Here is a 221269-nt window from a genome sequence, read left to right on the forward strand (position 1 = left end):
AATGCGCCTGAGTTTCTGGCGCTGCCCAATGTGGTGTGTGTAGGCGGGTCCTGGTTGACCCCTGCGGACACGCTGGCTCGCGGCAACTGGTCACACGTCACTGCACTGGCTTTTCAGGCCTGCCAGCTGGCACGCAATGCTGCCCGAGCCTGGCAGCCTGCCCGCTATTTATGAGGAAAATAGCGCTCCCAGCCTTGCTGGATGAGCGCAAGCCGCTATTAAAAGAATAGCAGCGAAGTGCAATGAACTAACGCAGGCCAGCGCCCGAAGCGCTTTCATCGCGCTGGATCAGCTCAATCTTGTAGCCGTCCGGGTCCGTCACAAAGGCAATCACCGTGGTCCCGCCCTTGACCGGGCCGGCCTCACGCGTGACGTTGCCGCCAGCGGCCTTGATCTTGTCGCAAGCTGCATAGGCGTCAGGTACGCCCAGCGCGATGTGGCCAAAAGCCGTGCCCATGTCGTAGCTTTCGGTGCCCCAGTTGTAGGTCAGCTCGATTTCGGCCTGCGCCGGGTTGCCTTCATAGCCCACAAAGGCCAGGCTGTATTTGTACTCGGGATTTTCCGAGGTGCGCAGCAGCTTCATGCCAAGAACCTGCGTGTAGAAGTCGATGGAGCGCTGGAGACTGCCAACGCGCAGCATGGTGTGTAGGAGTCGCATGGTGATGAAGGTGGGGAGTGGCGGACTGCCCATTGTCGCCAATCTTCGCTCCCTGTGCAGGCCGCATGCGTAGGGATGCAAAGCTGATGGCGATGCATGCCGCGCAATGACCGATGAGGGGCTTCGCGCGGTGGGATTTCCCCGGGACTACCTTGTTGCCGCCAAAGCCTCCAGCATTTTTCCTTGCAGCAACTTCATGTCGCCATTTTTCAGGATGTAGCCATTCATGCCGGCGTTCAAGGCTGTCCTGACATCAAGCTCATCGGAGTTCCCGGAAAGTGCGAGGATAAAAATACCCTGATGCTCCCAATCCCGCGAGCGAATCGCCTGGGTCGTTTGCACGCCGTTCAAACCGGGCATGTTCATATCCATCAAGATCAAATCGACGCTTGGTGTGCTGTCCAGGTGGGCCAGAACCTGGCGCCCCCCTTCGGCCTCCAGCACTGTCAAGCCCCAGCTTTTCAAGCGCTCGCCCACCATGATGCGGTTAAGTTCGTCGTCTTCGGCCAATATGACGGTTCTGCCTTCCAGCACATTGCCGGGGATGGCCGGGCTGGCTGCCTGCCGAGGCGCTTCCGGCGCTGCGGCGGCCTTGCCCATCCCGGTTTGCGGTATTGGGGGGAAGGTCAGCGTGAACTGTGTAAATTCACCGACCGCGGAATCGCAATGAATGTCACCACCAAAGCTTTGCATGGTGCGTTTGCAATACGACAGCCCAAGGCCTGTCCCCTCGGCCTTTCCTGAGGTCATGAAGGATTCAAACAGGTGTGCCAGCACCTCCTTGTCGATGCCCGGGCCCGTGTCTCTGACGGTTACCTTGTGATCGTCTATCGTCAGTACGATTGTTGCGCCGGACTTTTGGTCGAGGTAATAGAGCGCGTTCTTGATCAGGTTGAAGAGCACAAAAACATAAGGGGTTTCGTCCCCGTAAAAGGTGAAGTCCTTCACGACACGCACTGTGACACTGTCACGTAAGTTGCCACCATCACTGCGCAGGTGCCGATCGGGAAAACTGTATTCGTCCACCGCCTTCTGAGTTATTTTTGCGGCGGATAAATACTCAAATTTGCTTCGGTCCACCGCGCTGGACTTGAAGGATCCCAGGATCAGGTCAATCACCTGGTTACCCCTGTGTACAGCGATCTCCCCCATGTTGACAAACTGGCGCATGCGGGAAGTGTGTTCGGCGGGGACCGCGATACCGTTCGCGGGCAGCATTTCCCCGATACTCTCCAGGCTCATCTTGGCCTGTGCGAGCGGGTTGCGCATTTCATGGGCGATCGAGCCGGCAAGGGAGTTTGCAATGCGCAATTTCTCGGCATCTATCTGCTTTTCCGAAAGCTTGAATGCGGCGCCGCCGATAAGAATCAGCAGGTAGGCCGGAAGCTGGGCCACCATGTCCATGGGGATTGAGGGGTTGGGCGTGATGGCGACGTACAGCAACGCCGCGCTGCCGCAACCGATTACCAACATGGCAATCGTGTTGCGCCAGTCGGCGATCATGACCAGAAAACTGAGTGCGATAAAACAGTTGGAGATCGCGGGGATACCTCCGTGCCGCTTCAGCGATAGAAATACGTTGAAAAACGGCAGGCAATAAATCAATGCCCAGTAGGAATAGGCGAAGTAGTATTTCTTCAGCTTCTGGGGCCAGCGATTTTTCATCGCCAGCGCGGTAAAGAGAATTACGACCAGCACCCGCATTCCCAGGTCATCGTAGGGACGAGGATTGGGTTTCGTGAACCGTATCAGGTAAAACACCACATAGGTCAGGGCGCCTACGATGCCAATGTATTTGAGCAAGGGCCTGCCATGTGCGTGGTAAGCCTCATAGTGGCCAAAGAGTCTTTTTAACCAGCCCATATATATTTCAATCCTGTTGACGCGGAAAAACCATCAACAGCAGCTTCTTCCGGTCTCTGGTGGAGGATGCGGCTGCAATATGAAATATTCCCGTGCATGACTTACTGACAGTCAGACGATTTGAGAATGTCCGGTACCTGTCCATGTATCAGGGCAAACGATTCGTCCGCCCCATCCACCCGTATATTGTTGGCGATGGTGGAAAACCCGAAACGCCTGTACAAGCGGCTCAGCACCGGCGTGCAGGAGGCAAAGAGGTCTTGCCCATCGGTATGCCGCGCAAGATACGAAACACCCAAAAATATGCATCGCTTCACAAGATCGGGGCCGCTTCTGTAATCAGGATTGAGCACAAGGCGCCCGATTTCCCAGCTGTTTCGGCAGGTCTCTGGCTCAATCAATTGTTTTTCCGCCAACAGCTTTTCAAGTGAGGTCAGCCCCTTGTGCATGGGAACCAGCCTCAAGGTGCCAATCACCACGCGTTGGAACTCAAACGCAAACACAAAGCCCAATTCGTCTCTTTTTTTTCTTGTTCAAAAAACCGCGCGTCACGGCATCCTGACGGCAGGTTGATGTGGCCGCGCAGGCTCTGGACCTTTTCCATCTTTAACGGAGTATCCAGATGGCAGAGCGTGATTTCCTCGGCGAAGTTTCCCCGGGGAGATGCCGAAATGAAGGGTGTTCCGCCGGTGAGGAAAATGGCGCCTGGAGCATCCATCGGCTGGTGCAGAACCTGAAAGGGGGTTGGCGCATGGTCGTTCGGGGAGGTAATCATTGCGTTGCATTTCCAGGTTGAGTGCTTGTCTTGCCAAATGCTCTTATTCTTCTTTTGATGTTCGCGCAGTCTATGCGCCGTGCAAGGCTGAATCAAGCCTTACCCTGTCAGATATAACAGGGGCTTCCCCGCATATTCCGCTTGAATAGCGGGGCGAATCGAAAAAAGAACATAAATTGTCCGCATGCGGACAGTCTGCCGGGATTTTTGGTCCTGGTGTGAGCCCTTCTTCAAGGATCTCTCGGTCAGGTCATCGAACCGGCTTTTTGGGGGGGCATGCCGGCCAAGTGGCGTAACTGGAGAATTTTCCGGTGACCGTGGCGGTGGATGCGTCGGGGATTTCCATTCACCGCCACATTGGCTTGTATCAGGTGCCTTGGTCAGCCTTGGCTCCCCCGACCTCAAACACCAGACAGGTCGTGGTCGCATGCGCATACAGCTTGCCGTCCGGCCCGACGATGCGGCCCTCGGCCGTTGCCAACTGGCGGCCGCAGTGGATCACCGTGCCGATGGCGCGCAGCGGGCCGGTCTTGTGTGAGGCGGCACGCACGATGTTGATGCTGAGTTCGGCGGTGGTGTAGGCCCGGCCGACCGGCATCATGGTGTGCACGGCGCAGCCCACGGCGGAGTCGAGCAGCGTGGCGTACCAGCCGCCGTGCACAGTGCCCAGCGGGTTGTAGTGCTTGAGCTGCGGCGTGCCCTGGAAGGTGGCTTTACCGGGCTCAACCTCAATCAGGGAGAAATCCAGTGTTTCAGCAATGTGGGGGTAGGGCAATTGGCCGGCGAGCATGGCCTGCATCACTTCCATGCCGGTCTTGCCTGTGACGTCTTCCGGTCGGGCCAGACCAGGTTTGCCGCCGCCGTCCATCATGCGGGCGCGCACTGCGGCGCTTTGTTCCATCCACTGAGTCAATGTGTCTTGCAGGGTCATGGCATTTATAAATGTTGCATATACAATGATTGTAGCTACAATCAAATTATGAGCGAGAAAACCCGCCTGTCAACCCAGGCCGAACTCAAAGTGCAGGGCTGCACCAATGTCAAGCTGCGCCAGCTGATGCGCCGCGTCGCGCACCACTACGACCTGGAAATGACCAAGGCCGGACTGAAGACCACGCAGTATTCCCTGCTGACTTATGTGCTGAAGCTGGGCCCCATGCGACCGGGCGAGCTGGCGCGTGGCATGAAGATGAGTGCCTCCACCCTCACGCGCAACCTCAAGCCGCTGATCGACGCCGGCTGGATTGAGCTCGCCGCAGGCACCGATGCGCGCAGCCGTACCGTGGTGCTGACTGACGCGGGCCGTGCCAAGCGTGAGGAGGCCCGATCACGGTGGAGGGCTGCGCAGGAGCAGCTCAACGCACTGTTGGGCGCCGGGCGTGTGCTGGCCCTGCATAACCTGATCAACGAATCTTTAGAGCTTTTGTCCCCCATCGAATCTGGAGCTGATGATGAGTAACCCCGAGCCTTCCCCGTCCAGCGTCACGCCTTCCGCTTCTTCCACTGCACTGCCGGCGCGCCGCATCGCGATGTGGCTGGTCCTACTGGCTGCCGGCGGCACCTTTGCCCTCACCATGGGCGTGCGACAGACCATGGGCCTGTTCCTCTCTGCGCTCAATACTTCGACCGCACTGGGTATCGGCAGCATCAGCCTGGCCTTCGCTTTCGGCCAACTCTGGTGGGGGCTGACGCAGCCCTTCGCCGGCGCGGTGGCTGACCGCATCGGTACTGGCCGTGTGATCTTCATGGGTGTTGTGTTGGTGGCGATTGGCACCATCATCACGCCGCTGATGACCAGCACAGCCGGCCTGATCTTTGCCATCGGCGTGCTTGCGGCGGGCGGTGCCGGGATGGCCGGGCCTTCTGTGCTGATGGCCGCCAGCACACGCCTGGTGCCGCCTGAAAAGCGCGGCCTGGCCACCGGCATCGTCAACGCGGGCGGCTCTTTTGGGCAGTTCGCGATGGCGCCTATCGCCATTGGCCTCACAGCCGCTGTCGGCTGGGCCAGTGCAATGCAGTGGCTGGGCGCGCTGGTGCTGCTGGCGGTGCCTGCGGTGCTGGTGCTGAAAGGCAATTCGAATGCGCTGGCAGCCCAGGCTGCGGCGGCCTCGGGCACGAAAGCGCTGAGCGCACGTCAAGCCATTAGCCAGGCCATCGCAACGCCTAGCTATCGTTACCTCGCGGCGGGTTTTCTGGTGTGCGGTTTTCACGTGGCGTTTCTGGCGACTCACCTCCCCGGCGTGATAGCGGCCTGTGGTTTGCCGCCCGAAATTGGCGGTTGGTCGCTTGCGATGATTGGCCTCTTCAACATCGTCGGCAGTCTGGCCATGGGTTGGGCCGTCGGCCGCTGGCGCATGAAGTCCTTGCTGGCGCTGCTCTATACAACGCGTGGCCTCGCCGTACTCATCTTCCTGCTGGCGCCCAAGACCCCGGCCGTGATGCTGATCTTCGCCGCCGTCATGGGCGTGACCTTCCTTTCGACCGTTCCACCCACGGTGGGCCTGGTCGCCAAGATGTTCGGTACGGCCAACATGGCCATGCTGTTCGGCGTGGTGATGTTGTCGCACCAGGTGGGTGGTTTCCTGGGTGCTTATCTGGGCGGCTATATATTCCAGGCAACCGGCAGCTACGACTGGGTCTGGTACATCGACATCGTGCTGGCCACAGGCGCCGCGTTGGTGAACCTGCCGATCCGCGAAGCGCTGCTGCCGCGGCAAATGGCTGCCAAGGCCGCAGCCTGAAGGTGAAAAAACAAGGCATGAGCAAGGTCCCCAAAACCGCCGCTACCGCATTGCGCTACCTTGAGGACTTGCAGCCCGGCGACCGCTTCGTCAGTGGCGAGCACGCGCTGGATGAGGCGCAGATCACCTCGTTTGCCGCGCAGTTTGATCCGCAGCCATTTCACCTGGACCACGAAGCAGCCAAGGCCACACTCTTTGGCGGCTTGGCCGCGAGCGGCTGGCACACGGCGGCTGTCACGATGCGGCTGCTGGTGGGTGGTGGTTTGCCGCTGGCCGGCGGAATCATAGGCGCAGGGGGCGAGATCAGTTGGCCCAAACCCACGCGCCCCGGCAATGTGCTGCATGTAGAGACAGAAGTGGTGAGCGTGACGCCCTCAGCTTCGCGGCCCGATAGAGGCAGGGTGGTGGTGCGCAGCCAGACGCTCAACCAGCACGGCGAGGTGCTGCAGCAATCCGTCTACAACCTGGTGGTTCCGCGCCGCCCATCCTGATCTCAGCGTGACGGCATATCAGCGCTGTGCCAGAATTCACGCAGGCAGACAACTTGCGGGAAACATCAGATGCTTATCAATTGCGTGGTCTACCAGAACGGCACCAAGCTTGCCGACATCCCGGTCACCGAGATCAGCGACTACATCTGCCGTCCCGATGCTTTCGTCTGGGTGGCGCTGCAGGACGCCACGCCGGAAGAGCTTGAAGAAATGCAGCATGAGTTCGGCCTGCATGAACTGGCGGTCGAAGATGCCCGGCACGGCCACCAACGCCCAAAAATCGAGGAATACGGCGCTTCGCTGTTTTCGGTGCTGCACCTGATTGAGCAGTCCAACGACAAGCCGGGCGAACTCCACGTCGGCGAGGTGGATGTGTTCACCGGGAAGAACTATGTACTCTCGGTGCGCAACCGCAGCCAGAAGGGGTTTCTGGGCGTGCGTGAGCGCTGCGAGCGCGAACCGGAGCTGCTGCGCAACGGTTCGGGTTTTGTGCTGTATGCCCTGATGGACGCGGTGGTTGACCGTTACTTTCCCATCCTCGACGCACTCGAGACCGAGTTGGAGCTGATCGAGAAGGAAATCTTCACGCCCGGTGCTGCGCGAAAGAACATCGAACGGCTCTACGAACTCAAGGGCAGCGTGATGGTGCTCAAGCACGCAGTGGCGCCGCTGCTCGAAGGGGCCAGCAAACTCTATGGCGGCCGGGTTCCTCAGATCTGCAGTGGAGTGCAGGATTATTTTCGCGACGTGGTTGACCATTTGTCGCGCATCAACGCATTGATCGAAAACATGCGTGACACCATAGGCACTGCTATCCAGGTGAACCTGGCGATGGTGACGATTGAAGAGAGCGAAGTGACCAAGAAGCTCGCGGCCTGGGCCAGTATCTTTGCGGTCTGCACGGCGTTTGCCGGCATATGGGGCATGAACTTCGAAGCCATGCCCGAACTCAAATGGCGTTACGGCTACCTCATGGCCATCAGCATGATTGTGGTGGCGTGCTCTTTACTCTATTGGCGTTTCAAGCGCGCACGCTGGCTTTAAGTTACGACACGCGAGGCGGGGTAAACGCCGTGCGCGCTGCCAGCGCGGACTTGCGGCTGGCGCAACCTTCGATATGGTCGTTGACCAGGCCCATGGCCTGCATGAAGGCATACATCGTGGTGGGGCCCACAAAGCTCCAACCGCGTTTCTTCAAATCCTTGGACAGTGCGATGGAGGCCGGAGAAGTCGGCATGGCTTTCACGGCCTCGTGCGTGATGCGTGCGGGCCGGCTCTTGGCTTCGGGCTCCAGCCGCCAGACAAAAGCGCCCAGCGAGCCAAATTCTTTTCGGAGCTCGATGACGCGCTTGGCATTGTTGATGGTCGAAGCAATCTTTCCCGCGTGTCGCACAATGCCGGCGTCATTGACCAGGCGTTTGATGTCACGCTCGCCAAAGCGGGCCACCTGCTCGGCATCGAAGTTGGCGAACGCGCTGCGAAAGGATTCGCGTTTGTTCAGGATGGTCAGCCAGCTGAGGCCGGCCTGAAAACCTTCAAGGCAGATTTTTTCGAAGAGCCGGCGTTCATCGTCCACCGGAAAGCCCCACTCGCTGTCGTGGTAGTTGCGGTAGATGGGCGTCGCCTGGCACCAGGCGCAGCGCGCGGTGTGGGTGTCATCGATAAAAAGGCCGGCAGCCGGGGAGGGTGCAACGTTGGGGCGCTTGGGCGGGATGGCGGAAGGCATGGGCAATTTTAGGCAAATGCGGGCAGGGCCGTGCGGGTGAGGTGATTCATCTTTGGCCGCCCGGCAGTATCATGAAGCACGCTCCCTTTCATCGATCCACAACTTCGGAACAACGCACCATGTCCATCCAGCTTTGGCTCGCTTTCGTCGCCGCAACCGCCGTCCTGCTCATCATCCCGGGCCCGACCATCCTGACGGTCATCAGCTACTCGATGGCGCACGGCAAGCGTGCCAACATCCCGTTGGTGGCCGCCGTGGCGCTGGGTGACTCGACGGCGCTGGTGGTCTCGTTGTTCGGCCTGGGCGCCTTGCTCGCGGCATCGGCCTTCTGGTTCACGCTAGTCAAGTGGGCCGGTGGCCTGTATTTGCTTTACCTGGGCATCAAGCTCCTGCGCGCCGGAATTTCGCCCATGCAGGCGGCAGCGCCCGAGGTGCCTGGCTCCTTGTGGAAGCTGTTCGGCAACACTTACCTGGTCACTGCACTCAACCCCAAGGGCATTGTGTTTTTTGTGGCTTTCCTGCCCCAGTTCGTCAACCCCGGCGCCGACGTGACGCGACAGCTCTGGGTGCTGGCGGTGACCTTTGTGGTGATGGCCAGCCTGAACGCCACGCTGTATGCGGTGTTTGCCGCGTCGGCCCGTACACTGCTGGCCTCACCGCGCGCTCAGCGGCGTTTTAATTTCGCGGGCGGCTCGCTGCTGTCCATGGCCGGTGTCTGGGCCTTGCTGGCCAAGCGGCCGGCCTGAATTCAGGCCGGCCTGCCGAGTGCCTGCTGCATCACCGCCGCGCCCTGGGTCATCATCGTGTCGATGTATTCCCCCAGTGCATCGGGCAGCACGTCGGTGATCCAGACAAAGCGGGTGCGGTTTTCGCCCTCGGAAAACAGCTGCGCCGAAGCCATGTGATGGGTGGCCTTGCCGCCGACCACGGTGTAGCTGAGGCGGTGCATCCCTTCATGGATGCCCACCAGCACTTCGTGCGCGACCATGCCGTTGGCAAAGGTTACGGTGCGGCTGCCTTCGCCAGGTTTGCAATCGACCACGAAGCCCGGCGCAAGGCGCCGGTGCACAGCGTTGAAATCGCGCAGCGCGTCCCAGACGCTGTCTATGCCGGCGTCGACGGTGAATTCCTTGTAGATCGTGGCCATGGCGACCCCAGTCTGGCTGGCGCCGGGGTGGCGCCTTGTCATCGCAGCATAGCAATCAAACCGGGCGAAGTCAGCCCTGTTAAGCACCGGTTACAAACGCTTCCCGCGCAGCCTCAGTGCATTGCTGATCACCGACACCGAACTCAGGCTCATCGCCAGGGCCGCGATCATGGGCGACAGCAGCCAGCCGGTAAAGGGAAAGAGCAGCCCCGCGGCCAGCGGGACACCGAGGGAGTTGTAGACGAAGGCAAAACCGAGGTTCTGCTTCATGTTGGTGATCGTCGCCTCCGAAATTTTCCGGGCTTGCGCGATGCCGCGCAAATCACCTTTCACCAGCGTGATCTGGGCGCTGTTCATGGCCACGTCGGTACCTGTGCCCATGGCAATGCCCACGTTGGCCTGGGCCAGGGCCGGGGCGTCATTGATGCCGTCGCCGGCCATGGCAACGATATGGCCTTCCTCTTGCAGGCGCTTGACCAGTGCCAGCTTGTCTGCCGGCTGCACGCCGCCGTGCACTTCGTCAATGCCCAGGCGCCCGGCGATGGCTTTGGCTGTGGTCAGGCCGTCGCCTGTGGCCATGATCACGCGCAAGCCAGCGGCTTTGAGCGCCGCCAGCGCCTCGGGCGTGCTGGCTTTCACCGGGTCGGCCACGGCGAGCAGGCCCGCAAGCTTGCCGTCGACCGCCAGGTGCATCACGCTGGCGCCTTCGGCCCGCAGGGCCTCCGCCTGGGCCAGCAGCGAATCTACTGACACGCCAGCTTGCGCCATCAACTCCGTATTGCCGAGTGCGAGCAGCCGGCCGGCTACACGCCCGTTGACGCCGATGCCGCTGGCGGACTCGAAGTTCTCTGGCGTGTCCAGCGCCAGGCCGCGCGCGCGTGCTGCGGCCACCATGGCTTCGGCCAATGGGTGTTCGCTGCCCTGGTCCAGGCTGGCGGCCAGCCGCAGCACTTCGTCGGCGCTGAAGCCCACTGCGGGAACTGCGCGGTCGAACGCCGGTTTGCCGGCCGTCAGCGTGCCGGTCTTGTCGACGATCAATACGTCGACGGTGCGCAGGTGTTCAATCGCCGCCGCATCGCGGAAAAGAATGCCCTGGCCAGCCGCCTTGCCCGTGGCGACCATGATGGACATCGGCGTGGCCAGGCCCAGCGCGCAGGGGCAGGCGATGATCAGCACCGCCACCGCGTTGATCAGGCCGTAAACCCAGCTCGGCTGCGGGCCGAAAAATCCCCATCCCAGAAAGGTCAGCACGGCCACGGCCACTACGGCCATCACAAACCAGCCGGCAACCTGGTCGGCCATGCGCTGCAGGGGTGCCTTCGAGCGTTGGGCCAGCGCGACCATCTGCACGATTTGCGACAGCATGGTTTGCGCGCCGACGCGCTCGGAGCGCATCACCAGGGCGCCGCTGGTGTTGAGCGTGGCGCCTATCAGCTTGTCGCCCGGACGCTTGCTCACGGGCAGGGGTTCTCCGGTCAGCATCGATTCATCAACGGCGCTGCCGCCCTCGGTAACGACGCCGTCGACGGGCACTTTTTCGCCGGGGCGCACGCGCAGGCTGTCGCCCACGTGCACGTGGGTTAGCGGCACGTCTTCCTCGGTGCCGTCGGCCTTGATGCGCCGCGCGGTTTTTGGCGCCAGCCCCAGCAATGACTTGATTGCGGCGGAAGTTTGCGAGCGCGCCTTCAGCTCCAGCATCTGGCCGAGCAGCGTCAGTGAAATGATCACGGCCGCCGCCTCAAAGTAAACCGCTACACGGCCCATGGAAATAAACGACTCCGGGAACACACCGGGCGTGAGGGTGGCGACCACGCTGTAGGCAAAGGCCGCGCCTGTTCCCAGGCTGATCAGGGTCCACATGTTCGGGCTGCGGTGGGCGACTGACTGCGCGCCACGCACAAAGAAGGGCCAGCCTGCCCACAATACGACCGGCAGGCTCAGCACCAGTTCTATCCAGCTCTGGACAGTCATGTCGAACCAGCCGAGCTGGTGGCCGAACATGGCCAGGACCGTCACCATCATGCTCAACGGCAGCGTCCACCAGAAGCGGCGCGTGAAAGATAGCAATTCCGGATTCTCATCCTCGTCGAGGCTGGGCATGACAGGCTCCAGCGTCATACCGCAGATCGGGCAATTGCCCGGGTGATCCTGCCGGATTTCCGGATGCATGGGGCAGGTATAGACCGTGCCGCCGGCCACCGTGGTATCGCCATGGACGGTTGGCGTTGCAGCGCCGACGGCCGCCGTGCTGGACCCGTGAGAAGCTTGAGATGAGTGAGATGAGTGAGGAGAGTGGGCGTGGTTCATGAAGGGCATCCTTTCCCGCGTTGCAGGCTTGAAAATCAGGCATCGAGGAAAGATAAACCCTCCCATAGGGGAAAGGTCAAGCCCGCCGTTGGCATCTCCTGGAGTCGCAGCGCTCCGCCCCTGGCGACGCTGTAAAACTCAGGGTTTGGCTGGAACCGGAGGCAGGCGGTCCATCATCATCTGCATCATGGACTGCATCATTTCCATGCGTTTTTCCATCATCTGTTGGCGCGCGGCCGGGTCGTTGCCTGGGCCCTGCATGTTGCCCATCATCCCGCCCATGCCACCCATCATGCTCATGCCTTCCTGCATGAGTTTGTGGTGTTCAGCCATCAGGGCACTACGTTCTTCGGGGGTTTTTGCGCGCGTCATGCGGTCGTGCATGGTGCGCATGGCTTTCATGTGCTCGTCCATACGCACCATCGGCATGGGTTGACCTGGAGCAGCCGCCGACGCGCCAGGGTGGTGCGCTGCATGGTCGGTGGGTGTCTGGGCACAGCCGGCCAGGCCGAGGGTGGCGGCGGTAGCGAGAATGGAAATCAGGCGTATTGACATGGTGGTGAACTCCAGAAGAGGAGCGCCCAGTCTATTGATACGACGGGGTTTGCGGGCCACGTTTTGCGGCCTGCATGATCCATGTCAACTGCGCAGGCAATTTTGGCCCTGCTTACGCGGGATGGCTGACCCTAGACGGGCACGGTGTAGTTCAGCGTCATCCGACCGCCATCCACCACCACGATCTCACCGGTGATGTAGCTCGCGGCGTCGCTGGCCAGGTAGGCCACCGTGTCGGCGATCTCCGAGGGCTCGCCGAGGCGCTTCATGGGCGTGCGGCTCATGATCTTGGCCTTGGCCTCGTCGCTGGTGAGCACAGCCCTGGCGGCCAGTTCGGTGGCGATAGTGCCGGGCGCAACCGCGTTGACGCGCACGCCCTGGCCTGCCAGCGACAGCGCCATCACGCGCGTGAGCTGGTTGATGCCGCCCTTGCTGACGTTGTAGCTGGCAATGGTGGGAATGGCGAGCACGCCGTTGACCGAACTCATGTTGACGATGCTGCCCTTGCCGGCGGCCGCCATCACGCGCGCCACGGCCTGCCCGACCAGGAAGGAGCCCTTGAGGTTGATGCGCAGTACGGCGTCGAAGTCGGCTTCCGTCACGTCCAGAAACTCTGCGGCCTTGAAGATGCCGGCATTGTTGACCAGCACGTCGATGCGGCCGTGCGCGGCCACGGTGCGAGCCACCAGCGCATCGACCTGAGCCTTGTCGCCCACGTCGCAATGAACATACAGGCCGCCGAGTTCTGCGGCCAGCGCTGCGCCGCGCGTGTCGTCTATATCGGCGATGACGACCTGGGCTTGCTCACGCGAAAAACGCCGCGCGCAGGCCTCACCGATGCCTTGGGCACCGCCGGTGACGACGCAGACGCGGCCCGCCAGTCCGAACGATACCTGGGCAGTATCTGTAGATGAAATAATGCTCATGCCCTTATGGTACCAGCGCAAGCAGCTATGAATTCCATAGCAGATTCGGAGACCTGAGTGGCGGAAGAACCTGGTTTGTAGAGTGCCGATCCGATGCCGAAACCGTTCGCGCCCGCGGCAAGGTAGGGCGCCATATTGGCGGGCGTGATGCCGCCGACCGGCAGTACTGCGGCTTGCGCGGGCAGTACCGCGCGAAGGGCTTTCACGACCGCCGGGGTGATCATTTCGGCCGGGAAAATCTTCAGCCCTGTCGCGCCCGCTTCGAGCGCAGCAAATGCCTCGCTGGCAGTCATGATGCCGGGCAGGCACACCAGGCCGAGGCGGACAGCTTCGCGCACCACCGCCGGGTTGAAATTGGGCGAAACGATGAGCTGGCCACCCGCGGCGTGCACGTCACGCACCGCCTCAGGTGTCAGCACCGTGCCGGCACCAACCAGGGCCTGCGGAAAAGCGCTGGCCATGGCGGCAATGCTGTCCAGCGGCTGGGGTGAATTGAGCGGAATTTCGATCAGCGTCCAGCCCGTGGCAACGAGTGCCTGGCCGACAGGCAGGGCCTCTACCGGCGTCAGCCCGCGCAGGATGGCCACCAGGGGGAGGGCGCCGAGGGCCTGGGAGAATTTTTGGTGTGCGTTGTTCATGGTGTTCTGTGGGTTGAGACGCAATACTGCGCCGGTCAGGCCAGGGTATCGGCGATGGCGCGCAGGCCGCGCCAGGTAGCACCCGCACCCACGCGCTTCACGGGCACGCCGAAGTGGACAAGTGCCTGTTCGTAGCGCGCCGTGAGCGCCTCGGCGCCCATCACCACCACGGGCTCGCCGCGCGGCAGTGCCTGGGATTTGAGTTCCTCGCCGATGACCAGGCCCGACAGGTAGCTGGGCATGGCCTCGGTTGTCATTCGCTGGAACAGCGACAGGGTGCGTGTGCTGAAGGCTGTGTTCAGCAGGCCGGGGCCGGCCAGCGCATGGGCCACGCCCTGGTCAAAGGCGGCGGCGTCCAGCGCGGGTTCGTCGTCGGGCAGCATGCGTGCGAGGATGGATTGGCGGCGCAGCAGCGCATAGAACTCGCCGGTCATCCAGGTCGAAAAATCAGTGACTTGCCGGTTTTCGACGGTGACCCATTTGCTGTGCGTGCCGGGTAGCACCAGCCGGGCATGGGTCAGACCCAGCAGCTGCAAGGCGCCAAAGATCTGCGTTTCCTCGCCGCGCATGACGTCGGGCACGCCGCCCTTGTCTATGCTCAGGCCGGGCACGATGGCGATGCGGCCGGGCTCCACCCATTCCAGTGCGGCTGCGATCGCATCAAAACCGGCGGGGCAGGCGCAGTAGGGCGCTTCGCGCCATCCCTGTTTGCTGCCGGCCATGCCGGAGATCAGGCACAGCGTGCCGGACGTCATCCAGTCGGCAAAGCAGCTTGCAAAAACCTCCGGAAAGGTACCGGGAGCGACAGTCAGGATGCCGCGTGCGAAGGAACGCTCGTCCAGGGCTGTGCCGTCGCCGTCGATCAGCGCGCCGCGCAATGAGGAGCTGCCCCAGTCGACTGCCAGAAGGTGGTTCACAGCAGGGCCCTGACCTGTTCGGGGCGCGGCAGCGGAGCGACCGCACCGTAGCCCTGCACCGTGAGGGCGGCCGCTGCATTGGCATAACGGGCCGCATCAAAGACGTTATCGCCCGCCGCAATGCGCGCCAGCAGGTTGCCGCAAAAGCAGTCGCCTGCGCCGGTAGCGTCCACCAGCTTCACGTTGTGCACGGGCACGCGCTCGCGCCGCGTGCCGTCGCTGACCAGCGCGCCGTCGCCGCCGAGCTTGAGCACCACGGTTTTGGCGCCCAGGGCGTGGCCCCAGTCCACTACCGCGTCGGGGTCTGTCATGCCGTTGAGGGTGGTGATGTCTTCCAGGCTCGGCAAGAAAATGTCGCACAGTGAAACGGCATGGCGGGTGCAGGCAAGGGCCCGGTCCAGCGGCCAGAGCTTGAGCCGCAGGTTGGAGTCAAACGACACGAGGGTACCGGCCTCTTTGGCCAGTTTCATCGCGGCAAAGGCTGTGTCGCAGGCGCTGGCGGAAATCGCCAGCGAGATGCCCGATACATGCAGAACCTTGGCTTGGCGCACGGCATCGGCTGCGCCGGCTTGCTGCAGCCAGCCCGGCGTCATGCGGCTGGCGGCAGAGCCTGCGCGCAAGTAGCTGAATTCATGCCCGTTTTTGCCGTGCGTGACAAAGTAAAGGCCCGTGCTGGCTTCCGGGTCTTGCTGCACCGCCGCGGTGGAGACGTTTTCAGTGGCCCACAACGCCATCAGTGATTGGCCGAAAGTGTCGCCGCCCAGGCGTGTGAGGTAAGCGGTGCAGGCTCCTGCGCGTGCGGCGGCAATCACGGCATTGCTGGTGTCTCCGCCGAAGCCCTGCAGGTAGTTAGGCTGGCCGGCCTGGGTCTGGTTGAACTCCACCATGGCCTCGCCGAGTGCGACGACATCGAATTTTCTGGCTTGCATAGAACTTTCTGGCATCCTTTGCTGTCCCGAAAAGGTAGCAGCATGCGCGCTTCGAGACCTTGATCAGCGCGGGAGCATGGCGGGTCGTAACGCGGAAATTTCCAGAGGGAAATACCCGCGTTTGAAGCCTCCATGTTACCCGCGGCCGATCGCGGCGCCGTACCCGCGCTGTACCCCGAGAAAGGGAGGGCCGTGTAAGCAGCGCCTGCTGGTTCTCAGTGATTGTCGCGCGGCACGAAAGAGCCGCGCTTGCCGACCAGGAAATCCAGGTCAACGCCTTCGTCGGCCTGCAGCACGTGGTCGATGTAAAGCTTCCAGTAGCCTGAAGACAGCGGCGGCTCGGGTGCTTTCCAGCTGGTCATGCGCCTGGCGAGCTCTTCGTCACTGACATGCAGGTGTAGCCGGCGGTTGGGCACATCCAGTTCGATGATGTCACCGTTTTGCACCAGGGCCAGTGGCCCGCCTGCTGCGGCTTCAGGGGCTGTGTGCAGTATCACGGTGCCATACGCTGTACCGCTCATGCGGGCGTCGCTGATGCGGACCATGTCGGTGATGCCTTTGCGCAGCACCTTGGGCGGCAGTGGCATGTTGCCGACTTCGGCCATGCCGGGGTAGCCCTTGGGCCCGCAGTTCTTCAGCACCATCACGCAGTTCTCGTCGATGTCCAGGTTTTCATCGTCGATGCGTGCATGGAAATCTTCAATGGTTTCAAAGACTACGGCACGGCCTTTGTGCACCATGAGCGCGGGCGTGGCTGCGCTGGGCTTGATGACCGCGCCGCGCGGCGACAGGTTGCCCCGCAGCACGGCGATGCCGGCCTTGTCCTTGAAGGGAGTGGAGAGCGGCATGATGACATCAGTGTTGTAGTTTTCCGCATCAGCAATGTTCTCGCCGATGGTTTTGCCGTTGGCTGTAATGGCGCTGGTGTGCAGGTGCTGCGCGATTTCCTTCATCACGACAGGCAGGCCGCCGGCGTAGCAGAAATCTTCCATCAGGTATTTACCGGAAGGCTGCAGGTTAACGAGGCAGGGCAGCTCGCTGGCCAGGCGGTCAAAGTCATCCACCGTGAGCTTCACGCCGATACGTCCGGCGATGGCGATCAGGTGAATGACTGCGTTGGTGGAGCCGCCAATGGCGGCCAGGGTCTTGATGGCATTTTCGAATGCCTCACGCGTGAGAATCTTCGAGAGTGTGAGGTCTTCGTGCACCATCTCGACGGCACGTCGACCGGCCATGCGGGCCAGTACATTGCGCCGGCCGTCCACTGCCGGATACGCGGCGTTGCCGGGCAGGCCTATGCCCAGCGCCTCGACCATGCTGGCCATCGTTGATGCCGTGCCCATGGTCATGCAGTGGCCGTGGCTGCGGTGCATGCAGCTTTCGGCCTCAAAAAACTCGGCAAGTTTGAGTGTGCCGGCACGCACCTGCTCGCTCATGCTCCAGACGCCGGTGCCCGAGCCCAGCTCCTGGCCGCGCCATTTACCGCTGAGCATAGGCCCGCCGCTGACACCCACTGTAGGCAGATCGACGCTGGAGGCGCCCATCACCAAGGAGGGCGTGGTTTTGTCGCAGCCCATCAGCAGCACCACGCCGTCGATCGGATTGCCGCGAATGCTTTCTTCCACGTCCATGCTGGCCAGGTTGCGGTACAGCATGGCGGTGGGGCGCAGCAGCGTCTCGCCCAGCGACATCACCGGAAACTCCAGTGGAAAGCCGCCTGCCTCATAGACACCGATCTTGACCTGCTCGGCGATGGTGCGGAAGTGCGAGTTGCAGGGAGTCAGTTCGCTGAAGGTGTTGCAGATGCCGATGACCGGCCTGCCGTCAAACTGGTCGTGCGGGACGCCCTTGCCCTTGACCCAGCTGCGGTAGGCAAAGCCGTCGCGGTCCTGGCGGCCGAACCATTGCTGGCTGCGCAGTTCTTCGGGTTTCTTTTTGGGTTTGCTGCTGTCGGTCATGTGCTGTCGGCCTAAATAGTAGGGTTAATCCTGAAAGTGTAAAGGTATTATCGTCATACCATTGCGGCCGCTGTCTTAGTGAAAACCATGATCGGAGTAGTTCCCTTGTCCCGCCCGCACATCCTTGCCGTCTCCAAGCTCCCGCCTTTCCTGATGGAGCCGCTCGCTGCGGCCTTCGTAGTGCACGACCGCCTGCACGAGACGGACCCCGAGGCGTTTGCAATGGTCGCGCCGCAGATTCGCGGCATCTCGGGCGGCGGCGAGTCCAAGGTCACGGCCGCGCTGATAGAGAAACTGCCTGCACTCGAAGTGGTGTCGATCTTCGGCGTGGGCTACGACGGCGTCGATGTACCCGCCGCATTGAACCGCCGCATCCCCGTGACGCACACCCCCGGGGTGCTCAACGACGAAGTCGCCGACCTCGCGCTGGGCCTCATGCTGTCGGTGGCGCGGCGCATCCCCCTGGCAGACCGCTATGTGCGTGCCGGCCGATGGGCCGCCGAGGGTCCGATGCCGCTGGCCCGCAAGGTTTCAGGTGCCCGGCTGGGCATCGTTGGGCTGGGCCGCATCGGGCAGGCCATTGCCAGCCGCGCAGAAGCTTTCGGCATGTCCATCGCCTATACGGCGCGCACCGCCAAGGCGGAGCTGCCGTACGCCTATCATCCCACCGCAGCAGCGCTTGCCGCTGCGGTGGATTTCCTGGTGGTGATCACTCCGGGCGGCGCCGGAACGAAACACCTGATCAATGCTGAAGTGCTCAAGGCCTTGGGTCCCGATGGTTACCTGATCAATGTTGCGCGCGGCTCGGTCGTGGATGAGGCGGCGCTGGTCGATGCCCTGCAACGCGGCGTGATCGCGGGCGCGGGTCTCGATGTCTTCGAGAAAGAACCGCAGGTGCCGGATGCGCTGAAGGCGCTGGACAACGTCGTGCTGACTCCGCACATGGCCAGCGGAACCTGGCAGACGCGCAAGGCCATGGCGGATCTGGCGGTGGCCAATCTGAGTGCTCACTTCGCAGGCCAGCCACTGCTCAGTCCGGTCCCTGAATGCCAGTAAGAGACTCCTTCGAAAGAGTTCCAGAAGATGAGCCCGGGACCGGGTGCTGTACCGCGGGTTTTCCATAGAAAACCGGCGTTTCAATCATCATATGATAGCAAGCGCTAAGAGCTGAGCGACCCGGTTAGACAGTTCAACAACCACAGGAGACAAAGCAATGAAGATCAGGACAATTCTTGCCAGCGCGATGATCGCGGGGGGCCTGCTCGCAGGCGGCCACGCTGTCGCGCAAGACAAGCTCACCGTCTGGTGGGTCAAGGGCTTCTACCAGGCGGAGGACCAGGCACTCTTCGACGCCATCAAGAAGTACGAAGCCAAGCACAAGGGTGTGAAAATCGAGCTGTCGCAGTACCCGATCCAGGACATGATCCCCAAGACCGTGGCTGCGCTGGACTCTGGTAACCCGCCTGACGTCGCCTATGCCGACGTGTATGACTTCCAGGTCACGAGCAAGTGGGCCTATGACGGCAAGCTGGAAGACATCTCCAGCGTGATCAACCCGATCCGCGCGCGTTTCGCCCCCAACACGGTGGAGACGACGTTCCTGTGGAACGACGCAGCCAAGACCCGCGCCTACTACGCCTTTCCGATCAAGCAGCAGACCATGCACATCGAGTACTGGATCGACATGCTCAACGATGCGGGCTTCAAGGAGTCCGACATCCCGACCGATTGGAAGGGCTACTGGTCTTTCTGGTGCGACAAAGTGCAACCGGCTTATCGCCAGAAGAGCGGCAACCGCACCTTCGGCATCGGCCAGCCCCTGGGCGTGGACTCGAGCGACTCGTTCTTCTCCTTCCTGACCTTCATGGATGCGTACAACGTGAAGCTGGTGAGCGACAGCGGCAAGCTGCTGGTCGATGACCCTAACGTTCGTGCCGGCCTGATTGGCGCGTTGACCGACTACACCGCGCCGTACACCAAGGGCTGCTCGCCACCGTCGTCCACCAGCTGGAAAGACCCGGACAACAACGTCGCCTTCCACAACAAGACCACGGTCATGACACACAACGCGACGATCTCAATCGCGGCCAAGTGGCTTGACGACGCCAACAACGACAAGCTCAAACCCGAAGAGCGTGAACTGGCGAAGAAGAACTACAACGAGCGCATCCGCACGGCAGGCTTTCCAAACAAACCGGACGGCAGCAAGATGGTCTACCGCACGGCGGTGAAGACTGGCGTTGTCTTTAGCCAGGCCAAGAACAAGGCCCGCGCCAAGGAGTTCGTCAAGTTCCTGATGGAGGAAGAGAACCTGACGCCGTACGTCGAAGGCTCGCTCGGCCGTTGGTTCCCGGTGACCAAGGCCGGTCAGGCACGCCCGTTCTGGCAGGCTGATGCGCATCGCAAGTCGGTGTTCAACCAGTACGCCAACGGAACGGTGGGCTTCGAGTTCGTCAAGAACTACAAGTTCACCGTGCTGAACAACGAGAACGTCTGGGCCAAGGCGGCCAACCGAGTGCTCAATGAGAAGGTGCCGGTTGACAAGGCGGTGGACGAGATGATTGCCCGCATCAAGACGGTCGCATCCAACTAAAAACGAAAGTCCCTCCCCCCGCTGGGGGAGGGTACAAGCCATGAGCACCATCACCCTCGACACACCGGCCACCGCATCGGCCGTCAGAAAAAATGCCATGACTTCGTGGGAGAAGTGGGGAGCGATTCTTGTCATTCCCTACCTTCTCATCTTCCTGATTTTCGTGATCTACCCGGTGGGCTACGGCCTGTGGCTCGCGCGCCATCCGGAGAGTTACGAGCGGCTGTTTGCCGACCCCATTTTCTTCCGCACGGTGATCAACACCGTGATCTTTGTCGTGGTCTCCGTCAACATCAAGATGATGCTGGCACTCGGCCTGTCGGGCTTCTTCCTGAACACGCGCTGGTGGGTCAAGATCCTGTCGATGATCTTCATCCTGCCTTGGGCCGTGCCGTCGATCCCGACCATCCTGTCCATGCGCTTCATGCTCAACCCGGAGTGGGGCGTGGTGAACGCCGCCATCTACCGCTTTACCGGCATGGACGGCCCGAACTGGCTGAACGACCCGACGCTGGCGTTGGGCTTTTCGATGCTGGCGCACATCTGGAAATCGCTGCCGTTCTGGACGCTGATCCTGCTGGCCGGCCGTATGGCGATTCCGGGCGAGCAGTACGAAGCCGCGTCGGTGGACGGCGCTTCAGTGTGGCAGAAGTTCCGCTTCATTACTTGGCCGTCAATGCGCTCGCTGTACCTCACGTCCACCATCCTCTCGATGATCTGGACGCTGGGGGATTTCAACAGCGTCTACCTGCTCACGGGTGGCGGGCCGGCAGACCTGACGCACGTGCTGGCAACGCTGGGCATCCGCTACCTGCGTCTGGACCAGGTTGACCTGTCCCTTGCGTCCATCGTCGTCGCATTGCCGCTGGTCTTGCCTCTGGTGTATTTCATGATGAAGAGATTGTCCAAATGATGTGCCTCCACGCTCCCTATCGCTCCCTGACCCCCGGGGGGGCGCCCGGCCGCCTAGAGATGGCTCGTCGGAGGCCGGTATGACCCGCTCCGCATTGAAGGTCATCTCGACCGAAGCCAAGCTACTGCTCATCGGCATCCCCGTGTTGATCTGGACGCTGCTGCCGATCTACCACATGGTGCTGTTCGCGCTGTCGCCCAAGGACCAGGCGACGACGGGCCAGCTCTGGCCGAAAGCACCCACACTGCGAAACTTCGAGTTCGTGTTCATGCAGAAGCATTTCTACCTGGACCATTTCTGGATCCAGCTGTGGAATTCCTTGCTGATCGCCGTGTCGGTCGGCGTGCTCACGCTGTTCGTGTCGACCTGCGCGGCCTTTGCCATCAGCCGTTTGCGGGTTCCCGGCGGCCGTACGGTGATGAACATGGCACTGTTCACCTACTTCATCCCCGCGGCCTTCTTGGCCGTGCCCATGTACAAGACCATGGGCAACTATGGCCTGCTCAACAACCAGTGGGCGCTCATCCTGGCGATGGTGACGATCGCCTCGCCGTACTGCATCTGGGTGCTCAAGCAGGCGTCGGACAAGCTGCCTTGGGAACTGGATGAAGCCGCGAGGATGGACGGGGCCACGGCCATGCAACTCTTTCGCCTCGTTTACCTGCCATTGATGGTGCCTTCGCTGGTGGCGGTCGGGACGTACGCGTTGCTGCTTGCCTGGAACGAATACCTCTACGCCTTTTTGCTGCTGTCCAAGGACGACAGCGTGACGCTGGCGGTGGCGCTGGGCAATTTCCTCTCGGCCGACGACTCGCCATGGGAACTGCTCATGACCACGGGCCTTATCTACGCGATGCCGCCTGCGGCAATTTATTACGCATTCAAGCGCTATATGGTCGCAGGCCTCACGGCCGGCGCCGTTAAAAGCTGATTCACAGGAAAAATAAACAAAATGGCATCCGTCGCATTCAACAAAATCGAGAAGTCCTTCGGCAAGGTCAAGATCATTCACGGCATCAGTTTCGACATCAGCGATGGCGAATTCGTTGTGCTCGTCGGCCCCTCGGGCTGTGGCAAGTCCACGCTTTTGCGCATGCTGGCCGGGCTCGAAGAGATAACCGGTGGCGAGATCTCCATCGACGGCAAGGTCATCAACGACCTCGACTCCAAGGATCGCGACATCGCGATGGTGTTCCAGAGCTATGCGCTCTACCCGCACATGACCGTGCGCGACAACATGGCCTTCAGCCTGAAACTGCGCAAGGCCGACCAGGCGATCACCGACAAACGCGTGGGTGACGCGGCGCGCATCCTGAACCTCGACCCGTTGCTCGACCGCTTCCCGCGCGAGCTGTCAGGCGGCCAGCGCCAGCGCGTGGCCATGGGCCGAGCCATCGTGCGCGACCCCAAGGTATTTCTCTTTGACGAACCGCTGTCCAACCTGGATGCCAAGCTGCGTGTTGCCATGCGGGCCGAGATCAAGGCGCTGCACCAGCGCCTGAAGACCACGACCGTCTACGTGACGCACGACCAGATCGAGGCCATGACCATGGCCGACCGCATCGTCGTCATGCACGACGGCATCATCGAGCAGATCGGCACGCCGCTGGAGCTGTTCGACCGGCCGGGCAACCTTTTCGTCGCGCAATTTATCGGCTCGCCGTCGATGAACGTGATGAAGGGCACGCTTCGCGTCGCGGATGGCCGCACCTGGGTGGAAGCAGAGGGGCATTCCTGGCCGGCGCAGGCGCTGGCCAATGCGGTGGACGGGCAAGCGGTGAACTATGGCGTAAGGCCCACCGACCTGAAGGTCTCCACGACCGGCACAGGCATCCCTGCCAAGGTGATCGTGATCGAGCCGACGGGCGCGGAAACCGAGCTGCTGCTGGAAGTGGGCAATAGCAAGATCATTGTCGTCATGCATGGCCGCACCGATGCGCAGCCTGACGACATCATTCATCTGGACGTGGCGCCGGGCAAGGCCCACGTCTTCAACGGCGACAGCGGTCAGCGCCTGTCGTGAGCGCGGCCATGGTCGCCGACTCATTCAAGCTGAACGGCAGGCTGGCGCTCGTCACGGGGTCATCAGCCGGCATTGGCCTGGCGCTTGCGCGCGGGCTCGGCCAAGCTGGCGCGGTCGTGGTGGTCAACGGGCGCAATGCCGCCAAGGTGCAGGAGGCAGCGGCCCTGCTGCGCAGCGAAGGCATCACCGCACATGTGAGCGCGTTTGACGTGACGGATTCCGGGGAGGTGAAGGCGGCGGTGGAGACCATCGAGTCAACCATCGGTCCGATCGACATCCTGTTCAACAACGCGGGCATGCAGATCCGCAATTCGCTGGAAGAGTTTGCCGAAGAGGACTGGCGCAAGCTCATGCGCACCAACCTGGACAGCGTCTTCATGGTGGGCCAGGCCGTGGCACGCAAGATGATCCCGCGCAAGCGCGGCAAGATCATCAACATCTGCTCGGTGCAAAGCGAGATCGGCCGGCCGGGAATCTCGCCCTATATGGCGACCAAAGGTGCGGTGAAGATGCTGACCAAGGGCATGGCGATCGACTGGGGTCCGCATGGCCTTCAGTGCAATGCAATCGGGCCGGGGTACTTCAAGACCGAGCTGAACGAGAAGCTATCGTCGGATGAGAAATTCAATTCCTGGCTGATCGGCCGCACGCCGAGCCGGCGTTGGGGCGAAGTGCATGAACTGGCGGGGGCGGCGGTTTTTCTGGCCAGCGATGCGTCCAGCTTCATGAACGGGCATGTGCTGTATGTCGATGGCGGGGTCACCGCCCAACTTTGATTTTTTGTGAGCTGAACTTCAATGAATATGCGCGCCATCGTCTGCCACGCCCCGCTGGATCTGCGCTTTGACTCGCAGGCAGTCGAGCCCGTCGGCCCGAAGCAGATGCGCGTGCGTGTTGCCTTCGGCGGCATCTGCGGCTCGGACCTACACTACTTCCAGCACGGCGGCTTCGGCACGGTGCGCATCAAGGAGCCGATGGTGCTGGGGCATGAAGTTTCGGGCATCGTGAGCGAAGTGGGCAACCAAGTCGCGGGTTTCGCACCCGGGCAACGCGTGGCTGTGTCCCCATCGCGTCCTTGCGGCGTCTGCAAATACTGCCAGCTCGGCCAGCACAACCATTGCCTGGACATGCGTTTCTACGGCAGCGCGATGCGTTTTCCCCACGTGCAGGGCGCATTCCGCGAAACGCTGGTGATCGATCAAACGCAGGCCTACGCCGTGTCCGAAGATATTTCTTTGTCGGAGGCTGCGCTGGCTGAGCCGCTGTCGGTCGGCCTGCATGCCATCAATCGCGCGGGCGTCGTGTTCGGCAAGAAAGTGCTGGTCACCGGTTGTGGGCCCATCGGCGCCTTGCTGATCGCGGGCCTGCGGCGCGCCGGGGCGGCCGAGATTGTGGCGGTGGATATTGCGGAGTTGCCGCTGGCTTGCGCTCTCAAGATGGGTGCGGACAAGGCGATCAACCTTTCGGCGCAGCCCGATGCGCTGGCGCCGTATGCGTTGGAGAAGGGCTACTTCGACGTCATGTTCGAGGCCTCAGGCAATGAACGCGCGCTGCTGTCCGGGCTCCAGGTCGTCGCCCCGCGCGGTGTGATTGTGGCCGTGGGGCTGGGCGGCGACATCAAGATCCCGATGAACGCGCTGGTGGCGCGTGAGATCGATCTGCGCGGCACCTTCCGCTTCCACCCCGAGTTCGCGGTGGCGGTGGAGTTTTTGAACAAGCGCCTGATCGATGGCCGGCCGGTCATCACCGATATCATGAACTTCGACCAGGCGACGGACGCCTTCAAGCTGGCTGGCGACAAGGGTAGGGCCATGAAGGTGCTGCTGCAGTTTGCGCCTGATGCTGCGGCCAGGGCCGGGCTTGCGCAGGCTGGGGCCTGAGACGCGGGAAATTGCACGCCGGATTTATCCAGAACGAACACATGAACACGAACACGGAGCTTTTTTGACCACCTTCACCAAAGTTATTCTCTACACAGACGACGCCGACGGCCTCGCAAAGTTCCGCGAAGAGCAGGTTCCGCTGCCGGAGGGCAATCCGCAATCCATGCTGTCCACGCTGATGCCTTCAGGCGGCTACCAGTTGCGCCACAGCCCGGTAGGTTTTCGCAGCCAGTTTCATTGCTCGCCGCACGGCCAGTGGGTATTCATTCTGGGCGGCGAGATGGAGATCGGCTTGCAGGGTGGAATTTCCCGCATCTTCAAGCCCGGACAGCATTTCTACTCCGCGGACCTGCTGCCGGCCGGCGCCACCTTCGATCCGGCCGTGCATGGCCATTGGAGCCGCCAGGTAGGTTCGGACCCGTTGGTCACCTTGTTTGTGCGAGGCTAAAGGAACCCCATGGCCACCATGAAAAACGTCCACGGCAACACGGTTGACCACATCGGGGAAGCCATCGTCGCGGGCCGTTATACCGCCGGCATGTCCATGCCGCCGGAGCCGGTGCTTTGCGAGGAACTGGGCGTGAGCCGCACGGTGGTGCGCGAAGCGGTCAAGTCACTGATCGCCAAGGGGCTGGTTACCACCGGGCCCAAAGTGGGCACCCGCGTGCTGACCGAGGAGCACTGGAACTGGTTCGATCCCGACGTCATCGCCTGGAAGGCCAAGGCCGGCATCACGCCCGAATTTTTACGTGACCTGCTGGAACTGCGGCGCCTGGTGGAACCAGCCGCCGTGCGCATGGCCGCCGAGCGGGCCACCGCGGAAGAGATCGCCGGGATCGAGGATGCCTATGCCGGTATGAAGCGCGCCGTGGAAGGCGGCGGCGACTACGTCACCTACGACCTGCGTTTTCACCAGGGCCTGCTGCGTGCCGCGCACAACCGCATGCTGGTCCAGATGAGCAAGGCGCTCAGTGCCTTGCTGCGCACCAGCTTTGAAATTTCGACCATCCGCAAGGACGGGCCCAAGCGCTCCCTGCCGCTGCACCGGGCGGTGCTGGATGCGGTGATCGCGCGCAACCCGGCCAAGGCCGAAAAAGCCATTCTGGTGCTGATTGACGGCGCGCACGAGGATATCGAGCTGGTGCTCGGTTCGCGGCGCCGTTTGCCCAAACTGAGCAATCCGGCCAAGCAGCTGAAAGCAGCTTGAGCCTGAGGTGCGGAATTGGCCTTTTGCAGCCTTATGCCGCGCCGGACAGTTGCATGGCGGCACCCACGCAGTGGGATCGCCGCCGTTAGCGCTTAGCGGCCGGTAAACGAGCCGGGACCGCCAGGCCGGCGGGGCCCGTTGCCCCGGCCGCCGCCGCCACCACCGCCGCCATTACCACCACCAGAGCGGTTGCCGCCCCGGTAGTTGCCGCGGTTGCCGCCCGTGGGCTGGCCGGAGGACGGGAAACCCGAGGAGGCGTGGCTGGCGGGTTGCTGGTTGTCAAAGTCGTTGCGCGGCTCCCTCGGCTCGCTGCGGGGTGCGCGTGGCTGCTGGTCGTCGCGCGGCGGGCGCTGCGCCTGCTGGCGTGGCGGCTGGCCGTTCTGTGAGTAGCCCGAAGCCTGTCGTGGCTGGCCGGGGTTGGGTGTGCGGGGACCGCGGCCGCTGCCGCCGCCGTTACCGCCACCACCGTTGCCGCCGCCTGCGGGACCGCGTCCGCGCGCGCCGCCATTGCCGCCGCCGTTACCGCCACCTGCACCCCGCGCGGGCTGTGCGCCCTTGGTGTCGCGAATGCGCTGCATCATTTCAGTACGGGCTGCTTTGGCGGCAGCCTGCATCACGTCGCGGCTTGGCGGCTTGCCCAGGCCACCCCAGATGGTCTGGCGACCCATGGCCAGCGGCTCGGCGCGCTCGCCGGCTTCGGCTTCAAAGCCGGGGACCACGATTTTTTCGATGTTCTGCTTGGTGAAGCGCTCGATGTCCTGCATGAAGCCTTCTTCATCGAGGCAGACCAGGCTGACGGCTTCGCCGCTGTTCCCGGCGCGGCCGGTGCGGCCGATGCGGTGCACGTAGTCTTCGCTCACGTTCGGGATTTCGTAGTTCACCACGTGCGGCAACTCGTCGATGTCGATGCCGCGGGCGGCGATGTCAGTGGCCACCAGGGCGCGAATCGTTCCGCTCTTGAAATCGGCCAGGGCCTGGGTGCGGGCGGTCTGGCTCTTGTTGCCGTGCAGCGCCATCGCGGGGATGCCGTTTTTGGTCAGGTGTTCGGCCACGTTGTTGGCGCCGAACTTGGTGCGGGTGAACACCAGCACCTGGCTCCAGTTGTGCTCGTTGATGATGTGGGTCAGCAGCGCTTTTTTCTTGGCTCGCCCGACGGGATGGATGGTCTGCGTGATGCGCTGCACCGTGGTGTTGCGCGGCGTGACCTGGATGGATTCGGGGTTCTTCAGCAGGCCGTTGGCGAGCTCGCGGATTTCATCGCTGAAGGTCGCGCTGAACAGCAGCGATTGTTTTTGCTTGGGCACCAGGGCCAACACTTTTTTGATGTCGTGGATAAAGCCCATGTCCAGCATGCGGTCGGCTTCGTCGAGCACCAGGATCTGTACCTGGCTCAGGTCCAGCGTGCCCTGGCTCGCGTGGTCCAGCAGGCGGCCGGGAGTGGCGACCAGGATATCGACGCCGCGGCGCAGTTTTTCAATCTGGGCGCCCATACCGACGCCGCCGAACATCACCATGGAGGTGAGGTCGGTGTATTTGCCGTAGGTGCGGACGCTTTCTTCGACCTGGGCCGCGAGCTCGCGGGTGGGGGTCATGATCAGGGCGCGTACGGCGTTGACGCCGCGGCGGTTGGTCAGGCGCGCTTCGGTGGAAAGGCGCTGCAGCAGGGGCAGCGTGAAAGCTGCGGTCTTGCCGGTGCCGGTCTGGGCGCCGCCCAGCAGGTCCACGCCTTTGAGCACGGCGGGGATCGCCTGGGTCTGGATGGGGGTGGGGGTGTCGTAGCCCTGCTCGAGCACGGCCTTCAGAATGGCCGGAGCCAGATTCAATTCTTCAAATGTCATGATGTTGCGCCTGTGTGGCGCTTTAGATCGGCCTGTTGGGTGCCTTGTTGAAAGGCAAACCCGCCAGTCAAAGGCAGATGGGGTCAGAAAGTGGGCCCTAAACATTACGTTTTACATCGTAAGCAGCCACTTGAAGCGGTACCCGGATGTGCCCAAATGTTGAAGGCAACTGGAGCCAGCAACGCCTGTATTGTCGCACAGCAACGATAATGGAGGCATTCACGCATAAAACACGCTTTGCCAAAAGGCGTTTGCGCCCAGGCGCGGCGTGTCGTTCCAGCCCGCAAGAAAGCCTGCTGACAGCCTGTAGAAATAGCATGTACAGGCGGCAAGCAGCCCGTTTTCCTGCATTGTTTTCATTTTTACCAAAGTTAATCCTGATGGCTCAGTACGTATTTACTATGAACAAGGTCGGCAAAATCGTGCCGCCCAAGCGCCATATCCTTAAAGAGGTGTCGCTCAGCTTCTTCCCGGGCGCCAAGATCGGCGTGCTGGGCACCAACGGTTCCGGCAAGTCCACGCTGCTCAAGATCATGGCCGGCCTGGACACGGAAATCGAGGGCGAAGCCACTCCCATGCCGGGCCTGAACATCGGCTACCTGCCGCAGGAACCCAAGCTGGACCCCGAGCACACGGTACGCGAAAGCGTGGAAGCCGGCATGGGCGCGGTATTCGCCGCCAAGGCCCAGCTCGAAGCTGTGTACACGGCTTACGGGGAGCCCGATGCCGACTTCGATGCGCTGGCCGCCGAGCAGGCCCGCCTGGAAGCCATCATCGCCACCGCCGGCACCGATTCCGAGCACCAGCTTGAAATCGCCGCCGACGCGCTGCGCCTGCCGCCCTGGGACGCCAAGATCGGTGTGCTCTCGGGCGGCGAAAAACGCCGCGTGGCCTTGTGCAGCTTACTGCTGTCCCGGCCCGACATGCTGCTGCTTGACGAACCCACCAATCACCTGGATGCCGAATCGGTGGACTGGCTGGAGCAGTTCCTGCAGCGCTTTTCGGGCACCGTGGTGGCCATCACCCACGATCGCTACTTCCTGGACAACGCCGCCGAGTGGATCCTGGAGCTGGACCGCGGCCACGGTATCCCCTGGAAGGGCAACTACAGCAGCTGGCTGGACCAGAAGGGCGAGCGCCTGGCACAGGAGCAAAAGGGTGAGGAAGCCCGCGCCAAGGCCCTGAAGAAGGAACTCGAATGGTCACGCCAGAACCCCAAGGCGCGCCAGGCCAAGAGCAAGTCGCGCCTGGCCCGTTTTGAGGAACTCTCCGACTTCGAATACCAGCAACGCAACGAAACCCAGGAAATCTTCATCCCTGTGGCCGAGCGCCTGGGCAATGAAGTCATCGAATTCAAGAATGTCAGTAAATCCTTCGGTGACCGCCTGCTGATCGACAACCTCAGCTTCCAGGTGCCCGCAGGCGCCATCGTCGGCATCATCGGCCCGAACGGCGCAGGCAAGTCCACGTTGTTCAAGCTGATCGCCGGCAAGGAAACGCCCGACAGCGGCGAAGTCGCCATCGGCAAGACCGCGCGCATGGCTTTCGTCGACCAGCACCGCGATGATCTGGCCAATGAAAAAACCGTCTGGGAAGACATCTCGGGCGGACTGGACATGCTGACCGTCGGCAAGTTCACCATGCCCAGCCGGGCCTACGCTGGCCGTTTCAACTTCAACGGTGCAGACCAGCAAAAACGCGTCGGCATGCTGTCGGGCGGAGAGCGCGGGCGCCTGCACCTGGCCAAGACCCTGATCGCGGGCGGCAACGTGCTGATGCTTGACGAACCCTCAAACGATTTGGATGTGGAAACCCTGCGCGCGCTGGAAGACGCGCTGCTGGAATTCGCCGGCTCCGTGCTGGTGATCAGCCATGACCGCTGGTTTCTGGACCGTATCGCCACCCACATCCTGGCCGCCGAAGGCGACAGCCAGTGGACTTTCTTCAACGGCAATTACCAGGAGTACGAAGCCGACAAGAAGAAACGCTTGGGTGAAGAGGGCGCCAAACCGAAGCGTGTGCGCTTTAAGGCCCTGCACTAAGCCTGGACGCAGTCATGACAGACCAGGAGGTTCTGGACAAAACCCGCTTGTGGCTCGAAAAAGCCGTGATCGGGCTCAACCTGTGCCCGTTCGCCAAGGCGGTCTATGTCAAGAACCAGGTGCGCCTGGTGGTGAGCCGGGCCCGCCATGCGGACGGCCTGCTCGAAGAACTGGACCGCGAACTGGATCTGCTGGCGGCGACGCCGGCCGAAGAGGTCGACACCACGCTGCTGATTCACCCCACGCTGTTTGACGACTTCCTGGACTTCAACGATTTCCTGGAAATCGCCGAAGGCGTGGTGGATGAGCATGGCCTCGAAGGTGTGATCCAGCTGGCCAGCTTTCACCCGCAGTTCCAGTTCGATGGCACCGAGCCCGGCGACATTGGCAACTACACGAACCGCGCACCCTTTGCCATCCTGCATTTGCTGCGCGAGGAAAGCGTGGAACGGGCCGTGGAGGCGTTTCCCGAGGCTGAGGCTATCTTTGAGCAGAACATCCAGACGCTCGAAAAGCTGGGCCACACGGGCTGGAAGGCGCTGGGCCTATAACGCTGAGGCCTTATTTGGGCAAGTGCTGCTTGAGCACCGCGTGCAGCTGCGCGAAATTAAAGGGCTTGGTCACGTAGCCGCTGGCACCCAGGCGCAAGGCTTCCTCCAGCCGCTCTGACTCCGCGCTGGCCGACAGGAACACAAAGGGCACCTGCTTGAGGGCAGGTTCCGATTGCAGCGCGGCCAGAACCTCCATGCCGTTCATCAGCGGCATCATCACATCGCAAAAAATCAGGTCCGGCTGCTGCTCTCTGGCCACTTGCAGGCCGGCATGGCCGTCTGCCGCTGCCAGGCCTTCGTGGCCCTCCAGCCGGACAAAGCGCAGCAGGTTGTCCCGGATATGGGATTCATCTTCAATCACCAGAATGCGCGCCATTTTTCTTTCGCATTGAAGTCCCCGCATTTCATCGTGGGCGGGGCTGATTTCCCTGAGCTACCCGGCAGGCTCTGTCGCAGTGCCGGGCTGGTATCCATCTTATAGCCTTACCCCGGTTTCCCCAATCTGCCCGATGCGCTGGCTGGTTTGGCCAGGTTCCGCGACTCAAATCGTGACGGTAAAGCGCGTGCCCTGGCCCACGACGCTGGTTACGTTGATGTGGCCGCCGTGCAGGTCGACCGAATTTTTGACGATGGCCAGCCCCAGGCCCGTGCCCTGGATTTCGCCGACATTGCTGGCCCGGTGGAACCATTCGAAAAGGTGGGGAAGCTCTTCGGCCGGAATGCCTATGCCCTGGTCCGCCACCTCAAAGGCCACACGTCCCTCCAACGAAAACACGCGAAAAGAGACTTTTCCGCCTTGCGGCGAATACTTGATGGCGTTGGACAGCAGGTTGCCGAAGATATGGCGCAGCAGCTTTTCATCAAAAATCCCGATCTCCGGCCGGGCCCCGAATTCCAGGATCAGCTCGCAGCCCGCCTCTGAATACTGGATGCGCGCATCTTCCACCAGGTTCTGGCAAAGCAGTTGCAGATTGATCTCTGCCGGCTGGAACGCCAGCATTTGGGCCTCCACCTTGCCCAGCAGCAGCACGCGGTCCAGCATCTGGGTCATGCGTTGTACGCCGGTTTCTATGGTGGCGATGACGTCGGCTTTTTCGGGCTCGGGCAGGCGGTCGCCGTAGTGCTTGAGGAGTTCGGCGGACGACAGGATAAAGGCCAGCGGCGTGCGGAATTCATGCGACGCCACCGAGATGAAGCGCGACTTCATGTCATTGAGCTCGGTTTGCCGCTGCAGGGTCTGGCGCTGCGTCAGTTCGGCCTGCAAGCGGGCCGTCGCATCTACCACGAAGATCAGGGTCGCCTCGCGCTTGCCCCATTCGATCTGCACGGCGGAGAGCTCCAGCGAACGAACTTCGCCAGCCTGGGTGATCACGCGAAAACCGTACATCGAGTCGACCTCGTCGCCCCGCAGGCGACGCTCGTGGCGCTCGCGCATCACCGGCAGGTCGTCGGGGTGGACGGTCGCGGTGTAGGGCTGGGACAGCAGGTACTCCCGCGGATGGCCCACGATGCGCTCCAGGCTGGGGTTGGCAAATACCATGCGGCCGTCCTGCACAACCACCACGCCGACACCGACGTTTTCAATCACCGTGCGGTAGCGCTCTTCCGATTTACGCAATTCATCCAGCGCCTGATAGCGTTCAATCGCACTGCTGACGTGGTTGGCGACAAAGGACAGGATGTCGGCATCGGTGTCGCTGTAGGCCACGCCCGGTTCATAGCCCTGCACTGCGAGTACGCCGCCTATGGTGCCGCGTATGTGCATGGGCACGCCCAGCCAGGAACTGAAAGTCATGTCGCCACTGCCTTCCGTCACATCACCGGCGGCTTCCAGTACCTTCAGGCGCATGGCGTCAATAATTTGCGGCTTACCGGTACTCAGGACGAATTCGGTCAGACCCCTGCGGTACGGCACATTGCTCAGTTGCAGCGCATCGCCATCGCGCTCGTCCACGTAATAGGGGAAATCCTTTCGGTGTTTCTGCGCGTCGTACAGACACACATAGCAATTTTTGGCATACAGCAGCTCTCCCAGCAAGCCGTGAACCGACTGCAGGAAATCGTAGAAAGAGAGATCTGCTGCTGCACGCTCGGCAATGCGGTAAAAAACCCGTTGCAGGGTTTCGGCTTTTTTTTGCTCCAGCGCTTCGACCTGAAGTTCGCGGGTTCGCTGTTCCAGCCACAGGTTGGCGGATGTCTCCTGCTTTTGCTTTTCAAGCTGCAAATTCCGGTAGTCGGCCTCTAACCCCTGATATTGCTGTTGCAGCTGCTTGAGCTGGAGTTGCAGATCGGCGTCGGACGGCATGGCGCGGCTTTCGTGCTCGGGTTGAAAAGAGGGCTGCTGCAATGGCTGCACCCGAGTCATTATGCGGCCCTGGTTCAGGGGGTGTTCAGTCCGCTCACGGTCTGGAACATGGCCTGGCGCGCCTGAGCCAAGATTTGCGAGCGCCATTCGTCCGTGTCGACATAAAACGCGTTCATCATCTGCCGCTTGATCGTCGCCTGTTGCTCCGCGGGCATCTCAGGATGCTTGTGCAGCCAGTGATCGGCACGCAGGGCGGCAATGACGTCCAGAATGGGCACCGTACCGTATTCCATGGCCATGCCGGTGTATTCGGCCTGTGGGCATTCGTCGGGAACCGACGCCCACATCAAACCCGTCAGGTGCGCCGAGCTGGAGGAGCCGTCGTAGAACGAGGTGACGGGGGTGGCGCCGCCGCCGTCCCACCAGGCGCGCGCGCGTGCCAGGGCTATGGGATCGTTGTCGCAGGCAAAAATGCGCTCACCAATCCCGCTGGGGCCCAGTCCTGTGTGCAGGTCCATCCAGGCGATGCGTTTAGCCCGTTGCCCGAATGTTTGCAGCACTTCGCGCAAGGTGCGATTGCTCCACGTTGGCTCCGTCCCGCCGAAAAACATGCCATCGGCGTATTCGTGCTGGCCTTGCGACACGGCCGCCTGGTAACGTGCCACACCACGGGTGTCAATGTAGGCCGCAATGGCGGCCTGGTTTTCGCTTGTAGGGGGCCACCGCGCGGGTAGCAGCAAATCGTGGAGCTCGCGGTAAGCCTCATTGACAGGCAAGGGCTGGCCGAAGTCATGGAAGTTGCGGTTCAAGTCCACGTTTTCGTGCGTGGTGCGCCGTGCATGGGAAAAGCCGTGGGGATTGATCGCGTGAATGTAGAGCACTGCCACACCGCCCGCGCGGGCCTTGGCGCGCCATTCGGCGTCCTGTGCGGCATACACCTGCACACCCGAGCCACAGTAGCCTTCCACGCCGTGGCAAGCGCTGCTGACGATAAAGAGCTTGTTTGCGTCAGGTGAGCCGTCCAGGGCCACATCCATCGCGAGGGTTTCGCCGTCGCGGCCCTTCAGCGGGTGTTCATAGGCGCGAAGCGCCATGCCGGCGGCGCGAGCCGCCTCGAGGAATTTGGCGCGCGCAGCCGCATAACTGGCTGAAAAAGCCGCGTGTGTGTTCATGGTGTTGTTGGCGTTGTCAGGGGCGCACCTCAGGAACCGTGCCCAGCCAGCGCGTAGCCAGCTGGACCCAGTAGGTGCCACCCAGGGGGATCAGGTCGTCGTTGAAGTCGTAGCTCGGGTTGTGCAGCGTGCAGGGCCCTTCGCCGTGGCCCATGTCGCGGTGCGCGCCGTCTCCGTTGGAAATGAAACAGTAGGCGCCGGGTTTGGCTTGCAGCATGTAGGCGAAGTCTTCGGCGCCCATGGTGGGCTCCTGCGGCAGCACGTTGGCCGGCCCCACGATGTCGCTCATCACCCGGCGTGCGAAGTCGGCCTCGGCGGCGCTGTTGACCGTGGGCGGGTAGTTGCGCGTGAACTCGAATTCGCAGCGTGCTTCAAACGCGGCACAGGTGTGTTCGGCCACTTCCTTCATGCGCTTTTCAATCATGTCCAGCACTTCAATGCTGAACGTGCGCACTGTGCCCTGCAACTCGCAGAAGTCTGGCACCACGTTGGTCGCTTCTCCGGCGTGAATCATGGTCACCGAGATGACGCCCGCATCAACCGGTTTTTTGTTGCGGCTGATGATGGTCTGGAAGCCCTGCACCATCTGGCAGGCGATAGGCACAGGGTCGATGCCGAAGTGCGGCATCGCGGCGTGGCTGCCCTTGCCGCGTATGGTGATCTTGAACTCGTTGCTTGATGCCATCACTGGCCCCGCGCTGACCGCGAAAGTGCCGACAGGCGCGCCCGGCCAGTTGTGCATGCCAAAGACCGCTTCGACGGGGAATTTTTCAAAGAGGCCGTCCTTGATCATCTCGCGCGCGCCGCCGCCGCCTTCCTCGGCCGGCTGGAAGATCAGGTAGACCGTGCCGTCAAAGTCTCGGTTCTGCGAGAGGTGGCGTGCCGCGGCCAGCAGCATCGCGGTGTGGCCATCATGGCCGCAGGCGTGCATCTTGCCCTGCCGCGTGCTGGCATGGGGGAATTTGTTGAACTCCTGCATGGGCAGCGCGTCCGTGTCGGCGCGCAGCCCCACGGCCCGGCCACAAGCGCCGCCGTCGCGGCCGTGCACGATACCCACCACGCCGGTGGTGCCCATGCCGCGGTGAATCGGGATGCCCCAGGATTCGAGCTTTTGCGCGACCACGTCGGCAGTGCGTACTTCCTGGAAGCACAGTTCGGGATGGGCGTGGATGTCGCGGCGCACGGCAGCGATGTCGGCCGCCCCGGCCAGGATGGATTCAATGATTTTCATGGCGGTGTCCCCTGAGAGTACATATTAACCAAGCCGGTTCCGCTTTGCATGGCCGTGCCTGGGTTCCTGGTATTTGTTCCCTAAATTCGGCCCTCTTCAACCGCATGGCAGGCCACACGAACGCCTTCGAGCTGCAGAAACTCCGGCCGTTCGCTGCGGCAACGCTCGTTGGCATGCGGGCAACGTGGGTGGAAGGTGCAGCCGGTGGGCGGGTTCAGCGGATTGGGCACTTCGCCCGACACAGGGGTGCGGGCGCGGCCGGTGTCGTGCATCTTGGGGATGGCATCCAGCAGCATGCGTGTGTAGGGATGGCGCGGTGTGCCGAACAGGCTGTGCTTGTCGGCCAGTTCCACGACGCGGCCCAGGTACATCACGCCGACGTGGTCGCTGACGTGGCGCACCACTGCGAGGTTGTGCGAGATGAAGAGGTAAGTCAGGCCGCGCTTTCGTTGCAGGTCCTTCATGATGTTGAGCACCTGCGCCTGCACGCTCACGTCCAGCGCCGAGGTCGGTTCGTCGCAGACCAGGAACTCGGGCTCCGTGGCCAGTGCGCGCGCGATCGATATGCGCTGGCGCTGCCCACCCGAGAATTGATGTGGATACTTGGGCTTGTCCAGCGCAGACAGGCCCACCGACCTCAGCAGTTCGTCCACGCGTTCCTTGAGTGCTGCGCTGTCACTCAGGATGCCGTGCTCGTGCAACGGTTCTGCGATGATGTCCTCCACCGTCCAGCGCGGGTTCAGGCTGGCATAGGGGTCCTGAAAAATCATCTGGATGCGCCTGCGCAATTGCCGGCCCTGGGGTGTCTTGAAAGCGGAATGCGCATCCTGGCCGTCAAAGGTCAATCCACCGCGCGTCGGCTCATAGAGACCCACTAGCAGGCGGGCGACGGTGCTTTTGCCGCAGCCCGATTCGCCGACCAGTGCCAGCGTCTTGCCTCTCTCGATGTCGAAGCTTACGCCGTCGACGGCCTTGAGCAGCAGGCGGGGCTTGCGCTCCAGCACGCGGTTGAGCCAGGGCGGCGACACATCGAAAGTCTTGGCCAGGTCGTGCGCCTGGACCAGCGGTTCCCCAACCTTTGCTGCGTTTTGCAATACTTCGGCATTCAGGATGTCGCTCATGCGGCCACCCCCGCATGCGCGTCATGCAACCAGCACGCCGCCCGCGTGGCGCCGGCCGGCATCAGGTCCGGCCTGTCCTGGCGGCAGCGTTCAAAGGCCTTGGGGCAGCGCGGATTGAAGGCGCATCCCTGTGGGATGGCGTTCAGGCGCGGCATGGCGCCGTCGATCTGATACAGGCGCTCACGCTCCACGGTAATGTCGGGAATCGCGGCCATCAGGCCCGCCGTGTAGGGATGCGAGGGGTGGTTGATCACCTGGTGCACTGGGCCTATCTCGGCGATCCGCCCGGCATACATCACGGCCACACGGTCACAGGTTTCGGCGATCACGCCCATGTCGTGGGTGATCAGCATGACGGCGGCGCCGCGCTGCCGGCAGATATTTTTGAGCAGGGTGATGATTTGTGCCTGGATCGATACGTCAAGCGCGGTGGTCGGTTCGTCGGCCACGATGAGCTTGGGCTCGGCCGCCAGCGCCAGGGCGATTACCACGCGCTGGCGCATACCGCCCGAGAACTGATGCGGGTAGTGGTCTATGCGCTGGGCGGCTGCGGGAATGCCGGTGTCATCCAGCAGTTCGATGGCGCGCGCCCGGGCTTCCTGCGTGCTGACGGGCAAATGAGCCTGGATGGTTTCCACCAATTGCCGGCCTATGGTGTAGAGCGGATTCAGCGAGGTCAGCGGATCCTGGAAGATCGCGCCTATCTTGCGCCCCCGGATGTGACGCATGCGTTCGTGGGGCAGGTTGTCGATGCGCTCGCCCTCGAGCAGGATCTGGCCGCCCGCCACGCGCCCGGGCGGCTCCAGCAGGCCGATGATGGCCGCCCCGGTCAGCGACTTGCCCGCGCCCGATTCACCGACCACGCCAAGGATTTCGCCAGGGGCGATGTCAAACGAGATGTCGTCCAGCGCACGCAGCGTGCCACGCCGGCCGGGAAACTCGACCACCAGGTTCTTGATTTGTAAAAGACTCATTGACGGTTCAGCTCACGAAGTGAGCGATGAGTAAGGTTTTTCCGCCGGGCCGCCCCAAGGAAAAATGCGCTCCCTCGGGGGGCAGCTTAGTACACGTAATGACAAGCGTGGGGGCATTCATTTTTCGGCCTACCTTAGACGGGGATTGAGGGCATCACGCAACCAGTCACCGAGCAGATTCACGCTCAGCGCAATCAACACCAGCATCAGGCCCGGGAACACGGTGATCCACCACTCGCCCGAGAACAGGTAGTCGTTGCCGACACGGATCAACGTACCCAGCGAGGGTGAGGTGGGCGGCGCGCCCACGCCCAGGAAGGACAGCGTGGCTTCGGTGATGATGGCGGTCGCCACCTGGATGGTGGCAAGCACCAGTACAGGCCCCATCACATTGGGCAGCACATGGCGCCGCATGATGCGCAACGGCGAGACACCGGTGACGCGTGCGGCCTGTACATATTCCTTGCTGCGTTCCACCATGGTTGATCCGCGTACCGTGCGCGCGTATTGCACCCAGCCCGCCTGCCCCATCGAGATCGACAGAATCAGCACGCCCATGGCGAGGAGCTGACTCGCGTCAGGAAACACCGCGCGGCCCACACCGGCGATCAGCAGCGCGACCAGGATTGGCGGAAAAGATGACATCACATCGCATACGCGCATCAGGGCCGCGTCGATCCAGCCGCCGCGAAAGCCCGCGAGCAAGCCCAGCGACACGCCAGCCAGCATGGAGAGGATGACAGAGGCCACGCCCACTATCAGTGAAATGCGCGCGCCATACATCAGCGCCGATAAAATGTCCCGCCCCTGGTCATCGGTGCCCAGCAGGTATTTCGAACTGCCCTGCGCGCTCCAGGCCGGGGGCAGGCGCGCATCGCTGAGCTCCAGTGTGCTGAGGTTGAACGGGTCATGCGGGGCCACCCAGCCGGCAAACACCGAACAGAAAACGCAGACCAGCGCAATGGCCGCCGCAAGCATCGCAACCGGCGAGGTGCGAAAACTGTGGACCACATCGCTGTCAAACCAGCGCGCAAGAGTTTTTGTCATCAAAAGAATGCGTAGTCCGTATTAACTAGGGTCGAGTAAAGCGAGTCCTGTGCCAGCAACAGCGCGGAGCCGGCTTTGCCGGGCCGCCGCTGTTGTCCCCTGCAGGGGAGAGGCCGTTACGCGAAGCGAAAAGGCAACAGGGGGGAGGTTACCTTCAGCGCGGAACCGGCTTGCCATGCCGCTGCTGTTGTCCCCTGCAGGGGAGAGGCCGCTACGCGCAGCGAAAAGGCAACAGGGGGGTGTTTACTTCTTCACAGTTATCCACTTGAAGAACATGAAGTTGTCGGCCATCTGGACCAGTTCCACCTTCTTGTTCATGCCCCAGGCCAGCGACTGCTGGTGCAGCGGTATGTGGCCGATGTCGGCCCCGTGGATGTCGAACGCTTCCTTGATCATCGCATTGCGCTTGGTCTTGTCGGTTTCGGATTGGACCTTCCTGGTCAGTTCGTCAAACTTCGGATTGCAATATGCGCCCAGATTGAACTGGCCAGCGCCCTTGTCGTCGACACAGGCGACCAGGGCATTCATGGCGTTGTGGGCGTCATAAGTGCCGGGTGTCCAGCCCAGCATGTAAAAGCTGGTGTCGCGACGCAAAATCTTGGGGAAATAGGTGCCTTTGGTTTCAGCCTGGAGGTTGATCTTGACGTTGATGCGTGAAAGATTGGCTGCCACAGCCTGGCAAATCCGGCTGTCGTTCACATAACGGTCATTCGGACAGTTCATGGACACTTCAAAACCACTCGCATAGCCGGCATCTGCCATCAGTTTTTTGGCGGCTTCAGGGTCGTAGGGCAAGCGCTTGTTCTGGTCGGCCTGGAAGCCGTTGATACCGGGGCCAATCAGCAGCGCTGTCGGGTTGGAGCCGCCGCGCATCACGGTTTTCTTGATGCTTTCGATGTCGATGGCCTGATAGAAGGCCTGGCGCACGCGCTTGTCCTTGAACGGGTTTTTGCCCTTCACGCTGGAATACAGGAGTTCGTCGCGCTTTTGGTCCATGCCCAGGAAAATGGTGCGCAGCTCTGGTCCGGCCAGAACACGGGTTGCGGCGTTGCTGTTGACACGGTCAATATCCTGCACCGGCACGGGCTCCATCACGTCGACTTCACCGGACAGCAAGGCTGCCACGCGCGTGGCGTCGTTGCCGATGGGGGTGAAGACCACCTCCTGAACGTTGCCTTCAATCTTGCCCCAGTAGGTGCCGTTGCGGACAAAGGTGGTGCGCACATTGGGTTGACGCTCCCGTACCCGGTAAGGGCCGGTGCCGTTGGCACGGAAGGACGCGGCGTTTTCAATGCCTTTACGGCGGTCCACCGGTTTGGTCGCCTGGTTGGTTTCGCACCATTTCTTGCTCATGATGTAAACCAGCGTGATCACGTCGGGCAAGATGGGAAAGGGTGTTTTGGTTTCGATCTCAACCACATGGTCGTTGATCTTGCGCACTTCCTTGAAGTCGTTGGTGTAGCTCTTCATGTCCGAGCCGTCGGCCTGGGTGCGGTTAAAGCTGAACACCACGTCATCGGCGGTGAACGGCGTGCCGTCGTGAAACTGCACGCCCTTGCGCAGTTCGAAGCGCCATACGGAAGGTGATGTCTGTTTCCACGAGGTCGCCAGGCCAGGCGCCAGGCTCAGGTCCTTGTTGCGGATGACCAGGCCTTCATAGGCATTGCCCGTCACGCTGAGCTGAAGCGATTCGTTCAGCGAGTGCGGATCCATCGACAAAGAATCGCCCTGGTTGGCGACTCGCAGGGTTTGCGCCGAAGCGATAAAACTTGTGGCCGTGAGGCCGCACAGCACAGCGGCTGAAAGCAGATTGGACTTGAATTTCATCAGGAACTCCTTGTGAAAGGGATGGGGACTTGCGGGTGTAAAAAATGAAATAAAGGGGTGCGGCCTGCGCCATCAGTGGCCCGCGGCATTGCCGACGCGAAGCCGGGGGTCCACTGCGAAATACAGCAGGTCGACGACCAGGTTGATGGCCACAAAAATCAGCGCAATCAGGCACAGGTAAGCGGCCATGACGGGGATGTCGGCAAAGGTCACCGCCTGGATGAACAGCAGGCCCATGCCGGGCCATTGAAAGACGGTTTCGGTGATGATGGCAAAGGCGATCAACCCGCCCAGTTGCAGACCGGTAATGGTCATTACCGGCACCAGCGTGTTGCGCAAGGCATGGCCGAAATGGATGGCCCGGTCGGGCAGGCCGCGCGCCCGTGCGAACTTGATGTAGTCGGTGCGCAATACCTCCAGCATTTCGGCGCGCACCAGCCGCATGATCAACGTGAGCTGAAAGACCGCCAGCGTCACGGCCGGCAGGACGATGTGGTGCCAGCCGTCGGCCTTGAAGAGGCCTGTGCTCCACCAGCCGATCTGCACTGTCTCGCCACGGCCAAAGCTCGGGAACCAGCCCAGGCCCACGGCGAACACCAGGATCAGCAGGATACCGATCAGGAAAGTGGGCAATGAAACACCCAGCAGTGACACCGTCATGAACACCTGGCTCAGGAACGAGCCGCGGCGCAGCGCCGAATAGACGCCCATCGGGATACCGATGAGCAAGGCCAAAACGGCCGCCACCAGCGCAAGCTCCAGCGTCGCGGGAAAACGTTCGGAAATCAGGCGCGATACCTTGGCGCCCTGTCGCAGGCTCAAGCCGAATTCGCCCTGCGCGGCGTTGACCAGGAAATGCCAGAACTGGACGATAAAAGGCCGGTCCAGCCCGAGGTCGGTGCGCAGTTGCCGGATCTGCGCCGGTGTGGCGTCCTGCCCCAGAAGGAACACCACCGGGTCACCGACATACTGAAAGAGCATGAAGGCAATCAAGGCGACCACGACCATCACGATCACGGCCTGGATCAGGCGGCGCAGAATAAAAGCAAGCATTGGCCAAAGAAAAGTGTCGGACGATACTAGCAGAGCAATTGCTATGCCGACACAGGGGTTTACTTTAGGGTTAAAGAACCGCGTGGCCCCGGCAATTGCCCTGAATCGGGCTTTTCATTGCCCTTTTAAGGTGCCGCGCGCCTCTTTGCGGCGCGACCGGCTCTAAAGCCGTTGCAGTTTTTTGCGGACCAGGTGGATGTTGCTGCGCAGCGCATACAACTCGTCGGTATAGGACAGCGGCACCGTGATTTTTTCGGCGCGGCTTTCCAGGTTGTTGAGTTCTTCCAGCAAGGCCGCGTTGCCACTGTTTTCCCCGGAGATTTCCACGCGGTTTTCGATGTCGCGCAGTTGGCCGTACCAGCGGAAGATGCGTGAACGCACACGAAAGGCATACAGCGGCGGGATGATGCGCGACAGCGGCAGCATGATGGCGATGATGATGCCCATCGCCAGCCACATCCGCTCGACCAGGTTGGCCACCCAGAAGGGCAGGTAGCGCTGCAGTACGGGGGTGCCGTTCTTGATGGCGCGCTCGGCCTCCTTGGCAATGGGCAATTCGCTGTTGTCGCGGTTCGGGTATTCGCGGGCGCTTTTGAACCAGCCGGCCCCGCCATGGATGTCGTTGCCGGCCTGGGCCAGCAGCTGCTGCAGCGCGGGATGAATACCGGAGCGCGTGATAAGTGAGGTGGTCGATGCGACCAGCCGTACGTCATCGGGCGGAATATTGCTCGCCAGATCCACCACGCCGCGTGGCAGGCGGGTCGGCGTCAAAAATGCAAAGCGCCGCGAATAGGCTTCGCTCTGGGCAAAATTCATGAGCTTGACGCCGGGGGTTTGCAGCAGCATCTGCACCATCAGCGACTCCGGGGCGGACGCGAACACAATCGCGTCCAGTTCCCCGCCCAGAAAGGCCACGGTCGCGGGCGTCTGCTCCAGTCTCGACACTTTCATCGTAGCGGGATCGATGCGGTTGCTGTCGAACAGTTTCGCCATCAGGCTTGGGACGCCGCTGCCTGGCGTTCCCAGGTTGACGCGCAGGCCCTGCAATTGCGTGAGCGATGTGAGGCTGGCGTCTTCGCCCGTATCCGCGGAGTCTGCCTTTGGGGCGAGTCGGCTGCCTGGCGCCTTCGCGGCCCGTGCCGCGGCAGCTACTTTGCGCGCCGCATCTTCCCGGTAGAACAGCCAGAGCGGTTCCACAAACAGGCTGCCCAGCGACGACAGGTCTTCTTCATCCTGGGCGGTGTAGTCGCTGGTGCCGCCCTGGACAAAACCGACGTCCACCTTGCCTTCGCGCAGCAACTGCAGGTTGGCGGCTGAGCCTTCCGAGGGCACAAGGACCACCTGGATGCCCTCCTGAGCCAGCGCCTTGGCGTAGCGTTTGCCGAATTCTTCATAGGCGCTTTGCGCCGGGCCGGTCGCCAGGCTTACCCGCTTGGGCGGGTTCGGGTCCAGCCACCAATAGGCCAATACCAGCAGCGCCGCCGCCAGCAGGATGAACGGGCCGGCGGAGACCCACAGATCGCGCAGGGACAACAGGGTGTAGCGAATGGTTTTAGGCATGCGCCGAACCATAGCATGGGGCCGCTGCCGGCCTGCAGGCAAAGTTTGTCTATTGGTAAAAATGGCCTGCAGGCCAATCAGGACAAGCGCAAGAAGCTATCAAAATGAGAGCGGATTGGCGATCGTGCCGGTGGGCGCTTACTTGCGGGGTTCGATGGAAAGCACGGTATAGGTCCCGTTGATCCTGTCCACAGTGAAACTGACCTTGTCCCCGGCTTTCACGGTTTCCAGCATCGCGGGGTCCTTGACCTGGAACACCATGGTCATGCCGGGCATGTCCAGGTTCTTGATCTCACCGTGCTTGAGGGTGATCTTGCCGGCCTCCTTGTCGACTTTGCGGACTTCGCCTTCGGTCGGCGGCAAGGCCGCCTGCGCCAGGGCAAGCGACGTGGCCAGTACGGCAAAGAGGGCAGCCCCTATGCGGTTAAAACGTTTCATGGGGAATCCTTTCAGGTGCGGTGATAGCTTTGGTAAATGCGGGTACTGCCATCGCGGTGAACCAGCAGCACGTCATACGGGTCTTTGCGTCCGCCATAAAGCGGCGCATCCATGCCGGGCGAGCCCACCGGCATGCCGGGAACGGCCAGGCCTACGGCCTGCGGGCTCTCTTTGAGCAGGCGGTAGATCTCACGGGCCGGCACATGGCCTTCCAGTGCGTAGCGCTTGCCGGCCAGGCTGACTTCCGCCGTGTGGCAGGAGCCGAGCTTTTCCGGGATGCCGAGCCGGGTCCGCGCCGCCGTGTTGCCGCTGTCGTGAATGCGAACCTGGAACCCGTTGGCCTGCAGGTGCGCCACCCAGTCCTTGCAGCAACCGCAGTCAGGGTCTTTCCAGACTTCGACGGGTACTTGGGTCTGGGCCCACAGTGCCGGGGTGAGGGCTGAGGCGCTTGCAATCGCGGCCGTCACCTGGATGAGTTGTCGTCTTTGCATCATGTGTGCTCCTTGTGTGAACGGATCAGCGGGCCGCAACAGTGATCTTGCCCACCATGCCTGCCTGGTAGTGGCCGGCGATCAGGCAGGCGAAGTCGAATTCGCCGGCGCGGTTGAAGGTCCAGACCAACCCGCCCGACTTGCCCGCCGGCACGTGCGCCATGTAGGGCTCGTCGTGCTCCATGCCCGGAAACTTCACCATCATCGCCGCGTGTTCGTCGAGATTCTTTTGGGTCCCGATCACCAGTTCATGCAAAAGTTTGCCGCGATTGCGGATTTCAAAACGCACGGTTTCGCCTTGCTTGAACGAGAGCTTGTCGGGTGTGAACCGCATGTTGTCGTCCATGGATAGCGTGACGGTTCGTGTGGCTGCGCTGGCATCGCCCGCAATGCCCCAGGGCTTTTGCTCTTTCGGGGCCGGGGCAGCACTGGGGCTGTGGACAGCATCGCCGTGGGCGAAAGCCGGCGCGGCCGAAGCTGCAACAACGGCGGCGGCAAGAATGGCGGTAAGTGGGTTCATGGTGTGGTCCTTGTGGATGAAGTTAAAGAGTCAAAAGTTCAAAGTCAAATCAATGTTGGTGCCCGGGATGCCCGGCCGCTGTGCCCGGCGCATCGCTGTAGCCGCGCAAATCCGCGTAAAGGTTTATCTGCTGCGGTGTCAATAAACCTGCCTGTTGCAAGTGCGTATGCAAGTGCGAGGCACGCAACTGGGCTTGAAGCAGGCCAATCTGCCGGGTCAGGGCATCAACCTGTGCCGCGTTCACCTGCCTGCCGGCAAAGGCGCTGTCCAGGTCACGCTCGGCCTCCACCAGCCTGGCGCCCAGCGCGCGGGCCTCGGCCTTGTGCTGGTTCATCAGTGCTTCGCTGGCCTGCTTTTGCGCGGCGCTCAGCGCCAGCGGGCCGGCCAGTTCCAGCACGTGCATGGGCCCCGGGTAACCGTTCAATTCGGCCGCTTTGGCTTGTTCCATGCCTTTGCCGGCCAGAAGGTCAGCGGTTTGTGCCGCCGACAGGGCTTTGATGCCGCGCGCTTGCTGGCCCGCGTAGGGACTTGCTGCGGGGTTTTCACCCCTCGTCTGGCCATGTTGGGCAAACAGGGCTGTAGCGCCCGACAGTAAAGCGCAAGCAGCTATCAATTTAAGAGCGTTTTGGGTTTTCATGGTGTTCCTCAAGGTTCTGGGTCAGTGGCCGGTATGGCCCTGGGGTTTGCGGATATTGATTTCAGTGCCGCCCGCAGGTGCGGCCGGATTGCCAGGCTGGGGGCGGGCCGGGTCGGGCAGGGCGCCCTTCCACTCATAAGCCTGCGTGCCGGCCGGCTGCCGGTACCAGCCCGGGTCCTTGTATTCGCCGGGCTTCTGGTCCCCGCGCACCTTGAGCACGCTGAACATGCCGCCCATTTCCACGCCGCCGTAGGGGCCCTTGCCCGTCATCATGGGCGCGGTGTTGTCGGGGATCGGCATCTCCATCTCCCCCATATCGGCCATGCCGCGTTCGCCCATCACCATGTAGTCGGGCACAGCCTTCTGGATTTTCCTGACGAGACCGCGGTGGTCCACGCCAATCATGGTGGGCACGTCGTGACCCATGGCGTTCATGGTGTGGTGGCTTTTGTGGCAATGAAAAGCCCAGTCGCCTTCCTCGTCCGCCAGAAATTCAAACTGGCGCATCTGGCCCACGGCAACATCCGTCGTCACTTCCGGCCAGCGGGCCGGCCGCGGCGTGGGGCCGCCGTCGGTGCCGGTCACCGTGAACTCGTGCCCGTGCAGGTGCATCGGGTGGTTGGTCATGGTGAGGTTGCCCACACGTATGCGCACCCTGTCGTTCCTGCGCACCACCAGCGGGTCAATGCCGGGGAAGATGCGGCTGTTCCAGCTCCACAGGTTGAAGTCCAGCATGGTCATGATCTTCGGCGTCATGCTGCCGGGTTCGATGTCGTAGGCGTTGAGCAGGAACACGAAGTCGCGGTCGACGACGTCGATGAGCGGATGTTTTTCCCTGGGGTGTGTGACCCAGAAACCCATCATGCCCATGGCCATCTGCGTCATTTCGTCGGCATGCGGGTGGTACATGAATGTGCCGGGGCGCCGCGCCGCGAACTCATACACAAACGTCTTGCCCACCGGGATCGCCGGCTGGTTCAGCCCGGCCACGCCGTCCATGCCATTGGGCAGGCGCTGGCCATGCCAGTGGACGCTGGTGTGCTCGGGCAGTTTGTTGGTGACGAATATACGAACGCGGTCGCCCTCGACGACCTCAATCGTGGGGCCCGGGCTCTGGCCGTTGTAGCCCCACATGTGGGCCTTGAAGCCCGGTGCCATTTCGCGCACCACCGGCTCCGCCACCAGGTGGAATTCTTTCACGCCGTTGTTCATGCGCCAGGGCAGCGTCCATCCATTCAGGGTGACGACCGGGTTGTAGGGCCGGCCGTTCGGCGGCGCCAGCGGCGGCGCGGTATCGGGCTTGTTCATCGTCACGGGTTCCGGCAGCGCGGCCATCGCCACCTTGCTGACGGACGCGGCAGCTGCCGCTGTCAGCGCCGCGCGGTTAAAGAAATTTCGTCGATTCATGGGATTCCTTGTGTTGGGGGGCGCTCAGTGCGCTGCGGCTGTGGCGGCGCCGGTTTTGCCGGAAGGCCTGGACGAGGCCGTGCCGGGCGATGCGCCGGCAAGCACCGTCTGAAGGTCGGCTTCGGCAAGCCAGAAGTCGCGTTGCGCCTCGATGGTGCCGGCAGCGGCCAGGGTCTGCGCGCGGGCGCCGGCCAGCAGGTCAAAGACGCTGGTGAGCATACCGTTGTAGCGCAGTACCGTTTCATCCTGGATGAAGCGGTAAAGCGGCATCACCTCCGTCTGGTAGTGGCGTGCCAGGTCGTAGGCCGTGCGGTAGCTGTGGTAAGCCTCGCGTGCTTCGCTGCGCGCCCTGACCGCCAGTTCGCGCACACGTGCCGAATCACCCAGGGTGTCCCACAGGCCGTCGGCACCGGGTTGGGGCCGGATGGCGCGTTGCCCTGCCCATTGCGCCGTCGCCAGGCGCAGGTCCAGCCGCTGCTGCAGCACGCGGCTTTCGATGTCCGGCATGTCTTCCGCTTTCGGGGGCAGGTCGGGCAGCCGCTCGGGCAATGTGAAGCCGGCTTGCGTGCCCCACAGGCCCATCACCACCACGAGTTTTTCGCGCTCGCTGAAAGCGGCCTGCCGGGCGCGCGCCAATTGCGCCGTGGCCTCGGCCAGCAGCAGTTGTTCGCGGGCCTGCTGCAGCTTGCTCCAGTTGCCTGCGCGTGCCATGCGGCGCGCCAGCTCGCCGCCGGTCTCCGCGTTCTCCCTGGCCTCGTCCATAAAGCGCGCTGTCTGCGCGGCAGCCACCGCGTTGATCCAGGCTTTGCGGGTATCGCTTGACAGCAGGGTGATGTCTTGCGCGGCCTTGAGTTTGGCCGGGCTGGCAGACACGGCATCCGTGATGTTGACGCCTTCGCCGGCCAGGGACAGTTGCAGGCCGGGGTTATTGAGCAGTGCAATGCGCACCGCGCTTTCTGCGCTGAGCGGGCCTTTCAGCAGGTCGGCAACGGCGGCGCTGTTGTCTTTGCCCGGCCGCGCAATGAGCACGGGGGGCGAAGTGCCCGAGCCGCCCGGTTGCGGGGCGGCCAGCGCCTGCAGGCCACTCACGCCGCCGTCGGGCACTGCCGTTGTGCAGCCCGCGAGGGCCAGCATGAGCAGCGCCAATGAACCCAGACGTGGAGCGGTGTGGCGGTGGCCGGCAGCGGAGGTCATGCCGGGCTTCATGGTTTCGAGGCGGCGGGCGCCGCAGGTTCGGTTCGTGGTGCCTGGGCCTCTTCCCATTTCAGCAGGTCGGCATGCCCCTTTTTGAATTGGCCCGCAGTGGTGTTGGATTTTTTCCAGTCATCGCTGGCCGGCTCCACGCCTTGCGGACGGTTCACAAATACGGACTGGTACGGGGTGGATGGCACCAGCGTGCCCGGGCTGGCAGCTTGTTCGGTGGGTCGGGGGTTCACCCGGGGGTAGGGATCTGTCTGTGCATGGGCCCCGGCATAACCGATGAAAAACAGCGCGAGGGCCAGCGCTGTGCGCGGGCGGGAAATGAAACGAATGGTCACAAGAATCTCCTGGATACAAGCGGGGCGATTTGCGGAAAATCGCGGGTATCCGGCGTCAAGAGCCTGAAAGGCCCTGCCGGACGGCAAGTACAGGCCCAGTACGGGCCTGGAGATCAGGAAATGGGTGGTTTTTGGCCCAGCGCGGCGTCGGCGCTGGCGAACTGGTCTGACGCTGGACGCAGCAGGCTGCGCCCTTGGAAAACGGGGCTGTGGTCCGGCACCGCCAGCGACAGCGCGACCGTATGGCAGGCCTGGCATGCCGCGCAGGATTCACAGCCGGTATCGCTCGACTGGGGGGTGTTCCCCGAGGTTTGCCCGGCGCAGTCGTGCATGGCCATGGTTGCTTCGGGCGACGTCTCTTCGTGGCCTGAATGGCCCTCAACCCCCATGTGGTGAGCGGAAGCAGCTATCGTTTTGGTAGCGGACTGTTCCTGTTCCACGGAAGCAAGCCGCCCGTGTTGCACATGGGCTGCGGCCATTTGCGTCGCCATCGCATCGCCCACCCAGCCGCGCAAGGGCAGCAGGGCGATCATCAGGGCGAAGAGCAGGTGGCGCATGGGTGAATGATAGGCGATGCGTTTAAAAAGTTCCCGCGGCAAGCCGTTAAGCTTGCCATCGCAAGGCCGGCAGTGGAAACTGTTGTGATCACTCATGACAAGCAGGTTCGTCCTTTGAAACTTCATTCCATGCTTTTGAAGCCTGGCGTTGCAGCCGCCCTGGCCTCGGCTTTCCTGTTCGGCGCGGGCACGCCGCTGGCCAAGTCGCTGCTCGGCCAGGTCAATCCCTGGATACTCGCCGGGCTTTTGTACCTGGGCTCAGGTCTGGGGCTGGCGATTTATCGGCGCCTGCGCGGCGCTGCCCGGCCACGCCTGAACCGCGGCGAGGGTCGCTGGCTGGCCGCGGCCGTGCTGTGTGGCGGCGGGCTGGCGCCGGTGCTGCTGATGTACGGCCTGTCGGCGATGCCTTCCAGCCATGCGGCCCTGCTGCTCAATGCCGAGGCGGTATTGACCGCCGTGCTTGCCTGGATGGTGTTCAAGGAAAATTTTGACCGCCGTATTGCGGCGGGCATGGCCGCTATCGTGGCGGGTGCCGTGCTGCTGAGCTGGCCGCAGCAGGCAGCGGCCACGGCGGGGTCAACATTCAGCGCGCTGTGGCCCGCGCTGGCCGTGACTTTGGCGTGTTTTTTTTGGGCGCTGGACAACAACTTCACGCGCAAGGTGTCGCTGGTGGATGCGTCATGGATTGCCTGCGTGAAAGGGCTGGTGGCCGGTGTCACCAATCTGCTGCTGGCCTTTTTGGCAGGCGCGGCGTTGCCGGGTGCGGTACAAATCTCCGCCGCGATGGCGGTCGGCCTGCTGGCCTACGGCGTGAGCCTGGCGCTTTTTGTGGTGGCCTTGCGGCACCTTGGGGCATCAAGGGCCGGTGCCTACTTTTCGACGGCGCCTTTTGTGGGCGCATTGTTTTCCGTGGTGTTTCTTGCCGAGCCCGTCACCTGGCAACTGGTGGGTGCCGCCTTGCTGATGGCCATCGGCATCTGGCTGCACCTGACCGAGCATCATGCGCACATGCATCGGCACGAAGCGCTGGAACATGAACACCTGCATGCGCATGACGCGCATCACCCGCATGAGCATGCGCAGGCGGTTCCAGGAATGCATTCACATCGCCACCGCCATGAGCCCCTGGCCCACAGCCATGCGCACTACCCTGACGCCCATCACCGCCACGGGCATTCCGGTGGCTGAAGAAGACGGCCTCGTTTAGACCGCAAACAGGTCTCAGGATTTCTGAAGTTGCAGCTGCGCCTTGTCGATCCAGAGCTGCAGGCTGTCCAGCAATTCCTTCTGGCTGAATGAACAGCTTTCCTCGGTGAACAGTGCGGCGGACTCCAGCCGGTTGAGCAGTTGCGACAGCACATCACTGAAGCGGGCCGGCAAGGCAGCTGCAAGGCTTTGCTGCTGCGCAGCCATTTGTGCAAAGGTGCCCGCGCGAATGCCGTCACTGCGCAGTTGCTGCAGTGCGTCCTGCAATGCTTCGAGTTGCTGTTGGGGTGTCATGTTCTGGTTGTGGAGCTTGAAGGGACGTTCAGGCGGCGGCGGACACCTGCACCCGGGCCGGCATGCGGTCGAACACCAGCGTCAGCATGGCCAGCAAACCAAAAGGCACGCCGACCCAGCCCAGCTGCGCAAAACCCACCTGATCGAGCACCGCACCGCTGACCACAGCGCCCAGCGCCGTGCCCACGTACAGCATGGAGCCATTGAGGCTGAGCAGCAGCGGTGCCTGTGCGGGCGACAAGGTGGCCAGCCGGCTTTGCTGCGGTGCCATCAGCCCGAAACCTGCAATGCCCCACAGAACCAGCACGGCCATGGTGGCCGGCACATGGCCGCGCGTCAGCGGCAGCAGGCACATCATCGCCACCAGCACAGCCAGCTGCACGCGCATGCTGCGCAGTGCGCCAAAGCGGTCGGTGGCCCAGCCGCCCATCAACGTACCGGCCACGCCCGCCAGGCCGAAGACGGCCAGCGTGGCGGAAAGCTGCGCTGAACTCATGGGGTTGAGCGCCTGCAGTACCGGACCGACATAGGCAAAAACACTGAAGATGGCAATGAAATACAGCAGCGTTCGGCCCCATACGCGCAGCACCGCGGGCTGGCGCGCTGCGGCGCGGAAACCCGCAAAGCTGGTGCCTGCGCTGGCCATGTCGGCCGGGATCAGCCAGCTCGCCGCGATCAGCGCCGCCAGGCTGGCCCCGGCCGACAGCCAGACCGGCACGCGCCAGCCAAACTCAAAGCCCAGCCAGGCGCCGATCGGCAAGCCCACGGCGTAGCTGATGCTCATGCCCAGGAAGGTGATGGACAGCGCCCTGCCGCGCAGCGATGGCACCACCATGCTGACCGCCAGCGCCGATGCTGCGGCGGTGAACATGGCACCTGCTCCCATCAGTACGCGGCCCAGCAGCAGCAGGGGAAAGTTGGGCGCGACGGCGCAAACCAGGCAACCGGCGGTAAACAGGCTGAGTGCCAGCTGGACGGCGCGCTTGCGTGGCCACCTGGCGGTAAGGATGATGAGCAGGGGCGCCAGCACCGCGGTGGCAATGGCGTATGCCGTCATGGCCTGGCCGGCGGCCGCCACACTGATGCCCAGCGAGGCACTCATGGGCTGCAGGATGCCGCCGAGCACAAAAGCCCCGCTGCCGATCACGAGGTTGCACAGGGCGAAGAAATAGAGAATGGGCGGCATGGCAGTCATGGGCAGCAGGAATCCGGTGGGCAGATCAGGGTGAAGGCATGGTTGCGGGCGGGCGAGCGGTTAGGCAACAAATCGGCCTTCGGCCCAACCGGAATCAGCGCAAGCAGCTATCAAATTGAGAGCAACAAAAAGACGTCACCGCTATTGTGCGGGAACTCACCCAATCCTGCAGGAGCGGGTGAAAGGCGGTCTTGCGCGGCCCCGTCAGGTTTGCGGGATCCAGGGCCCGCTGGCGGGCAGGGTTGATGTGCTTTGCAGCACTTCCAGGTCTACCGGCTGCGGCGTGTTGTCGCCCGCACCCTGGATTTTCACGATGTCCTGCGGGCAGGCGGAAAACGCGACAAAGCAGTCCATCTCGGCGCGCAGCGTGATCGAGTCACCGGCCTTCGTCACGGTGGGCAGGGTTTTGAGTGTGATGCCGTCGGGCTGCACCCGGATGTTCATGAAGATGTTGAACGAAGCGAGGATGGCGCGTGGCGGCGTCAGGCCCAGCTCGAACATGCCTTCAAACATGTTGTCGCAGCAGTTGCGGTGGTAGCCCTTGACACCCAACAGTTCATAGCGGCGGCGGTCGCAGGCGGCCATGAAGGTGTCGTGTACGCCGGGCGTGCTGTCTTCCACCACGGTGAGGATGGGGTGGCGCTGGTTAGTGACGAAAGAGTCGCCGACGACAGGATTCAGGTGCTGGTTCCACACGCGGGTGGTTTCCATGCACATGAATTCGTTCAGGTCGTAGGCATTGAACGCCCAGCAATCGACCACCTGCGTGCCGTGGGTGTTGATGACCTTCACGGCTTGCCCGGCCTGCAGGCGCAGCGCCTTGCCGTGGCCGGCAGGGATGTGCAGGGCGCCGGGCGTCATGGATTCCCCAGGTTACTGGATCATCCCGAGGAACTGCTTCAGCTCGGCGGTTTGCGGATTCGAAAACACTTCGTCGGGCGGCCCGATCTCGTGCACGCGGCCCTGGTGCATGAAGACCACTCGGTCGCAGACCTTGCGGGCGAAGTTCATCTCGTGCGTCACCATCAGCAGCGTCATGCCTTCGGCGGCGAGGCTTTCCACGACCTGCAGCACTTCACCGACGAGTTCAGGGTCCAGCGCCGAGGTGATCTCGTCGCACAACAGCACCGAAGGCTGCATGGCCAGTGCGCGCGCGATCGCCACGCGCTGTTGCTGCCCGCCCGAAAGCTGGTCGGGCCAGGACTCGAATTTTTCGGCCAGGCCCACGCGTTGCAGCAGCGCACGCGCGTGTTCTTCTGCGGGGGCACCGGCCGTCTTCTTGACCAGCGTCGGTGCCAGCATGATGTTTTTGCCAACGGTCAGGTGCGGGAAGAGGTTAAAGCTCTGGAAGATCATGCCGACATGCTGGCGCAGCTCGCGCATGACCTGCGGGCTGTCGTGCAAAAGGTGCTTGCCGTCCACACGCAGCGTGCCGCTCTGAAAGACTTCCAACCCGTTGATGCAGCGCAGCAGCGTGCTTTTTCCCGAGCCGCTTTTGCCGATGATGGCGATCACTTCGCCGGCCTTGACTTCCAGATCAATGCCCTTCAAAACCTCGTTGGCTCCGAAGCTTTTGCGAAGTTGATTGATCTCGACAAGAGTCCTGTCGGACGAAGTTGTTGCGGGGGATGATGCGACGTTAGCGTCCATTTCTGGCTTTCCTCTCAAGCTTGCGGGCATACAGGGACACGGGGAAACACAGCGCGAAGTACATCAGCGCGACGCAGCTGTACACCACAAAGGGTTTGAAGGTGGCGTTGGTGATCATGGTGCCGGCCTTGGTCAGTTCGATAAAACCAATCACCGAGGCCAGCGCCGTGCCCTTGATGACCTGCACCAGAAAGCCCACGGTGGGCGGCACGGCAATGCGCACAGCTTGCGGCAACACGATGTACTTGAGCTGCTCTCCAAAGTTGAGCGCCAGGCTTTGCGCGGCTTCCCATTGGCCTTTGGGGATGGCGTCAACGCAGCCGCGCCAGATTTCGGCGAGGTAGGCGCTGGTGTAAAGCGTCAGCGCCACCGCGGCGGCCACCCAGGCCGGCACATTGATGCCGAAAAGCGCCAGGCCGAAATAGGCCAGGAAGAGCTGCATCAGCAAGGGCGTTCCCTGGAACAGCAGCACGTAGCCGTCCAGCGCGCGGCGCGTGATGAGGGCCGCCTTCTGCGCGCCCGGCACCGCGCGGGTGGCGGACAGCCGGCCCACCAATAGCAGCATGCCGACGATGCCGCCGCCTATGAAGGCGACGAGCGACAGCACAACGGTCCAGCGCGCCGCAAGGAGCAGGTTCCTGAAAATATCCCAGACAGAAAATTCAATCATGGTATTGCCCGGCCTTTCCAGTTAGCGACCAAAAAGGAACTTCGGACCCATCCAGTTGAGGAGCTTGCGCACCGCAACGGAGAGCACCAAATAGATCAGCGTGGCGATGATGAAGGCCTCAAACGCCCGGAAGTTGCGGCCCTGGATCAGGTTGGCGGCGTAAGACAGCTCCTGCGTCGAAATTTGCCCGCACACCGCGGAGCCCAGCATCACGATGATGATCTGGCTCACCATGGCGGGCCAGACTTTCTTGAGTGCCGGCGGCAGCACCACACGGGTATAAATCTGCACCCGGTTGAGTGCCAGGCTTTCGGCGGCTTCAATTTGTCCGCGTGGCGTGGCTTCAACGCCCGCGCGAATGATCTCGGTGGCGTAGGCAGACAGGTTGATGACCATCGCCAGCACCGAGGCCGTCTCAGGCGAAAGCCTGAAGCCCGCAGCCGGCAGGCCGAAGAAGATAAAGAACAGCTGCACGATAAAAGGCGTGTTGCGGATCAGCTCCACATACGTGCCGACAACCCAGCGCAGCCACGTGGGCCCGCTGGCGCGCGCCCAGGCAAACGCCATGCCCATGAACATGCCGAGTACCGACGAGATCGCCGTCAGGCCCAGCGTCCAGGCAACCCCAATGGCCAGCAGCGGCCATTGCGACAACACGGCCATGAAATCCAACTCAACGCGCATCTGGTGCTCTCCTGTTGAACGACGATTGCCTTCCCTACCAGTAGCCGCAGTGGAACCGGCTTAGCCGGGCCACAAGCGGCGCCCCCTGCAAGGGGGAGGCGGTTACGCGCAGCGAACCGCAACGGGGGTCAGGGAAGATTGCCGGCAGGGCGGCCCAGCCATTTCATCGCGATCTTGTCCAGGTCGCCATTTTTCTTGGCTTCGGCAATGACTTCATTGACCTTCAGGCGCAGCTTGTCTTCACCTTTGGCCACGCCGATGAAGTTGGGGCTGTCGGCGAGCAGCAGTTTGTACTCGGTGTTCAGTTGCGGGTTCTTGGCCATCATGTTGCCGGCCACGGAGGCGCCGGTGGCGATCAGCTGCACCTGGCCTGCGGTGTAGGCCGACACGGTGGTGTTGTTGTCTTCAAAGCGCTTGATGTCGGCGCCGGCAGGTGCAACCTTGCTCAGTTCCTGGTCTTCCAGGGCGGCGCGCGTGACGCTGATGCTCTTGCCGGAAAGATCGGCAAACGACTTGACGCTGACGCTCTTGGGACCGAACACGGCCTGGAAGAAGGGCGAGTAGGCCACCGTGAAGTCGATGACTTTCTCCCGGTCGGGGTTTTTGCCCAGCGTGGAGATCACCAGGTCGGCTTTTTTGGTTTGCAGATAAGCGATGCGATTGGCGCTGGTGACAGGCACGAGCTCGATTTTTACGCCGAGTTTTTGCGCGATGTAGCCGGCCATTTCCACGTCCAGGCCCTGGGGTTTCAGGTCAGTGCCGACCATGCCGTAGGGCGGGAAGTCGGTCGGGATCGCGATCTTGATCTCTTTGGCTTTCATGATGTCGTCCAGCGCAGTCTGTGCATGGACGCCGGTGGCGCCCAGCACGGCGGCTGCGGCAAGAGCAAGAGAAAAAACGCGTTTTCTGGAATTCATAGCAGGGCTCCAAGGTAGGTTGAGGAATCGTCAGTGGGTTTGGCCGAAGCACGGCCGGCTTTGCGAACACGGGTGGACAAATCTTTGGACGGCGCGTTGTCAAGCACTTGCGCGGCGAGCGGACTCAACGCGCTGCGCAGATGCGACAGCGGGTCGCCGGCGCCGACCTGCAGCTTGAGCGCGGCCTGCACGCTGCCGATATGGGCCTGCATGAGTTTTTCGGCCTTGGCCAGGTCGCCCTTTTCAAGCGCCTGCACGATCTGCACATGCTCTTCGCAGGATTGCGCCGCATCGTGCGACGACTGGTAGAGCATGGCAATGAGTGTGGTGCGCGCGGTGAAATCGCGCAGGGTATCGGCCAACAGGCTGTTGCCCAGGCATTCGGCCAGGCACACATGAAAGTCACCCAGCAAAAAGCTGCGCAGACCCACGTCGTCGCCTTTGACGGCGGCTTTCTCGCGGGTGAGGTGGCTTTTGAGCTGCTTGATGGCAGCCTTGCTGACGTCACCGGTACAGCGGATCAGGCCCATCTCGATCACGCGGCGCGCCTCGAAGGCTTCGCGCGCCTCTTCCTGCGAAGGCTCGATGACGTACCAGCCACGCCGGCTGCTGACGGTAACGATGCCGCGCACCGCCAGCCGGGTCAGGGCCTCACGCACGATGGTGCGGCTGCAGTCAAACAACATGGCCAGCTGCTGCTCGCCCAGGCGCGCGCCGGGCGCAAGCTTTTGCGCCATCACGGCTTCAATGATGCGGTTGGAGATGTCGGAGGCTGTGGCCATGCACCCTGTAGTGCATATCCCGTGCCAGCTGCCAAACTGGTTCAATTAACTGGTATACAAGTTATGTGCACCTGTCTGGCGTGCCTGGGAGCCAAAATTGCGGGGTTTTGGGGCCGTCTGCACCAGAAAGGGGAATGGCGTAGGCGCGTGGCTCTGGCTGCTGGCGCCTCTACCGCGCCGGATCCTGTCAGTCCAGCCTGGCACCGGAAGCCTTGACCGCCTGGGCCCAGCGCGGCATTTCAGCGGCCAGGAACTGGGCGAACTCATCACTGCCCATGAAGGCAGGGTCGGCCCCTTGCGTGACCATGCGGTTGCGGATGTCCGGGCTGGTCATGACCTGCTTGAAGGCATCGCTGAGTTTGGCCGTCACGTCCCTGGGCAGGCCTGCGGGTGCGAGGAAGCCGTAAAAGCCCACCACCTCGAAACCCTTGATGCCCGATTCAATCACCGTCGGGATGTCAGGCAGGGCGGGGTTGCGCTCCTTGCTGGTCACGGCCAGCGCACGGACCTTGCCCTGCTTGTGATAGTTGGCGGCCTGCGGAATCGATTCGCCCATGAACTGCACCTGGCCTGCCATCAGGTCGGTAAAAGCGGGGGCGCTGCCGCGGTAGGGGATGTGCACCATGAAGAGCCCGGTGGCATTCTTGAACATCTCGGGCACCAGATGGCTGATGCCGCCGTTGCCGGCCGATCCGTAGTTGACCTGGCCGGGCCTCGCCTTGGTGTAGGCGATGAATTCCTTGAGGTTGTTGACCGGTAGCTTGGGGTTGACCAGCAGGGCCAGCGGTTGCATGGCGGTGCGCGCAATCGGGGTGAAGTCTTTCAGCGTGTTGTAGGGCAGCTTGCTGTAGAGCGCGGGGTTGATCACCATCACGCCGGTGTTGGCCAGCATCAGGGTGTAGCCGTCGGGCGCGGCCTTCATGACGTCTTGTGCGCCCACGGTGCCGCCGGCGCCGGATTTGTAGTCGATCACGATGGGCTGACCCAGCACGGCCTGCAGGCGCTCGGTCAAGAGGCGTGCATGCTGGTCCAGCGGCCCGCCGGCCGGGAAGCCGATCACCACGCGTATGGGCTTTTCGGGAAAAGCCGCGAACGCTGCGCCAGACGCCAGCGCTGTGAAGGCCAGCGCGCAAGCTGACATCAGGGTTTTGCGTCGAAGGGCGAGAAATCGGGTCATGGTGTCTCCTGGATGTTTCTGCTTTTATTTCCGCGTGTAAGTGGTGAGGCCGGAAGGACTTCCGCCGTGAAAGGGGAATGCATGTGCTCTCGCACGGGCTGCCGTGCGGGTGCAATCCATCATAGTGAGCGCGGGTCGCTCAAGTGACAGTGTTTTATCAGGAGCTTCCCGGATGTGGGCAGTGTGGACTCGGGGTAGGCTTGGGTCCCAAGTCAGTACTTGTCTGGAGCCTTTTTCTTGACCCTTGATTCCAATACCGGCCAGGCCGTCCCCGCAGCAACTCCGCACAACCTGCACCACCAGGTCTGGCCCAAGCGCCTGCCGCACAGCATCACGCCGCCGGCGACTTCGCTCTGGCACAACCTGGCGGTCAGCGCGTTGCGCTTTCCGGACAAGCCCGCGCTGGTTTTCTTCAACCGCGCGCTCAGCTATGCCGAAGTGATGCGGCAAGCCGAGCGCCTGGCAGCCACGCTTTACCGCATGGGCGTGCGCAAGGGCGACCGCGTGGTGCTCAACATGCAGAACTGCCCGCAGTGGGTGATCGCGCACTTTGCGATCCTGCGGGCCAATGCCGTGGTCGTGCCGGTCAACCCGATGAACCGGGCCGAAGAACTCAAGCACTACATCACCGATCCCGACGCCAGGGTTGCCATCACCACGGCCGACCTGGCGCCCGAGCTGGCCAGGGCGAATGCACAGCTGGCACCCACCGACCGGCTCACGCACCTGGTGGTCACGCATTACAGCGATGCTTTTGACATGGAGCAATCCGGCGGCGACGATGCAGCGATGCCCGACGCCTGGCGCGAATGGCTGGGCACGCGCCACTCACTGCCCGCACTGGACGGCGGCACAGTGATGAGCTGGGCTGATGCGATGACGGCCGGAGAAACCACCGAGCTGCCCCCACACACCGCCACGCCGCAAGACCTGGCTGTGCTGCCCTATACCAGCGGCACCACCGGGCTGCCCAAAGGTTGCATGCACACGCATGCCAGCATCATGCACAACGCTGTGGCCAGTTGCCTGTGGGGCGGCAGCACGTTTGAAAACGTCACGCTGTCTGTGGTGCCGATGTTTCACATCACAGGCATGGTGTCGGTCATGCACGCTTCCATTTACGGCAGTGCGACGCTGGTCATCATGCCGCGTTGGGACCGCGAGCTGGCCGGGCGCCTGATCTCGCGATGGGGGGTGACACACTGGACGAATATCCCCACCATGGTGATCGACCTGCTGGGTAGTCCCAACTTCGCCAGCTTCGACCTTCGCAGTTTGGTCTACATCGGCGGCGGCGGGGCGGCCATGCCGCAGGCTGTGGCCCAGCGCCTGTGGGAACAATACGGCCTGCGCTTTGCCGAAGGCTACGGCCTGACGGAAACCGCGGCGCCCTCGCACAGCAACCCCTATGACGCCACCAAACAGCAATGCCTGGGCGTTCCCTTCATGAGCTGCGACTCGCGCATCATTGATCCGGTCACGCTCAAGGAAGTGCCACAGGGCGAGCAGGGCGAAATCATCATGAGCGGGCCGCAGATATTCCAGGGCTACTGGAAGCGCCCGGACGCGACGGCCGAAGCTTTTATCGAGCTCGACGGCAAGCGTTTCTTTCGCTCGGGCGATCTGGGGCGCATGGACGAGCAAGGCTATTTCTTCATTACCGACCGGCTCAAGCGCATGATCAATGCGTCAGGCTTCAAGGTGTGGCCGGCCGAAGTGGAGGCGCTGATGTTCAAGCACCCGGCCATCCAGGAGGCCTGCATCATCAGTACCAAAGACGCCTACCGCGGCGAAACCGTCAAGGCGGTGGTGGTGCTGCGCGCCGCGGCCAAAGGCCAGACGACGGAAGACGACATCATCAACTGGTGCAAGGAGAACATGGCGGCGTACAAATATCCGCGTGTGGTGCAGTTTGTCGATGCGCTGCCCAAGAGCGGCTCGGGCAAGGTCATGTGGCGAGCCTTGCAGGAAGCGGAGCAGGGCGCAAAGTGACTGACTCTGGCACGATGCGGGTTCTGAGCCTTCTGAGTGCCACCCGGAGACAAAATTGAAAATCACATCGGTCAAGCCGTTCATCCTGCATGTGCCCGTCACGGGCTCGCAGATTGCCGACAGCACCCACACCATTTCGCATTGGGGCGTGGTCGGGGCGCAGATAGACACAGACAACGGGCTCACCGGGTACGGCTTCACCGGCACCCATGCCCATTTGCCGAGCGACCAACTGATTACACGCTGCATCGAGACCTGCCATGCGCCGCTTCTGATCGGTGAAGACGCGGCAGACATCCAGCGTTTATGGCTCAAGCTGGCGCGCAACCCGGCCCTGCAGTGGGTGGGGCGCGCCGGCATCATCACGCTGTCTCAGGCCGCCATCGACATCGCGCTGTGGGACTTGAAGGCCAAGGCTGCGGGCGTGCCGCTGTGGAAGCTGCTGGGCGGCCAGGTGCGCGAGAAAGTACGCGCTTACAACACCGACATCGGCTGGCTGAGCATTCCCGACGACCAGCTGGTGACTGGGGCGAAGCGCGCAGTCGACGAAGGCTTCACCGGTATCAAGGTCAAGATTGGCTCCAGCGTCGACCGTGACCTGAAACGGCTGGAGGCCGTGCGCCGCGCCATCGGCCCCGCCATCACCATGGCAACCGACGGCAACGGCAAATGGGACTTGCCCACCTGCCAGCGCTTTTGCCGCGCGGCAGAGGCATTTGATTTGTACTGGATTGAAGAGCCGCTCTGGTACGACGACGTGAAAGGCCATGCGCAACTGGCGCGCAGCACCAGCATCCCCGTCGCGCTGGGCGAGCAGCTCTACACGCACGATGCGTTTGCGGAATTCTTCCACCAGGAAGCGATTCATTGGGTGCAGCCCGATGTGACGCGCATGGGCGGCATCACCGAAGTGCTGCGCGTCTGCGACACGGCGCATTCCTTCCGGTTGCCGGTGGCGCCGCACGCGGGCGACATGAGTCAGGTGCATGTGCACCTCAATCATGCCCACCCGGCCTGCACGGTGCTTGAATACATCCCCTGGATCAAGGACTGCTTCCTGGAGCCGGCCCAGGTGGTGGACGGCCACTTCAGCCTGCCGCAGCAGCCGGGCGCCAGCACCACGCCCACGGAAGCAGCCTGGGCCAGATACCACCAGCCGGCATCCTGATGTCGTTCGGATGATTTTTAGTAAAAAGTGGCTGAAAGCCATAATGGACGAGCGCAAGCAGCTATAAAAATAGTAGCAAAATCCTGCACGGCTGTGCCGGCTTTCCAGGTCAGGTATCGTGCTGCTCTGTCAAACCAACGAACACGCGGCGCTTGCTGCGCTTTTCCTGCATGGCCAAACCCGCTCCGTCTCTTCCTCCTTCGCCTGACCTGGATGACAAGCCGCTCGACGGCTGGCGGCTGCGCCTGTACACCATCATCTTTGAGGCCGACACCCGTGCCGGACGGCTTTTTGACAAGACACTGATCGCCCTTATCCTGGTCAGTATCGCCGTGGTGATGGCCGACAGCGTGCAGTCGATCCATGCTTCGCACGGCCGGGCGTTCGCGGTGGTCGAATGGATCTTCACGCTACTCTTCACCGCCGAATACATCGCGCGCCTGGTGTGTGTGCGCAAGCCGCTGCAGTACGCGACAAGTTTTTTCGGCATCATCGATCTGGTCGCCGTGTTGCCAACTTACCTGGCGCTGTTCTTTCCGGAACTCCATGCGCTCATCGATGTGCGCGTGCTGCGGCTGCTGCGTGTGTTCCGTATCTTCAAGCTGGCTGCCTACGTGGCTGAATACCAGTCGCTGGGCCGGGCGCTGGCAGCGAGCGGCCGCAAGATTCTGGTGTTCCTGTCAGCCGTGGTCATGATGGTGCTGGTGATGGGTACCGTGATGTACGTGGTCGAAGGGCCGTCCAACGGCTTTACCAGCATCCCGACCTCGGTCTACTGGGCCATCAGCACGGTCACCACGGTAGGCTTTGGCGACATCACGCCCAAGACAGACCTGGGCCGGCTGATCTCGTCATTCATGATGTTGCTGGGCTGGGGCATTCTTGCGGTGCCCACCGGCATCGTCACGGCCGAAATGGCGGCGGAGCGGCGGCTGCAGCATCTGGCCTTGCCGACCACGCGCACCTGCCATGAATGCCTGACCGAAGGCCACCTGCCCGAGGCAGACTTCTGCTTTCATTGCGGGGCAGCGCTGCCGCTTTATCAGCATCAAGACCAGCACAAGGATTCCGGGGACGCGAAGGATGCATCCTCTCGGCGTCCTGGTGTTTAAGACGCGCCGGCCGTCAACCGGCGCGGCGTGATCTCTATCGACCCGAGCGCTGTACTCATCCACACCGTGCCGTCCTGCACCGTCACCTGCAGCTGCATGCTGCGCTCAGCCAATTTGGCCAAGGCCTGGCTTTCTGCCGCATCGATCTGCCAGACCACCAGGTTGGCGGCGCGGGTGAGCTTGGTTTCAATGTTCTTCCACCAGACCGGTGTACTGCTGGCAAAGCTGTAGACGCTGACCTTTTCGGCCCGCCCGGCGGCCTTCATCAGGCGCTTGTCGTCGGGCTGGCCGACGTCAATCCAGTGCAGGATCTGCTCGGTGTAGTCCTTGTGCCAGAGCGCGGCTTCATCCACGTCCCACAAGTCCTTGGCAAATTCAAGGTTGCCCTTTTTGTCGTCGGCCGGCACGTTGAGCGCGAAGGCCAGCAGGCGGATCATCATGCGTTCGTCGGCCTCCGACGGGTGGCGCGCAATGGTCACGCTGTGGTCGGCGTAGATGCTGCGGTCCATGTCGGACAGGGCTAGCTGGGCTTTGTAGATAGTGGCTTTGAGTGCCATAGGATTTACTTCTTTATCTCTGGTCTGGACGGGAACGAACCCTCTATTGGAACAGAGCGCAGAAGGGTAACCCCGCCCGAGCGGGATTTAACGGGTCTGGCTATAGTTTCCCGATGATCAGTCTTTCAGTCCTAGACCAGTCCGTCGCCGTCACCGGCCGCACGGAAGACGCCTCCATCCGCGAAACCCTGCAACTGGCCCGCCACTGCGAAGCGCTGGGCTACAAACGCTTTTGGGTCAGCGAGCATCACAGCCACCCCAGCATCGTCGGCTCGGCCCCCGAAGTCTTGATGGCAGCCATCGCGGCCACCACCAGCCGCATCCGCGTGGGCAGCGCCGGTGTCATGCTGCCGCACTATGCGGCGCTCAAGGTGGCAGAGCAGTTTCGGGTACTCGAAGCCATCGCGCCGGGCCGCATCGACCTGGGCGTGGGCCGCGCGCCGGGCTCGGACATGCGTACGGCGCGTTTGCTGAGCAGCGACCCGCGTCAGTCGGCCGAGAACTTTCCCATCCAGGTGCGTGAGCTGCAGGCCTGGCTGGCTGGCGTTGACCTGCCCGAAGGCCATCCGGGCCGCGGCGTGACGGCCAACCCCATGGGGCCGACCACGCCGGAGATGTGGATGCTGGGCAGTTCTGACTACGGCGCGCAGCTGGCCGCGCACTATGGACTACCGTATGCGTTTGCTTACTTCATCACCGACGGGCAGGGCGCGGAGCAGGCATTGGACCTGTATCGGTCCACCTACCGGCCCAGCCCGCGCCACCCGACGCCGCAGGCGGTGCTCTGCGTCTGGGCGCTGGCGGCCGACACGGAGGCCGAGGCCTGGCATCACTTCTCGGGTCGCGAGCGCTGGAAGATAGACCGCAACCGCGGCGCGCTGGCGGCCCTGCCTTCGCCCGAAGAAGTGGCGCTGCGGCCGTATACGCCGGTCGAGCAGGCCGAGGCCGACAGGCTCAGGGCCAATGCGTTGGTCGGCAGCGGCCCGCAAGTTGCTGCCAAATTAAGGGCGTTGGCTCATACACTGGGGGTTGACGAGCTGGTCGTGATCACCTGGACACACGACCCCGTTGCCCGCAGGCGCTCCTATGAACTGCTGGCGCGGGAGTTTTTCTGAGTTTGAAACCGGCTACCCACAAAAAACACTGAACAAATATCGAGACAAGGACCACCCCATGCAAACGCCTCCTGCCACTCCGCTCTTTAGCGCCGCCATCGCCGGCAGCCTGCCCAAACCTGGCTGGCTGTCGGAAACCCAAAAACTCTGGCCTCAGTGGAAAAGTGAAGGCGAAGAACTCAGGCAGGCCAAGGCCGACGCCACGCTGCTGTGGATCAAGGTGCAGGAAGACGCGGGCCTGGACGTGATTGGTGACGGCGAGCAGTCGCGCCAGCACTTTGTGCACGGTTTTCTGGAGCAGGTTGACGGCATCGACTTCGAGCACAAGGTCAAGATGGGCATACGCGACAACCGCTACGACGCGATGGTGCCGCAGGTGGTGTCGCAGCTCAAGCTCAAGGGCCGGGTGCATGCTGCTGAAGCACGGCTGTTGCGCGCGCACACCACCAAAAAAATAAAATTCACCTTGCCGGGCCCGATGACGATTGTCGACACCGTGGCCGACCAGTTCTACGGCGACAAGGTCAAGATGGCGATGGCGTTTGCTGAGCTGCTGAACCAGGAAGCGCTGGCGCTGCAGGCCGACGGCGTCGACATCATCCAGTTCGACGAACCCGCGTTCAATGTCTACATGAAGGAAGCCGCCGACTGGGGCGTGAGGGCGCTTGAGCGCGCGGCGCAGGACCTGACCTGCACGACCGCCGTGCACATTTGCTACGGCTACGGCATCAAGGCCAACACCGACTGGAAGGAAACCCTGGGCGAGGAATGGCGGCAGTACGAAACCGTGTTTCCGGCGCTGGCCAAAAGCACCATCCGCCAGGTCAGCCTGGAGTGCTACCACTCCCACGTGCCGCCGCACCTGATGGCGCTGCTTGAGGGCAAGGACGTGATGGTCGGCGTGATCGACGTCGCCAGCGAGGAGATTGAAACGCCCGAGCAGGTGGCCGACACCATCGGCAAGGCGCTCAAATATGTGCCCAGAAACCGATTGATTCCCTGCACCAATTGCGGCCTGGCGCCCATGGACCGCGAAGTGGCCCTGAAGAAGTTGCAGGCGCTGGGTGCAGGTGCGGCGCTGGCGCGGGAACGCTACAAGTAAGGTTGCTCAGCGCGCGCGGCATTGCTGCGCAGTGCGGGAGGCCGTTGTGCTGGACTGAATGCACGGCGCTGGTGTACGCTGGCAGCATGAGCAATGACCCCACGCTTCCGCATCATCCTCACGACCACGATCATTCCCACGGTCCTGGACACGCGCATCCTCACGCGCAGGGAGAAGCCGACCCGCCATGGAAGCACGACGGCGTGCGCGTGATCGCCGGCAATCAGCTTGATGGCAATACCGCACAAACACCCGGCATGGACAGGCGCGCCGCCATCAACTTCGCCCGCGTCGGTGCCCAAAAGCTCTGGGCCGGCACGGTGACCATCCACGCCGACGCCAAGACCGGCGCCCATCATCATGGTCATCTGGAAAGTGTGATCTATGTCATCCGGGGCAAGGCTCGCATGCGTTGGGGCGAGCGTCTTGAATTCACCGCCGAGGCGGGTCCGGGCGACTTCATCTATGTGCCGCCTTATGTGCCGCACCAGGAAATCAACGCCAGCCCGACCGAGGTGCTGGAGTGCGTGCTGTGCCGCAGTGATGGCGAAGCGGTTGCCATCAACCTCGATATCGATCCTGTGGAGAAGCCAGACACGGTGCTGTGGGTGGACCCGACCCATCCCCATGGGGGCGTCTAAAAATACGTGTAAAGCCTGGGTGAAGGCTGTATGAGGGCGGTGTGAACACGTGCTGAAGTGCGCAAAAGCGCACACTTTCACCTGAACGCGGAAAGCTTTCCTTACGAATGTCACTTCGTCCTACAGGATGTATCCGTCAGTGTTGTTACAACCGGGGCTCACACACAGGAGTTCCATCATGGACACCAACAACCAAGTTAATCAACCCGCCGTTCAACCCCAGCCTGCCTCGCAGCCGGGCTTCTCGCAACGCCTGCAGCACAGCAAGGCGCTTGTCGCCATCGTTGCCGTGCTCGGCGTGACCGTCATGGCGCTGGCCGCCGCGCTGGTCGTCAACCGGTCCGACGCGCAGCCGGGTGGATCGGCTGCCGCCAATGAACCTGCGCAAACTTCCAAGCTGGCGGCGGACACGTCCAAACACACGCAGCCCGCCAAGCCGCACACCAGCCCGGTCGTGGTCGCGCAAGCCTCGCCGCGCGCCAATGTCTGCGCAAGCTGCGGCACCGTCGAAGCTGTGACCCCTGTTCAACGCCAGGGCAAAGTGAATGGTGTGGATGTGGGTAACACCACCATCGGACTTGGCACAGTGGCCGGCGGCGTTGTCGGCGGCCTTGTCGGTAACCAGATGGGCGGCGGCAATGGCAAAACCGCCATGACCGTGCTGGGTGTTGCCGGCGGTGCATTTGCCGGCAACCAGATCGAGAAAAACATGAAGAAGGTCACCGTGTACGAAGTGCGCGTTCGCATGGACGATGGCACCGTGCGCAACATGGAGCTTTCCAGCGCCGTGGCAGTGGGCTCGAAGGTGATTGTTGAAGGCAAGAATCTCCGTTTGGCCTAAAACATGACCCCCACGGTCGCTCACTTCGTGTAGCTTCCTGCCCCCCGAGGGGGCCGCCCGCCTGTGGCCCGGCAAAGCCGGTTCCACGGCTCATGCTGGCATGAAGAGGGTGGTTCAACAAAAGCGCTGGTGTCCGTCATCGGCGCTTTTTTTTGGCCCTCATCGTGTCCGCTACGGTTCATAAACCCCCGGGCCGGCCCAAGCCTGCGCTGAGGGGTAGCATGGAGCCCTGTTTCTTCCAATTTCCGATCAACTGATCAATATCTCATCGCAGCCTCAACATCAGCTTGAGCAGAAAGACATTCCCATGAAAGCCATCTGGAACGGCGCAGTGATTGCGCAAAGCGACGACACCGTGGTGGTGGAAGGCAACCACTATTTCCCTGAAAGCTCGCTCAACCGCGACTACGTGACCTTCAGCAACCACCACACCATGTGTTCTTGGAAAGGCCAGGCCAGCTATTACTCGTTGCTGGTCAACGGGGAAATGAACACCGATGCCGCCTGGTATTACCCCGATCCCAAACCCGAAGCCGACAACATCAAGGGTCACATTGCCTTCTGGAAGGGCGTGAAGATCGAGCCCTGACGCGCCAGCCTGGGGCGGCGGAAGACGGAAAACCGGATGAACGCCCGAAGAGAGCGGGTTTACCCTGAATCTTCAGCGTTTGCCTGGAAAATTCGCCATGTAATATGTGTGCTTATTAAAAACGACCGTAGGGCCGTTGCCAATAAGGAGACTCCATGACGCCTTCCGCGCCCGATCCAGCGCTGGTCGAAAAACTCGTGATGGCCAACCGCATCCTGTACGACCAGGGGGTGGTAGATGGCTTTGGCCATGTGAGCGTGCGCCACGACAAGTCGTCCGGGCATTTCCTGCTGTCCTGCAACCGTGCGCCCGGGCTGGTCAAAAAAGCCGACATCCTGACCTACGACCTCAATGGCGACCTGGTGGGTGAGTCCACGCTGCGTTCTTACCTGGAGCGCTTTATCCACGGCGAAATCTATCGCGCGCGGCCCGACGTGATGGCGGTGGTGCACAGCCATTCCCCTAGCGTGATTCCTTTCGGCGTGACCGGCCAGCGCCTGCGCCCCATCTTCCACATGAGCGGTTTTTTGGGCAGCGGCTCGACGCTGTATGAAATTCGCGAGTCCAACGGCAACACCGACCTGCTGATCCGCGACATGGGCCTGGGCAAAGACCTCGCCAGGGCACTGGGCCAGCACACCTGCGTGCTGATGCGCGGCCACGGTTCGACCGTAGTGGCGCCTTCGCTGGAGCGCGCGGTTTACCGGGCGGTCTATGCCGAAGAAAATGCCAGACTGCAGCTCACGGCATCGGCCCTGGGCCCCATCGAATTCCTGACGCCCGAAGAAGCGGACCTGGCCATGGCGACGAATGAGGGCCAGGTCATGCGGCCGTGGGAATTGTGGAGCCGCAGTATCGGCGCTATTGAATAAACAGCCCGTACAAACGAAAGAGGAAAGAGGCGAATCATGAAATTTCCAAAGCTCCTGGCCCTGGTCACCTTGATGTCACTGACCTGCATGACAGCAACGCAGGCGCTGGCGCAAGCCTATCCATCACGCCCCGTGCGCATCATTGTTCCTTATGGCACCGGCGGCGGCTCCGACATCCTGGCGCGCCAGATCGGCGCACGCCTGCAGACCCTGTGGGGGCAGGGCATAGCGGTCGACAACCGTGCGGGTGCCTCCGGCAATATCGGCACGGAAGCCGTGGTCAAGGCGCCGGCAGACGGCTACACGCTGCTGCTGCAAAACAGCACCATGGTGGTCAACCCGGCCGTGAACGGCAAGCTCAACTACGACCCCGAAAAAGACCTGACACCCATCATGCTGCTGGGCCTCACGCCGATCGCGCTGGTGTCTCATCAAAGCACCAACATCAAGACGATTCAGGAACTGGTCACCTATTCCAAAGCCAACCCGGCAGCGCTGAGCTACGGCTCCTGTGGCGTCGGCACACCGCAGCATTTCGTGATGGAACTGGTCAAGCAAAAGTCTGGTGTCAGTGCTACCAATGTCGGCTACAAGGGCTGTGCCCCTGCGCTGACCGACGTGGTGGGCGGCCAGGTGCAATTGGCCATCCTCAGCGCCAACCTTGCTGCGCCGCACATCAAGACCGGCAAGCTCAACGGCATTGGCGTGTCGACCGCTACGCGCTATGACCTGATGCCCCAGGTGCCGACCTTTGAAGAGCAGGGCCTGAAGCCGCTGGACTTTTCCATCTGGTATGCGCTGATGGGCCCGGCCAAAATGCCGCCCGAGGTGGTTGCCAAAATTTATGCGGACGTTCAAAAAGTATTGGCCGAAGCCGCCGTGAGGGAAAACCTTTCAGGAGCAGGCGTGGAGCCCCTGAGCGGCGACGGTGCCGCGCTTGCCAGGCTGATCAAGGTGGACCTGGCGCGTTATGCGCAACTGGCCAAATCGGCCAATATCAAACCTGAATGAATGCTGGGGGGTAGTGACGCCCGCGCAGCGCAGGCGCTGCGGTTTCGGCGCCTTGTCTGACGGCGGCCTGTCACCCAATACCCTATAACTGATGCATGGCGGGCCCGTAGCGGCCCTGCTCTGGCCGGCATTGACCCGCGAAGGGCGCCGGCCGCAGAATCCATTCCTGGCTCAAGGAGATTCCATCATGTACAAGCACATTCTGGTTCCTGTAGACGGCTCTTCCACCTCGCGCAAGGCGATCGGCAATGCACTGGCAGTGGCCCAGGCGTTCAAGAGCGAGGTGACCGTCGTTTACGTCATAGACCCCTATGCTTTTACCGGGGTGGGCGCCGACTTTGCCTATGGGCAGGCCGAATACCTGAGCGCTGCCACGGCCGAAGCCAATGAGGCCATCACCGCAGCCGAGCAAGCTTTCAAGGAGGCGGGTATCACCGCCACCGGATCGGTGGTGGAAGGCCATGCCATCTATCGCGGCATTCTGGACACCGCCGAGGCGATCAATGCCGACCTGATCGTGATGGGCTCGCATGGCCGCCGCGGGCTTGAAAAACTGGTACTGGGTAGCGTCACCGCCCAGGTGCTTTCCCATGCACACCTGCCTGTGCTGGTGGTGCGCGACTGAGCCGCCGTTTCCTGATGACGTGACACCAACAAAGGAGCTTTTATGGACCTTCTGAACCACGACATTGCACATGAATTTCCGGAATACCTGCAGAAGATGCGCAGCCTCAAGGTGTCTGACCCACACTTTGCCGAGCTCTTTGCGCGCTACGACGAGGATAACCACGCGATTGCAAAGTATGAGCAGGGCGTGGGTGTCATCACGGACGAGGCGCTGGAAGACCTGAAAAAGCGGCGGCTCAAGGTCAAGGACGAGATTTACCAGATTCTCAAGAAAAGCTGACCACGTCATGGGAATTCCTGATTTTTAAGGAAAACTGCCTTGAAACCCAATAGGAACTTGCGCAAGCAGCTATCAAAATGGAAGCAAAAAACGGGGTTTATATCGTTCCTGCCCTGCAGGGCGGCTTGAAAGTCCGGTGATATGGACAACGGTTTTCGGCCGTTTCATCAAACTGCCATGTGCCGTGGGTACGCTGGGGTGTTTGACCGATTTCCGGTTGTGCAGGAGAGAGCCTTGAGTTCAAGCGAAGAAGAATTGATGCGGCGGATCCGCAACGACCTGATCGACAGCTACGACGAAGAGCTGGAGATGGAGATTGAAGACCGCACCGTGGCCGAGCTTGTCGGGGAAGAGCAGCCTGCCCGCAGCCCCAGGGACGCGGCACAGGAAAAAGAAGACCGCCGCCAGTACTTCCGTGAGCTGTTCCGCCTGCAGGCCGAACTCGTGAAGCTGCAGGACTGGGTGGTCAGCACCGGCCACAAGGTGGTGATTTTGTTTGAAGGGCGCGACGCCGCCGGCAAGGGAGGCGTGATCAAACGCATCACCCAGCGGCTCAATCCGCGCGTCTGCCGTGTGGCGGCATTGCCGGCCCCGAACGACCGCGAGCGCACGCAGTGGTACTTCCAGCGTTATGTGTCCCATTTGCCGGCAGCCGGCGAGATCGTGCTGTTTGACCGCAGCTGGTACAACCGCGCCGGCGTGGAACGCGTCATGGGCTTTTGCACCGACGACCAGTACGAAGAATTTTTCCGTACCGTGCCGGAGTTTGAAAAGATGCTGGTGCGTTCGGGCATACAGCTCATCAAGTACTGGTTTTCCATTTCCGATGAAGAGCAGCACCTGCGCTTTCTCGGGCGCATCCACGACCCGCTCAAGCAATGGAAGCTCAGCCCCATGGATCTGGAGTCACGCCGCCGCTGGGAGGAGTACACCAAGGCCAAGGAGATCATGCTGGACCGCACCCACATCCCCGAGGCCCCATGGTGGGTGGTGCAGGCGGACGACAAGAAAAAAGCCCGCCTGAACTGCATCCACCACCTGCTGCAGCAGATGCCCTACCAGGAAACCCCGCACCCGCCCATCGTGCTGCCCGAACGGGTGCGCCATGAGGACTATGTGCGCGTTCCGGTCCCACAAAACATTGTGGTACCGGAAATCTACTAACACCCCCGTTCAGGCTCACTTCAGAAATAGACCCACCCCTGTCCAGGCTCACTGCGTGTAGCCTGTTCCCCCCTCGAGGGGGCGGCGCCTGCGGCCCGGCAAAGCCGGTTCCGCGGCACCTGCTGGGTTTAAGAGTTCTTTGGTAACCAGTGGGAGCGGTCAGTCCCTCACGTCAGCTACTGGATTGGCGCCGAAATCTGGCCGTGCCAGGAAAGCGAGGATTCGCGCAGCGGCATCTTCGGGCGATGTCAGTACGCCGCCCGTTTTCAAACCTACAAACGACTCACGATCCGGAAAGGCCTTGGGGTCGGCTGCGCGCAGCTGCTCCTGCATGCCTGTGTCGATCACGCCGGGTGCGAGTGAGCAGACTTTGGCGCCATGGGGCTTCAGGGCTTCTTCCAGTGCCAGGCAGCGGGTGAAATGGTCCATGCCGGCTTTGGCGGCGCAGTAAGCCGCTTGCGAAGCCATGGCGCGGCGCCCCAGGCCCGACGAAATATTGAGCACCTTGCGCGGCGCCTGCCAGCCGCCGGTGGCGCGCAGGAAGGCGGCGGTGATTTGCATGGGCGCTTCCAGTCCCACACGCAGCGCCCTTGCCAGGTCTGCTTCGCCAATCTGGTCCAGCGAGCCGATCTGCGGGATCACGCCTGCGTTGTTGATCAGCGTGACGCTGGTCCAGGGTGCCCTGGCATGTGAATCCTTGAGCCAGCTTTCCAGCTTCTCATTCAGTGAGCCGCTGTCCGCCAGGTCATGCGCCCATTGCAGCACCGTAGCGCCGACATGCTGCGCATGTTCTTCCAGCTCGGGCACGGCAGTGCGCGAAATGCCAAGCACCGTGTGGCCGGCGGTGAGCAGCTGGCGTGCCATGGAAAAGCCCATGCCGCGCGAGGCGCCTGTGATCAGGGTGAGGTGGGTGTTTTGTGTCATGGTTGCATGGTAGCGCCGGTACCATGGAACTGCTCGCGGTCTAAAAGTCGGGCTTGCTTTCAAATGCCATCGCCTGCCCGCTGGCCGGATGCGTGAGCTGCAGCGCTGCGGCGTGCAGCAACAGCCGGGGCGCGGCCGCCTGTACCGTTTCAGAGGCGTACAGCGCGTCGCCTAAAATCGGATGGCCCAGCGCTTTTAGATGCACGCGCAATTGATGCGACCGGCCGGTGACAGGTTCGAGTTCTACGCGCGTGGTGTTAGCCGCCGTATCATGCGCCAGCACGCGCCAGCGGGTCTGGCTGGGTTTGCCGCGTTCGGCATCGATGATGCGCAGCGGCCGGCGTGGCCAGTCCACGATGATGGGCAGGTCGATCAGGCCCCAGCCGTCCGGGGCATTCGGATCACTCGATGCGGGCAAGTGGCCGCTTACCACCGCCACGTAGCGCTTGCCAACCTCACGCGTTTCAAACGATCGGCTCAGCGCCCGCTGCATGGCCGCGCCGCGCGCCATCAGCATCAGGCCCGAGGTGGCCTGGTCCAGCCGGTGCACGATCAGGGCGTCTGGAAAGGCGGCCTGCACGCGGGCACTCAGGCAGTCCTGCTTGTCTTCGCCGCGTCCCGGCACTGAGAGCAGTCCTGAAGGCTTGTCCAGCACCAGCAGGAACTCATCGGCGTGTAGCAGCCTCACACCTGGAATGTCGATGACATTACCTGCGGGGTAATTGTTCTGCGGCGGCTCGGCCTTCATGATTCAGTCAACGAAAAGTTTTTAACCAAGGAGAAGACATCATGACTGACGCAGGTGCCATTGCCATTGCATGTGGATTGATCATCGGCCTGGGCGCCATTGGCGCCTGCCTGGGCATAGGGACGATGGGCGGGCGATTTCTGGAAGGTGCCGTGCGCCAGCCCGAATTGATGGAGCCGCTGCAGGTCAAGATGTTCCTGCTGGCCGGCCTGATCGATGCCAACTTCCTGATCGGTGTGGGCATCGCCATGATGCTCTTGTTCGCCAATCCCCTCTAGGGCTGGGGCTTGGCTTTAGGCGGCGGGAAGTTGTGAACCGGCGGGCTGCTGCGTTTGACTTCCCGCAGCATGAAGAGGTAAAGGCTTTCGACTTTCTCGCGCGCCCAGGGCGTCTTGCGCAAAAATTTCAGGCTGGACGCCACGCTGGGGTCGCTGGTAAAACAGCGGATGTTGATGCGCTGGCCCAGCTCTTCCCAGCCGTAGTGGTCAGACAGCGCAGTGACGATCGTTTCCAGCTTGACGCCATGCAGTGGATTGCCCGGCTGTGCTGGAGCGACAGCCAGGACATCTCCGGGCGGGTTTGCAGGCAAGTCGCCAGTGCCGACCATCAAAACCTTATTTGTTCTTCAGTTTGCCGCGCAGCGGAACCTGCGTCACGATGGTCGGGCGCACCGCGTCGGGAGACACCGTCTTGGGTGGCGAGGTGTCCTTCTTCGGCTTCTTGACCATCTTGTTGTTGTTTTGCTGTCCTTTTGCCATGGTTTTCTCCGTTGGGTTGAGTGAGGTTGATAAAAGAATCGCGAGAGGGATGCCGTGATTATCAATGCAACTTGATGCGGGGGCGATAGGTGCGGTCCAGCATTTCCGACAGCGTGATCAGTGCGGTTTTCTTGAAGCCGCCCAGCGCCAGCTGGTGCTGCTTGTGCAGGCCCCAGTACATGAACTTGGCCAGCTGGCCTTCAATGAAGAAGCTGCCCTTGGTGAGACTGCCCATCAGGCTGCCGACGGAAGAGTATTCCGACAGCGACACCAGCGAACCCTGGTCCTTGAAGACGAAGGGCGCTACCGGCTTGCCGGCGATCAGGTCGGAGAGTGAGCGTGTCAGGTACATGGCCTGCTGGTAGGCGGCCTGGGCTCGCGGTGGTACCCAGGTGCCGTCGGGTTGCTGGCATGCCGCACAGTCGCCAAAGGCATAGATGTTTGCGTCGCCCGTGCTTTGCAGGTTTCCGTTCACCACCAGCTGGTTGAGCCTGTTGGTTTCCAGCGGGTTGCCATCGCCCAGGGTCCGCAGAAAGTCGGAGGCTTTTACGCCGGCGGCCCACACCGTGATGCTCGATGAAATGACCTTGCCGCTGGCCATCTTCAGGCTGTCGGCCGTGACTTCCACCACTTTTTCATTGGTGTGCACTTCGATGGCCAGCTTGCGCAGCTCGCGCATGGCCGATTCGCTCAGTCGCTCGGGCAACTGGGCCAGCAGGCGCGGCGCGGCTTCGACGAGAATGATCTGCAGGTCTTTTTCGGGGTGGATGTGGTCAAAGCCGTAGTTGGCCAGCACCCGCGCTGCGGCGTGCAGCTCGGCGGCCAGCTCCACCCCGGTGGCGCCGCCGCCCACGATCGCCACCGTCAGACGACCGCTGCCGGCCACGCGCGGCACGGTTTGCGCGCGAATGCAGGCGTTGATGAGGCGGTCGTTAAAGCGCTTGGCGGCCTGCGGGCTGTCGAGCTTGATGGTGTGTTCGGCCGCACCGGGCGTGCCGAAGTCGTTGGTCTGGCTGCCCACGGCAATCACCAGCGTGTCGTAGGCCAGTTGCTGGGCCGGTGTGATCTCGCGGCCGGCTTCGTCATGGCTGGCGGCCAGCTGCAGGGTTTTGTTCTGGCGGTCCACGCCGGTCAGGCTGCCCAGACGGAACTTGAAGTGGTTCCAGCGGGCCTGCGCGAGGTATTCAATTTCTTCGGCGTGGGTGTCAAAACTGCCGGCGGCCAGCTGGTGCAGCAGCGGTTTCCAGACGTGGGTGCGGGCGGCGTCGACCAGGGTGACCTCGGCCAGGCCCTTTTTGCCCAGGCGTTTGCCCAGTTGCGTGGCCAGCGCCAGCCCTCCGGCGCCTCCGCCCACTATGACGATGCGGTGCATAACTTCTTCCTCCTGGTGCCAGGGTGGCCCTGTTATGTCGCCATGTTAACTGCCTGTTTCGCCTAAAACGGTCTCCCACTTAAAGCCAATGGCCTAATTTTCAGGCCAGCAGGCGGGCTTATCGGGCTTGTTTTCCGGTTTGGGTAAAAATGGTCCCGCTCCGGGGAGAGCCCTCATGCCTGTGGATGAGTCAATGCACTAATTCTGGATTTAGCTATACAGGACGTGCGCAAGCAGCTATTAAATCAATAGCATTGCAACCGCCGAAGCGTCCCCTCAAGAGTAGCCCCGTGCCACACCTGGCGGGTACGGCGCTGTTAAGCTTCGGGCCGCATGCCGACACACTCATTCAAGGAACTCACCCGCCAGCGCGCCTACATGCGCATGTGGTTCGCCCGGATTTTTGCCACCACAGGCAACCAGATGCTGATGGTCGCCGTGGGCTGGCAGATGTACGAACTGACCGGTAACGCCTGGGACCTCGGGCTGGTGGGGCTGTACCAGTTTGTTCCGGCCTTGCTGCTGACGCTGGTGGCCGGACACGTCGCCGACCGATTTCACCGTGGGCGCATCATCGCGGCCTGCCTGGTCACGCAGGCCACGGTGGCGATGATCCTGGTGGCGGCCACACAGGGCTGGCAAATTGGGGGAATGCACCACAGCTGGGCTTCGCGCGAGTTGTTGCTGGCAGTGTCGGTCATGCTGGGCGTGGCCCGCGCCTTCCAGATGCCCGCGCAGCAATCGCTTACCCCGGTGCTGGTGCCGCCCGCCATGCTGCCGCGCGCCATGGCTTTCAGCTCGGCCGGCATGCAGGCAGCAGTCATAGGCGGGCCAGCGCTGGGTGGCGTGATTTTTGTGGCCGGCGCCACGGCGGTGTATGCCACCTGCGCCTTCCTCTTTGCCACCGGCTGCGTGCTGATCGCGGTGCTGCGCTATGACCACGCGCCGCCGCCGCGCGAGCCGGTGACGCTGCGCACGCTGCTGGCCGGCGTGGAGTTTGTATGGCAGCGCAAGGCCCTGCTGGGCGCCGCGTCGCTGGATCTTTTTGCCGTGCTGCTGGGCGGCGCCACGGCCTTGCTGCCCATGTTCGCCAAAGACATCCTGCACGTCGGGCCCTGGGGCCTGGGCCTGCTGCGCGGTGCCCCTGCGGTCGGCGCTTTGCTGACGTCCGCGGTGCTGACCCGCTGGCCGCTGGAGCGACGCGTCGGGCCGACCATGCTGTCGGCCGTAGCCCTTTATGGCGTGTGCATGGTGGTGTTTGGCCTGTCGACCAGCTTTGTGCTGTCACTGCTGGTGCTGGCCGTCTCGGGCGGCGCCGATATGGTCAGCGTGGTGGTGCGCCAGACACTGGTGCAGATCGAAACGCCGAATGAAATGCGCGGCCGCGTCAGCGCGGTCAACTCCGTGTTCATCGGCGCGTCCAACCAGCTTGGAGAGTTTGAATCAGGCGCCACTGCAGCGCTGCTGGGGCCGGTCGGGTCGGTTGTGGCGGGTGGGGTGGGGACGCTGCTGGTGGCTGCGGCGTGGTTCAGGCTCTTCCCGTCGTTGTCGCGGCGGGACAAGATGGTTAACCGTTAGCGTCCGCGCTTTCAAAACCGGGATCGTGAGATTTCGATGAATGAGTCAACGCATCACTTGAGTGAAGCCTCCACCAGCGCTGCCCATGATTCAAAAGAATCGGCTGGCCAGTTGTTGTCGACCTTGAGCCTTTCGACTAAGAAGGGCCGCGGCCTGCCACCGTACCAGTTCACCCAGACGCAAGTGCCATTGCCTGGAATTTGTGCAAGTGGAACGTCGAATTCTTTCACGAAGAATTCCGTGCCGGCCGGAAATTCGGACAGCTTGGGAATGCGCGGTTTCGGGGTGCGCTTTGGGATGTAGACGCAGGCGAATGCAACAAGTGACAGTGCAATCACGATCAACATTTCGAGTGGCATATATGGGGCCTAAGGATTGAGATGAACTCGACCTGACTTGTCGAGGTGAACTCTTGATGGAAGCTTAGCCGCCACGCATTTCACGCAGCACCTGGCGGGCAAGATACCCGAAGGAGGCACCGGTCCCAGGCACGCCGACTGTTGGCGGAAACGACGGAGTAGCGTTCCTGAACTCTTCGACACCGAGTAACGCTCCATTGGCGCGCGAGAGCATGGCTTCGAATTCCCAGAACTCCGACGTATCGGTCAGCCAGACGCCTGCCATCAGGTTCCCTTCCTGTTCGGGGATTTCATGGAGCTGTACCAATAGGCCGGACGCAGGCTTAAGCCCGTGCGAAAGAAGAACCGTATGAAGCCAAGCCTGCAATGAGGATTGGAGTGCAGCCGCGTGCTCGATCTGAGCCTTGACGGCGGCATTCTGCTGTTGAACATTGCGTTGGAGTGCCATGGTGCCTGATGGTTGCTGCTGATGGACGTGTTATCCATGCCTGGCTTTTGTCGGGTCACGGGGAAATTCAGGCGCCAGGTACCCGCTATAGGAGAGCACTGTACCGAGCAATGGGAGGCCGACTTCTACTTTGAACTGATACTGACCGTTGTCGATGCACTTCGATGCGGCCGTGCGAGGCAGGAGCCAAAGAGGGAAGGGAACGCCCGCTAGCCGGCCCCCGATGGGCCGCCAGACCCAGCCGCCATTGACAATGGAAACACCCAGCTTGAGGCGAAGCAGGCCCGATGACTCGACCCAGTAACCCGATGGATAACGACCTGTCGGCGTGAAGGTTGAGGCAAACGTGGAGGTTTTATTGAAGGTACGGTTCCAGTGAAGCTCGGTGTCAGTGCTGAAAATGGAAACGCTCATCGATGCAGTCCCGTCGCAAGGCGGGACACCAAGTTTTTGCGCAAGCCGCCGGCCTGCCCAACCTGCAAGGCCGGTGCCCAGGCGAACCTCGACTGTGCCAGAGAGCATGCCTCCAGACCGATGAAGTTCCTGGAGCAACGGGTGCAGTTGTGCGAAGGCCTCACCAAACCAGGTTTCAACGACTGCTGACATGCGCTCTTTCGGTTGCGGTGCAGTTCCGCCATGAACCGGATCAACAGAAGGGGGGGGCTGCACACTGCAGGTGATTTTAGGTGTGTAGCTGGCAGGCCGCTGTCCTCCAGATGAAGGGCGCTGGCGGCTCGGGTCCTGTTGTCTTCAAAGGACGACCATTGCGCCCCGCTTCGCAACGAAGCGCAGTGATCCGTCTACCGCCCCGTATTCGCCCGTATCCGGTTCACTTCCACCGGCGTGATTTCACTCGCCCTATTGCCCCATGACTGTCGGACATGCGTCAGCACCAGCGCCATGTCGGCGTCGTTCAGCACCAGCACGAAGGGCGGCATGCCAAAGGGGCGAGGGTTGCCGGCGGTGGCCGGGGCGTAGCCGCCATTCAGCACGATCTGCACCAGGTTCACGGCCTGGCTCATGGTCACGGCGCGGTTGCCTGCCAGCGCCGGGTAGGCATTGGCGATGCCTTCGCCCTTGGCACCGTGGCACTGGGCGCAGTGCTGTTCATAGAGTTTGGCGGCGCGTTCCACCGACTCGCCCTGCGTCTTGATGGTGGCCGGCTCGGGGGGCGTGGTGTGCGAGGGCGGCAGCTCTTTGAGGAACTGCGCCATCGCGCCGAGGTCGGCATCGCTCAAATACTGCGTGCTGCGCTGGACGACTTCAGCCATGGGGCCGGTGACCGAGGCGCGTGGTGAAACGCCGTTTTTCAGAAGGCTCACGATGTGTTGCCTGTCCCAGTCGCTCACGCCCGCTTCATACGGCGAGGTCAATGAGGGCGCATACCAGTTCTGCATGGGGATCAGCCCGCCGGCCAGGTCCAGCCCCGCGTCGCTGGCGCCCAGCGCATTGCGTGCGGTGTGGCAGGCCGCACAATGACCCAGGCCCTTGACCAGGTAGGCGCCGCGATTCCAGTCGGCGCTGCGTGCGGTGTCCGGTTGGTACACACCGGGGCTGAAGTACAGGGCGCGCCACACCGCAAGCGCTGCCTGCGACTGGTAAGGAAAGCGCAGCGCATGGGATTGGTTGGGCTGCACCGCAGCGGGCATGCTACGCAGGTAGGCAAACAGCGCATCCGAGTCTTCGCGCGTGACCTGCGTGTAGCTGGTGTAGGGGAAGGCCGGGTAGAGCAGGCGGCCGTTTTTGGAGCGGCCGTTGTGCATGGCGCGCCAGAAATGGGCGGATGACCAGCTGCCGATGCCGGTTTTGTCGTCGGGCGTGAGGTTGGACGTGAACACTGTGCCAAACGGCGTAGCAATGCCGCGCCCGCCCGCATAGGCCTGGCCGCCTTGCACGGTGTGGCAGGTCTGGCAATTGCCGGCGCGCGCCAGGTAGGCGCCCCGGGCAATCAGGCTGTCGCTGGGGGCCGCGTTAGCCACAGGCGCCTTCACGTCGACTTCGTCGCGCACATTCAGGGCCCATACCAGCAAAACCGCGGCGGCTGCCAGGGTGGAAAGGCCCACCGCCCATTTGAGGAGGGTCTTCATTTTTGCGGTTTCCTGGTGGGCAAAGTCGGTACAGCGGGCATGTCTGCTGCGCTCCCGCAGGTGATGGCCACAGCGCCGGGTGCGAGCGCGGGCAGCGTGGTGGCTGGTTTGGTGCTTGCCGGCAGGGGCTGCGCCGCCACCCAGCTGGCGACGGCATTGATGTCTTCCAGGGTGAGTTTTTCCACTACATTTTTCATGCAGTCCGGCGCGTGCGCGCGGCGCTGGCCGGCCTTCCAGGCGCCCAGCTGTGCATTGAGGTAGTCACGCGGCAGCCCCAGCAGGCCTGGAATGGCAGGCGCCACGCCGGTCATGGCCTGGCCGTGGCACTGCACGCAGGCCGGCAGCCGGCGCGCGGCGTCGCCCTGCATGGCCAACTGCTGTCCATGGCGCATGGCCTCGGGTGATGCGGCAGCGGGCAGGGGTGCGGGATAGGGGACTTCGAGCTGGGAGAAGTATTGCGCGATCTCCATCAGGTAGGTGTCGCTGAGCGGTTCGATCAGCTGCGTCATGAGGCCGTAGTGGCGGCGCCCGTCGCGAAAGTTCAGCAGCTGGTTGTACAGGTAGCCCGCCGGTTTTCCCGCCAGGCGCGGGTAGTAGCCGTCGGGTGCAGCCCGGCCCTGCGGCCCGTGGCAGGCCGTGCAGGCCATGGTGCGCTGCGCGATGGTGTCTTCAAACGGCGGCGGGGCTGCCTGGGCGGCACCCGCCATGGCAAATGCAAGGCCGGCCCACAACAGCCGCGTGGCCAGCACACGCTTGCAAAAGCGTAGGAAAAATCTAGGGTTCATGGGGCCATCATGCCGCACATGGGCGGCCGGTGTCAGCATCAGTTGCGCTCCCAAAAAACATATCAGATGAAAAACGGTGAAATTGACGGGACGCTGGGCGCGGTGGACCCGTTGCAAAAGTCCCTGGCGGGGGCCGCACGGCTGACGGCAGCCGGGCTTGCCGCCCTACCTGCGGGGGTCTTGCAGCGCGCGGACACAGGCCAGAAAATGGTCCCAGCTGGTCTGCACTTCCTTCACACGCACGCCTTTGTCCAGCACTGCACCGCAGGCTGCTTCAGCGCGCCGCACCACCTTGGTCAATGCGCTGCCCGGCAAGGGGGGAATCTGCGCGCGCAGCGCGTCGGCTTTCGCCCGCATCTGCATGATGGCGTCCCTGGCCAGCGTCTTGTTGCCGGCGCAGGCAATCATGCCGATCATTTCCGCCATTTCACCAAACGCCGGATCCAGGTGCCAGGCCGCGGCCGTGCCGAGCGCCAGTACCCACAGGCGCTTGTTGCGTACAGAAGGTGCGTCTGCCGGCGCGCCCTGCAAGCTGGCGCCGGTAGCCTCCACGGCATCCTGGGCCGTCGGGCCGGGTGGCGTGGTGCCGGTCGCTGGGTGGGTGGGCTTGTTCATGGCGCTTTGTCTTGTATAGACAAGGCTGGATTTTGCCTGAGTGCTCCAGGACCCGGCAGCTGCCTGCGGCCAAGACCCGCTTTTCTTAGGGGAAAAGTGCCTGAAGCCGTTTATGGACGGGCGAAAGCAGCTATCAAAAATATAGCAAATTAACTGTTTAGCCAGTCTGCGATGTGCCGGCACACCCAGCCGGGATCGTCGTGCGGCAGGTCATGCCCGGCCCAAGGGTGTTCGTGGTGCGCGGCCTGCCAGGCTTTCGCCAGGCGAGAGGTGCAGCGCGGGTTCACCAGGTGGTCGGCCGCCGAAGACAGCAGCAGGGTGGGGCAGGTCGGCGGCGCGGTAATGCTGAAAGCCGCTGCGGCCCCCAGCTGGCGCCAGGCATTGGCGGCGCTGACGGGCGCATCCCGGCGGATACGGGTCCACGTGGCCAGGTCTTCATCGCGCGACGCGGTGTTGTTGCAGGTCAGCCGGTGGATGATGCGTTCGGCGCTGTCTGTATCGCCCCAGCGCAAAGCCAGCAAGGCCAGCGGCAGCCAGTTGGCCGGGCGCAGGCGTTCGGTCACCCGGCCGTGGGGACGCATGCTGGTGTTGACCAGCACCAGCCGCGAGACTTCGCCCGGGTACTGCAGCGCCCAGTCGGCCGCCACCATCGCGCCCAGTGACATCGCCACCAGCCGATAGGGAGGCTGCAGGCCGCTGGCCAATAGCTGTGCCCGTGCAAAGTCTGTCATGCCGCGCACCGAGCGCGGTGAGGTGCCGCGGTGAAAGACGCCGTTGCCCGGAAGGTCAAGCGCCACAGTCTGGCTTGCTTCGGCGGCAGGCAATGTTGCGGCAAGCTGCGGTGCAAAGCCGCCCCAGTGCCGCGCTTCGCGGGTCAGGCCCCTGAGCAACACCCAGGTCATGTCACAACACCCTGCGCGGGCGCCAGTGCGCTGCGGCAAGCCGTGCGAGCTGCACGCGCTGGTCGCCCGAAGGCAGCCAGCGCGGTGCGGAGAATGCGGCGCGTGTCAGGAAATCCAGCAGGTCTGCATGGCGGCGCAGTACACGCCGTGTGCGGTGGGCCTTGATGGGGTTGAAAATTCCATGGCGCGAAAACAGCTGGCGCGGGTTCTTGCGTATCCATAACCACGAGCCCAGCTCCAGCGTCATCGGCAAAAAGATGTTCTCCGCCGGGGCGCGATCATAGGCATGGTCCCAAAGGTCGCCGTGCAGCAGGTACTGGTTGCTTTGCGGCTCAAAGCTGTAGGCGTGGTGCGGGTGCGATTGCTCCAGCATGGTCCGCAGTGCAAACATCTCCGGCAGGTGCGGCATCAGCCGGCGCGTCCTGGCGTACGGAAACCACAGGCTGTCCTCAAAGCCGTAGCCCGAATGGCAGTCCAGTGCCAGGCTGAAGGGCCGGCTGGCCAGTTGTTCCCGCACCACTTGCAATACGGCCGCGCTTTCCACTTCCATCGGCATGCCCGGCCTTCCGCAGTACCAGGGAAGCTGGGGGCTCACGGTTTGCCCGCCGGCCAGGAAAGGCACACGGGCGTCGGCCTTGTGGGGGGCGTTGCGCATCAGGTCCACGCCCTGGGGGTTGGCGCGCTTGTGCGCCCACATGCCGCCGGGATTCACGATGGGCATGAACACCAGCCGGATCTTTTCGAGTTGCCGGTGCAGCAGATCGTCCCACTCCAGGCGAAACAGCAACGCCCGCATGTAATGCAAAACCAGCTGCGTGCCGATGCGTTCCAGTCCATGGATGCCGCCGAAGAAGCCCACCGCGGGCGCCGCCGGATCGCGGGAGCCGATGCCCGCCACATACAGGGGAAAAGACGGGCCGGCAGTATGCGCTTCGGCCGCAACGGCCACATCAAAGTGCGCGCTGCCCGCCAGCAAGATCATCTTGAGCTCTTCCATCTCTGCAAAGCTGGCCGCCGCATCCCGCGCCGGCGTGAGGCTGTAAGGGCTGTGAAGGCTGCGCGGGCTGTCGGCAGCGCTATTCAGTGGCGGAGGGAGCATCCGCCCATCCTTGCACAGTTGTTTGACAGGCGTGCTACAGCTTGTTGTTTTGCAGTGAAGACCGGGAACCTGGCTGGCGCGGCTCGGCGCCCGCCCGCTGTGAAATGGCAGCAATCACCTGGTGCAGGGCCTTGTTCACCGGTTTGTCGTTGCGAATGATCAGGGCCAGCGTCCTTTGCAGCCGTGGGTACAACGGGTGGACCACGAGTTCGGCATGCTGCCCTGGGCCGGTGACCGCCATTGCGGGCAGGATGCTGCAGCCCAGGCCCGCTGCCACCATTTCCTTGATGGCTTCGACGCTGCCCAGTTCCATGATGGGTTTGGGGGCGTGGCCCGCATCCTGAAACCACTGGTCGATGATCACGCGGGTGTTGGCCGCCGGCTCGAACAGCACCAGCTCGCGCTTTGCCAGGACGGCCGGGGTGATCCTGGCGGGCATGGCGGCGTCACGCTTGGGTGCGATGGCCACAAACTCGTCGTTGAACAACGGTGTCACCGCCAGCGCGCGCCGTTTGACGGGCAGCGTGACCAGCGCCAGGTCCAGCATGTTGCCTTCCACCGCCTTGACGAAGTCGGCCGTGTTGCCCGTGCTGACCACCACGCTCAGATTGGGAAACCGCAGCCTCAATGAGCGCAGGATTTGCGGCAGGAAATAAAGGCAGGCTGTGGCGCCAATGCCCAGTGTGATGCGGCCAGCCACATTCGAGGAGTGGGAAGCCATGGCGGCCATGACGCCGTCTACGGCGGTGTTGACATGCTGGATTTCTTCCATCAGGTCAAGCCCTGCGGGTGTGGGCGTTGCGCGGCGCGCCACGCGTTCAATCAGGCGCACGCCCAGCTTCTGCTCCAGCTGCCTGATTTGCAGGCTGACGGCGGGCTGTGAAAGGCCCAGCCTTTCGGCCGCACCGGAAAAGCTCCCGGTTTCAACGATGAGGGCGTAGGTGCGCAGGTGGTCCAGGTTGAGCATGCAAAGAAATTCTAATCAATCTGATAAGTTTTGACATATTTACTTATGCATGCCGTTGCGCAACCATAGCGGCATGCACCTCACACCCATACCCCATGCCACGCGCCCCGGCCCTTCCTCCGGAACTTGCGATTCCCTGGTGATCGGTCCCTGTGCCGAAAGCCATATGGAGGCAATCCAGGCGATATACGCGCACTACGTGGCCACCAACCTGGCGACGTTTGAGCTGGAGCCGCCCAGCGTCGCGCAGATGTTGTCGCGCCGCGCCGACATCCTGCAGGGCGGCTACCCCTACCTGGTGGCGCACCGCAACGCAGAGGTGGTGGGGTACGCCTATGGCAGTGCCTATCGTTCGCGGCCGGCCTATCGCCATACGGTGGAAGACTCGATTTACGTCGCGCCAGGCATGCGCCAGGCCGGCATTGGCAGCGCCTTGCTGCGTGAGCTGATCCGCCAGTGCGAGCAACGCGGTTTCCGGCAAATGGTGGGCGTGGTCGGCAACAGCGCCAACACGGGCTCGCTCAGGGTGCACGAGGCGCTGGGTTTTACCCGTGTCGGCACGCTGGGCTGTGTCGGCTACAAGTTCGGCCAGTGGGTGGACACGGTGCTGATGCAGCGCGCGCTCGGCGACGGCGCCGCGTCGCCCGGGGCTTTGCCCGTGGGTCTACGGCAGATACCGGCAGTTCAGTCCCCCGGCTCGATCACCACATCCGACAGTGGGTACGCGACACAGGGCAGGATGTAGCCCGCCTGCTTTTCCTCGGCGCTCAGGCCCGGCCATTCGATGCGGTAAGCCACCTGCCCGCTGGCCATCCGGCGGATGCAGGTGCGGCAGGTGCCGTTTCTGCACGAACTGTCCATCGCCACGCCGGCCTGGAGTGCTGATTGCAGGATCGGCAGGGACGGCGAGGCGCTGAAATGCACCCCTTCCGGGTTCAGCTGGACGCTGAACAGAACCGCATTCGCCGGATCGCCAGGGTGGGCCGGGTCGTCCATCGCTGCTTCGGGTACGGGTAGCTGCCTGCGCCGGCGTCTGCGTTAACCGCGCAGGCGTTCCAGCAGCAGCACGGTCATCAGGGACAGCAACAACTGCTGCTCTTCGCGTTCATTGACGGGGGCCATCCGCTCGGCGGTGAACCGGCCCTCAAACAGGGCGGGCTGCTTGGTGAGCTCGGCCACCAGGGTGCCGTCGGGTCTCGTCACCTGGTAGGCGGGATGGAACAGGTAGCCCGAAAACATACCGATCACCGGAATCTGGCTGAATAGGCCGTCAAGAAAACGCGTCATCACGCTTTTCTCGTTGATGCTGAAGTGGGTGACGCCGTTGTCCTGCACGTCAAAACCGGCTCTCCACATGGAGCGCATGCCGCGACGCTTGATGCCGCCCAGCGCCGCGCCCTGGGTATCGGTGAAGTGATAAAGCGCTGAAAAATCGATAATCCGGTCCGCCTTGATCTGGTAGAGCTGCCGGTCCTGTTTTTCATCGGTGAAAACCGTGATGGCTTCCTTGAGCTTGAAGAGTTTTTGTTTGACATACGCCACCGGCTGGCTATGCGCGTCCTTGACCAGAAATTGCGGTGCAAAGGCGATGAGTTTGAAGGACATTTGCAGGGGAAACTGAATACCTTGGGCCATGATGTGCAAGCGCTTGTAAGTGTTAGGGTGCGACGAATGTACCCGACGCCAAAGTCACTGGCCGGGCATTCATCCTGCCGCCGGACCGCCGTGAAGCGAATGTATTGCCGGGCGAGAGGCGATTTGGGCGACAATTCTGCTCCCCCGATCATTTCCCGCACCGATTCACAAGCGATTTTTTTCATGTCCAGCTATTCCGTCCGTCCCGCTACGCCCCGCGATGCCAAAACCATTGCCGAAATCCATGTCGCCACCTGGCAGGCCGCTTATAAAGACCTCATGCCCGAGGACTACCTCGGCAAGATCACGGTAGAAAAACGCCTGCCTTACTGGCGCGAAGCCATCGAATTCAGCGAACCGCAACTGCTGGTGGCCACGGACGGAGATGAGATCGTGGGCTTTGTCGGCTTTGACCGTTCCCGCGATGCCGGCACCAAATCCACTGTTGGCGAAATCTGGGCGCTGTATGTGCTGCCAGAACATTGGGGCAAGGGCGCAGGCCTGGCCCTGTGGGACGGCGCGCGTGAGGGCCTGAAAGAAGAGGGTTGCACGCAGGTCACGCTGTGGGTGCTTTTGCGCAATGAGCGTGCGCTGCGCTTTTATGAACACGCTGCGGGGTTCAAGCGCGAGATGCCATCGCTCAAGACGGTGGCTTTTGGCAGTGCCAAGCTGGAAGAGATCCGGCTCAAGCGGGTGGTTGATTGAGGGCTGGATTGTTGAACTGATTCTGTTTGGGCCGGTTCTTGCTCCTGCGTTGCGCTTTTTGCTGAGTTCTGCTGGCCGGGGGTTGCCCGGCGGCAACTCACTTTTCTTTTGCTTCGCCAAAAGCAAAGTAAGCAAAAGAAAAGGCGACCCTGCTGTCTGCGACCCTCCGCTTCGCTACGGGCAACCTGCGGTGCTCGGTTCAGGCGGGGTCTCGCTCGAACTCGCCTTCGGCTCAGACAATCGCGATCCCTGATCCGCCTGAACCTGCGCTCCTCGGCGCATACAGAAGGGCTAATCGGGAGCGGGGACTGAAGACAAATACCAACTCCAATACCGACAAGGACACGCCATGGCGTGTCCTTGTTTCTTCAGGTATTCGTATTCCTTCCCCACCCCCTTGTGGATGCGCCGAGGAGCGGAGGTCCAGACGGATCAGGGCAAAAACTTGTTTGAGCGAAGCGAGTTGTTTTTGACCCCGGCTGGACCGAGCACCACAGGTTGCCCGTAGCGAAGCGTAGGGACGCAGGAACCAGGGTCGCCTTTTCTTTGGTGACTTTCTTTTGGCGAAGCAAAAGAAAGTTACTTGCATGCCGGGCAACCCCCGGCCAGCAGAACTCAGCAAAAAGCACAACGACAGAAAAAACCAGGCCTTAAGAGCGCCATCTCACGACGGCACATTCACCACCCGCTCATCGTCATCAGGAATCAGCGGCATCCCTTCGTCGGGCTCGACCGGCAACTCCAGTGCGTCGTCTTCATCCAGACCTTCCTCGGGTGGGCCGTTACGCGGCTGGCCGTTGTCGGTTGCGCTGGTTCTGAGGGCGGGTCGTCCAATTCTGGGCATTGTGCTTCTCCTTGGAGTTTCGAAAACGTTAGAAGGGCGTTTATCAACGGTGCCTGGCCTGGATGCCTTTGGCTTGTGAGTTCAGGACGATGATGCGGGCAACCGCGACAGGGGCTGCCAAGCCAAGCGGCCTTTTTCCTGTCAGTGTGGGCCGACAACCGCGCGGCACGCACAACACTCTCTTGTCCTACATGCAGCGTATCCGGCTGCGCACAGTCTGCATGCCTGCCACCGCTTAATGTCGGCAGACACCTCTGGATGACGAACCATATACCCGTCATCGCCGGGACACAAATAGATCGCAGAGGTATTTTGCGGAATTTTTTTGAAAGAAGCATCATGGACAAAACCACAGCCTCCACCGGTACGGCTTCCGGTACTGACAACCCCCTGCAGCGCGGCGTCGAGTCTGCCGGCGCAGCGCTCCACAGCGGTATTGACAAGGTGGCTGAGCCGGCCCGCAGTGCGGTAGACCGCGCTTCTTCCGCCGCGCACGAAGGCGTCGACAAGCTGGCCGGCGGTGCCAGCAGCGTGGCTGACCGTTTTGCCGACCAGACCCGCAGGGTGACTGAAGCACCAGGCCGGGCCATTGAGGCCTCGAAATCATGGGTGCAGGAAAGGCCCCTGGAGGCCGTCGGTGCCGCCCTTGCCTTGGGCTTTATCCTGGGACGGCTCACGGCACGCTGAATACCTGGCACATAAATGCCCGTTCAAAGCCGCCCGCGAGGCGGCTTTTTGTTGCGCTGGATTTGGGTACAGTAGGTCTCCCCTTCGGTGCGATCACAACGCATAACAGCAGCACCGGACTCCTGCCAGGCCCCGGCACCGCCACGGCCAGGCTTTGCAAGCTTTGCTCACCCCCTTCGGCCTTGCGCCGGCACACGGAACCTACATATGGCCAGCAGCCTTCTCGCGTTGATCGACGACATCGCCACCATCCTTGATGACGTAGCGCTGCTTTCCAAGGTGGCCGCCAAGAAAACCGCCGGCGTGCTGGGTGACGACCTGGCGCTCAACGCCCAGCAGGTCTCAGGGGTCAAGGCAGACCGGGAACTGCCGGTGGTCTGGGCTGTGGCCAAAGGTTCTTTTGTCAACAAGGCCATCCTGGTACCGGCCGCGCTGGCCATCAGCGCGTTCATACCGTGGGCCGTCACGCCGCTGCTGATGGTGGGCGGTGCATTTCTTTGTTACGAGGGGTTTGAGAAACTCGCGCATAAATTCATGCACAGCGCAGACGAACAGGCGGCCGAGCATGAAGCACTGACCGCCGCACTGACCAACCCCGACGTAGACGTGCTGGCGCTTGAAAAAGACAAGATCAAGGGAGCGGTCCGCACCGACTTCATCCTGTCCGCTGAAATCATCGCGATCACGCTGGGCACCGTGCAGGCCAGTCCCTTCGTGACGCAGGTGGCTGTTCTGGGCGGTATCGCCCTTCTGATGACGGTGGGGGTTTATGGCCTGGTGGCAGGCATCGTGAAGCTGGACGATGGCGGGCTTTACCTTAGCCAGCGTGAAGGAGGCGGCGCCCTGGGCCGCTTGCAGCGCGGCGCAGGCCGCGCCATCCTGCTGACCGCTCCCTGGCTCATGAAAGGCCTTTCTGTGGCGGGCACCATCGCGATGTTCCTGGTGGGGGGCGGCATTTTGACGCACGGCTTTGCGCCGCTGCATCACGCGATCGAGCTGCTCGCGCAAAAAGCGTCGGCCATAGGCGGAGCAGGTGCCTTGCTGGTCGCGCTCACACCGCTGTTGATGGACGCACTCACAGGCTTGATCGCCGGTGCGCTGGTGTTGTTCGCCGCCATGCTGGTCAAGCGCGTCCTGGCGCGCCGCTGACACAGAAGAGAAGAGAGTGCATGGAGAATCCGGCAGTCAGTCGCCGGACTTTCCTGGCTTGGCCGGCTTTTCCGGTTCCTCGTGGCGGCCTTCAGTTTTGCCGGCGGGCTGGTCGTCCGGCACCGGAAATGGCCAGCGGCCTTTTTCACGGGGTGGTGCGGGCATGGCTGCTTCCCGCGCGCGCTGCTCCAGTGCCTTTCGGCTCTCGGTATCGGGCGCGGCAACTTTGGGTCTTGGCATGGGTGGTCTTTCGCAGGGAAGAAAGGCAGTGTATGAACGCAGGCGCGCAAAACGCCGGACAGCCACTGACCTTACTCCCCTGGGATGTCCTGTGGTGTAGTCTGCGGATGACGCCAGTTGTAGGAAGCTGGGGACGCCGGAAAATGCCGATGCATTCGGTGTAGCGGCTGTCGCGTCGTCTGCCTCGTTTATTGCGGCAAGCTGCTCTTGCGCTGTATCAGGTCGTGTTTGGCGAAGAGGTCGGCGATCCAGTCGACAAACACACGCACCTTGTTGCTCAGGTGGCGGTTGGGTGGGTACACCACATGGATGGGTTTGGCCTCGGAGCACCAGCCATTGAACAGGGGTTCCAGCGCACCGCTGCTGATGTGGTGCTGAACCAGGAAGGTGAGCGTCTGCAGGATACCCAGGCCTGCCAGCGCCGCCGCCACACCCGCGTTCGAGTCATTGACCGACAGCTGGTGGTGCCCGCCGATCTCCACCACCTCGCCGTCCTTTTGCAGGTTGACGGTGTAAAGCTTGCCGTCGCGCGGCGAAAAATAGCGGATCAGCTTGTGCGCCTGCAGCTCGCGCGGGTGCTGTGGCACGCCGTGGCGCTTGAGGTAGGCGGGCGAAGCGCAGGACATCAAATAGAACTCGCCGATGCGGCGTGCCACCAGCGACTGGTCGGTGATCTGCCCGCCGCGGATCACGCAGTCGACATTTTCGGCAAGGATGTCGATCGGCCGGTCGCTCACACCAAGCTCCAGCTGGATGTCGGGGTAGCGCGCATAAAAGTCGGGCAGGGCCGGAATCACCACGGCCAGGCCCAGTGATGAGGGAATGTCCACCTTGAGCCGGCCACGCGGGCTGGCCTTGGCGCGCGACATGCTCGACTCAAGCTCTTCCATTTCGCCCAGAAGGCGGCCCGCGCGCTCGTAGTAGGCCGCACCGTCGGCCGTCACGGTGACTTTGCGCGTGGTGCGGTTGAGCAGCTTGGTGTCCAGCGATTGTTCCAGCGTCTGGATCAGGCGCGTCACCGTGGGCTTGGGCATGCCCATGGAATCTGCCGCTTTGGTAAACGTGCCGGCCTCCACAACCCGTACAAAGGCCTGCATTGCGGAAAATTTATCCATGAAAGAGTCCTGTTCTGGTGAGGGCCGTCAGCGCGTGCCTTGCCTGGCGGGCCGGCGCTGCAAGAGGATATGGGGCGGATAACGGGGGCGGTAATAAAAAGAATGGCTGCCGGGGAAGAGGGGCATTTGCCAACAAAGGCTCATCGGCAAAACAGCGAGGGGCGATTGTGACCAGCCCAGCCGGTTCAGGTGCGGGGCGCGAAATAGCCCTGAGAACTTTCCGGGATTGCCCGCTCCCGATTGACCTTGCCCCACAGGGAAGGATGAAACTCCGCGCTCGGATGTTCATGGGAGCTTTCATGGGGGACCGTGATTTTCAGAGGAGAAGCCTGCTTGCTACCCCTCATTGTTGCACTGGTGAAATAAAGTATAAACAAAACGGCTATTTATTAAGGGAGTTGTCGCGCGTATCTTCTGCTGCATTGCAACAAAGAGGAGCCGCGTGCGGCTCGCCATGATGAACAGCCCACAGCCCGTCCCCGCAGGCGCCGACAAAAACCCCCCTCCCTGGGTGGAAAAACAGATCCAACTGGCACTGAAAAAGCCGCTGGACGTGCGCTTTTACGGCCGCCGCAGCGGCACGGGCGTTTCACCCCTGGTGGTGCATTTCCATGCCGGCGCGTTTGTAGGGGGGTCCCTGGAAGGCGGTTCCTGCGTAGCCGGGTTGCTGGCCCAAGCCGGCGCAGTGGTGATGTCGCTGGACTATCCGCTGGCGCCAGAGCACCCTTTCCCCAATGCTGTCGAAATAGGTTATGCCGCGCTGGTCTGGGCCGCCAAGGCTCGCCACAAGCTGGTCGGCGTCGGTGCGCCGGTTTTTGTGGCCGGCGAAGAGGCCGGTGGCAATATCGCTGCCGCCGTGGCGCTGATGGCGCGTGACCAGCATGAGCCGGCTCTGGCAGGGCAGATCCTGATGTCGCCCATGCTGGACCCATGCCTTGCGACCGCTTCGCTGCGCGACGCCGAAGCCGGGCCCGTGGGCTGCACCTGGGCCGACGGCTGGCACAAATACCTGCCCCGGGCCGAAGACGCAAGCCACCCTTACGCTGCACCCGGCGCCGCATTCCGCCTGGCAGGCCTTGCACCGACGTTGCTTATCACCGCGCAGGACGACCCGCTGCGCGACGAAACGCTGGCCTACGCCGCACGGCTGCGCGCCGCAGGCCTGGTTGCGCACGAGACCGTGTTGCCGGTTCCGACCGGCTGGCCCTGCAGCTATCTGCAGCCTTGCGACCACAAGGCTGCTTGGGGCCCTGTCCTGCATGAGCAGTACACCCGTTTTTTCGCTGATGCGCTGGCCGCGCATGCGACCCATTCCTGAGTTTCACAGTTCCTTTTTTCCTTTTTCTTTTGAGGGGTTTCACCATGACATCGATTCATCTGCACAACAACAAGCGCCGTTTGCTGGCAACCGTCGTGGCGGTACTGGCATTGACGGGCGTGACGGCTGTCATCTTCGGCGTTTCGGGCACGCGTGCCCAGTCCGCTGCGTCCGGCGAGCCGCAGGCCACGCCGGTCTCGGTGGCCACTGTCGTGCAAAGCGACGTGTCTGCCTGGGACGAGTTTTCGGGCCGGCTGGAAGCGGTTGAGCGCGTGGATATCCGCTCGCGTGTGGCCGGCACCATCCAGGCCGTGCACTTCCGCGAAGGCGCATTGGTCAAAAAGGGTGACCTGCTGCTGACGATTGACCCGGCACCCTACGCCGCCGAAGTGGCGCGCGCCGAAGCCCAGGTGGCCGCGGCGCAGGCCCGTGTGGCTCAGGCCAAAGGCGAACACGAGCGCTCACAGCGCCTGTGGGGCGAGCAGGCCATTTCAAAGCGCGAATTTGACGAGCGCACCAATGGCAAGGGTGAAGCCGACGCCAACCTGCGCGCCGCGCAGGCAGCCCTTCAAACGGCGCAGCTGAGCCTGGGGTATTCGCAGGTCCGCGCCCCGGTGGCCGGCCGCGTCGGCAAGCTCGAAGTGACGGTGGGCAACCTGGTCGCTGCAGGCCCGGGCGCACCCGTGCTGACCACGCTGGTGTCCGTGAGCCCGATCTATGCGAGCTTCGACGCCGACGAGCAGGTCGTGGTCAAGGCCCTCAAGGACGTGCAGGGCGCCAACGCCGGTATCGCGGGCGGCCGCAACCTGGACCGCATTCCGGTGCAGATGGGCACCGCCGCCAGCGCCGACACGCCGTTTGAAGGCAAGCTGCAGCTGGTCGACAACCAGGTGGACGCCCGAAGCGGCACCGTGCGTGCACGCGCTGTGTTCGACAACAAGGACGGCCAGCTGATTCCCGGCCAGTTCGCGCGCATCCGCATGGGCCAGGCCACCAAAGGCAAGGCATTGCTGATCAACGAACGCGCCGTCGGCACCGACCAGAACAAGAAGTTTGTGCTCGTGGTCGGCGCCGACAACAAGGCGATGTACCGCGAAGTCACGCTGGGCGCTTCCGTCGATGGCCTGCGTGTCGTCAAAAGCGGCCTGGCCGCCAATGAACGCATTGTGGTCAACGGCTTGCAGCGCATCCGCCCCGGTGCGCTGATCACACCGCAGCCGGTCGAGATGACCGCCAAGTCGGAACTCACCGAAAAAGCAGTGAAGGTCGCGGCCAAGTCCTGAGCCGCTCCTTCACCTGAACCAGAAGAATTGCCATGAATCTTTCCAAATTTTTTATTGACCGGCCGATCTTTGCCGGCGTGCTGTCGCTGCTGATGTTCATTGCCGGACTCATCGCGCTGCGCTCGCTGCCGATCGCCGAATACCCGGACGTTGTGCCGCCCACCGTGGTGGTGCGCGCCAACTACCCCGGCGCCAACCCCAAAGTGATTGCCGAGACCGTCGCCACTCCGCTCGAGGAATCCATCAACGGCGTGGACGGCATGCTCTACATGAGCAGCCAGGCCACCACCGACGGCCTGATGACGCTGAACGTCACCTTCAAGCTCGGCACCGACCCCGACAAGGCCCAGCAACTGGTGCAAAACCGTGTCTCGCAAGCCGAGCCGCGCCTGCCGGAAGAAGTGCGCCGCCTGGGCATTACCACCATCAAGAGCTCACCCGACCTCACGATGGTGGTGCACTTGCTGTCGCCCAACGACCGCTACGACATGACCTACCTGCGCAATTACGCGGTGCTCAATGTCAAGGACCGCCTGGCGCGCATCAATGGCGTGGGCCAGGTGCAGCTGTTCGGTTCGGGCGACTATTCAATGCGCGTCTGGCTTGACCCGCAAAAAGTGGCTGAGCGCGGTTTGTCCGCCGGCGACGTGGTACGCGCCATCCGCGAGCAGAACATCCAGGCCGCCGCCGGCGTCGTGGGCGCTTCCCCGGGCCTGCCCGGCGTGGACATGCAGTTGTCCATCAATGCCCAGGGCCGCCTGCAAAGCGAAGAAGAGTTCGGTGACATCATCGTCAAGACCGACAAGGGCGGCGCCGTGACGCGCCTGCGCGATATTTCTCGTCTGGAGCTCGGTGCTTCCGACTACGCCCTGCGTTCGCTGCTGGACAACAAACAGGCTGTGGCCGTGCCGGTGTTTGCCGCACCGGGCTCCAACGCCATCCAGATCTCCGACGATGTGCAGGCCGTGATGAAGGACCTGAAAAAGAGCATGCCCGAAGGCGTGGACTACGAAATCGTCTACGACACCACGCAGTTTGTGCGCTCGTCCATCGAGGCCGTGGTACATACGCTGCTCGAAGCCGTGGCCCTGGTGGTGCTGGTCGTGATCATCTTCCTGCAGACATGGCGCGCTTCCATCATTCCGCTGCTGGCCGTGCCTATTTCTGTCATCGGCACGTTTGCGGTGATGCACCTGTTCGGTTTTTCGATCAACGCGCTCAGCCTGTTCGGATTGGTGCTGGCCATCGGCATTGTGGTGGACGACGCCATCGTGGTGGTGGAGAACGTCGAACGCAACATCGAGGCGGGCCTGAGTCCGCGCGACGCCACCTACCGCGCCATGCGGGAGGTGTCCGGGCCCATCATCGCGATTGCCCTGGTGCTGATCGCCGTGTTTGTGCCGCTGGCTTTCATCACCGGCCTCTCGGGACAGTTCTACAAGCAGTTCGCGCTGACCATCGCGATCTCCACAGTGATCTCCGCTATCAACTCGCTGACCCTGTCGCCGGCACTCGCCGCCTTGCTGCTCAAGAGCCATGACGCACCGAAAGACGCGCTGACCCGCGGCATGGACAAGGTGTTCGGCCGCTTCTTCGCAGGCTTTAACCGCCTGTTCAGCCGCGGTTCCGAAAACTACAGCCGCGGTGTCAAGGGTGCGATTTCGCGCAAGGCCATCATGCTGGGCGTGTACCTGGTGCTGGTGCTGGCCACCGCAGGCCTCTTCAAGGCAGTGCCCAGCGGCTTTGTACCCGGGCAGGACAAGCAATACCTGATCGGTTTTGCCCAGTTGCCCGACGGCGCCACGCTGGACCGCACCGAGGACGTGATCCGCAAGATCAGCGACATCGCCATGAAACAACCCGGCGTGGAACACGCGATTGCTTTCCCCGGCCTGTCGATCAACGGCTTTACCAACAGCTCCAACTCGGGCATCGTGTTTCTCTCGCTCAAGCCCTTCGACGAGCGCAGGAGTGCAGACCTGAGCGCCGGCGCCATCGCTGGCCAGCTGAACGGAAAATTCGGCGGTATCCAGGAGGCGTTCATCGCCATGTTTCCGCCGCCGCCCGTGCAGGGCCTGGGCACCACCGGCGGCTTCAAGCTGCAGCTGGAAGACCGCGGCTCGCTTGGCTATGCCGCGCTGGACGCCGCCACCAAGGCCTTCATGGCCAAGGCCTACCAGACGCCCGAGCTGGCCGGCATGTTCTCCAGCTTCCAGGTCAATGTGCCGCAGCTCTATGCCGACATCGACCGCACCAAGGCGCGCCAGCTCGGCGTGCCGGTGACTGACGTGTTCGACACCATGCAGATTTACCTGGGCAGCCTGTATGCCAACGACTTCAACAAGTTCGGCCGCACGTATTCCGTGCGGGTGCAGGCTGATGCACCTTACCGCGCCCGCGCTGAAGACATCGGCCTCTTGAAGGTGCGATCGGTCACCGGCGAAATGGTGCCGTTGTCAGCGCTGATGAAAGTCACGCCGAGCTTCGGCCCCGAACGCGCCATGCGCTACAACGGCTTCCTGTCGGCCGACATCAACGGCGGCGCCGCACCCGGCTACTCGTCGGGCCAGGCGCAGGACGCGGTCGCCCGCATTGCGGCCGAGACGCTGCCGCCCGGCATCAGCTACGAGTGGACGGACCTCACGTACCAGGAAATCATTGCCGGCAACTCGGCCATGTGGGTGTTCCCGCTGGCGCTGCTGCTGGTCTTCCTGGTGCTGGCCGCGCAGTATGAAAGCCTGACCCTGCCGATCGCCATCGTGCTGATCGTGCCCATGGGCCTGCTGGCCGCCATGCTGGGCGTGAAGCTGACGGGAGGCGACAATAACATCTTCACGCAGATCGGTTTGATCGTGCTGGTGGGGTTGTCGGCGAAGAACGCGATTTTGATCGTGGAGTTCGCACGCGAGCTGGAGTTTGCCGGGCGCACGCCGCTGCAGGCCGCGATTGAAGCCAGCCGCCTGCGTTTGCGCCCCATCCTGATGACTTCGCTGGCTTTCATCATGGGCGTGCTGCCCCTGGTGCTGTCCTCCGGTGCGGGTGCCGAAATGCGCCACGCCATGGGTGTGGCGGTGTTCTCGGGAATGATCGGCGTGACGGCTTTCGGCCTGTTCCTCACGCCGGTGTTCTACGTCACGCTGCGCCGCCTCACGGGCAACCGTCCGCTCAAGCTGCATGGCGAAGTGCCGCACGTCGAGGCCTTCGCAGGCAGTGGTGGTGCAGGCGCGCACGCGCAGCCGGCAGCGCCCCTCAAGCTTCACGAATAACAACAAGCATCAAAGGTACAGGAGTTCATCATGAACCACACAACGTCCAAACTGCGCACCGCGCTGCTGCCTTTGCTGGCCGCCCTGGTGCTGGCCGGCTGCGCCACCAGCGCGTCGGTTGACCCGGCGAGCATTCCGGCTGCGCCTTCCGCCTACAAGGAAAACGCTGTCGCCGTCGCGACGGCGCCTGCAGCAACCGCTCCGCAATCACAAGGCACCTGGTGGAAGGCGTTCGCCGACCCGGTGCTCGACCAGCTGGTCGAGCAGGCCGGCGCCAACAACAACAGTGTCAAGGTGGCCGCGGGGCGGCTGGCCCAGGCGCGCGCCATCCTGCGCAACACCGATGCCGACCGCCTGCCGCAAGTCGGTTTGAGCGGCGGCGCCGTGCGCCAGAGCAACATCACCACCAACCGCGTCGCGCAGACCACGGTGACGGCGGCGGCCAACTTTTCGTATGAAGTTGATTTGATCGGCAAGCTGTCGCTGAACTCTGACGCCGCATCGCTGGATGCGAAATCGCGCGAAGCCTTGCTGCGCAGCACCCAGCTGCTGGTGCAGGCCGATGTGGCGCAAACCTACCTCAACCTGCGCGCGCTCGACACCGAACGCACGCTGGTGCGTGACACACTGCAGGCTTACCGCAACACGCTGCGCCTGACGGAAGTGCGCTTCAAGGAGGGCGACGTGGCCGAGCTCGACGTGGCCCGTGTGCGCACCGAGGTCGCCTCAACCGAGTCCGATGCACTGGCGCTCGACCAGCGCCGCGCCGTGCTGGAGCATGCCCTGGCTGTGCTGGTGGGCGAGGTGGCGTCGAACTTTGCCGTCGCGCCCACCGAGTGGTCGACCGCGCTGCCGGTCATCCCGGCCGGTGTGCCCAGCACCGTGCTGGAACGCAGGCCCGATGTGTCTGCCGCGCAAAGCACCATGCAGGCCGCGCAGGCCCGCGTTGGTGTCGCCCAGGCTGCGTGGTTCCCGACCTTTTCGCTGACGGGCAACGCAGGTTATGCCGCGCCCGAGATCAAGGACCTGTTCAAGGTTTCGACCCAGGCCTGGGGCGTGGGTGCTTTGCTCTCGCTGCCGATCTTTGACGGCGGACGCCGCAAGGCCGGCGTGCAGAACGCGAATGCTGAACTCGACATCGCCTTGGCCAACTACCGTGAACAGATCCTCGTCGCCTTCAAGGACGTGGAAGACCAGCTCTCGGCCCTGCGCCTGCTGGCCGAGCAATCGGAAGCGCAGTCGCGTTCCGTCGCTTCGGCCACACGCGCCACGGTGCTGTCGGATTCACGCTACCGCAATGGCTTTGTCAGCCAGCTTGAACTGTTGGACGCGCAACGCAGCGAACTGCGCAACCGCCGCCAGGCGCTGCAGGTCAAGACCGCGCAGTACCTGGCAACGGTGGGTCTGATTCGGGCGCTGGGTGGCGGCTGGAGCACTTGAACACCCCTGTTGAGGCTCACTTCGTGTAGCCTCCTCTCCCCTTGCAGGGGACGGCGCCTGCGGCCTGGCGGAGCCAGTTCCGCGGCTCCTGCTGGTGAGGAGGGAAGCGCTCTCTGCCGGTTGTTGCTATCTAATTGATAGCTGGTGGCGCAGGTTCCTATTGGGCTGGAGGCCTGAATCGGTCCTGAAAATGACCTGAAAAGTGCTCTGAACGCTGTTTTGGAGCCTTTTGATCACCCAAAATAGCCTGTAGACCTTCAAAAAGGCCTTTTTTGAGTGCCAAAAGTGGCTGTGGCGCAATCAGGACATGCGCGAGCAGCTATTAAATTGATAGTGATTAGGCAGCGCTTGCAGCCGCTGGGGCTGGCCATCTGTTAAAACACTTGGCTTCCTTCTTTGTTCTTCTTTGTGTCTGCCCCCTGATGCCCGCTTCACCTGCTGTTCCTGTCACTTCTTCCGTTGCCTCTTCTCCTGAGCCCGCCACCATCCACTGGACGGAGGGCGGCGAGGCGCGTTCTGCGCGCTGGCGTTCCGAGCGCGGCGCGCCGGCGCCGAAGCGCGTGGTGATCGCTGACGACACCCTCGCGGCCGACGCTGCTTACCGCCTGGCCTGTGAAGGCACGGGCCTGCTCTGGCGTGGCGACTTCCAGAATGCCCGGCTACTGCTGCAGGCGCTGGCCCGCCGCGTCGACAAACCGGCCAAACCCAAGCGCGAGAAACGCGTGAAGGACCAGAAAGCCGGAGAGGCCAGCGCCCCCGTTGAAGCCGCCGCGCCGGTGTTCCCGGAAGCGTTTCACCTGCACCGCCAGGCGCAGGCGCAGCGTGCCCGCGTGCTGGGCATGGTGCTGATTCCGTTTGACGCGGACTACAGCATTCCCTTGCGCCGCGCGCCCGATGCCAAAAAGGCGTGTGCCGAAGCCTGGGGACCAGCCCGGGATGGAACGGTTCCCTCGGTTGCATCACTGCGCGAGCTGATGGGTTTCATCAGCTCGCACGAATGGCGCCGCAAGGGCGTGCCGATTCCCGCCCTCGGCGAAGACGGGCCGCACAACCGCATCCATCCGCACTACGGCGTTTTCTCGCCGGTGCGCGGCGAATACATCGACCTGGTGGCGCAGGCGCCCGTGCCGGAAGGCACCGAGGACCTGACCGGTTTTGACATTGGCACCGGCACCGGTGTGCTGGCCGCCGTTCTGGCGCTGCGCAGCGGCATCCAGCGCGTGGTGGCCACCGACCAGGACCCGCGTGCGCTGGCTTGCGCACGCGACAACCTCAAGCGCCTGGGCTTTCCACAAGTCGAGGTGCGCGAAGCCAACCTGTTTCCCGACGGTAAGGCGCACATCATCGTCTGCAACCCGCCGTGGTTGCCCGCGCGGCCCGGCTCCCCGCTGGAGCATGCTGTGTATGACGAAGACAGCCGCATGCTGCTGGGTTTCCTCAACGGCCTGGCGGCGCACCTGGAGCCCAAAGGCGAGGGCTGGCTGATCCTGTCGGACATCGCCGAGCACCTGGGCCTGCGCACGCGCACCTGGCTGCTGGCGACGATCGATGCGGCGGGCCTCAAGGTGGTGGACCGGCTGGACGCGCAGCCGCATCACCCCAAGGCCTCGGACGCCAGCGATGCGCTGCATGCGGCGCGCGCGGCGGAAGTCACGTCGCTGTGGCGATTGGCCGCCAAATAGAAACCAGAAGCTGGGTGGGATGAAGACTGAACCACGCGCTACCGTCCTGCTGGCCCCGATGGAAGGCCTGCTGGACTTTGTGCTGCGCGACATCCTCACGCGGGTCGGTGGCATTGACCGCTGCGTCTCTGAATTCATCCGCATCACCGACCAGCTGCTGCCCGAGCGCGTGTTCTATCGCATCGTGCCCGAGCTGCACCACGGCGGCCGCACGCTGGCCGGTGTGCCGGTGCGTGCGCAGCTGCTGGGTTCCGACCCGGGCTGCATGGCCGAGAATGCCGCGCGGCTCGCAGGCCTCGGTCCGGCGGGCATTGACCTGAACTTTGGTTGCCCGGCCGCGGTGGTCAATCGCCACGGCGGCGGTGCATCGCTGTTGCGCGAGCCCGAAACCCTGACGGCCGTTGTCGGCGCGGTTCGCCGGGCGGTGCCGGCCGGCATGCCCGTGTCGGCCAAGATGCGGCTGGGCTACGAAGACGATGCGCGTGCCGTTGAATGCGCGCTCGCCATCGAAGCCGGCGGTGCCGGCGAGCTCGTGGTGCACGCCCGCACCAAAGCCCAGGCCTACAAACCGCCCGCCTACTGGGAACGCATCGCCGACATCCGTGCCGCGGTCAGGATTCCGGTGGTGGCCAATGGCGAGATATGGACAGTGGAAGATGCGCGGCGCTGCCGTGAAGCTTCGGGTTGCGACGTGCTGATGATCGGCCGCGGCGCGGTGCGCGACCCGGGCCTGGGGCTGGCGATCAAGGCCGACATGGCTGGTGGGCACCATGCTGCTGTAAGCTGGCCTACGCTGCTGCCGCTGATCGCCGAGTTCTGGCACATCGTCTGCTCACGGCTTGAGACACGTGCGAGAGCGGGGCGCCTCAAGCAGTGGTTGAATTTTTTGCGGCGGCGGTTTCCGGAGGCGGAGGTCGCCTACCAGGCGATCAAGACGGTGAATGATCCCGTGCTGATCGATGAATGGCTGGCTCAGCTGCTGCAACCTGGCGAGAGTGACAAGCCTTCCGCGCGCTTGCCTTTGGCCGTGATGGCTTGAAGGCCCAAGTCTGAGCGCCGCACAGATTGCAACCAGGCTTTACACAAACACTCCCGCGGCTTTGCTGCGCCGACACGTCGCCGGAACACCATGAAGGCTCTTCCATCCAAAGGAGTCGATCATGAAATCAAAAGCCATTGTGTGTGCCATCGCCGCCGCGTCGCTGGGCTTTGCCTCGCTCTCGTTTGCGCAAGGCTACGACGGGCGCAGCCAGCGCGGTGAGTCTCCCCGTGTTGAACAGCGCGGGTCTGTCGGTCCCGGTTACAGTCGCGACGATGGTCCCGGCTATGGTCCCGGTTATGGTCGCGCAGACGCCCGTGCAGACGATCGCGGCGGGCGCGGTTTTGACCATCGTGACGACCGCCGTTATGCCCGCAATGACCGCCACTTCGATGGTCACGGCCCGCAGTTCTACCGCGGCGGCCGCATCCCAAATGAGTACCGCGGCCGTCAGTATGTGGTGAATGACTGGCGCGGGCATCGCCTCCATGCGCCGCCGCGCGGCCAGCAGTGGGTGCAGGTGGGCGCGGACTATGCACTCATCGCCATCGCCACCGGTGTGATCGCGCAGCTGGTGCTGAACTGAACTTTCGGTGCGGCGCCGGGAAATCCATACCCGGCGCCGTCCTGAGTCCTCGGTGAAATGAAGCTCTTTCTGTGGTGCTGCCGTCAGGCTGCCATCACGGCGGGGGCTTTGTGCATCAGGCGGCTGCGAATGTCAGTGAGCGCCAGAACCTGCGCACCCTGTGCATCAAAGTTATCCGGTGAAAGCCAGCTGTCAAAGGTCTTCTTCAAGAGCGGCCATTCACCGTCGATGATGGAAAACCAGGCGGTGTCGCGGGTCCTGTTCTTGTAGACGAGGAGCTGCCGGAAAACGCCTTCGAAGCTGAAGCCGAGCCTGGCGGCCGCGCTGCGTGACGGCGCGTTGAGGCTGTCGCATTTCCACTCGTAGCGGCGGTAGCCGAGCGTTTCGAAGACCAGCTTCATCAGCAGGTACTGGGCTTCGGTGGAGGCGCGGCTGCGCTGCAGCAGTGGCGAGAAGATCACGTGCCCTACCTCAATGACGCCGTTGGCGGTATCCATGCGCATCAGCGACAGCGTCCCGACCGCGCGCTGGGTGCCGGCGTCCACGACCGTGTAATGCAAAGGGTCGGCGCTGGCTGCGTTGCGTTCGAGGTAGGCATCGAAATCGCTGCGCGCGGTAAATGGCTCGGGGGCCAGGTAGGTCCAGGCCCGGCCGTCGGGTGCGGCGGCGTAGGCGGTGAACAGGTCGTCGCCATGGCGCCTGGCGTCCAGCGGCTCGAGGCGGCAATACCGGCCTTCGAGTGTGATGCGTGGCGGCCTTTGTCTTGCTGTCCAGCCCTGCATGGCTTCGCCAATGGGTTGCCCGTAGGCGTTTGTGCGTGTGGTCATCGATGCTCCTGTGAGTTTGATCGCCTAGGTTAAGATCTTTGTGGCTCTTCATAAAGTGCCATAAAGTGGTTATTTCGTGGTGCCACGATCTGCGACCAAATTCTTTGCCGTTCAACAACCCTTGCGCGATGCCCTCTACCAATTTCGCTAACAAGTCCGCTCCAAAGCACTCCGCCCCGCAGGGTTTCCTGGAAGCTCCACTGGACAGGTCCGACGCCGAGCCTTTGCAGCGCCAGCTTTACCGCAGGCTCAAGGAGGCCATCCTCAAGAGCCAGCTGGCTGCGGGCAGCCGCCTGCCCGGCTCGCGCGCATTGGCGCAAACCCTGTCGGTCTCGCGCAATACCGTGGCGATTGCCTACGAACACCTTGTATCCGAAGGCTATGTCCGCGCCGACCGGCAGGGAAGCACCGTGGCGGCTCTGTTGCGCCCGGCCACGCAACAGGCGCAGCCCGAGGCCACCGCGCCATCCCGCGTGGCACTGCGCCTGTCCCGCATCCGGTCGGGGCCCGCACGCCTTGACACCAGCACCGCCTTGCGCCCCGGTGTGCCGGCGCTTTCCCACTTTCCGCTGGCCGTCTGGCGCAGCATGCTGGACCGCGCGGTGCGTGAGGCCTTGCCGGCGGCGCTGCATTACGGCGACCCTTTCGGTCAGGCTGAACTGCGCACCGCCATTGCGCGCCACCTGGCAATCACGCGCGGCGTGCATTGCGAGCCGGCGCAGGTCATCGTGACGGAAGGGGCGCAGGAGGCGCTCATGCTGTGTGTGCGCTTGCTGACCAACCCGGGCGACACGGCCTGGGTGGAAGACCCGGGCTACCGGGGCGCCAAGGCAGCGATGCATGCGGGTGACCTGCGCATCGTGCCGAAACGCATGGACGACGAAGGCCTGCACATCGGCGCGGCGGATTGGCGCTCACGCACGCCACGGCTGATTTACACGACGCCTTCGCACCAGTATCCGATTGGCGTGGTGATGTCGGTGGCACGCCGCCTGGCCTTGATGTCTGCCGCGCGCAGGCACGGCGCCTGGATCATTGAAGACGACTACGACAGCGAATTCCGCCACGCCGGCGAACCCATAGGCGCCATGCAGGGCCTGGTGGCCGATGCGCCTGTGCTCTACGTCGGCACGTTTTCCAAAACCATGTTTCCCTCGTTGCGCCTGGGTTTTTTGGTCATGCCAAAGCCACTGCTGGCTTCAGCGCAGGACGCCTTGCGCGAGATGCTTCGCGGCGGCCACAGCCATGAGCAGCTTGCCATGGCCGGCTTCATCGAGTCCGGGCAGTTTGTGCGCCACCTGGGGCGAATGCGGCGGCTGTACCGTGAGCGCCAGCATGCCCTGCGGGAAGCATTGACGCGGCACCTGCGCGTTCCGCATGTCATTGAAGGCGGGCAGGGCGGCCTGCACCTGGCAGTCCGGCTGCCGCGGGACTTTGCGGACGTTCGCATTGCGGAAGCTGCCCGGCGGTACGGGATGGCGCCCATGCCGCTTTCCTCGTTTGCCATGGCGCCGGCACCTGAAGACAACGGCCTTGTGCTGGGCTACGGAAACACCGCGACTGAGCTGCTGGACCCTCTCGTCAAACGCCTGTCGCAGCTGGTGCTGACGGCAGGAGGCTGAGCCCGGCGCACAATGGCACCATGAAAACACCCAAGAGGCTGCAGTCGCTGCTCGAAGAAGGCCTGATCGATACAGTGGTACGGCAACTGATGAGCGGCAAGGAAGCCATGGTGTACGTGGTGCGCTGCGGCGACGAAACGCGCTGCGCCAAGGTCTACAAGGACGCCACCGAGCGCAGCTTTCGCCAGGCAGTGGACTACACCGAGAACCGCAAGGTCAAGAACACCCGGCAGGCGCGCGCTATGGCCAGGGGCACGCGCTTCGGCCGGCAGGCCACCGAAGCAGCCTGGCAAAGCGCCGAGGTGGATGCCCTGTACCGGCTGGCCGCAGCCGGCGTGCGCGTGCCCAAACCGCACAACTTTTGCGATGGCGTGCTGCTGATGGAGCTGGTGACCGACGAACATGGTGACGCCGCACCGCGCCTGAACGACGTGGAATTCACGCCTGAAGACGCACGCCTGCACCACGCCACGCTGCTCACGGAAGTGGTACGCATGCTGTGCGCCGGTGTTGTGCACGGCGACTTGTCGGAATTCAATATCCTGCTCGGTGTGACAGATGGCCAGCCCGGCCCGGTCATCATCGACCTGCCGCAGGCGGTGGACGCCGCCGGCAACAACCACGCGGGCCGCATGCTGCTGCGCGACGTGGCCAACCTGCGCGGCTTCTTCGGCCGCTTTGCGCCGGAGCTGCTGCAAACCGACTACGGCAGCGAGATCTGGGACCTGTACCAGCGCGGCGTGCTGCAGCCCGAGACGGTGCTGACGGGCCGCTTTGCCCACAAGACCGGGCCGGTCAACCTCGGCGCCGTGATGGGTGAGATCGACGATGCGCGTGCTGAAGAGTCAGCGCGGCGGCTGCGCATACAACAAGCCCGTTAGGTGCGTCTTTTCGCGAGGCGCTAGTGCGCCGGCGCAGTGGCAGCGCGCTTGCCGCCCAGCGTCACGCGTGCCGTGACATACGCCAGCAAGGCGCATCCGGCGATGCCGGCCACCATGGGGCGGGCGCTGCCGTCTACAAACACGCCCACCACCGCCATCACCACCGCGCCGGTGACAAACTGCAAGGTGCCCATGAGGGCCGAGGCCGTGCCGGCTATGGCGCCGTGTTCTTCCAGTGCCAGTACGGCGGTGGTTGGAACCACCAAGCCCAGAAATCCATAGCCCACCAGCATCAGCGCGATCATCACGTCCAGCCTTTCGATGCCCACCAGGTTCAGCACCAGCAGCAGGGCCATCACGGCGGCATAACCCGTCACGGCCACTTTCACGATGGGCACAAGCCCGAAACGCGCAGCCAGCTTGCCGGTGAACTGCGAAACCCCGATGAAGGAGGCTGCGTTGACTGCAAAGGCGATGCTGTACTGGCGCGGTGTCAGGCCGTAGTGGTTGATCAGCACAAAGGACGAGTTGGCAAGGTAGGCAAAAAAGCTCGAGATGCCGAAGGCGCCGATGAACACCAGGCCCATGAAATGGCGGTCGCGCAGCAGCACGCCGTAGGCGGTCAATGCGCTGCCAAAGCTGCTGTCCACGCGTTGTTCGGGCGGTCGCGTTTCCGGCAGAGTGAAGGCCACCAGCACCAACCCTGCAGCGGCGGCCACGGTGACGGCCCAGAACACGCTGCGCCAGCCGAAGGCCTCAATGAGGAAGCTGCCGGCCAGCGGCGCCAGGATGGGCGAGACGCTGAAGACCAACATCAGCAGGGACATGAGGCGCGCGGCGTCGTGGCCGGTATGCAGGTCTCGCACTACCGCGCGCGGCACCACCATGCCGGCGCAGGCGCCCAGGCCCTGGATGAAGCGCAGCACCACCAGCGTCTGGATGTCAGGCGCCAGCGCGCAGCCGATGCTGCCGGCGGCAAACAGCAGCAGGCCGAAGTACAGCGGCGGCTTGCGGCCCACCATGTCGGAGACCGGGCCGTAGATGATTTGCCCAATGCCGAGGGAGATGAAAAACGCCATCAGGCTGGCTTGCACCGCGCCCATGGAGGCGCCCAGGCTGTGCCCGATGGAAGGCAGCGCGGGAAGGTACATGTCGATGGCGAAAGGGCCGATGGCGGACAGCAAACCCAGCACCAGGGCTGCCCGGAAGAAACTTTTTGTCATGAATGAAATGAAGTCAAGCCGCTTTGTGTATCAGTAACAAGGTGGAAGGCCTTGCACCCAAACGGCACTGTTAAAACCGCCATTGAAAACGCACCAGGGCGGGGCGCAATGACGGTAAGAAATTATCTGCGGCTATTGTCGCTGACCTCGCTGTCTCTTGCTTGCACTGCGCCGGTAACCTGTCAGGCCTGACAGGGGCCGAAATGTAAGCGGGACACTGTGTTGATTCAAACTGTAATGAAGCCGCAATACGGGGTTTAACCTGAGGTCTTTGGACGAACAGGAGCGCACCCCGATGCATAGACGTGAATTTTCACAGGCCGCCGTGGCGGCGGGCGCGTTGGCCGCCTTTGGGCCTTTCATGACGGCCCGGCTTGCCCAGGCCGCAGCGCCTCTTGCTGCGGCCGGCTCGCCAGCGATGGGGACCAATCTCTCCGGCATGGAATGGGCAAAAACCGGCTTGCGGCGCAACACGAGTTCTGCAACCAACATCCATTTCACCGTGCCGCGCAAGGCCGACGTGGATTATCTCGCCGCCTGCGGCTTCACCAAAAACAGGCTGCCCATTCAATGGGAGCTGCTGCAGCCCATGCTGCATGACACAGTGGCCAACGCTGCGGCCAAAGCGGCGATCGGCAATCCGGGTGTTTTCCACGCTGCGTATGAAGCCTATATCACCGGTGTGCTGGATGCCCATGCGGCGGCGGGTATGAAGTGCATCATCGACAACCATAACTACGGGCGCTACCAGGATTTCAAATTTCAGGCCGACGGATCCGTACTTGGCCTGACCGTGCCGTCCGACCCGCTGCTGCGGCCCTACACCACCGATGCAAGCCAGGTGCAGGTGAGGATTTTTTCGCTGACCGCAGGCGCCACGCTCAAGCAGTCCCAGTTTGCGGATTTCTGGGCGCGTGCCGCCACGAAGTGGAAGAGCCACCCCGGCTTCGGCGGCTATGGCCTCATGAACGAACCGCACGACCTGCCCAAGCCGGGTGGCCTTATCGCCTCGGATGAAGAAACCGTGAAGGGTGGTGAAGACCTGGCGATCATGGCGGCTTATTCGCAGGCTGCCATCAATGCGATCCGGGCCATAGACCCCATCAACCCCATTTATGTGGGCGGCAACCAGTACAGCGCGGCCATATCGCTGGGCACCAAGAACCCGGGCTTTCCGGTCACGGGCGCCAATCTTGTGTATGAAGTCCACGTCTACCTTGATGCCTTCGGCAACGGTGCCTCTTTCGATTACGACACGGAAGTCGCCAAGAACTACAGCGCGGGTTTTGGTGTTGGCCCCATCAAGGCTTCCACGGGCATGGACCGCCTGAAGATTGCGGCCGACTGGGTACAGGCCCGGGGTGCGAAGCTGGCGCTCACCGAGATCGGCATGCCGATTGACGACACGCGCTGGCAAACCATGTTTGCCCAGGCCATCAACTATGCGCGCCAGGTCAACTGCGAGGTCTATAGCTGGATGGGCGGCAACCACTGGCCCATCCACAACTACGCCATCAACCATGTGCCGGGCTGGCACCAGAACCGCACGCTCGAGCCGCTGGTCTCGGGGCCGATGAAGGCTGCGGTGGGTATTGTGCAGGCCACCGTGTACGACGACGGTCCTGGCTATTCACCCGCCGGCGCGCCGCTGACGTTCACGGTTTATGCCCGCGGCAATCTGGCACAACCCGTGACGTTGACCGTGGCCTCCAACAACGGAGGCACGCTGAGCAAGTCCAGCCTTGTCATTCCTGCGGGGGCCAACGGCCAGGACACCTTTACCTTCACGCCGGCAGCCAATCGGGTGGCTACGCTGACCTATACCAGCGGCGGCCAGCTGTCGGGCCAGGTGCCGCCGCCGCGCAAGGTGTTCTCGCTGACCGATCCGGTGGCCTACGCTGCTACCAGCCTGGCCGATGCCGCGCTGGCCATCATCGCGAAATACAACGCCTGCAAATGGGACATGACCCACGGCTACACCGACTACCTGCTGGGTGCGCCCGCCGCGGCCGGGCAGGCGGTACGCGCGGTGTCGGATTCGGGCTACGGCTCCAGTGCCGGCAATGCCATGGAGATGATCAACTGGATCAACAGGGACGGCCCCAACATGGGCACGATGGCGCCGCCGGTGATGCGCGTCAATGCCGGGGGCAAAAAATATTCGGACCACAGTGTTTACGACACGGCGGGCTTCTGGTGCAAAAAATCAGTGCCGATGGCCGGCATCCAGCCCAATCCGAAAAACCGCGTGCCCTACAACATTGAAGATCCCCATTTCGCCCTTGCCGCGGTCAGTGTTCCGGGGGCAATCAATACCGGCGTGGTTTTCCAGGCCTCAAAGACCGAGACGCTCTACACCTCGGACCTGGGTTTCACCAACAGCCAGCCGTATGCCAAATGGGTGGACTCGGCGGGGCAGACCGTGCAGCTGACCAGCGCCACGAAACTCCCAGCGGGTGTGCCTGCCGTGATGGCGCTCACCTCTGCACCCGGTGCGCAGAGGCTGCGTATCAATTCGGTGCAGGCGGGCACCGCCAGTGCCACGCTGGCGCCGGGTGTGTGCAGCCAGATGCTGATCGGCTGGGGTTATCTCAGCTACTATCCGCGCGGCAGTTTCAGGGGACACATTTACGCCGTCATCGCGGGCAAAGGCGCCCCCACCGTGCCCGAGCTGGCCGTGCTGGAAAAATACCTGGCCTCCGTGGCCGGCGTCACGCTGCCATAGGCCGGCGGCGAAGTGCTGGCGCTATTCGACCTTGGCACCCGAGGCCTTCACGACCTCGGCCATGCGCTTGTAGTCCACTGCCAGCAGCTTGGCAAAGTCGGCGTTGCTCAGGGCCAGGGGCTCGATGCCCTGCTTGTCCAGGCGCTCAAGGATGACGGGGTCCTTGAGCAGTTTCGCGATGGCCGCGTTGACACGGTTGACGTCGGCTGCGGGTGTGCCGGCAGGGCCCAGCAGGCCAAACCACGAGTCAAACTGGTAGCCCGGCAAGCCGCTTTCGGCGATGGTGGGGACTTCGGGCAGGTATCTGGAACGCTTGGGTGAGGTCACGCCGATCAACCGGATGCGGCTGTCCTTGGCGAAAGCCAGCGCACCAATGCTGGCGGCAATCACGGCCTGTGCACGGCCCGAGATCACTTCATTGATGGCTTCGCCCGTGGCTTTGAGCGGCACATGCACCACGTCGATGCCGGCCAGGCCGTTGAAATACGCCATGGAAAGATGCGTGGCGCTGCCAACGCCTGCCGTCGCGTAGTTCATCTTGCCCGGGTTGGCCTTGGCGTAGCGGATGTATTCGGCCGCGGTTTTGGCGGGCACCTCGGGGTGGATCATCAGCACGTAGTCGGCCGTGCCGATATGCGCCATGGGCGTAAAGTCTTTTTGCGGGTCGTAGGCGAGTTTGGTGTAGAGCGTACCGGCGATGTTGTGGCTGGCGGCCGCCAGCACCATCGCACCGCTGTCGGGCGGGGACTTGGCGACATAACCCGTGCCCACGGTGCCGCCCGCGCCGGGACGGTTTTCCACAATCACGGTTTGGCCCAGTGCAAGGCCGAGCTCGGTGGAGATGGACCGGGCCAGGATGTCCTGCACGCCGCCCGGTGCAAAAGGCACCACGATGCGCGCGATTTTGGGGTTGGCCTGCGCCAGTGCGCTGCCTGCGGTCAGTGCCAGGCTGGTGCCCAGGAAATCTCTGCGTTGCATCATGTGTTCTTTCGGGTGAGGTAGGGGTGCAGTGGTCAGTTCAGGACGGGCTCACGACGGATTTATGCAGAGCTCGTCGGCCAGGCGGCGCATGAAGCGCTCGCACCAGGCCAGTTGCTCCAGCGTGATCCATTCGTTCGGCTGGTGTGCCTGCGCGATATGGCCGGGGCCGCACACGATGGTCGGCACACCGGCCTGGTGGAACAACGCAGCTTCCGTGCCAAAGGAAACCTTGCCGGCGCCCGAGTTGGCATCTACATCCGCGCACCTGAAGCACAACTGGGCGATTTCGCTGTCGGCTTCCGTCGCAAAACCGGGCAGCACCGAATTGAGTTTGTGGGTGATGCCGGTGTCAGCCGCCACCGCCTGCATGGCCGGCACCAGGCTGTCGGCAAAAGCTCTGGCTTCGTTGAACAGTGCATCGGGCGAATTCATGTGATGGTGGCGGATCTCCCAGGTCACATCGCAGTCGCGCGGGATGATGTTGAGCGCGGTGCCGCCGGCAATCACCCCGGTGTGGATGGTGGTATGCGGCACGTCGTAGATCGGGTCAAACGGGCCTTCCTTGACCAGTCGCCTGTGCATGGTCTTGAGGTGGGCCACAAATTCGCAGGCGATCTCCACCGCGTTCACGCCCAGCGGCGTGAGCGATGAATGCGCTTCAAAACCGCGCACCGACGTCTTGTAGGCATGCTTGCCCTTGTGCGCAATCACCACCTGCATGCCGGTGGGTTCGCCCACAATGCAGCCCGCAGGCTTGTAACCCTGCTCCACCATGTCGGCAATCAGGCGGCGCACGCCGATGCAGCCGACTTCCTCGTCGTAGCTGAAGGCCAGGTGAACCGGGCGCTTGAGTTTGCGCTTGAGCAGCTCGGGCACCATCATCAGCGCGGTGGCGCCATAGCTTTTCATATCGGTCACGCCGCGGCCATAGAGCTTGCCGCCAATGACTTGCGCTGCGAACGGGTCGGTGTCCCAGGGCTGGCCGTCCACCGGCACCACGTCGGTATGGCCCGACAGCACGATGCCGCCCACCTTGGTTTCGCCGTTTTCGGCAGGCAGGGTGGCCCACAGGTTGGCTTTCTTGCCGCTGTCGTCATAAGTGCGCCGGCATTCAATGCCCAGTGCCTCAAGCCGTGCCTGCGTCCAGTCAAGAAGGGGCAGGTTGCTGTCGCGCGAGACGGAGGCAAAAGACACCCATTTTTCTATCAGCGGCAGGGCGGCGAGGTCGGCGGCCTGCACGGACTGGCGGGTGGCGGCGGGGAGAGGGGCGTTCATGGTGGGGCCTTTTGGGGAGGGCGGAAATTGGTATGACAGCATACTATTTTGCGAAGGCCTTCGCCGTCCTCAAAGGCCATTGGCGGGCTGCGCGCATTCCGGCCGCAATCCGGCGAGAATGCAGGGCGCCGCGTGCAGGGCGCGGCAGGCTATCTCCATTCCTTTACCGAAAGCATTTCATGACCAGCAGCATCTACACCACGTCCATCCCCGTTTTCAAGCAGATGCTGGGTGGCCTCAAGGGCGTCCTGGCCAAGGCCGAAGCCCACGCTTCCGCCAAAAACATCGACCCGAATGCCTTGCTGCAGGCCCGTCTTTTCCCTGACATGTTCCCCTTGCTGCGTCAGGTGCAAGTGGCCAGCGATTTCGCCAAGAGCGTGTCGGCCCGGCTGGCCGGTGTGGAAGTGCCGAAGATCGAAGACAAGGAAACGACGTTTGCCGAACTGCAGGCGCGTATTGACACCATCCTTGCCTTCGTTGAAGGCCTGGACGTGGCGAAATTTGATGGGGCCGCCACGCGGGAGATCGTCACGCAAGCCGGCACGCCCAAGGAAAAGCGCTTTACCGGCCAGTCCTACTTGCTGAATTACGGCCTGCCGCATTTCTTTTTTCACACCACCACGGCATACGCCATCCTCCGCCACAACGGCGTGGAAGTCGGCAAAAAAGATTACATCGGCTCGTATTGAGCCTGTCGCCGGCACCCGGGATGGGTGCCTGCTGCCTGGCCCTGGTGGCGCCTGGTGGTGCGCCTAGTGCGCCGGGCTTTGTGCCAGCGCGGGCGCTCCGGGCGCAGCCGGTTCCACGGGCGCGCGTGGCGCATAGCCGCTGCGCGGCCGGGTGGGGCTTTGCATCCAGATGGTGGGGTCGGGCATTTCCTGATGGGGGCAGCTGTCGCCGCCGTCAAGCTGCCATGAAATGCCGTGGAGCCAGTCACTGGCGCGCGGCTCAAAACGCATGATGTCCGCCATCAATACTTTCTGGAAAGCCGCCGCGTAGGTCAGCAGGCGCAGGTCCCACTGCTTCATGATGATGCGCAGGTACATGCCTTCGCCGCGTGTGGGGTTGGCGGTCAGCAACATCTGGCAGTCCAGCCAGTTCGACGGAATGCCCGCCCGCCGGGCGGTGTCCCGCAACAGCACCTGAATGAGCTGCTGCCGCACGCCGATGGTGGAGTGTTCGTCGCCGGGGACAGAGACTTCCGATTCGGGGTGGGTGGCGCTTGAGGCCGTTTTTGGCTGGCTTTTCAGTCCAAAGAGCTGTTGAAGTTTCATAAGGTGCCCGCATCGCGTTGTGGCGCCAGCTGTCTGACAAGAGGTATTTTTGCGCTCTGTCTTTGGCTAACACCGCGTGTTACAAAGTGTTAACAATGTCGACGACTGGCGTCCGCAAGTCAAGCCGAGGGCTCTTTAAAAGCGGAATTTTTTCATGAAAACGCGGCCAAAATGATGTGCTTCGTGAGTATTCAACGTGGACGCTACAGGCGAGAACTGGCCGTGGTTGGGATTTTTACTCGAAGACGCTGGCAGCGCCGGGAAGCCTGCACTGGATTTGCACCTGGCAAACGTCAATTCCTGCTAAATGTTTCTTGATGTAACAGATTGATGATTTTGGCCAGCGAAGAAAGGTGTTGGCATGACGCGAATCCAGCATGGCGCGATGCCCGCGCAACTGGACTTCAGTGACGCGAAAGCGGGGGCCCGCATCGGGCCCATCTGGCATGCGCCCCGGCCTGCGCGAACATTGGGCAAGCGTTGAGGGGGTTGCTGCTGTTCTTACGGGAAAAGAGCCCGCAGGCCAGACAGGGCGAGCGCAAGCAGCTATTAAATCGATAGCGATGCAGCTGCCTTGCGCAGGTGCTTGTGGTTTAGCGGCACGCGGTTGAACAGATGCGCGCGTTACTTTCCACCATTTCCGCCACCGTTGCCTCCGCCATTACCACCGCCGTGGCCGCCTCCATTGCCTCCACCCTGGCCGCCATTGCCGTTGCTGCCGCTTTTACCGGACTCTTTTCCGGCGCCCAGGCCTTTGCTGGAGGCGTGAGCCGTGGCGACATTGCTGGCATGAACGGCATGGACGCTGTCATTGGCTTTCTTGCCACTTTTGGAGGTATGCGAAGCGCTCACGACGGCGCCCAGTTTCACGCCCATGCTGTTGGCAATCTGGCCCCAGCCAATGCCGTCGGCCTTCTGGGACAGTAAGCCGCCCAGTGTGGCCGAGAGCTGTGAAGGCGTAGGGTTGGTGATGCCTTGTTTGGCCAGCGAAGTCTTGGCCAGCGCAAGGGCAATATTGATGTTGCCGTAACCCATTTTTCCGGTGGCCGGCGAAAGGCTTGCGGCTGGCGCGGTGGCGTTGGGTCCGGTCGGGCTGGGGCTCAGCGAGATCGGTGTGCCCGTGCGCAACCCCTCAACCAGTGACTCGGCGTTTTGGGGTGAGCCGGCAAATGCGCTGTAGCGGCTCGCCAGCTTTGCGCCTTCCGGATTCCCGGCCGTGGTGCTCACACCGGCATCTGTTGTTTGTGCGGCAAGGGCAAGACCGCCGGCCAGAAACATGGCAGTGGCCGTTGCGGCGATGGTGATGGTTTTTTTGATCAGCATGGGGTGCCTCGCTTTCTGAATCAACCTGAAGCAGGCCGGACCGCGACATGCGGTGCGGCTTTTTTTATCTTAAAGGCCGTGCGGCACCGCTCGGCCGTCTTCCGGCGCCGTCCTACGGCCAAGCCCGCCAAAAATGAAGCCGCAGCGCTAGGCGCGCACAAAATAGATGAATGTGGTGCCCGGAAAAATATGCCGGTAGACAGGCCGGGCAATAACCCGCGCCAGATTTTTGGGCTGAAGCAGGCCCGAGGCACTGTTGTACAGCCGATAGAGTTTGGGGCGCAGCGGTTTCAGGCCAAACTCTTTTCCGAAGGCGACGAGCGATTCATGGCTGAACGCGTTGATGTGTTCGAGCGGGGCAATGGGCATCTGGTCGTCGGGCGACAGCGCGCCGAAATCTTTCCCCTGGCTGATTTTTTTCAGCGCGGCAGCCGCGTTGGGAACGCTGATCTTGATGACCCCGTCTCCTGACAGGGCATCGCGCAGTTTCTCGAGCACCAGCCTGGGTTCCGTCAGGTGTTCAAAGACCTGCTCCGTATTGATGAACCTGAACCTCCTGGCCGGCAGGTCGGCCAGGCCGACAACCCGCAGCCCTACGGATTTGCCGTGGCGGGCGCGTTCTTCGGAAAGCTCCACACCCCATACATTGCAGCCAAATCCCATGGCCATCTTCGACCAGTGCGCCCAGCCGAAGCCGAAGTCAAGCGCGTCCAGTTCCCCCGGCGGGAGCCCGAAGTATTGAATGATGAACTGGACCTGCTCGGCCAGGTAGCGGTATTCGTCCAGGCTGTAATTTCTGTGCTCGCGGTCCAGCTCGGTGCCGGGAACCCAGTCGTTGTAGATCTCGCCCAGCAAGGGGTCGTCGGGCACCTGTTGCTGAAAGACCAGGCTGCAACTGTTGCAGCGTGCCAGCGCATAAACGCCCGCGTCGGCAGTCCTTGACGCGTGGCCTTCATAGTGCCTTGCAAGATAGGCCTGAACGCCCGCGCCGGCGTACGGCTCCTCGTAAACCACCGAAAGGGAAGCCGACAGGCAGCCAGGACACCGCGTCCTGATCTTGAGGGCTGATTCACGCGGCTGCGTGGCACCCTGACGCTGTTGTGCATGGCGTGGCGCCTGCAGATTTTCCCTGAGCGACGGCGAAGCCGGATCCCCCGGCAGGCGCGGGAATTCAAGTGAGGTGGCGGGCATGTTCATGGGTTGAGTCCGGAATGCCGCAAACGCAGCAGCACCAAACACCTTAGCCGCCAGCGTGCAGGAGCGGGTAACCCTCTGTAAACCACGTATCGGTGCTCTTTGCCGCATACGCGCCCGGTTGGCGTGGCGTTTCAATGCGTGCTACGGCAATGATGTCTGTTCCCGGGCCGGCTCCCGCCTCTGGGAAAACCGTTAGCAGCAGGCGCCGCAGACTGGCGCACTACGCCATGCGGCCCTTGTTTTCGACCACCACGCACCCGGTGATGCGCCACGCTTTGTTGCTTTGCCGTTCGAGGCTGTAAACCGCCAGCCACGAAACACCGCTGGCATCGGCCATTTGCACCCGCTGGATCACCTGGTCGTTCTTGCCGTCGGGTTTCAGAAAGGCGACCGATGCAGGGCGGTACACCACCGGGTAATCGCGGCGCACCATCGCCATGAACCCCTGGGGTGTTCCGACGGCCTTCTGCACATTGGGGGCCGCAAAAGAAAACGCCTTGGCTGCGTCATCCTTTGCGAAGGCCGCCAACTGGGCCTGCACCACGGTGCGCACCGTCTTCTCGTCAGCCGCGGTAAAGGGCGCTGCACTTGCCGGCACTGCCGTGCATACCAGCAACAGCGCCGCGCTGCCGGCAGCGAGCAGGCCGGCCATGCAGTTCAGCACACGGTTCAAACGGATCAGGCGGGCAGTCATAAGGTCAATCTTTCCTGGATTCGATGGCCACTGTGGCTAAAGGTGATGAAGGTACGCAAGTGGCGCGCCAACGGATGCCTCCCCTCAAATCAGCCGGCCGTGCGCCAGCACCACGACGCCGCCGCTGACAAGCATCTCACCGGCTGCATTGGCCTCTACCGTGATGCGGCTGGGGCGCCCGGCAAAACGCCCCTGCTTGAGCGTGATGACTTCGTCCACCTTCGCCGCGCCGTGGCGCAGCAGGTAGGCGCCTGCCGGCCCGGCGGCGCTTCCGGTGGCAATGTCTTCCACCAGCCCGGCGTTGTCCCAGGTGCGACCTTCGCGCGCCGACACGTCCAGCACGTAGGCGAATTTGGCGCCCACGGTGGCCAGCAGCGCCTCAAAGTCAGGGTGCACAATTTTTGCGCGCTCCAGGCCGCCGACCACGGGCACCAGCAGATAGGGCAGGCCGGTAGACACCACCTGCAGCGGAAAACGCACATCCAGCTGCGCCGGGCCCAGCCCGAATGCCGCGAGAAATGGCAGGCTGTCAGCGTGACTGAGGGCAGCCTCGAAGCGGGCCACGCCCTGGTTCATGCTGGCGTCATAAGTGCCCGGTGTGCCTTCTTTGCGTGTGGTGTTGATGGCAACTGCCCGTGTGCCGAGCATCAGCGTCCAGCCGGCAGAAGGGTGATGCCCCGCATGCAGGTGATGCAGCAAACCTGCTGCGCCCAGCAGGGGGTGGCCGGCGAAGTCAAGCTCTTCTTCCATCGTGAAAATGCGTGCTTCGAAGCGGTTCCCGGGACCGTCAGGCGTGAGGAAAATGCTCTCGAACTGCCGCATCTCGATGGTCAGGCGCTGCATCTGGCGCGCCGGCAAGGGGCTTTCAGGCAGGAACACCGAAAGGCCGTTGCCGGCCAGCGCTTCGTGGGTGAACACGTCCACCTGGTAGTACTGCAGCCCCGACAAGGGCGGCATGGTTGTCATCGCTGTCATGTGGCAATTCTCCTGCGGGGAATTATCGCGGTGCAGGTCATTGCGGCGGCATCCCGGCGTGCGGACTGCCGTTTCTCCGTTTCTGCTCAGGCGATCCGGCGGGCTTGCGCCGCCAGGGTGCCTGTGCGGTTTAAATCCCGAGCAGCTTCTTCGCGCTGCCCAGCGCTTTCATGGAGTCGTCGTGCTTGCCTTCCTTGTGAAACTTTTCGCCATCGGCGCGAAGCTCTTTCACTTTGGTCATGTCGGCGGGCGAGAGCTTGGGGTTGGTGGAGAGCTTGGCGTCAATCGCCTTCATCTCGTTGGGGCAGTTATGGGCAAACGCCAGGGACGAAGTGGCCAGGGCGACGGCGGCAATGATGAGTTTCATGTGATCTCCAACCTGCGTCAGAAAATGCTGACGCCAGATGCTAGCAAAGCCTCTGCTGTGGCACAAGCCGCAGTGACACTAGCTTGTCTGGCCGATTTGCAGCTTGGTGGCGTCGATGAATTGGTATTCCGGGATGTCCAGGTTGGTCGGCGCCGGTACGTTCTTCACCACGCGGCCGGCAAGATCAAACCGGGAGCCGTGGCAGGGGCAAAAAAATCCACCGGGCGCATGAAGCTCGGCATTCAGCGCGCTGTCGTCCAGGCGCAGGGTCGGTGAGCAGCCCAGGTGTGTGCACACCCCCACCGCCACCAGGATTTCGGGGCGCTCGGAGCGGGTCGCGTTGGCGCACGATTTCGGTTGTTCGGATCGCCTGGACTGCGGGTCCGCCAATGCCGGATTGGGCTGCTGCAGCGCGCGCACCATCTCCTCGCCGCGGCGCATCAACCAGACCGGTTTTCCGCGCCAGGCGACAGTGCGCAGCTCGCCTGTCGCCAGTGCGGAAATATCGACAAGCACCGGGCCGCCCTGGGCGCGCGCCACTTCAGAGGGTGCAAGGCTGGCGGCGAAGGGGTAGGCCGCAGCCAGCAGGCCGGCGCCGGCAGCGATGCCGGTTGCTGCCGCCAGCAGGCGTCGCCGCTCGGCGTCCGGCAGGGTCCCGTCGTCTATCGCGTGGATCAGTTCGGTGACGTTACGCATGATCTGACTTGAAAAATTCGATGAAGGCAGGCAGTCCCGGTGTGCTTACGGCCCGGTTTTATCGGCGCCCGCGCCCCAGAGGAACACCTCTCTGGAGGGTTTGCCTGCCTTCACGTCCACCTTCCTGCGCTGGGTCTGGCCGGCCAGCGTGGCCTCCACGGCATAACTGCCCGGTGCCAGCCGGGCCAGCAGAAAGGGGCCCTCCGATGTGGCCTGAAGCACTTCATTTCCCCGGGCATCGAGCACCCGCACCTTCACGTCGGCCGCGAAGTCGGCACGCTGCTTGTCCTTGATGGCAAATTCGAGTGTCAGCGGCCATTGCCCGCTGGCATTGCGGATCGCTGCGGATTCGTCGGCGCCGATGCCGCCGCTCAGGTATTCAACCGGGCCGCTGGTACGCACCGGCGGCAAGGGGCCGCTTGCCTGGGCCAGCGCGCCGCCCGCCATGAGCGCACCGAGGACGGCCGAGGCGGCCTTGTGGGTCAGGGTTTTCATTTCAGCATGCTCCTTCTGCAACGATGGGCAGCAAATCGGCGCAGTGTGCTGCCTGACACTGTGTTCATGCGGCCTGCCGATCTGCGCGAAGGCCTGGCCAGCTGCCTTGTCATCACACCGTAGCAGGCTTTGTGCGCCAGGTGTTCAGCGCTGCCGGAAACCATTGTTCGCGGGTCAGCTTAGGCCGGTCTTAAAATCCCGGCTGGTGTGCCTTGCAGCTTCAAGCCCGCGGCATTCAATCGTCATCTGCTTCCTCAACCACCTGGACCCGTCACCCATGCCCCTCGAAGTCATTGAAGCCCAGACGGGCGACAAGCCCGTCGCCACCGTTCTCATCATGCACGGCCTCGGGGCCGACGGCCGGGACTTCCTGCCGATTGCCGAACAGATGGACCTGTCCAGCGTGGGAGATGTGCGTTTCCTGTTTCCGAGTGCGCCCAGCATTCCGGTCACCATCAACGGCGGCTACGTCATGCCGGCCTGGTACGACCTGCTGGGCGCCGACCTGGTGAGCCGGCAGGACGAGGCCGGGCTGCGCAAGTCGCAAGGCGACATTGAGGCATTGATCGCCCGGGAAAAGTCGCGCGGCATCCCTGCCAGCCGCATTGTGGTGGCGGGCTTTTCGCAGGGCTGTGCCATGGCGCTCATGACGGGCCTGCGCCACGGCGAACGGCTGGCCGGCATTGCGGGCCTGTCGGGTTACCTGCCGCTGGCCGACAAGACGGCCGCCGAGCGCAGCGCCGTCAACCAGGATGTACCCATTTTTCTGGCGCATGGCACGCGCGACGGTGTGGTGGTGCTGCCGCGCGCCACCGCCACGCGCGATGCGCTCAGCGCCATGGGCTACACGGTCGAGTGGCACGAGTACATGATGGAGCACTCGGTGTGCCCGCAGGAAATCACCGACCTGGAGCAGTGGTTGCGCCGGGTTCTGGCCTGACGGGATTTTAAGTAAAACTGGCTGTAGCCCTTACAAAACGGGCGCAAGCAGCTATTAAAAGAATAGCGATCCGGGCAAGACCAGGACGTTGTTCAGGCCGCCGCTGTTTTCGTCACGGCCGTCCGCGCCATCCGCCGCACGCGCCACAGCAGGAAAAACGCGATGCTGAAGTTCAGCAGGTTCCACGCGATGCCGTTGAGGAATGCGGCATGGTAGGAACCGGTTAGGTCAAACACCTTGCCTGACATCCAGCCGCCCAGCGCCATGCCCAGCAAGGATGCCATGATCACCGTGCCCACGCGCGCGCCGGCCTCGGCGGGCTCGAAGTATTCGCGCACGATGATGGCGTAAGCCGGTACGAGGCCGCCCTGGAACAGGCCGAACAGCGCGGCGATGACGTAAAGCGATACCAGTCCGTCAAAGGGCAAAAACAGCAGCAGCGCGATGCCTTGCAGCACCGAGCCCAGCATCAGCGTGCGCAGCCCGCCGATACGGTCGCAGATCGCGCCCGACACCAAGCGGCTCACCACACCGCAGGCCAGCATCAGCGACAGCATTTCAGCACCGCGCGCCGCGCCATAGCCCAGGTCGGTGCAGTACGACACGATGTGCACTTGCGGCATGGCCATGGCCACGCAGCAGGCCACGCTGGCCACGCACAGCAGCATTTGCGCCGAGCCCGGCGTCAAGCCAAAGGGCATGCTGCTGGTGGTGGCGGCGATACCGCTGTTGCCTACCGCGGACGCCACGGCCACCGGCGGGCGCTTGCGCATCAGCAGGGCCAGCGCCGTCATGGTGACGAAGCTGAAAAGGCCGAGCCACAGATAGGTCTGGCGCCAGCCCACGGCCTCGACAAAATGCTGAACGATGGGCGGCCAGATCGCGCCGCCCAGGTAGTTGCCACTGGCGCACACCGCCACGGCAAAACCGCGGCGCCGTACAAACCAGAGCGAGGTGTCGGCCAGCAGCGGCGCAAAGGTGGCGGCAGAGCCGAGAAAGCCGATCAGCAGGCCGTGGGCCAGCGAGAACATCCAGATGTTGCCGGCCATGGCGGCCAGGGCAAAACCCAGGCCCAGTCCCACTGCGCCAACCAGCAAGGGAACCATGACGCCAAAGCGGTCGGCCAGCCGCCCCATCAGAACGCCGCCAACACCGAAGCCGATCATGAGCGCGGTATACGGCAGGGAGGCATCGGCCCGCGTCACGCTGAATTCAGCCTGCACTGCGGGCAGCACCACGGCCACCACATACATGCCGCAGGCGCCGACGGTCATCAGCGCCAGCGTGACCATGAGCCGCATCACGGCGTAGCGTGAGTCGATGAGGAGGGAGGAGTCTTGCGCGGCGGTTGCGGGGCTTGGGGGCGTGACGGGAGGGCTCATCAGGCAAGCGTACACCAGCAGCTGCCCCGCTGCGCTGTTGATGGCCCGGCCGGAGCTGGCGCGTTACAGCGGGGAAGGGCGCGTGGCTTCGTAACCGACGGCGGAATTGCTGTCGCTTGGCTGGCCCAGTTCCTGGTCGCGGATGCGGAAAAGGCGTTCCAGGTCTTTCATGGCGTCTGCGTCAGCTGCGGAGACCGGGGCCGGCCGTGCCACCGGTGCTGCGGGCTGGGCCGGCAGGCTGGCGGCTACAACGGGGGCGGCTGGTACGGGCGCTGCAGAGGCTGTTGCCGCCGCGGGAAGAGGGGCCAGGGAAGCCAGGGGCGCGCTGCGTGGCGGGCGAACCGATGCGCCGGCAGGCGGCCGGACGGGATCGGCCCAATATGACTTGTCGGGCATGGTCGGGTTGGGGCAGGTCTCCGCCACTTCCAGTTGCCAGGAAATGCCATGCAGCCATTGGGCCGCCCCGGGTTCAAAGCGCGTGATTTCTTCCATCAGGGCGTTCTGGAAGGCGAAAGCGTACTTCATCAGACGGTCGTCCCAATGCCGCACAACGAGGCGTACATACATGCCAGGGCCGCGGCTGCGGCTGGACACCAGCAGCATCTGGCAATCGATCCAGGGCAAGGGAATACCGTATTTACGCATGGCATCGCGCAGCAACACCTGCACCAGGTGGCGGCGCGTGGCGTTGTCCGAGCCGTCTTCAATGGTGAGGGGGTTGTCCCGGCTGGACGTGCCCGTGCGTTTGGGCGACGCTGCGGGGGTTGAACCGCCGAAAAGGCTGGCTAGCAGTTTTTTCATTTTTTGATCAAGCTCTACGCTGCCTCAGGCTAAAAGACCGCAAAACCGTTTAGTTTGGCGGAAATTGAAGGGTAAAACAGCCGTGTTACGGAATGTTTTTTATCGTCGTCCAGCTTGTCTGACAAGTCAAGGGAGTTCTGCACCCTGGCGCTCCGGCGTCGCTCGCTTTCCACATCCCGGGCGCCAAACTGTGGATTTCTGCCCGGAAAATGCGGTGTATGACTTAAATCCGGCCGGCCTGCACGGGCCCCGAGCCAGACCCCACCCGGGCTGTGCTGGCAAGCCCGGATGCGCCAGCGCAAAGCGCCGTGCTGTGATAACTTCCACGCCAATTCAAGATTCTGGGGGAATGACGATATGACCAAGTTGCAGGCGCCTGCGGGCGCGCTACAGGACCGCCTGAAAGCGCTCACCCCGGCCCGGCTCAAGGGCATGCGCCGCGGTGTCGAGAAGGAAAGCCTGCGCGCCAAACCCGGCGGCGGCCTGGCCCTCACGCCGCATCCCGCGGCCCTGGGCTCGGCCCTCACGCATCCGGGCATCACCACGGACTTCAGCGAATCGCAGGTTGAGCTGGTCACCGGCGCCCACCCCAGCCCTGAAGCCACGCTTCAGGAACTGACGGAGCTGCACCAGTTCACCTACCGCACCATGAAAGATCTGGGCGACGAAATGCTCTGGGTGTCCAGCATGCCTTGCGGCCTGCCGACCGACGAAACCATTCCCATCGCCCGCTTCGGTTCGTCCAATGTCGGGCGCGCCAAGAGCGTTTACCGCATGGGCCTGTCGCACCGTTACGGCCGGCGCATGCAAACCATTTCGGGCATTCACTACAACTGGTCCCTGCCCGGGGTGAGCAGCAAGGAATACTTCGCGCTGATCCGCAACTTCCGCCGCCAGGCGTTTTTGCTGCTGTACCTGTTTGGCGCCTCGCCCGCGGTGTGTTCCACGTTTGTGGAAGGGCGCCAGCACGAGCTGCAAACCCTGAGCGACAGCACCATGTACATGCCTTACGGCACTTCGCTGCGCATGGGCCGCCTGGGCTACCAGAGCGACGCGCAGGCATCGCTTGCCGTGAGCTACAACAGCCTCGACGGCTACGGCGCTTCGCTGCAGGACGCGCTGACCCGGCCCTACCCGGCCTATGAGGCAGTGGGCATCCGCAACCCCGGCGGCGACTACAACCAGCTGGCCACCACGCTGCTGCAGATTGAAAACGAGTTCTACGGCACCATTCGCCCCAAGCGCGTGATCTTTCCCGGCGAACGGCCGCTGCATGCGCTGCGCGAGCGCGGCGTCGAATACATCGAAGTGCGGCTGATGGACCTGGACCCTTTCGAGTCCGTCGGCATCAATGCGCAGACCATGCGTTTCCTCGATGTGTTCCTGCTGCACTGCCTGCTCAGCGACAGCCCGAACGACACGCCCCAGGAAATCGCCGAGCTCAAGCATAACCAGCACCAGACGGCGGCGCGCGGGCGAGAGCCCGGCCTGAAACTCAAGCGAGGCGGCCATGAGATCACGCTGACGGCCTGGGGTGCGGAGGTGGTGGGCCAATGCGCGCCTATCGCGGCGGCGCTCGACGCCACGCATGGCGGCTCGCAATACAGCGACGCCCTGACATTGGCCAGCGCCGCTTTGCTGGACCCCTCCACCTTGCCTTCGGCCCGTGTGCTGGCCGCCATGGCCGACCGCCATGAGAACTCCTTCATCCGGTTCACACGCGCGCAGTCTGAAAAGACGCAAGGCATCCTGCAGGCGCAGCCGTTGTCGGCCGGCCAGCTGGCACACTTCGCCGCACTGACCGAGGCCTCCGTCCAGGAACAAAAGAAGATTGAAGCCGCGGACACCATGCCGTTTGAGCAGTACCGTCAGCAGTACGTTTCGGCTGAGCGCCTGGGCATGCCGGGGCGCGAATCTGAGCACACCCCTGTTGGGGCTCACTTCGTGTAGCCCCCTCTCCCCTTGAGAAATAGGTTCACCCCTATCGGCACTCACTTCGTGTAGTGCCTTTTCCCCTTGCAGGGGACGGCGCCTGCGGCCTGGCGAAGCCAGTTCCGCGGCCCCTGCTGGTGAACAGGGACACCCCTATCGAAACTCTCGGGGTGCTATCAATTCAGTAGCTTGTGGCGCAAGTTGGTATTGGGCTAGAGCCCGATTTGGTATTTAAAAATCGCTTCTTCGGCGTCTTCACGCCAGTACGTCACGGCCGCGTACCAGCCTTCCCACACGCAGCCGTTGCAGCCGCGACCGCAGCAGGTGGTGGGTTCGGGAGGAGGTGGCCGCAAGCGGATGCCCGCAGCAGCGGCGCGCTCCTGCAGGGTGCTGAAGATCGCCATGGCGGCGCTGTGGTCAGCAGGGCTTTCGGGCATGGGCCTGGTGTGGGTGCCGTGTCAGGGTTTGGCGGAAGCCGCCATGCGCCGGCGGGCGTACAGGCCGATGAATGCGCAGCCCAGTACCAGGGCAAACCAGCCCACCAGGGCCGATTTGGCGACGATGCCCTGCATGCCCGGTGAGGTGATGAAGTAGGGCGACACCACCACACCCAGGCCGATCAGCACACACAGGATGCCTTTGATCATCAGTTCGTTATTGGCCTTGAGGGCGGAAGCGGCCAGGCGGCGGGCCGGGATCACGGGTTTTTTGTCGGGGGCTGCGGGCAGGGGCATGAGGGGCTCGATAGGGGAGGTCGGAGATGGATGGGAAGGGCTTCGGGGCGGCTTGGAGCGGCCCCGATGAGCCTGGGCGCATTACGGCTGGTCGCAGCCGCTACATCTGTCTATGCCCCGATTGTCCTTCATTGGGCCGCAAGCAGGTGAGGCAGGCCCGGAATGTCCCCCGTACCGGCTTGGCGGCGGGGCCGCCCGCTGCGGCGACAATTGGGGAATTGAGCCGGGTCTTCCCGCCCCGGTTCCATCTGAACCCGAACACCCTAAGAAAGATCCCGATGGCCATCCAGTGGTTTCCTGGTCACATGCACCTGACCAAAAAAGCCATCAGTGAGCGCATCAAGGAAATTGATGTCGTCATTGAACTGCTTGATGCGCGCCTGCCCGGCTCCAGCGCCAACCCCATGCTGGCCGAGCTCACCAGCGCCAAACCGGCGCTCAAGGTGCTCAACAAGCGCGACCTGGCCGACGCCACCCGCACGCCGCTCTGGCTGGATCACTACAACAGCCTGCCCGCCACCCGCGCGATTGAGCTGGACGCCAGCGAAACCACGCCTGCGCGCCGCCTCATTGATGCCTGCCACGCGCTGGCGCCCACTCGCGGCACCATGGTCAAGCCGATGCGGGTGCTGATTTGCGGCATTCCCAACGTCGGCAAGTCCACCCTGATTAACACCCTCACCGGCAAGCGCGCCACCAAAACCGGTGACGAAGCGGGCATCACCAAGGTCGAACAGCGCTTGGTGCTGGCCGACGGGTTTTATTTATGGGACACGCCCGGCATGCTCTGGCCGCGCATCATCGTGGCCAAAAGCGGCTATAACCTGGCCGCCAGCGGCGCCATTGGCCGCAATGCCTTTAACGAGGAAGAGGTCGCGCTCGAGTTGCTGGATTACCTGATCAAGCACTACCCCGCCTTGCTGGAGGCGCGCTACAAGGTCGAGGTGACCCCCGGCATTACCGATGAGCAGCTGCTCGAAGAAATTGGCCGCAAGCGCGGCGCGGTGCTCTCCAAGGGCCGGGTCAACCTGCAAAAAGCCGCCGAGATCGTGATCTATGAATTCCGGGCGGGAACGCTGGGCCGTGTGACCCTGGAAACGCCCGGCGAGTTTGCCGAATGGGCAGCCGCCGGCCGGCTGCTCGACGCCGAGCGCCAGGTGAAAAAAGACAAGATCGAAACCAACCGGTTGATCAAGTTCAAGAAGATTCCGCGGCCGGATAAATCCGGCAGGTCCGGATTCGAAGAATCCTGAGACCGGCCACCGCGCGCGGGATCACTTGGGGCCTGTTTTGCAGGTCCGTATGCCAAGCAGCGTGTACGCCGGGCACCAGCCCAGCAAACCTGTCAGCAGGGGCACGAGCCCCAGCAGCGCCCACCAGCGCCAGGCGGGCTCCGCCACAAAATACAAGCTGAGGATGGCGAGTCCCGCCACGATGCGCACCGCACGGTCGGCGGTGCCTGCGTTTTTGTTCATGATGAGTTCCCTTGGAAAATTAACTTTTTAGTGCAGCACCAGCACCGGCTTTTTGCTGTGCGACAGCACCTTCTGGGTTTCACTGCCCAGGAGAAAGCCGGTGATGCCCTTGCGGCCGTGCGAGGCCATCACAATGAGGTCGCAAGCTTTGCCGTCTGCCATCCGGACGATGGTTTCATAGGGGTGGTCGCCTGCGACGCAAACGGTTTCGCAAGGCACGCCCGCCTTGTCGGCGGCGTCTTTCAGCGCAGACAGGAATGCCTCTGCCTGCGCCTGGCATTCCCTCATGAATTGGTCCCGTGTGTCTTCCAGCATCTGGACCCGGTAGGTCAGCAGGTGAAACTCCTGCATCACATGCAAACCCGTGATCCTGGCCTGGGCTTCCCTGGCGAAAGTCACTGCCTGTGCAATTGCCCGATCCGAAGCGGGCGAGCCGTCGGTCGGTAGAAGAATATGTTTGAACATGGCAAATCTCCTTGTCATCCTGGGCGGCTCATCGCCGGTGCGGCAAACCTTGAGCAGGGCGGTTCCACTTTAGGTCGCTGCCGCCAAACGGCTTTGATGCAGGTCAAGTCATCGCCTCAATCGGGGAGGGGACGGGGCGGATTGCCTGCCACGGGTTCGTGATGTGACGCCGCGCGGTGCGGCGATGTCGGTTTCAAAATCCACCGAATGCAGGAGAAGTTACGGGCAGCCTCAGTGTCACTCAGCGACAGGAAACAATAGAGTCTGTCGGATGAGGGAAGTTAGTGACCCCAGAACGCATCTTCCTGCTCAGGATCGCTTGAGAACAGCCTGGCTTCGACGATCCTGCCTTCTTCGATGCGCAGCAAGTCGATGCCATGCTGAGATAGCCGCAAGCCGTCGCGCTGTCCCTCGAACTCAAGCTCCACGGTGACCCATGCGCCATTCCCCATGAAGCGATGCGCGCGGGTGATCGCAAATGTTCCCTTGGACACTTCCATCATCTTGCCGATCATCGTTCCAACGGCTTGCACGCTCCTGTGCGTGCCGGAGAAGCGATTGCGCCCGGGCTGGTGCCACACGATGTCCGGTGCCAGGAGGACGCCTAGCGCGGCTTGATCGCCGGATTGAACGGCTTGAATGTACTTTTGTGCAATTTCGATTGGAGTAGTCATCTGTTCCTCTGCTGGTTGAAATAAGTGATGGCCCTGCATTGGTTCAGGTGTCATCAGGTAAAACTGTACGTTGCGCTCGCCTTGGCGTCACGGTGGAAAGCTGTCTAAAAATGGTAATAATCGGACATGAATGGAAATATTGACGGGGCGAATGACACACTGGAGCGGATCGGCTACGCGCCGCCGGCCAGCTACGCGTTCGATATCGAGGTGGTTGCGATGCGGGAGCTGCGTGCCCGCGCTCCGGCGGAAGAGCTGCGCAGGCCGCACCGCATCGAATTCCATGAACTGATCTTCGTCAGGCGCGGCGAATGCACGCATGTGGTGGACTTCGAGCCCGTCCGCTGCTCGCCCGGCTCTGTGCTGGTTTTGCATCCGTCACAGGTCGAGCAGTTCGATGTGACAACACCCTGGGACGGCTGGCTCGTTCTATTTCGCCCTGAACAGCTTTTTGCATCGCAGGACAAGATGGGGAAGCTCGGCCTGGTTCAGGCTGTGGCTGAGTTGCCTGTGCAGCTCACTTTTGATGACGCCGAGGCCCGGTTGCTGCAGCAAACCATGGCACAGATGCACCTGGACGGGGGCTTGCAAGCCGGCCAGCCAGAGGTTCAGGCCCTGTTGCTGCACCAGCTTTGCACCGTGCTCCTGCGGCTGGTTCTGGCGCACCAGCAACAACGCAGCGATGGCACCGTCCGGCCTTCGGAGCTGGATCGTTTTCGGAGGTTTCGGCTCCTCCTGAATCAATCGTTTGCGAAGTGGCATACCTTGGCGCAATATGCCGATGCCATCGGCTGCACAACGCGAACGTTGACTCGCGTCACCCTGAATGTTGCGGGGGTTAGCGCGAAAGCGTTTGTGGCGAACAGGATTTCGCTGGAGGCCAAGCGGCTACTTGCACACACCGGGATGCCCATCGCCGGGATAGGCTACGAGCTGGGTTTCGACGACTCCAGCAACTTTACCAAGTTCTTCAAACGGGAGGTTGGATGTACCCCGGTGGAGTTTCGTGCAGGTTACCGCTAGGGAAGGTCTGCACAAGTCCACCGACCACGCTTGTCGTCGAAGCTGGCTTGCTTGGCAGGCGGATGATGCGCCAAGTGCACGCCGTTTGATCTTCGTCAAGGCCGGCGGCGGTGCCTGGAGGCATTCTGGGCGCTATTGGCAATTCGCCGATAACCTTGGAGACCGCCATTCACAAACATGCCAGCGTGCAGATCATCCTCGATGAGCACGCCTCCCTTTCCGCCATGCTGCGCTCCATGCTGCTCATGGTGGCGCGCGGCCCGGGCGACCGTGCGCAGCAATTCTTCGACGTCTTTCGGGCCATGCTGTTTTATATCGACGAGTTCCCCGAGCGCCTGCATCACCCCAAGGAGTCAGACCTGCTGTTTCCGCGTGTGGTGCGCTCCGCGCCATCGGTCATGGCTACGGTGCAGCAGCTGGAGCGCGACCACATGAGCGGCGAGAAGGCTGTGCGTGAACTGCAGCACCTGTTGCTGGCCTGGGAGCTGCTGGGCGAGCAGCGAAAGCCCGAGTTCGAGGCGCAGTGCAAACGTTACGTCGAGTTTTACCTGGAGCACATGCGGCTGGAAGAAACGATCATCCTGCCCGAGGCTGAAAAAGTGCTCACCGAGGCCGACTGGAAAGAGCTGGACGCCGCCTTCCAGCAAAACCGCGACCCGCTTGCCGGCAAGCACGCGGCAGACCCGGTGTATGACCGGCTTTTCACACGCATCGTGATGGAGGCGCCGGCGCCCATCGGGCTGGGTGATGGCTGAAGCCTGCCCTGGGCCGGCACCGGGCATGTAGCCTGTCATACGTACCTGACGCGAATCCGTCTGCCCGTGAGCCTGCGGACCAGTCAGGCCGTGCGCAAGCAGCTATGAAATCAATAGCATGACTCTGCGGGCTTCTGTTTGTGTAGGGTGATGGCGGAGCCGCAAGCGGGCAGGGTCCTGCGCCGGGGCGCACATCATTCCTACAAGGCCGTCAGCAACACGCTCTGGCCGCGTGGGCACCGGCAACGCATAGTCTGGATATCTCCGCTAAAGGTTCAGGTGCCGCCTGGGCCGCACGCCATGACGCCTGAGAGCACAAGTCCGCCTTCCCGTCAGTCCTCCCGCGACGCCAGCAGCAACCAGCTCAGGGCCGTCGCGGCTTACATGAAAAACCACTCGCTGGTGTTGGCCACCGCCGAGTCCTGCACCGCAGGCCTGATCGCCGCACACCTCGCGGATGTGCCGGGTGCGGGGTCCTTGCTGGAGTCGGCTTATGTGGTGTATTCACCCCGGGCCAAACAGCGTTGCCTTGGGGTGAAAGCAGAAACCATCGAGCGCTGCAACCTCACCAGCGAAGAGGTGGCTGCCGAGATGGTGCGCGGCGCGATGCAAAAGAGCGAGGCCACCATGGCCATTGCCAACACCGGCGTGACCGACGGCACCGACCCGAAGATTCCCGCCGGCACGCAGTGCTTTGCCTGGATGTTTGCGGGGCGTGATGGACGTGGGGACGCGGTGTTCACCGAAACCCGCAGGTTCAGCGGTGACCGCAACAGCATCCGCGAGCAGGCGGCTGCCTATGCGCTCACGCAGATCCCGGCGCGCCACGCGGCGTTTCTTGAAACGGCAGCCAGGCGCGACCGCACCGGCTGACAAACCCGTCAGGCGACAAATTTCCTGTCGCGCAGCCAGTCGGCCAAACGCCCGGCAAACACCTTGTAGCCTTCCGCATTGGCGTGGATCTGGTCAGAACGCAATTCGCTGCGTGACAGCACATAAGACCAGGCATCGGCAAAAAGCGGGGTGGCTGTTTCCGCGGCGATCTCGGCATACACCTCATGGTCTTTCAGTGAGCCCATCGCGGCAGAAAGCAGCACGGGTTTGGGCTGCGCGATCAGCACCACCTGCGTGCTGGCAGCGGCGGTTTGCACAATCGACCTGATGGCAGCGCGGGTGCTGTCCAGCGGCATGTTGCGCAGAAAGTCGTTGCCGCCAATGCACACCAGCACCAGGCCCGGCTTGTTTTCCTGCAGCAGCGCCGGCAGGCGTGCCAGCGCACCGGCCGCTGTGTCGCCGTTGATGCCCGCGTTCTGCGTGACGTAGCCGGTCAGCAGTTCCAGCTGCTGCGGGTAGCTGGCGCCCGCCGGGGCGCCGTAGCCAAAGGTCAGCGAATCGCCCAGGCACAGCAGGGTGGCCTCCTTGGGCAGGGTCTTGCCTTTGGGCCCGGCTTTTCTGGAGCAAGCCGCAGCCAACAGCAGCGCAGAGCAGGCAGCGCCCAGCAGGAGTTGGCGGCGAAGGGAATGGTGATGCGAGTCCATGCGTCGTGCCGGTTTATTTCAGGTTATCGGGTGGAGCCGGGTGCGCGGCCGGCGCCTTGTCTTCCGGATGCAGCTGCTTGCGGCTCAGCGAAGGGATGATCAGCATGCGCACAGTCTAACCATGCCAAAGCGCATCTGGACACCACTGCAAGCGCGAGGTAATGCAAGGGTAATCACTGCGTAATGACGGGGTAAAGCTCCGTTTGCCTTACACGGCATTCACAAGAGCGGGCCAACAATGGTTTTACTGAAGCGCAAAGGCCTTTGAAAGCAGCGATTCAGGAGCAGCCCCCACGGCCGCTTGCCGAGACGGAGATTTATCGCCGCCACCGCAAGTTGCCCACCGGGTTGCTGGCAATCAAACGCATAAGCATTCCAAGGAGAACCCCATGAAATCGAAATTCCTCACTGTCTCATTGCTGGCCTCAGCCCTGTTCGCCGGGCTGGGATTTGCACCTGCCATGGCGCAGGGTACTAATACACCCGGCATTGACCAGGCGCAGCAAGCCATCAGCGCGCGTATTCAGCAGGGTCTGGCCTCCGGCCACATCACGCCGTCCGAAGCGCAGGTGCTGTACCGCCGCGACCAGGAAATCGCGGCTCGCGAGGCACGTTTTAAATCCAACGGCGTTGCCACACCACAAGAGCGCCAGCAGCTGCGCGCTGACCTGGACGGCCTCAGCGCCGAAGTGGAACGCATGATGAACAACCGCGATGTGGCGGGCAGGCCTGGCAATGCCGGCAATACCCCCGGCATCGACAACCGTGAATTCCAGATCAGCCAACGCATTGACGAAGGCGTGCGCACGGGTCACATCACGCAACGCGAAGCCGCCAGGCTGCACCAGCGTGAACGCCGCATTGAGCGCCACGAGGCCCAATTCAAGTCCGACGGCGTGGTGACCGCGCAGGAGCGCCGCCAGCTGCGCAACGAGCTGACATCGCTGCGCGACGACGTGGAACGCATGATGAACAACCGCCGCCGCGGTTAAGCGGTTAAGTAAAGCGCTGTTCGGGGGCGCCGCCACGCGGTGCCTGGACAGCTGCCATGCGCAAGCAAGGCGCGCCGGTGCCTATTGAGGCGCCGGCGCCTTTTTTTTGCCTGCTGCATCGCGCGTGTTGCGCCGGCGTGGGCGGCGGGCGCACGCTTCAGGCGTGTCATTGACCTGCATCAATACGCGAGCAGCGGGCGGCTTATAAAGTGGCTTTTTTTTCTGCGTCGCCGCACGCATTCAGCTATGCCCATAGAGCTTTACCGTGACGACAGGCATGCCTGCCTGATGTTCACCGACCTGATCGAGGAAGACGCGCATGCCGTCCAGTCCAACCAGTTCCTGATTGTCGACAACGGCACCGGCGCCGTGATCGACCCGGGCGGCAACCTGGCGTTCAACGAATTGTTCCTGGGCATGTCGCGCCACTTCAGCCCGCAAAAACTGTCTTACATCATCGCCTCCCACGCCGACCCCGACATCATTGCCTCGCTGGACCGCTGGCTCACGTCCACTCCGGCACAGCTGGTGATCTCGCGTGTGTGGGAGCGTTTTGTGCCGCACTTCACCAAGGTCGGCAAGACCGAGCAGCGCCTGGTCGGCGTGCCCGACAGCGGCGGGCGGTTGCCGCTGGGGCAGAGCGAGCTGTGGCTGTTGCCCGCGCACTTCCTGCACTCGGAAGGCAACTTCCATTTTTACGATCCCATCAGCCGCATCCTGTTCACCGGTGATCTCGGTGTGTCGATGATGTCAGGCCGGACGGCGCAGGTGCCCGTCACCGACCTGAAGCCCCATCTGCCGTTGATGGAGGGCTTCCACAAGCGCTACATGGTGTCGAACAAGGTTCTGCGCCTGTGGGTGGCCATGGCGCGCCGGCTGGATATTTCCATGCTGGTGCCCCAGCACGGCGCGCCGCTCAAAGGCCCGGCCATCGGCCAGTTTTTTGACTGGGCGGAATCACTGAAATGCGGCATTGACCTGTTTGACGAGCGCAACTACCAGGTGCCCACCGGGCAGATCAACGGCCGGGCAGCGGCTTGAGCCGGTGGGATCAGGCAGGAGTCTGCTACAGCCGGCTGATGGAAATCCAATACCCTCACTAGAATGGCCCGAGCTGCCATGGGGCGGTATTCAGGGATTCATCAACAATGAACAGAAATTTGAGGATATGGGTCGTCGCGGTCCTGGTCGTGCTGCTGGCGGCCATCGCCGTTCTTTGCTTCTTCAACCGCGAGAGGTGGAAGGACTACCGCGATTACTTTCGTGAGGACTACGTGGCTGTCGAGATGCAATATGACAAGCTCACGAGTGCCACCGATGAAAAAGCCGCGCGCAAGCTTTTTCCCAATGTATTTTTGCGCTGCTATGACGATTCGTCTGCACCGCGCCTGGGCGACCGCGTGTGCTATTCCACCGTGACACATGTCGATGGTTTGCCGGCCATGAGCGTGCTGCTTTTCTTTGCAAAGGGAAAACTCACGCACACCATGGTGCGTGTGCCCTGGTGGCGCCATGGTGCGTGGCGCGACAAACTGGTCAGACAGTACGGTGTAGCCCACAAATCAACCACCTTTGCGATTCTTGAAGGTCCCCTGGTGCAGTGGGATTTGCCGGGCGGCGCGTACATCAATTTCCACCGTGAACGCAGCCTGAACCCCCTGGAATGGAGCGGCATCTTCTGGTCGGCAGGCCAGGACGGGAAATAGCGGGCCTGTTTGGCGGCACTCCGCCGGCCTCGCGAACGATTTGCTACAACTGCGACGCACCCGATGCGTAAGCTGGCGCCTCTGACGGAGGTATTGGAGGTATGGTGACACGTTGTGCATGAGACACCTCTTACCTCTGTGGATACCTTTGTGGAAACTTCCCTTTTGATGCAACTCTGGAAATCCTGCCGACTCCCCGCCGTGCTGCTGGCAGCATGCGGCCTGTCGCCCCTAATGACAGGCTGCGTCACCGGCGCCAAAGCGTTTCCGCTGCAGGAAAAGTTTGCCTCCACCCAGACGTATTCGCGCCTCTTTGACGCCACCCCGGCACGGACCTGCGAGGCCTCGCGGCGTGCGTTGCTGAGCCAGGGCTACATCATCAACATGGCCAGCGCCGAATTGGTGGAAGGGCAAAAAGCCTTCCAGCCCGAGCCCGAGGCGCACCTGCAAATGGTGGTTCGCGTGGTGTGCGCCCCCGACACGCCCGATGGAAAAGTGAGTCTGGGTTTTGTCACGGCCCTGCAGGACAGCTACGCCATGAAAAAAACCAACAACTCCGCCAGCCTGGGTGTGGGCGCCATCGGCTCCGTCTCGCTGCCTTTCACGTCGAGCAATGAGTCCATGGTCAAGGTGGGCAGTGAAACCATCACCGCCGATGATTTTTACGACCGCTTTTTTGACCTGGTGAGGCGCTACCTGGTGGCGGACGCCGCGCTCGACTGATTGAGCGGGTGAACGCGCCCCCGGGCGCGGGTGCGCAAAAATTATTGGGAAAAGTGCCAGAAGGCTAATACAGGCGGGCGAAAGCAGCTATAAAAAGCATAGCGCCGGCTGATGGTCTCAGCGTAAATTACCCTGCACCCAGCGCACGATGTCGGCCGCACCCATGGCGCCGGCCTGGCGCGCCACTTCACGGCCGCCCTTGAACAAGGCCAGCGTGGGAATGCTGCGGATGTTGAAGCGCGCGCCCAGGTTGGGCACCGCTTCGGTGTCGACCTTGGCTACGCGCACCTGCGGCTCCAGCTGTGCTGCCGCCTGCTCATAGGTCGGCGCCATTTGCCGGCACGGCCCGCACCACGGCGCCCAGAAGTCCACCAGCACCGGAATCTGGTTGCGGGTGATGTGTTTGTCAAACGCGGCTTCGTCCAGCGCGGTGGAATGCGCGGTAAACAGCGCCTTCTTGCAGCTGCCGCAAGTTGGCTGGCTGCCCAGCTGGTCGGCGCGCACGCGGTTGGTGGTATGGCAGTGCGGGCAGACGATGTGGAGAGGGTCAGTCATCAGGCGCAACTGGGGGCCGTGGCGGGCATTTCAAGCGCGGCGGAGGTCGCCTGGCCGGGTGGCGGCGTTAAATCCGTGCAAACGCCGGGTAAAGCGCGGTGAACAGGCGCTTTTCCTACGCGTGCCGGCCTCTTGCGGGCGAACAATCAAGTTTCACTACAAAGAGAAGGATCCACATGAAAACCAGAACCTTGATGACCGCCCTGGCGGCAGCGTCCCTCGCTTTCAGCGGGCTGGCAATGGCCAAGGGGAAGGATGACGACCACGGCCGCGGCCATGGCCACAAAAAAGCCAAACACCACCATGCCGGCCCGCCGCCGCATTCCCAGGCCGGCGGGCGTGGTGCGGGCCCCGATCACAACTTCTACCGCGGCGGCCGCTTGCCGGCGCAATACCGCGACCGGGGCTATTGGGTAGATGACTGGCGCGGCCACCGGCTGAGCGCGCCGCCTCCCGGCTATCACTGGGTGCAAACCGGCGGTGACTATGTGCTGGTCGCCAACAACACCGGCATTATTTTCCAGATCTATCTGGGCCAGTAGCCAGTAGCCGGAGAATTCCGCGCATGAAAAAGCCGCCTGGAAAGGCGGCTTTTTCTTTTGGGGTCAATGCACTGCTTCAATACGCTACTGATTTGATAGCTGCTTGCGCCCGCCGGTAAAGGGCTACGGCCCCCTTTTATTCAGAAATGCTCAGGCAGCCTTGGCGGTGCGGCGCTGGCTAAACGCCGTCTTGCGCTTGGCGGTGCTGGCCTGGTCGCCGGCAATTTTGCTGGCGAGCTGGGCGGTCTTCTGCTCGATCTGCGCGGCGAGTTTGCTCAGTGCCAGGGCGCCCGGTGCGGTGGCCTGGGCCAGCGTGTTCAGAGTGGTCACGCCGGTTTTTTCTTCAAACAGGCTGGCATTGGCGGCAGCACGCTCCACGCCGCTCTCCAGAACCTTGACCAGCTGGCTCACCACTTGCTGTGCGCCGTTGGTCGTCAGCATCAGGCCCTTGGTGTAGTACACGCTGAAGGCCAGTTGTGCTGCCGTGGCGTTTTTGGCCGTTTCGGCTGTCAGTTCGGTGCGCGACTGTTTCAGGGCACGGTTCCAGCGCTGCTCCAGCAGGATGACTGCGCGCTCGCCGCCGGCGCGGTAGGCGTTGATCACGTGGCGGGCGGTGTTGCCCGAAGACTCGATGAGGTCGGTTGCAACGGTAGACAGGTTTTTGGCGGTCATGGTGTTTCCTTCAAAGGGGTTGAACAATGATTCATCATCAATGTTTTCCCTAGTGAGTGCGACCTACCGGGCTAGAGGGGCCCGTCCAGATTCAGTTGCAGCCTGTTTCTGCCGGGCAGGCGCTATGCTTTTAATAGCTGCTTTCGCAAGGCCCTATTGGGTTCTGGCCACTTTTTCCATTAATTAGCCTGCCGCTACTCACCACTGCTCACAGTTACTCGCCGCCTGCCCGGGCCCCCAGAAACAGCGCCGGGTCCACCATGGCGCGGTTCAGCATCACGCCCCAGTGCAGGTGCGGCCCCGTGACGCGGCCCGTGGCGCCCACGGCGCCCAGGCGCTCGCCCGCCTTCAGTGTGTCGCCAACGGCCACGCCAATCGCGCTCAGGTGGCACATCATGCTCAGCAAGCCGCCGCCGTGGTCCAGCCACACCGTGTTGCCGTTGAAGAAGTAGTCGCCCGTGTCAATGACGCGGGCGGGCAGCGGCGCCACCACCGGCGTGCCCGTGGCGGCGGCGATGTCCATGCCGCTGTGCGGGTTGCGCGACTGCCCGTTGAAGACGCGCCGCAGCCCGAACGAGCTGGAGCGGCGCCCCGGCACCGGCACCTGCATGCGCAGCGGCGTTTGCGGCAAAGGCTCGCTGAAGGTGGCCATCACCACTTCCTGGTGCGCGCGCTCGCGCTCGTAGCGCGCCTGGTCTTCGGGCGACAAATCCACCGTGCCGGGCGCCACCTTCAGGCGCTGCTCAAGGTAATGCTTGGGCGCCACCGTGTAGGCAAGCTGCTGCTGGCTGCCGTCAGGGGCCAGCACCGAGATGCTCGCCTCGCCGGGCTCTGCAGACAGCGCAATGCCCACCAGCGCCGTCCAACCCGCAGGGTCACCCAGCACCAGCAAGGGCACGCCACCGGCCTGCGCCACAGGCCGCACCGCCGCCGGGCCCAGCGGCAGCCGGGCAATGCCGCCGGGAACCTGCGACGCGGCAGGCCAGGCGCCCGAGGGCGCCGGTGCCGCGGCAAGGCATGAGGCAGGCAAGGCCAGCATGCCGGCGCCCGCCAGCAAGACCGAGCGGCGGGTGAATGGCGAGACAGGTGAAGAGGGCAAGGACGGCAAGGACGGCAGGGAGATGGTGTGTGAATGGCTGGCGGACATGGACCCGATTATTGCGGCCCTGCGGCAGCGCTGGCGCCACGAGAAGCCGCAATGACGAACGACGCCCGCGGTGTTTACTGCGTGAGCGTAATTTTTCCTTTGCTCACGTAGTCGTCAAACTGGATGCGCGGAATCGCCGTGACGGCGGCAACACCGTCGCCGGCGTCCCAGCTGAGCGTGGCGCTGTCCGGCTCCAGCGCAACTTCCACGCGCACGCGCGGGATCTCGATGGGCGTACCGTCACCCGGTGTGTAAGTCACGTCACCGGTAATCATGGCGAACTGGGGCATGGCTATCTCCTGGAAGGGGTCGTTATGCGCCTCCAACGGCGGCGCTTGAAACCCATTTGGCACGCATCGCAAGCGTTTGTCTGTCAGAGAAAGGCGGCATTGTTGAATGGCGGCGTTCATGAACTGCCTTCCATGATGGCAACGGGTTGTCACGCTCAGGTCACGCTGAGGTTGACGGGGCTGAATCCCCGGGGCCTTCACTTTCTGGATCCAGGTGGGTTGACAAACCAATAACCATATGGTTATGATTTCGGCATGCAAACAGTTTCCAACGAGGTAGCCAACGAAGTTTTCAAAGCCCTGGCCGACCCGACACGCCGGGCGATTTTTGAGCGCCTGGCCCAGGACGGGGCGCAAACCGTGCGTGCGCTGACAGACCGCGCGGGCGTGTCGCAGCCGGCGGTGTCCAAGCACCTGCGCATCCTGAAACAGGCAAAGCTGGTGGACGACAGGCGTGAGGGCCGCGAAACGCATTACAGCGCCCAGCCGCTGGCGCTCTCCGTCCTGCGCGACTGGGTGAGTTTTTATGGCGCTTTCTGGAACGACCGCATCGATCATCTCGAATCACTTTTGAAAAGGATGGACCAATGAGCAACACTGCAACCCTTAGCACCACCGCTGCTTCCACTGAAACACGCGCCGTCGTCGTTGAGCGCGAGATCCCTTACCCGCCCGAAAAAATCTGGCGCGCCCTCACGCAGCCGCACCTGATCGAAGAGTGGCTCATGAAGAACGACTTCAAGCCCGTCATGGACCAGCGTTTCAGCCTGCGCGCAGACTGGGGCGCTGTTGAATGCCAGGTTCTGGCCATCGAGCCCGACAAAACGCTGTCTTACACCTGGGCCGCCTATGGGCTTGAAAGCGTCGTCACCTGGACGCTCACCCCCACAGGCACGGGCACACACCTGCGCATGGAGCAGTCGGGCTTCCGGCTGGACCAGGAGCAGGCCTACCAGGGCGCCAAGCACGGCTGGCCGCAGTTCTTTGCCAAGCTCGAACAGGTTCTGGCGCGGGCAGGTTGACTGCCCGGGTCTTCGACACAAGGCATTGAGATGAATGCAATGGCCAAGAAGAAGCCCGATGCGAGCAGGGTGGCGGCAAAGGCAGGCAAGCCGGCCCTGCTCTCAGGCGGCAACCCGCAGATTCCCAAGGGCGAGGGCGATGCACCCGTGCAGGCTTACATCGCGGCCATGCCGGGGTGGAAGCGCGACATCGGCCAACGCCTTGACGCGCTCATCGTGCGCACTGTTCCTGGTGTGCACAAGGCCGTCAAATGGAATTCACCCTTCTACGGTGTGGAGGACCAAGGCTGGTTCCTCAGCGTCCATTGCTTCACGAAGTACGTCAAGGTGGCATTTTTTCGCGGCACGTCGCTACGGCCTGTTCCGCCGGGTGAATCCAAGAGCCAAGACACGCGCTATCTCGACATCCATGAAGATGACCCCTTCGACGAAGCGCAGCTCACCGACTGGGTGAAACAGGCCAGCCAGCTACCCGGCGAAAAGATGTGAGCAAACACCAGACATGATGAATGGAGCAACAACATGAACAAGACCAAGAGCGCACCGGTTGAAGCAAAAGAATCAGGCTCAGCTTCTGAGTTGATAGACGCAAAGATCAAAGGCCTCGATGACTGGCGCGGCGAGACGCTCGCCCGCGTCCGGGCCATCGTCACACAGGCCGTTCCCAATGTGGTCGAGGAATGGAAGTGGAGTGTTCCCGTCTGGTCTAAAGACGGCATCCTCTGCACCGGCGAGACCTACAAGAAGGCCGTGAAGCTGACCTTCCCCAAGGGCGCAAAGCTCGAAGACCCTTCGGGCCTTTTCAACTCCAGCCTCGAAGGCAACACCCGCCGCGCCATTGATTTTCATGAGGGCGACAAGGTCGATGAGAAAGCGCTGAAGGCATTGATACGCGATGCCGCGGCACTGAACAAGCCATCGGCCAAATAGACGGGCTCCAGGGCCACTTTCACGCGTCCCTGGGGAATCCCGATCGGCGAAACCACCGTGAGCCGTGCGACGCTCTCACGCGCTGGGTAAGCATTTAGCGTGCAGTTTCCCCATCTGGTTGCAATTTATCGCAGGCGATAAAAATGGTTTCAAATTAATGCAACCATTTTATTGCGCTTTTGAATTGACTTGCGCATAATAAATGCAACCAGGAGATTGCATATGACTTCATCAACGACATCGTCTTCATCATCTACAGACCGCATCGAACGCAGCACCTTGATCAACGCCCCCGTGTCACGGGTCTGGCGCGCGCTGGTGAACGCCGAAGAATTTGGCGGCTGGTTCGGCGTGGCGCTCAAGGGCAAAAACTTTATCGCCGGCCAGCAGGTGCAAGGCCACATCACCATTCCGGGCTACGAGCACGTGGTGTTTGACGTGCTCATTGAGCGCATTGAGCCCGAAAAGCTGTTCTCTTACCGCTGGCACCCCTACGCGGTAGACCCGGCCATTGACTATTCGAAAGAGCCCACCACGCTGGTCGAGTTCACGCTCAAAGACACCGGCAAGGGCACCCTGCTCAGCGTGGTGGAATCAGGCTTTGACAAAATCCCCGTGGCCCGCCGTGCAGAGGCCATTCGGATGAACGCCGGCGGCTGGGAAGGCCAGATGGAGAATATCCAGAAATATGTCACCTCGCACTAAAACCTCTGAAGTCTTGACCCCCCAGCGCGGCCCCGCAGGCGTCTTCGCCGCCCTGGGCGACGAAACCCGCCTGCGGCTGGTGGCCGTGCTCTGCGTGGGCGGCGCCGTGTCAATTGCCCAGCTCACTTCCACCACCGACATTACCCGCCAGGCCGTTACCAAGCACCTGCATGTGCTGGCCGACGCGGGGCTGGTGCATCACGTCAAAGTGGGGCGAGAGCGCCTGTGGCAGTTTGACCCACAGCAGCTCGACGAAGCCCGTCGCTCACTGGATTTGATCGCCCAGCAGTGGGACCAGGCACTGGGCCGGTTGAAGGCCTCGATCGAGGCAGAGGCATAGCCGCTTTGCAGAAGGAAACGACGATGCCCCAGCACAAGATTTTCACGATGGCTTTTGCCAAGGTCTACCCTATGTTGGTTCAAAAAGCCGAACGCAAAGGCCGCACCAAAGAAGAAGTCGACCAGATCATTTGCTGGCTAACCGGTTATGACCAAAAGGGGCTGGACAAACAAATCAAGCTGCAGAATGATTTCGAAACTTTCTTCGCCCAGGCCCCAGCCATGCATCCGAACGTGTCGCTGATCAAAGGTGTGGTCTGCGGTGTTCGCGTAGAAGAGGTCGAAGACCCGCTGATGCAAAAAATACGCTGGCTGGACAAGCTGATTGATGAGCTTGCCAAAGGAAAGGCGATGGAGAAGATTTTGCGGCAATAACTTCTGCGGCGTGTTGGCCCATTCCGCCTTCTATTCCGCTTGCTCTTGCGCCTCACGCCAGCTGCCCTGCGCCAGGCCCTGCAGCGCATAAGGGCCGATGGAAGCGCGAATCAGGCGCAAGGTCGGAAAGCCCACGGCAGCCGTCATGCGCCGCACCTGCCGGTTGCGCCCTTCGCGAATGCCGAGTTCCAGCCATGCCGTCGGGATCGCCTTGCGCACGCGCACGGGCGGCTTGCGCTCCCACAGGCCCGGCGGTGTGTCAATCAACCGCGCGTTGGCCGGGCGCGTCATGCCGTCATTGAGTTGCACGCCCTGGCGCAGTGCGGCCAGAGCAGTCTCATCCGGCAGACCTTCCACCTGCACCCAGTAGATCTTTTCCATCTTGAAGCGCGGGTCGCTGATGCGCGCCTGTAGCGCGCCGTCGCTCGTCAGCAGCAGCAGGCCCTCGCTATCCGCGTCCAGCCGGCCGGCCACATACACGTCGGGTACCGCGATGAAATCTTTCAACCCGCGCCAGCGGCCTTCGGGCGTGAACTGGCTCAGTACGCCATAGGGTTTGTTGAAGCAAATCAAGCGTGGCGGCATGCCGGTTGGGGTGGGCGGAGTGAAGCTGGGGCTGGGCATGGGTGTCATTGGACCATGCCCCGGTAGCGGCACTGCGATAGCATCGCCGCATGAGTACCCAATACGAGAGCATCAAAACCGCGACGCTTTATACCGATGCCTTCGGCGTGGCCGCCCCGGATTCGCCCGTGGAACGCAATGTGTGGCCGCGCAAGCCGGGTGTTTTTATCCGAGCGATAAAAGTCGATGAAGCCGAAGAAGCTGGGGAAGCCGAAGAGGTTGACGAGCCCACAGGCGCTGAAAAGCTCCCGCGAGCGCTGCTTTCGCACGAGCTGGTGACCGGGCAGTTTGGCCTGGTGCCGCGCTGGGTCAAGTCGGCTTCAGACGCCAAACTGCGTTCGACCAAGCTGGTCAATGCCCGCTCGGAAACCGTCACCACGTCGAGCAACTTCCGCGATGCCTGGCTGGCCGGGCAGCGCTGCATCGTGCCCATGATGGCGTTTATGGAAGACGATTGGCGCAGCGGCAAGGCCGTGCCCACCCGCATTGCCCGGGTAGATGGCCAACCCCTGGGTGTGGCGGGCCTGTGGGAGAGCTGGACAGGCGCGGATGGCGAAGTCATCGTCAGCTACACCTTGCTCACGGTGAATGCCAACAGCCACGCCCTGATGAGCCGGTACCAGCAGCCCGGCAACGAAAAACGGATGCTGGCGATTCTGAACGAAGGCGCCTACGATGCCTGGCTCAGCGCCCGCACGGAAAAGGCCAGGGAGTTCATGCGGGCCTATCCGGCCAATTGGTTGACCGCCAACCCGGTTGAGAAAAGCCGCTGATCGCCACGCTAACCGGGTTAGAACGAGAATTTATTTGAAATGATGCTGCAGCCCTTGATGGGAAAGCGCGAGCAGCTATAGAAATAATAGCGAATTCAGTTTTCCGCCGGCGAGTGCGCGGTTAATGTTTTGCCGACTGCTGTGATTTTCCCCAGACCAGCAGCAGGTTGTTGACCGGCATGGCGTGCCGGGCTTGCAACTGCAGGCCGGCTTGCCCGGCTTCTAGCTCTACATCTTCCCTGCGCCTGATGCCCCAAGTGGGATCTTGCGCGCGCAGGCTCTGGTCAAAGTTGAGGTTGCCTTCAGACGTAGGCACACCGTCTTCCAGATACGGCCCATAAGTCACCAGCACGCCGCCCGGCGCCAGGTAGCGTGCAGCGCCCTGCATCAACGCCGCGCAAGTCGCCCAGGGCGAGATGTGCAGCATGTTGGCGCAGTAGATCAGGTCAAACTTTGAATCGCCTGGCAGCCACTCGGGCGCCATCACGTCGAGCACGAGGGGAGGGCACACATTGTCCAAGCCCCGCTCGGCTACGTAGGCTGCAATGGAGTCCATGGAGGCAGGAATCGCATCAGTGGGCTGCCACGTCCATTGCGGAAGGGCTGCGGCAAACCAGGCGACATGCTGGCCTGTGCCTGAGGCGATTTCGAGTGCGTTGCCGCTCGCGGACAAGATCTCGCGCAGGACATCGAGGATGGGCTGCTTGTTGCGGTCTGCCGCGGGGCTGAAGTTGGGGGAAGTCATTCGCAAATTAAAGAGAGGAGCGACGCGTCTCAGTTGAGCAATCAATCGATCCGCTAGGTCGCCGTGGAATACCACGTCGCTTGGCCAATCAAGTCGGTTACATGCTTGTATATAACTCGATCAATCGCGGTCACAAATTTTTCCACCTTTGCAAGTTCGTCTCGAATGTCTTTCGCGCTAGTTCCTGGCATTACTGCGTTGTGTGCTAGTTCCGTACGTTTGTCTGCAAATCCCTTTAGTATGAGCGCGCTGTCTGCTCTCAGTACAGCATTGGTTGAGTGAAATATCTTCGATATCCCTATGCGAGCAAAAACTCTATCAAGGTTCTCAGCGGAGGGATAGGACTTGGTTAGCAGAATCTCTGAGCCGGCAATTGCGGGGGTCTGATCCGTATCCTGAAGAAGAGCCTTCTTCGGTGATTTTGTCATCGACCCAAGACCTTGCAAAAGGCGGCGCTCGTCCCCAGAGGCTTGATAATTTGCATAGTGTTTTTCTAGCTGTAGATTCTGAGAAACCAGAAACATTCGTAGATCAAGCGGAATCTTTTTGGACTCAGTGCCTGGTGTTGAGATGCATCGCGCGAAGATGTCAAAAAGATCCTTTATGAAATTCTCAAATGACCCATGACCAAGGAATACTGCTGCCGAAATCACGTACTGGCGAATGATGGGTTCTGTAATTTGACGATCGGCTTTGGCCAATACATCCCTATATCCCTTGATATGAACTTTGAACTCGCGCAAGGCGCGACTCTGCTTGTAAGCCATGAGATCAAACCAAGATACTTTTGATTTTTTGCACTCGTAAGCGTACTTGTTGCTCGTCGCTAGTGGCGACACTTATCGATCTGCGAAAGGCTTCGTCTTCAGAAAATAGCTGGCCTAGGCGATCCTGCACAGTCTTGGCAGCAATATTGAGTTTCTTCTTTTCTGCTTGCAGTTGAGCTACTGCGACCATCTCTGCGTCATAGAGTGCAGCGTTAAATTTGCTTTCGACGACTTTGGTGCGCGAGAATATTTTGAACGCCAAATCACCGAACAAATCTCGAACTTTCAGTAATGTGGAATTGAAAAACTCCTCAAGGGACAAGCTTTCTTCAGGTGTCATGGAGCGCCTCGCATCGACAAAAGCGTTAATAAAACCAGCCAAAGGCTTCTTGTAGTGTTCGAAGTCTTGACTCAAAGCGAGGAAACGCATCACGAGTTCTTCGGCCTTCATTCGCTTATCAATTTTTATGTCCAGAAGCTCTAAAAACTTCGTGGATTGCACAATTTTTGCCGCTAGCTGAATTGCGTCACCAAAATAAAGCCCGTGGCGAAGCTCCTGAGGATTTAGTTTTACAGAGCCAGAATTTAAGCGTTCGAAGACATCGAACTTAACTTGCGGATGGGTGTCTTTCAGAATGACTATGCATCTGAGCGTTCTGTTCAAGATGTGCCGTTGAAATCGGCCATCCAATTCGAAAAACCTATTGCCCTCCAACTCTGGATAAGCAGTCAATCCTTTAAGCGCGAACTCATTGTTTAGATATCGATTTATTGACGTCAGACGTTGATTCCCGTCAATTACCGACATCGTTTCGTCCTTCTCTTGATTCAAATAGACGACCGGAATCGGACATTGAATAATTAGCGACTCGATTAATCGAGATGCCTGCGAATCACTCCAAACATATCGACGTTGAAACTCAGGAATACCTATAGACGTATCGCGCAGTTTTTCAAAAATTGTCTGAACTGCAAAGTCGTAAGTTTCGGTATGAAGCTTTCTTTGCTCTGGAGGGATGTTAAGAATCGACTCTGCAAAATCGTCTTGACCAGTTGCAGTGGGAAAGAGCAAGTCAGCAAGTCCTCGCCCATCTTTTTTTGCAGTTGCCATTGGAGATACCTTTGAGTTCGTTAGCTACATACGATGACAGACTGCTTCCAACTGATCGGGTTTGATCGAGATATAGGCAAATCGCCATTTGCTAGTAGCGAGTGTTTCATGCTCGTCGTTCGATTGAATACGGTTTTAACCGCGTTGTGGTCATTTAAACCTGTGAAAAGTACCCATGCCATTTGAACAAAGGCTGACCTACTACCCTATGGTTAGTAAGACTCAACATAGGTCGGCATGCCTTTAGCTTTCTGGGACATAGCTCGTCGATGGACTTATTGCTATCCGCCGTGTGTGCCACTCCTGCATCGAGGATCAGTGTCGTGTGTAAAGCGATCGGCATAGGCATAGATGGTACTTCTATCGGTAATAGCGAAGTTACCCCTTAAGCCCCTTACCCGCCCGCGCCACCATCTCCTCCGTCCCCAAATCCCTCGCACACCACCCCGCCACAATGCGCGACGAATTCGACAGCCCGTGCGCATCCGGACCGGTGCCTTCGCCTTGTAGCACCTGAACCGGAATCTGCGCTTTTTGCAATGCGTCGGCCATTACGGTTTGCGAGGTCCAGAAAACGTTTTTGTCATTCGGGTTGCCCAGCACAAACACGCGCAGCTTGGGGTTGGTTTTTTCCTTGGCGACAAACTTCCACGGCTCGTAGGAGTCGGCGTAGTTGGTGGTGTCTTTGCTGCGGCCCATCATTTCCCAGCGGATGCGGGGTGAGGAGGGTGCTGAGGTGGGGATGGCGCACACGATGTCCGAGCGCTCGGTGATCAATGACGAGGTGACGTGGCCGCCGCCGCTTTGTCCAGCGATGACCCATTCTTCAATGCCGTAGCGCTTCTTGATCTCGTCTAACGCGGCCGAGATGATGAGTGATTCGTCAATGCGCCTGCGCTGCATGTGGTCGCCTGATGAGCCGTGGGTGCCCGGGCGGCCCATGTAGATGTAGGGCATGCCGAGTGTTTTGGCCCAACCGTCGGCGAAGTTTTGCAACTGGGCGTTGGTCAAGTCCAGGTAGTTTTTGCTGGTCTTGCCTACGCCCACAAAGACGTCGCCATGAAAGAACACGATGGCGCGTTTGACGGGCTGGTCGCCAAAACCGGCCTTCCAGTATTTGATGCATTCGGCGCCCGAGCTGGCCGTGGCGGCCCAGACGGTGTTGGCGGCGGCCGCGCATTGCGCCTGGGTGGCCTTGACACCATGCAGGATGGCCGATTCTGAAAAATCGCCTGCGTCGCTAAATTCGAAACGGCCGAACTGGGCATGACCGGTGGCCGGTACCAGCAGGGATGCCGCCCATCCCGTCATCACCAGAAAATTGCGCAGGCGCTTGGGATAGGGCGATGGGCGCATATGTGGGCCTAGGGCTTGGCGACACCCATCTGTTGCAGCTCCAGGCCCGCTGCGACGTGCTCGATGTAGAGGAGGACGCCTTTTTCGCGGGCCTTGTTGAAAAACTCGGCGGCTTTTGTCTTGTCGCCCTGGGCATAGTAGTTCTGGCCAACATAGAAGTAGCCTTCCACAAGGGCCATGTCGCGTTCGTCGCCCTTTTTGCTGTCTAGTGTGGCCAGGGCCTGTTCGGGTGTCATCAGGCCGTGCAGCATGGCAAGGGCGGGGCGGGGCCAGTCACCGCCAGGCTTGGCCCTGGCAAGCGCTTGCTGTGCGGCGTCCGGCGTGATGCCCAGCCGCTTTTGTGTCCATACGCGCCACAGCTCTGCATAAAGTGCGGCGTCGGCATCAGCCTGTTTGGACTGGCTTGCTTTGGCAAAGTCTTCTGCCGCTGCCGCAAGCTGGCCGCCGTAGAAACGTGCGTGGCCGCGCCGGTACATCACGTGGTCGCTTTCGTCGCCGAGTGAAATGGCCTTGCTGTAGTCGGCAACGCTGCGGGGGTAGTCTTGCAGGCCAAAGTACACATTGCCGCGGCAGGCATAGGCGCGCGAAAAGTTGGGGCTGCCCTTGATGGCAAGCTGGGCGTCTTTCAGGCCTTCTTCGGGTTTGCCGAGGTCTGTGAGTGCCTCGGCGCGTTCGCACAGGGCGTTTGCCAGGTCGTCACCGCTCAGCCGGCCGCTGTCGATACCTTTGCCGATCTTGCCGATGCGGTCTTTCAGGCGGTCCTCAATTGTCTGGCGCAGGTTTTTGGCCCCCAGGCCCAGCAGGCCGGATGACTTGATATCGTCTTTACGCACCACTGCCACGGGGTAAAAGATCTCCCCGGTGCGGCGCAGGGCGGCCGCATAGGCCGGCACGCGTGACGCCTCGATCTGGGTTTGCAGTACGGCCAGCTCGATGGAGGTTGATGCCCGATTGCCGCGAAAGGTGCTGGAGACCTTGTAGTCAAAGGCGTCGTCGCGCACGGAGCGCGTGAGGGGGTCACGCACCACAGACACCTCAGGCGGGAATTCAATCTCGATCGAGTAACGGTTCTTGCGCGGCAGGACTTCCATGGACAGCGGCTGGGTGCGATTGACTGACGGTGGCATGACCACCATGCCCGCCATGTTGCTGGCGCTGTAGCGCACGCCCCACTCGCCAGTGGCCGTGATGGCCAGGTTGGGAATGATGTAGAGGTTTTTGACGGTTATGACGTTGTTTACGGTGTCGTCGAGCACCTGGAGCGGCGCCGAAAAACGGATGCCGGGATAGAGCCGCTCATATACCTCGCGAAACACCTTGTCGCGCTGCTCGGTCGTCCAGGCGGCCAACTGGATGCGGCGCACTTCCGCGCTGTAGCCCGACCAGAGGTTCTGGCTTTCGAGCGTGCCGTCGCCGCCAAATTTCGGCAGCGTGATTTTTTCGGTGAGTTCGTTGCGGGAGATCGCGGCGTAATCAGCTGACTTGATGCGGGTGAAGCTGCTGTTGCCGGGTTGAACAACGAGTACCTCGGAGCCTTCATGCGGCTGGCCCAGTGCGTCCAGCCGTCCGGTTTGGCCGATCAGGGTGGGGTCGAGAAAATAGGTTTTGCCTTCCACTTCCGCGCGCACGATGGCGTGGTCGAAAGCGTAAGGTGAAGGCAGCATCTTCGTCAGTCCGTCGCGGAAGCGGGTGGACACCAGCACCGGCTGTGCCTTGATGCCCAGCGCGCGCAGCATCTCGATCAGCATGAATGATTTGTCCTTGCAGTCGCCATAGCGGCGCTGCAGGGTGAGCGCGGGTTGCGTGGGGCGGTGCGAACTTTCACCCAGGGACACCGAGAAATAACGGATTTCGTTTTGCACCCATTGCAGTGCACCGGAGACGCGCTCGTCCATGGTGGGCTTGGTGCCCAGCGTTTGCACTACCTGCATGATTTCAGGAGGCAAGGGTGCGGTGCTACGGAACAGCTGGTCGGCCCAGTCCGACACCTCGGCCCAGCTCTGGAACTCCGAGAACTGCATGGAGCGGCCCACATAAAAACTGGAAGGAACCGAAGCTTCAAAGTCCACGGCTGGCAGCGCGAGCTGTTCCCAACGGAGTTTTTTCATCGCGCCGCTGACTGACTCGACAGGCTTTGGATAGTCCTTGTTCAGGTCGCCCAAAAAACGCACATTGATCTTGCGCGCGGAAGGATAGTTAAGCGTGACACGGCGCCGGTCAACCGGGCCGCCCTGGTCCCAGCTGGCGTAGTCAATGAAGCGGTTGCCCATGACCGGGTTGGCTCCGATGGTGGAGTAGGCGATCTCCAGTATGTCGCCGACGCGCAGGTCCTCAACCAGGATGGATGCGGTGGTTTCGCCGTTATAGGCGCCCATGTCGAGGCCGGTTTCCTGCTGAAGGAAGCGGATTTCGGCCGTGGCGAGCTTGTCAAGAACCTGGCCTGCGCGGTGAATGCGCAGGATATGGAGCTTGGCTCTCTGGTATTCGGGGTTGAAGGACACGGCCATCGTGCCCAGCGACTGCAACGGGGCATTGGTGTTGGCCAGCCAGGCCCGGTGTACAAAGCTGGTGGATTGTGCGGCCACCATGAATTGCGTGTCCGCCAGTATGGTTACCACTGGTGCCTTGCTTTGCGTGGCAGGCAGGTTGGTGATGGGTTCGACCCAACTGGGCAGGGCCGCCTGGCGCTCGAATTTGTCGGATGAAATCCGCACTTCCTTGACGCCTTCGTTCGGACCCTGGGTAGCAGGCGTCGGCTGGGACTGCGCGGCCAGTGCGCACAGAGCGAGCGTGCCCATCAACATCGTGCTGCGCACGGCATGCAACCAGATTTTCAAAATATTCTCCCTCGTAATTCGAATTGTTCTGTGGACGCTATTTTTAGTTTGTGCTTCGGTTTGAGCGGCGTCCATCGGCTTGCCAGGCTATTTGGCCCAGTTATCCTTCATGCCCGTGACCCGATTGAATACGGCTTTACTGGCAGAGTGATCCACCAGGTCCGTCACAAAGTACCCATGCCGCTCAAACTGAAAGCGCGTACCGGCGGGCACATTCGTCAGTGATGGCTCAACATACGCCGTCACGGCCTTGAGGCTGTCGGGGTTCAGCTCGTCGTGGAAATCCTTGTCGCCGGTGCCGGGGTGTTCGGTGGTGAAGAGGCGGTCATAAAGGCGCACTTCGGCCTGCACCGCATCGTTCACACCCACCCAGGTGATCACGCCCTTGACCTTGATGGCGTCGGAGCCGGGGGTGCCGCTCTTGGTGTCGGGGATCAGGGTGGCGTGCACTTCGGTGACCTTGCCGTTGGCGTCTTTCACTGCGCCTGTGCATTCGATGACGTGGCCATATTTGAGGCGGACCTTGCTGCCGGCAATCGCCTGCTTGCTGGCGTTGATGTGCGGCGGGAAGAGGCGGAAGAAACCTTTGGGGGGAGTCTCTTCGTAGTCGGTGCGTTCAATCCAGACTTCCTTGCCGATCTTGAACTGGCGTTTGCCCATGTCTTCATGGTGCGGGTGCACGGGTGCGCTGCAGTCGTCAAGCTTTCCTGCGCCCATGATTTCATCCCAATTGGTCAGCACCAGCTTGACCGGATCAAGCACGGCCATGGCACGCGGTGCAATCGGGTCGAGCGTGTCGCGCAAGGAACCTTCGAGCGTGCTGTAGTCGATCCAGCTGTCGCTCTTGGTGACGCCGATGCGTTCGGCAAAGAGTTGCAGTGATTCGGGCGTGTAGCCGCGGCGGCGCAGGCCGACTATTGTTGGCATGCGGGGGTCGTCCCAGCCGCTCACGCGCTTTTCAGTCACCAGCTGGGCGAGCTTGCGTTTGCTGGTGAGCACGTAGGTGAGGTTGAGGCGCGCAAATTCGTACTGGCGCGGGTGCGGTGTGGCAATGAGTTTGCCTTCGGCCAAACGGTCGAGCAGCCAATCGTAAAACGGGCGCTGGTCTTCAAACTCGAGCGTGCAGATGCTGTGGGTGATCTGCTCAAGTGCGTCTTCGACCGGGTGGGCGAAGGTGTACATGGGGTAGATGCACCATTTGTCGCCGGTGTTGTGGTGGTGTGCGCGGCGTATGCGGTAAATGGCCGGGTCGCGCATGTTGATGTTGGGCGAGGCCATGTCGATCTTGGCGCGCAGCACGGCGGCGCCGTCGGGCAGCTTGCCGTCTCGCATCTCGCGAAAGCGCGCCAGGTTCTCAGCGGGTGTGCGGCCGCGGAAGGGGCTGTTGGTGCCGGGGTGGCCAAAGTCGCCGCGGTTGTGGCGCATTTCTTCGGCGGTTTGTTCGTCAACGTAGGCGTTGCCGCTTTCAATCAAATACTCGGCTGCGCGGTACATGAAGTCAAAGTAGTCGCTGGCCTGGTAGGGCTTGTCGCCCCCTTTGCCATTGCCGATCTGCGCCCAGTCATAGCCCAGCCACCTGACGGCTTCGATGATGCTGTCGACGTATTCGGTGTCTTCTTTTTCGGGGTTGGTGTCGTCAAAGCGCAGGTGGCATACGCCGCCGTAGTCGCGCGCCAGGCCGAAGTTCAGGCAAATGCTTTTGGCGTGGCCCACATGTAAGTAGCCGTTGGGCTCGGGCGGAAAGCGCAAGCGTACCTTGGCCGGGTCGGGCTGGCCCCCAGCGTGGTGGGCGGCGTCCCCGGGGCTGCCGCCCCAGCGGCGGCTGGCATAAGTGCCTTCGGCCAAGTCTTTTTCGATGATTTGGCGCAGGAAGTTGCTGGGCTTGTGGGTTTCTTTGTCGGCGGGCGCGGAGGCAGGGGCGTGGGTGGTCATTGAGTGATTTTAGGGGGTTACGTTTGGCTACGCTCTTCACTGTGCATGCGGTACGCCGTTACGGGGGTGGCGCGTTTAATAAACACATGGGCATTTCCTGCCCTGTTAAGGAGATCATATGAAGACAGCAATCAAGGCAAACCGCTCCGTCGCCGTGGCAGGCGCCACAGCCGCGCTGGCACTGGCCGCTTTCGGCTTTGCCGGTGCTGCCCAGGCCCGTGACAACGTGACCTTTTCTGTGGGCGTAGCCGCTCCCGGTATAGCGGTGGGCGTGACCAACGGCTACCCGGTGTACCAGCAGCCCGTGTATGTGCAGCCCGCCCCGGTGTACTACCAGCCTGCCCCGGTGTATTACCAGCCGCGTCCTGTGTACGTGAGGCCTGCGCCTGTGTACTACGCACCGCAGCCGGTGTACTACGGCCCCAGGCACGGCCACAGGCACCACGGCGGTTACTACGTGCAGGCGCCCCCTCCGGGTTATGGGCCGGGGTATTACAGGCGCTAAGCCTGCGTTGCGGGCTAACCCGGTCTGACCTGGGTCGCCAGGGTTAGCCGCCTTGCAACAGCAAAAAGCAAAAAGCCCGCTTCATGCGGGCTTTTTGCCGGGCGCCGAAAGATCAGCCGGCCGGGCCCCAGAAAACATAGTCCGCCTCGTAAGGCACCGACACCCGCATGCCCAGGCTGGCGGATGTGCAGGGCGGGCTCGCCACCACCCCGCCCGCGGTTCTGCGGCTTTGGATGTAGCTGACGCTCGCGAGCGCACCCGGGGTTTCTGAAGGGCTCACCATGGCTCGCTGCAGCGGAAGGCCGCTACGGTCAGCGGACACTTCTACCAACTCCTTCGCGGTGACTTTGGAGCCGTCGCTGTGCACCCAGCGCGAGCGCAGGCCCGGGTAGTACGTGACGGTCTGGCCATTGCTGTCCTGCAGCCGCAGCCCCGGTGACTGGAGCAGCCAGGCGTATTCATAGGGCGCACGTTTGATGGCCTGGCACTCATACAGGAGGTCGCCCTTGCCCTGGGCTTCCAGCACGGCCTTGTGGCCCGCCGGCACGCGTATGGCTTCAGGCAGGGTCTGCTGGGCGTTGTAGGGGTTGGGCAGGCGCACGCTGCAGGCGCCAAGCACCCCCACTGCGCCGGTGACCATGAGCACGCTTCGCAGCAGGGCGAAGCAGGGAGCGCGAGAGGCTTTGGTGTTCACGGCAGGTTCCAGGTGAGGGGCGATGGTCTCAGGCACCAGTAAAACACAATGAGCCAGGCCCGCTGTAGGACGCTGAAGGGAATGGGTGCGGGCAAAGGTCGGCAGGTTTGACGGGGTAGGGTCATGGCGCATTGGAAGCGTCCAGCCGGTATTCCATGCCGGTGCCCATGCCGATGTCGTGAGGCAGCTCCATCCCAGTGCCAAATCTGGCTGTAGCCCAATAAGAATAAGCGCGAGAAGCTATAAATTCAGTAGCAGGTTGATTCTGCCCACGCCAGAAAAAAAGCCCGCAGACCAAGGGCCTGCGGGCTTTTGGGGTCCATTGCCGCTCTGCTTCAAGAGGCTTTCCAGAAAATATAGTCGGCCTGGTAAGACGTTGTCAGCTTGTCGCCGAGGTCGGATTGCGTGCAGGCCTTGCTCAGGTCTTGCCCGCCCTTGGTCTTGATGCGCTGGATGTAGGTGATGTTTTGCAGGACGCCAGGCGTGGCGCCCGATGCACCGGTGGAAAGCTGGTTCGGCAGGTTGGTGGCGCCTATGCGGGGCGCCAGCGCCACCTGCGTGCCGACGACGCTGGAGCCGTCGATGTGCGTCCAGGTGGCAGGCGGGCCGGAATATTTCGCGACGGTTTTGCCGGTGCGGTCCAGCAGGTCAGCCTCGGGCCTCACGAGAACCCAGCCGATGGTGCCAGCCGTGTCGGCGTTGGCCTTGCACTCGTAATGAAGCAGGCCGCTGGCGGTGGTTTCAAGCGCCACAACATGCCCGGGCGGCACCTTGACCGATGCGTCCAGCGGGTCCTGCGTGTATTCCTTGGGAAGCGGCGCGACACCGGAGCAGGCGGTGATCAGCGCGGCAGTGCCGGTAACCATGGCCAGCGTGACGGCAACGCTCTTGCTGTAGGCCCAAAAGGTGTTGTGTGTGCTTTTCATGAAGGCTCCTCGGGTTGTTGTTTTGCCTGCTTGCCAGTAAAGCCCGCTGAAATGTAAACATCTGTAGGACGCCGCGCAGCCTCATTGCCAGCGCCTTGCCGGACCGTTTGCGGGCAAATGCGACAGCTCAGGCGATACGCCAAAAAGACAGTCAGGCAACAAGCCCAAGCGGCAGCCAACCGCCCGTAAAAAAGCCCACAGCGCCGGCCTTGCGGCAAGCCTGCGGGCGTAAGACCAGCCCCGCCTGACTTCAGAGCTGGCGGCTCACCCTGGGAGATGCGGGTGAAGGGTATCGGGCGCGGGGAAGTGCCTGTGCGAACCTCCCTGCGCCTTCCTGCGCTTACATCGCCTTGTAGAAGATGTAGCCGGCCTGGTACTTCACGACCTGTTTGGCGCCCATGTTGCCGGCGGCGCAAGGCATGGCGGGCGCAACGCCGCCCTGGGTGTCCACGCGCTGGATGTAGGTCACGCCGCTCATGGCGCCGCTGCCCATGGCCGGATTGCCCTTGACGAGTTGCAAAGGGATGTTGCCCATGCCGCCTGGGGCCACCGCGATTTGCGTCGCCGTCAGTTTGGAGCCGTCCATGCTTTCCCAGGTGGCCGGCGGGCCGTAGTATTTGCCGACCTGCTTGCCACTGCGGTCATTGAGCTTCGCGTCGGGCCCGACAAAGACCCATTCAAACTGGCCGGCCATGTCTTTTTTGGCATTGCACTGGTAGGTGATGTCGCCCTCGCCGACGGTCTCCATCGCGACCTTGTTGCCGGCCGGCACCTGCACGGCAGCCGGCAGGCCGGCCTGCGAGTAGGTGGGCATTATGGGCGACATGCTGCCGCAGGCGGCGAGCAGGGACACGAGCAGAACTGAAGCTGAGGCGGTGGCTGTGCGTAAAGTCATTATTGAACTCCTGGGTTTTTGTGAACCGGCCAGGCTGGCCGGCGTGTACCGGACGTCCGCCCTTGTTGTTGGCGATGTGGCGCCGGACGTCCCGTTGCTAGTACGGCGTAGCCAAGGCTATGGATTCAAAAGCAGGAAAGATGAGGCCTACTGTTGCTTGCTATCAAATTAGTAGCTGCTTGCGCAAGTTCCACTTGGGCTGGAGGCCGATTTGATGCATAACTCCCGCAGAGCCGGTTCTTCGGCGTATTCACCAGCGGGGGCCGCGGAACCGGCTTTGCCGGGCCGCAGGCGCCGTCCCCTTGAGGGGAGAACAGGCTACACGCAGTGAGCCTGGACAGGGGGAACCTCACTGCCCGAAGCGCGGGCCCTTGAGGAGAAAGTCGGTTTCCTCGGGCGTATCGGTACGCCTCAGCGCCGCGTTGCGGTAGGGGAAGCGTCCGAAGCGGGCGACGATGTCCCGGTGCTGGTGGGCGAAGTCAAGATTGCCGCGCAGGCGCTGCTTGAGTGAATCGGGCGCGTCGTCCACCAGCCGGGTGAAGCGCGCCACGCATTCATCCTGCAGCGCCAGGCTCTCGGCATGCATCAGCGGCATGTACAAAAAGATGCGCCCGGCCCAGGGCAGCTGCAGGTCGGTTTGGGCGGCCAGCGCTTCCAGCACCAGTTGCTGGGCTCGCGCGTCGCCGGCAAAGGCCTTGCCGGAGCCGCGAAAGACATTGCGTGTGAATTGGTCCAAAAGGATGACCAGCGCCAGGCGGTGAAGGGGCGGTTGCGCCCAGCCTTGCAGGCCGCCGTCCACGGCTGCCTCGACCGCATGGCCGAAGCGCGTGCGGATGTCTTCGTCGAGTTCGGCGCCACCGCCAAACCAGCGTTTGCCAAGGTCTTGCGTGGGCCAGTCTTTTTCGACACCGTCGCCCAGCCAGAAGTCCAGGACTTCGGCGGGCGTGGCGTGGTGGCGGGCAGGCGCCGTGCCGGAAGATGCGCCAGGGGGTGCGCCAGGGAATGAAGTGGGCTCGGTCATGACGACCGAAAGCTTAGCCTACCAGCGGTCGGAGCGCAGCTGCAGATCCCAAACACCCTTGCGGATCGAGTAAACGCCGACCACGCCGTAACGCTGCTCGCCCACCGAGTCCCACTTCATGGAGCCGGTAATCGGCGCGTAGCCGTCAAAGGTGCGCAGGGTTTCGGTGATCTTTTCAGGCTTGACCGAGTTGGCGCGCCGCATGGCGCCGGCCAGGATGTACATCGCGTCGTAGGTGTAGTGGCCGCCGTAAGCCGGCTCCCTTTTGAAGGTTTCCTGGTACTTGCTCAGGAAGGCCTTGCCGTTGACGAATTCCTTGGCGTCCAGGATGGGCGAAGTAGCGTAGATTCCCTTGACTGTGTCGCTGCCCTTGAGCATGTCGGTCGTCTTGATGGTGTCGCCGCCCAGGATGCTGATCTGCTGGTTGTAGTCGATCTTCTTGAGGGCATCAATCAGCGCGAGGATCTGGAAGTCGCCTTGCGTGGACACGACCACTTCGACATTGCCGTCCTTGATCTTGCCGGCCAGCTCGTCAAACTTGGTGGTCTTGTCGTCGGATGAATAGGTGACCACTACTGCCTTGCCGGCTTTCTTCAGCTCGACGGCCGCACCGGCGGCCAGGCCCTTGCCGTAGGTGGTGCCGTCATCGACGATGGCGAACTTGCTGGCGCTGAGCTGGTTGGCGGCAAAGGAGCCGATCGCGCGGGCCTGCAGGTTGTCGTTGGCGACCAGGCGGAAGGTGGTGGCCAGGCCCAGCTCGGTGAACTTGGGGTTGGTCGAGATGGCCAGCTGGGGAATGTTTTTGGCGGCATAGACCGGTGCGGCCGGGATGCTGACGCCCGAATTGAGGTTGCCGATCACGGCGACCACGCCGGCGTCGACGAGCTGCTGCGCGACTTCCACACCGGTTTTTGGATCAGACCGGTCGTCCATGGCCACGATTTCAATCTTGACCGTCTTGCCCTTGATCTGGAAGCCCTCCTTGTTGATCTCGTCCACGGCCATCTTCACGCCGTTGTGCAAGTCCTGGCCGAGCGCGGCGAGGTTTCCCGACAGGGGCTGGGCAACACCGATCTTGATGGTGTCTGGCGGGTTGTCACAGCCCGAGAGCAGGGCGCCGGCTACGGCAATGGCGGTCAGGCCGACCAGGGTATGGCGGCGGGATGCGAAGCTGTTCATCGTGAGAACCTTGGTGGTAATGTTGGTGTAACTGAATGTATATTTCACCTTCATGAAGCGGTAGTAGGGTTCACCCATCAGCGAATGAATGTACGAGTAGATAAGTTTTACTAATGATTCTTATTGGTTCGTTTCTGACTCAAAAATGCACCTGAAAGGCTCATTTTGGTTCACTTCGATGCGTGATCGCCAGGCGTGCCTGTGGCCCGTCTCACAAACCCATCGCCGGGGAATTCAGGGAAGCAGGTGCCTGCGCAGGAAGCTGCTGATCTTCTGGTCCACCTGGGGAAGCTCGCTGCGGTCAAAGCCGGGCGGGTCCAGCAGCAGGTCTTTGGCCAGGGCTGACATGGCATCGGCCGGTGGCGGCGGCGACAGCAGCGCACCGTGGCCGCCGGTGGGCAGGTCGGCCAGGTGTTCGCAGCGCTTGCAGGCCGCAAGCACCACGTCGCTGTGAAAACGGGGCACCAGCCAGCGGTCTTGCCGGGCGGTCACCAGTCCGAGCGGCACGGGCGGTGCGGCCAGCGAGGCCATGTCGAAATCGGCGGCCAGCGGAACGCCGGCAACCACGGCGCGAATGCGCGGATCGGTGTGGGTTTGCCAGCCTGCGTCGCTGAATCTTTGGCGGATCACTGCCAGCGCCACCGATTTTTTCAGGCCGTCCAGCATGCCCCCCGTGAGCCGGGTGGTCAGCCCGACGCAGGTGTGAAAGTCCTCGGCAATGTTGGCCTCGCAATGCCGGGCCAGCAGCGCCGGGGACCAGCGGCCGCCGGCGAGCGTCAGGGCGGTATGGCCGCCGGCCGACATGCCGTACATGCCGACCTTGTCCAGCGACAGGAGCGGTGCAAGGCGCTGGTCACGCGCTACCGCGTCAATGGCGCGGGAGACCTCGGCGGGCCGCTGCTTCCAGCTGTCGGGTCCGGGGGTAGACGGGTCCATGGCGTTGTCGCCGCGGTGCAGGGGAAACGCAACGACGAAGCCGTCTTCGACCAGGCGGCGCGCCAGGTCGGTGTACGTCCAGGGCGAGCCGCCCGAGCCGTGCGAGATCACCACGAGGCGCGTGTTGCCGCGCACGGGTTGGCCACCGCGATCAAGTTTGAGGGAATAGGAGCCGAACTGGGCCTGCCGGTCTTCACCGGCGGAAGGGTAAAAAACGCTGACGGGGCCATCGTCCTGCAGGCCGGGCAGTTCGGTGAATCCCATGCCGGCCTGCACGCAGGTGGCGGCGAGCAGCAACAGGCCGCTCAGGACATAACGGTGCATGGGTGTTCCTTCGTTTTCTGGGCGCCCGGGTGGGGCATTGTGTGCGTCTGAGGGATTTTCACCGGACTCCGTGCACGGACCGTCCTGCCACGGGCTCGTCAAAAAATGCTGCAGCTTTTCCGGGCGATGTGGAAAGTCACAGCAGGCCGAGCTGCGCCCACAGCATCTTGCCCAGGTAGCGGTCGGGCATCAGCGTGAACACGCCTGCCACCAGGCATGCGCCAATGTAGAGGGACTGCATGGCGCGGCGGTGGCCCGCAATGTTGCCGCGGCTCAAATGCCAGAACGCGCCGGTCAGGCTGAGCAGTGTGAAGGGCACCAGCAGGTGGATGGGTGTGTAGCCGGCGATATTGGGATAGTCATAGTCGCGGATGAAAACTGCCGTCGCGGCGGTGACCAGCATCATCGTCACGAAGGCATAACCAAAAGCCCGGTGCAGCTTGGGCCGCTGCAAGCGCCCTTTACGCGCCCACAGCGCGACGGGCCCAATGACGATGGCGGTGCTGGCAGCAAACAGATGAATGGCGATCAGCGGTGTCAGTTGCATGGCTGTGGCGACTGGCGGAAGGGGTAACAAATTGTGCACAGAAATACCACCCCTGTCCAGACTCACTGCGTGTAGCCTGTTCTCCCCTCAAGGAGACGGCGCCTGGGGCCGGCAAAGCCGGACCCTCGGCCCCCACTGGTGGAATACCTCCACCACTTGTTGCACCCACAGAATTCTCCAACCCAGCATGAGCCGCGGAACCGGCTTTGCCGGGCCGCAGGCACAGTCCCCTGCAAGGGGAAAAGGGCTACACGGAGTGAGCCCGATAGGGGTGTGCCAATTCTCGGCTTTGCCGGGCCGCAGGCGCAGCGGCCCCCTTGGGGGGCAGGGAGCTACACGAAGTGAGCGACCGTGGGGGCCATAATCTTTCATTTTCTGGAGACCGCGTGGATATTGCACTGTTGATCAAAGCCGCCGTCATGGGCATCGTCGAGGGCCTGACTGAATTCCTGCCGATCTCCTCGACAGGGCACCTGATATTGGCCGGTGCGCTGCTGGGATTTGACGATGAAAAAGCCAAGGTGTTTGATATCGCGATCCAGACTGGCGCCATTTTTGCGGTGATCCTGGTGTACTGGCAGAAGATCCGCGCGACCGCCGTAGCCCTGCCGACCGAGAAACAGGCGCAACAGTTTGTGCTCAATGTGCTGGTGGCTTTTGTGCCCGCCGTGGTGCTGGGCCTGCTGTTCGGCAAAGCCATCAAGGCCCATCTTTTCACGCCCGTGGTGGTGGCCAGCACTTTCATCATCGGCGGCTTCATCATCCTCTGGGCCGAAAAGCGGCAGCAAAAGAACACCGCGGCTGCGCGCATCCAGGAGGTGGAGGACATGACCGTGATGGACGCGGTGAAGGTCGGCCTGGTGCAATGCCTGGCGATGATTCCCGGCACCAGCCGAAGCGGTGCGACCATCATCGGCGGCATGCTGCTGGGGCTGTCGCGCAAGGCCGCGACCGACTTCTCGTTTTTCCTGGCCATGCCGACGCTGATTGGCGCCGGCGCCTACAGCCTGTACAAGGAGCGGGCGCTGCTGTCTGCTGCCGACATGCCCATGTTTGCGGTAGGCCTGGTGTTTTCGTTTTTCAGCGCCTGGCTTTGCGTACGCTGGCTGCTGCGCTACATCTCGACCAACAGCTTTGTGCCGTTTGCCTGGTACCGCATCGCGTTCGGCATTGTGGTGCTGGCCACGGCGTGGAGCGGGCTGGTGGTTTGGGCGGCGTAAAAAACTGAGCGTCCGGTAAAAGAGACGCAGGGGAGGGGACTGCCATGACCTGGCTTCGGTATTTTTCTGTTCTTCTTTGGGGCTTGCTGCTGGCACAGCTGTCGCATGCGAGTGGCCCGGTATTTATCCCGTCGCAGGACGGCAAGCTGCAGATTCCCGGCTACTGGTTCGACACCGGCGACAAGGATCCGCGGCCCGTCATCATCGGCCTGCATGGCTGCGGCGGCGGGCTCGACAGTAAAGGCAATTTTGCCGAGCGGCTCTTCCGGTATGGCGGGTACTTCAACGCGGAGCGCATGCATTTCCTCGCGCTGGACAGCTTCACCCCGCGTGGCCAGAAATCGATTTGCGAGACACCCAACAAGCTCCGCACCATTCACGAAAGCGATCGCCGCGAGGACGTGTTCGCCGCCATCGACTGGCTGGTGAAGCAGCCGTCTGTGGATGCTTCGCGCATTGTGGTCCTGGGCTGGTCGCATGGCGCGCAGACGGTGCTCAGCACTATCGACGCCACAGACAAATACGTGCAGGCACAGAAGATGCAGCCGCGCGCCGCCGTGGCTTTTTACCCTGGCTGCCTGCTGAACAACAGGATGTGGAACTATGAAGTCCATGTGCCGCTCCTGATCATGATCGGCGAGCTCGACGACTGGACACTGGCCCCGGAGTGCGTCACCCTGCATGGGCGCCTGCAAAAGAACAAAGCCAATTCGCCGGTGGAACTGACGGTTTACCCCGGCAGCTACCACGGCTTTGACGGCCCCGGGCCTGTCAAACAAATGGAAGGCCTGGGCAACACCAAAACCGGCAAGGCCACGGTGGGCGGCAACCCCGCAGCGCGGGAAGCATCACATGCGCGCATGTTCGAGTTTCTCTCGGCGCAGCTGGGCCAGCCCTTGCTGTTGTCGCACGCCCAGCGCTTCAAAGGGCATCACTACGTGGTGCCGCCGGCCTCCGGCTTTGCGGCGGCCGATGACACAGCGGCCGTGCCGCTCAGCGACGCCGGCAAGGCGCGTTATGCCCACTTCCGCAGCTTGCCGTCTCCCAAAGCCTTTGCCGTGACGGAGAAGGGCGGCTGGTACTTCAACGCCGGCGAGCCCGAAGCCATGGCGACGACCTTCCAGCAGTGTGCGAGGGCGAAATCGAAGTGCTGGCTGTATGCGGTAGACGATCAGGTGGTGTGGCAGCCCGATGCGGCGGCGCGGGCGGGTGAAGCGGGCCTGAAACGCGTGGGTGCGCCAGCCCGTTGAGCGATGCGTTGCCCAAGCTGCGATTGGCGTGACGTCTGACAAAAGCTGTCACATCCTGGTGTTACGCTGGATTTTTAAACTTCAGGCAGGGTCGCACCATGAGTATTCTCGGCAAAATTTTCGGCAAGATATTTCCCTCGCTGCAAACGCCCGATGCCGCGCCGCCGGTGGCTGCCGCTCCCGCTGACACGGCTCCCGCAGCGCCTGCCCCGGCGCCTGCAGCGCCGCCCATGCAGCAGGTGGATGTCGAAGCCCTGCTCAACGGCATGGCCAGCAAGAACCCGGAAAAACTCAACTGGAAGACCTCTATCGTCGACCTGATGAAGCTCCTGCACCTGGACAGCAGCCTGGGTGAGCGCAAGGAGCTGGCGAAGGAACTGGGTTACACGGGTGACATGAATGACAGCGCGACCATGAACATCTGGCTGCACAAGCAGGTCATGAACAAGCTGGCAGCCAACGGCGGCAAGGTACCCGCCGACCTGATGGATTAGCCCCGCGAAGGGACGAACGCTCAGGCGGACCTGAGCTTTTCCACTAGGGCTGTGTAGCCGGCCATCGCGTCTTCGCGGGTCATGCCCTTGCGCTGGGCCCAGGCATCGTATTTGGCGCGGCCTGTCACGTCCATCATGCCGGGGCGTTCGCCGGTCGCGTCCCCCAGCGTCGCCTGTTTGTACAAGGCATAGAGGCCCAGCAGGGCTTCGTTGTCAGGTGGTTGGGCCAGCGTCTTCACCGCAATGCCGGCGGCTTCAAAAGCGCGCTCGGCTTCGCTGGGCCCGGCAGGGGCCACAGGTTCACCAAAGTGCGCGTCTTCCAGCGCCACGTCATCAGGGAACCAGCGTGCATCGAGCAGCCGGCCCGAGCGCACCGCAAAGGCCAGCACACCTTGCGACATCAGGCCGCCGGCCGTGAGCGTAGCGGGCACCACCGCCACGCCGGCATTGAACACCGGCTGCCCGAATGCCGTGAACCGCACTGCAGCGGCCCACGGCAGCATGGCTTGCAGACCCTTGTTGCCGCGGTAAACGCCGCTGGCGCGGTTGGCGCCGGGCTGGAACCATGCCATGTCCGAAGCGCCCCTGGCAAAGATGCCGGTGAAGTCGCCGGCCTCCAGCGAGGTACGCAGCGCTTGCGCAAAGGCGATGAGTGCTTCGGGGCTCATCTTCGGGTCGTCTACCGCCATGCCCAGTGAGGCCGCGCTGCTGGCGCCGAAAAACTCCAGCACGTTGCGGGCAACCTGTTCGCGGTCGTTGTCGACGCAGATCATGTGATAGCTGTTTTCCAGCACCACCATGCGGGCTTTGGCGCCGCCTATCTGCTCGACCAGGTAGTTGGCCGAGCTCAGGCTGGTGAGTTCGTCCTCGCGTGCATGGATCACCAGGGTTTCGCTGGCCATGTCTTTCAGGCCGGTCATCACCCAGCCGCGAAGCCGGTCTACCTGCCGCACGCAGGCCAGCGGTACCCAGCGGTAATGAAAGGCTTCACCGCGCGCAAATTTGGCCTTGACGATGGCGCGCAGCTGTTCGTTCTTGATGCCGAAAGGGTCTTCTTCCTCGACCTTCATGCGTGCTGCAACGCCGGGCAGGTGGTACATCAGGTGGCGCAGCGGTGTGTACCAGGCGGTGGCCCACCCGTCGATGTAGATAGGCGGCGCCAGCGCGATCAGCTTGCCGCGCGTGTGCTTTTGCCGCTTGGCCAGCTCGGTGGCCAGCAGTGCGCCCATGCACATGCCCATGATGTGGAAGTTGTCGTGCTGCGCGGCCACCTCGTGGTATTTGGCGGTGACGGCATCCATCCACTGCTCAGCGGTCACGTTCACCAAATCCTCGGGCGTGGTGCCGTGGCCGGGCAGGGTCAGCGAATGGGTGACAAAACCGGCGTTTTTCAGCCGCTTGTGCATGGAGCCCAGATCGTATTGCGTGCCGCCCAGCCCGTGAATGAGGAAAACGGCCGGCGTCTTCTTGTCCACGGCCGGCGCTGGTGACTCGGCGGAAGCGGTGCTGGAAGTGTCCAGAGCCACGTCAGGCCTCGACTTCCAGCAGCGCTGCAACCTGTTCGACATTGCCGTCGGCGCCGCGCACACCCGACAGGCGCGCGTTCACGCTGGCCACGCGGCCGTCGCTCCAGCGCAGGGTGTTCTTCCACAGCACGTGGTCGCGCTGGCCCTGCGTCAGGTCGCGCCAGTCGGCTTGCAGTCCGGGCTGCTCTTGCGGGTCGGCGTGGGCGATGAAGTCCTGCACGGTCAGCAGTGCGTTGGCGTTGGTGCGCAGCAACTCGCTGGCACCTTCGCCCCATTCGGCAGCGCCCGTCCTGGCGTCAAAATTGGCGACCACCGTGCGGTTGGAGTCCAGCACCTGGCGGTAGCGGGTGCGCCAGTCCTGCGCCTGCGCCAGGGCCTGTGCGGCGGTGGCGCCCAGGGCATTGACCACGCCCACCAGCAGCGCCATCACGGCGACATAACCTTGTACCTCGATCACCGCTTCGCCGGGAAAGCCTTCCACTTCGGCGAAGGGGCCGCCGCCGGCGTTGGTCCAGGCGACCAGGGCCAGCGCGCCGATGAGCGTGGCCACCGTGGCGCCGCGTTCTTTCCAGAGGATGGCGGTCACCACCATGAAGGGCAGCGGCAGGTAGGTGAGGGTGGGGCCCAGCGATGCGCTGAACCGGTCGGACACATCGCTTGAAAAGATCAGCCCCGCCACCACAAAGAAAAGCAGGAAGGTGCCCGCGCCCGCCAGGAACTGGCTGGTGGCCATGCCGCCCGAGCGCTTGACCTTGAAGCCGGAAAACGCAGTGATGAGCGGCGCGATCAGCAAGATGCCGACAAAGGTGGTGCAGGTCCACACGCGCCATTCGGTCAGCAGGACAACGGGCTCCGGCAGGGCCCAGCTCCAGAGCATCACGCCGATGCTGGCACCCAGCGCGGAGGTCAGCAGTGCGCCCAGCAGCACGCCGGCGTAAGCCTTGCCCGGCTCCATGCCGCCGTCGGGCCCGGTGCTGCGCAGCAGGCGCGCCACCCAGGCGCCCAGGCTGGCGCAGAGGGCTTCGTTCAGGCCAAAAGCGATGGCAGGCAACACGGCCAGGCCGTCCAGCAAAGCCAGCGCGATGGCCGCCAGCGCGGCGCCCGCCAGTACGGCGGGGCGCTTGGGCGGCTTCACGGCCAGCAGCGCGCCAAAGGTGACGCCCGTGGCCAGCCAGACGGATGCGCTCAGCGTCATCGCGTCGCCCATGCTTTGGGACAGCACCGCTGCAACGGCCCAGGCTAGAAAGGTCACGGCAAGGGTGACGATAAAGGACAGGGCCATGAGAAACCTCCTCTGAGAATCGTTCTGATGCGCGGCACAGGGGCTGCCGGATGTGCTGGGCTAGTTTATCCAGTCTGTTGCGAATGTTGAACCGCAGTCTTGAGGGTAAGTCCCCGCGGCGTCAATATCGCTGAAATCTGCACTTTTAGGTGGTTTTTGGCCTTTTGGGAAATAGGGACGGGCGCTGGCAGCTATTGAATTGATAGCGGTTCCTTGAGGCCGGTTTGTGTTCCGACTGGGCGCTTTCGTCTAGGAGCTGCTGGCCGGGCAACCCCCGGCCAGCCGCCCTCAGCAGAGGGCGCACCGCCGGAAACAACAGCAGCCTACTCGAGGAAATTCCTCAAAGCCGCCTCAACCGCAGCCGCCGTTGCCAATGGCTTCTCCATCGGAAACAGATGACTCCCATCCAGCATCATGATCCGCCCCTTCGTCACCTTTTCGGTCATCGCCATCCCAACCTGCTTCATCTCGGCCGACTGCCGCCCGCCGATAAAGGCAACAGGGCATTTCAGCGGGTGGCGTTTAAGCAGGCCTTCCAGGTTGTGGGGAAGCGTGTTGTAGATCGCGGTTTCGACGTCGCGGTCGAAGCTCAGCAGGCGCTGGCCTTCGCCGGCATCGTCGTGGGTGCCATGCTCGATGTAGTCGCGCAGCACTTGCTCGTCCCAGGCGGCAAATGCCTTCTTGCTGCGAAAGTGTTCAAAGACCTCGTCTTTGCCTACCCATTGGTGACGGCGTTTGCGGCTGATGGCACCGGGGGATATGGAGCCCACCAGTTGTGCTCGCTTGGCCACGCTCAGCGCTGCGGCGCGCCAGCCGCCGAGGATGGGGGAGTCGACCAGCACCACGCCCTTGACGGGCTGGCCGCCGAGCACCGGGTTGCGCGCAGCGCACATCAGGCTTAAAAAGCCGCCCAGCGAATGGCCCACCAGGAAAGCCGGCTGGCCGGATTTTTCAACCTCGCGGGCCGTGAAGTCGGCCAACTGCTGCACCAGGTGCGGCCAGTTGCTGGTGACCGGGTAGCGCGGGTCGTGGCCGAATTTTTCAATCGCCTTGACCTGAAAGCCGCGTGCTTTCAGGCTCTGGAACACCGCGCTGTAGGTGCTGGCGGGGAAGCTGTTGCCGTGGGAAAAAATGACCAGCGGCTTTGCGTTGGCGGGCACGGCTTAAATCAGTTTCTCGTCAGGCGTGCTGATCTTCTTCAACGGCTCATGGCGGGTGGCCGGCATCTTCAGCGGGATGTCGGTGTGCGCGTCGTCCCACACCGGGTCTTCGATGCTGTCGAACACCTCGCGCAGCTTCTGGCCCCAGCTGCTGTGCATCATGCGGTAGTAGGGGTTGTCGTTGTCGATGCAGACGATCTTGTCGCTCCGGTAGGTGTCAGCCTCATAGACCACCAGATCCAGCGGCAGGCCAACCGAGAGATTCGACTTCATGGTCGAGTCCATGGACACCAGCACACACTTGGCGGCTTCGGCCAGCGGCGTGGCCGGGGTGAGCACGCGGTCCAGTACGGGTTTGCCGTACTTGGATTCGCCGACCTGGAAGTAAGGTGTCTCGTCGGTCGCTTCGATGAAGTTGCCGGCCGAATACATCTGGAAGAGGCGCATGTTCTCGCCGCGGATCTGCCCGCCGAAGACCAACGAGACGTTGAAGTCGACGTCGGCGTTTTTCAGTGCTTCGGCGTCACGGTCGTAGACGCGGCGTATTGCCGAGCCCAGCACGCGTGCGGCATCGAACATGCTTTTGGCGTTCCAGATCGTGATGGCTTCTCCGCCGTCGTGGTCCTTGAGCTGCTCGATCTGCAGGATCTCGCGGATCGACTGGGAAATCGACAGATTGCCGGCCGACAGCAGCACCATGAAACGGTCGCCCGGCTTTTCATAGACGATCATTTTGCGGAAGGTGCTGATGTGGTCCAGGCCCGCGTTGGTGCGGGAGTCTGACAGGAACACCAGCCCGGCGTTGAGTTTGGCGGCGACGCAGTAAGTCATGAGGTGGCTTTGGTGGCTTGGAAGTGTGGGGGCGGTCGGGTTGCGCTGGGTCACGGGGAGGTAGAGATCTTTTTCAGGCGGTACAGGGCGTCCAGCGCCTCGCGCGGACTCAGTGCATCGGGGTCTATGGTACCCAATGCCTTGTCCACGGCACTTTGTTCGGGCGCGGCGGCTTCGGGTGGGGCGGCGAACAGGTCGACCTGGGCGCGTGCTTCCGTCTGGTGGGCTTCCAGCGCGGTGAGCGCATGGCGGGCATGGTTGACGACGGCCGCGGGCACGCCGGCCAGCTTGGCCACGGCAATCCCGTAGCTTTTGCTGGCAGGGCCGGGCTCTATGTGGTGCAAAAACACGATGTCGGCGCCGGACTCGACTGCGCTCACATGCACGTTGATGGCGCCGTGGTGCTGCGCCGGGAATTCGGTGAGCTCAAAGTAATGTGTGGCAAACAGCGTGAAGGCCTGGGTCTTGTTGTGCAGGTAGGCGGCAATGCCGCCGGCCAGCGCCAGTCCGTCGAATGTCGAGGTGCCGCGGCCGATTTCGTCCATCAGTACCAGCGAATGCGGTGTGGCGGCGTGCAGGATCTGCGCGGCCTCGGTCATTTCCAGCATGAAGGTCGATTGCGCGTTGGCCACGTCATCGGCTGCGCCTATGCGGGTGTGGATGGCATCTATGGGCCCGAGCCGGCAGCTGGCCGCCGGCACATACGAGCCCACGCTGGCCAGCAGCACGATCAGCGCCACCTGGCGCATGTAGGTCGACTTGCCGCCCATGTTGGGGCCGGTGATGACCTGCATGCGGTGCTTGCCGCTCATGACGGAATCGTTGGCGATGAAGGCGCCGCCGCCCGTCTCAGCCAGGCGCGCTTCGACGACAGGGTGGCGGCCCTGGCTGATGTCAATGCAGGGTTCGCGTACGAACACCGGCGCGGCCCAGTTGAGGGTGAGTGAGCGTTCGGCCAATGCGCACAGCGCGTCGAGTGAGGCGAGGGCGCGCGCCAGGCGGCTCAGCGCGGGAATGAAGTCCTGCAACTGATCGAGCAGCTGTTCATACAGCCACTTCTCGCGCGCCAATGCGCGCTCCTGCGCCGACAGGGCTTTGTCTTCAAAGGCTTTGAGTTCGGGCGTGATGTAGCGCTCGGCATTTTTCAGTGTCTGGCGGCGGCGGTAGTCGTCGGGCACCTTGTCGAGTTGGCCTTGGGTGACTTCAATGTAGAAGCCGTGCACCTTGTTGAACTGCACACGCAGGTTGGCGATGCCGGTGCGGGCTTTTTCGCGGCCTTCCAGGTCCAGCAGGAAATCGTCGCAGTTGGTCTGGATGGCGCGCAATTCGTCCAGGTCTGCATCGCAGCCGTGGTTGATGACGCCGCCGTCGCGTATCAGTGCGGCGGGCTCGTCCAGCACATAGCGGCCCAGCAGTTCGCGGCAGCCTTCCGGTGGTTGCAGGTCTTCAAAGATTTTGGTTAAAAGTGCCGGCAGCCCAATATTGGCGGGCGCAACCAGCTCTGTTTTTTGTAGCGTGTCTTTCAGGGCCACGAGCTCGCGCGGCCGCACCTGGCGCAGCGCGATGCGGGCGGTGATGCGTTCCACATCGCTGCAGCCCTTGAGCCTGGCGCGCAGGGTTTGCTGGGAGCCGCTGCGCAGGTGGGTAATGGCATCCAGCCTGTCGGCGGCCTGTGCCCGGTCACGGCGCGGGGTGAGCAGCCAGCTTTTCAGTGCACGGCTGCCCATGCCGGTGGTGCAGGTGTCCAGCAGCGAAAACAGCGTGGGCGATTCTTCGCCGCGCAGGGTCTGCGTGAGCTCCAGGTTGCGGCGCGTGGTTTGCGGCAGCTCGATCAGCTCGCCCGAACGCACCACCTGCAGGCCCTGCACATGCGACAGCGCCCGGCCCTGGGTGTGTTCAGCGTAGCCCAGCAGTGCCGAGGCGGCGGCGTGCGCCTCATTCAGTGCTTCAGCATTCCAGGATGCGAGCGAGGCGACCTTGAGCTGGTCCAGCAGGCGGCGCGCGCCCAGGGCGGAATCAAACTGCCATGCGGGGCGGGCGCTGGCGGCGCAGCGCTGGGTTTTGAGGCGCTGCTCAAAGGCCGGCGTTACGTCGACGTTGTAAAGCAGTTCGCTGGGCGCCACGCGCGCCAGCCAGGCTTCCAGTTCGTCATTGGCGCAGTGCGCCAGGTGGATTTCGCCCTGCGTCACGCTGAGCCAGGCCAGGCCGCAGGTGTTGCGCGCGCCCTGGTGCACGGCCAGCAGGATGGATTCGGTCTTGTCGCTCAGCAGTTCGGTGTCGGTCAGTGTGCCGGGCGTGACCACGCGCACCACTTTGCGCTCCACGGGGCCTTTGCTGGTGGCGACGTCGCCGACCTGCTCGCAGATGGCTACCGATTCGCCGAGCTTGATGAGCTTGGCCAGGTAGCCTTCCAGCGAATGAAAGGGCACGCCCGCCATGACAACCGGCTCGCCCGCGGACTGGCCGCGCCGTGTCAGCGTGATGTCCAGCAGGCGGGAGGCCTTTTCCGCATCGGCAAAGAAGACCTCGTAGAAATCCCCCATGCGGTAAAAAACCAGGGTGTCGGGGTACTCCGCCTTGATGCGCTTGTATTGCGTCATCATGGGCGTGTCTTCCGGCGCGCCGCCTGTTGGATTTTTGCCCCGAATTGTTTCTTTTTGCATCAATGACCTAGCGCATGCGCGCTTCCTTCTGTTCGCATTTTTATCTCGCCAATTGCCTATCTTAGGGGCCGTTCTTCGATGTTTCCGGCCCCTGATTGTCCTTTACTATCAGTCACTTACCGCCAACACCGGCTTTTGCCGGGAAAGATTGCGGTGGGCCCCTCAGTCGGCATAAAACCTTACGCTGGAATCCGGAAATCTGCCAAAGAGCGGCATTTTTGGGGAGGTAGACTCGCTTGCATTCATCTATTCAAAAAGCAAACCGGATACGGTCTGCGCCAGGGCCCACGACCTCAACCGAAAGGCAAGCAATGACCGAGCCGAGTATCCCGCCTTTCAACAGCGTAAGCGGGGCGGAGCCGACTGACACTGCGCTTGCCGAGCCGTCCCTGGCCAATAAGGGCCGCAGGGCGGTGCATGAAACTGCCCGTCTTTGCGTGGGTTACCTGGTACTTGTTGGCGTCAGCCTGGCGGTCTCGCTGCTGGCGGTGGTCATGCGGCCCTTGTTGCCGAGGGTATTAAGCAAACGCTGGGGGCGCAGGCTCGTGGCCGCCACTTTCCGCTCTTATCTGCGCCTGCTGGTGTTGATGGGGGCCTGTCGGTTCGACCTGACGGCGCTGGATGCGCTGCAGGCAGGCCCTCCAGTGATCATCGCGCCCAATCATCCTTCCCTGCTGGACGCCATCATGATCCTGTCGCGTTTGCCGGACGCCACCTGCATCATGAAGGCGGACATCGTCAACAGCGTTTTTTTTGGGGCCGGCGCGCGACTGGTGGGTTATATCCGCAATACGCCGCTGCGCACCATGGTGCAGCTGGCCGTCGCCGACTTGCGCCAGGGCAGCAGTTTGCTGCTTTTTCCGGAGGGCACCCGCACACGGCGGTTTCCTGTAGGACGCATGCAGGGAACGACGAGCCTGATTTCCAAATACGCGGGTGTGCCGGTGCAAACCGTTTTTATCGAAACCGATTCGAGGTTTCTGGGCAAGGGCTGGTCCCTGCTATGGACGCCGAAAATGCCGGTCACTTACCGTGTTCGCCTCGGAAAATGCTTTGAACCGGTAAGCGACACGGCGCACTTCACCGCAGAGCTGGAACAATACTTCCAGGCCGAGCTGGGGCGTACCCGGGCGTCCTCCCTGACTGCTTCTGCGCCGCCGGCGTGAAGGTGCACGCAGTTTTCCGTTCAAGTTAGATCCCTCGATGAATGATTCCCTTCGCGACATGTCCAGGACGCACCTCGTCCTGATTCCCAGTTACAACCCCGGTGTCAAAGTTGACGAAACAGTCCGCAGTGCACTTGCGCAGTGGGCGCCGGTCTGGGTGGTCGTCGACGGCAGCACTGACGGCAGCACCGACCGTCTGCTGGCAATGGCCGCAGACGATGCGCGCTTGCGGGTCGTGGTGTTGCCGCGCAATGTGGGCAAGGGTGCCGCAGTGCTGCACGGCATTGAGCTGGCTGCGGCCCAGGGGTTCACGCATGTGCTGACCATGGACTCCGATGGGCAGCACCCCGCCCACCTGATTCCGGAGTTCATGGTCGCGTCGCTGGCCCAACCCGCTGTCATGGTGCTCGGCGTGCCGGTATTCGCCGCGGATGCACCACGCCTGCGTGTCAACGGACGCAAGGTGTCCAATGGATGGGCCGACCTGGAAACCCTGTGGGCCGGCATCGGGGATTCCCTGTTCGGCTTTCGTGTTTACCCGATCGCGCCGCTGCGTGATGTGATGGCCGGGCAACGCTGGATGCGCCGCTTTGATTTTGACCCGGAAGCCGTGGTGCGCATGTGCTGGCGCGGGGTGAAGCCGGTCAACCTGCCGGCCACCGTGAAGTATTTTCGGCCCGACGAGGGAGGGGTGTCGCACTTCAACTACTTGCGCGACAACCTTTTGCTCACCTGGATGCATTCCCGGCTTTTCATCGGGTTTGTGCTGCGCTTGCCAGTGTTGCTGGCCCGGCGCCTGTTTCAGCGATCGTGATGAGTTGAGGCCAGGGCCGGGGCCGCGGAGCCGGGCTGCGATTTGACTGCCTGGTATTCTGAAAATACGCCGGCTTCCAGGTGTTGCCTGACATCCGCCAGACCCGCCGCGCGCAACGTGGCCAGCACCTGTTCGGGCGGCACGCAGGCTTCTATGCTGTCCCAGTAGTAGCGCCAGATGGACGCGGTTTCCTTTTGCCGCGAAACGAAGCGCGTCAGCAGCGGTATGACGCCGCGCATGTAGGTCTTGAGCAACCAGCGGCCCCAGCGGCTTTTTGCCTGGGTGATTTCGAGCACGCAGAGCCGTCCACCGGGCTTCAACACGCGTTCAAATTCTGCAAATGCCACACCCAGGTCGCTGATGTGGCGCAGGGCATAACCCATGCTTAAAAAATCGAAATGGTTGTCCGGAAACGGAAGGGACTCGGCCCGGCCTTCCACCAGCACCATGGTTTTTGGCAGCTTGCTGGCGGCCATCATGCCGGGGCTGGGATCAAGGCCGGTCACCAGTGTGGGGTCTCCGGTCAAGAGGCAGGCTTGCGCGGCAACCAGGCCGGTTCCCACGCCCACGTCGAGGACTTTCATGCCGGTTTTCAGGCCGCCGCGAATCAATGCGTCGCGTCGATAGCGTGAACCGCTGCCCCAGGCCAGGATTGCCTCGATGCGGTCATAGTCCGGCGCGGTACTGTCAAAAATCCTGCGCAGATAGGTTTGCCGGTCCTGCTCTGTCTGGTAATACTCGGTCAGCGGGACATGGGGTGCATGCACCGTGGGAGTGTTTTCAGGAATGGTCATGGAGTGCCTTTTTAAATCATGCCGCCGTTGATGGAAATAACCTGGCCGCTGATGTAAGCTGCGCGCTCTGAAGTCAGAAAACTCACGAGGTCGGCGACTTCTTCAGGTCGCCCGGCTCGTTTCATGGGTACCAGCTGCGCGATGGCAGTGGCATCAAAACTGTCCTGGCTCATCGGTGTCGCGATGATGCCCGGCGCGACCGCATTAACCGTGATGCCGCGGCTGGCCACCTCCAGTGCAAGGGATTTGGTGGCTGAATGCAATGCGCCTTTGGCCGCCGAATAATTCACCTGTCCGCGGTTGCCTGCCACTGCCGCGACCGACGTGATATTGATGATACGCCCCCAGCGCGTACGGATCATCGGCATCATCAAGGGCTGGGTGACATGAAAAAAGCCATTCAGCGATACGTCAATGACCTGTTGCCACTGCCGCAGCTGCATGCCCGGAAAGACCGCGTCGTCATGAATGCCGGCGTTGTTCACGACCACCTGGACCGGCCCCTGAAGCAGCAGGGTTTCCAGTGCAATGGCGGTTGCGGCGGCATCAGTGACATCAAACGCCACAGCTTCCGCATGACCGCCTGACGCCTGGATGGAAGCCACCAGTGCTGATGCGGCATCGAGGCCGCGGTTGGCATGCACGATGACGTGAAATCCATCGGCAGCCAGTTGCCGGCAAATGGCTGAGCCGATGGCGCCACTGCCACCGGTGACCAGCGCGCGTTTGAGTACGGAGGCGTTCATGCAGTCCCCTTTGATGGCGCGTCGAGCATCACCACGGCGCGGCCCGACAGAAGCAGTGCAGGGCCTGCGTGGACCGTGAACCCATAAAGAATACTGCCGGCGTCGCCGCTCGTGCGCTCGGCATGGATGGTGAGCGCGAGGTTGATGTCGTCGAGTCTTTCGACGTGCAAGGTGACCCCGCGAACGCTGACCAGGTAGCCGAAGGGGGTGGCGTTGTCGTCTGCCTTGTGATTTTTCTGGGTGCCGGCCGCGGCTTCCGAGATCAGTGCGCCGTGCACAGCCATGGCTTGCGCTGCGTATTCAATCCCGCATGCGGCGCCCAGCCTTCCGTAGGCACGCAGGGGATTGCCGGCAGCGCGGTGGCTCGTGGCTTCGCAAGAAATTTGACTGTTGTCCCACGCCGTGACGCGTTCAAGCAGGCACATGCTGCCTTGATGGGGAATACGGCGCGCGATCTCGTCGTGCCCAAGGCTCAAAGGCGCGCTGCAGGCCTTGGTGGGCATCAGGCCTGCAAGTATCACGGTGCCACCTGCAGGGCCAGTTGCCGGCCGTCAAGGTAGTCCAGCACGATCCGGCCGCTTTGCTGCCGCGCGATGCTGCGCAGCAGAGGCAGGCAGCGTGCCGCAGGAATGTCTGTGCGCAGCTGTTCGAGCGCGGCGTCATCGAGCCGGTCGGCAGGCAAGGCCGTCAGGCAGTTGTCTGGTTCCAGCGTCCACTGCGCCTGGCTGCGTTCACTGCGGTGGGGTGTCAGCACCAGTCCCAGGCCGAAGGTGTCGGGAATGGGGCGTGTGCTGTACAGCGGCTCCGGGTAATCGGTGTCATAAGCGACCAGCAGCACGGGTATCTGGTCCACCGCTACCTGGGCCATGGCCTCCAGCAGACCTGCCGAAAAACTTGCATCGCGCGCGCAAAGCACCGAGGACGAAACCATCGAGCCGCTTGAAATGCTCCAGTAGCCGGAGGCGGCGTTGTGCACTGAATTGTGAAAGCGCGTCGGGGAGATCAGCCTGTCGCTGGAGGCCAGAGCATTGCAAATTTCGTGGCAATTGACGGCGTCGCCGCTGGAAGATGAAAACACGGATGCCAGCATGGCAGCTTGCAGGCCCGAAGCTGCAACCGCTTCCTCGCTCACTGCCAGCGACACCTTCACCACCGCGCCGGCCCGGCGGCGTTCGGCCTGCGGCAAAGCCATGGGTGGCGGAAGAACGCAGCGCGTGGCTTGATAAGCGGTGCTGCCTTTGAGATATTCGCGCCCTTGCGCCCACCTCGCCAGTCCGGGGCCCAGCAGCCCGATACCTTCGACAAAAACCGTCAGCGCTGTTGCGGATGGGGATTGTGCTTGTGTCATGTGGGGACCTTAACCGGCACGGCCAAAAATCAGGCTGCAATTGGTTCCGCCGAAGCCGAAGGAATTGCTGAGCACATGCCGGGGGGCGGCCTCCTGGTTGTCCATGAGGTAGTTGACGGCCAGGGCCGGGTCGCGCTCGTGGGTGTTGATGCCGCCGGGCAGCAGGCCGTGCTGCAATGCGAGCGCGCAGATCACGGCTTCAAGCCCGCCCGCAGCGCCGAGCGTGTGGCCGGTGGCGCCCTTGGTGGAGCTGCAGGGGGTGCCTGGGCCGAACAGCCCGGACACCGCCTTGGCTTCCGCGGCATCGTTGCTTTGTGTGGCTGTGCCGTGCAGGTTGATGTAGTCGATCCCGGCCGTGGTGAGGCCGGCCATGTCCAGGGCCTGCTGCATTGCCAGCCGTGCACCCAGGCCGTCGGGATGGGGGGAGGACATATGGTGGGCGTCGCTGGATTCGCCGACGCCCAGCAGCAGCACATCATCTGGGGCGGGTTGTGCCGGTGCGGGTTCCAGCAGGGCGAAAGCGGCAGCTTCCCCAATGGTGATGCCGTTGCGTGCGGCGTCGAATGGCCTGCAAGCCTGGGGGGAAATCAGACCCAGCGAGTTAAAGCCATACAAAGTTGTGAGACACAGCGAATCGACCCCGCCGACCACGGCAGCATCGATCAGGCCCGCCCGCATCATCCTTCGCGCTGAAGCGAACACCTTGGCACTGGATGAGCAGGCTGACGACACAACGGCGGCCGGGCCGGTCAGCCCAAGGTACTGGCGCGTGAAATCAGCGACAGAAAATGTGTTGTGTGTTGTGCCGTAAATGAAATCGGGGGGCAGGGCGCCGGTCCCCGGGTCGCGCCGGCGATAGGCCAGTTCGGTTTGCAAAATGCCCGATGTACTGGTGCCGATGAAGACCCCCACGCGGTGCGCGCCGTATTTTTTGCCGGCGGCTGCCACCGCTTCAGTAAAGCCGTCCTGCTGAAGCCCCAGCAGGGCGAGCCGGTTGTTGCGGCAGTCGAAGCGGGCCCATTGCGCAGGAAGCTGCACGCTGTCCGTGCCCGTGACCTCGCCTGCAAAGGTCGGCAGGTCGACCGTGTCAAAAGTGCATGGGGCGAGCCCGCCCCGCCGCGTGCGCAACGCGTCGAGAGTTTGTGCAAGACCGCGACCCATACTGCTGGTTGCGGTGAAGTGGGAAAGCCAAAGTGGATACAGAGAAAAAACCAATCTGAAGAAAAAGACACTTTAGCAAATCACGTGGCAAATCCGGCGCCGTTGCGATGCCGGACACCAGCTGTTACTTGCCTGCGGTGCGCTGTTTGTGAAGATGCAGGGATAACCAGGCTGCCACTCCCCCCAGGAGCAGGCCTCCGGCGACGTCCACCGCGACGTGCTGCCTTGTGGCCAGCGTGGAATAGGCAATGCCGAAACACCAGAGCGCGTTCACCGCCAGCACCCATGCGGGGACGGAGAATCGGCGCAGCAGATGGTGCAGCCAGATGCCCGAAAAAACGGCTGTTGCCACATGAAGCGAAGGGCAGGCGTTGCCTGCCGCATCCATGTTTTTCAGGAAAAGCATCTGCGGATATTTCGGCCAGTCAATGTCTGGAGCGGGTGCGGCCGTGGGCCAGAAATAAAACACCAGCAGGCCCGCCAGGCAGGTCAGCGCAATGGCGCCGCCATAGCGCAAGAGTTCGCGCCGGTCGCCAAAGAAGATGGGCGGCAGCGAGACATAAACCCATAGCGAGAGGTAAACCGGCAAGGCCAGCGGTTCAAAACCGATGAGGTGGTCGGGCCAGGTGAGGGGCATCACCGCGATCGGAAAGGCCGGGTGCTTGAGCAGGTAAAAGTAGGCGCCGAAAAACACGCCGATGAAAAGCATCGTGCCAATGGCTTTCAGATAGATGTGCTGAAAGATAACCCGCCCTATTTGTGACCACGGACTCTGCCGGGTTTTCTGCGTAGGATTCATGCGAGGGCCTGCTGCAGGGTCACCGTGTGCAGGTCGGCGGCCGCAATGGACTCCAGCAGGGCGGGCAGGACATCCAGGATGACCGGAACACCTTGCGGTGTGCGTGCTGCATTGCCGTCATGCAACAGCAAGATGGCGCCGGCTTGCAGCCCGGCCGTCAGTTTGCGTTTTACTTGCTCGGCATTGGTGACGCGGGTGTCAAAGCCGCGCACGGACCAGCTGGTGAGCTTCAGGCCGAGCCGGGCCAGTACCGGGTCAAGAAAGGGGTTGCGCAGGCCGGCGGGAGCGCGAAAGAAAAGGGGCCGCCGGCCCGTCAGGCCGCTCAGTGTGTTTTGCGCTGCCTGCAACTCGCGAAACATGCTGCGCGGGCCCGTCAGGGCAAAGTAGTGGCGGTGGTGCTGGCTGTGGTTTTCAACGGCATGTCCGCGCCGCACAAGCTCGCGGCACAACTCGGGATGGCGGGCGGCTTTGTCACCGACGCAAAAAAAGGTCGCGCGGGCCGCATACCGGTCGAGCAGATCCAGGACTTCGGGTGTCACGGCGGGGTCGGGGCCGTCATCGATGGTCAGGGCGATTTCCCGCCTGGCGACGGAGGCCTGGGGCAGGCGGGTCCAGTTGGGGCCCAGCCACTGGCTGCGGGGCCACATACCCACGACGGTGAGCAACAGATGGTTGAGGACCACGGCGGCAAGCGCCCAGCGCCACCAGCCGGAATCAACAAGGATGGCCGCAAGTGCCGCCGCGTGCAGCGTGATGCTTGCACGTACCAGGATGCTGGGCTTCCACCGGAGGTCAGGCATGGGGCTTCCTGGCAAAAATTGCGGCATAAACCAGCGCCAGGATGACGCCCGGGGCAACGGTAACGCCCATGGCTTGCAGGATGGACACCTTGGAAAAAGCGAGCAGGCCAAACCCTGCGACGGTGGTCAGATTGGCCAGCAGCATGGACGCCAGGGTTCTGGGCGCTATCGGGGCATGGGGCTCGGGCCGGTCAAAAAACAGCGCGTAGTTGGAGCCCACGGCCACGACCAGCAACAGGCCCACCAGGTGCAGGATGATCAGTTGCTGGCCCAGCAGGGCCAGCCCGGCCGTGACTGTGACGACAGCGGCCGCCAGCGGCGCAATGATCCGCAGCACCCGGGACGGGGACCGGAAAACCACCAGCAGCAGGGCCACGAGGACAGCCAGCCCGCCCAGCGACAGCACGATGGCTTCGTGCAGGTAGCTGGAATACAAACGGTCAGACTCGGTTTTCATGTCGACAAAAAGTACGCCAGGCAAGGGCTTGGTGGCCAGCGCGGCGCGAATGTTGTCGGCGTCGATGTTTCGTCCCTGGGACGCAGTCAAAGGTAGCAGGGCGCTCCAGCGGCCGTCTTTACCAATGAGCAGCGCGGCCAGGGCCATGGCCATCGAGGTTTTTTCAAGGTCGGCTGGCTGCAGCAAGGGCTGGCTGCGGGCGGCAGCGACCTCTGCCAGGAAAGGTGAAAACACCCCCGGGCGCACTGGCAGCCCTTGCGTGGCCTGGGTCATGCGGGCCTGCAACACCTCAGCAGCGGGCAGGCTGGCCTGGCGGGCGCGTTGCGTGGCCACGCTGGGGAGGTAGCGGCTGGGGCTCTCAAACCCGGCAATTTCACCGCGCTCGACCTGTGCCTGGAGCAGGGTTGAAACCTGTTCGGCGGTCTGGAGTACCGACTCCTGGCTGGCGCCGGAAACCACCACCACATAGCGCACGTCAGGCGCTCCCATATCGGCACGCAGGCTTTCATCCAGCGCCACATCGGCTTGCGAGACCGGGCTGAGCGAGGAAATCTTGTCGTTGAACAGGCTGGCGTGATTTCCCGCAAGGACGGCACAGGCGGCTATCAGCAGGGCCGCGGCAGGCCATCGCAACAAGGCCGCATGTTGCACCAGCCCCTCCAGCGCCCGCCCGATGGCCGACACATCATGGATGCGGAAATGGCGCGGTAGCAGATGCGGCAGTACATAGCGGGTCACGGCGGCGGCCACGACCAGGCCGGCAATCGAATACAGGCCGAGTTGCGCCAGGCCCGGAAAGCCCGAAAACAAGAGAGAGGCAAAGCCGGCTATGGAGGTCAGAACGCCGAGCCGGACGGTCGGCCAGAAGCGCTTGACCCAATGCGCCTGGTCGGCGCCTGCATCTTCGGACTGCACAAAAAGATAGATGGAGTAGTCCACAGCTTCGCCGATCAGCGCTGTGCCGAAGCCCAGCGTGATGCCGTGCACCGACCCAAAACCCAGGCTGACTGCGGCAATCCCCGCCAGCGCGCCGCTCAGCACGGGCAAAAATCCGAGCAAAAGGGCGCTGACAGAACGGTAAACCAGCAGTAACAGCGTCGCGATCAGCACCACGCTGATCAGCGAGAGGTGGCTCACCTGGCTTTGAATGGTTTCGCGGGACGTGACCGAAAATACGCCAGGGCCTGTCATGACGAAGCTGGCACCAGCTGAGGAACCGCCCGCCGCATCGAAGGCCTGGCGAATCGCGGCCATGGCACGTTGCTGGGCATCGGTGTCAGAGCCTGCTGCGTGGGTCTGCAGCAGCATCAGTGCCCGCTTGCCGTCACGGGAAGTCCAGGCGCCATGGGCCTGTTGCGGCTGGCTTCCGCCGTTGAGCTGGCCCAGCAACTGCACCATTTCGCCGGTAGGGTCGCGGGGCAGCAGGGCCTTGACCATCAGTCCTGCGGGCGAAGCGAGCAATTCGATGCTGTCAGTGAGGGCCGTGTGCAACCCATCCGCGCTGAATCGTTCCGGCGTCACTGAAGGGCTCAGCAGATAGCGATGGTTGAGCAGGAAATTGCGGTCCCGCTCGCTATTGACGGGTTCGCCATTCGCCACGCTGGCAAAAGCGGAATCGGTGCGCAGCTGCTGCGCCATTTTTTTGGAAAGCGCTGCACGTTGAGGGGCGTCGGAGCCTTCTATGCCTACCAGGACAAGGCGCGAGGCCAGGCCCTCGGTCAGCTGGTCCATCAGCAGTTGTTGCTCGGGTGTGGGAGTACGCGGCAAAAACGCCGACAGGTCGGTCGTGAACTGTGTGCGGCTGATGACAATGCCGCAACCGATCAGGAATGCCAGCCATACCGCAATGGCTGCCATGCGGCCGCGTGCGCCGTTCATCACGGGGTGGCCACTTGCTCGATGGTCATGGTGGAGCTGTCGCCATCGGCTTGGGCGATGTCGATGTTGCGCAACTGGTCACGCACACCCGTAATGCGGATGCGTTGGATCACCGCCTGCATTTTGGGATCGACGGGCTGCAATTGCAGGGTCCAGCGTTCGGCCGTGCCTTCGAGGCTGAGCCGGTAGTTGCGCTCTAGGGCGCTGCGGTCGCCCGCCAGGGTGCCGCGAATGCTGTCAATGAATGCGGCCAGCTCGGGGTACGCCTGGAGCCGTAACTGGTATTTTTGCTTCCCGCGTTCAATCACCAGTTCTCCGCCGTTCACCACCATGGATTCAGGCTTCGGTTTGAGCGTCCGCTTTTCCAGCCGGTCTGGCGCGGTATAGAGCAGTTCCCCGGACGATTCCACCGGTTTGTCGAGCAACGCAATGCTCTTTTTTTCGACGAAGGTGGCGCGGCCCGACTTGGTTTGCGCCAGCGAATCCATCAGTTGCTGAAGGTCCCAGGCGGCCAGCGCTGCCGGGCTCAATGCGGCCAACACCAGACCCACCACAACTGCGGCCAGCGCGAAGACGGGCCGTGACGGCTGTTGCGTGATGTGCGATGAGGCGGGGGTGGATGTTTGCTGAATAAGGTGTGTCATATGCTCAGGTGTTTTGTTCGGGCTGGCCGGACTGCCGCGGCGCAGGTCGCCAGAAATCAAAAAAATTGAACCAGTTGTAAGGCGCGCTGCGGCAGTATTGCGCCATCAGTGCAGCATAGCGCGTCATGGCGGATTGCACCGCCGCTGTGCGGCCGCGCGAAGGTAGCGTCGAGAAATCCGCCAGAGGTTCGAAATGAATGTCATAACGATTGCCGCCGCGGTACAGCCCCGTCATGAACAACACGGGGCGTTTCAGGATGGCGGCCATGCGAAAAGGACCCAGCGGCAGCTCGGCGGCGTCTCCGAGGAACTCGATGGAATAGGTGTCGTCCTTGCCCAGTGACCGATCACCCAGCATGCCGACGACGGCACCCTCATCCAGCAGTTCGTGCACCCTGATCATGGAATCGATATGTCCCAATGCCACGACGTCCAGCTGCGCTTTGGGATTGATGGCGCCCATCGCCGCGTTGATTTTCCGCGCGTTTTCCTCGTACATCACCATGGCAATGCGCAGGCCCGGTTGCTGGCGCCCGATGGCCCGCAGAACTTCAAAACTGCCCAGATGGGCGCCGATGAGGAACACGCCTCTTCCGTCAGCCACCACCTTGTCGATCAGTTGCTGGTTGTGCACCCGGATATCAAACAGCTCGAAGCGGTCATTCAGCAGGTAAACACGGTCGTGAATGGCAGAAGCAAAACTCAGGAAATGCCGGAACAGATGACGCCAGCCGACCGCAGCGGGCGACGGCAGGTCGAACACGCGCCGCAAGTAGTTTCGCGACGTCCGGCGCGCCGCCGGCGCGAAAATAAGGAAATAGGCTGCAATCCCGTAAAGGACGATGCGGCTGGCGCTACGGCCCAGGTTCAGCGAGATCCAGGTCATGACACGCAGCATGAAGCCGTTGCTGCGTTCCGGGAGCTGCTGCCATTCGGCGCCGGATGTCGCATTGGCTCCGCGTGGCGTGTTCATGGCTGCGGCGATAGCAGCAAGGTTCCGGTGGCAACTTTTCGGTCGCCGCTGGAAATGTCAAAGCGCGTGCTGCCGGAGGCGGCGGTGCTGCAGGAGATGGTCAGCGTCTCACCGGGCCCCACCGTGCTGAGGAATTTCGCCGAGCTGATCTGGCAGACCTCCGGGGCATGGCCGGTACGTGCGTGTTGTACCGCGTGTATGGCGGCGTCGAGCAACACCACACCGGGAACAATGGGTGTACCGGGGAAATGCCCGGCAAGCGCCGGATGGTCAGGGGCGATGGAAAACCGGGTTTCGCCCGGAACGGGAGATTTCTTTTGAAGATGGTCGCGCGCCAGGGTAACCAGCGTATCGCGCGGCAATTTCCCGGTGCTGTTGCGTGGCAGGCTGTCGAGCAGCACGAGGGGCCGCGGGATGAAGATGGCGTCAATCCGCTCCCTCAGTGCCGCCAAAAGGGCCGGCGCCGTCAGGCCCGGCGCCACAACGAAAGCCATCAACCGTACCACGGTGTCGCCGGAACCCTCGTCCGGCATGAAGAAGGCGCCGTCCATCACGCCCGGTATGGCGTGGAGCTGATGGTTCAGGTAGCCCAGCGAGCTTCGCTTGCCCGCGATATTGATCAGGTCGGCAGTCCGGCCGTGCAAAAGAAATTGTGTGTCCGACACCGACTCCAGTTCATCGGCCAGCGGGGTGGGTTGGTCGACATGGCCGCCTGAGGCCCAGGTCTGGCCTTGCCTGATGCTCAGCGTGACGTCCGGAAAGAGTGTCCACGCCAGGGCCTCGGTCATGCGTCGCGTGGCGATTTGTCCCGTTTCGGTGGAGCCGTAGATTTCCAGCAGAGGAACCTGCAGCCGGGCTTCGGTGGCCAATGCCAGCTGGGGTGGCAGGGGTGCCGTGGCGGACAGCACGAGGTCAACCTGCGGAATGTCCAGGCCTGAAGCCAGCAGCGCTTTCAAATGCACGGGCGTGGTCACCAGCATGCGGGGGCGCTCCGCTTGCGCCAGTGCGGCGCAGATATCGGCCGGATAAAACGGATGGGCAGCCACCAGAATGGCGCCACTTTGCAGCGGCAGCAACACGGTGGACTCGAAGCCGAACATGTGCTGCGGAGGCACTGTCGCCACGATGCTGTGCTTGCGGCCATCCAGCAAGCCGAGCCGGTCGGCTTCAGCCCGCGCGCTGCGAACCAGCCCGCCCCAGCTTTTCCGGTGCGCCACCGGCGTGCCGGTCGAGCCGGAGGTGAACATGATGGTGGCAATGCGCGATGCGGGAATTTGCGGAATATCGCACTGCATGCCAGTTGCGGCGCCTGGCGGACGTGGCGTCATCGCATCCGTCCAGCTCAGTAACGGCAGGGCCAGGGACTGTGGCTGGTCCGCGAGGCAAAACACGTCTGGTGCAAAGCTGCGGACCTGTTTCACCATTTCCGGCGTCAGCGTGGGTGGCAGCAGGCTGACCTTGTCTGCCAGCAGGGCGGCCGCCATACCCACGGCAAACCGGTAGCGGTCTGCGCAGACATTGAGAACATGCTTGCCTGAGGGCAGGGCCGCCGCAAGCTGCCTGACATCGGTCAGAAAATGTTCAACGGTAACGGCCTGGCCATGGCTGCAAGCCACAACGTCTTCAGCCCGGGTGTGCGAGATCAGCGGAAACGTCGTCATGGCCGGCGCGCGCGGCTTTCTGCGGAAGCCTGCCGGTAGGCGCGAATGGCCTCCAGCGGACCGGCACGATCTGCTGCCGGCAATGCGTAGCAGCGAACGGCATATTCCGCTGCAAACATCAGTGCGAGCAGGGGAATGCCCAGAAGATTGGCAAAAGTGGACCACACAGTAATGGGCGCCAACCAGAACAGCAGCAATGAAAAGCCCGCAATGATTCCGAAATACAAGGCCCACGCCAAGGTGGCCGACCGCGTGTAAGAAACAAGCGCAGGCGAAAGCTCGCCATGCACGATGCGGGCAAATTGCGCAATCATCGGTGTGCGGCCGCGCACGAGTGTCCGGCCGAAAGTTCCGCACAGCAGGGCATATGTGCCCGCATGCTGAAGCAGGAAAACCCAGTTGTAATGGGTGATCAGCCATTCCCTGAACAGATAAAACCCGAGGCAGGCTACACCACAAAGGGCCAGCATGACAGGGCGCTGCGGTGAACGCCAGGCCAGGACAACGGCCAGCACCAGCAGCGGAAGCACGGCGACCAGCGCCTCAAGCAAGCCCGGCGCCGTCGATGCCGCGGCCAGATGGGAAAGCACAGCGTAGCCGATTCCCAAAGCCGCGATGCCGCCCCAGCGACAGGCTTGGGTAAACCGTGTCGCCAGCACAGCTGTCACTGGGTTCGCCAGGCGGCAATATGGTCGCCCAGGCTTCGCAGCGAATGAAAGATGGCGTGGTTGTCTTCGTGGTCCGCCCTGAGCTGCAGGCCATAGTGTTTGGAGACAACCAGCGCAATTTCCAGGATGTCGATGGAATCCAGCCCCAAGCCGTCGCCGTAGAGCGGTTCGTCGGGTTGTACATCGTCGGCGCTCACCTCAAGGTTGAGGGCGCTCACCACCAGTTCCGCGACCTCGCGCAGCAAGGCTGCATCAGCCGATGTGGAAGAGGTTTTTACGGTGGATTCAGGCATAGTTTTATTACTAGTTATTACCAGGTGCGAAAACAGTTCGGTCGGGGCCGCTGCGTGCATGCGACTCCCTGCGCAGTGCGGAAATTTTAGCTGAGGCTATACGGCTCAAGCCTTCATCGCGGCCTTTGCCTACAACGGCTGGTGCTAGAAGGGTGCGTCCGGTGTGGTGTTGGCACGTACCGCGGAGGACTTGATCTTTTTGGCGGTCAGCTTTGGTTTGTCTGCGGGCTGGGCGGTGGCGTCGGCGGTCTCGGTGCTCATAGTGTCTTCCTGCAGGGCCTGCCGTACCGTGGCTTTGTCGCCGGCGCCAGCAAATTTGCTGTATTTACCCAAAGTGGCCACCATCTGCCCGTAAATGCGCGGATTGCCGGCCACACATTCGCCGTGGTCAATGAAGTCAGCCTCGCCGGTAAAGTTGCCGATCAGGCCGCCGGCCTCGGTAACCAGCAGCGAGCCGGCCGCCACGTCCCAGGGCTTGAGGCCGGTTTCAAAAAAGCCGTCGCTGAAGCCAGCTGCCACGTAGGCCAGGTCCAGCGCCGCAGCGCCCGGGCGGCGCACGCCGGCGCACTGGCTCATGACTTCACCGAGCATGTTGAGATAGCTTTTGAGCTTGTCACCGGGGCGGTAGGGGAAACCGGTCGAGATCAGGCATTCCTGCAGCCGGGTGCGCTTGGCTACACGGATGCGGCGGTCGTTCATGTAGGCGCCGCGGCCTTTGGTGGCGCAAAAAATGTCGTTGCGGGTGGGGTCATACACCACGGCCTGCTCGACCTTGCCCTTGACGGCCAGCGCGATGCTGACGCAATAGACGGGAAAGCCGTGGATGAAATTGGTGGTGCCGTCCAGCGGGTCGATGATCCAGACGAAGTCGGAGTCTTTGGCGCCATGCTCGCTGCCGGATTCTTCGGCCAGGATGCCGTGGCCGGGGTAGGCCGTCAGCAGCGTTTCGATGATCGCAGCTTCAGCAGCTTGGTCGACCTCGGTGACAAAGTCGTTGGTCTGCTTGACCGATATGCGAACCGATTCGACGTCAAGCGCCGCACGGTTGATGATGGCGCCTGCAGCGCGCGCAGCCTTGATGGCCACGTTGAGCATGGGGTGGAGATTGCTGGACATAACTTGTAGGGAAGAGCGGAACGAACCGGCGCCGGCGATGCGGGCGGCGGGCAATGCCGGTATTTTCCCATAAACGCGAACCGTCCTTTCCCAGCCCCTTCCCAAGGTCGATATCGCGTCCCAATCGTCCAGAAACCTGTTCTAGGCGCCTTCCGCGATCAGGAAATCCGAGTCAGCGTGTTGCTGGCGTATCGCCCGGGCCGCCTGGTATTCAGGGCTGGCATAACAGGCCCTGGCGGTCGCCATGTCGGCAAACTCCACGACGACGTTGCGCTCGCGCGAGCTGCCCTCCATGCATTCGTACGCGCCGCCGCGCACCAGAAAGCGCGCCCCGAACTTCTCGAAGGCCGGCCGCGCCGCCGTGAGGTAACGAGGATATTCCTCAATGTTGCGCACCGAGACGCGCACGATCCAGTAAGCCTTTGCCATTCTTGTTCCTTGGGTGGTGTGAAGTGATGAAGGCTGGACGATACGCGTGACAATTCATTCTGAAAAATGAATAATAAAGATAATTAATATCTTTTCAAGAGATCATGGAGCTGAGCGACCTGGTTATTTTTCGTGCCGTGGTGGAGGCGGGCGGGGTGACACGTGCTGCCGAGCGCCTGCACCGCGTGCAGTCCAACATCACGACGCGTATCCGCCAACTGGAAGAAAAGCTCGGCGTGCCGCTTTTTATCCGTGAGGGCAAGCGGCTGCACCTGTCGCCAGCTGGGCAGATCTTGCTGGACTATGCCGGGCGCCTGATCAGCCTGGCTGAAGAAGCACGCGATGCTGTGCAGGGAGGGCAGCCGCGCGGCGTTTTTGTGCTCGGTGCCATGGAAAGCACTTCGGCTGTGCGGTTGCCGGCCCCTCTGAGCGATTTTGTGCGTCTCTATCCGGAAATCAGGCTCGCGCTAAAAACCGGCAACCCGCAGCAACTGGCCGCAGCCGTGCTGGCGGGGGAGATGGACGCGGCGCTGGTCACTGGGGCTATTGCGGAGGGTCCCTTTGAACGGGAGGCGATTTACACCGAGGAACTGGTGATTGTTGCGAGCGCCGCGCATCCGCCTGTGACGCAGGCAAACAGCGAGCCTCCGCGTGCCATGGTGGCTTTTGAAAAGGGCTGCCCGCATCGCGCACGGCTGGAAGCCTGGTACTTGCTGAAAAACAGCATGCCGGTGCAGACGATTGAAATCACGTCCTACCATGCCATGCTGGGCTGCGTGGTGGTGGGCATGGGCATTTCGCTGGTGCCGCGCAGCGTGCTGGCAACCTTTCCGGAGCGTGGCCGGCTCAGTATCCACGCATTGCCGCCGGGCAGCGACTGCGCCCAGACTGACCTGATCTGGCGCAAAGGGGCGAAGTCGCCAAAGGTGGATGCATTGCTCCGCGTCCTGAAGCCGCCGGCATAGGACAATCCAGCTCCATGCACACGCGATTCATCCTGATCAATACCAGCCATGCGGGCAATGTGGGGGCCACGGCCCGTGCCATGAAAACCATGGGCTTTGACGACCTGGTGCTGGTGGCGCCGCGCTGGGCCAATGTGCTCAACCGTGAAGAAACCATCCAGCGGGCCAGCGGGGCGCTCGACGTTCTCAAAAACGCCCGCATTGTGGCCACGCTGGACGAGGCCGTGGACGGCATGGCGCACCTGTGCGCCACCGCCATGACGCCACGCGACTTCGGCCCGCCCACGCAGGCGCCGCGCCAGCACTTTGCACAGCTGCTGGGCCTGGCAGGTCTGCTATCAAAAGAGGAGCTGCTCGCGCACGTCCCTATTGCCCAGAAGACAGATTCCGTTGCGTTTTTGTTTGGTTCCGAGCGCTTCGGCATGCAGAACGAGGACGTTTACCGCTGCCATGTGGCGTTGAGCATTCCGACCGACCCGAAGTTCGGCTCGCTCAATCTGGGCGCGGCGGTGCAGCTGATTGCCTATGACTGGCGCCAGGCGCTGGGCGGTTTCAGCGTGCAGCCCGCCACGGCGGAGCCGACGCTGGCCGACGCGGCCGCAGTGGCGGGCATGCTCAGGCACTGGGAGGAGGCCTTGACCGGCATCGGCTTCCTGGATCCGGCCTCGCCCAAAAAACTGATGCCGCGCCTGAACCAGCTGTTCAACCGTGCCCAGCTCAGCCCCGAGGAAATCCACATCCTGCGCGGTGTGGCCAAAGCCATGCTGCAGAAGGCCTCCGAAGCCAGGGGCAAAAGCGTGGTCCCAGCAAGCAGTTCACAGCCTCAGTAGACTTCGCCTATGTTTTCCCGACTTCGCTCCGACATCCAGTGCATTCTTGACCGCGACCCTGCCGCGCGTACGGCCTGGGAAGCACTGACCTGCTACCCCGGCGTGCATGCGCAGGTGCTGCACCGCCGGGCGCACTGGTGCTGGAACCACGGTTTCAAGTGGCTGGGCCGTTTCATTTCGCATTTTTCGCGCTGGGTAACAGGCATTGAAATACACCCTGGCGCCAAAATTGGTGAACGCGTGTTTTTCGACCATGCCATGGGAGTCGTCATCGGCGAAACCGCTGAAATCGGCGACGGTTGCACGATTTACCAGGGTGTGACGCTGGGCGGTACCTCGCTGTACAAGGGCACCAAACGCCACCCAACCCTGGGCCGCGATGTGGTGGTGAGTGCGGGGGCCAAGGTGCTTGGCGGTTTCCTGGTGGGTGACGGCGCCAAGATTGGCAGCAACGCAGTGGTGATCAAGCCGGTTCCGGCAGGCGCCACGGCGGTGGGCATCCCGGCGCGCATCATTCCCTCCAAGACCGGGGAAAGCGCCGACGTCACCATTACCCAGTTTTCGGCTTATGGCATCACGCAAGAGGATGACCCGCTGTCCCAAGCCATGCGCGGGCTGATCGACAGCGCCGCCGGCCAGGAGCACCAGATCGCCCTGCTGTGGCAAGCGATTGAGAAACTCTCCGGACCGCAGACGGCCATGAGCAAGGATTGCGTGCCGCAGGACGCCGCGCTTACGGAAACCTTTGAAGCCGACAAGCTCAATCAGCTGGTCGGTAAATAAGGCAGTGAGACAGGCAGGCGAATAAGACGGGCAAAAAAAAGGAAGGGCGAGCCCTTCCTTTTTTGTTTTCGCCGTTAGGCTTCAGTTGATCAGGCGAAGCGCGAACGGCACGCGGAAGGCCTTGCCGTTGGAGGCGCCCAGTGCGCCCATGACACAGAACACCAGGTGGCAGATGCCCAGCGCCGCGAACACCAGAAAGCCGATCAGCACAAAGGTCAGGATCATTGCCGCCACATAGCCGATGGTCGCGGTGATCGACCAGTTGAGCGCTTCCTTGGACTGGTCCAGGATATAGGCGTCGTCCTTTTTCACCAGGTAAACGATCAGACCAGGAATGAAACCCAGAAACAGGGTTCCGATCCAGATCAGCACGGCGGTGTTTTTCGATTCCTTGCTCGGCGTTTCAATCAGGTCGTCCATCTCAGCTCCTCGTGTTGTAAAGCCCGAATACTACGTGAGAAAGGGGCCAGGCCCAAACTGGCGAGCGGCAAGGTTTCAGCGCGGCGGGCGTATGGCGCTTTTGGGCCTGAACGCCTGGCACACCGCTTCATCGGTTTCCAGGTAAGGGCCGCCGATCAGGTCGATGCAATAAGGCACGGCGGCGAAGATGCCCGCCACAGCCTGGGAACCGTCGGCGTTTTTCAGACCTTCCAGGGTTTCCGCAATCGATTTGGGCTGGCCCGGCAGGTTCATGATCAGGCATTTGTCGCGTATGACGGCGCACTGGCGCGACAGGATGGCCGTCGGGACAAACTTCAGGCTGATCTGCCGCATCTGCTCGCCAAAACCCGGCATTTCCTTGTGGGCAACAGCCAGCGTGGCTTCAGGCGTCACGTCGCGCAGCGCGGGGCCAGTGCCGCCGGTCGTCAGCACGAGCGAGCAGCCGGTGTCGACCAACTCAATCAATGCGGCGCTGATACCCGCCTGCTCGTCGGGGATCAGGCGCTCTTCAAAGGTGATGGGGTTGCGCAGGGCGCGGGTGAGCCAGTCCTTGAGTGCCGGCAGGCCCTTGTCGACATAGACGCCGGCGGATGCACGGTCGCTGACCGAGACAATGCCGATCTTTACCGCGTCAAAGGAGGCGCTCACGCTTCAGGCTCCTCGCCATCTTCAGGACCTCGTGCCATGCCTTGCCTGACCAGCTGGAAAATCTCGCGGTAGGACTTGCCGTGCCGCGGCGCTTCGCCGGGTTTTTCGGGCTTGGCGTCCTTGCGGGCCTGGCGGATCAGCGCGCGCAGTTGCTGGGAGTCGGTGCCGGGGTGTTCTTCGAGCCAGGCACCCAGCGCGGCGTCATCGGCGATCAGCTTGTCGCGCCATTGCTCGGCCAGGTGCAGGGCCAGCGTCAGGTCGGCCGATCCGTTGAGCTGCTCGTTGATGGCTTCGCGGATGGGGTCAGGGTCCAGCGGGCGCATCAGCTTGCCGATGAACTGCATCTGGCGGCGTCTGCCCTCGAAGTTCGTGATCTTTTTTGCGTCGGCAATTGCGTCGCGCAGCTTGTCGGGCAGGTCCAGACGCGCCATCAAATCGGCGCGCAGGGTCAGCAGCGCTTCACCGAGCGCCTGTTTTTCGTCGGCCTCGGCCTTGAGCTGGGTTTTGCTGGGCGGGCCGACTTCTTCAAGCGCGATTTCCTCGGGTTTGACGAAGCGGCCGTTGGACCAGTAGCCCTTGATGGCCTTGGGAGTCTTGTTGTTCATAGCAGTCAGTATCATAGCTACCCATATGACCCAAAAAGCTTCTTCTCGCGCCAGCGGCGCAACACGCAGTGCTTCCCGCCCCGTCCCGGGCCCCAAGAGCCAGTCAGGCCAGCCCGAATCCGGTTTCAGCTACCACCGTGATTTTTTCGAGGAACTCGTCGACAGCGCCCTTGGCCATGCCAAAAAACTGGGGGCCACCGATGCCGCCGCGGAAGCCTCCGAAGGCTGCGGGCTCTCAGTCAGCGTGCGCAAGGGCGAGCTTGAAAACGTCGAACGCAACCGCGACAAGTCGTTGGGCATCACCGTCTACATCGGAAAAAAACGCGGCAATGCCGCCACCAGCGACTTCTCCAAAGCAGCGATCGAGCAGACTGTGAAAGCAGCCTACGATATTGCGCGGTTCACGGCGGAAGACGAGACCTCCGGCCTGCCCGATGACCGCGACATTGCGCGCGTGCATCCGGCGCTCGACCTTTTTCACCCCTGGTCCATCAATTCGGAAGAAGCCGCCCAGCTCGCCCTGCAGTGCGAAGCCGCGGCCCTGAGCACCAGCCGCCTGATCACCAACAGCGAAGGCGCCGGTGTATCGGCGCAGCAAAGCCATTTTTTCAGTGCGCATACCAAGGGCTTTCGCGGCGGTTACGCCAGTTCGCGCCACAGCATCTCGGTGGCGCCGATTGCGGGCAGGGGCGACCAGATGCAGCGCGATGCCTGGTACAGCTCCATGCGCGACGCCGGTGAATTGGCGGCTCCCGAAGCGGTAGGCCGCTATGCCGCTGAGCGTGCACTGGCACGGCTCAAGAGCCGCAAGATCCCGACCACGCAATGCCCGGTGCTGTTCGAGTCGCCGCTGGCAGCGGGCCTGCTGGGCGGCTTTGTGCAGGCCGTGAGCGGCGGCGCGCTCTACCGCAAAAGCACCTTCCTGGCCGACAGCCTGGGCAAGCTTGCCTTCCCCAAACACATCGACATCGCCGAAGACCCGCACCTGCGCAAAGGCAAAGGCAGCGCACCCTTTGACGAAGAGGGCGTCAAGACCAGGGCACGCCAGGTGGTGGAGGCTGGCCGCGTCGAAGGTTATTTTCTGAGCACCTACTCAGCCCGCAAGCTGGGCATGCGCACCACCGGCAACGCCGGCGGCTCGCACAACCTGATCATGACCAGCCGCAACACCCGCAAGGGCGACGACCTGGACGCCATGCTGCGCAAGCTGGGCCGCGGCCTTTTTGTGACCGAGCTGATGGGGCAGGGCGTGAACTACGTGACGGGCGACTACTCGCGCGGGGCTTCGGGCTTCTGGGTCGAGAATGGCCGCATCGCCTTTCCGGTCGAAGAAATCACGATTGCCGGCAACCTCAAGGACATGCTCATGGGCATCGACGCCGTGGGCGCGGATGCCTACAACTACGGTGCCAAAACGGTGGGCTCGATTCTCGTCAACCGGATGAAGGTCGCGGGGAGCTGAAGCCCCCACGGTCGCTCACTTCGTGTAGCTCCCGAGGCCTTGCAGGCCGCGGCTCGCGAGACGCTTCGCCTCTGTCGCCTGTCCAAAGCTGCTCAAGCAGCTTTGGAGCCGCAGGCTCCAGCCCCTCGGGGGCCGCTGCGCCTGCGGCCCGGCAAAGCCGGTTCCGCGGCTTGAACTGGCTTAAGGCGGGTACATGTAGCCGCCCACCTCTGTATTCAGCCGGCTAGCGCTGCCTTCACTGCGGCAGACACCTGGCCCATGTCGGCCTTGCCGGCGAGCTTGGCCTTAACGGCACCCATGACCTTGCCCATATCGCCGGGGCCGGTGGCGCCCAGTTCGGCGACGATGGCTTTCACAGCGGCGGCGACTTCGTCGGCGCTCAGGCGCGCTGGCAGGTAGGCCTGCAGCACGACCAGCTCGGCTGCTTCCTTGTCGGCCAGGTCCTTGCGCTCGGCCTTCTGGAAAGCTTCGAGCGAGTCCTTGCGCTGCTTGATCAGCTTGTCGACGATGGCGACCACGGCTGCGTCGTCCAGCACCACGCGTTCATCCACCTCTTTTTGCTTGAGGGCGGCCAGCAGCAGGCGGATGGTGCCCAGGCGCTCGCTGTCCTTGGCGCGCATGGCGGTCTTCATGTCTTCGGTGATCTGGTCTTTGAGTGCTGACATTCGGAGGCTCCTGGAAGGCAAAATAGGATGAAGGGTGGCGTAGCGCCAAAAACACAAAAGCCCGCAGAGCGTCCTCGTGCGGGCTTTTTGTTGCCGTGAGGCGGTACTAAAGATTAGTACAGCTTTTTCGGCAATTGCATCGAGCGGATACGCTTGTAGTTGCGCTTGACGGCGGCTGCCTTCTTGCGCTTGCGCTCTGCCGTTGGCTTTTCGTAAAACTCGCGGGCGCGCAGGTCGGTCAGCAGGCCGAGTTTTTCAATGGTGCGCTTGAAACGGCGCAGAGCCACGTCGAAGGGCTCATTGTCTTTTACACGGATGGTGGTCATTGTTCAGTTGATCCAAAAGGTGCGCCTTAATTGATCTGATCAGGATCAGGCCAGGCGCGGGTTTGCTAGCAAAGCCTGAGATTATAGCACCCCCACGGTCGTTCACTTCGTGTAACTCCCTGCCCCCCGAGGGGGCCGCCCGCCTGTGGCCCGGCAAAGCCGGTTCCACGGCTCATGCTGGTAGGGGAGGGGTCCGGGCCCTCGCTTCGCTGGGGCCCTTTATTTTCCGGTGTTTCCGTTGGAAATTGGGGATTTTGTTTGGCTCAGTCGGCCGCTCTTGCGGCCAAGGCCTGCGCGCAGGCGTAGGCGCTGGCCCAGGCCCACTGAAAGTTGTAACCGCCCAGCCAGCCGGTGACGTCGACGACTTCTCCGATGAAATAGAGGCCTGGCTGCTTCGATTCCAGGGTCTGGGAGGATAAATCGCGGGTGTCTACGCCGCCAACGGTGACTTCGGCCTTTTTGTAGCCTTCGGAGCCGTTGGGGGTGAGTTCCCAGTCGGCCAGGCGTTGCGCAAGGGCCAGCAAGGCCTTGTCGGTGGCTTCGCTGATGGGGCGCTGCAGGGCAGGGTCCCGGCTGACCCATGCGTCGGCCAGGCGGCTGGGCACCAGGGTGGCGAGTTCGTTGGCGATCAGTTTTTTGGAGGTGGCCTTGGCGCGCAGCAGCAGGGCCGGAAGGTCCACGCCGGGTGCCAGGTTGATGCGGATGGGCTGGCCTTCGCGCCAGAAGCTGGAGATTTGCAGGACTGCCGGACCGCTCAGGCCGCGGTGGGTGAACAACAGGTCTTCCGAAAACACGACAGCCTTTTTGCGTTGTTTGGGCGTCGCATCCGCCGGGCTGGTTTCAATCAGCACCGGCAGCGCCAGGCCGGCCAGCTGGGCATAGGGTGCCCAGCCTTCGCCGTCGAAGGTCAGCGGCACCAGCGCGGCGCGCGGCTCCACCAGCCGCAGGCCGAATTGTTTGGCGATGCGGTAGCCGAAATCGGTGGCACCAATCTTCGGGATCGACAGGCCGCCGGTGGCGATGACCACTTGCGGCGCTTCGACCGGCCCGCGATCGCTCTCAATTTGATAGCTGCTTGCGCCATTTCCATAAGGGCTGGAGCCGTATTTGATGCTTTTTATGGTGCAGGGTTGCCAGCGCGTGACATGCCCGGCGTCGCACTCGGCCAGCAGCATGTTGATGACGTCTTCGGCCGAACGATCGCAAAACAGCTGGCCCTTGTGCTTCTCGTGAAACGGAATGTTGTGACGCTGCAGCAACTCGATGAAATCCTGCGGGGTGTAGCGCGACAGGGCCGAACGGCAGAAGTGCGGGTTCTCGCTCAGGAAGTTGGCGGGCGTGGCGTCGCGGTTGGTGAAGTTGCAGCGGCCGCCGCCCGAGATGCGGATCTTCTCGGCCACCTTCTCACTATGGTCGACCAGCAGCACCTTCAGGCCCCGCTGCCCGGCCTGGGCAGCGCAGAACAGGCCGGCTGCACCCGCGCCGATCACGATCACATCGAATTGATGTGTCAAATCAGCCTCTGGGCCAATATGGATGAGCGCAAGCAGCTATAAAAACCATAGCAAATCATGATGAGAAACTTCAGCCCTTCCAGGTAAACGGAAACTTCAGCTGCTTCAAAAAGCCGTTCGGCACGTAGTCGCCCAGCACGCCGTAGCGCTCCGGCCAGAGCCTGGTGCTTTTAACGGCCGTGCCGAAGAGATAGTCGATGAAAGCGTAGTGCGCCGAGTAATTGCGGTCCAGTGCTTCCTGGTCCTGGCTGTGGTGCCAGTGGTGGAAGTTGGGTGTGACGATGACGTAGCGCAGCGGGCCCAAGCGCACGCTCACGTTGGCATGGTTAAAGACCGCCTGGAAACCGACGATCACGATGTAGGCGTCGATCACTTCCTTGGAAAAGCCCAGCACGTAGATGGGTGCCAGGATGAGCGTGCGGGTGATCAAGAGCTCCAGGATGTGCTGGCGCGAGCCGGCGAGCCAGTCCATGCTTTTGGCGCTGTGGTGCACGGCGTGCAGGCGCCACAGAATCGGCACCTCGTGGTAGGCGCGGTGGGTCCAGTACTGCACCAGGTCGGCCACCAGAACGATCAGCAACACGCCACCCCAGAAGGGCAGGCCCTGCACCCAGCCGCGTATGCCGTCGTTGGCAGCCCAGCCGAAGAACTTGTGCACCAGCAAGTTGGTTGCCAGCAACACAAAGCCCACGATCATGTGGTTGACGATGAAGTGGTGAAAGTCGGTTTGCCATTCGGCGCGAAACACCGGCTGCTCTTTGCGCAGCGCAAACAGCTTTTCAATGAAGATGAAGATCAGCGAGGAGCCCAGCAGGTCAAGGATGAACCAGTCCAGGCCGATGTAAGGCGTGTTGTCGGCGAAGTCGTTCACCGGCACCTTGTGCCCACCCAGCAGCGCGGTGGCCACCACCAGCAAAAAGGCGGCACCGGCCAGCCAGCGCGAGCGGTTGAAGATGATGTTGACCAGCGAGATGCCGCCGGCAATCACCAGCGAGGTGAACATCACGATGCGGATCACGTCGACGTTGTAGCTCTTGCGCAGTTCCGGTGTGGTGAGGTATTCGGGGAAGTGAAAGGCCAGCACACCCAGGAAGCACAGCACACCCAGGCTGAGGGCGACCACTCCGCTCATGAGGCCCTTGCCGCGGCGCAGCTCGCCGTGGCTTTCCGTCAATTCATTGAGTTTTTCAAGCATCGCGCCGTTCCCTCTGCTGTTGTTTTGATGTCGGGAGTGTAGCTGTGGGATGAGAGCGCCGTGCAGCGCTTGCCCCGCCTGCACGGCCTCTGGGGGCCGGAGCTTATTGCTTGACGATGACCGGCTGGATCGTGAACACGTTGGGGTTCTTCGGCTCCACGGTGATGCGCACCCAGTGGATCAGCGGGCTGCCGAAAGTTTGCAGGCGGGTGAGGTTGGCCAGCAGCTTGCTGGGGCTGTAGAGGGGCTTGTCGACCTTGAAGAAGTGCGTGTCGCCGTGCACCAGCAACACCTGGCCGGAGAACTGCTCTGTTTCGGCGATGACGCTGCTGATGAAGTTGCGGTATCCGCTGACGCCCGGCGCCTGGCTCTCGTCCCTGTCTTCGGTTTCCGGCAGGTCAAAGCCGGGGTCGGCCTGGATCACCAGCACCAGGCCGCGCGCCTTGCTGGCCTTGGCCTGGGCGAAGGCTTCCTGCAGCCAGCGCACGTTGGCCGCGTCGCGCTCCAGGTATTCGGTGTTGGAGGCTTCGCACTGCGCGGCGGTGCGCGCGCTTTTTTGCGTGCAGTCCTTTTCGTCCAGTATTTTGTTGTTGTTGCTGCCCGGCACATTGAGCGTGGCAAAAATGATGCCGCGATGCGCAAAGCGCGTGTTCTCCACAAACTTCTCGCCCAGGGGGGCCTGGTGAACCAGCGGCAGGGTGCGCTTGCCCAGACTGCGGGTGGTCGGGAACATGGTTTTGCGCAGGTGGGTCAGGCGTTCCAGGGTGTCATAGCCGCCGTTGTTCAGGCGGTGGCAGTCCGTCCATTCGTTGTCGCCGGGTACGTAGATGACGGGCTTGTTCAGCTCGCCGAACATGGTGAGCGCTGCCGCATAGATGTCGTCGGTGCACTTGGAGCTGCCGTCCTTGATGTCGCCGTCGTAAATCGAGAAGGCGATGTCCGACTGGTTGATGCTTTTGAGTAGCGCGGGAATCTTGGGATCGTCGCCGGCTTTTTGGTAGGGCATATCACCCCACAGGCCGAATGAAAAACTTTGCGCTTGCGCAGAGGCCATGCTGAGCGCCAGCAGCGCGACGGCCAGAAAACGGAGGGACATGAATGCTCCAGTCGAAAGACCGGGAGCTTAGGCACAGCGCATGACAGCGGTGTGACGCGTGTTTAGATCGTAAACAGGCGCTTAGGCCACGCGGACTGCGTCAGGATGCGCGGCGGCGAGCGCTATACCGCTGATCACGTCACCCACCACGATGACGGAGGGGCTGACCAGGCCGGCTTCGCGGATGGCGCCGGCCAGCGCGCCCAGCGTGGTGGTGATGTGGCGCTGCGTGGGCAGCGAGGCGCTCTGGATCACGGCCACCGGCGTAGCGGCGGGCAGGCCCGAAAGCAGCTCGTCCTGGATGCGCTCGGAGCCGCTGACGCCCATATAAATCACCAGTGTGAGGCGTGCGCTGTGCGCGGTGGCGGCCAGGGCCTTCCAGTCGGTGCCGGTGTCGCCGGGTTTGGCATGCCCGGTGACAAACACCACGCCATGCGCGTGCTCGCGGTGCGTGAGCGGCACGCCCAGCGAAGTGACGGCGGCCAGGCCGGCGGTGATGCCGTTGATGATTTCCACTTCAATGCCCGCGGCGCGCAGGTGTTCAACTTCTTCGCCGCCACGGCCGAAGATGAATGGGTCGCCGCCCTTGAGCCGCACGACCTCTTCGCCTTCGCGCGCGGCCATCAGCATGAGCTTTTCAATAAAGGCCTGCGGCGTGGACTTGCAGCCGCCGCGCTTGCCCACATACACGACGCGGGCCTCGGGCCGCGCAAACGCCACAATCTCGTCGCTGACGAGGTCGTCCACCAGCAGCACGGTGGCGCGCTGGATGGCTTTCAGTGCCTTGAGGGTCAGCAGTTCCGGATCGCCGGGGCCTGCGCCTACCAAAGTGACTTTTCCGTTGTTCATGATGTCGTGATGTGAGGCTGCTTGATTTGAGGGAGCAAGTGCAAGATATGTTCCACCTGACGGGCGATCGAAGGCGGCACAGGCAGGTCGCCTGCGAGCACGGCGCGAATGTAGTCCGCTGTGGCGGCTGCGTCCACTGTTTTGGGAAAGTCGGGAATGGAGGCCAGCGTGCCGGGCTGTGTCTCTTGCAGCAGTGAGCGCTGCCCGCCGACGAAGGCTTCCATCTGCGGCATGCGGCGCGCATCGGCCACCACTTCGCCTTCGGTGCCGCGCAGCAGCAGCGCATTGGCGCCTGTCAGCTCAAAGGTTTGCGCCATCGACACCGCGTATTCCGGGTGTGTGTAGCTGCTGACGACCAGGCTTTTGCCCAGGCAGGGCGTCATGATCTTGACCAGGCTGTGTGCCGGGTTGCGCAGGCCGACCGCGCGGCGCACGTCCAGCAGGCGTTTCAGCGCCGGCAGCAGCAGCTCGGTCGGGGCAAACACCACCTCGCCATTTGCTATCTTTTTAATAGCTGCTTGCGCAGGTATATCTAGGGCCAGGAGCACTTCTGATGCAAAAACCCGGCTCGATTCGGTGGGTGTGCCGTGGATAAGCACTGGAACGCCCTCACGCGCCAGCAGCAGCGCCAGCAGCGGCGTAAGCACCGGCAACTTGCGCGCGCCGTTGTAACTGGGCAGCACCACGGTGGGGCTGTCGCTGACGGGCAGGTGATTGAGGCGCTGGTGCAGCGCATCGAGGAAACCCGCCATCTCTTCGGGCGTTTCACCCTTGATGCGCATGGCCAGGCAAAAGCCGCCAATTTCGAGATCGGTCACCGTGCCGTCCAGCACCTGGCCCATCAGGTCGGTGGCTTGCTCGCGCGACAAAGCGCGGGCGCCATCCTTGCCGCGACCGATTTCCTTGATGTATTGGCTAATGCCCATAAAGGTGATTGTCCGCTAACGCAGATAACTTTTCGTTATGAACTTAAGCCACTTGCCGGATGGGGATCACGGTACGGGGTGCTGAAGGTGGAGCGTCGTTGCGCGACGACCGCACCCGGCGCTTGAGTTCCGGCACGCACGAACCACAGTTGGTGCCGCACTTGAGCGTGGACTGCAGGGACGCCAGCCGCTCTTCGTCGGTGCCCAGGTGGCCGGCCCCGCCGCCGCCGGTTGCCAGTAGCGACAGGTGTTCGTCAATGGCCATGTCGCTGACGTTAAAGCAGGTGCACACCGGCTTGCCGCGCGACTGCACCGCCACCGGTGGCCTGGCGCCGGGCAGCAACAACAGGCGGCCGTAGGACTGCGCGGCCAGCTCGTCCTGCAGCAGGGTTTTGATCCAGGCCTGGGCGCTGGTATCTCCCGCCAGCACAAAGCCTGCGAGGTGGGCGTCGCCTCCGTTGCGCACCAGGCGCATGGTGCGTCGCTGGCCTTTTTTGCGGTCGGCGTAGCGCAGCACATCGGCCGCATCCAACCCGAGGATGCGTTCCAGCGCGGCCAGTGTTTCGTCAGGCGGCGCCTCATGGCTGGCCGCGCGAAACAGCACGCCGGTGCGTTCGAGGCTGCGGTCGGCCAGCGGTGTGTTGTTGGAAAACGGTACGCAGCTGGTGAAGGGAAATTGCGCCATCAGCGGCTTGAGCTGCTCACGCGCCGCCAGCGCATCGCCCTCGGGCAGCCAGGCCATCGCCAGCAGCGTCCACGGCATTTCGGCTTTCAGGATCTTCACCGCAGCGTGCTTGAGTTCGGGTTGTTTGGAGCTGGGGCAATAAGCCGAGGTGGTGAGCGCATTGACACCCGCCAGCGGTGTGCCGCCGGTCGACTGGCCGCTCAAATACTCTTCGCCCCAATGCATGGCGATAAAGGCCTGGCTCACCGCCACCTCGGGTGAGGCCTGCAGCGGCACCACGATGGAGCCGCGCTTGGATGTCACATGCACCAGATCGCCGTCTTTCAAGAGGCGCCGCGCCATGTCCTGCACATTCATTTGCACGCAGGGCTCGGCCACGTGGCCGAACAGGCGCCCCAGCGTGCCGGTGCGGCTCATGCCGTGCCACTGGTCGCGCAGCCGTCCGGTGGTCAGGGAAAACGGATAACGTGATTCGCGTGGTTCGGCCACCGGCTTGTAGACGGTGTTGACAAAGCGGGCCTTGCCATCGGTGGTGGGGAAGATGCCGTCTTCATACAGCCGCACTTTGCCGGCCGTATCGCCCGGCTTGAAGGGCCACTGCTGCGGCCCATCGTCCAGAAGGGCGTAGCTCAAGCCGGTGATGTCGAGGTCGCGGCCGCGGGTGGATTCGCGGTGTTCGTTCCAGATGGTTTCCGCGCCGGTGGCTTCATCGGTGAGTGAATAAGGGAAGAGGGTAGTGCCGCTTGCCGTGCGGCCGGGCAGCAGCTTCTCAAGCCGCTGGGCAAAGTCCACCGCAATCGACCAGTCATGCCGCGTTTGCCCCGGCGCAGCCACGGCCGGCCGCACGCGGCTGATGCGGCGTTCGCTATTGGTCACCGTGCCGATTTTTTCGCCCCAGGTCGTGGCCGGCAGCAGCAGGTCGGCGTAGTCGCAGCTCGACGTGGTGGAAAAGGCCTCCTGCACGATCACCAGTTCGGCGCGCTCCATCGCGCGGCGCACCGTGGCCTGGTCGGGCATGGACTGAGCCGGGTTGGTGCAGGCAATCCACAGTGCCTTGATCTCGCCGTCCGCCGCGGCCTGGAACATTTCAACAGCTGTCTTGCCCGGTGTCTCAGGCACAGAGGGGATGCCCCACAGCGCAGCAACTTCGGCGCGGTGATCGGGGTTGGCCAGGTCGCGGTGCGCGCTCAGCAGGTTGGCCAGGCCGCCCACTTCGCGCCCGCCCATGGCATTGGGCTGCCCCGTCAATGAAAAGGGGCCGGCGCCCGGTTTGCCGATCTGGCCTGTGGCCAGGTGGAGGTTGATGAGTGCGGCATTCTTGGCGGTGCCGCTGCTGGACTGGTTCAGGCCCTGGCAGTACAGGCTCAGCGTGGTGGCCGAAGTGGCGAAGAGTTTCGCGGCAGCCAGCAGGTCTTCTTTTTTGATGCCGCAGGTCTCGGCCACCAGGTCGGGCGTGTAGTCGCGCACCGTGGCCTTGAGCGCGTCAAAGCCCGTGGTGTGCGCCGCAATGTAGGCCGCGTCAACCCAGCCTTCCCACAGCATGATGTGCAGCATGCCGTTAAAGAGCGACACATCGGTGCCCGGCTGTATACCCAGGTAGAGGTCGGCGATCTCGGCCGTGTCGGTACGGCGCGGGTCGCAAAAAATGATTTTCATCGCCGGGTTGGCCGCCTTGGCGTCTTCAATGCGGCGAAACAGAATCGGGTGCGCATAGGCGGTGTTGCTGCCGACAATGAAAATGCACTGTGCGTGGTTCACGTCGTCGTAGCAGGCAGGCGGTGCGTCTGCGCCCAGCGTTTGTTTGTAACCCGCCACCGCGCTGCTCATGCACAGGCGCGAGTTGGTGTCGACGTTGTTGGTGCCGATCAAACCCTTGGCCAGCTTGTTGAAGACGTAATAGTCTTCCGTCAGCAATTGGCCTGAAATGTAAAAACCGACCGCATCGGGCCCATGCTCGCGGATGATCTGCGCAAAGCTTTCGCTGGCAAAGCCGAGCGCGTTGTCCCAGGACACCGGCTTGGGCGCTTCATGCCGATGTTCGCGCCGCATCGGCTGCAGCAAGCGCGTCTGTCGCGTAACGGCCGCCGTCGCGGTCAGCGCCAGCGTTGAGCCCTTGGTGCACAGCCGCCCGAAATTGGCCGGGTGATCCGGGTCACCGCGTACCCCGGTGATTTCGTCGCCTTGCGACTCAATAATCACTCCACAGCCGACACCGCAATACGGGCAAGTTGATCGGGTATCAGTCATGAATGTTCAGGGAGCCTTCGTGTTTATTCCGGTGATGCGGTTTATGCCGTGTGAGGCGCCTGCACGCTGAAGCTCTCATCACCCAATGCGCCACTGGTTGCACCCGGGCCGGCGCGGGGGGGGTGCAAATCCAGCGCCAGCGTGTCCAGCTCGACAGCGTCGAGGAAGACCTGGCCTGTTTCCACCTTGCAGGTGAATTTGGGCGTGCAGCCTTCGTCGGGCTGCTTGGCGCAGCCGTCCGCCAGGCCGATGGTCCAGTTGTGCAGGGGGCAGGCCACGCTGGTGCCGAACACGATGCCCTGCGACAGCGGGCCGCCCTTGTGCGGGCAGCGGTCCAGCAGCGCAAACACCTGGTCCTGGTCATTGCGGAACACGGCCACGTCAATACCTTTGGCGCGTGAGACACGTCGCGAGCCGAGCACCGGGATGTCGGTGACCAGGCAGATTTTTTTCCATTCAGACATAGTGATCTCTCAATTCAGGCTTAAGACGGGCAGCCGGTCAGGCGGGCGTGAGTTTTTCGAACTGACGGGCGTCTACCGACGCTTCCTTCAGGTCGAACCAGGGGTCCGGTTCACCGTCCAGCGCAAACTGCAGTTGCTCCCACAGGGCTTTGCGGCCTTCGTGGTCTTCCAGGATTTTTTTCTTCACATAGTCCAGGCCGACGCGGTTGACGTAGTGCACCGTGCGCTCCAGGTACCAGCCTTCCTGGCGGTAGAGCTCGCAGAAGGCGCCGGTGTATTCGAGCACCTCGGCGGCCGTCTTGAGCTTGGTGAAGAAGTGGGCCACTTCCGTCTTGATGCCGCCGTTGCCGGCGATGTACATCTCCCAGCCCGAATCGACACCGATGATGCCGACGTCCTTGATGCCGGATTCGGCGCAGTTGCGCGGGCAGCCGCTCACGGCAAACTTGACCTTGTGCGGTGCATACATGCGCCACATGGCGCGCTCCAGGTCCTTGCCCATTTGCGTGCTGTCTTGTGTGCCCATGCGGCACCATTCGCTGCCCACGCAGGTTTTGACTGTGCGCAGGGCTTTGGCGTAGGCGTGGCCGGAAGGCATGCCGATGTCTTTCCAGACGTTCTGCAGGTCTTCCTTCTTGACGCCCAGCAAGTCGATACGCTGCCCGCCGGTGACCTTGACGGTCGGGATCTTGTATTTATCGACCGCGTCGGCGATGCGGCGCAGCTCACTCGCCGTGGTCTCGCCACCCCACATGCGCGGGATGACGCTGTAGGTGCCGTCTTTCTGGATGTTGGCGTGGCTGCGTTCGTTGATGAAGCGGCTTTGCGGATCGTCCTTGGCCTGTTTTGGCCAGGTGCTGATCAGGTAGTAGTTGACGGCAGGGCGGCAGGTGGCGCAGCCGTTGGGCGTCTTCCAGTCCATGAACTTGAAGGTGTCAGAGATGCTGAGCAGCTTGTTGGCGCGGATGGCGTCACGCACCGCCTGGTGGCCGTGGTCGGTACAGGCGCACATGGCCTTGAGCTTGGGCGTGGCCGAGTAGTCGCCGCCGGCGGTGAACATGAGGATCTGTTCGACCAGCCCGGTGCAGGAGCCGCACGATGCGCTGGCTTTGGTGTGCTTGCGTACTTCATCGAGCGTGAACAGGCCCTTTTCCTTGATGGCCTTGCAGATCGTGCCCTTGTTGACGCCGTTGCAGCCGCAGACTTCGGCGTCGTCGGCCATCAGTGCGGCCTTGTTCTGGCCTTCGTGGCCTGCGTCGCCGAGGTTGGACTCTCCGAAAATCAGCTTGTCGCGGATGTCGGCCACACTGCGGCCATCACGCAGCAGCTTGAAGTAGTAGCTGCCGTCCACGGTGTCGCCGTAAAGGCAGGCGCCGATGAGTTTGTCGTCCTTGATGACGAGTTTTTTGTAGACGCCGCCAAAGGGGTCACTCATCACGATTTCTTCAGCGCCGCTGCCACCCATGAATTCACCGGCGCTGAAGAGGTCGATGCCGGTGACCTTCAGCTTGGTGGACGTGAGCGAGCCGGAATAGCGGCCTATGCCGAACTGCGCCAGGTGGTTGGCTGCAACCTTGGCCTGTTCGAACAGCGGGGCCACGAGGCCATAGGCAATGCCGCGGTGGGCTGCGCATTCGCCGACCGAGTAGATGCGCGCATCGGTGACGGTCTGCATGGTGTCGTTGACCACGATGCCCTTGTTGCAGTGCAGGCGCATGGATTCCGCGAGCTGTGTGTTCGGCCGGATGCCGACCGCCATGACCACGAGGTCAGTGGCCACTTCCGTGCCATCCTTGAATTTGATCGAGGTCACGCGGCCGTCTTCACCACCCACCAGTTCCTGCGTCTGCGCGCCGATCATGAACTTGAGGCCGCGGTCTTCCAGGGATTTTTGCAGCAGCTTGCCCGCCACGTCGTCAAGCTGGCGCTCCATCAGCCAGGGCATGACGTGCACCACGGTGACTTCCATGCCGCGCAGCATCAGGCCGTTGGCCGCTTCCAGGCCCAGCAGGCCGCCGCCGATGACCACCGCTTTTTTGTACTTCTGGGCTGTGGCGATCATCTCGTTGGTGTCGGCGATGTCGCGGTAGGCAATCACGCCCTTGAGGTCTTTGCCGGGCACGGGCAGGATGAAGGGGTTGGAGCCGGTGCACATCAGCAGGCGGTCGTATTCCTCTTCGGTGCCGTCTTCGGCGCGGACCACGCGCTTGATGCGGTCCACTTCAACCACTTTTTTGCCGGCATGCAGCGTAATGTGGTTGTCCTTGTACCAGTCCCAGCTGTTCAGCACGATTTCGTCGAGCGTCTGCTCACCGGCCAGCACGGGGCTGAGCAGGATGCGGTTGTAGTTGGGATGGGGCTCGGCGCCGAAGACTGTAATGTCGTAGAGGTCGGGGGCGACCTTGAGCAGCTCCTCAAGGGTGCGAACGCCGGCCATGCCATTGCCGACCATCACCAGTTTTGATTTTTTCATGGGGCTACTCCAGATTGATTCGATGTCATTTTCAAGGTCCAATGTGCAAGCGTCATGCCACGGCGAACGCGGCAGCAGATGGGCAACGGGCGGGCTGGGCGCGGTGAATGGCCTCGGCGCCGGGATAAGGCGCAGCAACGCAGCGGTAGTTCGCCAACACCAGCGGATCTGTCTGATTTGTCAAAAATTGAGTGGAAATCATGATGCTCTCTCCCGGAAAAACAGGGATCCGGGCTGTCAACCCGGTATGAGGCACACCATTACGCACGTCGTTGTGCGCAGAACCCGCAGTGCATTCGCTAAGGTTGGGCGCGTCGTTACGCCCGCTGCAAATGACGCAAGACTTGTGCCATATCATTGGGATTCGCAGCTTTCCCGGCACCGGCGTGGCGGTGGCATGGCCTGCGACTTGCGAACTGTGTCGCTGTTCCCCGCTTAACCTCTTGATTTGTATGACCTCCGCATTGGTAAACCTGAACGGCCCTGGTGGCGCACATCCCCTGGTTTCAGACCTGGAGGCAGCTGGTATCCAGGTACTGGGGCCTGTGGATGAGCGCAGCAAACTGGTGCAGGAAGTGCTTCGGCAAGCACCCGATGTGGTGATTTGCCATGACCCGCTTCCGGGTGATGAGCTTTTCAAGGTGCTGCAGCTGGTGGCTGACACGGCGCCGTGTCCCGTCATTGTTTTCACCAGCGACACAGACGCGGGAAAGATCACGCGGGCCACCGAGGTGGGGGTTCATGCCTATGTGGTCAACGGTTATGGTGCGCAGCGCCTGCGGCCCCTCATTCACCTCGCCAAGGCGCGTTTTACCCGCGAGCAGGCCCTGCGTGCCCAGGTGCAGGAGGCCGCCAGCCGGCTTGAAGAGCGCAAGGCGGTGGACCGGGCCAAAGGTATTTTGATGCGGGCCCGGCAGATGTCGGACGACGACGCTTTCCACATTTTGCGGACAGCCTCCATGCATACCAACCAGCGGCTGGGGCAGGTGTCGGAGCACATCATCCATTCGGCGCGCTTCGCCGAGGATGTCAACCGTTCCGGCCAGTTGCGCATGTTGTCGCAGCGGCTGGTCAAGCTTGCCCTGCTGCAGCTTGCGGGGGTGCAGGCCGCCCGGGCCAAAGAGCTGCTGAAAGAGTCGGTGCTGCGCATCGACGCCAACCTGGTTTCGCTGGGGAAAAGCCTTTCGCAGCCCACATTTGGAGACCTGCTCGGGCAGGTGTCCATTACCTGGGGGCGGCTCAAGATTGCCTTGCAGGACACGCCCGCCGCTGGCAGCATGGCTCACCTGGATGAACTGGCAGACCTGCTTTTGCAGGATGCCGAGCGCATGACCAGCAGCCTGGAGAGCGCCGGCGCAATGCCTCCCTTGCAGATGCTGAACCTGGCTGGCCGGCAGCGCATGCTGAGCCAGCGTTTTGCCAAATATGCCCTGCTCAGGGCCACGGGTGGCAAGGCAACGCTGGCCCGCAGCGAGGCCGGCATGGCCGAGTCCCAGGCGGCATTCGAGCAGGCCTTGCAATACCTGAACGACATTCCGCTGACCAGCAAGGACATCCGCCTGTCGCTGGACCGGGCGGCCATCAGCTGGCAGCACATGCGCGAGGGCGCGCTTGCCATGGACAAAGATCCCCGGCGCCTGGAGGGTCTGGCGACGGCCAGCGAAGACCTCCTCGACGTCTTTGAGCAGCTGTCGGCCCAGTACGAACACAGCATGCAAATGCTGGTGGGCTAGGGCCTGCACGCCAGTCGTGTATTGTTGCGATGCACCAAATTCGGGCATTAAACTTGCTTATCTTGGTGCATGGCATTTGATCTGGACATTGGCTTCGCTTCATTGGCGGGCCGCAAGAACACCAACGAAGACTTTTGCGCTGCGATGCTGCCCGAGGCGGGGCAGGAGGGTATGGGTTCCATCGTGGCGATTGCCGATGGCGTGAGCACAGGCGGCATGGGCCGTGAGGCGGCGCAGACCACCGTGACCAGCCTGGTCCGTGACTACTACGGCACGCCCGAAACGTGGGACACCACCGTGGCCCTGGACCGCATCATCGGGGCGCAAAACGCCTGGCTGGCGGGTATCAACCAGCGCCGCAGTCCGGCCATGGGCCTGACCACCCTCACGGCGCTGGTACTGCGCGGGCAGTCGTACACGCTGGCGCATGTCGGCGATTCGCGGGCCTATCTGCTGCGCGGCGGCAAAACCCAGCAGCTCACGCACGACCATGCAGTCAATCACCCGGACTTTCGGCACCAGTTGCTGCGTTCGGTGGGGGCCGAGGACCATGTGGTGGTGGACTACATGCAGGGTGACCTGCAGGTCGGCGATGTTTTTGTGCTGCTGACGGACGGCGTGCACGGCGTGGTGCGTGACGTGCGGCTGCAGGGTTTTGCCGATCTTGAGGCGTCTGCCGACGCCCAGCTTGCAAGTCAGAACCTGGTCGAGGCGGCCCTGGCGGCCGGCAGCAACGACAACGTGACGGCCGTAGTGGTGCGGGTGCGCGGCTTGCTCGACGCAACACTGCAGGACGTCAACCGCATTGCGCAGACCTTGCCCATTCCGCCCCGCCTGAAGGTGGGCGATGTGATGGACGGCCTGAGTGTAACGGCGCCGGTGGCCGACAACGGCATCAATGTGCTGTATCAGGTGCGCGATCCCGCTACACGGGTGCTGTATGCCCTCAAGACGCTGCACCCGTCGAGGTCGCATGATGAAGAAGAGCGTGCCATGCTGGCCCACGAGGCCTGGCTGGCCCTGCGCATGCAGTCGGGCAGGGCTGCAGGGCATCTGGTCAACCTCCATGAACGCCTGCCGAACGGTCAGGAGCGCAGCGCGTTTTACCTGCTGTATGACTGGCACAGCGGCGAGACACTTCAGCAGCAGCTTGACCGCCGCCACAAGTTCAGCGTGGAGCAGGTGCTGGGCGTGGCCACCCAGGCCGCGCGGGCGCTGGGCCGATTGCACCGCCAGTGCGTGATCCATCGCGACATCAAGCCCGCCAATCTCCATCAGGGCGAAGATGGCGTGCTACGGCTGCTGGATCTCGGCGTGGCATTGAGCGGGCGCGAGCCCGAAGCGATGCGAAAGCTGCACGCCGGCACGCCCAGTTTTATCAATCCCGAGCAATGGGGCTTCAGCGCAAGCAGCACAGATGGGCCGGAGGAGCTGCCCGATGCGCAAAGCGATTTGTTCGCGCTGGGTGTGACGCTGTACCAGTTGCTGACCGCGCGCCTGCCGTATGGAGAGGTGCTGCCCTACCAGGCTGGGCGGTATTACCGCGACCCTGTTGCGCCCAGCCGCATCAATCCCGAAGTGCCCATCTGGCTGGACCACATCGTGCTCAAGGCCGTGGCGCGCGACAAGCGCCGGCGCTTCGAAACCGCCGAAGAATTGTTGCTGGCGCTGGAGCGGGGCGCCTCGCGGCCGCTGACAGCACCGCAGGCCACGCCTTTGATCCAGCGGGATCCTGTGATGTTGTGGAAGCTGCTGCTGGGCGTGAGTGTGCTGGTCAACGTGTTGTTGATTTACTGGTTGCTGTTTTTGCCGAGGTAGGGTGGGTGAGTATTGAATTGGGCTGTGGGGCAATGGGGACGGGCGCAAGTAGCTATTGAATTGATAGCGGCCTTTTTTTGGGGTTGTTGTTAGTTTGATGGAGGCGCTCTCGTCTGAATCCTGCTGGCCGGGGGTTGCCCGGCATGCAACTCACTTTCTTTTGCTTCGCCAAAAGAAAGTAAGCAAAGAAAAGGCGACCCTGGTTCCTGCGTCCCCGCGCTTCGCTACGGGCAACCTGCGGTGCTCGGTCCAGCCGGGGTCAAAAACAACTCGCCTGCGGCTCAAACAAGTTTTTGCCCTGATCCGTTTGGCCCTGCGCTCCTCGGCGCATACACAAGGGGGTGGAGACAGGAATACCAAACAGCCAAAGACAAACCCCGAATACCTGAAGAAACAAGGACACGCCATGGCGTGTCCTTGTTGGTATTGGAGTTGGTATTTGTCTTCAGTCCCCGCTCCCGATTACCCCTTCTGTCTGCGCCGAGGAGCGCAGGTTCAGGCGGATCAGGGATCGCGATTGTCTGAGCGAAGCGAGTTCGAGCGAGACCCCGCCTGAACCGAGCACCGCAGGTTGCCCGAAGCGAAGCGTAGGGTCGCAAACAGCAGGGTCGCCTTTTCTTTGGTGACTTTCTTTTGGCGACGCAAAAGAAAGTTACTTGCCGCCGGGCAACCCCGGCCAGCGGCCTCAGCTAAAGGCGCATCCTCAAGCAGTCCTCGCCCGTCCACCTTTCTCCGCCCAGGTTCGTGTCCACCGAATCTGCATCACCCGCAGCATCACCAGCATGCCCAGCGACAAGGCTGCAAAAAAGAAGAAACCCCACATGTAAGTGCCCGCATACTGCTTGGAGATACCCATGGCATTGGGCACCAGGCCGCCGCCCAGTGCGCCGATTTCCCCGATCATGGAGCCGGCTACCGCAGTAGCCAGGGGCCAGCGTAGCGGTACCAGCTGGAAAAGGGCGCCATTGCCTGCACCCAGTGCGGCAAAGCACAGCATGACCAGCAAGGTGGTGGCCACCAGGGATTTGCTGGCCAGGCCGCATGCCACGAGCGTGGCGGCAATCGTCAGCAGCACGACGCTCAAGGTGTTCACGCCGCCCCAGCGGTCCGAGATCCAGCCGCCGAAGATGCGCAGCGCCGCGCCCATGAAGGCTGCCAGCATCGACAGCTGCCCGGCCTGCACCTTGCTGACGCCGAACTGGTCGTAGTAGTAGGAAGGCAAAAACGTCGCCAGCCCGATGAAGCCGCCAAAACTCACGGCGTAGATCAGGCTGAAAGCCCAGCCGTCTTTTTCGAACAGGCAGGCCACGTGTTCGCGCAGGGTGGCGTGGCTGTCCACATCGTCGGGTTCTTTGGCAAAAAGAATCATCGCGATCATCGGCAGCAGCATGGCTACGGCAGCAATGCCGTAGACCGACTGCCAGCCGAAGCGCTGCGCCAGCGCCGGCGCGACAAGCACGGAGACAGCGGTGCCCACGTTGCCCGCACCGACCAGACCCATGGCCAGGCCCTTGTAACGGGGAGGGAAGGAGCCCGAACCCAGGCTGAGCGCCACGCCGAAACTGGCGCCGGCAATGCCCAGCAGCACGCCCATGGCCAGCAGGCTGCTGTAGGAGTCAACCACGAAGTAGCCGAACAGCAGCGCCACCATGATCAGGCCCATTTCGACCAGCGTGGCATTTTTGCGGCCAATGTATTGCGCCAGCACGCCCAGCGGAAAGCGCATCAGCGCGCCGGCGAAGATGGGAACCGACAGCATCACGCCTTTTTCTGTGGGCGAGAGCTTGTAGGTTTCCGAAATGAAAGGCGCCATGGCGCCGTTCATGACCCAGATGCAGCACGAAAACGCGAAGTAGAAAAACGCCGCACCCAGTGTGGGCGCGTGGCCAGCCTTGAGAAAATTACGAAACCCCGCCATGGTGCAAGCTCTTTCTGTGAAGATGGTTGATTCACAGAAACAGTGCGAAAAGCATGCCAACTTGGGGCACTCAAAATGCACCCTTGCAGCGCAATTTGAGCCTGAGTTGCGGTTTCTTTTGGTGCGACGCACACATTGCGTGCGTGCAGCCGTGCGAATCAACCAAGCCGACCGAGGTCGCGGGCTAGTTTTTGCGGTCCATGTCGACGCAGACCATTGCCGCGTAGTGGTTCCAGCGCAAGGTGATCACGTAGGGGCGCTTGCGTACCCGGGCTTTCATGCCCTGCGCACCCTGCAGCTTGATCGGCACTGAAATCTGCAGCTCGGACCCCAAAGCCTTGCGTGCATTGCCTGCCAGGGTGTTGGCGATTTCACCCACCGCATCAAGCAAGTTGCCATCGCTGAGGTCGGTTTCATGCTGGAGCAGCAAAATCTCGCGCACCAGTTTCCCCGGCATGGACACCACCACATGTCCGTTGTGGCTTCCGGAAAAGGTCACGATGCCGTTGAATTCAAAGGCTTCGATATCTCCCGTGCCGAGATAGGCCGAGGTGATCTGCGGTTCCTGCCGGGTCGTGATCTTGAGGTAATGCCGGATGGAATCGACAAAGAGCTTGAGGTCGTTTTCGTTCAGTGTGGCCATAACAATGTCCTTAGCGCACGTCTGCAACGTCGAGCAGTGCAATCTGCAGCTCTTCGTCGGTAAAGGGTTTGGCAACGAATCCGCGGGCGCCCAGCTTGAGTGCCTGGATGGCTGTCGATTTGTCGCTGAGCGCGCTGACCACCAGTATCTTGATGGACGGGTCGAACTTCAGCAATGCGGTGATGCATTCAATGCCGTCCATCTCAGGCATGGTCAGGTCCATGGTGACGACCTCGGGGCGGGTTGCCCGGGCCAGCCGCACGGCTTCAAGGCCGTTTTTGGCCAGGCCTGCGAGCACCACGCCCTTGATGCCGCCGTTTTGCACCACTCTCGAAATCCGGGTCCGGATCATGTTGGAGTCGTCAACAATCAGCAGTCGCATGGAGAAGCTCCTGTGTGGGGTTTGTGATGGCCATTGCTGGATTGCTTCAGGAAAATTCAGGAAAAAGAAACCTTGAATTCGGTGTGCTGGCCGGGCGTGCTGGAGAGCAGCAGGCGCGCCCCCAGCTGCTGCACGTTGGTCTGCACCAGGTCCAGGCCCACGCCGCGGCCTGCGTGGCGGGAGGTGGCACCGGCCGTGGAAAAGCCCGGCTTGAAAATATGTGCAACGATCTGCTGCTCGCTGAAGCTTTGCAGCTGCTCAGGCGTATACCAGCCCAGTTCAAGCAGACGGCGGCGAACGTCGGCCGCATTCAGGCCCGCGCCATCGTCGCGCACGCTGAGCTGCCACTGGCCGTCTTCGTTCCGGGTGAGGTTGACGGTAATCCGCCCGGACTCCGCCTTGCCCGCAGCGCGCCGCACGGATGGCACCTCCACGCCGTGCACCACGGCGTTACGCAGAAGCTGGATGGCGATTTCGCGCAGCAGGTTCATCTTGTCGGCCGGCATGTCCTGGGCACTCCCCATACGCACCTCGGCATCCACGCGTTTGCCGCAGTCGGTGCCGACCTCGTTCGCCAGCTGGGTCAGCACGGCGTTCAGTCCTTGCGATGCGGAACCGTCCGGGGCGGGCGCCGTGTCACCGCCTGAGCGCTTCTGGCCCAGCGCCTTGAAGGCGCCGACCTTGGCCAGCAGGTCCTCGAGCGGCAAAGGCAGGGCCAGCAGAGCGTCGCCGGTGGCGGCGCCGTTGTCCTTGAGCTTTTGCAACTCGCTTTCGAACTGATGGGCCAGTGTGGCCAGGATTTCCAGTCCGAGCGACGCTGCGTCGCCCTTGAAGGCGTGGATGCGGCGGTAGGCGCCGTCCACAGCTTTGAGCACCTGGACTTCCGAGGCGGCTGATGAAGTGCTTCGCAGCAGGTCGTTGACTTCCAGCAGGGACGCTTCAGCTCGCTCTACAAAAGCGCGCATCATGGCCGGCTCCGTCTCGAAAGCCTTGAGCATCATGGACAGCTCTTTTTGCGAGCGCTGGCGTTCGCCGGTCAACCGGGCCTGCAACTCGACTTTTTGCGTGATGTCCTGCACGGTGACCAGCAGATGCCGCACGGTGTTGCCGTCCTGCACCCGGTTGAAATGGAACGAAAGGTAGCGCTTGGTGTCCTGGCCCAGCCGGTTCCTGACGGTGAGTTCCACCTCCGACAGCGGGTTGATGCCCTGGATCAGCTGCTCCTTGACGTGTGGAGAGAACAGCAACTCGACATAGTCCCGCGCATCGGTCAATGCCTTGTCGGAAACCAGGGTGGACAGCTGGTAGAAGAAGTTTTGCCCCGGTGCCAGCGTTTTGCCGAACAGTGCATGGGTCGAACGGGACAACTGGGAACCGAGCTGGTGTTGGGGTGTCAGCAGGAACAGGCCTTCGCGCACGCTGGCGAGAATCTCCCGGTTTTCTTCGGTGGCAGCTTCAATCGCGGCGTCTGAAGTTTTGAGGCGGCGCAGGAACTTGAACAGAATGAAGGCGAAATTCAGCAGTGCCAGCACGATACCGCCGGTTTGCACCATGCGCAGCACGCTGGCACGCGAGGCGCCTATCTGCTGCGTTTCGGTCACGAAGTCGTTGGCCGCGCCCAGCAGCTGGATGTTGTAGGTCTGGCTGTAGGCCAGCGCGGCGGCCAATTCCTGCTGCGTGAAGTTGTCGCCTGCCAGCAGCGGCTGGAGCAGGGCGAAGTAGGGCTTCCAGATTTGCTCCACCTTTTCCTCGAGCTCACGGCCGCGGCTGGACACCACCGGCTCCAGGTAGACAGGTTTGCCGTCGCCGCCGGGAATGGTGCCGCCTTCGCGAAACGCCAGCTGCGACACCTGGAAGATTTTGGCGCCCGCACGCAGCTCCGCCAGGGTGTCGGCCCTGTAGGGCGCACCCGAGACGCGCATGGCATCAAGCTCCAGCAGGGTGCGCGCGACGCGTTGCGAGACGACGCGCTGGCGGCCGGAAAGGTTGATGGCCACGGTGTCCTGGTCAATCTTGAACGAGGTGTAGAAGTTCAGGACCAGCACACCCAGGTCAAACAGCAGGAAAAACGCGACTGCGATGATGATTTCACGGTACTTGCCGAGCGAGGAGAGGCCGTGCGATGCTGACGGCCGCGTGCTGGCTGGTGCGCCATGGGCGATTCTGTCGGCGCCGGGGATTGGCAAAACTGCAGACATTAAAAACCTCCCTTTGAAAATCCCGGAGCGGCTTGTTTGCCGCTTTTCCGGTCTGGCCTTTTCAGGCTGCTTTTTCGACGTGGCCCTGGCGGGTGTAAAGGAAATCGATCACGGCCTTGCGGTAACCCAGGTAACGGATGTCTTCGGCCAGCGCCACGCGGGAACGTGGGCGGGGCAGCTCTACTGGCAACACTTCGCCGATCGTGGCGGCGGGACCGTTGGTCATCATTACAATGCGGTCGCTCAGGAGAACGGCTTCGTCGACATCGTGGGTCACCATCACGACCGTGCTTTGCGTGGTGGCGACGATCTGCAGCAGTTCATCCTGCAGCTTGGCGCGGGTCAGCGCATCAAGGGCACCGAAAGGCTCGTCCAGCAGCAACACCTTGGGTTCCATCGACAGTGCGCGTGCAATGCCGACGCGCTGCTTCATGCCGCCCGAAATCTCGCCGGGACGTTTTTGCGCCGCTGGCGTCAGCCCGACCATGGCCAGTGCGGCGTCGGTGCGGGCCTTGAGCTGGGCCTTGTTTTCCGTGGCCGCAAAAACCCGCTCGACGGCAAGGTAAACGTTCTCGAAGCAGGTGAGCCAGGGCAGCAACGAATGGTTCTGGAATACGACGGCCCGCTCGGGTCCGGGGCCGGCGATTTCGCGGTTGGCGCACAGCAGGCTGCCCTCGGTGGGTGTGGTCAGGCCGGCAATCAGGTTGAGCAGCGTGGATTTGCCGCAGCCTGAATGGCCGATCAGTGTGACGAACTCGCCCTTGGCTACCGTGAGGTTGATGTTCTGCAGTGCGCAGAACGGCCCCTTTTTGGTCTTGAAAGTTTGCTCTACGCCCTGGATCTCGATGTACTTGGTAGTGAAGGATGTCATGGCTTGGTTCTCCTTTTGTTCGAGCGGTTCAGTTCTTGACTTCTTCAAACGTGAAGGCTGTTGCAAGCTTGATCAGTGCGAACTCCAGCACCAGCCCGACGATGCCGATCACGAAGATCGCGATGATGATGTTCTTGACGTTGAGGTTGTTCCACTCGTCCCAGACCCAGAAGCCGATGCCGACGCCACCGGTCAGCATCTCGGCGGCCACGATCACCAGCCAGGCGGTGCCGACAGCCAGACGAACGCCGGTCAGCATGTAGGGCAGCACGGCAGGAAAGAGGATCTTGGTCACGATCTTCCACTCGCTGAGATTGAGCACACGCGCCACGTTCATGTAGTCCTGCGGCACGCGTTGTACACCGACAGCCGTGTTGATGATCATGGGCCAGATGGAGCAAATGAAGATGGTCCAGATAGCAGCCGGGTTGGCACCCTTGAAGACCAGCAGACCAATCGGCAACCAGGCTAGCGGCGACACCGGGCGCAAGAGGCTGATCAGCGGGTTGAACATGCGGCTCAAAAAATTGAAGCGACCGATCATGAAGCCGACCGGTATGCCGACGACGGCCGCCATGCCAAAGCCCATGGCCACGCGCTTGAGCGACGACAGCACGTTCCAGCCCACGCCCTGGTCATTCGGCCCCTTGCTGTAAAACGGGTCGCTGAAGATCTGCACCGCCTGCACAAAGGTGTCTTTGGGCGAGGGAATGCTGCCGGCCGTGCCCATGAAAACAAGCTCCCAGATCAGCACCAGCAAACCGAGGCCCAACAGGGGGGGCAGGATGGTGAGCCAGAGCCAGGAGGCATCGCGGGATGGCTTGGTGGCGGGCATGGGTTTTATTGAAACGTTCATGTTGTTTTTGGCTGCGGAGCCCGTTGGATAAGCGCCGCCAGCTATCGAATTGATAGCGACGGCCTCTCTGGGCCTTTCGTTGCTGCGGCTTGCAGGGGTTGCCGCCTCCAGCGGGTTGTGAAATACGGCACTGACCATGGCGTCACCTCTTTACGTGGGAAGGTTGGGTGGGGTGTAGCGTGGATATAGCGTGGGTGTTCAGGCGTGAACCTTGAAACTGTCGGCGTATTTTTTCGGGTCCTTGCCGTCCCACACCGTGCCGTCCATCAGCTTGCTGCTGCGCATGATGTCTTTGGGAACGCTCGCCTTGGCAGCCGTCGCGGCCTGTTTGTAGACGTCGATGTGATTGATCTGTTTGGCGATGCCCAGGTAGTCCGGATGCTCCTTGATCAGGCCCCAGCGTTTGTGCTGCGTGAGGAACCACATGCCGTCGGACAGGTAAGGGAAGCTCACCGCACCGTCGTTGTAGAACTTCATGTAGTTCGGGTCGTCCCAGGTCTTGCCCATGCCGTTCTGGTAGCGGCCCAGGATGCGCTGGTTGATGGCGTCCACGCTGGTGTTGACGTAGCTCTTGTCGGCCACGGTCTCGGCCATCTTGTTTTTGTTGGAGAGGCTGGCGTCAATCCACTTGCCGGCTTCGATGATGGCGGCGGTCACGGCGCGCGCTGTATTGGGGTATTTTTTGACGAAGTCGGCCGTGGTGCCCAGCACTTTTTCAGGGTGGTCTTTCCAGACGTCCTGGGTGGTCACGGCGGTCACGCCTATGCCGTCGATGATGGCGCGGTGGCCCCAGGGCTCGCCCACGCAGAAGCCGTCCATGTTGCCCACGCGCATGTTGGCCACCATTTGCGGTGGCGGCACGGTGATGACCTTGGCGTCCTTCATCGGGTTGATGCCGTTGGCGGCCAGCCAGTAGTAAAGCCACATGGCGTGCGTGCCGGTCGGGAAGGTCTGGGCGAAGGTGTATTCGCGCTTGTCGCTGGCCATGAGCTTGGCCAGGCCCGGGCCGTCGATGGCGCCCTTGTCGGCCAGTTTCTTGGACAGCGTGATGGCCTGGCCGTTGTTGTTGAGCGTCATCAGCACAGCCATGTCTTTCTTGGGGCCGGCTGTGCCCATGTGGACGCCGTAGACCAGGCCGTAGAGCACATGGGCGAAGTCCAGTTCGCCGTTGACCAGCTTGTCGCGTACGCCGGCCCAGCTGGCTTCCTTGGTCGGGATGATCTTGACGCCGTATTTCTGGTCAATGCCCAGCACTGAGGCCATGACCACCGAGGCGCAGTCGGTCAGCGGAATGAAGCCGATCTTGACTTCCTTCTTCTCTGGTGCGTCTGAGCCCTGGGCATAGACGGCAGCGCGCAGGGCGGGGTTGATGCCCACGGCGCCCACGGCCGCGGCCTGCAGCACGGTACGGCGAGTCAGCGAAGATTTCAGCAGTTCAGTCATGTCAGCGGCTCCTGATAGTTAAAACGAAAGACAAAAACAAAAAGGCGCTCGACCCGGGCAACACGTTGAACGTGATGCAGGGTGCGAACGCCTTTGTTCCTTGGGGGCACCACACACTTCGCCATTGAAGTGCTGTGCCGGTTGGCCATCTTTGACCAGTGCCTAGGGCATTGCAAAAGCTGTGCCAGCGATGCTGAGTGCTGTGACAGCGGGTCGTTTTGAGAAGGGAAAGTGCCCGGACGCACTGCCTGCACCAGTGGCTGCGGGGAAAGGCGGTGCGAGGCGGTGGTTTGATGCTTGCACCGTATTTGTGCGGTGCACCAATTGAGGGTTACCTGAGATCAGGCCCGGGATTTATCCCAGCAAATCCAGGGCGTCGAGCATGCGCTGGGCGACTTCGCCCAGCCGCAGGCCCTTATCCATCGCTGCCTTGCGCAGCTTTTCGAAGGCGGCCTGTTCGGTCAGGCCCTGGCGCTGCATCAGCATGCCCTTGGCCCGGTCTATGACTTTTCGGTCATGCAGCTCTGTTTTGGCGTGTGCCAGTTCCTTGCGCAGGCCCTGCTCGTGCTCAAAGCGCGCCATGGCCACGTCCAGGATAGGCCGAATGCGGTCCGGGGAGAGGCCGGCCACTACATAGGCCGACACGCCGGCGGCGACGGCATCCTTCACGTGGCTGGTGTCGTTGTCGTTGGTGAACAGCACGATGGGCCGACGGGCGTCCCGCGTCGCCATCACCACATGCTCCAGCGAATCGCGGGCCTCGCTTTCGGCGTCCACGATGATCATGTCGGGTTGCAGTTGCGCCAGGCGCTCGTCCAGGAAGGTATCGGCCGGGAGCACCGCGACGATGTTGTAACCGTTTTCCAGCAATCCGATGCGCAGCTGGCGCGAGCGCTCGGCCAGCTCCCGCGCATGGTCGTCATCGGACACGGACTCCAGCAGGTCCGGGGCGATGATGACAAGGCGCAGGGATTGGGACGGCGTCATGCAGGATTTAGTGCAAGAAACGTGCCCCCACGGTCATTCACTGCGTGTAACTCCTTACCTCCCCGAGGGGTCTGCCCGCCCTCCGGCCCGGCAAAGCCGGTTCCAGGGCTCATGCTGGGTTGAGGAGGGGCTCAACCAGCGGGAGCCGCGGGACTGGCTTTGCCAGACCGCAGGCACCGCCCCCTTGAGGGGGCAGGCTACACGTAGTGAGCCTGAACGGGGGGCTTTACACTCGAAGGATGAGAGTCTTGGGAATCGAATCGAGTTGCGATGAAACCGGTGTGGCGCTGGTGGATGCCAGCGGCAGTGGCGTGCCGCGCCTGCTGTCGCACGCCTTGTTCAGCCAGATCGACATGCACCAGGCTTATGGTGGTGTGGTGCCTGAGCTGGCGAGCCGGGACCATATCCGGCGTGTCTTGCCTTTGACGCATCAGGTGATGGCCGAGGCGGGCAGCAGCCTGGCGCAAGTGGATGTGGTGGCGTATACACGCGGCCCTGGGCTTGCGGGTGCGCTGCTGGTGGGGGCGGGTGTTGCTTGCTCGCTGGCGGCGGCGCTGGGCAAGCCTGCGATGGGTGTGCATCACCTGGAAGGGCATTTGCTGTCGCCCTTTCTGAGCGCCGACCCGCCCGAGTTTCCTTTTGTGGCGCTGCTGGTGTCTGGCGGCCATACCCAGCTGATGCGGGTGGACCGGGTCGGCAGTTACGAATTGCTCGGTGAAACCATTGACGATGCGGCAGGTGAGGCTTTTGACAAGTCGGCCAAGCTGATGGGCTTGCCTTATCCCGGCGGGCCCCATCTGTCGAAGCTGGCTGAGCACGGCGACTGCGCGGCCTTCAAGTTGCCGCGACCCTTGCTGCACAGTGGTGACCTGGATTTTTCATTTGCCGGGCTCAAAACCGCAGTGCTGACTCAGGCCAAAAAATTGGGTGCGGAGCTGGACAGCCGCAAGGCCGACCTCGCGGCATCCACGCAGGCGGCGATCGTGGAGGTATTGGTGAAAAAATCACTGGCCGCCATGGCGCAAACCGGGCTCAAACGCCTGGTGGTGGCGGGCGGCGTGGGCGCCAATGCGCTGCTGCGAAGCCAGCTCAATGCCGTGTGCAAGCAACGCGGTATTCGTGTGCATTACCCGGAACTGCATTTGTGCACCGACAACGGCGCCATGATTGCGCTGGCGGCCGGCATGCGGCTGCAGGCGGGGCTTGAAACGCTTCAGCGCGACTACACGTTTGATGTGAAGCCGCGCTGGAGTTTGACCCCCACGGTCGCTCGCGCCGCGTAGTTCCCCGTCCCCCCGAGGGGGCCGCTGCGCCTGCGGCCCGGCAAAGCCGGTTCCACGGCCCCGGCTGGCAGGGACGGCTAACCGGCTTTGGTCGGTGGTTACTGGATGTCGAGGTGGGTGACGTTGCTGACAGGGACTTTTTTGCCCAGTGTCAGGGTCAACACGCCGTTTTCCAGTTTGGCGCTGCTGTTGGCGGTATCGATTTCCAGCGGGAAGCGCCATGCGGCCTTGATTTTGCGGGGTGCGTCTTCCTTGCTGGAGACACGAACCACGTCGCCTTCAATGCCGATATCCAGTTGTTCGCGGGCCAGGCCGGGAACGTCGAATTGCAGGGTATATGCCTTCTCGAGGTCTTCCACGTTGGCGGCCTTGGCGGCGCCGGTGTCAGACAACGAGGAGAAGGTGTCGTTGAGGAATTTTTCCAGGGCGCCGTTGCTCACGACGGGTGCGTAGTGGCGATGAAAGGCGCGGGCAGGGCGATGGGCGAGAGAGTAAAACATGGCTATTCCTTGATGGATGAACAAGGGGTGTTTTCCCCTTACACTGCGCGGCGCTCACCGTGATTGCCGCTTGCACCCCAGTTAGGTGTGCAAGCGGTTTATTCAAGCCAAATCAGGCAAAAGACCAGGGTCTATTTTTTTATGCAGAAACACTTGAAACGCTTCCTCATGGCCCTATGTCTTTGCGCCTCGGCGGCGGCGTTCGCGCAGACCGCAAGCCAGCCGCCTGTCCCGGCACCTGTTCGTATTGCGCTGATCGAAAGCCTGTCAGGCGCATTCGCCAATACCGGCGAAGCGGTGTTCCGCAACCTCGTCTGGGCCACTGAGCGCGTCAATGCGCGTGGCGGCGTGAAGCTGGCAGGCGGCCCGCGCAACCTGGTCGTTGAGCGCTACGACAGCAAGGGCCAGAACGAAGAGGCGCTGGCGGCCTTGCGTTCGGCCATTGACGACGGTGTGACCATCGTGGCGCAGGGCAATTCCTCGGCGATTGCGGCGGTGCTCATTGACGCCATCAACAAGCACAACGAGCGTGAGCCGAACAAGCGCGTGGTGTTCCTCAACTATTCGGCGGTCGACCCGATCCTGACGAATGAAAAGTGCAGCTACTGGCATTTCCGCTTTGATGCGCATGCAGACATGCGCATGGCCGCGCTCATGGATGTGCTCCGGGACGACAAGGCGCTCAAAAGCATTTACCTGATAGGCCAGGACTACAGTTTCGGGCAGGCCGTGCTGCGTGAGGCACGCAAGCAACTGGGCGCGCAGCGACCCGACGTGCAGATCGTGGGCGACGAGTTGCACTCGCTGGGCCGTGTCAAGGACTTCATTCCCTATGCCGCGAAGATCAAGGCCAGCGGAGCGCAGGCAGTGCTCACGGGCAACTGGGGCAACGACCTGACGCTGCTGATCAAGGCGGCAAGGGAAGTGGGTTACGAGGGCAAGTTCTATACCTTCTATGGCAACGCGCTGGGCGTGCCGGGTGCGCTGGGCGACGCCGGCGTGGGCAAGGTGATAGCGGTGGCCGACTGGTTCCCGAATGAGGCGGGCGCGCAGTCCGAAGCCTTCTACCTATCCTTTCGCCAGCGCTTTCCCAAGCCTCAGGACGACTATGTTCACATGCGCATGCAGCTCATGATTGAGGCGCTGGCCCAAAGCCTTGACAAAGCGGGCAGTGCTGACGCCGGGGCGGTGGCGGCGCAGCTGGAGCGTAGTTCGGTTACTTTCGTGGGCCACAAAGGCGCGATGCGCTCGGCCGACCACCAGTTCCAGCAACCGCTGCTGGTGGCATTGATGGGCAAGCAGGGTTCGCCGGGTGTGAAATTTGACGTGGAAGGTTCCGGCTACGGCTTTCGCGTCATCAAGACGATTTCGCCCGAAAAGGCCGAGCAGCCTAACAGCTGCAAGATGGTCCGGCCTTGAGTTCAAATTGGCTGATTGAATAATTGATTGAAGCCGGCACAGGCGGACGGACTATCCATGAGAAAAACTGTTTTAGATCTTGAAGAATCGATGATCCGCCAGGTGGCCAACGCGGGCATGGGGCGCGATGATGTGCTCAAGTTCTGGTTTGGCGAGAGCGATGAGGTCACGCCGGCCTTTATCCGCGAGGCGGCGGCTGCGTCGTTGCAGCAGGGCGAGACTTTTTATGCGCAAAACCTGGGCTTGCCAGAGCTGCGGGAGGCCATTGCCGCTTACGCGGCGGGCCTGCGCTGTGCGGGGGCCGCGCCGATCACGGCCGAACGCATTGCGGTGACCTCAGGCGGCGTCAATGCGCTGATGCTGGCGGTGCAGGCGCTGGTGGATGCCGGCGACGAAGTCGTGGCCGTGACGCCTGTCTGGCCCAACCTGACGGCCCAGCCGGCCATCATGGGCGCGCAGGTCAAATGCGTCAGCCTCAAGCCGGTGGCAGGCGAGTGGCGGCTTGATGTGGCCGAACTGCTGGCCGCCATTACGCCGAAAACCAAACTACTCATCGTCAACGCGCCCAACAATCCCACCGGCTGGACGCTGTCGCGCGCCGAGCAAGAGGTCATCCTGGCGCATTGCCGCAAGACGGGCACCTGGATTCTGGCGGACGAGGTGTACGAGCGCCTGTATTACGAGCCCACCCCTAATGGTTGCGCCCCCAGTTTTCTGGATATCGCCGCGCCCGAAGACCGCCTCGTGGTGGTTCACAGCTTTTCCAAGAGCTTTTTGATGACCGGGTGGCGCCTGGGCTGGCTGGTGATGCCGGCTGCCATGACGCCGCACATGGGCAAGCTGGTGGAGTTCAACACCTCCTGCGCGCCGGTGTTCGTGCAGCGGGCCGGGCTGGTGGCCATCGAACGCACGGCCGATATCACGCCCCGGGTGGTTGCCCATCTGAAAACCTGCCGCGACACTTTGGTGCCGCTGCTGCAGGCCGTGCCGGGCGTGCAGTTGGCACCGGCCAAAGGCGGCATGTACGCCTTTTTCCGCCTGGAAGACCAGGCGCGCTTCGGGGACTCTCTGGAGACCGCCAAACGTCTGGTGGTGGAGGGGGGCTTGGGCCTGGCGCCCGGCAATGCATTCATGGTCAATCCCGGGCCCGAGGCTCAGGGCTGGCTGCGCTGGTGTTTCGCCAGCCAGGATGTCGCTCGGCTGGGGCGGGGGGTGGAACGCCTCAGGCGCTGGCTTGGGGAATGATCTCAGGCTATAATCCAAGGCTCTGCGCAAATTGAGGCTCTTTTTGAGCCTTTTTCATGCCGGAACACGACGAAAGCGGTTTATTCACTCCCATGTCGGGAACGCTGCTTCGCTCGCAAGCGCACCTCGGTGCAAGAAAGAGAAAACATGATTGCAAAATCAATCAAGGCCGAAATCGTTCAGGCCAACGCACGCGCCGCCGGCGACACCGGCAGCCCTGAAGTTCAAGTGGCGCTGCTGACCGGCCGCATCAACGAACTGACCCCCCATTTCAAGGCCAACGCCAAGGATCACCACGGTCGCCGCGGTCTGCTGCGCATGGTGAGCCGCCGCCGCAAGCTGCTGGACTACCTGAAGTCCAAAGATGCCGAACGTTACACCGCGCTGATCGCCAAGCTTGGCCTGCGCAAGTAATCGGTAGCAACGATTTGAAAGCGCCTGAGTTAGTTCACTAGCTCAGGCGCTTTTTACTTCGGAGCAAGGCAAAACGAGCACGCGCTGTGTCATTCCACAAGAAAAGCCCTGGTCAGGCCCCTGATTCCAGGCATTTTGTGGAATGGCATCGTGTTCAGCCAGCCGCCGCTCCGGGCCTCCCGCACTGCCTCAAGTGCGTGAATTTAGTGGAGATAAGAACATGAGCATTTTCAACAAAGTCACCAAGTCTTTCCAATGGGGTCAGCACAAAGTCACGATGGAAACCGGCGAAATCGCACGCCAGTCCAGCGGCGCCGTCGTCGTTGACATGGACGGCACCGTGGTACTGGCCACCGTGGTCGCCAAGACCGATGCCAAGCCCGGCCAGGATTTCTTCCCCCTGACAGTCGACTACCTCGAGAAAACCTACGCCGCTGGCCGCATTCCCGGCAGCTTCTTCAAGCGCGAAGGCCGTCCCAGCGAATTCGAAACGCTGACTTCGCGCCTGATCGACCGCCCGATCCGCCCCTTGTTCCCTGAAGGCTTCTTCAACGAAGTTCAGGTCGTGATCCATGTGCTGTCGCTGAATCCTGAGGTCGAAGGCGACATCCCTGCGCTGATCGCCTCGAGCGCTGCGTTGTCGATCTCCGGCATCCCGTTCAATGGCCCCATCGGCGCCGCTCGCGTGGCCTACATCGACGGCCAGTACGTGCTGAACCCCGGCAAGACCCAGCTCAAGGATTCGAAGATGGACCTCGTCGTGGCCGGCACCGAAGCCGCCGTGCTGATGGTCGAGTCCGAAGCCCAGCAACTGTCCGAAGAGATCATGCTCGGCGCCGTGGTGTTCGGCCATGAGCAGGGCAACATCGCCATCAACGCGATCCATGAACTCGTACGCGACGCCGGCAAGCCGGTCTGGGATTGGAAAGCACCCGCCAAGAACGAGCCGCTGATCGCCAAGGTCAACGAACTCGCCGGTGCCAAGCTGCAAGCCGCTTACCAGATCCGCGCCAAGCAAGCCCGTACGCAAGCCTGCCGCGTGGTGACCTCCGACGTTATGGCCGCGCTCAAGGCCGACGGCGTGGAATTCGACGGCGTGGCCGTTGAAGGCATGCTGTTCGACATCGAAGCCAAGATCGTGCGTAGCCAGATCCTGGCCGGCGAACCCCGCATCGACGGCCGCGACACGCGCACCGTTCGTGCGATTGAAATCCGCAACAGCGTGCTGCCCCGCACCCACGGCTCGGCCCTGTTCACGCGCGGCGAAACCCAGGCGCTGGTCGTGACCACGCTGGGCACTGAGCGCGATGCGCAGCGTATCGACGCGTTGTCGGGCGACTACGAAGACCGCTTCATGCTGCATTACAACATGCCTCCGTTCGCCACCGGTGAAACCGGCCGTGTCGGCTCGCCAAAGCGCCGCGAAATCGGTCACGGCCGTCTGGCCAAGCGCGCGCTGATCGCCGTGCTGCCGTCGAAGGAAGAGTTTCCGTACACCATGCGCGTGGTGTCTGAGATCACCGAGTCCAACGGCTCTTCGTCCATGGCTTCGGTCTGCGGCGGCTGCCTGTCGCTGATGGATGCCGGTGTGCCGATGAAAGCCCACGTGGCCGGTATCGCCATGGGCCTGATCAAGGAAGACAACCGTTTTGCCGTGCTGACCGACATCCTGGGTGATGAAGATCACCTGGGCGACATGGATTTCAAGGTTGCGGGTACCACCTTCGGTATCACCGCGCTGCAGATGGACATCAAGATCCAGGGCATCACCAAGGAAATCATGCAGGTCGCGCTGGCCCAGGCCAAGGAAGCCCGCATGCACATCCTGGGCAAGATGCAGGAAGCCATGGGCGAAGCCAAGGCTGAAGTGTCCGACTTCGCGCCGCGTCTCTACGTCATGAAGATCAACCCAGAGAAGATCCGCGACGTGATCGGCAAGGGCGGCGCCGTCATCCGCGCGCTGACCGAAGAAACCGGCACGCAGATCAACATCGAGGAAGACGGCACTATCACCATCGCGTCGAATGACAGCGCCAAGGCCGACGAGGCCAAGCGCCGCATCGCCGAGATCACCGCTGAGGTCGAAATCGGCAAGGTGTACGAAGGCCCGGTCACCAAGATCCTGGACTTCGGCGCCCTGATCAACCTGCTGCCCGGCAAGGACGGCCTGCTGCACATCAGCCAGATCGCCCACGAGCGCGTCGAGAAGGTCACCGACTACCTGAGCGAAGGCCAGATCGTCAAGGTCAAGGTTCTGGAGACCGACGAGAAGGGCCGTGTCAAGCTGTCGATGAAGGCTTTGCTCGACCGTCCGGCCCAGGACCAAGACCGGGGCTGATCAATACTGCTATTGATTTTGTAGCTGCTTGCGCTCTTGTACAGAGGGCTGGCGACTCAAATGACCTTGATACGCCATGAAAGTTGTTGAAATTACCTCCTACGGCAAGCCTGAGGTGTTGCGCCTGGCTGATCGCCCGGCGCCCATCGAAGGTTCTGGCGAGGTAGTGATTCGCGTGAGCGCCAGTGGCGTCAACCGCCCTGATGTTCTTCAGCGCATGGGTCACTACCCGGTACCGCCCGGGGCGTCCGACATTCCCGGGCTTGAAGTCGCGGGTGTGATCGTGTCCGGCGATGCCGTGGCCATGGCCGTAGCCGGCCTCAAAATCGGTGACCGTGTCTGCGCGTTGGTCGCGGGTGGTGGCTATGCCGAGTTGTGTGTTGCTCCGATTGGGCAGTGCCTGCCGGTGCCTTCAGGGCTGAGCGACATCGAGGCGGCATCTTTGCCCGAGACTTTTTTCACCGTCTGGAGCAATGTGTTTGAGCGCGCTTACCTGCAGCCGGGTGAAACCTTGCTGATCCAGGGCGGCTCCAGCGGTATCGGCGTTACGGCCATCCAGATTGCCAAGGCCTTGGGGGCCACGGTGCTGGTAACGGCCGGCAGCGACGAAAAATGCGCTGCCTGTGTGGCTTTGGGCGCGGACCATGCCATCAACTACAAGACCAGTGACTTTGCCGAAGAGGCAAAAAAGCTGACCAACGGGAAGGGCGTCGACGTCATTCTTGATATGGTTGCCGGTGGTTATGTTGCGCGAGAAGTTGACTGCATGGCCGAGGACGGCCGTCTGGTCATCATTGCGATACAGGGCGGGGTCAAGTCCGAGATCAATGCGGGATTGGTGTTGCGCAAGCGCTTGACCGTCACCGGTTCAACCTTGCGTGCGCGATCTGTCGAGTTCAAAAGCGCCATTGCGAATGCATTGAGGAATAAGGTGTGGCCACTGCTTGCGAGCGGTGCTGTCAAGCCGGTGATTCACAGCACGTTTGCGGCGGCTGATGCGGCCAAGGCGCATGCATTGATGGAGTCCAACCAGCATGTCGGCAAAATCGTCTTAACCTGGTCACCGACACCATGAAGAAGCTTATTGCTGGTAACTGGAAGATGAACGGCGGCCTGGAGGCCAACGCAGCCTTGCTGGATGCCCTGGCGAGTGGGCTGGCCAATCCTCCGGCATGTGAGGTGGCGGTTTGTGTTCCTGCGCCTTACCTGGCACAGATTCAGCTATTGCGGGCTGCTAAACCCGGCCTGTCTGCCATTGAACTGGGCGCACAGGATGTGTCCGTTCATGCCAGTGGCGCCTATACGGGTGAAGTCAGTGCCGCCATGCTCAAGGAGTTTGGTTGCCGTTTCGCTATCGTTGGTCACTCGGAGCGGCGCCAGCATCACGGCGAGACTGATGCGACGGTCGCCGACAAGGCAAAATCTGCACTGGCCTGCGGTGTTACCCCCATCGTTTGTGTTGGCGAAACGCTGGCCGAGCGTGAGGCAGGCCATACCGAAGAAGTCGTGAAGCGGCAGCTCGCGGCGGTGATCCACACCAATGGCCACTGCATCAGCGAAATCGTGGTGGCCTACGAACCGGTATGGGCGATTG

Annotated in this window: 228 protein-coding genes and 1 pseudogene (2 of these 229 only partly in view); 86 read left to right on the forward strand and 143 right to left on the reverse strand. The window is 62.4% G+C overall.

The features are described from left to right. A protein-coding gene (gene eda / locus AC1DWQ_RS21140; protein ID WP_477671401.1) for a bifunctional 4-hydroxy-2-oxoglutarate aldolase/2-dehydro-3-deoxy-phosphogluconate aldolase crosses the window boundary here: on the forward strand, positions 1-174 show its 3' end. The gene continues 516 nt to the left of window position 1, outside the view; 174 of the gene's 690 nt are visible here — the last part of the coding sequence; its start codon lies off the left edge, out of view; its stop codon occupies positions 172-174. 73 nt (positions 175-247) lie between these two features. Here eda and gloA read toward each other — a convergent pair whose 3' ends face one another. From gloA to AC1DWQ_RS21165, 5 genes are all read right to left on the reverse strand, one after another. Then, entirely contained in the window at positions 248-658 is a 411-nt protein-coding gene (gene gloA / locus AC1DWQ_RS21145) for a lactoylglutathione lyase (RefSeq protein ID WP_477671402.1), read from the reverse strand. A 147-nt stretch (positions 659-805) separates the two neighbouring features. After that, positions 806-2521, reverse strand: a complete 1716-nt coding sequence (locus tag AC1DWQ_RS21150) for an ATP-binding response regulator (RefSeq protein WP_477671403.1) — start codon at positions 2519-2521, stop codon at positions 806-808. A 101-nt stretch (positions 2522-2622) separates the two neighbouring features. Then, the gene (locus AC1DWQ_RS21155) at positions 2623-3024 is read right to left on the reverse strand and encodes an N-acyl amino acid synthase FeeM domain-containing protein (RefSeq protein WP_477671618.1); all 402 of its coding nucleotides are present in this window, start codon (positions 3022-3024) and stop codon (positions 2623-2625) included. Next, positions 2994-3296, reverse strand: a complete 303-nt coding sequence (locus AC1DWQ_RS21160) for a hypothetical protein (protein ID WP_477671404.1) — start codon at positions 3294-3296, stop codon at positions 2994-2996. Before AC1DWQ_RS21160 ends, AC1DWQ_RS21155 begins: the two co-directional genes overlap by 31 nt. A 367-nt stretch (positions 3297-3663) precedes the next feature. Next, positions 3664-4227, reverse strand: a complete 564-nt coding sequence (locus AC1DWQ_RS21165; protein ID WP_477671405.1) for a PaaI family thioesterase — start codon at positions 4225-4227, stop codon at positions 3664-3666. A 48-nt stretch (positions 4228-4275) separates the two neighbouring features. On the opposite strand from AC1DWQ_RS21165, the gene AC1DWQ_RS21170 reads away from it, so the two are divergent. From AC1DWQ_RS21170 to AC1DWQ_RS21185, 4 genes are all read left to right on the forward strand, one after another. Continuing rightward, entirely contained in the window at positions 4276-4755 is a 480-nt protein-coding gene (locus tag AC1DWQ_RS21170; RefSeq protein ID WP_477671406.1) for a MarR family winged helix-turn-helix transcriptional regulator, read from the forward strand. Next, a complete protein-coding gene (locus tag AC1DWQ_RS21175) occupies positions 4748-6037 on the forward strand; it encodes an MFS transporter (protein ID WP_477671407.1) in 1290 nt (429 codons plus the stop codon). Before AC1DWQ_RS21170 ends, AC1DWQ_RS21175 begins: the two co-directional genes overlap by 8 nt. Before the next feature lie 17 nt (positions 6038-6054). Continuing rightward, positions 6055-6528 carry a MaoC family dehydratase gene (locus AC1DWQ_RS21180; protein ID WP_477671408.1) on the forward strand — a complete coding sequence of 158 codons (474 nt, stop codon included), beginning with the start codon at positions 6055-6057 and terminating at the stop codon, positions 6526-6528. 69 nt (positions 6529-6597) lie between these two features. Then, on the forward strand, positions 6598-7572 hold the full coding sequence (locus tag AC1DWQ_RS21185) for a magnesium and cobalt transport protein CorA (protein ID WP_457279273.1): 975 nt from the start codon (positions 6598-6600) through the stop codon (positions 7570-7572). A 1-nt stretch (position 7573) separates the two neighbouring features. Here the strand turns inward: AC1DWQ_RS21185 and AC1DWQ_RS21190 are convergent, their stop codons facing one another. After that, on the reverse strand, positions 7574-8254 hold the full coding sequence (locus AC1DWQ_RS21190; RefSeq protein WP_477671409.1) for a DNA-3-methyladenine glycosylase I: 681 nt from the start codon (positions 8252-8254) through the stop codon (positions 7574-7576). Positions 8255-8373: 119 nt separating this feature from the next. On the opposite strand from AC1DWQ_RS21190, the gene AC1DWQ_RS21195 reads away from it, so the two are divergent. Continuing rightward, positions 8374-9000: a LysE family translocator gene (locus AC1DWQ_RS21195; protein ID WP_477671410.1), complete on the forward strand. Its 627-nt coding sequence runs from the start codon at positions 8374-8376 to the stop codon at positions 8998-9000. Positions 9001-9002: 2 nt separating this feature from the next. On the opposite strand, the gene AC1DWQ_RS21200 is transcribed toward AC1DWQ_RS21195, so the two are convergent. From AC1DWQ_RS21200 to AC1DWQ_RS21235, 8 genes are all read right to left on the reverse strand, one after another. Further along, on the reverse strand, positions 9003-9401 hold the full coding sequence (locus tag AC1DWQ_RS21200) for an SRPBCC family protein (protein ID WP_477671411.1): 399 nt from the start codon (positions 9399-9401) through the stop codon (positions 9003-9005). Positions 9402-9491: 90 nt separating this feature from the next. Beyond that, on the reverse strand, positions 9492-11708 hold the full coding sequence (locus AC1DWQ_RS21205) for a copper-transporting P-type ATPase (RefSeq protein WP_477671412.1): 2217 nt from the start codon (positions 11706-11708) through the stop codon (positions 9492-9494). A 138-nt stretch (positions 11709-11846) separates the two neighbouring features. After that, the gene (locus AC1DWQ_RS21210) at positions 11847-12263 is read right to left on the reverse strand and encodes a hypothetical protein (RefSeq protein WP_477671413.1); all 417 of its coding nucleotides are present in this window, start codon (positions 12261-12263) and stop codon (positions 11847-11849) included. A 131-nt stretch (positions 12264-12394) separates the two neighbouring features. Beyond that, complete coding sequence (locus AC1DWQ_RS21215) at positions 12395-13189, reverse strand: SDR family NAD(P)-dependent oxidoreductase (RefSeq protein WP_477671414.1); 795 nt, start codon at positions 13187-13189, stop codon at positions 12395-12397. Then, the gene (locus tag AC1DWQ_RS21220; protein WP_477671415.1) at positions 13186-13827 is read right to left on the reverse strand and encodes a 2-dehydro-3-deoxy-6-phosphogalactonate aldolase; all 642 of its coding nucleotides are present in this window, start codon (positions 13825-13827) and stop codon (positions 13186-13188) included. The genes AC1DWQ_RS21215 and AC1DWQ_RS21220 overlap by 4 nt, the downstream gene beginning before the upstream one ends. 35 nt (positions 13828-13862) lie before the next feature. Then, a complete protein-coding gene (locus tag AC1DWQ_RS21225) occupies positions 13863-14744 on the reverse strand; it encodes a 2-dehydro-3-deoxygalactonokinase (RefSeq protein WP_477671416.1) in 882 nt (293 codons plus the stop codon). Next, positions 14741-15673, reverse strand: coding sequence for a sugar kinase (locus AC1DWQ_RS21230; RefSeq protein ID WP_477671417.1), 933 nt, complete (start codon positions 15671-15673; stop codon positions 14741-14743). Before AC1DWQ_RS21230 ends, AC1DWQ_RS21225 begins: the two co-directional genes overlap by 4 nt. Positions 15674-15888: 215 nt before the next feature. Continuing rightward, the gene (locus AC1DWQ_RS21235; RefSeq protein WP_477671418.1) at positions 15889-17631 is read right to left on the reverse strand and encodes an IlvD/Edd family dehydratase; all 1743 of its coding nucleotides are present in this window, start codon (positions 17629-17631) and stop codon (positions 15889-15891) included. 87 nt (positions 17632-17718) lie between these two features. Here AC1DWQ_RS21235 and AC1DWQ_RS21240 point away from each other — a divergent pair, with 87 nt between their 5' ends. The 9 genes from AC1DWQ_RS21240 (at position 17719) to AC1DWQ_RS21280 (ending at position 26250) form a co-directional block, all read left to right on the forward strand. After that, the gene (locus tag AC1DWQ_RS21240; RefSeq protein WP_477671419.1) at positions 17719-18687 is read left to right on the forward strand and encodes a 2-hydroxyacid dehydrogenase; all 969 of its coding nucleotides are present in this window, start codon (positions 17719-17721) and stop codon (positions 18685-18687) included. A 157-nt stretch (positions 18688-18844) separates the two neighbouring features. Next, on the forward strand, positions 18845-20224 hold the full coding sequence (locus AC1DWQ_RS21245) for an ABC transporter substrate-binding protein (protein WP_477671420.1): 1380 nt from the start codon (positions 18845-18847) through the stop codon (positions 20222-20224). A 40-nt stretch (positions 20225-20264) separates the two neighbouring features. Further along, complete coding sequence (locus AC1DWQ_RS21250) at positions 20265-21137, forward strand: carbohydrate ABC transporter permease (RefSeq protein ID WP_477671421.1); 873 nt, start codon at positions 20265-20267, stop codon at positions 21135-21137. A 79-nt stretch (positions 21138-21216) separates the two neighbouring features. After that, positions 21217-22068 (forward strand): carbohydrate ABC transporter permease, encoded by an 852-nt coding sequence (locus AC1DWQ_RS21255; protein ID WP_477671422.1) that lies wholly within the window; start codon positions 21217-21219, stop codon positions 22066-22068. Between the two features lie 21 nt (positions 22069-22089). Continuing rightward, the gene (locus tag AC1DWQ_RS21260; RefSeq protein ID WP_477671423.1) at positions 22090-23160 is read left to right on the forward strand and encodes an ABC transporter ATP-binding protein; all 1071 of its coding nucleotides are present in this window, start codon (positions 22090-22092) and stop codon (positions 23158-23160) included. An 8-nt stretch (positions 23161-23168) separates the two neighbouring features. Further along, positions 23169-23936: an SDR family oxidoreductase gene (locus AC1DWQ_RS21265; protein ID WP_477671424.1), complete on the forward strand. Its 768-nt coding sequence runs from the start codon at positions 23169-23171 to the stop codon at positions 23934-23936. Positions 23937-23963: 27 nt separating this feature from the next. Beyond that, the gene (locus AC1DWQ_RS21270; RefSeq protein WP_477671619.1) at positions 23964-25040 is read left to right on the forward strand and encodes an L-idonate 5-dehydrogenase; all 1077 of its coding nucleotides are present in this window, start codon (positions 23964-23966) and stop codon (positions 25038-25040) included. A gap of 64 nt (positions 25041-25104) precedes the next feature. Next, on the forward strand, positions 25105-25491 hold the full coding sequence (locus AC1DWQ_RS21275) for a cupin domain-containing protein (RefSeq protein WP_477671425.1): 387 nt from the start codon (positions 25105-25107) through the stop codon (positions 25489-25491). 9 nt (positions 25492-25500) lie between these two features. Next, positions 25501-26250 carry a FadR/GntR family transcriptional regulator gene (locus AC1DWQ_RS21280; protein WP_477657613.1) on the forward strand — a complete coding sequence of 250 codons (750 nt, stop codon included), beginning with the start codon at positions 25501-25503 and terminating at the stop codon, positions 26248-26250. Positions 26251-26342: 92 nt separating this feature from the next. On the opposite strand, the gene AC1DWQ_RS21285 is transcribed toward AC1DWQ_RS21280, so the two are convergent. After that, positions 26343-28088, reverse strand: a complete 1746-nt coding sequence (locus AC1DWQ_RS21285; RefSeq protein ID WP_477671426.1) for a DEAD/DEAH box helicase — start codon at positions 28086-28088, stop codon at positions 26343-26345. Between the two features lie 380 nt (positions 28089-28468). On the opposite strand from AC1DWQ_RS21285, the gene ettA reads away from it, so the two are divergent. Together ettA and AC1DWQ_RS21295 are read left to right on the forward strand one after the other, a co-directional pair. Then, a complete protein-coding gene (gene ettA, locus AC1DWQ_RS21290) occupies positions 28469-30130 on the forward strand; it encodes an energy-dependent translational throttle protein EttA (RefSeq protein WP_457279253.1) in 1662 nt (553 codons plus the stop codon). Positions 30131-30144: 14 nt separating this feature from the next. Continuing rightward, the gene (locus AC1DWQ_RS21295; RefSeq protein WP_477671427.1) at positions 30145-30681 is read left to right on the forward strand and encodes a DUF1415 domain-containing protein; all 537 of its coding nucleotides are present in this window, start codon (positions 30145-30147) and stop codon (positions 30679-30681) included. A 10-nt stretch (positions 30682-30691) separates the two neighbouring features. Here AC1DWQ_RS21295 and AC1DWQ_RS21300 read toward each other — a convergent pair whose 3' ends face one another. The 18 genes from AC1DWQ_RS21300 to AC1DWQ_RS21385 form a co-directional block, all read right to left on the reverse strand. Further along, positions 30692-31057 (reverse strand): response regulator transcription factor, encoded by a 366-nt coding sequence (locus AC1DWQ_RS21300; RefSeq protein WP_477671428.1) that lies wholly within the window; start codon positions 31055-31057, stop codon positions 30692-30694. Positions 31058-31222: 165 nt separating this feature from the next. Next, on the reverse strand, positions 31223-33046 hold the full coding sequence (locus AC1DWQ_RS21305) for a sensor histidine kinase (protein ID WP_477671429.1): 1824 nt from the start codon (positions 33044-33046) through the stop codon (positions 31223-31225). Between the two features lie 14 nt (positions 33047-33060). Beyond that, complete coding sequence (locus AC1DWQ_RS21310) at positions 33061-34158, reverse strand: M14 family metallopeptidase (protein ID WP_477671430.1); 1098 nt, start codon at positions 34156-34158, stop codon at positions 33061-33063. Positions 34159-34174: 16 nt separating this feature from the next. Further along, entirely contained in the window at positions 34175-35389 is a 1215-nt protein-coding gene (locus AC1DWQ_RS21315) for a M20 aminoacylase family protein (protein WP_477671431.1), read from the reverse strand. Positions 35390-35469: 80 nt separating this feature from the next. Further along, positions 35470-36510, reverse strand: coding sequence for an ABC transporter ATP-binding protein (locus AC1DWQ_RS21320; RefSeq protein ID WP_477671432.1), 1041 nt, complete (start codon positions 36508-36510; stop codon positions 35470-35472). Further along, positions 36507-37484, reverse strand: coding sequence for an ABC transporter ATP-binding protein (locus tag AC1DWQ_RS21325; RefSeq protein WP_477671433.1), 978 nt, complete (start codon positions 37482-37484; stop codon positions 36507-36509). The genes AC1DWQ_RS21320 and AC1DWQ_RS21325 overlap by 4 nt, the downstream gene beginning before the upstream one ends. Positions 37485-37613: 129 nt before the next feature. Next, positions 37614-38531, reverse strand: a complete 918-nt coding sequence (locus AC1DWQ_RS21330; RefSeq protein ID WP_477671434.1) for an ABC transporter permease — start codon at positions 38529-38531, stop codon at positions 37614-37616. A gap of 243 nt (positions 38532-38774) precedes the next feature. Next, on the reverse strand, positions 38775-40358 hold the full coding sequence (locus AC1DWQ_RS21335; RefSeq protein WP_477671435.1) for an ABC transporter substrate-binding protein: 1584 nt from the start codon (positions 40356-40358) through the stop codon (positions 38775-38777). A 72-nt stretch (positions 40359-40430) separates the two neighbouring features. Next, positions 40431-41411 carry an ABC transporter permease gene (locus tag AC1DWQ_RS21340; RefSeq protein ID WP_477671436.1) on the reverse strand — a complete coding sequence of 327 codons (981 nt, stop codon included), beginning with the start codon at positions 41409-41411 and terminating at the stop codon, positions 40431-40433. A 162-nt stretch (positions 41412-41573) separates the two neighbouring features. Further along, positions 41574-42971: a TAXI family TRAP transporter solute-binding subunit gene (locus AC1DWQ_RS21345; RefSeq protein WP_477671437.1), complete on the reverse strand. Its 1398-nt coding sequence runs from the start codon at positions 42969-42971 to the stop codon at positions 41574-41576. A 138-nt stretch (positions 42972-43109) separates the two neighbouring features. Then, positions 43110-43409, reverse strand: coding sequence for a copper-binding protein (locus AC1DWQ_RS21350; protein WP_477671438.1), 300 nt, complete (start codon positions 43407-43409; stop codon positions 43110-43112). A gap of 11 nt (positions 43410-43420) precedes the next feature. Continuing rightward, entirely contained in the window at positions 43421-43903 is a 483-nt protein-coding gene (locus AC1DWQ_RS21355; protein WP_477671439.1) for a DUF411 domain-containing protein, read from the reverse strand. A gap of 22 nt (positions 43904-43925) precedes the next feature. Further along, positions 43926-44420: a cupredoxin domain-containing protein gene (locus tag AC1DWQ_RS21360; RefSeq protein ID WP_477671440.1), complete on the reverse strand. Its 495-nt coding sequence runs from the start codon at positions 44418-44420 to the stop codon at positions 43926-43928. 49 nt (positions 44421-44469) lie between these two features. After that, positions 44470-45057: a Spy/CpxP family protein refolding chaperone gene (locus AC1DWQ_RS21365; protein ID WP_457279238.1), complete on the reverse strand. Its 588-nt coding sequence runs from the start codon at positions 45055-45057 to the stop codon at positions 44470-44472. Between the two features lie 21 nt (positions 45058-45078). Then, positions 45079-46464 carry a multicopper oxidase family protein gene (locus AC1DWQ_RS21370; RefSeq protein WP_477671441.1) on the reverse strand — a complete coding sequence of 462 codons (1386 nt, stop codon included), beginning with the start codon at positions 46462-46464 and terminating at the stop codon, positions 45079-45081. A 24-nt stretch (positions 46465-46488) separates the two neighbouring features. Further along, positions 46489-47658, reverse strand: a complete 1170-nt coding sequence (locus AC1DWQ_RS21375; RefSeq protein ID WP_477671442.1) for a TolC family protein — start codon at positions 47656-47658, stop codon at positions 46489-46491. A gap of 8 nt (positions 47659-47666) precedes the next feature. Continuing rightward, on the reverse strand, positions 47667-48002 hold the full coding sequence (locus tag AC1DWQ_RS21380) for a hypothetical protein (protein WP_477671443.1): 336 nt from the start codon (positions 48000-48002) through the stop codon (positions 47667-47669). Between the two features lie 113 nt (positions 48003-48115). Then, entirely contained in the window at positions 48116-48559 is a 444-nt protein-coding gene (locus AC1DWQ_RS21385; RefSeq protein ID WP_477671444.1) for a hypothetical protein, read from the reverse strand. 129 nt (positions 48560-48688) lie between these two features. Between AC1DWQ_RS21385 and AC1DWQ_RS21390 the strand changes: the two genes are divergently transcribed. Continuing rightward, the gene (locus AC1DWQ_RS21390) at positions 48689-49747 is read left to right on the forward strand and encodes a DMT family transporter (protein ID WP_477671445.1); all 1059 of its coding nucleotides are present in this window, start codon (positions 48689-48691) and stop codon (positions 49745-49747) included. Positions 49748-49780: 33 nt separating this feature from the next. Here AC1DWQ_RS21390 and AC1DWQ_RS21395 read toward each other — a convergent pair whose 3' ends face one another. The 9 genes from AC1DWQ_RS21395 to AC1DWQ_RS21435 form a co-directional block, all read right to left on the reverse strand. Further along, positions 49781-50059 (reverse strand): hypothetical protein, encoded by a 279-nt coding sequence (locus AC1DWQ_RS21395; RefSeq protein ID WP_477671446.1) that lies wholly within the window; start codon positions 50057-50059, stop codon positions 49781-49783. A gap of 28 nt (positions 50060-50087) precedes the next feature. Further along, positions 50088-51254: an MFS transporter gene (locus tag AC1DWQ_RS21400; protein WP_477671447.1), complete on the reverse strand. Its 1167-nt coding sequence runs from the start codon at positions 51252-51254 to the stop codon at positions 50088-50090. A gap of 204 nt (positions 51255-51458) precedes the next feature. Continuing rightward, positions 51459-52115, reverse strand: coding sequence for a DUF1989 domain-containing protein (locus AC1DWQ_RS21405; RefSeq protein WP_477671448.1), 657 nt, complete (start codon positions 52113-52115; stop codon positions 51459-51461). 12 nt (positions 52116-52127) lie between these two features. Continuing rightward, the gene (locus AC1DWQ_RS21410) at positions 52128-52904 is read right to left on the reverse strand and encodes an amino acid ABC transporter ATP-binding protein (RefSeq protein WP_477671449.1); all 777 of its coding nucleotides are present in this window, start codon (positions 52902-52904) and stop codon (positions 52128-52130) included. Next, positions 52894-53574 carry an amino acid ABC transporter permease gene (locus AC1DWQ_RS21415; protein WP_457279229.1) on the reverse strand — a complete coding sequence of 227 codons (681 nt, stop codon included), beginning with the start codon at positions 53572-53574 and terminating at the stop codon, positions 52894-52896. The genes AC1DWQ_RS21410 and AC1DWQ_RS21415 overlap by 11 nt, the downstream gene beginning before the upstream one ends. A gap of 21 nt (positions 53575-53595) precedes the next feature. After that, positions 53596-54258 (reverse strand): amino acid ABC transporter permease, encoded by a 663-nt coding sequence (locus AC1DWQ_RS21420; RefSeq protein ID WP_457279228.1) that lies wholly within the window; start codon positions 54256-54258, stop codon positions 53596-53598. Between the two features lie 128 nt (positions 54259-54386). Further along, positions 54387-55175, reverse strand: coding sequence for a transporter substrate-binding domain-containing protein (locus AC1DWQ_RS21425; RefSeq protein ID WP_477671450.1), 789 nt, complete (start codon positions 55173-55175; stop codon positions 54387-54389). Continuing rightward, on the reverse strand, positions 55172-55957 hold the full coding sequence (locus AC1DWQ_RS21430; RefSeq protein ID WP_477671451.1) for a GntR family transcriptional regulator: 786 nt from the start codon (positions 55955-55957) through the stop codon (positions 55172-55174). Before AC1DWQ_RS21430 ends, AC1DWQ_RS21425 begins: the two co-directional genes overlap by 4 nt. 187 nt (positions 55958-56144) lie before the next feature. Continuing rightward, complete coding sequence (locus AC1DWQ_RS21435; protein ID WP_477671620.1) at positions 56145-57098, reverse strand: Bug family tripartite tricarboxylate transporter substrate binding protein; 954 nt, start codon at positions 57096-57098, stop codon at positions 56145-56147. Positions 57099-57371: 273 nt separating this feature from the next. Between AC1DWQ_RS21435 and AC1DWQ_RS21440 the strand changes: the two genes are divergently transcribed. The 3 genes from AC1DWQ_RS21440 (at position 57372) to AC1DWQ_RS21450 (ending at position 61406) form a co-directional block, all read left to right on the forward strand. Further along, positions 57372-59126, forward strand: a complete 1755-nt coding sequence (locus AC1DWQ_RS21440; RefSeq protein ID WP_477671452.1) for a long-chain fatty acid--CoA ligase — start codon at positions 57372-57374, stop codon at positions 59124-59126. Between the two features lie 55 nt (positions 59127-59181). Then, on the forward strand, positions 59182-60294 hold the full coding sequence (locus tag AC1DWQ_RS21445; RefSeq protein WP_477671453.1) for a mandelate racemase/muconate lactonizing enzyme family protein: 1113 nt from the start codon (positions 59182-59184) through the stop codon (positions 60292-60294). 170 nt (positions 60295-60464) lie between these two features. After that, positions 60465-61406, forward strand: a complete 942-nt coding sequence (locus AC1DWQ_RS21450; RefSeq protein WP_477671454.1) for an ion transporter — start codon at positions 60465-60467, stop codon at positions 61404-61406. On the opposite strand, the gene AC1DWQ_RS21455 is transcribed toward AC1DWQ_RS21450, so the two are convergent. Further along, a complete protein-coding gene (locus tag AC1DWQ_RS21455) occupies positions 61403-61963 on the reverse strand; it encodes a YaeQ family protein (RefSeq protein ID WP_477671455.1) in 561 nt (186 codons plus the stop codon). The two genes, AC1DWQ_RS21450 and AC1DWQ_RS21455, sit on opposite strands and share 4 nt — an antisense overlap. A 113-nt stretch (positions 61964-62076) precedes the next feature. Between AC1DWQ_RS21455 and AC1DWQ_RS21460 the strand changes: the two genes are divergently transcribed. From AC1DWQ_RS21460 to ppk2, 10 genes are all read left to right on the forward strand, one after another. Next, positions 62077-63078 (forward strand): LLM class flavin-dependent oxidoreductase, encoded by a 1002-nt coding sequence (locus AC1DWQ_RS21460; RefSeq protein ID WP_477671456.1) that lies wholly within the window; start codon positions 62077-62079, stop codon positions 63076-63078. A gap of 58 nt (positions 63079-63136) precedes the next feature. Further along, positions 63137-64180, forward strand: a complete 1044-nt coding sequence (locus AC1DWQ_RS21465; protein ID WP_477671457.1) for a methionine synthase — start codon at positions 63137-63139, stop codon at positions 64178-64180. A gap of 203 nt (positions 64181-64383) precedes the next feature. After that, positions 64384-64821 carry a cupin domain-containing protein gene (locus AC1DWQ_RS21470; RefSeq protein ID WP_477671458.1) on the forward strand — a complete coding sequence of 146 codons (438 nt, stop codon included), beginning with the start codon at positions 64384-64386 and terminating at the stop codon, positions 64819-64821. Between the two features lie 178 nt (positions 64822-64999). Further along, complete coding sequence (locus AC1DWQ_RS21475; protein WP_477671459.1) at positions 65000-65662, forward strand: glycine zipper 2TM domain-containing protein; 663 nt, start codon at positions 65000-65002, stop codon at positions 65660-65662. 307 nt (positions 65663-65969) lie between these two features. Beyond that, a complete protein-coding gene (locus AC1DWQ_RS21480) occupies positions 65970-66251 on the forward strand; it encodes a DUF427 domain-containing protein (RefSeq protein WP_092127063.1) in 282 nt (93 codons plus the stop codon). Positions 66252-66406: 155 nt separating this feature from the next. Next, positions 66407-67123, forward strand: coding sequence for a class II aldolase/adducin family protein (locus AC1DWQ_RS21485; protein WP_477671460.1), 717 nt, complete (start codon positions 66407-66409; stop codon positions 67121-67123). A gap of 36 nt (positions 67124-67159) precedes the next feature. Continuing rightward, positions 67160-68134 (forward strand): Bug family tripartite tricarboxylate transporter substrate binding protein, encoded by a 975-nt coding sequence (locus AC1DWQ_RS21490; RefSeq protein WP_477671461.1) that lies wholly within the window; start codon positions 67160-67162, stop codon positions 68132-68134. Between the two features lie 187 nt (positions 68135-68321). Further along, the gene (locus AC1DWQ_RS21495) at positions 68322-68759 is read left to right on the forward strand and encodes a universal stress protein (protein WP_477671462.1); all 438 of its coding nucleotides are present in this window, start codon (positions 68322-68324) and stop codon (positions 68757-68759) included. Positions 68760-68801: 42 nt separating this feature from the next. Then, positions 68802-69041 (forward strand): HP1242/YdcH family protein, encoded by a 240-nt coding sequence (locus AC1DWQ_RS21500; RefSeq protein ID WP_457279214.1) that lies wholly within the window; start codon positions 68802-68804, stop codon positions 69039-69041. Positions 69042-69299: 258 nt separating this feature from the next. Beyond that, positions 69300-70205 (forward strand): polyphosphate kinase 2, encoded by a 906-nt coding sequence (ppk2, locus tag AC1DWQ_RS21505; protein ID WP_477671621.1) that lies wholly within the window; start codon positions 69300-69302, stop codon positions 70203-70205. Positions 70206-70364: 159 nt separating this feature from the next. Here the strand turns inward: ppk2 and AC1DWQ_RS21510 are convergent, their stop codons facing one another. Continuing rightward, positions 70365-71129, reverse strand: a complete 765-nt coding sequence (locus tag AC1DWQ_RS21510; RefSeq protein WP_477671463.1) for an SDR family NAD(P)-dependent oxidoreductase — start codon at positions 71127-71129, stop codon at positions 70365-70367. A 40-nt stretch (positions 71130-71169) separates the two neighbouring features. Next, positions 71170-71877, reverse strand: a complete 708-nt coding sequence (locus AC1DWQ_RS21515) for a pseudouridine synthase (protein ID WP_477671464.1) — start codon at positions 71875-71877, stop codon at positions 71170-71172. A gap of 41 nt (positions 71878-71918) precedes the next feature. Between AC1DWQ_RS21515 and atpE the strand changes: the two genes are divergently transcribed. Beyond that, complete coding sequence (atpE, locus tag AC1DWQ_RS21520) at positions 71919-72155, forward strand: F0F1 ATP synthase subunit C (protein WP_477671465.1); 237 nt, start codon at positions 71919-71921, stop codon at positions 72153-72155. Here the strand turns inward: atpE and AC1DWQ_RS21525 are convergent. The 3 genes from AC1DWQ_RS21525 to AC1DWQ_RS21535 form a co-directional block, all read right to left on the reverse strand. After that, positions 72152-72484 carry a VF530 family protein gene (locus tag AC1DWQ_RS21525; protein WP_477671466.1) on the reverse strand — a complete coding sequence of 111 codons (333 nt, stop codon included), beginning with the start codon at positions 72482-72484 and terminating at the stop codon, positions 72152-72154. The two genes, atpE and AC1DWQ_RS21525, sit on opposite strands and share 4 nt — an antisense overlap. Positions 72485-72491: 7 nt before the next feature. Continuing rightward, the gene (locus AC1DWQ_RS21530; protein ID WP_164483755.1) at positions 72492-72635 is read right to left on the reverse strand and encodes a hypothetical protein; all 144 of its coding nucleotides are present in this window, start codon (positions 72633-72635) and stop codon (positions 72492-72494) included. Between the two features lie 61 nt (positions 72636-72696). Further along, on the reverse strand, positions 72697-74007 hold the full coding sequence (locus tag AC1DWQ_RS21535) for an NAD(P)/FAD-dependent oxidoreductase (protein WP_477671467.1): 1311 nt from the start codon (positions 74005-74007) through the stop codon (positions 72697-72699). 333 nt (positions 74008-74340) lie between these two features. On the opposite strand from AC1DWQ_RS21535, the gene AC1DWQ_RS21540 reads away from it, so the two are divergent. Beyond that, entirely contained in the window at positions 74341-75585 is a 1245-nt protein-coding gene (locus AC1DWQ_RS21540; RefSeq protein WP_477671468.1) for an MFS transporter, read from the forward strand. A gap of 53 nt (positions 75586-75638) precedes the next feature. Here AC1DWQ_RS21540 and AC1DWQ_RS21545 read toward each other — a convergent pair whose 3' ends face one another. From AC1DWQ_RS21545 to AC1DWQ_RS21585, 9 genes are all read right to left on the reverse strand, one after another. Continuing rightward, positions 75639-75932, reverse strand: coding sequence for a hypothetical protein (locus AC1DWQ_RS21545; protein ID WP_477671469.1), 294 nt, complete (start codon positions 75930-75932; stop codon positions 75639-75641). 76 nt (positions 75933-76008) lie between these two features. Continuing rightward, positions 76009-76392, reverse strand: a complete 384-nt coding sequence (locus tag AC1DWQ_RS21550) for a hypothetical protein (RefSeq protein WP_477671470.1) — start codon at positions 76390-76392, stop codon at positions 76009-76011. Positions 76393-76422: 30 nt separating this feature from the next. Then, complete coding sequence (locus AC1DWQ_RS21555) at positions 76423-76998, reverse strand: DUF4166 domain-containing protein (RefSeq protein WP_477671471.1); 576 nt, start codon at positions 76996-76998, stop codon at positions 76423-76425. 194 nt (positions 76999-77192) lie between these two features. After that, the gene (locus tag AC1DWQ_RS21560) at positions 77193-78479 is read right to left on the reverse strand and encodes a c-type cytochrome (protein ID WP_477671472.1); all 1287 of its coding nucleotides are present in this window, start codon (positions 78477-78479) and stop codon (positions 77193-77195) included. Continuing rightward, the gene (locus AC1DWQ_RS21565) at positions 78476-79264 is read right to left on the reverse strand and encodes a c-type cytochrome (protein ID WP_477671473.1); all 789 of its coding nucleotides are present in this window, start codon (positions 79262-79264) and stop codon (positions 78476-78478) included. Before AC1DWQ_RS21565 ends, AC1DWQ_RS21560 begins: the two co-directional genes overlap by 4 nt. Positions 79265-79429: 165 nt before the next feature. Next, positions 79430-79879, reverse strand: a complete 450-nt coding sequence (locus AC1DWQ_RS21570) for a hypothetical protein (protein ID WP_477671474.1) — start codon at positions 79877-79879, stop codon at positions 79430-79432. Positions 79880-80028: 149 nt separating this feature from the next. Continuing rightward, complete coding sequence (locus tag AC1DWQ_RS21575) at positions 80029-80781, reverse strand: alpha/beta fold hydrolase (RefSeq protein ID WP_477671475.1); 753 nt, start codon at positions 80779-80781, stop codon at positions 80029-80031. A 1-nt stretch (position 80782) separates the two neighbouring features. Beyond that, positions 80783-81880: a M14 family zinc carboxypeptidase gene (locus AC1DWQ_RS21580; protein WP_477671476.1), complete on the reverse strand. Its 1098-nt coding sequence runs from the start codon at positions 81878-81880 to the stop codon at positions 80783-80785. Between the two features lie 34 nt (positions 81881-81914). Then, positions 81915-82847, reverse strand: coding sequence for a LysR family transcriptional regulator (locus AC1DWQ_RS21585; RefSeq protein WP_477671477.1), 933 nt, complete (start codon positions 82845-82847; stop codon positions 81915-81917). A 73-nt stretch (positions 82848-82920) separates the two neighbouring features. Here AC1DWQ_RS21585 and AC1DWQ_RS21590 point away from each other — a divergent pair, with 73 nt between their 5' ends. Next, a complete protein-coding gene (locus AC1DWQ_RS21590) occupies positions 82921-83592 on the forward strand; it encodes an N-acetyltransferase family protein (protein WP_477671478.1) in 672 nt (223 codons plus the stop codon). Here AC1DWQ_RS21590 and AC1DWQ_RS21595 read toward each other — a convergent pair. Both AC1DWQ_RS21595 and AC1DWQ_RS21600 read right to left on the reverse strand, forming a co-directional pair. After that, positions 83532-83843 carry a 2Fe-2S iron-sulfur cluster-binding protein gene (locus tag AC1DWQ_RS21595; protein ID WP_477671479.1) on the reverse strand — a complete coding sequence of 104 codons (312 nt, stop codon included), beginning with the start codon at positions 83841-83843 and terminating at the stop codon, positions 83532-83534. The genes AC1DWQ_RS21590 and AC1DWQ_RS21595 overlap by 61 nt on opposite strands. A 42-nt stretch (positions 83844-83885) precedes the next feature. Next, entirely contained in the window at positions 83886-84482 is a 597-nt protein-coding gene (locus tag AC1DWQ_RS21600) for an LURP-one-related family protein (protein WP_457279198.1), read from the reverse strand. Positions 84483-84665: 183 nt separating this feature from the next. Between AC1DWQ_RS21600 and AC1DWQ_RS21605 the strand changes: the two genes are divergently transcribed. Then, positions 84666-85187, forward strand: coding sequence for an N-acetyltransferase family protein (locus AC1DWQ_RS21605; protein ID WP_477671480.1), 522 nt, complete (start codon positions 84666-84668; stop codon positions 85185-85187). A 664-nt stretch (positions 85188-85851) separates the two neighbouring features. Here AC1DWQ_RS21605 and AC1DWQ_RS21610 read toward each other — a convergent pair. Continuing rightward, the gene (locus AC1DWQ_RS21610) at positions 85852-86031 is read right to left on the reverse strand and encodes a hypothetical protein (protein ID WP_477671481.1); all 180 of its coding nucleotides are present in this window, start codon (positions 86029-86031) and stop codon (positions 85852-85854) included. Positions 86032-86370: 339 nt separating this feature from the next. On the opposite strand from AC1DWQ_RS21610, the gene AC1DWQ_RS21615 reads away from it, so the two are divergent. Together AC1DWQ_RS21615 and AC1DWQ_RS21620 are read left to right on the forward strand one after the other, a co-directional pair. After that, positions 86371-86718 carry an ElaB/YgaM/YqjD family protein gene (locus tag AC1DWQ_RS21615; RefSeq protein WP_477671482.1) on the forward strand — a complete coding sequence of 116 codons (348 nt, stop codon included), beginning with the start codon at positions 86371-86373 and terminating at the stop codon, positions 86716-86718. Positions 86719-86925: 207 nt separating this feature from the next. Next, positions 86926-87867, forward strand: a complete 942-nt coding sequence (locus AC1DWQ_RS21620) for a DUF808 domain-containing protein (RefSeq protein WP_477671483.1) — start codon at positions 86926-86928, stop codon at positions 87865-87867. Positions 87868-87903: 36 nt separating this feature from the next. Here AC1DWQ_RS21620 and AC1DWQ_RS21625 read toward each other — a convergent pair whose 3' ends face one another. Together AC1DWQ_RS21625 and AC1DWQ_RS21630 are read right to left on the reverse strand one after the other, a co-directional pair. Beyond that, entirely contained in the window at positions 87904-88107 is a 204-nt protein-coding gene (locus AC1DWQ_RS21625) for a hypothetical protein (protein ID WP_477671484.1), read from the reverse strand. Positions 88108-88295: 188 nt separating this feature from the next. After that, positions 88296-89222, reverse strand: coding sequence for a LysR family transcriptional regulator (locus AC1DWQ_RS21630; RefSeq protein WP_457279192.1), 927 nt, complete (start codon positions 89220-89222; stop codon positions 88296-88298). A 457-nt stretch (positions 89223-89679) separates the two neighbouring features. Here AC1DWQ_RS21630 and AC1DWQ_RS21635 point away from each other — a divergent pair, with 457 nt between their 5' ends. From AC1DWQ_RS21635 to AC1DWQ_RS21665, 7 genes are all read left to right on the forward strand, one after another. Next, positions 89680-90540, forward strand: a complete 861-nt coding sequence (locus AC1DWQ_RS21635; RefSeq protein ID WP_477671622.1) for an alpha/beta hydrolase — start codon at positions 89680-89682, stop codon at positions 90538-90540. 44 nt (positions 90541-90584) lie between these two features. Beyond that, the gene (locus AC1DWQ_RS21640) at positions 90585-91823 is read left to right on the forward strand and encodes an efflux RND transporter periplasmic adaptor subunit (RefSeq protein ID WP_477671485.1); all 1239 of its coding nucleotides are present in this window, start codon (positions 90585-90587) and stop codon (positions 91821-91823) included. Between the two features lie 32 nt (positions 91824-91855). Continuing rightward, positions 91856-95089 carry an efflux RND transporter permease subunit gene (locus tag AC1DWQ_RS21645; RefSeq protein WP_477671486.1) on the forward strand — a complete coding sequence of 1078 codons (3234 nt, stop codon included), beginning with the start codon at positions 91856-91858 and terminating at the stop codon, positions 95087-95089. A 30-nt stretch (positions 95090-95119) separates the two neighbouring features. After that, positions 95120-96529 carry an efflux transporter outer membrane subunit gene (locus AC1DWQ_RS21650; protein ID WP_477671487.1) on the forward strand — a complete coding sequence of 470 codons (1410 nt, stop codon included), beginning with the start codon at positions 95120-95122 and terminating at the stop codon, positions 96527-96529. Between the two features lie 422 nt (positions 96530-96951). After that, positions 96952-98211 carry a methyltransferase gene (locus AC1DWQ_RS21655; protein ID WP_477671488.1) on the forward strand — a complete coding sequence of 420 codons (1260 nt, stop codon included), beginning with the start codon at positions 96952-96954 and terminating at the stop codon, positions 98209-98211. 19 nt (positions 98212-98230) lie between these two features. Beyond that, entirely contained in the window at positions 98231-99250 is a 1020-nt protein-coding gene (locus AC1DWQ_RS21660; protein ID WP_477671489.1) for a tRNA dihydrouridine synthase, read from the forward strand. Positions 99251-99371: 121 nt separating this feature from the next. Then, a complete protein-coding gene (locus tag AC1DWQ_RS21665; RefSeq protein ID WP_477671490.1) occupies positions 99372-99836 on the forward strand; it encodes an RcnB family protein in 465 nt (154 codons plus the stop codon). Between the two features lie 125 nt (positions 99837-99961). Here the strand turns inward: AC1DWQ_RS21665 and AC1DWQ_RS21670 are convergent. Then, positions 99962-100663, reverse strand: a pseudogene (locus AC1DWQ_RS21670) (GNAT family N-acetyltransferase); the annotation flags it as partial. 128 nt (positions 100664-100791) lie between these two features. On the opposite strand from AC1DWQ_RS21670, the gene pdxR reads away from it, so the two are divergent. Together pdxR and AC1DWQ_RS21680 are read left to right on the forward strand one after the other, a co-directional pair. Next, a complete protein-coding gene (gene pdxR, locus AC1DWQ_RS21675) occupies positions 100792-102285 on the forward strand; it encodes a MocR-like pyridoxine biosynthesis transcription factor PdxR (RefSeq protein ID WP_477671491.1) in 1494 nt (497 codons plus the stop codon). A 20-nt stretch (positions 102286-102305) separates the two neighbouring features. Further along, entirely contained in the window at positions 102306-103166 is an 861-nt protein-coding gene (locus AC1DWQ_RS21680) for a PA4780 family RIO1-like protein kinase (RefSeq protein ID WP_477671492.1), read from the forward strand. A 20-nt stretch (positions 103167-103186) separates the two neighbouring features. On the opposite strand, the gene AC1DWQ_RS21685 is transcribed toward AC1DWQ_RS21680, so the two are convergent. After that, positions 103187-104389, reverse strand: coding sequence for a multidrug effflux MFS transporter (locus tag AC1DWQ_RS21685; RefSeq protein ID WP_477671493.1), 1203 nt, complete (start codon positions 104387-104389; stop codon positions 103187-103189). A 295-nt stretch (positions 104390-104684) separates the two neighbouring features. Between AC1DWQ_RS21685 and AC1DWQ_RS21690 the strand changes: the two genes are divergently transcribed. Continuing rightward, positions 104685-107114, forward strand: coding sequence for a cellulase family glycosylhydrolase (locus AC1DWQ_RS21690; protein WP_477671494.1), 2430 nt, complete (start codon positions 104685-104687; stop codon positions 107112-107114). 21 nt (positions 107115-107135) lie between these two features. Here the strand turns inward: AC1DWQ_RS21690 and AC1DWQ_RS21695 are convergent, their stop codons facing one another. Both AC1DWQ_RS21695 and argE read right to left on the reverse strand, forming a co-directional pair. After that, positions 107136-108095 carry a tripartite tricarboxylate transporter substrate binding protein gene (locus tag AC1DWQ_RS21695; RefSeq protein ID WP_457279180.1) on the reverse strand — a complete coding sequence of 320 codons (960 nt, stop codon included), beginning with the start codon at positions 108093-108095 and terminating at the stop codon, positions 107136-107138. A 48-nt stretch (positions 108096-108143) separates the two neighbouring features. After that, positions 108144-109370 carry an acetylornithine deacetylase gene (argE, locus tag AC1DWQ_RS21700; RefSeq protein WP_477671495.1) on the reverse strand — a complete coding sequence of 409 codons (1227 nt, stop codon included), beginning with the start codon at positions 109368-109370 and terminating at the stop codon, positions 108144-108146. A 179-nt stretch (positions 109371-109549) separates the two neighbouring features. Here argE and AC1DWQ_RS21705 point away from each other — a divergent pair, with 179 nt between their 5' ends. Then, complete coding sequence (locus tag AC1DWQ_RS21705) at positions 109550-110059, forward strand: DUF1993 domain-containing protein (protein WP_477671496.1); 510 nt, start codon at positions 109550-109552, stop codon at positions 110057-110059. Positions 110060-110122: 63 nt separating this feature from the next. Here the strand turns inward: AC1DWQ_RS21705 and AC1DWQ_RS21710 are convergent, their stop codons facing one another. From AC1DWQ_RS21710 to AC1DWQ_RS21745, 8 genes are all read right to left on the reverse strand, one after another. After that, positions 110123-110644, reverse strand: coding sequence for a hypothetical protein (locus tag AC1DWQ_RS21710; RefSeq protein WP_457279177.1), 522 nt, complete (start codon positions 110642-110644; stop codon positions 110123-110125). A gap of 624 nt (positions 110645-111268) precedes the next feature. Next, positions 111269-111967, reverse strand: a complete 699-nt coding sequence (locus AC1DWQ_RS21715) for a hypothetical protein (protein WP_477671497.1) — start codon at positions 111965-111967, stop codon at positions 111269-111271. Positions 111968-112114: 147 nt separating this feature from the next. Continuing rightward, a complete protein-coding gene (locus tag AC1DWQ_RS21720; RefSeq protein ID WP_477671498.1) occupies positions 112115-113164 on the reverse strand; it encodes a class I SAM-dependent methyltransferase in 1050 nt (349 codons plus the stop codon). Positions 113165-113384: 220 nt separating this feature from the next. After that, the gene (locus AC1DWQ_RS21725; RefSeq protein ID WP_477671499.1) at positions 113385-113858 is read right to left on the reverse strand and encodes a DUF4864 domain-containing protein; all 474 of its coding nucleotides are present in this window, start codon (positions 113856-113858) and stop codon (positions 113385-113387) included. A gap of 84 nt (positions 113859-113942) precedes the next feature. Next, positions 113943-114833: a PhzF family phenazine biosynthesis protein gene (locus AC1DWQ_RS21730; protein WP_477671500.1), complete on the reverse strand. Its 891-nt coding sequence runs from the start codon at positions 114831-114833 to the stop codon at positions 113943-113945. Positions 114834-114963: 130 nt separating this feature from the next. Next, positions 114964-115200 carry a hypothetical protein gene (locus AC1DWQ_RS21735; protein WP_477671501.1) on the reverse strand — a complete coding sequence of 79 codons (237 nt, stop codon included), beginning with the start codon at positions 115198-115200 and terminating at the stop codon, positions 114964-114966. Positions 115201-115278: 78 nt separating this feature from the next. Then, positions 115279-115896, reverse strand: a complete 618-nt coding sequence (gene petA, locus AC1DWQ_RS21740) for a ubiquinol-cytochrome c reductase iron-sulfur subunit (protein ID WP_477671502.1) — start codon at positions 115894-115896, stop codon at positions 115279-115281. Positions 115897-115941: 45 nt separating this feature from the next. Beyond that, a complete protein-coding gene (locus AC1DWQ_RS21745; protein WP_477671503.1) occupies positions 115942-116391 on the reverse strand; it encodes a carboxypeptidase-like regulatory domain-containing protein in 450 nt (149 codons plus the stop codon). Between the two features lie 277 nt (positions 116392-116668). Here AC1DWQ_RS21745 and AC1DWQ_RS21750 point away from each other — a divergent pair, with 277 nt between their 5' ends. Next, positions 116669-117331: an alpha/beta hydrolase gene (locus AC1DWQ_RS21750; protein WP_477671504.1), complete on the forward strand. Its 663-nt coding sequence runs from the start codon at positions 116669-116671 to the stop codon at positions 117329-117331. Between the two features lie 92 nt (positions 117332-117423). Here the strand turns inward: AC1DWQ_RS21750 and AC1DWQ_RS21755 are convergent, their stop codons facing one another. Both AC1DWQ_RS21755 and AC1DWQ_RS21760 read right to left on the reverse strand, forming a co-directional pair. After that, a complete protein-coding gene (locus AC1DWQ_RS21755; RefSeq protein ID WP_477671505.1) occupies positions 117424-118713 on the reverse strand; it encodes an MFS transporter in 1290 nt (429 codons plus the stop codon). Between the two features lie 63 nt (positions 118714-118776). After that, positions 118777-119514: a hypothetical protein gene (locus AC1DWQ_RS21760; protein WP_477671506.1), complete on the reverse strand. Its 738-nt coding sequence runs from the start codon at positions 119512-119514 to the stop codon at positions 118777-118779. A gap of 357 nt (positions 119515-119871) precedes the next feature. Between AC1DWQ_RS21760 and gshA the strand changes: the two genes are divergently transcribed. After that, positions 119872-121464 carry a glutamate--cysteine ligase gene (gene gshA, locus AC1DWQ_RS21765; protein WP_477671507.1) on the forward strand — a complete coding sequence of 531 codons (1593 nt, stop codon included), beginning with the start codon at positions 119872-119874 and terminating at the stop codon, positions 121462-121464. 194 nt (positions 121465-121658) lie between these two features. On the opposite strand, the gene AC1DWQ_RS21770 is transcribed toward gshA, so the two are convergent. Next, complete coding sequence (locus AC1DWQ_RS21770) at positions 121659-121883, reverse strand: oxidoreductase-like domain-containing protein (protein ID WP_477671508.1); 225 nt, start codon at positions 121881-121883, stop codon at positions 121659-121661. Between the two features lie 21 nt (positions 121884-121904). Next, positions 121905-122180: a hypothetical protein gene (locus AC1DWQ_RS21775; protein ID WP_477671509.1), complete on the reverse strand. Its 276-nt coding sequence runs from the start codon at positions 122178-122180 to the stop codon at positions 121905-121907. Positions 122181-122458: 278 nt separating this feature from the next. On the opposite strand from AC1DWQ_RS21775, the gene ylqF reads away from it, so the two are divergent. Then, positions 122459-123433: a ribosome biogenesis GTPase YlqF gene (gene ylqF / locus AC1DWQ_RS21780; protein ID WP_477671510.1), complete on the forward strand. Its 975-nt coding sequence runs from the start codon at positions 122459-122461 to the stop codon at positions 123431-123433. Positions 123434-123454: 21 nt separating this feature from the next. On the opposite strand, the gene AC1DWQ_RS21785 is transcribed toward ylqF, so the two are convergent. The 3 genes from AC1DWQ_RS21785 to AC1DWQ_RS21795 all read right to left on the reverse strand — a co-directional run bounded on the left by AC1DWQ_RS21785 (position 123455) and on the right by AC1DWQ_RS21795 (position 124848). Then, on the reverse strand, positions 123455-123655 hold the full coding sequence (locus AC1DWQ_RS21785) for a YgaP family membrane protein (RefSeq protein ID WP_477671511.1): 201 nt from the start codon (positions 123653-123655) through the stop codon (positions 123455-123457). A gap of 27 nt (positions 123656-123682) precedes the next feature. Beyond that, on the reverse strand, positions 123683-124120 hold the full coding sequence (locus tag AC1DWQ_RS21790; RefSeq protein WP_477671512.1) for a universal stress protein: 438 nt from the start codon (positions 124118-124120) through the stop codon (positions 123683-123685). A 281-nt stretch (positions 124121-124401) separates the two neighbouring features. Next, a complete protein-coding gene (locus AC1DWQ_RS21795; RefSeq protein ID WP_477671513.1) occupies positions 124402-124848 on the reverse strand; it encodes a nuclear transport factor 2 family protein in 447 nt (148 codons plus the stop codon). Positions 124849-124920: 72 nt separating this feature from the next. Between AC1DWQ_RS21795 and AC1DWQ_RS21800 the strand changes: the two genes are divergently transcribed. From AC1DWQ_RS21800 to AC1DWQ_RS21810, 3 genes are all read left to right on the forward strand, one after another. Then, complete coding sequence (locus tag AC1DWQ_RS21800) at positions 124921-125817, forward strand: helix-turn-helix domain-containing protein (RefSeq protein WP_477671514.1); 897 nt, start codon at positions 124921-124923, stop codon at positions 125815-125817. Between the two features lie 155 nt (positions 125818-125972). Further along, positions 125973-126572, forward strand: a complete 600-nt coding sequence (locus AC1DWQ_RS21805; protein ID WP_477671515.1) for a hemerythrin domain-containing protein — start codon at positions 125973-125975, stop codon at positions 126570-126572. A 300-nt stretch (positions 126573-126872) separates the two neighbouring features. Further along, positions 126873-127445, forward strand: a complete 573-nt coding sequence (locus tag AC1DWQ_RS21810) for a CinA family protein (protein WP_477671516.1) — start codon at positions 126873-126875, stop codon at positions 127443-127445. A gap of 8 nt (positions 127446-127453) precedes the next feature. Here the strand turns inward: AC1DWQ_RS21810 and AC1DWQ_RS21815 are convergent, their stop codons facing one another. Continuing rightward, a complete protein-coding gene (locus tag AC1DWQ_RS21815; RefSeq protein WP_477671517.1) occupies positions 127454-128110 on the reverse strand; it encodes a GDSL-type esterase/lipase family protein in 657 nt (218 codons plus the stop codon). A gap of 389 nt (positions 128111-128499) precedes the next feature. Here AC1DWQ_RS21815 and AC1DWQ_RS21820 point away from each other — a divergent pair, with 389 nt between their 5' ends. The 4 genes from AC1DWQ_RS21820 to AC1DWQ_RS21835 all read left to right on the forward strand — a co-directional run bounded on the left by AC1DWQ_RS21820 (position 128500) and on the right by AC1DWQ_RS21835 (position 131531). Further along, a complete protein-coding gene (locus AC1DWQ_RS21820; protein ID WP_477671518.1) occupies positions 128500-129102 on the forward strand; it encodes a hypothetical protein in 603 nt (200 codons plus the stop codon). Between the two features lie 246 nt (positions 129103-129348). Then, the gene (locus AC1DWQ_RS21825) at positions 129349-130143 is read left to right on the forward strand and encodes an oxygen-binding di-iron domain-containing protein (RefSeq protein WP_477671519.1); all 795 of its coding nucleotides are present in this window, start codon (positions 129349-129351) and stop codon (positions 130141-130143) included. Between the two features lie 107 nt (positions 130144-130250). Next, positions 130251-130808, forward strand: coding sequence for a hypothetical protein (locus tag AC1DWQ_RS21830; RefSeq protein ID WP_477671520.1), 558 nt, complete (start codon positions 130251-130253; stop codon positions 130806-130808). 234 nt (positions 130809-131042) lie between these two features. Beyond that, on the forward strand, positions 131043-131531 hold the full coding sequence (locus AC1DWQ_RS21835; RefSeq protein WP_477671623.1) for a DUF2242 domain-containing protein: 489 nt from the start codon (positions 131043-131045) through the stop codon (positions 131529-131531). A 117-nt stretch (positions 131532-131648) separates the two neighbouring features. Here AC1DWQ_RS21835 and trxC read toward each other — a convergent pair whose 3' ends face one another. Next, on the reverse strand, positions 131649-132086 hold the full coding sequence (gene trxC / locus AC1DWQ_RS21840) for a thioredoxin TrxC (RefSeq protein ID WP_477671521.1): 438 nt from the start codon (positions 132084-132086) through the stop codon (positions 131649-131651). A gap of 176 nt (positions 132087-132262) precedes the next feature. Here trxC and AC1DWQ_RS21845 point away from each other — a divergent pair, with 176 nt between their 5' ends. Beyond that, entirely contained in the window at positions 132263-132628 is a 366-nt protein-coding gene (locus tag AC1DWQ_RS21845; protein WP_477671522.1) for an RcnB family protein, read from the forward strand. A gap of 150 nt (positions 132629-132778) precedes the next feature. Here AC1DWQ_RS21845 and AC1DWQ_RS21850 read toward each other — a convergent pair whose 3' ends face one another. From AC1DWQ_RS21850 to AC1DWQ_RS21860, 3 genes are all read right to left on the reverse strand, one after another. Beyond that, entirely contained in the window at positions 132779-133300 is a 522-nt protein-coding gene (locus AC1DWQ_RS21850) for a hypothetical protein (RefSeq protein WP_457279150.1), read from the reverse strand. Positions 133301-133514: 214 nt separating this feature from the next. Continuing rightward, positions 133515-134447: a peptidoglycan DD-metalloendopeptidase family protein gene (locus AC1DWQ_RS21855; RefSeq protein WP_477671523.1), complete on the reverse strand. Its 933-nt coding sequence runs from the start codon at positions 134445-134447 to the stop codon at positions 133515-133517. 74 nt (positions 134448-134521) lie between these two features. Then, positions 134522-134737, reverse strand: a complete 216-nt coding sequence (locus AC1DWQ_RS21860; RefSeq protein ID WP_457279148.1) for a hypothetical protein — start codon at positions 134735-134737, stop codon at positions 134522-134524. Positions 134738-134992: 255 nt separating this feature from the next. Between AC1DWQ_RS21860 and AC1DWQ_RS21865 the strand changes: the two genes are divergently transcribed. The 7 genes from AC1DWQ_RS21865 to AC1DWQ_RS21895 all read left to right on the forward strand — a co-directional run bounded on the left by AC1DWQ_RS21865 (position 134993) and on the right by AC1DWQ_RS21895 (position 138108). Then, positions 134993-135328: an ArsR/SmtB family transcription factor gene (locus AC1DWQ_RS21865; RefSeq protein ID WP_477648908.1), complete on the forward strand. Its 336-nt coding sequence runs from the start codon at positions 134993-134995 to the stop codon at positions 135326-135328. Further along, positions 135325-135759 (forward strand): SRPBCC family protein, encoded by a 435-nt coding sequence (locus AC1DWQ_RS21870; RefSeq protein WP_477671524.1) that lies wholly within the window; start codon positions 135325-135327, stop codon positions 135757-135759. Before AC1DWQ_RS21865 ends, AC1DWQ_RS21870 begins: the two co-directional genes overlap by 4 nt. A gap of 39 nt (positions 135760-135798) precedes the next feature. Continuing rightward, positions 135799-136248, forward strand: a complete 450-nt coding sequence (locus AC1DWQ_RS21875) for a DUF1801 domain-containing protein (protein ID WP_477671624.1) — start codon at positions 135799-135801, stop codon at positions 136246-136248. 33 nt (positions 136249-136281) lie between these two features. Further along, entirely contained in the window at positions 136282-136689 is a 408-nt protein-coding gene (locus AC1DWQ_RS21880) for a DUF1801 domain-containing protein (RefSeq protein WP_477671525.1), read from the forward strand. 222 nt (positions 136690-136911) lie between these two features. Continuing rightward, entirely contained in the window at positions 136912-137394 is a 483-nt protein-coding gene (locus tag AC1DWQ_RS21885) for an SRPBCC family protein (RefSeq protein WP_477671526.1), read from the forward strand. Between the two features lie 13 nt (positions 137395-137407). Then, positions 137408-137734 carry an ArsR/SmtB family transcription factor gene (locus AC1DWQ_RS21890; RefSeq protein ID WP_477671527.1) on the forward strand — a complete coding sequence of 109 codons (327 nt, stop codon included), beginning with the start codon at positions 137408-137410 and terminating at the stop codon, positions 137732-137734. 23 nt (positions 137735-137757) lie between these two features. Then, positions 137758-138108 (forward strand): DUF2200 domain-containing protein, encoded by a 351-nt coding sequence (locus tag AC1DWQ_RS21895; protein ID WP_477671528.1) that lies wholly within the window; start codon positions 137758-137760, stop codon positions 138106-138108. A gap of 30 nt (positions 138109-138138) precedes the next feature. Here the strand turns inward: AC1DWQ_RS21895 and AC1DWQ_RS21900 are convergent, their stop codons facing one another. Continuing rightward, on the reverse strand, positions 138139-138732 hold the full coding sequence (locus tag AC1DWQ_RS21900; RefSeq protein ID WP_477671529.1) for a pseudouridine synthase: 594 nt from the start codon (positions 138730-138732) through the stop codon (positions 138139-138141). 50 nt (positions 138733-138782) lie between these two features. On the opposite strand from AC1DWQ_RS21900, the gene AC1DWQ_RS21905 reads away from it, so the two are divergent. Then, positions 138783-139505: an SOS response-associated peptidase gene (locus AC1DWQ_RS21905; protein WP_477671530.1), complete on the forward strand. Its 723-nt coding sequence runs from the start codon at positions 138783-138785 to the stop codon at positions 139503-139505. Between the two features lie 121 nt (positions 139506-139626). Here AC1DWQ_RS21905 and AC1DWQ_RS21910 read toward each other — a convergent pair whose 3' ends face one another. The 6 genes from AC1DWQ_RS21910 to AC1DWQ_RS21935 form a co-directional block, all read right to left on the reverse strand. Beyond that, entirely contained in the window at positions 139627-140250 is a 624-nt protein-coding gene (locus tag AC1DWQ_RS21910; protein WP_477671531.1) for a DUF938 domain-containing protein, read from the reverse strand. Positions 140251-140303: 53 nt separating this feature from the next. After that, entirely contained in the window at positions 140304-141017 is a 714-nt protein-coding gene (locus tag AC1DWQ_RS21915) for a HEPN domain-containing protein (protein WP_477671532.1), read from the reverse strand. Positions 141018-141021: 4 nt separating this feature from the next. Beyond that, entirely contained in the window at positions 141022-142128 is a 1107-nt protein-coding gene (locus tag AC1DWQ_RS21920) for a GmrSD restriction endonuclease domain-containing protein (protein ID WP_477671533.1), read from the reverse strand. 378 nt (positions 142129-142506) lie between these two features. Next, entirely contained in the window at positions 142507-143484 is a 978-nt protein-coding gene (locus tag AC1DWQ_RS21925) for an alpha/beta hydrolase family protein (RefSeq protein ID WP_477671534.1), read from the reverse strand. 8 nt (positions 143485-143492) lie between these two features. Continuing rightward, positions 143493-146321, reverse strand: a complete 2829-nt coding sequence (locus AC1DWQ_RS21930) for a DUF3857 domain-containing protein (protein ID WP_477671535.1) — start codon at positions 146319-146321, stop codon at positions 143493-143495. Positions 146322-146408: 87 nt separating this feature from the next. Further along, a complete protein-coding gene (locus AC1DWQ_RS21935) occupies positions 146409-148253 on the reverse strand; it encodes a glutamine--tRNA ligase/YqeY domain fusion protein (protein ID WP_477671536.1) in 1845 nt (614 codons plus the stop codon). A 118-nt stretch (positions 148254-148371) separates the two neighbouring features. On the opposite strand from AC1DWQ_RS21935, the gene AC1DWQ_RS21940 reads away from it, so the two are divergent. Further along, positions 148372-148758, forward strand: a complete 387-nt coding sequence (locus AC1DWQ_RS21940; protein ID WP_477671537.1) for a hypothetical protein — start codon at positions 148372-148374, stop codon at positions 148756-148758. A 112-nt stretch (positions 148759-148870) separates the two neighbouring features. Here AC1DWQ_RS21940 and AC1DWQ_RS21945 read toward each other — a convergent pair whose 3' ends face one another. From AC1DWQ_RS21945 to AC1DWQ_RS21975, 7 genes are all read right to left on the reverse strand, one after another. Continuing rightward, complete coding sequence (locus tag AC1DWQ_RS21945; RefSeq protein ID WP_477671538.1) at positions 148871-149452, reverse strand: DUF3455 domain-containing protein; 582 nt, start codon at positions 149450-149452, stop codon at positions 148871-148873. A gap of 335 nt (positions 149453-149787) precedes the next feature. Beyond that, entirely contained in the window at positions 149788-150378 is a 591-nt protein-coding gene (locus tag AC1DWQ_RS21950; RefSeq protein WP_477671539.1) for a DUF3455 domain-containing protein, read from the reverse strand. A 340-nt stretch (positions 150379-150718) separates the two neighbouring features. After that, complete coding sequence (locus tag AC1DWQ_RS21955) at positions 150719-151273, reverse strand: DUF3455 domain-containing protein (RefSeq protein ID WP_477671540.1); 555 nt, start codon at positions 151271-151273, stop codon at positions 150719-150721. Between the two features lie 349 nt (positions 151274-151622). Then, a complete protein-coding gene (locus AC1DWQ_RS21960) occupies positions 151623-152294 on the reverse strand; it encodes a DUF924 family protein (RefSeq protein WP_477671541.1) in 672 nt (223 codons plus the stop codon). 18 nt (positions 152295-152312) lie between these two features. Beyond that, complete coding sequence (locus AC1DWQ_RS21965) at positions 152313-153473, reverse strand: branched-chain amino acid ABC transporter substrate-binding protein (RefSeq protein ID WP_477671625.1); 1161 nt, start codon at positions 153471-153473, stop codon at positions 152313-152315. Positions 153474-153707: 234 nt separating this feature from the next. Beyond that, positions 153708-154733 carry an alpha/beta hydrolase family protein gene (locus AC1DWQ_RS21970; protein ID WP_477671542.1) on the reverse strand — a complete coding sequence of 342 codons (1026 nt, stop codon included), beginning with the start codon at positions 154731-154733 and terminating at the stop codon, positions 153708-153710. A 136-nt stretch (positions 154734-154869) separates the two neighbouring features. Further along, entirely contained in the window at positions 154870-155280 is a 411-nt protein-coding gene (locus AC1DWQ_RS21975; protein WP_477671543.1) for a DUF2306 domain-containing protein, read from the reverse strand. Positions 155281-155666: 386 nt separating this feature from the next. Between AC1DWQ_RS21975 and AC1DWQ_RS21980 the strand changes: the two genes are divergently transcribed. The 3 genes from AC1DWQ_RS21980 to AC1DWQ_RS21990 all read left to right on the forward strand — a co-directional run bounded on the left by AC1DWQ_RS21980 (position 155667) and on the right by AC1DWQ_RS21990 (position 158244). Then, positions 155667-156500 (forward strand): undecaprenyl-diphosphate phosphatase, encoded by an 834-nt coding sequence (locus AC1DWQ_RS21980; protein WP_457279124.1) that lies wholly within the window; start codon positions 155667-155669, stop codon positions 156498-156500. 44 nt (positions 156501-156544) lie between these two features. Further along, on the forward strand, positions 156545-157750 hold the full coding sequence (locus AC1DWQ_RS21985) for a dienelactone hydrolase family protein (protein WP_477671544.1): 1206 nt from the start codon (positions 156545-156547) through the stop codon (positions 157748-157750). Positions 157751-157848: 98 nt separating this feature from the next. Next, positions 157849-158244, forward strand: coding sequence for a DUF3597 domain-containing protein (locus AC1DWQ_RS21990; protein ID WP_477666371.1), 396 nt, complete (start codon positions 157849-157851; stop codon positions 158242-158244). 20 nt (positions 158245-158264) lie between these two features. Here AC1DWQ_RS21990 and AC1DWQ_RS21995 read toward each other — a convergent pair whose 3' ends face one another. The 5 genes from AC1DWQ_RS21995 to mutS all read right to left on the reverse strand — a co-directional run bounded on the left by AC1DWQ_RS21995 (position 158265) and on the right by mutS (position 165706). Continuing rightward, the gene (locus AC1DWQ_RS21995; RefSeq protein ID WP_477671545.1) at positions 158265-159770 is read right to left on the reverse strand and encodes an acyl-CoA-binding protein; all 1506 of its coding nucleotides are present in this window, start codon (positions 159768-159770) and stop codon (positions 158265-158267) included. Position 159771: 1 nt separating this feature from the next. After that, positions 159772-161052, reverse strand: coding sequence for an MASE1 domain-containing protein (locus AC1DWQ_RS22000; RefSeq protein WP_477671546.1), 1281 nt, complete (start codon positions 161050-161052; stop codon positions 159772-159774). 323 nt (positions 161053-161375) lie between these two features. Then, on the reverse strand, positions 161376-162212 hold the full coding sequence (locus tag AC1DWQ_RS22005) for an alpha/beta hydrolase (protein WP_477671547.1): 837 nt from the start codon (positions 162210-162212) through the stop codon (positions 161376-161378). A 3-nt stretch (positions 162213-162215) separates the two neighbouring features. Continuing rightward, a complete protein-coding gene (locus tag AC1DWQ_RS22010) occupies positions 162216-163043 on the reverse strand; it encodes a proteasome-type protease (protein WP_477671548.1) in 828 nt (275 codons plus the stop codon). Positions 163044-163093: 50 nt separating this feature from the next. After that, a complete protein-coding gene (gene mutS, locus AC1DWQ_RS22015; RefSeq protein ID WP_477671549.1) occupies positions 163094-165706 on the reverse strand; it encodes a DNA mismatch repair protein MutS in 2613 nt (870 codons plus the stop codon). 311 nt (positions 165707-166017) lie between these two features. On the opposite strand from mutS, the gene AC1DWQ_RS22020 reads away from it, so the two are divergent. Then, positions 166018-166872 carry a lysophospholipid acyltransferase family protein gene (locus AC1DWQ_RS22020; protein ID WP_477671550.1) on the forward strand — a complete coding sequence of 285 codons (855 nt, stop codon included), beginning with the start codon at positions 166018-166020 and terminating at the stop codon, positions 166870-166872. Between the two features lie 37 nt (positions 166873-166909). After that, positions 166910-167686: a glycosyltransferase family 2 protein gene (locus tag AC1DWQ_RS22025; protein ID WP_457279115.1), complete on the forward strand. Its 777-nt coding sequence runs from the start codon at positions 166910-166912 to the stop codon at positions 167684-167686. Here the strand turns inward: AC1DWQ_RS22025 and AC1DWQ_RS22030 are convergent. The 15 genes from AC1DWQ_RS22030 to AC1DWQ_RS22100 form a co-directional block, all read right to left on the reverse strand. Continuing rightward, positions 167674-168480 (reverse strand): class I SAM-dependent methyltransferase, encoded by an 807-nt coding sequence (locus AC1DWQ_RS22030; protein ID WP_477671551.1) that lies wholly within the window; start codon positions 168478-168480, stop codon positions 167674-167676. The genes AC1DWQ_RS22025 and AC1DWQ_RS22030 overlap by 13 nt on opposite strands. Positions 168481-168491: 11 nt before the next feature. Continuing rightward, positions 168492-169226 carry a 3-oxoacyl-ACP reductase FabG gene (fabG, locus tag AC1DWQ_RS22035; RefSeq protein ID WP_477671552.1) on the reverse strand — a complete coding sequence of 245 codons (735 nt, stop codon included), beginning with the start codon at positions 169224-169226 and terminating at the stop codon, positions 168492-168494. Further along, the gene (locus tag AC1DWQ_RS22040; protein ID WP_477671626.1) at positions 169223-169729 is read right to left on the reverse strand and encodes an ApeP family dehydratase; all 507 of its coding nucleotides are present in this window, start codon (positions 169727-169729) and stop codon (positions 169223-169225) included. Before AC1DWQ_RS22040 ends, fabG begins: the two co-directional genes overlap by 4 nt. 14 nt (positions 169730-169743) lie before the next feature. Beyond that, complete coding sequence (locus AC1DWQ_RS22045) at positions 169744-170574, reverse strand: beta-ketoacyl synthase chain length factor (protein ID WP_477671553.1); 831 nt, start codon at positions 170572-170574, stop codon at positions 169744-169746. 9 nt (positions 170575-170583) lie between these two features. Beyond that, the gene (locus tag AC1DWQ_RS22050) at positions 170584-171777 is read right to left on the reverse strand and encodes a beta-ketoacyl-[acyl-carrier-protein] synthase family protein (protein WP_477671627.1); all 1194 of its coding nucleotides are present in this window, start codon (positions 171775-171777) and stop codon (positions 170584-170586) included. An 82-nt stretch (positions 171778-171859) separates the two neighbouring features. Further along, positions 171860-172444 carry a phosphatase PAP2 family protein gene (locus AC1DWQ_RS22055; RefSeq protein ID WP_477671554.1) on the reverse strand — a complete coding sequence of 195 codons (585 nt, stop codon included), beginning with the start codon at positions 172442-172444 and terminating at the stop codon, positions 171860-171862. Between the two features lie 86 nt (positions 172445-172530). Then, positions 172531-173334: a polysaccharide deacetylase family protein gene (locus AC1DWQ_RS22060; protein ID WP_477671555.1), complete on the reverse strand. Its 804-nt coding sequence runs from the start codon at positions 173332-173334 to the stop codon at positions 172531-172533. Next, a complete protein-coding gene (locus tag AC1DWQ_RS22065) occupies positions 173327-175669 on the reverse strand; it encodes an MMPL family transporter (protein ID WP_477671556.1) in 2343 nt (780 codons plus the stop codon). Before AC1DWQ_RS22065 ends, AC1DWQ_RS22060 begins: the two co-directional genes overlap by 8 nt. Then, entirely contained in the window at positions 175669-176313 is a 645-nt protein-coding gene (locus tag AC1DWQ_RS22070; protein ID WP_477671557.1) for a LolA-related protein, read from the reverse strand. The genes AC1DWQ_RS22065 and AC1DWQ_RS22070 overlap by 1 nt, the downstream gene beginning before the upstream one ends. 4 nt (positions 176314-176317) lie before the next feature. Then, positions 176318-177286, reverse strand: coding sequence for an LpxL/LpxP family acyltransferase (locus AC1DWQ_RS22075; protein ID WP_477671558.1), 969 nt, complete (start codon positions 177284-177286; stop codon positions 176318-176320). Next, a complete protein-coding gene (locus AC1DWQ_RS22080) occupies positions 177283-178947 on the reverse strand; it encodes an AMP-binding protein (RefSeq protein WP_477671559.1) in 1665 nt (554 codons plus the stop codon). Before AC1DWQ_RS22080 ends, AC1DWQ_RS22075 begins: the two co-directional genes overlap by 4 nt. Beyond that, positions 178944-179615: a COG4648 family protein gene (locus AC1DWQ_RS22085; protein WP_477671560.1), complete on the reverse strand. Its 672-nt coding sequence runs from the start codon at positions 179613-179615 to the stop codon at positions 178944-178946. The genes AC1DWQ_RS22080 and AC1DWQ_RS22085 overlap by 4 nt, the downstream gene beginning before the upstream one ends. Further along, a complete protein-coding gene (locus AC1DWQ_RS22090; protein WP_457279104.1) occupies positions 179612-179908 on the reverse strand; it encodes a phosphopantetheine-binding protein in 297 nt (98 codons plus the stop codon). The genes AC1DWQ_RS22085 and AC1DWQ_RS22090 overlap by 4 nt, the downstream gene beginning before the upstream one ends. A gap of 144 nt (positions 179909-180052) precedes the next feature. Further along, positions 180053-181024 (reverse strand): inositol monophosphatase family protein, encoded by a 972-nt coding sequence (locus AC1DWQ_RS22095; RefSeq protein WP_477671561.1) that lies wholly within the window; start codon positions 181022-181024, stop codon positions 180053-180055. A gap of 141 nt (positions 181025-181165) precedes the next feature. Further along, positions 181166-181453, reverse strand: coding sequence for a DUF1330 domain-containing protein (locus AC1DWQ_RS22100; protein WP_477671562.1), 288 nt, complete (start codon positions 181451-181453; stop codon positions 181166-181168). Between the two features lie 104 nt (positions 181454-181557). Between AC1DWQ_RS22100 and AC1DWQ_RS22105 the strand changes: the two genes are divergently transcribed. The 3 genes from AC1DWQ_RS22105 to cysE are packed head-to-tail and all read left to right on the forward strand — an operon-like array spanning position 181558 to position 184031. Further along, positions 181558-182418: a LysR family transcriptional regulator gene (locus AC1DWQ_RS22105; protein ID WP_477671563.1), complete on the forward strand. Its 861-nt coding sequence runs from the start codon at positions 181558-181560 to the stop codon at positions 182416-182418. A gap of 14 nt (positions 182419-182432) precedes the next feature. Beyond that, entirely contained in the window at positions 182433-183248 is an 816-nt protein-coding gene (locus AC1DWQ_RS22110) for an RNA methyltransferase (RefSeq protein ID WP_477671564.1), read from the forward strand. A gap of 9 nt (positions 183249-183257) precedes the next feature. Beyond that, positions 183258-184031 carry a serine O-acetyltransferase gene (gene cysE / locus AC1DWQ_RS22115; protein ID WP_457279099.1) on the forward strand — a complete coding sequence of 258 codons (774 nt, stop codon included), beginning with the start codon at positions 183258-183260 and terminating at the stop codon, positions 184029-184031. A gap of 81 nt (positions 184032-184112) precedes the next feature. Here the strand turns inward: cysE and AC1DWQ_RS22120 are convergent, their stop codons facing one another. From AC1DWQ_RS22120 to yjgA, 3 genes are all read right to left on the reverse strand, one after another. Next, positions 184113-184451, reverse strand: a complete 339-nt coding sequence (locus AC1DWQ_RS22120; RefSeq protein WP_477648091.1) for a DUF4870 domain-containing protein — start codon at positions 184449-184451, stop codon at positions 184113-184115. Between the two features lie 75 nt (positions 184452-184526). Further along, positions 184527-185120, reverse strand: a complete 594-nt coding sequence (gene mog, locus AC1DWQ_RS22125; RefSeq protein WP_477671565.1) for a molybdopterin adenylyltransferase — start codon at positions 185118-185120, stop codon at positions 184527-184529. Further along, positions 185117-185725, reverse strand: a complete 609-nt coding sequence (gene yjgA, locus AC1DWQ_RS22130) for a ribosome biogenesis factor YjgA (protein ID WP_477671566.1) — start codon at positions 185723-185725, stop codon at positions 185117-185119. Before yjgA ends, mog begins: the two co-directional genes overlap by 4 nt. Positions 185726-185750: 25 nt before the next feature. Here yjgA and pmbA point away from each other — a divergent pair, with 25 nt between their 5' ends. After that, a complete protein-coding gene (pmbA, locus tag AC1DWQ_RS22135; RefSeq protein ID WP_477671567.1) occupies positions 185751-187187 on the forward strand; it encodes a metalloprotease PmbA in 1437 nt (478 codons plus the stop codon). Between the two features lie 215 nt (positions 187188-187402). Here pmbA and AC1DWQ_RS22140 read toward each other — a convergent pair whose 3' ends face one another. From AC1DWQ_RS22140 to AC1DWQ_RS22190, 11 genes are all read right to left on the reverse strand, one after another. Then, a complete protein-coding gene (locus AC1DWQ_RS22140) occupies positions 187403-187852 on the reverse strand; it encodes a GatB/YqeY domain-containing protein (protein WP_477666378.1) in 450 nt (149 codons plus the stop codon). 113 nt (positions 187853-187965) lie between these two features. After that, positions 187966-188178 carry a 30S ribosomal protein S21 gene (gene rpsU / locus AC1DWQ_RS22145; protein ID WP_007872347.1) on the reverse strand — a complete coding sequence of 71 codons (213 nt, stop codon included), beginning with the start codon at positions 188176-188178 and terminating at the stop codon, positions 187966-187968. A gap of 263 nt (positions 188179-188441) precedes the next feature. Next, positions 188442-189692 carry a BaiN/RdsA family NAD(P)/FAD-dependent oxidoreductase gene (locus AC1DWQ_RS22150; RefSeq protein WP_477671568.1) on the reverse strand — a complete coding sequence of 417 codons (1251 nt, stop codon included), beginning with the start codon at positions 189690-189692 and terminating at the stop codon, positions 188442-188444. Positions 189693-189762: 70 nt separating this feature from the next. Then, the gene (locus AC1DWQ_RS22155) at positions 189763-190887 is read right to left on the reverse strand and encodes a sterol desaturase family protein (RefSeq protein ID WP_477671569.1); all 1125 of its coding nucleotides are present in this window, start codon (positions 190885-190887) and stop codon (positions 189763-189765) included. A 103-nt stretch (positions 190888-190990) separates the two neighbouring features. Continuing rightward, on the reverse strand, positions 190991-191983 hold the full coding sequence (locus AC1DWQ_RS22160) for a hypothetical protein (protein WP_477671570.1): 993 nt from the start codon (positions 191981-191983) through the stop codon (positions 190991-190993). A gap of 81 nt (positions 191984-192064) precedes the next feature. Then, entirely contained in the window at positions 192065-192832 is a 768-nt protein-coding gene (gene cobA, locus AC1DWQ_RS22165) for a uroporphyrinogen-III C-methyltransferase (protein WP_477671571.1), read from the reverse strand. After that, complete coding sequence (gene ybiB / locus AC1DWQ_RS22170; RefSeq protein WP_477671572.1) at positions 192829-193758, reverse strand: DNA-binding protein YbiB; 930 nt, start codon at positions 193756-193758, stop codon at positions 192829-192831. The genes cobA and ybiB overlap by 4 nt, the downstream gene beginning before the upstream one ends. A 43-nt stretch (positions 193759-193801) precedes the next feature. Further along, positions 193802-196690 (reverse strand): nitrate reductase, encoded by a 2889-nt coding sequence (locus AC1DWQ_RS22175; RefSeq protein WP_477671573.1) that lies wholly within the window; start codon positions 196688-196690, stop codon positions 193802-193804. Between the two features lie 41 nt (positions 196691-196731). After that, complete coding sequence (gene nirD, locus AC1DWQ_RS22180; RefSeq protein WP_477671574.1) at positions 196732-197154, reverse strand: nitrite reductase small subunit NirD; 423 nt, start codon at positions 197152-197154, stop codon at positions 196732-196734. A gap of 37 nt (positions 197155-197191) precedes the next feature. Next, the gene (nirB, locus tag AC1DWQ_RS22185; protein ID WP_477671575.1) at positions 197192-199627 is read right to left on the reverse strand and encodes a nitrite reductase large subunit NirB; all 2436 of its coding nucleotides are present in this window, start codon (positions 199625-199627) and stop codon (positions 197192-197194) included. A 52-nt stretch (positions 199628-199679) separates the two neighbouring features. Further along, the gene (locus AC1DWQ_RS22190; RefSeq protein ID WP_477671576.1) at positions 199680-199829 is read right to left on the reverse strand and encodes a hypothetical protein; all 150 of its coding nucleotides are present in this window, start codon (positions 199827-199829) and stop codon (positions 199680-199682) included. A gap of 250 nt (positions 199830-200079) precedes the next feature. Between AC1DWQ_RS22190 and AC1DWQ_RS22195 the strand changes: the two genes are divergently transcribed. Continuing rightward, positions 200080-201360: a type IV pili methyl-accepting chemotaxis transducer N-terminal domain-containing protein gene (locus tag AC1DWQ_RS22195; protein ID WP_477671577.1), complete on the forward strand. Its 1281-nt coding sequence runs from the start codon at positions 200080-200082 to the stop codon at positions 201358-201360. A gap of 69 nt (positions 201361-201429) precedes the next feature. Continuing rightward, a complete protein-coding gene (locus AC1DWQ_RS22200; protein ID WP_477671578.1) occupies positions 201430-203178 on the forward strand; it encodes a bifunctional protein-serine/threonine kinase/phosphatase in 1749 nt (582 codons plus the stop codon). Positions 203179-203881: 703 nt separating this feature from the next. Here the strand turns inward: AC1DWQ_RS22200 and AC1DWQ_RS22205 are convergent. From AC1DWQ_RS22205 to AC1DWQ_RS22240, 8 genes are all read right to left on the reverse strand, one after another. Continuing rightward, positions 203882-205096, reverse strand: coding sequence for an MFS transporter (locus AC1DWQ_RS22205; protein ID WP_477671579.1), 1215 nt, complete (start codon positions 205094-205096; stop codon positions 203882-203884). 184 nt (positions 205097-205280) lie between these two features. Then, complete coding sequence (locus AC1DWQ_RS22210; protein ID WP_431097274.1) at positions 205281-205739, reverse strand: chemotaxis protein CheX; 459 nt, start codon at positions 205737-205739, stop codon at positions 205281-205283. 10 nt (positions 205740-205749) lie between these two features. Then, on the reverse strand, positions 205750-206121 hold the full coding sequence (locus AC1DWQ_RS22215) for a response regulator transcription factor (RefSeq protein WP_457279080.1): 372 nt from the start codon (positions 206119-206121) through the stop codon (positions 205750-205752). Between the two features lie 56 nt (positions 206122-206177). Beyond that, positions 206178-208319: an ATP-binding protein gene (locus AC1DWQ_RS22220; protein WP_477671580.1), complete on the reverse strand. Its 2142-nt coding sequence runs from the start codon at positions 208317-208319 to the stop codon at positions 206178-206180. Between the two features lie 61 nt (positions 208320-208380). Then, positions 208381-209190, reverse strand: a complete 810-nt coding sequence (locus AC1DWQ_RS22225) for an ABC transporter ATP-binding protein (protein WP_477648110.1) — start codon at positions 209188-209190, stop codon at positions 208381-208383. Positions 209191-209218: 28 nt separating this feature from the next. Continuing rightward, the gene (gene ntrB, locus AC1DWQ_RS22230; RefSeq protein WP_477671581.1) at positions 209219-210184 is read right to left on the reverse strand and encodes a nitrate ABC transporter permease; all 966 of its coding nucleotides are present in this window, start codon (positions 210182-210184) and stop codon (positions 209219-209221) included. Between the two features lie 60 nt (positions 210185-210244). Then, complete coding sequence (locus AC1DWQ_RS22235) at positions 210245-211489, reverse strand: CmpA/NrtA family ABC transporter substrate-binding protein (RefSeq protein ID WP_477671582.1); 1245 nt, start codon at positions 211487-211489, stop codon at positions 210245-210247. 354 nt (positions 211490-211843) lie between these two features. Further along, positions 211844-212476 carry an ANTAR domain-containing response regulator gene (locus AC1DWQ_RS22240; RefSeq protein WP_477671583.1) on the reverse strand — a complete coding sequence of 211 codons (633 nt, stop codon included), beginning with the start codon at positions 212474-212476 and terminating at the stop codon, positions 211844-211846. A gap of 239 nt (positions 212477-212715) precedes the next feature. Here AC1DWQ_RS22240 and tsaD point away from each other — a divergent pair, with 239 nt between their 5' ends. Continuing rightward, positions 212716-213759, forward strand: coding sequence for a tRNA (adenosine(37)-N6)-threonylcarbamoyltransferase complex transferase subunit TsaD (gene tsaD / locus AC1DWQ_RS22245; RefSeq protein WP_477671584.1), 1044 nt, complete (start codon positions 212716-212718; stop codon positions 213757-213759). Between the two features lie 98 nt (positions 213760-213857). On the opposite strand, the gene AC1DWQ_RS22250 is transcribed toward tsaD, so the two are convergent. Further along, on the reverse strand, positions 213858-214259 hold the full coding sequence (locus tag AC1DWQ_RS22250) for an Hsp20/alpha crystallin family protein (RefSeq protein ID WP_477671585.1): 402 nt from the start codon (positions 214257-214259) through the stop codon (positions 213858-213860). A gap of 141 nt (positions 214260-214400) precedes the next feature. Here AC1DWQ_RS22250 and AC1DWQ_RS22255 point away from each other — a divergent pair, with 141 nt between their 5' ends. The 6 genes from AC1DWQ_RS22255 to tpiA all read left to right on the forward strand — a co-directional run. Next, positions 214401-215678: a branched-chain amino acid ABC transporter substrate-binding protein gene (locus AC1DWQ_RS22255; protein ID WP_477671586.1), complete on the forward strand. Its 1278-nt coding sequence runs from the start codon at positions 214401-214403 to the stop codon at positions 215676-215678. A 57-nt stretch (positions 215679-215735) separates the two neighbouring features. Next, positions 215736-216923, forward strand: coding sequence for a pyridoxal phosphate-dependent aminotransferase (locus AC1DWQ_RS22260; protein ID WP_477671587.1), 1188 nt, complete (start codon positions 215736-215738; stop codon positions 216921-216923). Between the two features lie 147 nt (positions 216924-217070). Further along, on the forward strand, positions 217071-217337 hold the full coding sequence (gene rpsO, locus AC1DWQ_RS22265) for a 30S ribosomal protein S15 (RefSeq protein WP_348046953.1): 267 nt from the start codon (positions 217071-217073) through the stop codon (positions 217335-217337). Positions 217338-217557: 220 nt separating this feature from the next. Then, positions 217558-219675 carry a polyribonucleotide nucleotidyltransferase gene (gene pnp / locus AC1DWQ_RS22270; RefSeq protein WP_477648118.1) on the forward strand — a complete coding sequence of 706 codons (2118 nt, stop codon included), beginning with the start codon at positions 217558-217560 and terminating at the stop codon, positions 219673-219675. Between the two features lie 76 nt (positions 219676-219751). Further along, the gene (locus AC1DWQ_RS22275) at positions 219752-220750 is read left to right on the forward strand and encodes an NAD(P)H-quinone oxidoreductase (RefSeq protein WP_477671588.1); all 999 of its coding nucleotides are present in this window, start codon (positions 219752-219754) and stop codon (positions 220748-220750) included. Further along, positions 220747-221269, forward strand: the 5' portion of a protein-coding gene (gene tpiA / locus AC1DWQ_RS22280; RefSeq protein WP_477671589.1) for a triose-phosphate isomerase. Its footprint extends 236 nt past the window's final position; 523 of the gene's 759 nt are visible here — the first part of the coding sequence; the start codon lies at positions 220747-220749; its stop codon lies beyond the right edge, outside the window. Before AC1DWQ_RS22275 ends, tpiA begins: the two co-directional genes overlap by 4 nt.

The sequence above is a fragment of the Polaromonas sp. P2_G11 genome (genome assembly GCF_056403595.1).

Coding starts and splice junctions, on each gene's coding strand:
- AC1DWQ_RS21335 (WP_477671435.1), bottom strand. CDS start 40,358: ATGAAATTCAAGTCCAATCTGCTTTCAGCCGCTGTGCTGTGCGGCCTC.
- AC1DWQ_RS21965 (WP_477671625.1), bottom strand. CDS start 153,473: ATGAACAGCTTCGCATCCCGCCGCCATACCCTGGTCGGCCTGACCGCC.
- AC1DWQ_RS21605 (WP_477671480.1), top strand. CDS start 84,666: ATGTCCAGCTATTCCGTCCGTCCCGCTACGCCCCGCGATGCCAAAACC.
- AC1DWQ_RS21745 (WP_477671503.1), bottom strand. CDS start 116,391: ATGAAAACCCTGACCCACAAGGCCGCCTCGGCCGTCCTCGGTGCGCTC.
- AC1DWQ_RS21850 (WP_457279150.1), bottom strand. CDS start 133,300: ATGACCGCCAAAAACCTGTCTACCGTTGCAACCGACCTCATCGAGTCT.
- AC1DWQ_RS21545 (WP_477671469.1), bottom strand. CDS start 75,932: ATGTTGATCGTGATTGCACTGTCACTTGTTGCATTCGCCTGCGTCTAC.
- AC1DWQ_RS21620 (WP_477671483.1), top strand. CDS start 86,926: ATGGCCAGCAGCCTTCTCGCGTTGATCGACGACATCGCCACCATCCTT.
- AC1DWQ_RS21640 (WP_477671485.1), top strand. CDS start 90,585: ATGACATCGATTCATCTGCACAACAACAAGCGCCGTTTGCTGGCAACC.
- AC1DWQ_RS21230 (WP_477671417.1), bottom strand. CDS start 15,673: ATGCAAGCCAGAAAATTCGATGTCGTCGCACTCGGCGAGGCCATGGTG.
- AC1DWQ_RS21860 (WP_457279148.1), bottom strand. CDS start 134,737: ATGCCCCAGTTCGCCATGATTACCGGTGACGTGACTTACACACCGGGT.
- AC1DWQ_RS21935 (WP_477671536.1), bottom strand. CDS start 148,253: ATGACCACCCACGCCCCTGCCTCCGCGCCCGCCGACAAAGAAACCCAC.
- AC1DWQ_RS21495 (WP_477671462.1), top strand. CDS start 68,322: ATGTACAAGCACATTCTGGTTCCTGTAGACGGCTCTTCCACCTCGCGC.
- AC1DWQ_RS21550 (WP_477671470.1), bottom strand. CDS start 76,392: ATGGCACTCCAACGCAATGTTCAACAGCAGAATGCCGCCGTCAAGGCT.
- AC1DWQ_RS21895 (WP_477671528.1), top strand. CDS start 137,758: ATGCCCCAGCACAAGATTTTCACGATGGCTTTTGCCAAGGTCTACCCT.
- AC1DWQ_RS21825 (WP_477671519.1), top strand. CDS start 129,349: ATGCCCATAGAGCTTTACCGTGACGACAGGCATGCCTGCCTGATGTTC.
- AC1DWQ_RS21330 (WP_477671434.1), bottom strand. CDS start 38,531: ATGACAAAAACTCTTGCGCGCTGGTTTGACAGCGATGTGGTCCACAGT.
- AC1DWQ_RS21185 (WP_457279273.1), top strand. CDS start 6,598: ATGCTTATCAATTGCGTGGTCTACCAGAACGGCACCAAGCTTGCCGAC.
- AC1DWQ_RS21880 (WP_477671525.1), top strand. CDS start 136,282: ATGAACAAGACCAAGAGCGCACCGGTTGAAGCAAAAGAATCAGGCTCA.
- AC1DWQ_RS21800 (WP_477671514.1), top strand. CDS start 124,921: ATGAATGGAAATATTGACGGGGCGAATGACACACTGGAGCGGATCGGC.
- AC1DWQ_RS21725 (WP_477671499.1), bottom strand. CDS start 113,858: ATGACTGCCCGCCTGATCCGTTTGAACCGTGTGCTGAACTGCATGGCC.
- AC1DWQ_RS21475 (WP_477671459.1), top strand. CDS start 65,000: ATGGACACCAACAACCAAGTTAATCAACCCGCCGTTCAACCCCAGCCT.
- AC1DWQ_RS21370 (WP_477671441.1), bottom strand. CDS start 46,464: ATGAATCGACGAAATTTCTTTAACCGCGCGGCGCTGACAGCGGCAGCT.
- ettA (WP_457279253.1), top strand. CDS start 28,469: ATGGCTCAGTACGTATTTACTATGAACAAGGTCGGCAAAATCGTGCCG.
- AC1DWQ_RS21180 (WP_477671408.1), top strand. CDS start 6,055: ATGAGCAAGGTCCCCAAAACCGCCGCTACCGCATTGCGCTACCTTGAG.
- AC1DWQ_RS21750 (WP_477671504.1), top strand. CDS start 116,669: ATGCCCCTCGAAGTCATTGAAGCCCAGACGGGCGACAAGCCCGTCGCC.
- AC1DWQ_RS21665 (WP_477671490.1), top strand. CDS start 99,372: ATGAAATCAAAAGCCATTGTGTGTGCCATCGCCGCCGCGTCGCTGGGC.
- AC1DWQ_RS22065 (WP_477671556.1), bottom strand. CDS start 175,669: ATGAACGGCGCACGCGGCCGCATGGCAGCCATTGCGGTATGGCTGGCA.
- AC1DWQ_RS21775 (WP_477671509.1), bottom strand. CDS start 122,180: ATGCCCCTGCCCGCAGCCCCCGACAAAAAACCCGTGATCCCGGCCCGC.
- AC1DWQ_RS21385 (WP_477671444.1), bottom strand. CDS start 48,559: ATGCGCCACCTGCTCTTCGCCCTGATGATCGCCCTGCTGCCCTTGCGC.
- AC1DWQ_RS21955 (WP_477671540.1), bottom strand. CDS start 151,273: ATGACTTTACGCACAGCCACCGCCTCAGCTTCAGTTCTGCTCGTGTCC.
- AC1DWQ_RS21285 (WP_477671426.1), bottom strand. CDS start 28,088: ATGACATTTGAAGAATTGAATCTGGCTCCGGCCATTCTGAAGGCCGTG.
- AC1DWQ_RS21925 (WP_477671534.1), bottom strand. CDS start 143,484: ATGCGCCCATCGCCCTATCCCAAGCGCCTGCGCAATTTTCTGGTGATG.
- AC1DWQ_RS21405 (WP_477671448.1), bottom strand. CDS start 52,115: ATGACGCCCGGCGCCCTGCACATCCCTGCCGGCCACGGCAAGGCGCTG.
- AC1DWQ_RS22225 (WP_477648110.1), bottom strand. CDS start 209,190: ATGACATCCTTCACTACCAAGTACATCGAGATCCAGGGCGTAGAGCAA.
- AC1DWQ_RS21300 (WP_477671428.1), bottom strand. CDS start 31,057: ATGGCGCGCATTCTGGTGATTGAAGATGAATCCCATATCCGGGACAAC.
- cobA (WP_477671571.1), bottom strand. CDS start 192,832: ATGAACAACGGAAAAGTCACTTTGGTAGGCGCAGGCCCCGGCGATCCG.
- AC1DWQ_RS22105 (WP_477671563.1), top strand. CDS start 181,558: ATGGAGCTGAGCGACCTGGTTATTTTTCGTGCCGTGGTGGAGGCGGGC.
- AC1DWQ_RS21215 (WP_477671414.1), bottom strand. CDS start 13,189: ATGAGCATTATTTCATCTACAGATACTGCCCAGGTATCGTTCGGACTG.
- rpsU (WP_007872347.1), bottom strand. CDS start 188,178: ATGACCACCATCCGTGTAAAAGACAATGAGCCCTTCGACGTGGCTCTG.
- AC1DWQ_RS21680 (WP_477671492.1), top strand. CDS start 102,306: ATGAAAACACCCAAGAGGCTGCAGTCGCTGCTCGAAGAAGGCCTGATC.
- AC1DWQ_RS22010 (WP_477671548.1), bottom strand. CDS start 163,043: ATGACTTACTGCGTCGCCGCCAAACTCAACGCCGGGCTGGTGTTCCTG.
- AC1DWQ_RS21515 (WP_477671464.1), bottom strand. CDS start 71,877: ATGAAGGCCGAGCCGCCGCAGAACAATTACCCCGCAGGTAATGTCATC.
- AC1DWQ_RS21265 (WP_477671424.1), top strand. CDS start 23,169: ATGGTCGCCGACTCATTCAAGCTGAACGGCAGGCTGGCGCTCGTCACG.
- pdxR (WP_477671491.1), top strand. CDS start 100,792: ATGCCCTCTACCAATTTCGCTAACAAGTCCGCTCCAAAGCACTCCGCC.
- AC1DWQ_RS21590 (WP_477671478.1), top strand. CDS start 82,921: ATGCACCTCACACCCATACCCCATGCCACGCGCCCCGGCCCTTCCTCC.
- AC1DWQ_RS21430 (WP_477671451.1), bottom strand. CDS start 55,957: ATGGCCACAGCCTCCGACATCTCCAACCGCATCATTGAAGCCGTGATG.
- AC1DWQ_RS22040 (WP_477671626.1), bottom strand. CDS start 169,729: ATGCCCACCAAGGCCTGCAGCGCGCCTTTGAGCCTTGGGCACGACGAG.
- AC1DWQ_RS21715 (WP_477671497.1), bottom strand. CDS start 111,967: ATGCTGATCAAAAAAACCATCACCATCGCCGCAACGGCCACTGCCATG.
- AC1DWQ_RS21195 (WP_477671410.1), top strand. CDS start 8,374: ATGTCCATCCAGCTTTGGCTCGCTTTCGTCGCCGCAACCGCCGTCCTG.
- AC1DWQ_RS21615 (WP_477671482.1), top strand. CDS start 86,371: ATGGACAAAACCACAGCCTCCACCGGTACGGCTTCCGGTACTGACAAC.
- AC1DWQ_RS22070 (WP_477671557.1), bottom strand. CDS start 176,313: ATGACACACCTTATTCAGCAAACATCCACCCCCGCCTCATCGCACATC.
- AC1DWQ_RS21790 (WP_477671512.1), bottom strand. CDS start 124,120: ATGTTCAAACATATTCTTCTACCGACCGACGGCTCGCCCGCTTCGGAT.
- ybiB (WP_477671572.1), bottom strand. CDS start 193,758: ATGGGCATTAGCCAATACATCAAGGAAATCGGTCGCGGCAAGGATGGC.
- AC1DWQ_RS22195 (WP_477671577.1), top strand. CDS start 200,080: ATGACCTCCGCATTGGTAAACCTGAACGGCCCTGGTGGCGCACATCCC.
- AC1DWQ_RS21435 (WP_477671620.1), bottom strand. CDS start 57,098: ATGTCAGCTTGCGCGCTGGCCTTCACAGCGCTGGCGTCTGGCGCAGCG.
- AC1DWQ_RS21820 (WP_477671518.1), top strand. CDS start 128,500: ATGAAATCGAAATTCCTCACTGTCTCATTGCTGGCCTCAGCCCTGTTC.
- AC1DWQ_RS21340 (WP_477671436.1), bottom strand. CDS start 41,411: ATGCTTGCTTTTATTCTGCGCCGCCTGATCCAGGCCGTGATCGTGATG.
- AC1DWQ_RS21345 (WP_477671437.1), bottom strand. CDS start 42,971: ATGCCTAAAACCATTCGCTACACCCTGTTGTCCCTGCGCGATCTGTGG.
- AC1DWQ_RS21525 (WP_477671466.1), bottom strand. CDS start 72,484: ATGGTCGGCACTGGCGACTTGCCTGCAAACCCGCCCGGAGATGTCCTG.
- AC1DWQ_RS21320 (WP_477671432.1), bottom strand. CDS start 36,510: ATGAGCGACATCCTGAATGCCGAAGTATTGCAAAACGCAGCAAAGGTT.
- AC1DWQ_RS21255 (WP_477671422.1), top strand. CDS start 21,217: ATGACCCGCTCCGCATTGAAGGTCATCTCGACCGAAGCCAAGCTACTG.
- pmbA (WP_477671567.1), top strand. CDS start 185,751: ATGACCCAAAAAGCTTCTTCTCGCGCCAGCGGCGCAACACGCAGTGCT.
- AC1DWQ_RS22140 (WP_477666378.1), bottom strand. CDS start 187,852: ATGTCAGCACTCAAAGACCAGATCACCGAAGACATGAAGACCGCCATG.
- AC1DWQ_RS21460 (WP_477671456.1), top strand. CDS start 62,077: ATGATCAGTCTTTCAGTCCTAGACCAGTCCGTCGCCGTCACCGGCCGC.
- AC1DWQ_RS21555 (WP_477671471.1), bottom strand. CDS start 76,998: ATGTCAGCAGTCGTTGAAACCTGGTTTGGTGAGGCCTTCGCACAACTG.
- AC1DWQ_RS22095 (WP_477671561.1), bottom strand. CDS start 181,024: ATGTCCAGCAATCTCCACCCCATGCTCAACGTGGCCATCAAGGCTGCG.
- AC1DWQ_RS22090 (WP_457279104.1), bottom strand. CDS start 179,908: ATGCCTGAATCCACCGTAAAAACCTCTTCCACATCGGCTGATGCAGCC.
- AC1DWQ_RS21565 (WP_477671473.1), bottom strand. CDS start 79,264: ATGAACCCTAGATTTTTCCTACGCTTTTGCAAGCGTGTGCTGGCCACG.
- AC1DWQ_RS21910 (WP_477671531.1), bottom strand. CDS start 140,250: ATGACTTCCCCCAACTTCAGCCCCGCGGCAGACCGCAACAAGCAGCCC.
- tsaD (WP_477671584.1), top strand. CDS start 212,716: ATGAGAGTCTTGGGAATCGAATCGAGTTGCGATGAAACCGGTGTGGCG.
- argE (WP_477671495.1), bottom strand. CDS start 109,370: ATGAACGCCCCTCTCCCCGCCGCCACCCGCCAGTCCGTGCAGGCCGCC.
- AC1DWQ_RS21785 (WP_477671511.1), bottom strand. CDS start 123,655: ATGAACAAAAACGCAGGCACCGCCGACCGTGCGGTGCGCATCGTGGCG.
- trxC (WP_477671521.1), bottom strand. CDS start 132,086: ATGACTGACCCTCTCCACATCGTCTGCCCGCACTGCCATACCACCAAC.
- nirB (WP_477671575.1), bottom strand. CDS start 199,627: ATGAAAAAATCAAAACTGGTGATGGTCGGCAATGGCATGGCCGGCGTT.
- AC1DWQ_RS21245 (WP_477671420.1), top strand. CDS start 18,845: ATGAAGATCAGGACAATTCTTGCCAGCGCGATGATCGCGGGGGGCCTG.
- AC1DWQ_RS21960 (WP_477671541.1), bottom strand. CDS start 152,294: ATGACCGAGCCCACTTCATTCCCTGGCGCACCCCCTGGCGCATCTTCC.
- AC1DWQ_RS22025 (WP_457279115.1), top strand. CDS start 166,910: ATGAATGATTCCCTTCGCGACATGTCCAGGACGCACCTCGTCCTGATT.
- AC1DWQ_RS21170 (WP_477671406.1), top strand. CDS start 4,276: ATGAGCGAGAAAACCCGCCTGTCAACCCAGGCCGAACTCAAAGTGCAG.
- ylqF (WP_477671510.1), top strand. CDS start 122,459: ATGGCCATCCAGTGGTTTCCTGGTCACATGCACCTGACCAAAAAAGCC.
- AC1DWQ_RS21600 (WP_457279198.1), bottom strand. CDS start 84,482: ATGGCCCAAGGTATTCAGTTTCCCCTGCAAATGTCCTTCAAACTCATC.
- AC1DWQ_RS21530 (WP_164483755.1), bottom strand. CDS start 72,635: ATGGCAAAAGGACAGCAAAACAACAACAAGATGGTCAAGAAGCCGAAG.
- AC1DWQ_RS21355 (WP_477671439.1), bottom strand. CDS start 43,903: ATGATGCAAAGACGACAACTCATCCAGGTGACGGCCGCGATTGCAAGC.
- AC1DWQ_RS21235 (WP_477671418.1), bottom strand. CDS start 17,631: ATGACCGACAGCAGCAAACCCAAAAAGAAACCCGAAGAACTGCGCAGC.
- AC1DWQ_RS21915 (WP_477671532.1), bottom strand. CDS start 141,017: ATGGCTTACAAGCAGAGTCGCGCCTTGCGCGAGTTCAAAGTTCATATC.
- AC1DWQ_RS21510 (WP_477671463.1), bottom strand. CDS start 71,129: ATGACACAAAACACCCACCTCACCCTGATCACAGGCGCCTCGCGCGGC.
- AC1DWQ_RS21625 (WP_477671484.1), bottom strand. CDS start 88,107: ATGCCAAGACCCAAAGTTGCCGCGCCCGATACCGAGAGCCGAAAGGCA.
- AC1DWQ_RS21280 (WP_477657613.1), top strand. CDS start 25,501: ATGGCCACCATGAAAAACGTCCACGGCAACACGGTTGACCACATCGGG.
- AC1DWQ_RS22060 (WP_477671555.1), bottom strand. CDS start 173,334: ATGCCTGACCTCCGGTGGAAGCCCAGCATCCTGGTACGTGCAAGCATC.
- AC1DWQ_RS21635 (WP_477671622.1), top strand. CDS start 89,680: ATGAACAGCCCACAGCCCGTCCCCGCAGGCGCCGACAAAAACCCCCCT.
- AC1DWQ_RS21165 (WP_477671405.1), bottom strand. CDS start 4,227: ATGACCCTGCAAGACACATTGACTCAGTGGATGGAACAAAGCGCCGCA.
- AC1DWQ_RS22260 (WP_477671587.1), top strand. CDS start 215,736: ATGAGAAAAACTGTTTTAGATCTTGAAGAATCGATGATCCGCCAGGTG.
- AC1DWQ_RS21210 (WP_477671413.1), bottom strand. CDS start 12,263: ATGTCAATACGCCTGATTTCCATTCTCGCTACCGCCGCCACCCTCGGC.
- AC1DWQ_RS22175 (WP_477671573.1), bottom strand. CDS start 196,690: ATGACTGATACCCGATCAACTTGCCCGTATTGCGGTGTCGGCTGTGGA.
- AC1DWQ_RS21395 (WP_477671446.1), bottom strand. CDS start 50,059: ATGACACCCCAACAGCAACTCGAAGCATTGCAGGACGCACTGCAGCAA.
- AC1DWQ_RS21315 (WP_477671431.1), bottom strand. CDS start 35,389: ATGAAAATCATTGAATCCATCCTGGCCGGGGCGGCCGACATCGCTGCC.
- AC1DWQ_RS21485 (WP_477671460.1), top strand. CDS start 66,407: ATGACGCCTTCCGCGCCCGATCCAGCGCTGGTCGAAAAACTCGTGATG.
- AC1DWQ_RS21655 (WP_477671488.1), top strand. CDS start 96,952: ATGCCCGCTTCACCTGCTGTTCCTGTCACTTCTTCCGTTGCCTCTTCT.
- AC1DWQ_RS21415 (WP_457279229.1), bottom strand. CDS start 53,574: ATGATTGAATTTTCTGTCTGGGATATTTTCAGGAACCTGCTCCTTGCG.
- AC1DWQ_RS21835 (WP_477671623.1), top strand. CDS start 131,043: ATGACAGGCTGCGTCACCGGCGCCAAAGCGTTTCCGCTGCAGGAAAAG.
- AC1DWQ_RS21990 (WP_477666371.1), top strand. CDS start 157,849: ATGAGTATTCTCGGCAAAATTTTCGGCAAGATATTTCCCTCGCTGCAA.
- AC1DWQ_RS21200 (WP_477671411.1), bottom strand. CDS start 9,401: ATGGCCACGATCTACAAGGAATTCACCGTCGACGCCGGCATAGACAGC.
- AC1DWQ_RS21570 (WP_477671474.1), bottom strand. CDS start 79,879: ATGAACAAGCCCACCCACCCAGCGACCGGCACCACGCCACCCGGCCCG.
- AC1DWQ_RS21260 (WP_477671423.1), top strand. CDS start 22,090: ATGGCATCCGTCGCATTCAACAAAATCGAGAAGTCCTTCGGCAAGGTC.
- gshA (WP_477671507.1), top strand. CDS start 119,872: ATGACCAAGTTGCAGGCGCCTGCGGGCGCGCTACAGGACCGCCTGAAA.
- AC1DWQ_RS21575 (WP_477671475.1), bottom strand. CDS start 80,781: ATGACCTGGGTGTTGCTCAGGGGCCTGACCCGCGAAGCGCGGCACTGG.
- AC1DWQ_RS21375 (WP_477671442.1), bottom strand. CDS start 47,658: ATGACCTCCGCTGCCGGCCACCGCCACACCGCTCCACGTCTGGGTTCA.
- AC1DWQ_RS21710 (WP_457279177.1), bottom strand. CDS start 110,644: ATGAAACTTCAACAGCTCTTTGGACTGAAAAGCCAGCCAAAAACGGCC.
- AC1DWQ_RS21905 (WP_477671530.1), top strand. CDS start 138,783: ATGAGTACCCAATACGAGAGCATCAAAACCGCGACGCTTTATACCGAT.
- AC1DWQ_RS21270 (WP_477671619.1), top strand. CDS start 23,964: ATGCGCGCCATCGTCTGCCACGCCCCGCTGGATCTGCGCTTTGACTCG.
- AC1DWQ_RS21490 (WP_477671461.1), top strand. CDS start 67,160: ATGAAATTTCCAAAGCTCCTGGCCCTGGTCACCTTGATGTCACTGACC.
- AC1DWQ_RS22000 (WP_477671546.1), bottom strand. CDS start 161,052: ATGGCCCTGTCCTTTATCGTCACCCTTGCCGTGACCTTTCTAGCCTGG.
- AC1DWQ_RS22255 (WP_477671586.1), top strand. CDS start 214,401: ATGCAGAAACACTTGAAACGCTTCCTCATGGCCCTATGTCTTTGCGCC.
- AC1DWQ_RS21250 (WP_477671421.1), top strand. CDS start 20,265: ATGAGCACCATCACCCTCGACACACCGGCCACCGCATCGGCCGTCAGA.
- AC1DWQ_RS21465 (WP_477671457.1), top strand. CDS start 63,137: ATGCAAACGCCTCCTGCCACTCCGCTCTTTAGCGCCGCCATCGCCGGC.
- cysE (WP_457279099.1), top strand. CDS start 183,258: ATGTTTTCCCGACTTCGCTCCGACATCCAGTGCATTCTTGACCGCGAC.
- mutS (WP_477671549.1), bottom strand. CDS start 165,706: ATGCAAAAAGAAACAATTCGGGGCAAAAATCCAACAGGCGGCGCGCCG.
- AC1DWQ_RS21660 (WP_477671489.1), top strand. CDS start 98,231: ATGAAGACTGAACCACGCGCTACCGTCCTGCTGGCCCCGATGGAAGGC.
- AC1DWQ_RS21310 (WP_477671430.1), bottom strand. CDS start 34,158: ATGAACACACACGCGGCTTTTTCAGCCAGTTATGCGGCTGCGCGCGCC.
- AC1DWQ_RS21645 (WP_477671486.1), top strand. CDS start 91,856: ATGAATCTTTCCAAATTTTTTATTGACCGGCCGATCTTTGCCGGCGTG.
- AC1DWQ_RS21970 (WP_477671542.1), bottom strand. CDS start 154,733: ATGCACCGTTATGTCCTGAGCGGCCTGTTGCTGCTCGCCGCCACCTGC.
- AC1DWQ_RS22250 (WP_477671585.1), bottom strand. CDS start 214,259: ATGTTTTACTCTCTCGCCCATCGCCCTGCCCGCGCCTTTCATCGCCAC.
- AC1DWQ_RS22030 (WP_477671551.1), bottom strand. CDS start 168,480: ATGACCATTCCTGAAAACACTCCCACGGTGCATGCACCCCATGTCCCG.
- AC1DWQ_RS21720 (WP_477671498.1), bottom strand. CDS start 113,164: ATGAACATGCCCGCCACCTCACTTGAATTCCCGCGCCTGCCGGGGGAT.
- AC1DWQ_RS21730 (WP_477671500.1), bottom strand. CDS start 114,833: ATGACAGCGATGACAACCATGCCGCCCTTGTCGGGGCTGCAGTACTAC.
- AC1DWQ_RS21585 (WP_477671477.1), bottom strand. CDS start 82,847: ATGCTCAACCTGGACCACCTGCGCACCTACGCCCTCATCGTTGAAACC.
- AC1DWQ_RS21480 (WP_092127063.1), top strand. CDS start 65,970: ATGAAAGCCATCTGGAACGGCGCAGTGATTGCGCAAAGCGACGACACC.
- AC1DWQ_RS21705 (WP_477671496.1), top strand. CDS start 109,550: ATGACCAGCAGCATCTACACCACGTCCATCCCCGTTTTCAAGCAGATG.
- AC1DWQ_RS21975 (WP_477671543.1), bottom strand. CDS start 155,280: ATGCAACTGACACCGCTGATCGCCATTCATCTGTTTGCTGCCAGCACC.
- AC1DWQ_RS21810 (WP_477671516.1), top strand. CDS start 126,873: ATGACGCCTGAGAGCACAAGTCCGCCTTCCCGTCAGTCCTCCCGCGAC.
- AC1DWQ_RS22120 (WP_477648091.1), bottom strand. CDS start 184,451: ATGGACGACCTGATTGAAACGCCGAGCAAGGAATCGAAAAACACCGCC.
- AC1DWQ_RS21205 (WP_477671412.1), bottom strand. CDS start 11,708: ATGAACCACGCCCACTCTCCTCACTCATCTCACTCATCTCAAGCTTCT.
- AC1DWQ_RS21150 (WP_477671403.1), bottom strand. CDS start 2,521: ATGGGCTGGTTAAAAAGACTCTTTGGCCACTATGAGGCTTACCACGCA.
- rpsO (WP_348046953.1), top strand. CDS start 217,071: ATGATTGCAAAATCAATCAAGGCCGAAATCGTTCAGGCCAACGCACGC.
- AC1DWQ_RS22155 (WP_477671569.1), bottom strand. CDS start 190,887: ATGCTTGAAAAACTCAATGAATTGACGGAAAGCCACGGCGAGCTGCGC.
- AC1DWQ_RS22160 (WP_477671570.1), bottom strand. CDS start 191,983: ATGTCCCTCCGTTTTCTGGCCGTCGCGCTGCTGGCGCTCAGCATGGCC.
- AC1DWQ_RS21875 (WP_477671624.1), top strand. CDS start 135,799: ATGGCCAAGAAGAAGCCCGATGCGAGCAGGGTGGCGGCAAAGGCAGGC.
- AC1DWQ_RS21410 (WP_477671449.1), bottom strand. CDS start 52,904: ATGGACGCTAACGTCGCATCATCCCCCGCAACAACTTCGTCCGACAGG.
- AC1DWQ_RS21685 (WP_477671493.1), bottom strand. CDS start 104,389: ATGACAAAAAGTTTCTTCCGGGCAGCCCTGGTGCTGGGTTTGCTGTCC.
- AC1DWQ_RS21950 (WP_477671539.1), bottom strand. CDS start 150,378: ATGAAAAGCACACACAACACCTTTTGGGCCTACAGCAAGAGCGTTGCC.
- AC1DWQ_RS21755 (WP_477671505.1), bottom strand. CDS start 118,713: ATGAGCCCTCCCGTCACGCCCCCAAGCCCCGCAACCGCCGCGCAAGAC.
- AC1DWQ_RS21455 (WP_477671455.1), bottom strand. CDS start 61,963: ATGGCACTCAAAGCCACTATCTACAAAGCCCAGCTAGCCCTGTCCGAC.
- AC1DWQ_RS22100 (WP_477671562.1), bottom strand. CDS start 181,453: ATGGCAAAGGCTTACTGGATCGTGCGCGTCTCGGTGCGCAACATTGAG.
- yjgA (WP_477671566.1), bottom strand. CDS start 185,725: ATGAACAACAAGACTCCCAAGGCCATCAAGGGCTACTGGTCCAACGGC.
- AC1DWQ_RS21420 (WP_457279228.1), bottom strand. CDS start 54,258: ATGCGCGTTGAGTTGGATTTCATGGCCGTGTTGTCGCAATGGCCGCTG.
- AC1DWQ_RS22220 (WP_477671580.1), bottom strand. CDS start 208,319: ATGTCTGCAGTTTTGCCAATCCCCGGCGCCGACAGAATCGCCCATGGC.
- AC1DWQ_RS22215 (WP_457279080.1), bottom strand. CDS start 206,121: ATGCGACTGCTGATTGTTGACGACTCCAACATGATCCGGACCCGGATT.
- AC1DWQ_RS22020 (WP_477671550.1), top strand. CDS start 166,018: ATGACCGAGCCGAGTATCCCGCCTTTCAACAGCGTAAGCGGGGCGGAG.
- AC1DWQ_RS21535 (WP_477671467.1), bottom strand. CDS start 74,007: ATGCACCGCATCGTCATAGTGGGCGGAGGCGCCGGAGGGCTGGCGCTG.
- AC1DWQ_RS22200 (WP_477671578.1), top strand. CDS start 201,430: ATGGCATTTGATCTGGACATTGGCTTCGCTTCATTGGCGGGCCGCAAG.
- AC1DWQ_RS21885 (WP_477671526.1), top strand. CDS start 136,912: ATGACTTCATCAACGACATCGTCTTCATCATCTACAGACCGCATCGAA.
- AC1DWQ_RS22110 (WP_477671564.1), top strand. CDS start 182,433: ATGCACACGCGATTCATCCTGATCAATACCAGCCATGCGGGCAATGTG.
- AC1DWQ_RS21450 (WP_477671454.1), top strand. CDS start 60,465: ATGGCCAAACCCGCTCCGTCTCTTCCTCCTTCGCCTGACCTGGATGAC.
- AC1DWQ_RS21760 (WP_477671506.1), bottom strand. CDS start 119,514: ATGAAAAAACTGCTAGCCAGCCTTTTCGGCGGTTCAACCCCCGCAGCG.
- AC1DWQ_RS21815 (WP_477671517.1), bottom strand. CDS start 128,110: ATGGACTCGCATCACCATTCCCTTCGCCGCCAACTCCTGCTGGGCGCT.
- gloA (WP_477671402.1), bottom strand. CDS start 658: ATGCGACTCCTACACACCATGCTGCGCGTTGGCAGTCTCCAGCGCTCC.
- AC1DWQ_RS21500 (WP_457279214.1), top strand. CDS start 68,802: ATGGACCTTCTGAACCACGACATTGCACATGAATTTCCGGAATACCTG.
- AC1DWQ_RS21770 (WP_477671508.1), bottom strand. CDS start 121,883: ATGCCCGAAAGCCCTGCTGACCACAGCGCCGCCATGGCGATCTTCAGC.
- AC1DWQ_RS21160 (WP_477671404.1), bottom strand. CDS start 3,296: ATGATTACCTCCCCGAACGACCATGCGCCAACCCCCTTTCAGGTTCTG.
- AC1DWQ_RS22075 (WP_477671558.1), bottom strand. CDS start 177,286: ATGAACACGCCACGCGGAGCCAATGCGACATCCGGCGCCGAATGGCAG.
- AC1DWQ_RS21540 (WP_477671468.1), top strand. CDS start 74,341: ATGCCGACACACTCATTCAAGGAACTCACCCGCCAGCGCGCCTACATG.
- AC1DWQ_RS21425 (WP_477671450.1), bottom strand. CDS start 55,175: ATGAATTCCAGAAAACGCGTTTTTTCTCTTGCTCTTGCCGCAGCCGCC.
- petA (WP_477671502.1), bottom strand. CDS start 115,896: ATGCGTAACGTCACCGAACTGATCCACGCGATAGACGACGGGACCCTG.
- AC1DWQ_RS21900 (WP_477671529.1), bottom strand. CDS start 138,732: ATGCCCAGCCCCAGCTTCACTCCGCCCACCCCAACCGGCATGCCGCCA.
- AC1DWQ_RS22045 (WP_477671553.1), bottom strand. CDS start 170,574: ATGACACAAGCACAATCCCCATCCGCAACAGCGCTGACGGTTTTTGTC.
- AC1DWQ_RS21870 (WP_477671524.1), top strand. CDS start 135,325: ATGAGCAACACTGCAACCCTTAGCACCACCGCTGCTTCCACTGAAACA.
- AC1DWQ_RS21560 (WP_477671472.1), bottom strand. CDS start 78,479: ATGAAGACCCTCCTCAAATGGGCGGTGGGCCTTTCCACCCTGGCAGCC.
- atpE (WP_477671465.1), top strand. CDS start 71,919: ATGACTGACGCAGGTGCCATTGCCATTGCATGTGGATTGATCATCGGC.
- AC1DWQ_RS21390 (WP_477671445.1), top strand. CDS start 48,689: ATGCTTTTGAAGCCTGGCGTTGCAGCCGCCCTGGCCTCGGCTTTCCTG.
- AC1DWQ_RS21920 (WP_477671533.1), bottom strand. CDS start 142,128: ATGGCAACTGCAAAAAAAGATGGGCGAGGACTTGCTGACTTGCTCTTT.
- AC1DWQ_RS21630 (WP_457279192.1), bottom strand. CDS start 89,222: ATGGATAAATTTTCCGCAATGCAGGCCTTTGTACGGGTTGTGGAGGCC.
- AC1DWQ_RS22205 (WP_477671579.1), bottom strand. CDS start 205,096: ATGGCGGGGTTTCGTAATTTTCTCAAGGCTGGCCACGCGCCCACACTG.
- AC1DWQ_RS21865 (WP_477648908.1), top strand. CDS start 134,993: ATGCAAACAGTTTCCAACGAGGTAGCCAACGAAGTTTTCAAAGCCCTG.
- AC1DWQ_RS22210 (WP_431097274.1), bottom strand. CDS start 205,739: ATGGCCACACTGAACGAAAACGACCTCAAGCTCTTTGTCGATTCCATC.
- fabG (WP_477671552.1), bottom strand. CDS start 169,226: ATGAACGCCTCCGTACTCAAACGCGCGCTGGTCACCGGTGGCAGTGGC.
- AC1DWQ_RS21595 (WP_477671479.1), bottom strand. CDS start 83,843: ATGGACGACCCGGCCCACCCTGGCGATCCGGCGAATGCGGTTCTGTTC.
- AC1DWQ_RS21795 (WP_477671513.1), bottom strand. CDS start 124,848: ATGACACCTGAACCAATGCAGGGCCATCACTTATTTCAACCAGCAGAG.
- AC1DWQ_RS22235 (WP_477671582.1), bottom strand. CDS start 211,489: ATGACTGAACTGCTGAAATCTTCGCTGACTCGCCGTACCGTGCTGCAG.
- AC1DWQ_RS21295 (WP_477671427.1), top strand. CDS start 30,145: ATGACAGACCAGGAGGTTCTGGACAAAACCCGCTTGTGGCTCGAAAAA.
- AC1DWQ_RS22190 (WP_477671576.1), bottom strand. CDS start 199,829: ATGATTTCCACTCAATTTTTGACAAATCAGACAGATCCGCTGGTGTTG.
- AC1DWQ_RS21360 (WP_477671440.1), bottom strand. CDS start 44,420: ATGAACCCACTTACCGCCATTCTTGCCGCCGCCGTTGTTGCAGCTTCG.
- AC1DWQ_RS22055 (WP_477671554.1), bottom strand. CDS start 172,444: ATGCTTTTCATCGGCGTGTTTTTCGGCGCCTACTTTTACCTGCTCAAG.
- ntrB (WP_477671581.1), bottom strand. CDS start 210,184: ATGGTCAGTGCCGTATTTCACAACCCGCTGGAGGCGGCAACCCCTGCA.
- pnp (WP_477648118.1), top strand. CDS start 217,558: ATGAGCATTTTCAACAAAGTCACCAAGTCTTTCCAATGGGGTCAGCAC.
- AC1DWQ_RS21400 (WP_477671447.1), bottom strand. CDS start 51,254: ATGACTGCCATGCCGCCCATTCTCTATTTCTTCGCCCTGTGCAACCTC.
- AC1DWQ_RS21350 (WP_477671438.1), bottom strand. CDS start 43,409: ATGAAACGTTTTAACCGCATAGGGGCTGCCCTCTTTGCCGTACTGGCC.
- ppk2 (WP_477671621.1), top strand. CDS start 69,300: ATGCGGCGGATCCGCAACGACCTGATCGACAGCTACGACGAAGAGCTG.
- AC1DWQ_RS21735 (WP_477671501.1), bottom strand. CDS start 115,200: ATGAAACTCATCATTGCCGCCGTCGCCCTGGCCACTTCGTCCCTGGCG.
- AC1DWQ_RS22240 (WP_477671583.1), bottom strand. CDS start 212,476: ATGACGCCGTCCCAATCCCTGCGCCTTGTCATCATCGCCCCGGACCTG.
- AC1DWQ_RS21175 (WP_477671407.1), top strand. CDS start 4,748: ATGAGTAACCCCGAGCCTTCCCCGTCCAGCGTCACGCCTTCCGCTTCT.
- AC1DWQ_RS21845 (WP_477671522.1), top strand. CDS start 132,263: ATGAAAACCAGAACCTTGATGACCGCCCTGGCGGCAGCGTCCCTCGCT.
- AC1DWQ_RS21940 (WP_477671537.1), top strand. CDS start 148,372: ATGAAGACAGCAATCAAGGCAAACCGCTCCGTCGCCGTGGCAGGCGCC.
- AC1DWQ_RS21365 (WP_457279238.1), bottom strand. CDS start 45,057: ATGAAAACCCAAAACGCTCTTAAATTGATAGCTGCTTGCGCTTTACTG.
- AC1DWQ_RS21610 (WP_477671481.1), bottom strand. CDS start 86,031: ATGCCCAGAATTGGACGACCCGCCCTCAGAACCAGCGCAACCGACAAC.
- AC1DWQ_RS21650 (WP_477671487.1), top strand. CDS start 95,120: ATGAACCACACAACGTCCAAACTGCGCACCGCGCTGCTGCCTTTGCTG.
- AC1DWQ_RS21830 (WP_477671520.1), top strand. CDS start 130,251: ATGAACAGAAATTTGAGGATATGGGTCGTCGCGGTCCTGGTCGTGCTG.
- AC1DWQ_RS21985 (WP_477671544.1), top strand. CDS start 156,545: ATGACCTGGCTTCGGTATTTTTCTGTTCTTCTTTGGGGCTTGCTGCTG.
- AC1DWQ_RS22275 (WP_477671588.1), top strand. CDS start 219,752: ATGAAAGTTGTTGAAATTACCTCCTACGGCAAGCCTGAGGTGTTGCGC.
- AC1DWQ_RS22080 (WP_477671559.1), bottom strand. CDS start 178,947: ATGACGACGTTTCCGCTGATCTCGCACACCCGGGCTGAAGACGTTGTG.
- AC1DWQ_RS21690 (WP_477671494.1), top strand. CDS start 104,685: ATGCATAGACGTGAATTTTCACAGGCCGCCGTGGCGGCGGGCGCGTTG.
- AC1DWQ_RS21580 (WP_477671476.1), bottom strand. CDS start 81,880: ATGCTCCCTCCGCCACTGAATAGCGCTGCCGACAGCCCGCGCAGCCTT.
- AC1DWQ_RS21695 (WP_457279180.1), bottom strand. CDS start 108,095: ATGATGCAACGCAGAGATTTCCTGGGCACCAGCCTGGCACTGACCGCA.
- AC1DWQ_RS21305 (WP_477671429.1), bottom strand. CDS start 33,046: ATGACTCGGGTGCAGCCATTGCAGCAGCCCTCTTTTCAACCCGAGCAC.
- AC1DWQ_RS21220 (WP_477671415.1), bottom strand. CDS start 13,827: ATGAACAACGCACACCAAAAATTCTCCCAGGCCCTCGGCGCCCTCCCC.
- AC1DWQ_RS21240 (WP_477671419.1), top strand. CDS start 17,719: ATGATCGGAGTAGTTCCCTTGTCCCGCCCGCACATCCTTGCCGTCTCC.
- AC1DWQ_RS21190 (WP_477671409.1), bottom strand. CDS start 8,254: ATGCCTTCCGCCATCCCGCCCAAGCGCCCCAACGTTGCACCCTCCCCG.
- nirD (WP_477671574.1), bottom strand. CDS start 197,154: ATGTCTGAATGGAAAAAAATCTGCCTGGTCACCGACATCCCGGTGCTC.
- AC1DWQ_RS21325 (WP_477671433.1), bottom strand. CDS start 37,484: ATGAGTCTTTTACAAATCAAGAACCTGGTGGTCGAGTTTCCCGGCCGG.
- AC1DWQ_RS21855 (WP_477671523.1), bottom strand. CDS start 134,447: ATGTCCGCCAGCCATTCACACACCATCTCCCTGCCGTCCTTGCCGTCC.